Raw genomic sequence first — 177,569 nt, 5'->3', positions numbered from 1 at the left:
CACCGCGACCAAGATGTTCTGCGGCTGCCCGACCGAATTCGGCGCCGAGCCCAACACCCAGGTGTGCCCCGTGTGCCTGGACAGGCGGCCTTCGTGATTCACGGGGGTGTGAGCAATGCCCCTGCCGCCGGGCGTTTGGGCGCGGGCGGGGGCGGGTACAGCGGTCGGGTACCCCGCCGAATCGGCTATTGCGGTAGAGGCACGGGTGGTGGTAGATGCTGCCACCGGCCGCTGCGTGCAGTAGCGTCGGTGGAGGTTCGTGAACGACTCGATAGGAGACGACGACATGGCTTACCCGACCGGGGGCTCGGGATACAACGCGCCCCAGCCGACGCCTTCCTCCGGATCCGGATTCGGCGCGGGCGTTCCCGCGGCCGGTTCGGGTGCAGCGCCTGTCGCAGGCGGCACGCCCGGCGCGGGCAAGGGCCTGCCCTTCTTCCTGACCGTCGGCGTCGCCGCGCTCGGCGTCCTCAACTTCCTGCTGGGCTTCGCGCCCTATGTCGGCACCAAGGCCGTCGAGATCGGCAACACCCGGGTCGGCGGTGACACCACGTTCAGCCTGTTCGAGAGCGCGGGCTCCGCGGCGCTGGTGACGATCCTGCTGATCGCGGGCCTGGTGGCCGGGCTGTCCCTGCTGCCCAAGCAGACCGGCAACACCGGCCTGGTGGCGGCGGCCTCGCTGGGCGCGTTCCTGGGAATCCTGTTCGGCTCCTTCAACCTCGGCGACAGCATGACGCTGAAGTGGGGCGGCTGGGTGATCCTGTTCCTGTCGTTCGTGCAGGCCGTGGTGGCGGTGCTGGCGCTGCTGTTCGAGGCCGGCATCGTGAAGGCGCCGGAGCCGAAACCGGCCGCGCCGCAGGGTGGTTTCGGTCAGCAGCAGCCGTTCAGCCAGACCGGTCCGCAGTCCTACCAGCAGCCGTCGTTCGGCCAGCAGGGCGGTTACGGCCAGCAGCCGCAGCAGTCGTTCGGTCAGCCCGCCCAGCCCGCCTACGGTCAGCAGCCGTCGTATGGCCAGCAGGCCGGGTACGGTCAGCAGCCCGCGGGCTACGGCACCGGTTCGCAGCCGACCTACGGTCAGCAGCAGCCCGGGTACGGTCAGCAGCCGCAGCAGTCCTTCGGTCAGCAGCCGTCTTACGGCGCGCAGCAGCAGCCCGCGGGCAGCGCGGACGCGACCCAGCACTTCGGCGGTCAGCAGCAGCGCCCGGCGCAGCCGTTCGGTGGTGAGCAGGCGGCCGATCCGGCCGCGGACGCCACCCGCGCCTTCCGTCCGGGCCAGGACGACAAGTAGTTCCCGCGTCAAAGGTGCGGCCTCCGGTATCCGACCGGGGGCCGTTCTCTTTGCCCGCGCGCCGCTTCCCGGCGCGCCTGACCCTACGGTTTCCGAGATGCTGCCACGCTGGTTGTCCATGAGTGCCCCGAGAACTGCCCTGGCTCGCCTGAGCGACCCCGACCTGCGGGCGCCGCGGCGGCCGCAGGCGCAGCGGAGCGGGGGCGACGGCGGGGGATTCGGTTCGCTCACCCCGGAATTCGCGCGGGTCCTGATGCTGGTGGCGGCGCGGGCGTCGGCCATCACCCTGCTGATCATCTTCATTCTGGTGTACGCCACGTTGTTCGCGGCGGGCGGCGGCATGGGCGGCTCGTCCGGGGCGATCGCCGCGAGCTGGCTTGCGGTGCATCAGGTTCCGCTGGTCATCGGCAAGACCGGGATCGGCCTGTGGCCGCTGCTGCCGACCTTCCTGATGCTGTGGCTGGTGGCCCGCGACAGTGCCCAGGCCGCCGATTCCGACTGTGAGATCCGTGATCTGGGCTGGGTGCTGGGCGCGGCCGTGGGCGGCCCGCTGCTGATCACCGCGGTCTGCCTGGCGGTGGCCGAGGACGCGGCGGCCCTGGTGCCGCTGCAGCCGCCGGACACCCTGGCCGCGTTCGCCTGGGTCGCCTGGCTGAACCTGCTGGCCGCCATGGCCGGTATCGGTGCGCGCCGTTGGCGCGAGTTCGCGGAGCTGCTGCCGATGCCGCTGCCGGACTGGGTGGTTCCCGGCGCCCGGGCGGGTGCGCTGGCCGCGGGCCGGCTGCTGGCCGCCGCGGCCGTGCTGACCGTGGTGTCGTTCCTGGCGCACTGGTCCCGGATCGGCGACACCTATCGCGCGGCCGCCGGAACCGTCTCCGGCGCACTGGGTTTGACGGTGCTGTCGCTGGCCTACCTGCCGAATATCGCGGTCGACGGGGTGAGCCTGCTGGTCGGCGGGCAGGTCCGGATCGGCCCGGGATCGTTGAGCCTGTTCGCGATCGACGGCGCGCCGGTGCCCGCGGTGCCGGTGGCAGCCGCGGTGCCGTCGGGTCCGGTGGCGTTGTGGTGGCTGGTGCTCTTGCTGGCGCCCGCGGCGATCGGCGTGCTGTCGGGGCTGGAATGCGGTCGCACCTCCCGGGATCGGGCGACCGCGCCGTGGGCGACGTTGACCGCCGCCGGGGTCGCGGCCGTGGCCATGGCGCTGCTCGGCGCGCTGGCCGGTGGCGAGCTCGGGACCTTCGGCCGGATCGGCCCGACCGCGCTGAGCGCGGTGCTGGTGTTCGTGTGGTTCGCGGTCGCCGGATACGTGGGCCTGCTCGGCGCGCGCTGGTTCGGCGGCCCGGCCGCGGCGCCCGCCGTGGCGAACGACGAGTACGCGGACGGCGAGTACGACGACTACGCGGACGACGGCTACGAGTACGCGGACGAGTACGAGGACGACTACGCCGACGACGACTACGCCGAAGGCGAGTATGCCGACGACGACTACGACGACGAGTACGACGACTACGACGACGAACCCGGCGAGGGCGACCCCGCCCCCGCCGCCGCGTCCGACGCCGGCCACCAGGCCGAGAGCGGCTGGTACGACGACGAGGATCTCGACGGCGCCCTGGAGGCCGAACTGGTCGACGACCAGGACGACGACGGGTCCGGCGCCGGTGTGAAATCCGCCGACAACCCCGACATCGTCGACGCGGAAGTGGTAGAGGGAGACCTGCCGGACAAGTAGCCGGTGCACGGTCGTTAGGCTGTTGGCGGCGGATAGTTCCCCCGCTGTCCCTTCTCCGCCCCGATCGACAGGGAGTAGTGCGCTGACGTCCACGCCCGCCCCGATGTTGCCGCCGACCGCACCCGCGTCCGTCGTGGTGCTCGCCTCCGGCACCGGGTCCCTGCTGCGTTCCCTGCTGGAAGCGACCCGGCAGCCGGGCTACCCGGCGCAGGTGGTCGCCGTGGGCGTGGATCGCGACTGTGCCGCCCTGGAGCACGCCGAGGCGTTCGACGTCTCCTCGTTCAAGGTCGCGCTGGGCGAGTTCGCCGATCGTGCCGAATGGGATCGGGCGCTGACCGAGATCGTGGCCGCCTTCGCGCCCGATCTGGTGGTGTCGGCGGGCTTCATGAAGATCCTGGGCCCGGCTTTCATGGACCGTTTCGGCGGTCGCATCATCAATACCCATCCCGCGCTGCTGCCCGCGTTCCCTGGTGCGCACGGGGTGCGGGACGCGCTCGCCTACGGCGTGCGGGTGACCGGTTCGACCGTGCACCTGGTCGATTCGGGCGTCGACACCGGGCCGATCCTGGCGCAGGAGGCGGTCACCGTGCTGCCCGATGACGACGAGGCGACCCTGCACGAGCGCATCAAGGTCGTGGAGCGTCGGCTGCTGGCGGAGACCGTCGCCGCCGTCGCTACCCGAGGCATTGTCTCCGATGGACGAAAGGCAGTTATCCCAGATGAGCGAGTTCTCCGGTGAGTGAACGCAAGCCGATCAAGCGGGCCCTGGTAAGCGTCTACGACAAGACCGGGCTGATCGAACTGGCCACCGGTCTGCACCAGGCGGGCGTGGAGCTGGTCTCCACCGGTTCGACCGCCGGCAAGATCGCCGACGCCGGCATTCCGGTCACCAAAGTCGAAGACCTGACCGGTTTCCCGGAGACCCTGGACGGCCGGGTCAAGACGCTGCACCCCCGCGTGCACGCCGGCATCCTGGCCGACACCCGTAAGGCGGAGCACGTCGACCAGCTGGTCGAGCTCGGTGTCGAGGCTTTCCAGCTCGTCGTGGTGAACCTGTACCCGTTCACCCAGACCGTGGCCTCGGGCGCGAGCGTCGACGAGTGTGTGGAGCAGATCGACATCGGCGGTCCGTCCATGGTGCGCGCCGCCGCCAAGAACCACCCGTCGGTCGCGGTGGTCGTCAACACCGGTGACTACGCCGAGGTGATCGCGGCCGTGGCGCAGGGTGGTTTCACCCTCGCCGAGCGGACCGCCCTGGCCGCCAAGGCTTTCCAGCACACCGCCACCTACGACGTGGCGGTCGCCAGCTGGATGACCAGTGTCGCGGTTCCGGCCGTGGCGCCGGAATCCGCTGCCGCGCAGCAGTTCCCGGCGTGGATCGGCGGCACCTGGGAGCGCGAGGACGTGCTGCGCTACGGCGAGAACCCGCATCAGGCGGCCGCGCTGTACACCAGCCAGGGCGGCCCGCGCGGGCTGGCGCAGGCGCAGCAGTTGCACGGCAAGGAGATGTCGTACAACAACTACACCGACGCGGACGCCGCCTGGCGCGCCGCCTACGACTTCGACGCCCCGGCCGTGGCGGTCATCAAGCACGCCAACCCGTGCGGCATCGCGGTCGGCGCGGATATCGCCGAGGCGCACCGCAAGGCGCACGCCACCGACCCGGTCTCCGCGTACGGCGGCGTGATCGCGGCCAACCGTGAGGTCTCGGTCGAGATGGCCGAGCAGGTCGCCGAGATCTTCACCGAGGTCGTGGTGGCCCCGTCCTACGCCGACGGCGCGGTGGAGGTGCTGGCCCGCAAGAAGAACGTGCGCGTGCTGGTGGCCGATCCGGCCCAGCGCAAGGGCGCGGAGCTGCGTCCGGTCAGCGGCGGCGTGCTGCTGCAGGACCGCGACATCCTCGACGCCGAGGGTGACAGCGCCGCGAACTGGACCCTCGCGGCGGGCGAGGCGGCCGACGGGGCCACCCTGCGTGACCTCGAATTCGCTTGGCGCGCTTGCCGTGCCGTGAAGTCCAATGCCATCCTGCTGGCCGACGACGGCGCGGCCGTGGGCGTCGGCATGGGTCAGGTCAACCGGGTCGACTCCTGCAAGCTGGCGGTGGAGCGGGCCGGGGAGCGGGCCAAGGGTTCGGTGGCCGCGTCCGACGCGTTCTTCCCGTTCTCGGACGGCCCGCAGATCCTGGTGGCGGCGGGCGTGCGCGCCATCGTGCACCCGGGCGGTTCCATCCGCGACAAGGACACCATCGACCTGTGCCGTGAGGCCGGAGTCACCTTGTACCTCACCGGGTCTCGCCACTTCGCGCACTGAGCGTGAGTCGGCGGTGACGCGGTAGCGGTACCACGAGATCGGGACAGGGCCCGGATCGCACATGCGGTCCGGGCCCTGTCGCGTATGCGGGATTTACGTGGCGCTCAATACTTTCCGGTCGCCGAGCGGCGATTTCAGCTGTACCTCGAGGGTGCCGAAGACCGCGATCATGGTGCACATCTTGCCGACCGCGTCGGCGCGGGTGCCCGAGCGCAGGTCCACGGTGACGGTGGACGACGTCTCCTTGACGCTGGCGTCCACGCCGTAGCATTCGGGGGAGCCGGTCTGGAAGTTGACAGCGATCTTGTCGGGGGCGACGCGGGTCCAGCTGTCGAACGGAATGCCGTGCGGGCTCACGATGGTCGGGTCGGCGGTGAACTCACGTCCGGTTTGTCCGTTCGTGGCTTCGGTGGGCGTGGCGGCGGTGGTGGTCGCGCCGGTGCTGCTGGAGGTGGTGCCGCCGCTGTCGCCGGAGTTCCCGCAGGCGGTGAGGCCGATCCCGATGAGAGTGGCTGCGGCGGCAGCGATCAGGCGGCGTGCCCGTGTCCCGTACATGGCTGACACCCTAATGTCCCGCGATCGCGCGACCGGTCCGGAGCGCCGTCTAAGCCCATCTGGCGAATTTCTGGCGAAGACACGCCGAAATCTTCGCAGAACCGGCGCGTAACGATGCGGTGACGGGGGCGGAGTCGGTACTGTCGTCCCCAGATGTGCGAATGCAGTTCCGCGACATCGTCTTATCTCATGTTCCCCCCTCCCGAAAGGACGCACCGTGGGCGACTCGTTGAAGGTTGGCGAAGAACTCGGTCGTGGTCAGTCGCTGCAAGGCGGCGCGTACACCCTGACTCTGCAAGATGATGGCAACCTGGTGCTGTCCGACCCGAGCGGCAAGGTCGAATGGGCTTCCGGCACCAACGGTCAGGGCGTCGTGAAGGCGACCCTGCAGGATGACGGCAACTTCGTCCTCTACAAGGAGGACGGCGCCGCCTGGTCCACCGAGACCAATGGCAAGAGCGCGGACCGCTTGGTCGTGCAGGCCGACCGCAATGTCGTGCTGTACGGCTCCGACGGCGGCTCGCTGTGGTCGTCGGGCACCAACACCGACAACCCGCTCCCGGCTCCGGAGCCGGTCCAGACCCAGGCCGCCGCGGTCGAGGAGGTCCCCCCGCCGCCGCCCGCCGCCCAGACCTACACCGTCGAGCCGGGTGACACCCTGTGGGCCATCGCCGAGCGCTTCTACGGCGACGGCAACCGCTACCAGGAGATCGCCAACGCCTCCGGTGTGGACAACCCGGACCTGATTCAGCCCGGCCAGGTGCTGACCATCCCGTAATCCGCGGCTCCGCCACGCATACGTGAAATGAGGCCCCCGAGTGCAAAAGCACTCGGGGGCCTCATGATTAGGGGACGACGTGGCGCGATCTTCGCGGATTACCCGGCCCAGCCGGTCCGAGAGGTGTTCCGACCCTGGGGTTCTCGCCTCGCGAGCTAGCGGCTCGTGAAAGGCAGCAAAGCCATTTCGCGCGCGTTCTTCACGGCCACCGCCACCTGGCGCTGCTGCTGCGGGGTCAGTCCCGTGACGCGGCGGCTGCGGATCTTGCCGCGGTCGGAGATGAACGTGCGGAGCAGGTTCACGTCCTTGTAGTCGACGGTCTCGACGCCGGCCGCGATGAGGGGGTTCTTCTTCGGACGGCGGGCTTGCTCGGCCCGCATCTTCTTCGACGGTGCTCGCTTCACTGCCATGTCAGCGGTTCCTCACTCACGCGATTCACGAATGGTGGATGCTTACCAGCTCGATTTGTGCACACCGGGCAGCTCTCCTCGATGGGCCATCGCGCGAACGCGCACGCGCGAGAGACCGAACTTGCGGAGATGGCCACGCGGGCGTCCGTCCGCGGCGTCCCGATTGCGCAATCGTACCGGACTGGCATCGCGCGGCAGTTTCTGTAAGGCGGTCTGTGCGGCCGCCCGCTCGGCGTGGCCGGTGGTCGGTTTGCGGATGATCTCCTTCAGTTCCGCACGCCGCTCGGCCCAGCGTTCCACGATCAGTTTGCGCTGCTCGTTCTTGGCGATCTTGGACTTCTTCGCCATGTCACCGGTCCTCGCGGAAGTCGACGTGCTTGCGGACGACCGGGTCGTACTTCTTCAGGACCATCCGGTCGGGGTCGTTGCGCCGGTTCTTGCGGGTGACGTAGGTGTAGCCGGTCCCGGCCGTGGACTTCAGTTTGATGACGGGCCGGATATCGGTCGACTTCGATGCCATCTTCTCCCTCTCAGATCTTCTGGCCGCTCGCGCGCAGCCGGGCGACGACCGCCTCGATGCCGTCGCGGTCGATGGTCTTGATGCCCTTGGCGGAGACGGTCAGCGTGATGCGCCGGTCCTCGCTGGGCAGGTAGTAGGTCTTGCGCTGGATATTGGGGTCCCAGCGCCGGTTGGTCCGCTTGTGCGAGTGCGACACGGACTTGCCGAAGCCCGGCTTGCGGCCGGTGACCTGGCAGATGGCCGACATGAGCACTCCCTTCCAGAGTTCAATGGTTATGACAACCGTTTTCGACAACGAGCGTATTCCACGGTACCGTCACTCCTCGGTAATTGAAAATCATTGTCGAAAGGGGGACCGGTGGCGTCCCAACGCAAGCCTGTGCTCGTCCTCGCGGGACTCCCCGGACGCGCGGCCGACGGCGTCGAACGGGCGGCCCGCCTGCTGGGCGAGAAGCCGGGCACCGTCGTGGTGCGGCACGATCTGAGCGAGCTGCGCCAGGGTGTGGTGCGCCGGACCGTCCGCATCGACGGCCACGAGACCGTCACCGTGCTGGAACTCGCGCACGGCTGCGTCTCCTGCACCCTGCGCGCCGATCTGCTGCCCTACCTGTGCCTGCTGGCCGAACGGGATTCGGTGCGGCGCATCGTCCTCGCGCTGGACCCGGCCTTCGAGGCCGAAGCGGTGTGCCAGGCCATCGATGATGTGGTGGTCACCGGTGTGGTCGGTCGCGTCGACGGACCGGCCGGCGGTTCGGTGCGGATTGATTCCGTGCTCACCTGCGTCGACGCGCGCGACTGGCTCGCCGACGCGACCGGCGACGAGACGCTCGCCGAGCGCGGCCACGTCACCGTCGAGGACGAGCGCACGGTGGCCCAACTGGCCGTCGGCCAGGCCGAATTCGCCGATGCCCTCCTGGTTTTCGATTCCGGAGCCGACCTGGCGGACCGCGAGCGCACCAGCGCGGTGCTGGCCAGGCTGGCCCCGCGCGCACCGATCGGCTGGGTGGCCGAACCCGCCGCGCTGGATGTCGACGATCTGACCTGGCTGCTGCGGCGGGTGCCGGTCGACGCGCGCCGCGGCGCGCCGTTCGATCCGCACGCCTCGCTGCTGGCCGGTGCGCCTCCGCTGGAGCCGGATTGCGGTGTGGCACTGGTCGAATTCGCCACAGACCGGCCCTTTCATCCCGATCGACTGCATTCGGCCATCGACGTGCTGCTGGACGGGGTGGTGAGCGCGCGCGGCCGGGCCTGGCTGGCCACCCAGCCCGACGAGGTGGTGTGGCTGGAATCGGCCGGCGGCGGGCTGCGGGTCGGCGGCGCGGGAAAGTGGCTGGCGGCCATGACGTCCCGCGAGCTGGACCAGGTGGATCCGGAACGCCGCGCGCTGGCGTCGCTGCGCTGGCACGAGCACTTCGGCGACCGCCACACCTCGCTGGTGATCCTGGTCGCCGACGCCGATCCCGAGGAGATCCGGCACGCGCTGCACTGGGCGCTGGTGGACGAGGACGAACTGCGTCAGGTGCGGTTCGCCCCGGAGCGGGTCGCGCTGTGGGCCGACCCGTTCGGCGACCGGCACGAGGAGCCGTGCGACACCCGGCCCGACGATGCGCGCGTGCGCAATCAGACTTCGACAACAGGTGAGGAGAACCGATAATGGCCGTTCCGAAGCGCAGGATGTCCCGCGCGAACACCCACAGCCGCCGCTCGCAGTGGAAGGCAAGTCCGCCGGATCTGGTGCCGGTCACGGTCGGGGGAGTGGTGCGTATGGTGCCGCGGAGGCTGCTGCGAGCCGTCGAACGCGGGCTGATCGATCCCGGGAAGCTCTGAGCCCGAGGGAATCCGCGGGTCGTGGGGGTTCGGGGGCTTGGCCCCCCGAACCTCCCCACTGCTGCGGGTACGGGTTTCCCCGGGGCCCGTCAGCCCTCCTTGGCGGCCAGGTCCACCAGGGTGGCGGCGAGACGGAAGTACTTGTTCTTGCCGAGTTCGGCGATGGTCTTCACACCGAGCGCCTCGAGCAGCTGGGCGTCGTGCTTCTCGGTGAGTCCGGCGAGCGCCGACGGCGGCGCGGCCAGGATGTCGTCGAGAGACTTGGATTCGTAGGCCTTGTCGAGAGCTTTGTCGAGTACCACGTTGACGGCCACGAGAGCCTCCTTCGTCTGGAACTGGAACAAGAGAACGGACGAGCCCGACAATAGCGTTGAAGTTGCTGTCCCACCAGTGATCTGCTCGGGTGTTGCGGAGGCCCCGGTCACGGGTGGACTTTTCGCGAGGGTGCGAAAAAGTCTTCCTAAAGTTGTGAAGTCGTGGCCTGGTGACGGTATTCTCGTGCCTTGAGGGCGGGTTCTTCTGATTACAGGAGAACCCGCTCATCGCCACTTCAGAGGCCGTTTCGGGTTCTTCCACCGACGGAGAGAATCCGACAATTCACCCAATCTAACTGTCGGATACGGCTTTCGGCGCCGCACTCGCCGAGTCCGATCCATTCGCGGCCTTGTCACCGGAATGTCCGTTCGGTCCGGTTCCCCAGCCCGGCAACGGCACATCCGGCAGCAACTGCTCGAGCTTTGCCAGCTGATCGGCGAACGCGGTGGCCGGACCCTCGACGAGCGAGAACGGGAAGGGCCAGTGCCCCTTGCCCGCCACCCGCGCCAGTTCCTCCTTCAACTCGGCGGTCGTGGCTTCGAGTTCGCTGATCTCGGTGCGCAGTTCGTCGATCCGCGTGAGCGCGGCCGCCAGCCCGTCCACCACCGTCCGGTTGCGGCCCTGGGCATCGGTGCCCAGCTGCGGCCAGCCATTGAGGCCGGGTCCGCGCAGCTGGATCTGGATGTCGTGCAATGCCGCGTCCTGTTCGGGTGTCAAGTCGGGTTCCTCCGTTTCCACATCCCACTGGCCGAAATCGATTCGGTCGGTTTGATTCACATCGCATTCCACGCCGTCGACGATCACCTGCTCGCCGTTCTGGTAGATCGCGATCCGCGGATCCACCCGCCCGCCCGACCAGGCCACCGTCTGCCACGCCCAGGTCGCCGTCCCGGCGTCCAGCGCCCGGCTCACCGGCCAATACCCGCCGTAGATACCGACATTCGAGCGTCCGAGGACACTCGCCGCGCCGTCCAGATAGGCGTCGATCGGCACCTGCTGCTGCGGGGTGGCGTCGAAGTCCGCGGAGAAGTAGATCGGCCGATCCGCCCGCCCGCCGCAGCGCAGCATCTGCGCCAGCGCGGCGCGGGCGTCGGTGACACCCGCGCCGTAGCCGTCCAGCATGCGGGCGGCGGTGGTCTCCCAGTTGGCGACGATGGAAATCCCGTGTGCGCGCAGGTCATCCGCCTCGGCGGGGGTGAGCAGCTTGCCCGGCAGCGAGGGGCCGCCCTCGGACAGGTAGCGAACCACGAAGTCGTAGCCGTCGGCCGTGATGGCACTCGGCGCGGGCCGACCTGCGGCGTAGTCCAGCCCGAAACGCATGACTCCCACTGTAATTCGACGGCGGCGCCGCCGGGAGCCGAATCCGAACCATCGCGGCGATCGATCGAGAGTGGTTGACTGGGGGCGCTTTGTGAGGTGCGTCACTGATGAGTGAGAACGGAGATTCGTAAATGCCTGTACGCGACGAGGCGTGGCCGCCCGGAACACCGTGCTGGGTCGACTGTCAGGTCGACGATCCGGCCAAGGCCGGCGAGTTCTACGCCGGACTGTTCGGCTGGGACATGCAAGGCGGCGGGGAGGAGTCGGGCGGCTACCTGATGGCGCTGCGGGACGGCCGCGCGGTGGCCGGCATCGGGCCCAAACCCGAGGCCGGGGTGCCCTCGGTGTGGACCACGTACTTCGCGGTGGCCGACGCCGACGCCTGCGCGCGGCAGGTGACCGCGGCGGGCGGCCGCCTGCTGGTGCCCGCTTTCGACGTGATGGAGTTCGGCCGCATGTTCGTCGCCGCCGACGCCTCCGGCGCGCCGTTCGCGGTGTGGGAGGCCCGCGCCCACGACGGCGCCGCGGTGTACAACGAGCACGGCGCCTACGTCTGGAACGACTTGCACACCGGCGATTTCGAGGCCGCGAAGTCCTTCTACGCGGCGGTCTTCGGCTTCGCCTTCGCCGAATTCGACGACGAGACAACGCGATACGCCACCTTCACCCCGCCCGGCGGGACCGGCTCGGTCGGCGGCATCAACGACGACAGCGTGAACGGCGTCGCCCCCGCCCAGCCCTACTGGCTGACCTGGTTCCAGTCCGAGGACATCGATTCCGGCCTCACCCGCGCCGTGGAACTGGGCGCGACCGTGCTCATGTCCGCCACCGACGGACCGTTCGGCCGGATGGCCATCATGGCCGCGCCCCAGGGCGAGCTGTTCGGTCTGCTGGATCCCCGGGACGTGCCGCGCTAGTGCGGGTCAGAGCACCGATTCCGGCCGGCGCGCACCCTGCTGCTGCGACGCGGCGTGCTGCGAGGCCGCCTGCAGCGACGTGCTGTGCGCGACCGCCGGATCGGGGGTCGCCATCGGGGCGCGGGCCTCGCGCCGGTCCGGAGCGACCAGGATGGCGGTGATCGGAATCGCCAGCGACAGCGTGCCGATGATGAAGAACGGCACGAAGAAGGTGAACAGCACGTTCCCCTGCGGCGCGGGCGCGTTCGGGTCCACGTGCACCTGCAGACCGGTCAGTCCGGCGTAATGCATGCTGGTCACCAGGACCGCGTACACCACCGCGCCGGCCAGCACCATCGGCACCGAACCGACCCACAGGCTGAACCACAGGGTCAGCGCCGAGAGCACGAACGCGATCGCGTAGACGGCGACGGTGGACACCAGGCCGCGGTCCGCGGTGCCCTGGATCCGGATGGCGCCCAGCAGCAGTTGGTGCACGTCGCCGATCCCGAAGGCCATCACGGCCGCCGCGACCAGCAGCCGCCACCACACCAGCGTCTTGCCGGTGATCAGCAGCGCCAGGAACACGGCGACCGCCGACAGCACCGAGAACAACGTGATCGACAGGTTGTCGTAGCGCAGCTGGGTGCCGCGCACGTCGAAACCGAGCATGGAGACGAACACCGGCATCGCGACCCCGACGCCGCCGATCGACACCGCCGCCACGAAAAGCCATACGATCCGGAACTTCTGGGTCACCGACTTGGTGGACTGCCGAATGCACGCCAGCCCGCAGGCCGCCCCCGCGAACGACACGATCACCGCCAGCGCGAGCACCCAGTAGCCCATCGAGAAGTAGATCATCCAGACACCCCTGTCCTTCGTAAGCCCGAACCCGGATGGGCGAACGTCAGCCGCGCTGCGCGGTTTCGCGCTGCGCCGTCATCAGCCGTTCGATCGCGTATTCGGTGACCGCGGCCAGCGACCGCCGTACCTCGACCGGGTCGCGCGCGTCGATGTCCACGATCGGCACGCCCTCGCGGACGCTGAGCGCCTCACGCAGTTCGGCGACCGGGAAGCGCGGCGCGTCCGGGAAGCGGTTGACCGCGATCAGGAACGGCAGCGACTTGGCCTCGAAGAAGTCCACGGCCGCGAAGCTGTCCTCGATGCGGCGGGTGTCGACCAGCACGACCGCGCCGATGGCGCCCTTGATCAGGTCGTCCCACATGAACCAGAACCGCCGCTGCCCGGGCGTGCCGAACAGGTACAGCACCAGGTTGCCGGGCAGGATGATGCGCCCGAAATCCATGGCCACGGTGGTGGTTTCCTTGCCGGGCGTGGCGGCGAGGTCGTCGACCCCGTCCGAGTAGCCGGTCACCATGGCCTCGGTGCGCAGCGGCACGATCTCGGAGACCGCGCCGACGAAGGTGGTCTTGCCCGCGCCGAATCCGCCCGCCACGACGATCTTGGTCGACGCGGTGCGCGACTCCTCGCCCTGCCGCGGCGGGTACTGCAGCCCCGGGTTCGGGAACTGCCCGGTCGTGTACGCCGGCCCCCCGTGCGGGCCGGCGGGGTAGCCTCCGCCGTTATAGGGCGCGGAGTCCATGCAGGGTCCTCTCCATCAGGGAGCGGCGCTCGTCGAAGGTCGCCTGATCGCTCAAAGTCGAATGCACACGCAGGGTTCCGGCGACCACCAGATCGCCGATGACGACCCGGACCATGCCCAGCGGACGGCCCAGGTGCGCCGCGATCTCGGCGACCGAGAGCCGGGCCGTGCCCAGCCGCAGGATCTCGGTGCGCACGTCGCCGGCGGGCCAGTCGAAGTGGGCGGTGTAGGACAGGGTTTCGACGACCGCTTCCAGCGGTAGCTCGACCGCCGGCTCGGTACGGCCGGAGGTCAACGCGTAGGGGCGAACTCGGGTGGTCGGTGGCCGGTTACCGCCACCGCCATGAGGATTGGTCATTTGCGGCTCATCTAGGCAGTGTTCGACTCATCTAGGCAGTGCGGGCGGTGGCCGAGACGACGGAGCCGACCCGGTCGACCAGGAGGGCCATCTCGTAGCCGATGCGGCCGATGTCGTGCTGCTTGTTGGCCAGCACCGCCAGGTGCGAGCCATTGCCGACACTCATGACCAGCAGGTAGCCGCGCTGCATCTCCACGATGGACTGCATCACCTTGCCGCCCTCGAAAAGTTGTGCGGCGCCGGCGGACAGGCTGGCCAGACCGGCCGTCACCGCGGCCAGCTGCTCACCGCGGTCGGACGGCAGGTGCGGGCTGGTGGCCTGCAGCAGACCGTCCGCGGAGACCAGCACGGCGTGCGAGACCCCGGGCACCTCCTTGGTGAAGCGGGTGACCAGCCAGTTCAGATTCTCATCCGTAGTGGTGCTCTGGGTGTCGGTCATGCATGCCCTCCGTCGTTGTACTGGGAGTCGGCCCGCCCGGAGTGGACGCCGCTGAGATGCCTGCTGAGGCTGGTGCGGATCTCTTCCGGGTCGCGGCCGGTACCGTCGTCCTCCTGGGCGACCGCGCCCGGCACCAGCTGGGCGCCGGGCCGCCGAATCGGCAGGCCGCCTTCGGTACGACTGGTTGTGGTCGGGTTGGCCGCGTCCTCGGCCGCGGCCCAGCCGACGTCCGAAGTCGACGACCAGGCGGCGCCGGTCTGCTGCCCGTCGGCCGGTTCCACCAGCCACTCGGAGACCATGCGCTGGTAGATCGGGGTCGGAGCACCCTCGACCGGACGCAGGCCGGTCTGCGGCGCGGCCGGACGAGATCCGGCGGGTGCGGCCTCGTTGCCGCGAATAGCGTTGTCGCCGCCTCGAACAGCGGCTTCGCCGATGTCGCCGACGCTCACGCTGCCGGGGCCGGCGGTGGGCGGGAGCGTGGGGCGGTCATTGTCGCCGAAGGCGCTGAAACCGTTGCCGAAGTAGCTGCCGGTGTCCGGGCCGTTGGGGTTCTCGACGTAGCCGTTGCCGCCGTTGCGGGCGTTGGTGATCGGCGCGATCGGACCGGGCGCCGGTGCGAAGGACCCGGCCGCCGGGACGAAGGGCTCCCGGGCCGGCGGTGTGAAGGTCTCCTGCGCCGGGGCGAAGGGCTCGGGCGCTTGCGCGACCGGCTCGGGCGCCGGAACGAGGCGCTCGGGCACCTGGGCGACCCGCTGCGGCATCGGCGTGACCTGCTGGGGCGCGACCCGCTGGGGGAGCGGGGCGACCGTTTCCGCGGCCGGGGCGATCGGCTCCGGCGCGTAAACCGCCGGTTCCTCCGGATCCGGCTCGGGCCCGGCGGTCTGCTCGGAAACCGTGCTGTACTCGGCCGATTCCGTGGACTCGGCGGCCTCGCCCCAGAAGCTCATGGGGGCGGACCCCTGCGGCGCCGCGGGTTCGGGCCGGACGGCGCTCGCACCGTAGGCCCGGGCGTCGTCGGGGGAGAAGGCGTCGGTGAATCCGTCGGAGAAGCGATCGGCCGGCTGCTGCGGCGGTTCCGGGAACGCGGGGACGATCGGGTGCTCACCGGTATCGGTGCCCGGCTTGCGCTGCGGCAGGCCGGAACTGGTGGTCGGGAAGCGGCCGGTGGGCGGTTCGGGCAGATTCGGCACCGGGGTCAGCCGCGGCGGGTTGACCACGGGGTTCGGTCCGGTGATCGGGCCGACGGGCGGCGGAATCTGTCCCGGCGCCAGCGGAATCGGCCCGGAGGCGGCCGGAATCGGGCCCGAGGCGAGGGCCGCGGCCGGGATCGGCCCGGAGGCCAGGGCCGACGGGGGCATGGGCAGCGCCGTGGCCACCGGGTACTGACCGGTCGGGTCGCCGACGCGTTCCGGCGCGGGCGAGACCAGGCTGCCCGGCAGGTGCACGCTGGCGGTGATGCCCGGCTGCTGCACCATGGCGGAGGTGCGGCGCAGGCTCACCGTGATGTGGTGCCGCTTGGCCAGGCGGCCGACGACGAAAAGACCCATGCGGCGCGCGGTCTCGACATTGACCTCGCCACCGGAGGCCAGGCGGTCGTTGATGCCCTGCAGGTCGTCGGCGTTCATGCCGAGACCGCGGTCGGTGATCTCGATCAGGTAGCCGCCGTCCACCGCGCGCGCCACCGACACCGCGACCGGGGTGGTGGGCGGGGAGTAGCGCAGCGCGTTGTCGATCAGCTCGGCCAGCAGGTGCTCGATGTCGACGGCCGGCTCACCGGCCACGATGCCGTCGGGCACGGTGCCGATCTCGACGCGCTGGTAGTCCTCCACCTGGGAGACCGAGGACCACAGCATGTCCGACAGCGGCACCGGCGCGAGATGGCCACGGCGCAGCGCGGTTCCGGCCAGCACCAGCAGGTTGTCGCCGTTGCGGCGCATACGGGTGGCGAGGTGGTCGAGGCGGAACAGCGACTGCAGGCGCTCGGAGTCGTCCTCGTCGCGCTCGAGTTCCTCGATCAGCGACAGCTGCTGCTCCACGAGGGATTGGCTGCGGCGCGAGAGGGTTTCGAACATGTTGCCGATCTGCAGGCGCAGTCGCGCCTGTTCGGCGGCCAGGTGGAGGGCCTGGGAGTGGATGTCGTCGACGGCTCGGGCCAGCTGCCCGATCTCCTCGGTGGTGTGCACGTCGACCGGCGAGATCTCCGGGGTCGCGCCGCCGGCGCGCACCACCTCGAGCTCCTGCGGCAGGTCGATGTGGGCCACCTGCAAGGCGTCTCGCCGCAGGCGGCGGACCGGGACGACCAGCGAGCGGGCCACCACCAGCGCCAGCGCGAGACCGGCCAGCAGCATGCCGATCACGATGGAGGTGTCACGCAGCACGTTGTTGCGCGCCTCGGTGGTGAGCTCGCCGAGCTTGGAACCCATGGTGCTCGCGACGGTGGCGACCTCGGAGGCGTAGGCGTCCGCGCTGCCGCGTAGCGAGTCCTGCATGGCGGGCAGGGTGCCCGGGTCGGGCACGTTCTGCATCAGGATGCCGACGCGGGCGCCGGCATTGTCCTTCAGCGTGTTCGCGTTCGCCGCCGATTCCGGCGCCATGCCGCGGTACACCTCGATCATGGTGATCTCGGCGCCGATGGCGGTCAGCAGCTTGGTCCGCAGCGCGGGGTTGGCGCCCGCGCCCGGCACCGCGAGCATGACGCGCTCCTGGGTGAGCAGGCGCGAGGCGGTCAGGGCGGCGCCGAACTGCAGGAAGGACTGCTGCACCCGGAGGTCGCCGACGGTGGGCGCGCCCGCGAGCGAGTTCTGCGCCCGGGTCTGCACCTCGTCGGCCTGATCGCCGATGGTCTGGGGGGAGCTGGTGCGCAGGCTGTTGCGCATGGTCTTCGCGACCGCGATGGCGGTGCCCAGTTCCTTCACGACGTTGGGGTCGGCGTTGGAGGACTTGAGCGCGGTCTCCAGTTCGGCCTGGGCCTGGTCGAACTTGGCGGTGGCGGCGTCGAGGTCGGCGTCCACGTCCTGGTTGCCGCCGACGATGGCGGCGACCGCGAGTTCATTGGTGCTGGTGAGGAATTTGACCGTGGGGCGGAGCACGTCCATCTGCTCCGAGGCCGCGCTCAGTTTGGAGATGGTCTGCAATTCGCTGTTGATGCGCAGTACCGCGAAGGTCGCGGCGAGAAGCACCGGGAGCACCAGCACGATGCCGACCTTGCGGGTAACGGGCCAGTTGGACAGGCTGAATTGCCACGACCGGGGTGCTGCTTCCATCCCGCTTCCGTCGCCTCCGCTTTCACGATTGACCCCCGGGTACGTATGCGGTTGTACGGCTTTGGGGTCGAGCCCGCGCAGAACCAACTAAGGGTCTTCTTTTCCGGCCTGCAACATACCGCGTGAGCTGAGTAACGGCAATTCGGAGGGCGTAGTGTATAAGCCTCCGAATGCGGGCTTGCCACAACGGCTTTCGCGTCGAATTGGGTGACACTGCAACCACTCGGCATCGGCCGTTCGTAAAACACGCAGGTCATCTGCCTCACCCACCCGGCGTGTCGGAGGGGCCCTTCTCAGTGGACTCTCAGTCGTTGTGGGCAGACTGGTGGCCATGCGCATTCTGGTAGTCGACGACGACCGCGCGGTTCGTGAATCGCTGCGTCGCTCGCTGACCTTCAACGGGTACACCGTCGACCTCGCCGTCGACGGTCTGGACGCCTTGGAGAAGACCGCCAGTCAGCGACCCGACGCCCTGGTCCTGGACGTCATGATGCCCCGGCTGGACGGGCTCGAGGTGTGCCGCCGGCTGCGCAGCACCGGCGACGATCTGCCGATTCTGGTACTCACCGCACGGGATTCGGTGTCCGAGCGGGTCGCCGGTCTGGACGCCGGCGCCGACGACTACCTACCCAAGCCCTTCGCGCTGGAGGAACTGCTGGCCCGGCTGCGCGCCCTGCTGCGCCGCACCGCCGGCGATCCGGTCGACGCCTCCTCCGAGGCCATGTCGTTCGCCGACCTCTCGCTCGACCCCGTCACCCGTGAGGTCACCCGCGGCGAACGCCCGATCAGCCTCACCCGCACCGAGTTCTCGCTGCTGGAAATGCTGATGGCCAATCCGCGCCGGGTGCTCACCCGCAGCCGCATCCTGGAGGAGGTGTGGGGCTACGACTTCCCCACCTCCGGCAACGCGCTCGAGGTGTACATCGGCTACCTGCGCCGCAAGACCGAGGCCGACGGTGAGCCGCGGCTCATCCACACCGTGCGCGGCGTCGGCTACGTGCTGCGCGAGACTCCTCCGTAGGCAGGGCGCTCGTGGGTAGAACCGTTCCCCGGCGGACGGTGGTCGCCGGACTCGGATCGCGGACGGAGAACGCCGGACTACGGCCGCCGATGCCGCTGACCCGTTCGGTGTCGCTGCGCTGGCGGGTGACGCTGCTGGCCGCCTCGGTGGTCGCGGTGGCCGTCGCCTTCACCTCCATCGCCGCCTACGCCATGGTGGCCCGGTCGCTGTACGCCGACGTGGACTCGCAGCTGCGGGCCCGCGCCTCGGTGATGATCGACAACAACCTCGACAGCCTCGGCTTCCAGTCGCTGGTGTTCGCGGGGCTGTACTCCAGCGATGTCGGGGTGGCGCTGGTGTTCGCGGACCAGTCGCAGTACGTGCCGCCGCAGACCACGATTCCGCCGATCGGCAATCAGGAACGGCAGGTGGCCCGCGGCGAGATCGGGTTCTCGCTGCGCACCGTCGACGATCAGCGGGTGCTGGCCCGCCGCACCCACTCCGGGTCCACGCTGGTGGTATCGCAGCGGCTGCAACCCACCAAGGAAGTCCTCGACCGGCTGGCCTGGCTGTTGTTCGTGGTCGGCGGCTGCGGGGTCATCGTGGCCGCGGCGGCCGGAACCACCGTGGGCCGCACCGGGTTGCGGCCCATCGCCCGGCTCACCGCCGCCACCGAACGCATCGCCCGCACCGACGACCTGACCCCCATTCCGGTGACCGGTGACGACGAACTGGCCCGGCTCACCGAGAGTTTCAACACCATGCTGCGCGCCCTGGGCGAATCCCGGGAACGGCAGCGCCGCCTGGTGGCCGACGCCGGCCATGAGCTGAAGACGCCACTGACCTCTTTGCGCACCAATATGGAACTGCTCATCGCCTCCTCCCGGCCGGGTGCGCCCCGCATCCCCGACGAGGACATGGCCGAACTGCGCTCGGACGTGATGGCCCAGATCGAGGAGTTGTCCACACTGGTCGGCGATCTGGTCGACCTGGCCCGCGAGGACGCCCCGGAAACCGTGTACGAGCGCATCGACCTCGGCGAGATCGCCGAACGCGCGCTGGAGCGAGTCCGGCGGCGGCGCACCGGAATCGACTTCGAGGCCCAGCTGCGGCCCTGGTTCGTCTACGGCGACGAACCCGGCCTGGAGCGCGCCCTGCTCAATGTCCTCGACAATGCCGCCAAGTGGAGTCCGGAGGGCGCGCAGGTGTTCGTCACCATGCGCGAGAACGGGCGCGGACTGCTCGAGTTCGCCGTCGACGACGCCGGGCCCGGCATCCCGCCCGCCGAACGCGAGCTGGTGTTCGAGCGCTTCTACCGCACCACGGCCTCGCGCTCCATGCCCGGTTCCGGGCTCGGCCTGGCCATCGTCAAGCAGGTGGTGACCAAACACGGTGGCACCATCAACATCGATACTTCCGACCGAGGGGGCGCGTTGATCCGTATCGTTCTGCCTGGAGAAAGCGCACCGCCCCTGCTCGCCGAGGCGGACAACTGAACCCGGAAAGCTCGGCGAAAAGCAAGCACGGTCTCAGTCCACTCTCAGTCGTTCCCGCCAGGCTTGGCGACGAGACTCGAGGAGAAAACGAGAAATGACCGAGGATTCGAACCAGCGGGGCACCGAGCCCGAAGGCCAGGCCGCCGACAACGCCGCCGCGGCCGGCGCACCCTCCGGGCCCGCCGGCGCGCAGCCCGCCGGGTCCGACACCACCGCGTCCGGCCTGCCGAAGCGCGATCCCGCGGGCGCTCCCGCCGCCGACTCCTTCAACGGTTTCGCGGCCGCCACACCGGGCTCGGCTCCGGCTTCCGGCGCCGTCCCGCCCCCGGCGCAGCCCGGCCATCCCGGAGCGCCCGCGGCGGGTCCCGCGTCGAGCACTCCCGGCGCGCCCGGTTTCGGTGCGGCGCAATCGTTCTCCGGCGGAGCGTCCCCGGTTCAGGGCGGCGAGCCCCGGGCCGATCAGCCCGCCGCGGGCGCACAGCCGCCCGCCGGTTCGGCACCGGCCTTCGGTGGTCCGGGCGGAACGGCGTACGGCGTTGCGGGGCAACCGGGTTCGGGTGCGGTCGATCCGGCCACCCAGGTGCTGCCCGGCGCCGCGCCGGCGGGCTTCGGCGCGCCGCAGGGTGGCCCCGCCTATGGGTCGGCTTTCGGTGGCGCACAGCCTTATTCGCAGCAGTACGGCGGTGGGAATCCGCCGACCGGGGAGATTCCGGGCGGGGGTTACGGGCAGGCGTACGCGGCGTCGGGGGCCGGGTACGCGGGGCAGCAGCCCACGCCCGCCACGGGGCAGCCGCCTGCCGCCGGGGCGGGGCCCTCGCCTTATGCCACGGGTCAGCAGCCCGCGTACGTGACGGGGCAGCAGTCGGCGTATTCGACGGGACAGCTTCCGGCCTACGCGGCGGGTCCGTATCCGACGCAGGTGATTCCGGCCGTGCCCGGGGGTCCGGGTGGGCCCGGGGTGCCGGGTGAGCCGGGTCTCGCGTACGGCGGCGCGCCGGGGCCGAAGCGGTCCGGCCGCACCGGTCTGGTCGCGGGCGCGGTCGTGCTGGCGCTGCTCAGCGGCGGTATCGGTGGCGCGGTGGGCGCGCTGGCCACGCACGGCAGCGATCACGGCACGGTCAGCAATGCGCTCGATCAGCCCGCGGGCAATGGCAAGGCCGCGCCCGCGCCGGAGGGTTCGGTGCAGGCGGTGGCGCAGAAGGTGCTCGCGAGTGTGGTCATGATCCGGGTCGCGGGCGCGCGGGCCGAAGGCGAGGGCTCCGGGGTGGTGCTGTCCTCGGACGGGCTGATCCTCACCAACAATCACGTGGTCAGCGGCGCGGGCCAGAACGCCAAGATGGATGTGGCGTTCAATGACGGCTCGACCGCTCCGGCCACCGTGGTGGGCGCGGACCCGGTCTCCGACATCGCGGTCATCCGGGTGACCGGTAAGTCGGATCTGAAGCCGATCGAGCTGGGCCAGTCCGGCAATCTGCAGGTGGGTCAGGGCGTGGTGGCGATCGGTTCGCCGCTGGGCCTGGCCGGCACGGTGACCAGCGGTATCGTCTCCTCGCTGAACCGCCCGGTCTCGACCAGCGGCGAGCCGGGATCGCAGGGCACGGTCATCGACGCCATCCAGACCGACGCGGCCATCAACCCGGGCAATTCCGGCGGTGCGCTGGTCGATATGAACGGCAAGCTGGTCGGCATCAACACCGCCATCGCCACCATGGGCACCGCCGAGTCGGCGGGCGCGCAGAGCGGCTCGATCGGCCTGGGCTTCGCGATCCCGGTGGACACCGCGCGCCGCGTCGCCGACGAGCTGATCAAGAACGGCAAGGCCACCTACGCCCAGATCGGTGTGACCGTGCGGGCGCAGGACGATGTGAACGGCGCGCGCGTGATGGACGTGTCGCCCGACGGCCCGGCCGCCAAGGCGGGCATCCCGAAGAACGCGATCATCACCAAGATCGACGACCAGATCGTGGACTCGGGCAATTCACTGATCGCCGGGGTGCGCTCGCACCGGCCCGGCGACAAGGTCAAGGTGACCTACACCGACGACCAGGGCAAGAACCCCAAGACCGTCGAGGTCACCCTCGGCGAAGCAGCCGCGGAGGGCGGACGATGAGCAACCGTGTCAATGGCAGGGAACCGGTACCGGCGATCCGTGTCACCTCCGACGGGGGATGGGAGCTGTTGTCGGACAAGGGCGCTACGGTGAGCACCATGGAAATCGATGCCGCTGTGGCGGGCCGTGCTCTTGTCGTGGTCGTCGACGATCGAACCGCCCATGGCGGAGTGGACTCGCTGGGGCCGCTGGTCACCGAGCTACTCACCGAGGCCGGGTTCCTGGTGGACGCCTCGGTGTCGGTGTCGGCCGATGAGGTGGAGATCCGCAATGCCCTCAATACCGCGGTGATCGGCGGTGTCGACCTGGTCATCTCGGTCGGCGGCACCGGCATGTCCCCGCGTGACGTGACGCCGGAGGCCACCGAGGAGGTGCTGGACCGGGTGCTGCCCGGGATCAGCGAGGCGCTGCGGGCCTCGGGCCTGGCCTCGGGTTCGCTGGACGCGGGCCTGTCGCGCGGTCTGGCCGGGGTGTCGGGCAGCACGCTGGTGGTGAACCTGCCGGGTTCGCGCGTCGCGGTCCGGGACGGCATGGCGACCCTGGGCCCGCTGGCGAGCAAAGTCATCGATGAACTGTCCGGTCTGTCGGAATGACCGACGCCGACAAACCTGATTCACCCGAGTCGCCCCGTCCGGCCGAGCGCCGGGCGGGGTCTCGTCGTTTGACACCCGCCGAACGCGCCCGGCTCGCGCGCGTCTTCGGCGACGAGCTGCCGTCCACGACCAAGGACGAGCGCACACCCGAGCCGGATTCCGTTCAGTCCTCCGATGATTGGCTGCGCGCGCAGAAGCCGCCCCATCACGGTTGAGATCTCGTTTACATCACGGCTGCCGAGAATTAGCCCTCTCTCGGACGCTGTAATTTGACGCGCCCGTTATTTGATTGTTGCCATTTGGTAGCTGTTGTGGCTAAAGTCTCTTCCGGGTCAACAAAGCTACGGGTCTCAAGAATATGAGCAGCGCGCTTGATAGTTGCTCTTGCCGAGTTCTGCGCCGTAGTGGCCCTCTTCAGCCCCGGTGGTCGGGGTTGTCCGCAAGAAAACTGATGAGGGAACAATGAGCGAGAACCGGACTGCCGGTTTGCGTTGGACCGCGCGTGCCGCGGGTATCGGCGCAGCCGCCTCCGTGGCTTTCGGCCTGCTGTCGACCGGCGCCGCCAACGCCGACACCTTCGTACCGTTGCCGGACGGTCAGAAGGTCGGAGCGGGCGTGACCATCAACCGTCTCGGCGAGCACGCCGTCATCTCGCCGTCGCTGTCGGCGAACGGCGCGGGCCGCACCGCCTGGCTCTCGGGCAAGGTCGTCGCCGACGTCACCGAGACCCCCGCGGGCACGGTCGGCCCGAACAACGGCCCCACCAACGGCCCGGGCACCAACAACTCCTCCACCCATGGCGCGTCGCAGGTCAACACCGGTTACATCATCGGCTGCCAGGTGAACATCGCCGACAACGCCATCTCCGCCGGCATCTCCGGCGGCGTGAGCCTGACCGGCGCGAACGCCGGCGGTTCCATCGGTCTGAACCTCGGCCCCGGCCAGGTGACCTTCCTCCAGATCAACTCCAAGGACATCCTCGACGCGGGTCGCTACTCCATCGACTACAAGGATGTGCCGGTCGACGTGCAGGGCTGCGCGGGCTACGCCCAGGCGCGCGCCTACACCGTGGTCGAGATCATCGGTGACCACTACTCGAAGACCACCCTCTACGGGCAGCCGTTCAGCCTCGGCTGACGTGTGGTCAGACACCCGATTCATCTCTCGCGCAAGCGAATTCGACCCTAGAGGGAAAACCATCATGAACGTTCGCAAGACCATGGCGCGGGCCGCCGGGATCGGCGCCGTCGCCACCGCCGCCCTGGGCCTGTTCTCCACCGGTGCGGCCAATGCCGACACCTTCGTGCCGCTACCGGGCGGCTCCATCACCGAGACCATGGATGACGGCACGGTCGTGACCATCTCCATGACCGGCGAGTCGGCCAATATCAACCCGTCGCTGGGCGCGACCCCGTTGCACCGCAACGCCTGGGTCTCGGGCAGCGCGCGCGTCGAGCTGTCGGGCACCAACGGCAATGTCGGCGGCAAGATCGTCCCCGGTTACGTGGTCGGCTGCCAGGTCAATATCTCCGGCGGCGGCGCCAACGGCGGCCCGAGCGCGGGCGCCGGCTACGACGGCTCGAGCCCGTCGGTCGGGGCGAATGTCGGCGGCAACCTGACCCTGGGCCCCGGCCAGTCGCAGGCGTTTTACATCCTGGATCAGGAAGCGCCCGACGATTACGGCAGTGAGGCGCACTACAAGCGCAACAAGTTCGGGGGTAACTCCGGTTCGGTGACGTGGTCGGACGAGACCATCAACCTGAACGGCTGCGGCGGCTACGCGCAGGCGCGCTCGTTCATCGCGGTTCAGGTCGAGACCGACCATGTGATCACCGCCTACACGCTGTGGGGTCAGCCCTTCAGTCTCGGCTGATCAGTTTCCGCTCAGCGGAATGTCAAGGGGCCCGGTGCGATTAGCACCGGGCCCCTTTTGCTATCCATGACTTTCTCTGCATACCTGCGGGTTTGTGTTGACGAGTGGGGGATCCTGTTCGCTCACGTCTCAAGGGTCACTCTTGTGATGTAAAGTGCCCTGCGTCGCTACGCGTAAAGAATTTGAAACCAGTAACACGGTGGCAACAATGTGGCGACAAACTCAACCAGGGATTCGCAAGAGTCCCATTTCAACCTCGGTGGTCGAGGTTGACGCAAGAAACCTGATGAGGGGAAGCATGAGCGAGAAGCGCTCCCACGGACTGCGCACCGCAGCCCGTTTCGCGGGCATCGGCGCGGCTTCGGCCGTGGCCATCGGCCTTTTTTCCACCGGTGCCGCTAACGCTGACACCTTCGTGCCGTTGCCGGACGGCCAGAAGGTGAACCCGGCGGGCACCGTCACCATTACCCGGACGGGTGAGCACGCCATCGTGTCGCCGTCGCTCGCTGCCAACGGTGCCGGCCGTGTGGTGTGGGTGAGCGGCGCCGCCTCCGCGGTGGTCACCGAAACCCCCGAGGGCACAGTCGGTCCGAACAACGGCCCGGTCGGTATCCCCGGCAGCAACAACTCGTCCACCCACGGCACCTCGCAGATCAACACCGGCTACATCGTCGGCTGCCAGATCTCCATCGGTGAGGACGCGATCTCTGCCGGCATCTCCGGCAGCATCAACCTCGACAGCGCGAACATTGGTGGTTCGATCGGTGTCAACCTCGGCCCCGGCCAGGTGGCGTTCGTCCAGATCGACTACAAGGACATCACCAAGGCGGGCACCTACTCGGTCGAGTACCGGGACGCCGAGATCGAGATCCAGGGCTGCGCGGGCTACGCCCAGGCGCGTGCGTACACGGTCGTCGAGGTCATCGGCGATCACTACTCCAAGACCACTCTCTACGGCCAGCCGTTCAGCATCGGCTAAGTGGTCTCCGCCCGCCAAATCCTTTCTCGCGCAAGCGAACAAAATCTGAGGGACAACCAGATATGAACATCCGTAAGACAATGGCGCGGGTGGCCGGTGTCGGTGCCGTCGCCACCGCGGCCCTTGGCCTGTTCTCCACCGGTGCGGCCAATGCCGACACCTTCGTGCCGCTGCCCGGCGGCGAGCTCACCCAGACTCTGTCCGACGGCACCGTGGTCACGGTGAAGCTGGTCGGCGAGTCCGCCAACATCAGCCCGTCGATGGGCGCCACCCCCGTGCACCGCAACGCCTGGGTCTCGGCGTCGGCGCAGGTCAACATCTCCGGTGACACCACCGCCACCGGCGGCAAGATCTACCCGGGTTACGTGGTCGGCTGCCAGGTCACCATCGACGGCGGCAACGTCAGCGGTGGCGCGACCGGCGGTGCGAGCTGGGACAGCAGTGGCAACGCCACTCCGACCGGCGGCGTGAACTCCGGCGCCAACCTGACCCTGGGTCCGGGGCAGGCCAAGTCGTTCTACATCCTCGACCTCGAGATGCCGGACGACTTCGGTCGCGAAATCCACAAGAAGCGCAACGCTTTCAACGGCACCAGCGGCTCGGTCACCTGGTCCGACGAGACCATCGGCCTGAACGGCTGTGGCGGTTACGCCCAGGCGCGCGCCTTCGTGAGCGTCGAGGTCGAGACCGACAACGTGATCAGCTGGGTCACCCTGTGGGGTCAGCCCTTCAGCCTCGGCTGATCCACACCTCGGTGTAATCCGAACGGGCCCGGCGCTTTTCGCGCCGGGCCCGTTCTGCTTTGTGGCGCAGTGGATTTCGCGCCGCGGGTCAGAGCTCGTGCCGCCCGCCCGCGGTGCGATCCGCGAGCAGGTCCCGAATCTCGCGCAGCAGTTCGTTGTCGGTGAGCGCGTCGTCCTCCTTGGCGCCCCACCTCTTCTTGGCCTTGTTGGCCGGGACGACGACGATGAAGTAGAGCAGCGCCGCGATGATGACGAAATCGATGCCCGCGGTGATGATCGGCCCGATCGCGATGAAGGTGGCGGGCTTGTCGGCCACCAGCTGGACGCCCAGCCCGAGCTGATTGGTGCCGCCGAACACCGCGAGCAGCGGTGTCACGATGCCGTCGGTGAAGGCGGTGACGACCGCGACGAAGGCCGTGCCCATGACGACCGCCACGGCCAGGTCGACGATATTGCCGCGCATCAGGAAATCTTTGAAACCCTTGAGCATTGCCGAAACTCCTCTACCTGAGGGATCGAACGCAGAGTTATGGGGATGTGAGGCGATGCTAGTTCACCGATGCGCCGGTTCAGTGGAACACGACCGTGAGCGCCGTTCGCAGCGAGGCGGCGGCCACCGCGGTGGCGCGTCTGGAATCCAAGGCGACCAGCACCACCCGGTCGGTGCGCCCGCGGGCGCCGTCGGCCTGCGGCACCAGCACCACGGCCGCGTCGGCGGCCAATAGCCGTGCGGGACGGCCGGTCCCGGCGGTGTCCTCGCCCGCCACCACGTCGACCCGGTCGCCGGAGCGCAGGATCTCGGCAACAGCGTTGTCCGCCAGGCGAATCGGGACGATGCGTGCATCGGGGGAGCCACCCGCCACAGCGGCCAGTCGCGGGCCCAGCACCCGCACCTCGGTGATGATCTCCCCGGCCGTCAGCGCGGCGGCGAGGGTGGCCCCGCGTACCCGTGCGGCGTCGCGCACGGCTCCGGCCGGCAGAGTCGCGGTCTCCCGGTCGGCGGTGCGCAGATCGCCGTCGCCGAGCACCTGCCCGGGCGGCAGCTCCCGCGCGGCGACCAGGACGGGTGTGCGATCTGTGGATGGATCCGGGCGCACAGCCAGGAAGGCCGCCGCCATGAGCAGCGCGACCGCCCCGGCCCGCCGCAATAGCACCGAGTCCGCCCAGGTCAGGCGGCTACGGAAGGCGTGCAGGAACGCTCGATACGGTCGCGTCATGGGGGCAGCGTACGGTCGCCCCGACACCGGCACGCCCGGGTCGAACCCGGGCTGTGGACAACGAAGAGCCTGTGGAGAAAGCGGGGATCAGGCCGCGGAGGTGCTGGAACCGCTGGACGACGAGGTCGAGGTGCTCGACGTGGAAGCGCTCGACGCGGTGGAGCTGGAGCCGCCATTGTCCGACGAAGAGGACGACGGCTTGGCCGGTTCGGACGAGGTGGAGCCGTTGCGGCTGTCGGTGCGGTAGAAGCCGCTGCCCTTGAAGACGATGCCGACCGAGTTGAACAGCTTGCGCAGCTTGCCGTTGCAACGGTCACACGTGGTCAGTGCGTCATCGGAGAAGGACTGCACGATGTCGAACTTGTTGTCGCACTCGGTGCATGCATACGAGTAAGTAGGCATCGGGAAACCTCCACGCTCTTCGTCGAATTAGCACTCTACAGCTGGCAGTGCCAACGCTGCCAATCGGGTGTCAATTCCCGGCCCGATCTCCGAGGCGGCGCAGCCCGCCGAACGGGGTCAGCGCCCACCCCATTCGATGGTCGTGCGGCTCCTCCGGCAAACGGTCCACGAGTTCGTCGTCGCGCACCACGGCGATCAATCGCGCGTCGGCGCGCGCGGCGTTCAGACTTCGATCGTAATAACCGGCCCCGCGTCCCAATCGCACCCCGCGACGATCCACCGCGAGCGCCGGAACCAGAATCGTCGACGCCGTCGAGATTCCGTCCGTGACCGGGTCGCCGTCCGGTTCGCGCAGCCCGAACCGGCCGCGGCGCAGCCCGTCGGGCCCGGTGTATTCGGCCCAGGCGAGCGGCCCGGGTTCGCCGGTGACCGGCAGCAGCACCCGGGCGCCGGCGGCCCGCAGCGTGTCGAGCAGGGCCACCGAGCCGGGTTCGCCGCCCACGGGCACGTAGGCGCAGACCCAGCCGCTGTCCGCGAGCCCGCCGGCCGCGGCGGCCAGCGCCGCGGCCTCGCGCTCGCGGACCTCGGCGGGCAGGGCTGTGCGGCGCGCGAGGATCTCCGCGCGCCACGCCGTCTTGTCCCGCTCGTCCGTCACGCTTCCACCCTAGGGCGGCCGTCCCGGACGATCCGCGCCCGCCGGGCTCAGCGATCCGAGCGCGCCCGGGTCAGGGTGAACGTGTCGACGGCCTTCAGCTCGCTGGTCGGCCCGGTGAGGGCGTAGTAGGTGCCCTTGATGGTGGTGTTCCCGCCGGGCGTGCCGGGGTCGACGTCGAAAGCGCAGAAGCCGTAAGGATGTTCGGCGTCCTTGAACGCCGACCAGGGCGCGTCCTCGAGCACGTACACCGGAACCTTCTTGCCGGTCGCCGGATCCGCGTTCCCGACCGCGGTGATGACCCGGCATTTGTCGCCCGGGAAGAACAGGTGGTTGGACGGCACCGAGGTGCCGCCGCCGCCGATCACCAGGTGCACGGTGCCCTGACCGGTGTCGACGAGGTCCTTGCGGGTGTCGGCGGGCTTGGGCGTGAGGGTCTCGGACCCGGTCGTCCCGCGCACGGGATGCGAACGCTCGTAATGGTGTTCGTGCCCGCACAGCACCAGGTCGACCTGGTATTTGTCGAACAGCGGCAGCCATTCGGTGCGGATGCCCAGGTCCGCGCCGTTGGCCTTGTCGGCCGAGGAGATGGCGACCTGGTGCATGAACACCACCACCCAGTCGATGCCCTTGTCGGCGCGCGCCTTGGCCAGTTCGCTTTCCAGCCAGCGCTTCTGGGCTCCGCCCGAGTAGCCCTTCACGTAGCTGTTGCCGCCGTCCTGCAGGCAGACGTCGTCGTTGGCGACCGCGATCACCCGCATGCCGCCGACGGTGAACGAGTACCACAGGCCGCGGGAGTGTTCCTCGCTGCCGGCGTCGGGGACGGTGAAGTAGGTCTGGAACGCCTGGTAGCCGATGGGTCCGTTGCCGAGTTCGTTCTCGTGGTTGCCGGGGGCGGGCATCCAGGGCCGGTAGCGGGCCGAGCGAGAGTTGTTGGCCCACCAGTCGTTCCAGGTGCGGATGCGGTCGGTGGACAGGTTGGCGTAGCAGAGGTCGCCGTTGACGAGGTTGAACAGCGGGGCCAGCGATTCCACCGCGGAGGTGATGTCGCCGGCGTACTGGGAGCCGAGATTGTCGTTGACGGCCTTGCCGTCGACGATCTTGCCGACGGTGGGCGTGCCCTGGTCGCCGAAGCTGGTGAACCGGAACTTGGCGCGCCCGGCGGGCGCGGTGCGGATGGTGCCCAGTTCCGGCGGCGCGCCGTCGTGCCCGGCGGCGTAGACGTAGTCGGTGTCGGGGGACAGGCCGGTGAGCCGGGCGTGATGGGCCTGGATCTCGATGCCGGACTTGGCATCCCGGTAGGTGCGGGTCTGCGCGGAGACGGCGGTGCCGAATCCGGAGTCGGCGGCGCCGTAGCGCACGGTGGGCGCGGTGACCGATCCGAGGGTGTGCCAGGTGACCACGACCTCGCGGGCCGCGTCGGCCCCGAACTGGAGGTGCAGGCCGGAGACGCGGGGCGCGGCGGCGCGGTCGGGGGTGGTGACGAGTTCGGCGGAGCGGGGCCAGGCGGTGGTGGATCCGGAGCTCTTCAGTGCCACCGCGCCGCCCGCGCCGGCGGCCAGTCCGGCCAGGCCCGCGACGGCGGAGGCGCCGAACAAACGGCGGCGGCTGACCGCGCGGCTGGTGTCAGGGGTGCTGACAGTAGGTGTGTCGGGGTTGTCCGGCGTGGAATCGGGGTTGTGGGAATCCTCACGATCGGTCATGGGTGTCAGTCAACAACCAGTGGGTACGAGGGAGGTCACAGTGCGACGAACGCCAAATGAAAAGAACGGGTCGGTCGGTGAGAACGCCCGCGGTCCGGCGTTCGGTGCGCTCCCGCCGTCCTCGCCCCTTAGGCTCTCGGGGATATCGAGGCGGCCACGAGCCGTTCTCGGGCATATGACGGATGGATAGGGTGAAATTCATGACAGCTACTGGCGGCGGAACCGAGTCGTGCTTCCGCACCGCGGTGGTCCCCGCGGCCGGGCTCGGCACCAGGTTCCTGCCCGCGACCAAGACGGTTCCCAAGGAGTTGCTGCCGGTGGTCGACACCCCGGGCATCGAATTGGTCGCCGCCGAGGCCGCGGAGTCCGGCGCCAATCGGCTGGTGATCGTGACCTCGCCCGGAAAAGACGGTGTGGTCGCGCATTTCGTCGAGGACCTGGTGCTGGAGAGCACCCTCGCCGAGCGCGGCAAGTTCCATCTGCTGGAGAAGGTGCGCAAGGCCCCCGCCCTGCTCGACGTCACCTCGGTGGTGCAGGAGGAGCCGCTGGGCCTGGGTCACGCGGTGGCGCAGGCGGAATCGGTGCTCGACGCCGACGAGACCGCCATCGCGGTGCTGCTGCCCGATGACCTGGTGCTGCCCGGCGGCGTGCTGGAGCTGATGGCGAACGTGCGGAACACCTACGGCGGTTCGGTGCTGTGCGCCATCGACGTGCCCAAGGAAGAGGTCAGCGCCTACGGCGTCTTCGACGTCGAGGAACTGCCCGACGGCCCGTGCGACGTGCTCAAGGTCAACGGCATGGTGGAGAAGCCCGCCGTGCACGAGGCGCCCTCCACCTTCACCGCGGCCGGTCGATACCTGTTGGACCGCGCCATCTTCGACGCGCTGCGCCGCATCACCCCCGGCGCGGGCGGCGAACTGCAGCTGACCGACGCCATCGCGCTGCTGATCGCCGAAGACCACCCGGTTCATGTCGTAGTGCATCGTGGGTCGCGGCACGATCTGGGCAACCCTGGCGGCTATCTTCGAGCTGCGGTCGATTTCGCTCTGGAACGCGAGGAATACGGTCCCGCCCTGCGCGAGTGGCTCGAGCAGCGGCTCGGTCCGGACTGGAATCCGCAGCTGACCACATGCGAATGAGGCGACGGACGGGAGCGACTACGGAAGGGCGGCATGCGCTCGGTTGAGGATCAGCAGATCAAGGTGACCGCCGCGGCCGTGGCCCCACGGCCGGTCCGGGTCGCGATCAGCGAGGCACAGGGTTTGCTGTGCGCCGAGGATGTGGTCACCGAGCGCCCGCTTCCGGGCTTCGACCAGGCCGCCATCGACGGATACGCCGTGCGCAGTGTGGATGTGGCCGGCGCCGGCGCGAATATCCGTGACGAGGACGGCAATTCGGTGCACCTGAGCCTGCCGGTGGTGGGCGAGGTGGCGGCCGGTTCCCGTCAGCCGATCCGCCTGCAGCCCCGCCAGACCGTGCGGGTCGACACCGGCGCGCCGCTGCCCACCCTCGCCGACGCCGTGCTGCCGCTGGAGAACACCGACGGCGGCCGCGCCCGGGTCAAGGTCTACGAGGCGGTCCGCTCCGGCGACTACGTGCGCCGCATCGGCGACGACGTGCAACCCGGCGACCTGGCCGTGCGCGCCGGCACCATCATCGGCCCGGCCCAGGTGGGCCTGCTGGCCGCGGTCGGCAAGGACAAGGTGCTGGTGCATCCGCGGCCCCGGCTGTCGGTGCTGTCGGTGGGCGGCGAGCTGGTCGACATCGACCGCACGCCCGGACCCGGCCAGGTCTACGACGTGAACTCCTACGCCCTGGCCGCCGCCGCGCGCGACGCGGGCGCGGACGTGAACCGGGTCGGCATCGTGAGCGCCGATCCCAAGCGGCTGCGGGACGTGGTGGAGGGCCAGCTGGTCCGCTCCGAGGTGGTCGTGATCGCGGGCGCGGTCGGCGGCTGGGCATCGGAGCAGGTGCGCGAGGCCCTGGAGGGGCTCGGCGAGCTGGAGATCACCAGGGTCGGCATGCATCCCGGGTCGGTGCAGGGTTTCGGCCTGCTCGGCCGCGACGAGGTGCCGACCTTCCTGCTACCCGCGAATCCGGTTGGCGCGCTGGTGGTTTTCGAGGTCATGGTGCGACCGTTGATCCGGATCGCGCTGGGCCGCCGTCACCCCATGCGGCGCATGGTGCGGGCGCGCACCATCCTGCCGATCGCCTCGATCCCGGGCCGCCGCGGCTATCTGCGCGCGCAGCTCATGCGCGACGAGCAGACCGGCGACTACCTGGTGCAGCCGCTGGGCGGCCCGAACGGCGCGTCCTCGCATCTGCTGGCCACCATGGCCGAGGCCAACAGCCTCATCGTGATCGACCCCGAGACCACCGAGGTGCGTACCGGTGACGAGGTCCAGGTCGCGTTCCTGGCTCAGCGTGGGTGAGGCGTGGAGATGAACGTCTTCCGTTCGGCCCAGCATCCGGGCTGGCCGGCGCATCTGGGTCCGGTGCGGGTCGCGGCGGGCACGGTCACGCTGCGGCCGATCCGCCTGCGGGACGCGTCCGCGTGGGGCCGGATCCGGGTCCGGGACAAGGATTATCTGGAGAAGTGGGAACCCACCGGCCGTGGTCCGTGGGAGGCGCGTAACCACTCCAGCAATTGGCCCGCGCTGTGGTCGGCGTTGAAGGCCGAGGCCCGGCGCGGCGCCATGATTCCGCTCGTCATCGAGGTGGACGGCCAGTTCAGCGGTCAGCTCACGGTGGGCAATATCGTGCGCGGCGCGCTGCGGTCGGCGTGGATCGGCTACTGGGTGTCGAGCGAGCTGGCCGGGCAGGGCGTGGCCACCGCGGCGCTGGCCCTGGGCCTGGACCACTGCTTCGGCGAGGTGGGCCTGCATCGGGTGGAGGCCACGGTGCGGCCGGAAAACCTTGCCAGTCAGGCGGTTCTGCGCAATGTCGGTTTCCGCGAGGAGGGCATGCTGCAGCGCTACCTCGACGTGGACGGCGCGTGGCGGGATCACCTGCTGGTCGGCATGACGGTCGAGGAGGTTTCGGGGACCGTGGTGGACAGGCTGATTCGCGCGGGGCGCGCCAGCAAAGCCTGATAACTCGCTGAGCGCGGCGTGTGAGAGTTTTCGCGACCGAATTCGTGTGACTAGTGTTGCGTGTGTGGTCGGCGCGCCTGAGGGGAATACCCTCGGCGTGGAATTAACGTACGCACGTCGGTGGTGCGTCTGTTTTCCGATCAGAAGGGACAGACAACAGGGCGGGACGGAGGTGTAAGGGCCAATGCCGAATTCGATCTTGTGGATCGGGTTGGTGGTGCTCTGGGTCTTCGTGCTCTTCCCGATGCTGGCCAATCGCCATCCCCGCATCCGGCAGCACACCGATGCCGCCCTCTCGACACGAGTGTTGCATCGCGGTGGTGCCAAGCGAAGCACCAGGAAAGGTCCGGCGACCGGACATGACACCGACCCGGACTACGTGCCGGTTCGCAGAAAGCTTCACCCGAGCGAGGATCCGGAGGATCGGATGACCAGATCGGACGACAGCCCCGCCGAACCGGAAGCCCTCACCGCCGCCGTCGCGGCCGAGACGGCAGCAACCGTAGCCGAGAAGGACGAGGTCGTCGCCGCGGTGAGCGCCGAACTGCCGGAGCCCGAGACGGATTCGACCGACCCGGAGGCCGCCGACGACGCGGACGAGGACGCCGCCGAATCCGAGCCCGCCGCAGCGGAATCCGAGACCGACCCCGAAACCGCCACGGATGAGACAGAATCCGAGACCGTGGATGCCGCGGCAGAGACCGACGACGCTGAGCCAGAAGCCGCCGTGGCCGACGCGGCACCGGCCGAGCCCCGCAAGCGGGCCTCCCGCGCCCCCGCCCTGCGTGACCCGGAACCGGAGCCGGAACCCGAATCCGACGACGAGGACGAGGATTTCGTGCCGTCCCGGCGCGGGCGCGGCGGATTCGACCCCGAGGCCGACGCCGCCGCCCGCGCGGCCCGCTACACCTTCCGCCAGCGCGCGGTCCTGGGCCTGGTGCTCGCCGTCCTGCTGTTCGCCGCCTCCGGCCTGGCGATCTCCTCGATCCTGTGGTGGCTCTCGGCGCTGTCCGGCACCGTGCTGGTCGCCTACCTCGCCTACCTACGCAAGCAGGTCCGACTCGAGGAGGACATCCGCCGCCGCCGCGCCGCCCGCGCGTCCCGCACGCAGACCGAGTCCGATGCCGACACCGAGGAGGAGCGCCGCACCCGCGAACGCCCCCGCCCCGACCGCGACGAGACCCGCACCCAGCTGCGCCGCGCTGTCCTGGTCGAATCCGACGACGAGGACCCGTTCTTCGAGCACCTCGACCTCTTCGACGCCGCCGAGGCCCGCGCCACCCGCCAGCGGGCCGCAGGCGCCCGCGAACGCCGCGCGGTAGGCGAATAGCCCACAAGGCACCGAGAAGGGCTCCCCGTCCAACGGGGAGCCCTTCTCGCGTATTCGGGTCGAATAGGCAGTGGGGGCGAGGCAGACGCGGGCCGATGACTGCCGGTTTGAATAGGCTTTTGCTATTACAGCGAAAGGGCCCGGCTTTCGGCCGGGCCCTTTCGACGGGTGCTGTCGCGAGCTATTCGACGTCAGGCATTCGCCCGGTTACCGGAATCTGCCGCTCGATGAGTTCGGCCAGCGTCCGGAGTTTGGCCGCGAATTCGCGGGCCGCCACCGGATGCTCCCCGGACCCCTTCACCACTTTCTGGGTGAGCGCGGTGAGCCGGGACTCGACGGCGCTGAACACGTCGGCGGTGGCGGGCTGCTCCTCGGAGAGGTCGCCGCGCAGCCAGGCGCGCAGCCGCTGCACCACCGCGCCCTCCTCGTAATCGTCGGGCAGCACCGCGACGGCTTCGCGGAGTTTGCCGGCTGTGACCTTCACGTCGGCGGCCAGCGTGGTGTACACGGTGACCGCCGCGTCCTCGCCGTAGGCCGCGGCCACCGGCAGCAGCTCGCGGATCTGACCCTCGTTGAGGGCGGGTGCGACCGGGTGCAGGCGCGCGGCGAGCGGCCAGGCCCGGATCAGCTTGTGCGCGTAGGACCGCTGCATGTCCCAGCGCTTCTCCACGTACTCGTCGAAGGTGGCGTGGTCGGCGCGGTAGAGCCGGCCGTCGCGCACGATCTGCAGCGCGCGCCCGGCGGTCCAGAAGGCCACCCGCAGCGCGTCGATGGAGGACTCGCACACTTCGAGCTGATCGGACTCGCTGCGGCTGAGCGGCCCGTCGCCGCCCGTGGCGGGCAGCGGAAGGTCCAGCACGCTGGGCGCGCTCTCGGCCGCCGCGGGGGTGACCTCGGGCGCCACCGGCTTCGGCGCCGGAGCCTGCGGTGCGGCCGGGATCTTCGGTGCGGCGGGGATCTTCGGAGCGGGCGTGACCGGTTGCGTGGTCACCGGTTCGGCCGCCACCGTCTCGGGCGCCAGGGTGGCGGTCGCGGTGGCGGCGGCCGCCGTGTCCGCCGGGGCCGCCGCGGGCGCGGGCGGGGCCATGAGGACGGTGGTGGCGGCCGGTGAGAGTTTCGGTGTGCGCGGCCATTTGGCGTCGCGCAGCGGGGACACCGGGGGAGTGTGCTCGGCCTCATCGGAGAGCGGGTTGCGGCCCAGGCCGCCCCCGATGGAGGTCTTTCTGCGCTGGGGCGGCATCAGGCCGACACCTCCGCCGGGACGCGGGACTCGATGTAGTCGCGCACCAGTTCGTCGCCGACGGCCCGGTATTCGCCGAGATCCTCGATCGGGTTCTCGGCGCCGTCGCCGACTTCGCCGTCGGCGGCCTCCCGATACCACTTCCAGGCGCTGACGTAGGAGTCGAAGACCTCGTAGCCCGCGTCCTCGAGATTCCCGCGTTGCGTGCGGTATTCGGTGGACACGTTGACGCCGTTCTTCATGGTGACCGGAACCTTGGTCATGAGCACACGCACGCGAATGGCCTTCTCGTGTTCGGCGGCCGCTTCCTCGGCGGCGCGGTAGGTACTGGGGACGCGTTTGACTTCCGAGGGGCTGACGCTGGTGACAAGGATGAGTTCGTCGCTGACGGGGACGGCGGCCTTGAAGATGTCGGCCGATTCACCGCCGGCGTCGACGATGATCACGTCGTAGTTCGCGGCATTGTCGGTGATGCAGTCGTTCACGTGCCGCGAGGGGAAGGCGAGCAATTCGAAGGGAATGTCGATCTCGGCCTTCTGTAGTCGCCGATACCAGGAGTACCCGGTCTGGCTCAGCGGGTCGGCGTCGATCACCAGTACTCGAAGTTCGTGCGCGGTAGCGAAATACGAGGCGATGAAGAAGGCGGAGGTCGTCTTGCCCACGCCTCCTTTGAGATTCCCGAGCGTGATCACCAGCGGCTCGGGAAGGTTGCCTAGCGCAGGGGATTTGGTCATCGATCAACCTCCTGTTGATGGGGAGGGCAGCTTCCTCGATCAGTCTCACACGCGCGCGGGACGCGCCCGTGAAGGCTCGCTCGGAGGTGTCGAATTGGTTGAAAACCGGCTGTGTCCAACTGTGTCCAATTGGACACAGCCGTCAATGGTTACCGTTTCGTAATGAATAACACGCATGTCATTCGTTGCCACCTCCGACGTTCCGGCGAAATATGCATTCTCGGATCTGCTGGCAGGACCGAAATTTCGCGTGATGGACGGATACCGAATAGCTTTCACGGCTTGATCGGAGGACGACAATCATGGAAACCAACGGTGATAGACAGAAGGTTCGATTACTTCCGCGGCTGAGCCTGCGGACCCTGGTGACAGGAGTCCTCGGTGCTGCAGCCATAGGAGCCGCCCTGTTCTTCGCGGCCGGCCAGGCGCAGGCGGCGCCGGTGACGATCCCCGGTATCGGGGCGATCGACATCCCGGACGAGATCGCCGCCTCGCTCAGCCAGGTGACTCCCGCGATCGGCGTGCTGCCCCCCGCGGCCGGAACCACTTCCCCCACGCCGGAATCGGCGATCGGCGAGCCGGACGCCTCCCGTATGACGGTGGCGCCGCAGCACATCGTCATCGCCCCGGCCGATACGATGCCCGACCCGGCACCGGTGCAGTCACTGTTCCCGGAGTCACTGCGCTCGGCCATCGTGACCCCGGCGATCGGCACCCCAGCCATCGCCACCCCGACGGTCGCCGCCCCGACCGCCGCGATCCAGGTCCCCGTGCCGGAATCGCGCACGGTGTCGGTCGCCGGTCTCGGCACCTTCGCGGTGCCCGCCGCCCTGCCCCCGCTGACCGGAATCCCCGGCGTGACCGATTCCGCGGTCACCCGCACCCCGGTGCCGGCGGCGATGCCGAAGACGGCGGGCGAGCGCGCGGTGGAGGCGGCCCGCACCAAACTCGGCGCGGACTACCGCACCGGCGGCAACGGCCCGGACTCCTTCGACTGCTCCGGTTTCGTGCAGTGGTCGTATCGGGAGGCCGGTGTGGAAGTGCCGCGCACGAGCTATTCACAGCTCGCCGCCGGAACCCCGGTCACGATCGACGAATTGGAGCCGGGCGATCTGGTCTCCTACTACGGCGGCGGCCACTCGGCGATGTATCTCGGCGACGGGAAGGTGATCCACGCCAGTGACTACGGTTCCGGTGTGAAGGTCTCTCCGCTGTCGAATATGCCGGTCACCGGAGCGCGGCGTTTCCAATGAGCCCGCGCGAGACCATCGGACCTGATTCCCGCGATCTCGTGAACGACCGGCAATACGAGGCCGGAACTGAGCGCACGGACATCGTGGCGGACGGAACCATCTATGCCACCGATGATTTCAGGGTCTACGAGGTGCCGGGCGGTTTCGGTCCGGAGGTCCGGACCGCGGCGTCCTGGCCCGGGTGGTTCACCGGTTCACTGAGCAGTCCGACGATCATGGCGATGATGCTGTCGCGGACGTCGTCGCGTTCGACCTCGGTGGGCAGCACGGAGCGCTCGTAGTCGGCGAGCAGGGCGAACATGACAGTGGTCATGGCTTGTAGTCGGTACCGGCGTTGCGCCGGAGTCAGTTCCGCCAGTGCGTGATACAGCCTGGCGACGAGCACTCTGGTTGTCTGCCAACGCTTTTCGTTGAGATTGGGCCCGGTGACCGCGGGATGGGCGCGGGCCTGCTCCAGGAATCGTGCGTAGTGCGTCGAGCCCTCGGCGTAGGGCACGTCGAACATGGGCCGCACCAGAATGGCCACCAGTGCGGCGACACTGTCCGGGGCGCCCGAGGACTCGTGTTCGGCGAGCAGTTCGGTCCGGCGGGATTCCAATGCGGGCTGATGGCGTTCGATAATGGCGGCGATGAGTCCGTCCCGGGAACCGAAGTGATAGTGGACCGCGGAGTTGTTGCGCTGTCCCGCCGCCACCGCGATATCGCGCAGGGCCACGTCCGGCCCGCGTTCGGCGATGGTGCGCTCACCGGCGAGCAACATGAGCTCGCGCGCGTCAGGACTGTTCACGGTGCTATCGTGCCCCTTCGTCTCGCACCGCGCGGTCCCGGGTGGACGCGCGGGCGGATCGTGGGCATTCGGACGGCGGTGATGATCGATGACGCCACGTGAGGCCCGGTCGCGCCGGGCGACGGTGGACCTGGCCCTGGTCGTCCCGATGAGTGGTTCGGCCGGCATCTTCGGGCCCTCGTGCGAGGCGTGCGCCGCGCTGGCCGTCGAGGACATCAATGCGATGGGCGGGATCCTGGGCCGCCCGGTCCGGCTGCATCCGGTGGACGCGGGCGCGCCGCTGCCGATGCTGGCCGCGCGGATCGACCGGATGGTGAGCCGCGGCATGATCGACGGCGTGGTCGGCTGGCACCTGTCGAACGCGCGCAAGGCCATCACCCCGTACACCGCGGGCCGGGTGCCCTACATCTACACCACCTTCTACGAGGGTGGCGAGGACTCCGACGGCGTCTACATGGTGGGGGAGACCCCGGATCAGCAGTTGTTCCCCGCGCTGCGCTGGTTCCGCGCCGAGCTGGGCGTGCGCCGCTGGTGCATCGTCGGCAACGACTACGTCTGGCCACGTGAAACAGCAAGGGTGACTTGGGAATTCGCTGACACCAGCGATATCGACGTGGTCGGTGAGGTCTTCGTGCCGTTGGGCAGCCGGGATTTCACCGCGGCGCTGGACCTGATCCGCAGTTCGCCCGCCGAGGGCGTGCTGCTGTTCATGGTCGGCGCGGATTGCGCGGCCTTCAATCAGGCCTTCGCGGCGGCCGGGCTGGACGAGAGCCGCCTGCGGCTGAGCATGATGATCGGCGAGGACGTGCTCTACGCGGGTGGCCCGGACAGCGCGCGCGGATTGTTCACCGCCAGCGGATATTTCGAGAGCCTGGTGTCGCGGGAAGCGATGGCCTTCGGCAGCCGCTACACCGCCCGCTACGGCCAGCTGGCCCCGGCGCTGAACAATATCGGCGAGTCCTGCTACGAGGGCCTGCTGTTGTTCGCCTCGCTGGCGGAGGCGGCGCACAGTCTGGACGTGCGGCTCATCGAGCGCGGCGCGGCGAAGGTGAGCTACGGCGGCCCGCGCGGTGAGGTGCGGGTGCGCGGGGCGCACACCACGCAGCCGGTGTTCCTGGCGGGCGCGGACATCATGGACTTCACGGTGCTGGCCGACCTGACCGGATTGTGAAGCGCGGGTTGTTCGACTGATGGCGAACGCTACGTTGCGTTCCCAACCGGGGTGACGACCGAATGCCGTCACGAATCGGATAATGCAAGTGTGCCAAGGGTTTTCGATTGTCGCGATGATCATTTGCGGCGCCCACCGTACGGTTTTCGTGTTGCAATAGGGTGGTGCCGCGCCGCCTCGGCGGCATCTGATGAAGGAGCCGCTCCGTGCCCGGAGGAAGACTCAGCCCCGATGATCGCCGCCTCATCGCGGCCGGTCTGGCCCGGGGCCTCGGCTACGCCGAGATCGCCCGCCGCCTGTCCCGGCCGACCTCCACCGTGAGCCGTGAGGTGACCCGCAACGGCGGTCCGGGCCGCTACCGCGCGGAGCTGGCGCAGGCCGCCACCGCGGTGCGTTCGCGCCGCCGCACGCCGCGCCCCAAACCCGTCGAGAAGCCTTCCGGCGTCGACGAATACGGCCGCGATCCGATGCTGCTGACCGAGGTCAGCGACCGCTTCGCGCTGCTGTTCGCGCAGTTCGGGATGCCGCGCATGGCCGCCGCGGTGCTGGCCCGGCTGTACGCCGCGGACTCGGGCAGTCTCACCGCCGCCGAGCTGGTGGCCCAGTTGCGGGTGAGTCCGGCGACGGTCTCCGCGGCGGTGGGCCGGCTCGAGGAGCGGGCGCTGATCCGCCGCGACCGGGACCCGGGCACCCGCCGCGACCGCTATGTGATCGACGAATCCGCCTGGTACCGAGCCACTCTCGCCGGGGCGCTGGTCAACGAGCGGCTGGCGGCCCAGGCGCGGCACGGCGCGGACGCGCTCGGTGTGGCCACGCCCGCCGGGCTGCGGCTGCTGGGCATGGGGGACTATCTCGAGCGGGTGGGCCTGGACATGGTCCGCTCCGCCGAACGCTGGCGGCCGCGACTCGATCAATGAGCGACGGCGATGCCCGGAAATCTGCGGTGAATGCGATCGACATACTTGCGCACCGCGGAAAGTTCGGCCGAGATCGTTTGCCGGGCTTCTGCGGTGGGCGCGGTTTGTAATCGCCGCGTCAGTTTGACTACATGCCTTTCCAATTCATCCAGGAAGATGCGGGCCTGAGCTAACTCGGGATCCTCGCCGACATCGGGATTACCGAATCCCCTGTACTGCATATCGCCGAAGTATTCCACGCTGCCGGACGCCGCGCCGCGCAATTGGATTGCTTCCGGTAGCCTCGCCAGGCGAGCTGCCCCACCGCCATCGGGGTGTTCGGATCCCCGCACCGCCGCCCGACAGGAATTCGAATGGCCATCAGTTACCTGGAGTCGATCGTCGTCGGCGCGCTGCAAGGGGTGAGCGAGCTCTTCCCGGTCTCCAGTCTGGGCCATAGCATCCTGCTCCCGGCCTGGGTGGGCGGGCAGTGGGGCGACGATCTGAGCATGTCCGCCAAGGATTCCCCGTACCTGGCCTTGCTGGTGGCCATGCACGTCGCCACCGCGCTGGCCCTGGTGATCTTCTTCCGGCGGGAGTGGGTGCGCATCCTGCGCGGCCTGTGGGAAGTGGCGCTGACCCGCGAGATCCGCACTCCCGAAGCACGATTGGGCGTACTACTGGTGGTGGCGACGATTCCCGTCGGCCTCGCCGGACTGCTGTTGGAGAAGATCGTCCGCAACTATCTCGGCACGCCCGTGCCCACCTCGATCTTCCTGGCGATCAACGGTTTCGTGCTGTTGTCCGCGGAGATCATGCGCAAGCGTGAGCCCGAAGCCGATTTCGTGCTCGCCAGTCCGACGGGCCGCCGGGACGTGTCCATGCAGGACACCATCGTGCTGCCGACGACCGCCCCGGACCGCGCCTCGGATGTGCGGCTGTCCCGCCTGACCATGCGCGACGCCACCCTGATCGGATCGGCGCAGATCGCCGCGCTCTTCCCGGGCATCAGCCGTTCCGGCAGCACCATCGTGGCGGGCCTGTTCAAGGGCATGCGCCACGAGGACGCCGCCCGCTTCGCGTTCCTGCTGGCCACCCCGGTCATCCTGGCGGCCGGCGTGCTGAAGACGCCGGAGCTGTTCAAGCCCGAGAACCATGCCATCCTCGGTCCCGCCGTCGCGGGCAGCGTGGTCGCGGGCGTGCTGTCCTATATCTCGGTCAAGTTCCTGACCGCGTACTTCGAGACCAAGACCCTGACCCCCTTCGCCGTCTACTGCCTGATCGCGGGCCTGGGCAGCCTGGTCTGGTTCACTATTCGCTGACCCGTCTCTGCGGGCGACCGAACCAGAACGCGCCCCGGCATCCGAGGGATGCCGGGGCGCGTTGCTGCGAGATCAGTTCGTGGGCGTGGTGGTGGGCGCCGCTGTGGTGGTGGTGACGACGGGGGTCGTCGTCGGGACGGTGGTGGTCACCGGGGGAGTGGTCGTGACCGGCGCGGTGGTGGTATCCGGGGCGACCGTCGTGGTGGCAGGCGGCGTCGTGGTGGTGACGGCCGGGGCCGGGGTGGTGGTGGTCGTCGTGGTTCCGGTCGCCGGAGTGGTGGTGGCGGCCTCGCCGGACTTCGGGGCGGCGGCCAGCACGGCCGGGGCCTTCGACGTGGTGGTCGGGGTCGGCGTGGTGGTCAGCGTCTTCGGGTCGAGCTGGTGGGCCTGGGCCTGCTTCGCCAGTTCGGTGAGCCAGGCGGCGGCGTACTCGGCGGAGCTGACGGGCTTGCCGTTGTCCGGGTTGGAGTCGTGCCAGTAGTCGAAGTGGTGGCCGGTGCCGTTCGGGCCCAGGGTCAGGTTGTACGGGTCGTTCATGATCACCGGGATGGTGTTCTGGTTGGTGGTGATCAGCCCGATGACCTCGTTGAAGACCTTCTGCGGCAGGTAGGCCAGCGGCGACATGTTCTCGGCGGCGATATTGTCCGCGGCCACCGGGGTCGCGTTCTGCTGGTTCGCCTGGTAGCCGGGCTGCGACACCTTCAGCAGCACGTCGAGGAAGGTCTCCTTGCTGGTCCACCAGCCCGGATTGTGCGCGATGTCGGCGAAGGCGTCGCCCGCGATCTTGCCCAGCACGACGGCGACGTCGATGCCGGTGGTCGGGTTGAGGCCCTCGTTCTGCATCTGGTCGGCATTGATCTGGCGGCCGACATTGATGGCGAGCTGCAGCAGCGAGATGTTCTTCGGCGCCGCGCAGGTGAGGTCGCCGTCGGAGCAGAAGGACGCGATGCGGCCGTTCAGCGCGCCGAAGTCACCGGCCTGGTCGGGCAGCGCGCCCTGCCCGCCCGCGACCTGCTTACCGGTCTGGTAGCTCTGATCGAAGTTGTCCGGACGGCTCGGGTCCTTCGCGCCGGGGAACGGACCTTCTCCGGCGGTGCGGCCCGCGTCGGCGAGGATCACCACGCCCGCGACATTGCCGGGATCCACGATCCCGTACTTGCCGTCCGCGCCCGCGCTCTGGTGGCCGATCTGCATGGCCACCCGCCGCACCACGTCCGCGCCCTCGGAATAGCCGACGATCGCGTACTTGGTGTTCGGGCAGGCCGCGGAGATATCCCGCATGACCTGCTCGGTATTGGCGACACCGGTATTGACGGCGTCCTCGTAGCTGTTCAGGTTCGCGGGATAGGAGATGTAGACGGCCGAATACGAATTGGAGTCGACCGAGCCGCCCGGGGCGTTCACCACCGGGTCCACCCAGTGGCTCTGGTAATCGTCGGACAGGGCGGCGGGCAGTTCGTTGCCGTTCGCGTCGACCAGCATCTTGGTGGTGCCGGACTGCGGCGAGTCGTTGCGCCCGGCCACCGAGATGGTCACCATGTCATGGCATTCGGTAACCGACGAAGTCAGCGCCGGATCGGCCTGCTTCGAATCCGGCCCCGTCAGCGCGTAGGTGGCCGCTATCGCGGCCGCCACACCCAGCACCGCGGGAGCGGCGACCGCCGATGCGATCTTATGTCGTTTCGCGAACCCGCGAATATCCATGCCCGAATCCCCATTTCACCCCGACAAGTGAACTGTCAGGCCCAGCGACTGAGCGGGCCGTCTACACAGGGAGACGTCGTAACCGGAGATCCGAGTGTTACTTATGCGAATGAGTCGTTACCGCACCATGACCCGAACCCGCTGATCAGGCCCCGATCGGTTTGCCGAAGAATGAGGCGAAGGTCTCACCCAGCGTCTCGCCCAGGGACTGCAGCTCACCGGGGGTGCCGAGCATGGACGGCATGTCGGTGGTGGAGCAGCCCGGTTGCGCGCCAATACCGTTCAAGCGATCGAACAGCCACAGTAGTGCGGCCGGTCCGCCGGAGACCTCGCCGATGACGTGCTCGCTGGCCCAGTCCCGGGTGTAGGTGACCTGCGCTCCGGGCTGCGCGCAGTAGGTGTCGACCAGCTTGTCGGCCGCGGGTAGCGGCAGGATCTCGTCCCAGCGCGAGTGCCACACGAACAGCGGCATGTCCGGCAGGCTCTTGCCCAGGCGGGTGTCCTCGAGCATGGCCTGAACAGCGGGTTCGCCGAGCGGGTCGGGGGAGTTGATCATGCCGGTGATATTGAGGAACGGCAGCAGCGCGGTCTGATACTGCACGCAGAACGGCGCCTTCACCGTGCGCAGCAGCTGGCCGAGCGGGTTGAGCTTCTGGTCCAGCAGCGCGCTGAATTCCGGGTACTCCCGGGACAGCCCCAGGACCGCTCCCAGCACCAGGCCCGCGGTGGCCTGATTGTTGGCCATGAGCAGTGCCGCGCCCAGATCCGCGCCAGTGCCGCCGGAGGCCGCGCCCACGATATTCAGTTCCGGCGCATAGGTTTTGCGCAACTCGGCGGCGTGCATGGTGGGCATCGACCCACCCGAGTAGCCGTACAGCGCGGTCGGCGCGCCGGCGCCGACGCCGAGCGGCGCGAACGAGGTGGCGGCGCGAATGCCGTCGAGGGTGATGCGTCCGGCCAGCGGCCCGGCCGCGTACGCCGAATTCGGGCCCTCGTGATCGGGGATCACCACCGCGAACCCCTTCTGCAGCGCGGCCTGCGCGAAGAGGAACTCGGCGGGCGCGACGATCTGCCCGAGGAACGGCGCGGCCGAAAGGTGTTGCAGCGCATAGGAGGGACTGCAGTAGCCCTGCGTCGAGTCCTCGGCGATCTGCACCGAGAGCAGCTTGCGCGGCGCGGGCGCGGTGCCGCGCGGCTTGATCAGGGTGGCGACCGCCGGGATGGCCTCATCGCGACTGTTGTTGGAGCGGTAGGAGACCTGCCAGGCGTCCACGTTCAGCGGGATCAGCCCGAAGTTGCCGAGATTGACCTGCCGGGCCGCGATGATCTCGCCGGGCGCGGCGGCGGCGATCACGTCGGCGGGCGGGTTGTAGAAGCCGGGATCGAGTTCCGGCGGCAGTGGCAGCACCTGCGCCGGCGCGATCGAGGGCAGCGTCGGCGCGGCCGGATCGGCGTGCGCCGGACCCACCGTGAATGCCGCCGCCACCAGCGTCGTGATGGACACCGTCCCGAAGCGTACGAGCCGCCCGGTCAGTCGCCTGGTCTTCATCGACCCACTTCCTCACCCTGAATCCCCAAGTTGTGAGACTGCCTAGTCTCAATATTGCGGGCATCACTTTGCCACAGCTGTGACCGGGCTCGCAATATCCGCGAGCGCCGGAAATGGGGATTGGGCGGATTCGGCCTATCGGCACCGGTGGCGTGGTGCGACGGGCCGGGGGTGAGGTCCGCGGGGTGAATTCGGGAAGGCCCTTCCGGGTGGCGGGGATCACTGCTACGTTCACACTTACTGAACGCTCAACAAGTAAGTTTGCGAGGTCGCGATGCGCGTTGCCGTCAACCCCAGGCTCTATGACCCCCTGCCGGACGATCCGGTGCTGCTCGGCTGCGCATGCGAGGCGTGCGGCCGGGTGTACTTCCCGCCGATCGGACTCGGCTGCGAGATGTGCGGCGCGGGGGAGGGACGGCTGCGGCCGCGGACCCTGCGCGCGGAAGGCGTGGTGTTCGCGGTCGCGGAGGTGGTGGCCGATCCGCTCGGCGCGGCTCCCTTCACCGTCGCGGAGATCGTGCTCGACGAGGGGCCGCTGATCCGTGCGCTGACGCACCCCGAGTCGCCCGCGCCGCGGATCGGTGATCGGGTCGCCGCGCGCTGGCATGTCGTGCGACGCGATGACGCCGAGCTGGTCGAGCCCGCCTTCGCGACCGTCCCGGCCGGGAGCGAGGTACGGGCATGAGTGCGGACCTGCGGCCCGCGTGGGTCATCGGCGTCGGCCTGCATCCTTACCGGAAGCCCGGTCGCACGCCGTATCCGGAGCTCGGTGTCACCGCCGTCCGCGCGGCGCTAGCCGACGCGGGATTGAACTGGAACCAGGTGCAAACCGCCTTCACCGGCACCGCGACCACATCGATGGCGATGTCGCGCTTGATGTATCGGCACCTGGGCGCGACCGGCATCCCCATGGTGCAGGTCGAGAACGCCTCCGCGTCGGGGTCGAGCGCTTTCCGGCAGGCGTACCTCGATGTCGCCGCGGGCCTGCACGATGTGGCCATCGCGGTCGGGGTCGACAAGCCGCTGAACCTCACCATGCCCGCCCGTGCGGCCGGGCTGGAGGACCTGGTCGGGAGTCGGCTGCTGCCGGTCTCGCATTTCGCGCTGCTGGCCTCGCGCTACATGTACGAGACGGGCGCGACGCCGGAACAGATCGCGCGGGTGGCGGTGAAGAACAGTCGCAATGCCGCGCTGAACCCGAACGCGCAACGCCCCAAGGCCAGAACGCTCGAGGAGGTGCTGGCCCCGCCGACCCTCAGCGGCGTGCTCACCCGCCTGCAGTGCTGTCCGATCGGGGAGGGCGCGGCCGCCGCCATCGTCGTCTCCGACCGGGCGATCACCGACCTCGGCCTCGACCGGACGCGCGCGGTCCGGGTGCGCGCCTCGGCGCTGCGGTCGGAAACCTATTACGGCACCGAGAATTTCGATGCCGCCCTGACCGCCGAAACCACGGCCGAGGCGTTGCGGGCCGCGGACGTGAGCATCGACGACGTGGATCTGATCGAGCTGCACGACGCCTTCACGGTGGAGGAGCTCGTCTATCTGGAGGCGATGGAGGCGTGCAAGCCGGGCCGGGCCGCGGCCGCCCTGGCCCGCGGCGACTTCGACATCGGCGGCAAGGTCGCGGTCAACGCCTCCGGCGGACTGCTCTCCATGGGCCATCCGATCGGGCCGACCGGTATCGGCCAGATCGCGGAACTGACCGCCCAACTGCGCGGCGAGGCCGGGGCGCGGCAACATCCCGCCGCCCGAATCGGCTTGGCGCACATGGTCGGCGTCGGCGCGGTCTGCGCCGTGCACGTGCTCTCACGCGAGGAGGAATTGTGAACCAACCCGACCACGGATCCCCGGAGTTCTGGGCCATCCATCGACCCGACGCGCCCGCGGTGGTCAGCCGCGGCGTCACGCTGACCTACCGGGAATGGAACGACGCCGCCGACCGGGTCGCGGAGGGTCTGGCCCGGCACGGGCTGACCGGCGGCGACCGGATCGGCACCAGGTTCCGGCTCGCGCCGGAGTACTTCGTCCTCCAGCGCGCCCTGCAGAAGCTCGGCGTGGCCCAGGTGGCGGTGAACTGGCGGCTGACCCCCGACGAAGCGCTGTACATCCTGCGCGACAGCGGCGCGAAAGGGCTGGCGTGCAATGACATCGACGCCACCGGATGGGATCCGGACGCGGTCGGCCTGCTGATCACCGTCGGCCAGACCGAGGACGCCCCCGGGCGGCGCTACGAGGACCTGCTCGAAACCCAGGAGGCCCCGGCGCGTTTCGGCCCGGCCCGGCCCGCGCTGGTGCTGTACACCTCCGGCACCACCGGCCACCCGCGCGGTGTCCCACCGACCGATCCGGCCACCGTCACCGACTGGGAACGCCTGCAGCGGTATCTCCGCTCGGTGGCGTCCATACCGCCCTTACCCGACGCGGTTCGGTCCCTGCTGACGATGCCGATCCATCACGGTGCCGGACCGGCGGTCGCGACGCGGGCCTGCGGTGGCGGCGGAACCGTGGTGACACTGGACCCGTTCGACGCGGAGACCGCGCTGCGGCTCATCGACGAGCATCGCATCCAGTCCTGGATCGCCGTGCCCACCATGCTGCTGCGCATTCAGAAGCTCCCGGCCGCGGTGCTCGACCGCTACGACCTGTCCTCCCTGCGGCACATCGGAACCGGGGCCGCGCCGGTCCCGCAGTCGCTGAAGGAATGGGTGGTGGAGCGCTTCGGCGACGACGTGCTGTGGGAGAGCTACGGCGCCAGCGAACCCGGCATGATCAGCTACACCGCGCCCGAGCATCAGCTCGCCAAACCCGGCACCAGCGGCCTGCCGTTCGACGGGGTGGAGATCGCCATCGTCGACGGAGGCTGGAATCGGCTGCCCGCCGGGGCATCCGGGGAGATCGCGGTCAGCACGCCGATCGTGCTGCGCAATTATCTCGGCGGTCCTCCGCTCGGCGAGGACGTGATCAAGGACGGCTTCTACCGCACCGGCGACGTCGGCTACCTCGACGCCGACGGCTTCCTGTTCATCACCGACCGGATCAAGGACATGATCGTCGCGGGCGGGGTCAACATCTATCCGGCCGAGATCGAGAAGGCCCTGGTCACCCATCCGCGGGTGATCGATGCCGCCGTGATCGGTATTCCCGACGCGGATTTCGGCGAGAAGCCGCTGGCCTACATCGTCGCGACACCGGGATCCGCGCCGACCGAGGCCGAACTGCTGGCCCACCTGGAAGGACGGCTGGCCGGCTACAAGCGGCCCCGCCGCTTCGACTTCGTCACCGACCTGCCCCGCAACCCCGTGGGCAAAGTCATGAAACACGAACTGCGCCAGCCATATTGGGAAGGACGTGAGCGCAATGTCTGACCGGTCCGATCTCATCGTGACCGAGGTGATCGACGAGCGAATCCTGCTCGTCCGGATCAATCGGCCCGAACGCCGCAATGCCTTCGACGGCGCGACCGCCCGCGCCCTGGAGGCCGCCATCGACCGCTACGAGGCCGACGACGCACTGCGCTGCGCGATCCTCACCGGCTCCGACCTGGTGTTCTCCGCCGGACAGGACCTGATCGCCGCCGCGACCGGCGATATGGGCGTCACCGAGCGCCGCGGCGCCTTCGGCATCATGGCCCGGCCGCCGGTCAAACCCGTCATCGCCGCGGTGGAGGGCCACGCCCTCGCGGGCGGCCTCGAACTGTGCCTGGCCTGCGATCTGATCGTCTCCTCGCGCACCGCGAGCCTGGGTCTGCCGGAGGCCGCGCGGTCGCTGGTGGCCATGGGCGGCGGGTGCTTCCGGCTGCCCAAACGGATTCCGTATCACCTCGCGATGGAGTTGATCCTGACCGGAAAGCCGTGGCCCGCAACTCTGTTCGCCGAACTCGGTCTGATCAACCGGCTCACCGAACCGGGCGGGGCGGTCGAAGGCGCACTCGATCTGGCCCGCGACATCTGCGCCGCCGGGCCGCTGGCCGTGCGGGCGAGCAAACAGATCGTGGTCGACTCCCAGGACTGGACCGATGCCGAATCCTGGGCCAATCAAATGAAATACGTGGCGGCCGTGCAGCAGTCGGAGGATCTGCGCGAGGGCCTGCGCGCCTTCGCCGAGAAGCGGCCGCCGGTCTGGAAGGGACGCTGACATGGTGATGAAGCCCAGCTTCGAGAGCAACCTGCTGGCCGGGCAGGTCGCGATCGTGACGGGAGGTTCCCGCGGGATCGGCGGCGCCACGTCGGCCTTGCTCGCCGCCAACGGGGCCAAGGTCGTCATCGCCGATGTCGACAAGGAGAAGGCGGAGGAGGCGGTGGCCGCGATCGACGCCGCCCATGGTGCGGGCACGGCCGCCGCCTTCGTCGCCGACCTGGTGGCTCCGGGCGCGTGCGACGACCTCGTCGCCTACGCGACAACCGAGTACGGCGGCCTCGACATCGTGGTCAACAATGCCGGATACGCCTGGGACGCCCGCGTCCACGCCATGACCGACGACCAGTTCCAGGCCATGCTCGACATCCATCTGGTGGTGCCGTTCCGCCTGGCCCGGGCCTGCGCCCCGGTGTTCCGCGCGGCCGACCAGGCCGATGCCGCCGAGGGGATCACCCGGCATCGCAAGACCGTGATGGTCTCCTCCATGGCCGGGCTGCTCGGACTCGACGGCGCGGCCAACTACGCCTCGGCCAAGGCCGGTGTGCTCGGGCTGGCCCGCAGCCTCGCGCAGGAGTGGGGTTCGATGCACGTGAACGTCAATGCCGTGGCGTTCGGGATCATCCAAACCCGGTTCGGGCAGCCGCAATCCGATCGCGAGGTCATCCACACCGGGGGCCGCGAGATCCGGGTGGGCATGCCCGCCAAGCAGGCGCGGCGGATGGGTATCACGGTGGACCCGGACGTCCCGCCCACGGAGGCCGAGATCTACGCGGCGCGGCCCATGCCGTTCGTGTCGCTGGGCCGCACCGGCACCGTCGGGGAGGCGGCCGATGTCATCCTCTGGCTGTGCTCGCCGCTGTCGAACTATGTGACCGGGCAAGTGGTGCCCGTCAACGGTGGTTCACGACTGGGCTAGTTAGGGTGACGCCATGGCGGGTCGCACGGAGAGGTCCATGGCGGAGGCCACCGGGAAGCCGGTGGCCCGAACGGCGGAGGGGAGCGACGCGGCCCCGCCCCCACGCCGCACCCAGCGCGAACGCGCTGCTCAGGCCGGTCAGGCGCTGCTGGACGCGGCCGAGACGCTGTTCGCCGAACGTGGCGTCGACCAGACCTCGCTGGCTGATGTCGGACAACTCGCGGGCTACAGCCGCGGCTTGGCCAACCACCACTTCGGCACCAAGGCGGCGCTGGTCGATCAACTGGCGCAGCGCATCCAGGCGCAGTTCGTCGGCGGGTCCGCGGCCAAGCTCGACGAGCCCGGATTCGATGCCGTCGCGGTGCTCTCGCAGCTGACCGAGGACTACTTGCGGGCCATGATCGGCTACCCGCGGACCACCCGTGCGTTCTTCGTGATGTGGGGCGCCGCAATGCCTTCCGAGGCTGCGCTGCGGCCGGTCTTCGCCACCGACGACGAGAGATTCCGGTCCGGCGTCGAACAAATGCTGCGCGCCGGCCAGCGCGACGGCTCCGTGGCCGCCGCGGTCGATCCGGCGTCCACCGCGACCGTGCTGACCGGCATGCTGCGCGGCGTGGCGGCCCAGTATCAGATCGCCCCCGACGCCGTGGACCTGCCCGCGGCCATCCGCTCCTGCCAGCGATTCCTTCAGCGTGGACTAGCCGCCGGGTAAGACGACAACCCGAACCGATGTAGTCGTGCGCGGGTGCCCGTGGTCCACTTCACATGATCGAGGCTGTCACGCGGAGACCGGTTCCGGCGTCTTGTGGTCGTCCAATTCACCACCGCACGTGAGGATCACATGATGGAACCCCGTATCGACCTGAACGCCAACGCCCTCGGCGCCAAGCTGGGCAAGCGCCTCGCCGCCACCAGCGGGGCGATCATGCAGTCGGGTCTGCCGAAATCGCTGATCGAACTGGTGGAGCTGCGTGCGAGCCAGATCAACGGCTGCGGTTTCTGCGTCGACGCCCACACCAAGGAGCTGGCCGCCGCGGGCGAACCCGGCGTTCGGATCAACCTGGTGGCGGCGTGGCGCGAATCCACCGTCTTCACCGAGGCCGAGCAGGCCGCACTGGCGCTGGCCGAGGAGGGCAGCCGCCTCGCCGACGCGAGTCACGGCGTCTCCGATGACACGTGGGAGCTGGTGCGCAAGCACTTCGACGAGGACCAGACCGTCGCGCTCGTCTACGTGGTCGCCATGATCAATGCCGCCAACCGGCTCGCGGTCATCACCAAGACCAAGGGCGGCTCCTACCAGGCGGGTACCTTCGCGGCGATCGCCGCCGACTGACGGGCATGCCGTACTCGTCGGCCGAGGTCGCGGGCCGATCCGAGATCGAACGGCTCGGCGCGCGCCTATGCTCGCAGCATGACGCGTGACGCTCGGGATCCGGGTGTTTCGCTGGCAGCGCTGTTGGCCGCGTTCTCCTTCGCGATGGACCTCGGCCTGGGCCAGCCGATGGCTCATGTGCTGAGGTCCTGGCGGCTCGCCACACGACTGGGGGAGCGGGTCGGGCTGAGCGAGGGGGAGCGGTCCGACCTGTACTACACCGCGGTCCTGGCCTGGGCCGGGTGTGTGGCCGACGCACCCGAGGTGGCGGCCTGGTTCGGGGACGATATCGCCTTCCGGGCCGACAGCTACGGGACCGACCTGCGGGGGATGGGCGGGGCGCGCTTCTTCCTCTCGCACGCGGGGGCCTCCGGGCCGTTCGCGCAGCGGGTGCGGAAGACGGTGGCGATCGCGGCGAAGGGCGGGCGCGATATCGAGCGCGGGCTGATGTCGCACTGCCTGACGACGTCGACCATGGCCGACCGGCTCGGGCTGGACCCCGCGGTCGGGGACTCGTTGCGGCAGTTCTTCGCGCGGTGGGACGGCAAGGGGGTGCCGGTCGGGGTCGGCGGGGATCGAATCGGATTGGGGATGCGGCTGTTCCATCTCGCGGACGTGGCCGAGGTGCTGCATCGGACCGCCGGCATCGAGGCCGCCGTCGAGGTCGCCCGGGCCCGGCGGGGCACCCAATTCGACCCGGCCGTGGTGGACGAATTCTGCGCCTCCGCGCGGGATCTGCTGGCCGACAATGATTCCGAGCCGGACTACGGGGAGCTCATCGCCGCCGATCCCGCCCTGCGCCGCAATCTCACCGGGGCCGAACTGGATACGGCCCTGGAGGTGATCGCCGACTTCACCGATCTGCGCTCGCCCTATCGGGCCGGGCACTCCCGCGGCGTGGCCGATCTCGCGGCCCGCGCCGGGGCCGCCGCCGGGCTCGCCGAACCCGACGTCACGGTGCTGCGCCGCGCGGCCCTGCTCCACGACATCGGACTGCACGGCGTTCCCGCGACGATTCTCGACAAGCCCGGCCCCTTGAGCGTCACCGAGCTCGAGCGGCTGCGCATGAACTCGTACTACACCGAGCGGGTCCTCGCCCGCCCCGCCGGACTGGCCCGGATCGGCGCCATCGCCGCCATGGCCTACGAGCGACTCGACGGCTCGGGCGCGCATCGCGGCCTGACCGGCCCGTCGATCCCGGTCTCGGCGCGGCTGCTGGCCGCCGCCGACACCTACCGCGCGATGAGCGAACCGCGCGCCTACCGGGATGCCCTGCCGCCCAAGCGAATTCTCACCGAACTCCGCACCGAGGTGCGCCGCGGACGACTCGACGCGGGCGCGGTCGACGCCGTCCTCGAGGCGGCCGGTCAGCCCCGTCAGCGCCGCCGCACCGGTCCGGACGGCCTCACCCCGCGCGAACTCGAGGTCCTGGCCCTCATCGCCCGCGGCGCGTCCACCCGTCAGGTCGCCCGCACCCTGGGCATCGCTCCGAAAACGGCGGGCACCCACATCGAACGCATCTACACCAAAACCGGCTCGTCGACCCGCTCGACCGTCACCCTCTACGCCGTCCAGCACGGTCTGCTCGACACCCTGACCGCCGATTCGTAGGGAGAACGCCCGACGACACCCGGCTTCACCGCGCCTACCGTCAGGTCAGAACCCACACCGGAGGTGATCCCCATGCTCGACCTGGCCTCGCGACTCACCGGCCTGCCCGAACACACCGGCCAGGCGCCCTGGCCCGGCCACGAATACGTCAAGGGCTGGGGCGTTTTCGGCCTCCCCTTCGACAGCGGCCATGTGCTGGCGCTGCGCGTCTTCCCCGAAAACGACTTCGGCCCGTACAAATCCGTCTGGCATCGCGACCCCGAAGGCCGCTGGTCGATCTTCGTGGACGGCGACCGCCTGGATCACGCGTGCCCGCGCTACTACGGTCCCGCCTGCGAACGCACCGGACTCGCGTCGGTCTGCGCCGACTGGACGGGCCCGACCTCCCTGCACGTCACCGTCGACAACCCGGCCCTGGACTGGACGCTGACCGTGACGGAGACCCCGGCCCTGCGCGCCCTCAACGCCGTCGGCGGCCATATGCCCCTCGCCACCTGGCGCTCCCGCGCCCTCGTTCGCTCACGCGAAATGATGGCCACGGCACTGGGTCTGGGGCATCTGGAGATGGCGGGCACCATGCCCAGCGGCCACACCGGTCTCCTCATGCCCGAACGCATGTACCTGGTCACCGACTCCACCGCGGTCCTCGACGGTCACGACCTCGGTCGGCCCGCCCACCTGGAGGCCAACCCTCAGATCGGGGACGTCACCCTGCCCGCCCGCGGTGTGGTGGCGATCGGCCAGGCGATGTGGCAGATCCTGGACGACGTGGACTGACGCGTCAGCGCACGCTGGGCTCCACCCAGCGGCGCAGCGCGTCGATGGTGGTCTCCGGTGACGTGTTGAAGCAGAACCGAATTCCGGGCACCTCATCGGCCAGGGTGTTCACCAGCCGCTCGAACAGCAGCGTGTGCTCGCCCGCCATCCGGACCCCCGCGCCGATCATGGCCGCCCGGAACTTCTGCCCCGCAATGCGCTCGCGCAGCGCCGCTTCCGCCGCGTCGGGGTCGGCGGGCAGCTGACACGACACCAGATCGAACCCGGCCTCGCGCAATGCGGCCTCCCCGGCCGCGATCCGCGCGGTCAGCATCTCCTCGGTCAGCTGTGGATAGTTGCTGTAATCCACAGCGCTGGGATGCAATCCGACCGACAGTACGGTCGAGCCGTTCGGGTGCTGCTGGTTCACGAGGTCCTCCGAGCCGGTTGTCGTCATGGACGGTACAAGCGCGCGACGTCGCCGGATCTTCCCGAACCGACAACCGGCTCCGAGCACCCGAAGGCGCCCGGAGCCGGAGGTATTCACAGGGTGCTGCGTTGCTGGATGAGGCCGCCCGGTTCGAGTTCCACCACGGTGTCGATCCCGATCCCGCGCAGGAACGGGTAGTCGTGGCTGACCACCAGGATCGCGCCGCGATAGTCGGCCAGCGCTTCGGTCAGCTGCTCGACGCTGGTGATATCGAGATTGTTGGTCGGCTCGTCCAGAATCAGCAGCTGAGCCGGCGGATCGGCGAACAACAGGCGGGCCAGCGACACCCGGAAGCGTTCACCGCCCGACAGCGTCGAGACCGGACGTTCCACACTGCTGCCGCGTAACAGCAAGCGAGCCAGATGATTACGGATCACCGCCGGGGTCGCCGTGGGCGCCGCGGCGTGCACGTTGTCGAGCGCGCTGGCCTCCTCGTCGAGGTTGTCCAAACGCTGCGGCAGATACCCCACCCGCTCGGTGAACAGAGTGCCCCGGTCCGGATCGCGGCCCGTGAGCAGGCTCTCGATCAGCGTCGATTTACCGGAGCCATTGGGGCCGACCAGCGCTACGCGTTCCGGGCCCTGAATGACGACCCGCCGATCACCGTCGCTCAGTTCCGCGATCCGGCGGCTGCGCGGCACATCCGGATCCGGAAGGTCGAGGTGGATGTGCTCCTCACGGCGGACCCGGGACGAGGCGTCGTCCAGTAGCTGTTGCGCGGCTTGGAGTTTCGCGTCCAGTGTGGTGCGCATGGCTCCCGCCGAACCTTGGGCCCGGCTGGCCCGGTTGCCCGCGAGAATCCGTGGAATTCCTCCGTCCCGCTGGGTCGCGCGGGCGGTGCGCTCGCGGCGGGCGAGCTTGGTCTCGGCCTCGATCCGCTGCCGCTTCTCGACCTTCACGGCCTGTTCGGCGGTGCGGGCGGCCTGGACGGCCGCGGCCTGCTCCTGTTCGACGTACGCTTTCCAGGCGCTGTACGGCCCGCCGAAGACGTCCAGTTCCGCGCCGCGCAGCTCCGCGGTGGCGTCCATCCGTTCGAGCAGTTCGAGGTCATGACTGACCACGATCAGGGTTCCGGGCCAGGAATCCACGAATTCGGCCAGCTTGGAGCGGGTTTCGCGATCGAGGTTGTTGGTCGGTTCGTCGAGCAGGGTGATGGGGGTGCGCTGGACCCGCAGGCCGGTGATCGCGACCAGGACGGCCTCGCCGCCCGAGATCTCGCCGACCCTTCTGTTCAGATCGGCCGCGCTGAAACCGATTTCGTGGAGGGCCTCGTCGGCGCGGGCTTCGATGTCCCAGTCGTCGCCGATCGTCTCGAAATGCTCGTCGCTCGTCTCGCCGGACTCGATCGCGCGCAATGCCGCGAGTGTGCCCGCGATACCGAGCAATTGGGCGATCGTCGCGTCACGGCCGAGGGTGAGACTCTGGGGGAGATACCCGACCGCGCCGGTGGTTTCGACCCGCCCCGCCGTCGGGGTCAGGATTCCGGCGATCAGCCGCAACAGCGTTGATTTCCCCGCGCCGTTGCGGCCGACCAAACCGGTGCGCCCGGTGCCGAGGGTGCCATTGAGCCCGGACAGCGCGATGCTGCCGTCGGGCCATTCGAAGGACAGATTCCGCAGGGTGACGGCGGAAGACATGGATGTGGACATGGGTTGTCGACTCTTTCCTGCTCGCGAACGAGCGGCCGGACGTGATTGGGGAACGTCTCGGAGCCGGGCGAAGGCCAGGAACGCTCGGCCCGTGGGGCCGAGCGACAGGTGGGTGAGAAAGCGCCGCCTTCGACCGGGCGGCTAGATTCTGTCGACTTCCTCGATGAGCACGGGACCACCCTAGCAGCGACGTACACCTTCGGTCCGTCGTCAGCCGAGGTGGGCGAGCTTGACGCTGTTGAGGATGAATCGGACCGTGTGGATGCGGTCGCCCGCGATATCGAGGGAGACGGCCATGGCCGGTCTGCCATCGGATGTGATGATCGCTCCCGGACCCGCATTGACGAGGGCGGGACGCACTGTGAGGTCGGTCGGCCAGGCCCAGGTGACCGAGCACAGGTAGCCGGCGACCGGGAGCATGCCGCGGATCGGCTCGCGTGGTGTCTCCGCGGTGCCGTCGGCGTCGGCCCAGAACACCACATCCGGGGCCAGGAGCTGGGTGAGCACCGTGAGATCGCCGCCGAGCGCCGCGGCGAGGAACCGCTCCGTCACCTCCCGATGCTCCCCGAGCGAGGGCCGGTGCCGCGGCCGCCGCGCCTCGACGTATCGCCGTGCGCGATAACCCAATTGCCGTGTCGCCCGCTCCGTCCGGCCGATCATCCCCGCGATCTCCGCATGCTCGAACCCGAAGGCCTCGTGCAGCACGAACACCGCCCGCTCCACCGGATCCAGTGACTCCAACACCACCAGCAGCGCCATCGAAACCGACTCCGCCAGTTCCGAATCCACCTCCGGCCCGGTCAGCAGCGGGTCCGGCAGCCAAGGCCCGACATAGCTCTCCCGCCGCGCAGTGACCTTCCGCATCTGATCGATCGCCAGCCTGCTCACCATCCGGAACAGATAGGCCCGCGGCTCCTCGACCCCCGCCCTATCCGCCCGATCCCACCGCAGCCAGGCCTCCTGCACCACATCCTCCGCATCGGCCCGACTGCCGAGCATCCGATACGCCGCCCCGAACAGCTCCGCCCGCACATCCACGAACTCCACGTCCATGCCCTATCGACGTCCCAACCCCTCGATTCGTCACACGAAACCACGAATCCCCGTGTGACGCGGCCCCTCCGCCATCCGTCTCACCACCATGACCACCACCGAATCCAGCCGCGCCGCGGTCCTCGAACTCCTCCACCACTTCGCCACCGGAGACCTCCCCGCCGCCTTCGCCCTCCTCGCCGACGACTTCGTCTCCCACAACCCCCGGGTCCCCCACGACCCCGCCACCACGGCCCGCCAAGCCTTCATCGACTTCTTCGCCACCCCTGCCGGCCAAGCCCTCGCCACCGCCACCCAACAAGTCCACCGCGTGATCGCCGACGACACCCTGGTAGCTGTCCACACCCGCCTCACGTCCCCCCATCTCCCCGAAACCGCCGTCGTCGATATCCTCCGAGTCCACAACGGCCGCATCGCCGAACACTGGGACGTCGTCCAACCGGTCCCTTCCCCCATACCGCACCCCCACGGAATGTTCTGACCCGCTGCACGAAAAAGGCCCGGTCCTGTCGGACTGGGCCTTTCCTGCGGACCTAAGGGTTGTAGATCTCGACGTAGGCATTTGTCGCCAGCGCGAACACGCCGGGACCCATACCGGTACAACCTGCCGAGATGGTTTGACCGGACGGTGTGAAGGGATAGCTCAGCACCTTGTAGGCCCCGACGGCATACAGCGGGAACGGCCCGCTGGCGTAGAGGCCGACACAGTCGAGATGCAGCACATAGTTGGCGCCGCCATCCGGCCCGCAGACCGCGGACGCGTCGAACACCCCCTTCGTCACGGTGCAGTCCTGCGGCGCGGCCTGCGCGCTACCCGACCCGGCAACCGCCACGAACCCCAAACCCGAAACACTCATGGCCGCAACCGTCGCGGCGATACCCAATGACTTGCCCATGAATCCCCTCGGTTCTGTCGCATGAAGAGCCAGGAGCCGACTCCCGATCGGGCTACCCAACTCGAGGAACCAAACGTCCGCAAACAGCGGGCGGACGTTCCGAAGCGTATCGGGCAGATGCCCAGTTTCGTTTCGGAGGTCACCTTCCGGATCCACGCATCGCCGCATACGCAAAAGAGCCGCAGGTCGATGACCTGCGGCTCTTTGCTTTGTGGAGCTAAGGGGAATCGAACCCCTGACCTTCTCGATGCGAACGAGACGCGCTACCAACTGCGCTATAGCCCCGCGCCAGATCTTCCGATCCGCGCTCGGAGAACATTAGCAGGTGGGGTGGGGAGTCGGCGAATCGGCTGGTTAGGAGGGGTTTCTTGGGGTGGTGGTGTGGGTATGGGCGGGCGTTCCGGGGTGGGGGAGGGGTGCGAGGGGCTGCGCGGGGGGCGTTGGCCAGGGGTGGGCGGGTGCGGTTTGGGGGTGGAGGCGGCTCGGGTGGCGGCGGAGGGCTTGGTGAGGGTGTGCGGTGGAATTCGCGGCGGGGTGGAGGTGGTTCTGGCGCAGGTGATTCCGTGGTTGCCGGGGGTGGGCGGGTGGCGGTTGCTGGATTGTGGGATGAATTCCTGTCCGGCGAACGGAATTTCGAATACGGGGCGGTGTTGATTCATGCTGATATGAGCATTGATCATGTGCTCGGGTTGGGCGCGGGAGCGGAATTCGTTCGACGCGTACAGGAATACTGCGGGCGGGCGTTCGACATACTGCGCGCTATAGGCCGCGATCGGCCCGAATTTCGGGTCAACGGTCAGGCCGGTTCGCTGTAGGAGTCGAGGACTCGTAGGAACAGGTCGATCCGGTACTCGCGGACCGCGGGGTTGTCCGGCTCCAGCAGGCACTGGGCCAGGGTGCCGTCGTGGACGGCCACCAGCGCGCGGCCCAGTGCGGCCGGATCGGGCACTCGCCGGCCATTGCGTCGCATGAGCGCCACGACCACGGGGGTGAGTGCCGCGGCGATCGCCTCCTCGCGCGCCACCATCACCTGCCGCAGATCGGGATTGCGCAGCGCGTGCGCGGTGAACTCCGAGGTGATCCGAAACCACTTGTCGTCCACCGGAACCGCGGTGAGGACCTGTTCCACCGCGCGCCGCGGATCGTTCGCCACCGAGCCGGGCGCGTCCAGCACCGCCGCGGCCTCGGCCAGCATCAGCGCCGACCGCTGCTCCCACATGGCGAGGAACAGCTCCTCCAGTGAGGTGAAGTTCGAGTAGAACGCGCCTCGGGTGAACCCGGCCCGCTCGCACACCTGCTCGACCGAGCACCGGCCGAAACCCTCCTCGGCGAACGCCTCGAACGCCGCGTCCAGCAGCCGCTGCCGGGTCTCGGCCCGCCGCGGCCGGACGCCGTTCCCGCCACCCCGGACGGTCGCGCTGCCCTGCCCGGATTCGTCATCGGCCCTGCTCACGACCGTATCCTAGCCGGTCCGCCGTACTGGACCGGCGACCGTGACGCCGTCGGCGGCTCAGTGCAGACCCGCGGCGCGGGCGGCATCCCGCAACACCTGCTCCAGCATCGCGGGGGTGAGCCGGCCGGTGAAGGTGTTCTGCTGGGACGGGTGATAGGCGCCGAACAGGTGGATCGGGGACCGGCCGGGAGCCACGCCGTCCAGCTCGACATGCGCGCCGTGCCCGAACCGCGGCTTGGGTTTGGGCACCGCCCAGCCGGATTCGGACAGCGCGGGCAGCAGCGCCTGCCAGCCCCAGCCGCCGAGGACCACGATCGCGCGCAAGGTCGGCGCGAGCAGCGTCAATTCGGTGGTGAGCCAGCGGCGGCAGGTATCGCGTTCCAGCGGCGTGGGCTTGTTGTCGGGCGGCGCGCAGTGCACCGGCGCGGTCACGCGAGTTCCCAGCAAACGCAGGCCGTCGTCGGCGGAGACACTGGTCGGCTGATTGGTCAGGCCGACCGCGTGCATGGCCGCGATGAGCACATCGCCGCTGCGGTCACCGGTGAACATGCGGCCGGTGCGATTGCCGCCGTGCGCCGCGGGCGCCAGCCCCACCAGCAGCAGCCGGGCATCGGCCGGACCGAGCCCGGGAACCGGCTTGCCCCAGTAATTCTCGTCACTGAACGCGGCCCGTTTCTCGCGGGCGACCTGTTCGCGCCAGGCCACCAGTCGCGGGCAGGCGCGACAGGCGGTCAGTTCCGCATCGAGCTGGGCAATTGTGCGGCACACCAGGCGACTCAACCACATTCCGGCCCGTACCGTGCGGCTGGGCGTCGGCACGGCGGACCGGGCATACTGAGCGCCGTTAGCCGAGAGTTAGCGACCCAGGAAGGGAACCGGGCGTGCAATGAGTGATCTCGTCGAACTCGGCACCGCCGCCGACGCGGCGCAGAGCGCGGGAAACCTGATGGGAGTGTTCGCATTCGGAGTGTCGGGCGCGCTGCTCGCGGTGCGCCGCCGCTTCGATGTGATCGGCATCGCAGCGCTGGCGGTGGCCACCGCGACCGGCGGCGGCGTCATCCGGGATCTGGTGATCGGCCGCACCCCGCCGCTGGCCTTCGTCGACATCTCGTACGCCGGGACCGCGCTGCTCGCGGCGGTGCTCATCTTCTTCTGGCATCCGCCGGTCCGCCTGGTCCGCACCCCGCTGTACGTGGCCGACGCGATCGGCCTCGGCATCTTCTGTGTGACCGGGACGGTCACCGCATTCCAGCACGGCATGTCAGCCACCTCGGCGGCCGCGCTCGGCCTGGTGACCGCGGTCGGCGGCGGTGTGATCCGCGATGTGCTGGCCGGGGTCACACCGAGCGTGCTGAGTGACGGAGAACTCTATGCCGTCCCCGCTCTGCTCGGATCCGCGGTGACGGCGACCCTGCTGCACTACGGCCAATACACCTACTGGACAGGCGGTTTGGCAGGTGCGGGCGCCGTCACCCTGCGCCTGATCGCGCTGAAACGGCACTGGCACGCGCCCATGGCCCGCCCGCACCGCCGTCGCGAGGACGACCCCACCGCCCGGTGAGACGAGCGCCGCTGTCGTGTCTCCCGGCACGGTCCCCGGCGATTGATAGCATGGCGAAGGCTTGGCCGACCGGCTGTGAATCACACCTCGAGAGAGTTCCTTCCAATGCAGTTCGAGATCGTCGAGCGGGACGAGACCTGGGTCGCCGGTTTACCGGTGCGCAGTCCCAAACGCGCCCTCGGTGAACTGCGTGATCACGACCTCGAGGTGGCCTGGGCCGCGGTCCTGCACCAGGATCTGGGCGGCCCGCTGGCCTCCGCCTACACCGACTACGCGGCCGAGCTGGGCACCTACAACACCCAGATCGTCGGCTACCAGTGCTCCTCCCTCGACGAGGTGACCCGTGGCCATCTGGTGGCCCGCCTGCCGCGCGGCACCTACGCCCGTTTCTCCTCGATCGGCAATTTCCCGCAGGTGATGACCGACCTGTGGACGCAGATCGCCTACGCCGAGGAGCACAACCAGATCAAGCGCATTCACACCGGTGATTTCGAGACCTACCCGCACGCCTACAAGATCGATCTGTACCTGGCGGTCGAGCCGTCATGACCTATTCGATCGTGGTCCGCCCCGGCGGTGTGTACGGCGGCCTGGTGGTTCCCCGGGTGCGCCCCAGCTTCAAGGTCTCCAACAGCGAGCTCATCGAGTTCCTGCGCGACCGCCTGCGTGACCGCGACGCCACCCAGCGCCCCCTGGCCACGGTCTACGTCCCCGACCCCGCCGGCAACTACAACGTCCTGGTCTCCTACGAATACCCCGGCCCCGACGACGCCCCCACCGGCGACATCCTCATTCGCGTCCCCAAGGGCGTCTACGCCCGCTTCAGCCCCAACGGCGACTACCACGACCCGGCCGAGGACGTCTGGGCCCAGGTCGACGACGCCACCGCCTCCGCCGAGATCACCCGCGCCTACCGCGAGGAGATCGAGATCTGGCACGGCCCGGCCGAACTGGAGCTCTTCATCTCCATCCTGGTGTGATAGCCAAATATTAACTGATTGAGAACCAACCGGTCTTGTCGACAGTTTTCATGACTGATAGCAATGGTTTGACCTGGGTGGATTTCTTTACGCACATTCGGGTTTCGGAGGATTTGCCGGACGCCTGGACAATTTCTGCGCCCTGACGGATACTCCCCTAGGTGCCAACGCCGAGCGCGGTGGAAACACAACCGTGTCCGATGGCACTCGGGAGTAAGCAACGGAGTAGGAACAGTATGGCTGTCGAAGCACTCGCGGCCGTCCCGGCGGAAGGCTCCGATGCGGGCCAGATGCGCTTTCGGGACTCGCGGTCCGGCCACGTCTTCGTCGTGGGCACCCCTCAGGCTGACGGTGCTCTGTGGCAGGGATTCATGGACGGCGCACTGGCGGCCTACCGTCGTTACGACGTGGAAGTGGCCCTCGAGTACGACCGGGTGATCAATGGGAGGTCGACCGCGATGTTCATCGCCGGAGTCGACGAGAGTGGGCGCGTGGTCGGTGGTCTGCGGGTTCAAGGTCCGTACTCCCACGCCGACGAGTCCCACGCTGTGGCGACCGAATGGCGAGGTCAGCGTGGTGAACACGCGCTGCGGAGGATGATCGCCGATCGATCCGGGGGCGGTGTGGTGGAACTGAAGGCGGGCTGGGTGGCCCACGATGCCGAACATCGGAGAGCGGTCCGCGAGGCCGTCGCCCGTTGCATCGTGCACGCCACGAACCTGATGGGCGTGCGCTACGGGTTTCTGACCGCAGACCGCGATGTGGCGCCGCAGTGGGCGGTCAGCGGAGGTAAACCGGCCTGGTGGATCCCCTCGGCGCCGTACCCCGACGAGCGGTACCGGACGGTGTCGCTCTGGTGGGACATGAAGGGCTACCGCTCCCTCGCCGACGTGAATCAGCGTGAACTGATTGACGTCGAGCACGAGGAATTAGCCCGGTTCCCACCGATCTTCCCGGCCCAGCGAGGGCCGGTCGAGGGGTCGGCCTGACGAATGAGCATCGAGGAATCCGCGACCGGGGCGTACCGGCCGCTACTGTTGGATGAATCCGATCCGGCTGATGCCGTGCGGATTTCGGAACTCCGAGCCGATAATCGAATCGAATTCACCGATTTGCGCGATCTACTGCGTGGCGAATTCGCCCATTTGCCGTCACCGCCGGAATTGTCGGAAGGCCCGGAAGCTGATCGCTGGGTCTATTATCCGTGGCGTAGCGCTGTGATTGCGCTGCCGGGCGCGGAAATCATGCGAGCGGTTCGATTGGATCGCAATCGAAACAAGATCACTCGCGTCGAACAGGAAATTCTGGCGCAGCAGACAATTGGAATCGTCGGACAGAGCGTCGGGCACACCATCGCCTACACCCTGGCCATGGAGGGCATCTGCGGGCGTCTGAGGCTGGCCGACTTCGACGCCGTCGAGCTCACCAATCTGAATCGCCTGCCGGGCGGCCTGTTCGATCTCGGCGTCAACAAGGCCGTGGTCGCGGCCCGGCGTATCGCAGAACTCGACCCCTACCTCCCGGTCGAGGTATTCGCGGAGGGTGTCCACGACGACAATATGGACGCCTTTCTCGACGGTCTGTCGATCGTCGTCGAGGAGTGCGATTCCCTGGACGTCAAACTCGCCGTCCGTGAGGCCGCGCGGCGGCACCGGCTGCCGCTGCTGATGGAGACCAGCGACCGCGGCCTGCTCGATGTGGAGCGCTTCGACCTGGAACCGGATCGCCGCCCCTTCCACGGCGTGCTCGGCGACTTCGGCGCGGCGCAACTCCGCGGCCTGTCGCCGAAGGAGAAGGCGCCGTTCGTCATTCGCATCCTGGACGCCGCGGGGCTGTCCGACCGAACCGCCGCCAGCATGGTGGAGATCGGCGAAACCCTGGCCAGCTGGCCGCAATTGGCGGGTGACGTGCAGCTGGGCGGCGCTACGGTGGCGGCGGCCGTCCGGCGTATCGGGCTCGGTGTGAAACTGCCCTCGGGCCGTACCCGGGTCGACGTGGGAAGGCAGCTCGACGAAATCGCCGAACCTGTTCCGGCCGGACACCCGGTGTGGCCGCCGGATCCGGCGCCCGAGCCGGTTCCGGCCGAGGTGGCCGCGGTGGTGCTCCATTACGCCCAACTCGCCCCTTCGGGCGGCAATGCCCAGCCCTGGACGCTCGGCGCCGATGCCGGGATCGTGACGATCGCCTTGGATCCGGGCCGGAGTTCGGCCATCGACATCGGATTCCGCGGCAGTGCGCTGGCAGTCGGCGCGGCGTTGTACAACGCGCGTGTGGCCGCGGCACACCACGGTGTGCTCGGTGATAGCGAACTCCGCGCGGACGGCCCCGGTGTCCTGACCGCGACGCTGCGTCTGGGCGATTCAACCGATTCGGTCCTGGCCCGCGACTATGCCGCCTTGGCCATCCGGCACACCAATAGGAAGCCCGGGGTATCGGAGTCCGCCGATCCCGCGATCATGTCCGCGCTGGCCGAGGTGGCGGCCGCGGCCGGTGGCGGGCTGCGTTATGTCACAGCCCGGGCTGGTATCGAGTCCGCCGCTGACCTCCTCGGGAGTTCGGACCGCGCGCGATTCCTGACGCCGCGGATCCACGAGGAGATGCTGGCGGAATTGCGCGGACCAGCGGACGACCTGCTTACCGGTCTGGACCTGCGGAGCATGGAGTTGGGGCCCGACGAGAACATCGCGTTCGAGGTCGGCGGGCGGCCCGACGTCGTCGGGCTGCTGCGCGAGTGGTCGGCGGGGACAGGGCTCGGGGCATACACCTCGGACCGCGTGCTCGCGAGCGCGGCGATCGCGGTGGTGACCTTCCCGACTCCGGCCCCCGAGACGTCGGATCTGATCGCCTACGCCCGGGCCGGTGAGGTGCTGCAACGCGTGTGGATCGAGGCGGAACGGCGCGGACTGGCGGTGCAGCCGGTGTCCCCGGTGTTCCTGTTCGCTCGACAGTCCGCAGAACTGTACGCGGTTTCCCCGGGGTTCGCCGATACACTGACCTCACTCCAGGGCAGCTTCCTGGACCTGTTGGGAGTGCCTGAACAAGAAACGGTGGCATTGGTGCTTCGCTTGAGTCACGCGCCGAGAGCTTCGGTTCGTAGCAGGCGGCTGCCGATACCGGGCGCGCACGCCCACAGCTGAACGCGATCGGAGACAAGGTGCCTCGGCGGACACTCGACTCACTGGTGACCCAGGTCGCCTCGGAGTTGATGGGGGTCGATGCCACCACCATGGTGGCGGCCAGCGAGCGCGTGCTGTCCTGGCTGATCGAGCATTTCGATGTCGATACCAGCTTTCTGCGGCATACCGACCGGGAGCGGCGGGCCTCGATCCTGATCGCGGAATGGCCGCCGCGGCCGGTGGTGCCGGACCCCGATCCGCTGCAGGTCACCTACTTCGACAGCTCCGATTCGGTCTTCTCGGCCCTGGAGCACGCCATCGAGCCGATGGTGGTGCGGCCTGGCCCGCAATATGACGACTACCAGCAGACGATTCGCCAGTCGACCGGTGTCGCGGCGGTGTCGGTGGCGGCGGTGCCGCTGGTCTCGCGCGGCGAGCCGACCGGTGTGCTGGGCTTCGTGAAAGAGGGCGATCGCGAGTGGAGCACGCGCGAGCTCAATGTGCTCAAGGCGATCGCCGCCCTGTTCGCCCAGTTGCAGGCCCGCGTCGTGGCGGAGGAACGGCTCCGCTATATCGCCATGCACGACGATCTGACCGGTCTGGTGAACCGGCGCGCGCTGCTCGAGCACATGGAGGACCGGCTGCGGGCCGGTAATGCCGGCCCGGTGGCGACCTTCTTCCTGGATTTGGACCGGCTCAAGGCGCTCAACGACTTCCTCGGACACACCGCGGGCGACAATTTCATCCGCTCGCTCTCGACCCGGTTGCGCGAGAACCTCGACCCCGCCGACATGATCGCCCGCCTCGGTGGCGACGAGTTCGTGATCGTGCCCGCGAAGCCGATGGACGCGGAGTCGGCCGGGGTGGAGGCGGCTCGGATTCAGCAGCTGATCGGGCGGCGTGTGACGGTCGGAGAGGAGACTGTCAGTCGCGGGGCGAGTGTGGGTGTGGCGCTGGGGATTCCAGGGGAGACGACGGTTTCCGACGTGCTGCGGCGGGCCGATCATGCCCTGTTGTCGGCGAAGTCGAGCGGTGGAAATGGCGTGGCTGTCTTCACCGATGCCATGCGGGCGCAGTTCGAGTTGCAGGACGATGTCGAGCTGAATCTGCGCAGTGCGGTGTCGGACGGGTCTCTGGTGCTGCACTATCAGCCCGAGGTGGATCTGCGGACCGGGCGGGTTGTCGCGCTGGAGGCTTTGGTGCGGTGGCAGCATCCGACCAGGGGTTTGTTGCCGCCGGGGGCGTTCGTCGGGGTCGCGGAGGCCACGAATCTGGCGGGGGAGCTGGGGCGGTGGGTGATCCGCACGGCCAGTGAGCAGTTCGCGTTGTGGCGGCGGCGGGGTCTGGCGTCGAATGTGGTGATCCGGATCAATGTGTCTCCGGTGCAGCTGGTTTCGCTGGACTTCGTGGAGACCATGGAGGGGATTCTGCGGCGGTACGGGATCGACGGGTCGTCGGTGTGCCTGGAGATCACCGAACACGTTGTGGTGCAGGATCTCGCGCGCACACAGGTGACATTGCGCGGGCTCAAGCGGATGGGCGTGCAGATCGCGATCGACGACTTCGGAACGGGGTATTCGTCGCTGTCGCATCTGAAGGCGCTGCCGGTGGACGCGGTGAAGATCGACCGCGGGTTCGTGCAGCGGCTGGGCGCCAGCGCGGACGATCTGGCGATCGTGAAATCGATTGTGGGGCTTGCGGGTTCGTTCGGTCTCGGCGTGGTCGGCGAGGGGGTGGAGACCACGGTGGCGGCGCGCACGCTGGTGGCGCTGGGTTGTTACCGGGCGCAGGGCTTCCTGATCGCGCGGCCGATGCCGGCCGAGGAGGTCGAGGAGCATCTGGCGGCGGGCCGGATCGCGCTGGATCTGGATCTGCCCGGTACCAGCCGGTCGGTCCTGCCCGGACCGTCCTGACCTGCCCGGAAATAATCCGAACCCCCGGAAAATCGGGGCGAAACCGGTACTCGTCCGACTCGCGAACACTATTGTTCGTGATGTAGCGTGCGGTTCTGACAGGGCTGTCGAAGTAAGGGATGGATCGGCGTGCGTGATCGTGGCCTGAGCGGCAAGAAGACTTTGATTACCGGCGCGGCGAGCGGCATCGGCCGGGCCACGGCGCTGGCGGCGGCCCGCAAGGGCGCCCGATTGGTGCTCACCGACGTGAACGTCGAGGGGCTGGACGCCACCGTCGAATCCATCCGTTCCGGCGGCGGCACCGTGGAGGTCGCCACCGCCCTCGACATCAGCGACTACGAGGCCGTCACCGCCTTCGCGGAGAAGGTGCACGAGCAGCTCGGCTCGCTCGACGTGGTGATGAACATCGCGGGCGTCTCCACCTGGGGCACCGTCGAGAACCTCGAGCACAAGCACTGGAAGCGCATGGTGGATGTGAACCTCATGGGTCCCATCCACGTGATCGAGAACTTCGTGCCGCCCATGGTCGAGGCCGGGCGGGGCGGGGCGCTGGTCAACGTGTCCTCCGCGGCCGGTCTGCTCGCGCTGCCATGGCACGCCGCGTACAGCGCCAGCAAGTTCGGTCTGCGCGGCGTCTCGGAGGTGCTGCGCTTCGATCTGGCCCGCCACGACATCAATGTCCACCTGGTGGTGCCGGGCGCGGTCGACACCCCGCTGGTGCAGACCGTGGACATCGTCGGCGTCGACCGCGACGACCCGCGAATCCAGGCCTGGATCAAGCGCTTCCGCCGCCACGCCAAGTCCCCGGACGAGGTGGCCCAGACGATCCTGCGCGGCGTGGAGAAGGGCACCTACCTGATCCACACCCAGTTCGACATCCGCTTCGGCTACTGGTGGGCCCGCAAGTTCGCCTGGCCGTACGAGTTCGTCATGCACCGCGCCAACGACCTGTTCACCACGTTCCTGCCGCGGGAGCGGGTCGCCGATCGGCCGCGGGCGGGCGCGACGGACTGAACGACAGGGTCAGGCGGGGTCGGCGGTCGGCTCGCAGACTCCGGGTTTGGTGCAGTTCTCGGCCGCGTGCGTGTCGAGCACCCGTGCGCCCGGGCCCTCGTCGCCCAGGTGGTCGTGGGCGTTGAAGATCTTGCACACGCCCAGCGACAGGCATCCGCAGCCGATGCATCCGGTGAGGTTGTCGCGCAGCCGCACCAGCTGTTCGATCCGGTCGTCGAGGTCGGCGCGCCATGCGGTGGACAGGGTCTCCCAGTCGCGGCGGCTGGGATTGCGCCCGTCGGGGAGGTTGTCGAGGGCGTGGCGGATCTCGGCGAGCGGAATGCCGACCCGCTGGGAGATGCGGATGAAGGCGACCCGGCGCAGGGTCTCGCGGGAGTAGCGGCGCTGGTTGCCGCTGGTCCGGCGGGCGCTGATCAGCCCTTCTCGTTCGTAGAAGTGCAAGGCGGACACCGAAACTCCGGCTCGCTGGGCGAGCTGACCGGGGGTCAGCTCCTTCGCCTGCCACGACGCGGTCTGCATTCCTGAACATTACTCCAGGTTTCCGGCCGTGGCGACCCGGCGACCGGAGGATTCACCGGGGCGACTCGAGGTTTTCCCGGGTGCGAATTGCATGCCATCCGTGCCGCGGGCAACTACCGTCGTGTCATGGGAACAAAGGCCGCACCCACGGCGCGACCGTTTTCCGTGACCTCGGAGGTCGGCGCACTGCGCACGGTGCTGTTGCACCGCCCGGGCGACGAGCTGCGCAGGCTCACCCCGCGCAACAACGATCAGCTGTTGTTCGACGCCATTCCCTGGGTGGAGCGCGCCCAGCAGGAGCACGACATCTTCGCCGACGTGCTGCGCGGCCGAGGGGTCGAGGTGCTGCTGCTGGCCGATGTGCTCACCGAGACCATCCAGGGCAGCGGCGCCGCCCGGATCCAGGGCATTTCCGGGGCCGTGGACGCCCGCCGGCTCGGTCACGTGCTGGCCGACGAGCTGGCCGCCCACCTGCGCCGGGTGCCCGCCCCGGAGCTGGCGCAGATCCTCATGTCCGGCATGACATTCGACGAGCTGCCGTTCGCTCAGGACGCCACCTCGCTGGTGCGCCGCATGCATCACGGCCACGATTTCGTCATCGATCCGCTGCCGAACCTGCTGTTCACCCGGGACTCGTCGTTCTGGATCGGCCCGCGCGTGGCGATCACCTCGCTGGCGCTGCCCGCCCGGGCCCGCGAAACCTCGCTCACCGACCTGATTTACGCCTTCCACCCCCGTTTCCTGGGTGTGCGCCGGGCCTACGAATCGCATACCGCCCCCATCGAGGGCGGCGACGTGCTGCTGTTGTCCCCGGGCGTGGTGGCGGTCGGGGTGGGTGAACGGACCTCCGCCGCGGGCGCGGAAGCGTTGGCGCGCAGTCTCTTCGAGGATGATCTGGCCCACACCGTGCTCGTCGTGCCGATCGCCCAGACCCGTGCGACCATGCATCTCGACACGGTCTGCACCATGGTCGACGTCGACGCGGTGGTCATGTATCCGGCGATCCAGGACGAGTTGTGCGCCTTCACTATTCGCAGGGAGGAGGGTGGCGTGAGCATCTCCGGCCCCGACCCCTTCCTGCGGGTGGCGGCCGAGGCCATGGGCATCGGCAAGCTGCGGGTGGTCGACACCGGCCTGGACGGCGTCACCGCCGAACGGGAGCAGTGGGACGACGGCAACAACACCCTGGCCCTGGCCCCCGGCGTGGTGGTGGCCTACGAACGCAACGAGAACACCAATGCGCGGCTCGAAGACGCCGGAATCGAGGTGCTGCGCATCCCCGGCTCCGAGCTGGGTTCCGGCCGTGGCGGTCCGCGCTGCCTGTCCTGCCCGTTGTCGCGTGACGAGGTGTGATGAAGCCATGCTGGACATCCCGGTCGACCACCACTCGACAGTCCCGCCGTATGAGCAACTGCGCCAGGGCATCATCGCCCGGGTGCGCTCCGGTGAGCTCGCCGCCGGCACCAAGATTCCCACGGTCCGGGCGCTGGCGGCGACGCTGAAACTGGCCCCCAATACGGTGGCGCGCGCCTACCGCGAGCTGGAGCAGGACGGCATGCTCGAAACCCGCGGGCGGCTGGGCTCTTTCATCGCGTCCTCGGGTGACCCGACCCGCGACCTGGCGGGCCGCGCGGCCACCGAGTACGTGGCGGTGATCAGGCGATTGGGCCTGGACGACGAGGCCGCCGAGCGCTACCTGCACGCGGCCTTGGGCGAAACCGAAACCACGCCTTGATCCTCGGCCCCGCGACCTGACGCCGGTCCTACCTCCAGCTGGGCAGCCACAGGTGGTCGTGCCAGTTGCCGGGTGTGATCGGCATGCCGGTCAGGATCGGCCACAGCCAGATGAAGTTGGCGATGACCAGCGCCAGGTACAGGCACACCAGCAGCAGCCCCAGCCCCTGTCGTTCGCTGGGCGGGGTGAACATCTGCCAGCCCGGCGCGCCCGAGAGCCGCCGTCCGCTGGGCGGCGCGTGCCCGAGGATGTCGCCGAGCGCCAGCGCCACGCCCATGGCCAGGAACGGGGCCAGCGGCACCGCGTAGAAGAAGTACATCTGCCGGTCCAGGTCCAGGAACCAGGGCAGGATCCCCGCGCCGTAGCCGACCAGGACGGCGGCGTAGCGCCAGTCGCGCCGCACGATGCTGCGCCACAGCGCCCAGCCCAGCATGGGGAAGGCCAACCACCACAGGGCGGGCGTGCCGATCGCCATGACGGCCTTGACGCAGGCGGCCTGCCCGCAGCCGCTCACATTGGTGTCGGCGTAGTAGTAGAGCATCGGCCGCAGGCCCATGGGCCAGGTCCACGGCTTGGATTCCCACGGATGGTGATTGCCCGCCGAGTTGGTGAGCTCCTTGTGGAAGTTCAGAACCTCGCCGCCGTAGTACCAGAGCCCGCGCAACGCGCTCGGCACCCACGAGAAGTCCCCGCCGCGACCGACCTTGGAGCCGACCGCGTACCGGTCGTAGCTGGTCTCGGCGGCGAACCAGCCCCAGAAGGACATGAGGTAGACGAACACCGGCACGACCATCAGCGCGTAGATCGTGGGCCCGAGGTCGCGTCGGGCGACGCCCTCCCACGGCTTCTTCACCCGATACCCGCGCCGTGCGGACAGGTCGAACGCCAGTGACAGCGCCGCGAATCCGACGATCCAGTACGCGCCGGACCATTTGGTGCCGCAGGCCAGGCCGAGCATGAGGCCCGCGCCGAACCGCCACCAGCGCACGCCGAAGCGCGGCCCGTATTCGGTGTCGTCGATGCGTCCTTGGGCGGAGACCAGCGCGATGCGGGTGCGGATGTCGTCGCGGTCCACCACCAGGCAGCCGAAGGCCGCGGTGACGAACAGCGCCTGGAAGATGTCGAGCATGCCGATGCGGGAGGACACGAAGGTGAGTCCGTCGCAGATCAGCAGGATGCCGGCGAACGCGCCGATCAGGGTGGATCGCGTCATCCGCCGCACGATGCGGATCACCAGCAGCACCAGCAGGGTTCCGGAGACGGCGGCCATGAACCGCCAGCCCCACGGCCCGTATCCGAAGATCGCCTCGCCGAGCGCGATCATCTGCTTGCCGACCGGCGGGTGCACCACCAGCCCGTAGCCGGGGTTGTCCTCGACGCCGCCGTTGGTGAGCACCTGCCACCCTTGCGGCGCGTAGTGCTTCTCGTCGAAGACCGGTGTGTGCAGGTCGGTCGGATAGTTCAGCAGCAGGAACCGGGTGATGCCGGCGATCGCGGTGAGGAACAGCGTGACCACCCAGCCCCGCGCCCAGTCCGTGGGCCCGAAATCGGGTGAGGGCACCAGCGGAGCGGGACTCGACAGCGCCGCCGTCTCCGCCTGAACCGCTGACGGTCGCACGTCGGTTACCTGGGTCACGCCGTCGATCGTAAGCGGTCGCGCCGTCCGAGTCGCCCTCCGGTGAGCCGCCGCGGGTTCGGCCGTGCCCCCGGCACTCGGTCGCGCGCCCGCGCCGGTAGGTTCGGTTCGGCACGTTCCGGATCGAGTCGGCACCGACGCGACGGTCCGCGTGCAGACCGCGAACGGCACTCAGCCGTGCGCTGCGGGCGCGGAGAGGCGGAATGGAATGAGCGGCGAGCCCGGTGTGCTCGGTCGGCTGGTCCTGGCGGCGACACCGATGGGGGATATCGGCGACGCGTCACAGCGGTTGCGGGACGGGCTGTCGTCGGCGGACATCGTGGCCGCGGAGGACACGCGGCGGACGCGGTCGCTCGCCAAGGCCCTCGACGTCGAGATCTCCGGCCGGGTGGTGAGCTTCTACGACCATGTGGAGACCGCGCGCATCCCGATGCTGCTCGAGGAGATCCGGTCCGGGAAGACGGTGCTGCTGGTCACCGACGCGGGCATGCCGTCGGTGAGCGATCCCGGTTATCGGATGGTGTCGGCGTGCGTGGAGCACGGTCTGCCGATCACCTGTCTGCCGGGTCCGTCGGCGGTGACGACCGCGCTGGCCTTGTCCGGACTGCCCGTCGAACGCTTCTGTTTCGACGGATTCCCGCCCCGCAAGTCCGGGCAGCGCAAGGAGTGGCTGCGCACCTTGACCTCGGAAGCCCGGGCGGTGGTGTTCTTCGAGGCCCCGCATCGGCTGGCCGACTGCCTGGCCGACGCGGTCGAGGTGCTCGGCCCGACGCGGCGCGCCGCGGTCTGCCGGGAGCTGACCAAGACCTACGAGGAGGTCGTGCGCGGCACGCTGGCGGAGCTGGCGGCGTGGGCCGTGGAGGGCGCTCGTGGTGAGATCACCGTGGTTCTCGAAGGCGCACAGCCCGTTTCGGCCGAGCCCGCCGATCTGGTCGGCCAGGTCGAAGCCCTGATCGAGTCGGGGCTGCGGTTGAAGGACGCGTGCGCGGAGGTGTCCGCCGCCACGGGGGCGTCGCGCCGGGAGCTGTACGACGCCGTGCTCGCGGCCCGTTCCGCCGAATAACGGTCGCGGATCTCGCACTCGCCCGCGCCCGGATTGTCTGGCCAGTGTGCCCACTGAAGGGGGTCGGCCGATGTCGCGCCGGGTCCCGCGGCCGCTGTTACAGTGCCCGATCATGGTGCATGAGACGGCCGCTCCGGCAAATGAATTGGTGCTGGAACCGTTCGATTTGAGCGACGATTTCTATCAGCGGCCGCACGACGCGTACGACCTGTTGCGCGGGCGTGGCGCCGCGCATTTCGTCCGCTTCCCGGACGGTGGAACCGGTTGGCTGGTCACCGATTACGAGGCGGCGAAGGCTGTCTTCCTGGATCCGGCTGTCAGCAAGGCACTGAAATCGCCGGGCGCGCAGGCCGCGCTCGGCGGTGATGCCGGGGGCGCGGCCATGTTCGGCGACATGATGCTGTTCTACGACCCGCCGGAGCACACTCGACTGCGTGCGCTGGTGAATCGTGCGTTCAGCGGCCGCGCGGTGCGCGAATTGGCCCCGCGCATCACCGAATTGGCCGATGGCCTGCTGGCCGGGCTGGCCGAGGACGCGGCGGCCGAGCAGGATCTGCTGGACCGCTACGCGTTCCCGCTGCCCATGCTGGTGATCTGCGAGCTGCTGGGTGTGCCCATCGAGGACCGCGACAGCTTCCGCGCCTGGTCCACCACCCTGGTCTCCAATGACGAGACCCCCGAGGCGCGTGGCGCCGCCGTCGGCCAGTTCCTCGGCTACATCGACGGATTGATCCGCGCCAAGCAGGAAGCGCCCGCCGATGACCTGCTGTCCGAACTGATCTCGGCGAGCGAGGACGGCGACCGGCTGTCCCACCGCGAGCTGATCAGCATGGTGTTCCTGCTGTTGATCGCGGGTTTCGAGACCACCGTCAACCTGATCTCCAACGCGGTCGCGATCCTGTTGACCGACAATGGAATCCGAGCCGCGCTGGCCGCCGACCCGGGCCGGATGGGGGATTTCGTGGAAGAAGTGCTCCGCTTCGAATCCCCGGCCAGCGAGGGCACGTTCCGCTACACGACGGCCCCGGTGACCGTCGGCGATATCGAAATCCCTGTCGGCCACAGGGTTCTGGTGTCCATGGCCGCCGCCGACCGTGACCCGTCCCGCTTCGACGACCCGCACCGGATCGACCTGGACCGCGCCGACAAGAACCATCTCGCCTTCGGCTACGGCATCCACCGGTGCGTCGGCGCTCCGCTGGCGCGCATGGAGGGCGGGGTCGCGCTGACCCGCCTGCTCGCCGCCTATCCGGACTTGGTGCTCGCCGCCGACGCCGAATTGTCCTGGCGCAAGTCGCTGATCGTGCGCGGACTCACCGCGCTGCCGGTCCGCCTCCGTCCCTGACCCGGGGTCCACCAGTTGGCGGGACCCATCAGTTTCACCAGCGCCGGGACCAGCAGCATGCGGACCAGGGTGGCGTCGATGATCAGCGCGATCACCATGCCGAGGCCGAGGAACCGCATGGGCGTGAGCGGCGACAGCGTGAACGCGCCGGTGATGAGCACGAGCAGGGTCGCCGCGGCGGTGATCACGCGCGCGGTCCGCACGGTCCCGACGCGCACCGAGGTCTCGGTGTCCGCGCCGGCGTCGTGCGCTTCCACCATGCGCGACAGCAGGAAGACCTCGTAGTCGGTGGAGAGCCCGAACACGACCGCGATGATGAGGACCATCATCCCCGCCGAGAGCGGGCCGACGCTGACGTGCAGCGCACCTGCCAGATGTCCCTGATCGAAGATCCAGGTGAGTACGCCGAAGGTGGCGGCCAGGCTGAGGAAGGCCATGAGGACGGCCTTGAGCGGCAATACGATCGAGCGGAATGCCAGCGCCAGCATGAGCAGGGTGACCGCCACCATGACCGCGATCATGAGCGGGAGCCGGTCGAGCACCGCCGCGATGCTGTCGACCGTGGTGGCGCTCTCGCCGCCGACACGCAGTTCGAGTCCGTCCGGGTGCAGGGCCCGCAGGTCGCGCACGATGTCCTGGGCGCGCGGTGAGCGGTCCGGGGCGGCGAGCGCGGCGTGCACGATGACGGTGTCGTCGCGGGTGTCGAGGGCCAGCGCCTGCCGGACCCCGGGCACGCCGCCGATCTCCCGCAGCGCCCGGCTGACCGCGGCCTGCGTCGGTGTGCCGCCGCCGGTTTCGCGAACCAGGATGGTGGCCCCGCTGTTGGCGGCGGGGAAGTGCGCCGTCAATTCCTCGACGGCGACCCGGGTTTCATTGCCGGCGGGCAGGGCGGTGTGGTCGATGTCGCCGAGCCGGACACCGGTCAGCGGCGCGGCCAGCGCCAGCAGGATCGCGCCGACGGCGAGGGCGATCACGCCCGGCCGCTTCATGACCGCGGTGACGACGCCACCCCAGAACCGTTGCGCCCGAGCCTCGGAACGATCGAAGGTGTCCGAGCGCCAGCTCCATTTCCCGATCCGCGGACCGATCAGCGCCAGCATGGCGGGCAGCGCGGTCACCGACAGCGCGGCGGCCAGCCCCACCGCCGCGATGGCCCCGATCCCGAGCGAACGCAGCACCGCCAGCGGGAAGACGAACGTCCCCGCGAACGCGCACATGAGCAGCAGCGCCGAGAACAGCACCGTGCGTCCGGCCGTGCCCAGCGTGCGCGTCACCGCCGTCTCCACGGTGGCTCCGCGCGCGAGTTCCTCCCGGAACCGTCCGACGATGAAAAGCCCGTAGTCGATGGCCAATCCGAGCCCCAGCAGCGACACCACGTTCATGGCGAACACGCTGACCTCGGTGAGCCGCGCGATCAGCCCGACCGCGCCCAGCGCGCCGATCACCGCCAGGGTGCCGATCGCCACCGGCAGCGAAGCGGCCACCACCCCGCCGAACACCAGGACCAGCACCAAGGCGGTCACGGGGATCGAAATGGATTCGGCCAGTACCAGATCGTCCCGTGATTGCGTGCTGATCGTGTCGGCGAGGGCGCTGTACCCGGTCAGCTTCGTGTCGAGCCCGTCGACCCGCAGCGCGGCAGCGACTTTCGGATACTCCGCCACCCGATGGTTGTCGTCGCCCGCCGAGAACACCACGGCGACCGCCTGCCGCCCGTCCGCCGACCGCAGATACTGCGATCGCGCACTGCTCCAATAGCTTTCGACCGGACGCCGCAACAGAGCCGGGTCGATGGACGCGATCGCCGCCGTCACCCGCGGCCCGATATCCGCCAGCGACTGCCCGTCGGGTGCGGTGTACACGGCGATGACATCCGGATTCTGCGGCCCCAGCCGCTCGGTCACCCAGGCGTCCACCTCCGTGGATTCACTGTGCGGCACCACGAATCCCGCCGAGCTCACCCGCTGCTGCAGTCCGGTCGCGAACGCCCCGCAGGCCAGTGCGAACAACACCGCCACCACCAGCACGGTCTTCGGTCGCGCCACCACCACCCGCGCCCACGCGGCCACCAGACCGCCGGATGCACCCTCATCCTGGGGACCGTCGGCGGAATCGGGTGCGGCCTCGGTGGAATCGGCCGCGCCGGAACTGTCGATGGCGGTCATGGGCGCTCCGTTCGGTAGTGCACGAGCCGGGCGTGCTAGTGGGTCGAGGCCGAATTCTCCGGAGCCAGTTCGGTTTCCAGCGTCCGGACGATGCGGTCCAGCAGCGCGTCCAGGCGCTCGGGCACGCCGCGGCCGCTGCGCGCGGAGACGGTGAGCTCGGTGCGGCCGCCGCATTCGGTCATGCCGACGAGCAGCGGCATGGCGACGCTGTGCTGGGGCATCACCTTGATGGCGGTGGGCGCGAAACCGGGGACGGCGAGGGCGTCCAGGTCGTAGCGGCCCATGTGGGAGACGGTGGCGGAGGCCAGGTTCAGGCCGGTCCGCGAGCCCAGGGCGTTGAGGACGCGCAGCAGTCCGCGTCCGGCGGCCTGCGGCAGGTACTTCAGTCCGCCGTTGTCCATCTGGTTCAGTTCGCGGTTCTCCGCGAGCCCCGCGCGCTTGATCTCGTTGAGCTGCCGCCAGTCCATGCCCGGCCGCGCGTCCAGGAACAGCGGCAGCGCGAGATTCGCGGTGGACCGCAGCTCCGGGTCGTGGCGCCGGATGTCGACGGGGATCATGATGCGCGAGACCGGCCCGCCCTCATCGGCCAGCATGGCCGCCACCCGCATCAGCGTGCCCGGCCCGGTCGCGTGAATGGTCCTGGTGCGCAACAGGTGCCGGTGCTCGCCCCGCTCCTGGCGGCCGTGCCCGGTCGCCGACCGGAAGCGCGGCAGCATGAGGGTGGGCCGCCCCGGCGCGCCGATCCGCTTCACCAGTTCGGCGTCGGCGATCGGGTCGGCCGCGCCCACCGGCTCCTCACCGCGCAGCGCCCGCAGCACGTCGGTGGTCCACATGACCATGCCCATGCCGTCCATGACGCCGTGGAACACCCGGAAGACCAGGGCGGTGGTCGTGCCGGTGAGCAGCAGCACCTCCACGGTGGCGTCCGGGGTCGGCCCGATCGGGCTGGTCAGCACCGGATCCGCTTCCAGCGCCGGGTATCGCAGCTCGTGCTCGACGACGCGCACGCCGGGCGCGCGTCCGCTGTCCACCCAGTGGCGGCCCTCGCGCACCAGGCGCGCGCCCGGGTTCGCGGCGGCGGCGGTGGCGACCGCGCGCCGCAGCGTCTCCGGGTCGATGCTGCCCGTGCCCTCCACCACCAGCTGCATCAGGAACGGCGGAGCCAGATCCCGCATCGGGAAGTAGATGAGTTCGGTGGGGGAGATGGGACGACGGAACATGGGCCTACCTGCCTGGATCGTCTCGGGCGTTAGATCTGCGCGTTCAATGCCACCGCGCCGCCCTGGCTTTCGAGCCAGGTCAGGAAGCCGGCGAGGCCGGTCTCGCGATCCACGATCGGCCGGTAGCCGAGGTCGCGGGCGGCGGCGGAGGTGTCGTAGGTCGCGGTGCGGGTCATCAGCGCGACCACGTACCGGGACAGCGGCGGCGACCACCGGGTGGCGACGAACGGTAGGCGCCAGACGGTTTCGATGGCGGCCACGATCGCGGCGAGGACCTTCGGATTCGGCTGCCGGGTCGGCTTCGGGTAGCCGAGCCCGGTGGCCACCTCGCCGAGGAAGCCCCACACGTCGGTGCGTTCGGCGTCGGCGATGAAATACGCCTTGCCGCCGGCGTTCTCACTGCGCGCGGCCAGCACGCAGGCCTCGGCGATATTGTCCACGTGGCACAGCGAGGCGTACACCTGCCTGCCGTAGGACAGGTCCGGCAGCGAGCCTTCACCCGCCCGGCCCAGCAGCCGCACGATCGGCCCGGACCGGTCGCCCGCGCCCCAGATGGCGCGCGGCCGCAGCGCGCACGTGCTGAACCCGTCCGTATTCGAGGCCAGGACCAGGCGTTCGGCCGCGGCCTTGGTCTCGGAGTAGTGGTTCAGGTAGCGGCTCGGGTACGGCACCGATTCGTCGATGTCGACCTGATCGCCGCCGTCGCGGTCCATGAGCGCGCTCGGGCTGGACACGAACACGAACCGGGAAGCGCCATTGCGCTTCGCCGCCCGCAGCAGATTCTCGGTGGCCGTGACGTTCTCGGCGACGAACTGGTCGCGGGTGCCGCGATCGTCCACCCGGGCGGCGCTGTGGAAGACCACGTCCACGCCCTTGGTGGCACGATCCAGGGACCCCTGATCGGTCAGGTCGCCGGTGACGACCTCCACCCGATCCAGCACCTCCGACAGATCGCGCAGATTGCTGGTCGGCCGGGCCAGAATGGCCACCTCGTAGTCGCCGTCGCGGACCAGGCGGCGCACCAGCGCCCCGCCCAGGAATCCGGAAGCGCCTGTCACCAGTGCCTTCACGCCGCCTCCTGTGTCTTCCACCAGGTGATCCCGAAGATCTGCGTCATGGCCGCCGTCTTGACCGGCGAGTGCCCGCTGTCCGCGGTGGCGCGCAGGGCGGCCGGGATCTGGGCCGCGTGCACCACGACACTCAGGAACGCGTCGATCCAGAAGATCGAGCGCAGCAGCCGGTTCCGCGGGGCGCGATCACCCGCCGCGAGCAGCACGCCCACGGCGAGATACAGCCAGCCGAGCACCGGGATCGCGCGTAGTACCAGCACCTTCATCGTCGTTCGTCCTTTCCGAGCCGCTCCGCCGCCCAGACCGCGAGCTGCTCGCGGCCGATCTTGGCATTGTGTCGGATGTCGACCGGGAACTTGGGGTGGAACAGGAACGTGGAAACCCCCGCGGTGACCGTGAATTCGGCCGACCGAGCCCGCAGCCCGGCCAGGACGGCCGCGGGATCCGCGCCCGGTGCGGTCTCGACGCACAGCACCGGCCGCTGCGCGCCCCGCTCGCCCACGCCGACCAGCGCGGTCCGGGCCACGCCGGGCACGGCGTTGAAGACCTGCTCCACCTGCACCGAGAACATGGGTCCGGCGGCGGTCTGCAGCCGCTGACTCTTGCGTCCGCAGAACCAGATCCGGCCCTCGCCGTCGATGCGGGCCAGGTCGCCGGTGCGATGCCACACCGTCTCGCCGTCCTGGATCTTGCCCGCCGCGTTCGCCGACTCCGGCCAGTAGTAGCGGGTGCTCACGTTCGGCCCGGCCACCACCAGTTCGCCGATGCCGCGGGTGGCGGCCAGCTCGGTCTCGCGGGCCTGCGCGTGCGCCCAGGTCGGGATCGGGTCGTCGGTGATGGCGACCAGCCGCGCGCGCACTCCTTCGGCGGGACGGCCCACGCAGGTGCCCTCGCCGAGACGGGCGCGATCGGCCGGACCGGCCAGCAGCTCCCGGGATTCGATGGTGGACATGGGCAGCGCCTCGGTGGAGCCGTACCCGGCGTACACCTCCGCGTCCGCGGCCAGCACCCGGCGCAACCCGGCGATGCAGGTGTCCGGGACGGGCGCGCCGCCGGAGAAGATGCTGTGCAGCGTCGGCACCGGCGTGCGGTGCGTCTCCAGGTGCCGCAGCAGCGGGATCAGCACGGCGGGGGAGGCGAACATGGTCTTCACCCCGAACCGGTTGATCGCGTCCACCACGTGCGCGGGATCGGTGGAACCGACCTTGCTGGGCACCAAGGGCGGCAGGACACAGCGGGATCCGAGGAGCATGTCGAGAATGCCGACCAGCGGCAGCGTGATCAGCGAGGTGCCCGGCTCCACCCGGCCGCGGGCGGCGTGCACCTGCTCGACCATGGCGCTGAGATTGCCGTGCGTCATCTCCACGGCCTTGGCGGGACCGGTCGACCCGGTCGTGTAGGCGATGAGCAGCACCTCGTCGGCGGGTGCGGGGACCCGCTCGCGCAGGGTGAAGGCGTCGAAGGGGGCCCGGTGCTCACCGGACGGCCGCCGGGAGTCGGCGACCGAGGCGAGCAGCTCCTCCAGTCGCGCCGCCATTTTCGCGCCGACCGGACCGGCGGCGTCGGTGCGGAACCGGGTGCCGAAGCGGCTCGCCGTCGCCGGGGCGTCCCAGCTGCGCAGGGTCGGCCCGCCCCAGAACCAGCGCGGGCCCACGGTCAGCGTCACCCGCACCTCGCGGAAGTATTTGGCGAACAGCACCCGCGCCGCGTGCGCCTGCGGGATGCCGATGAACGCCTCCGCGTTCGCCGCGCGCAAGCAGTTGAGCATCTTGCGCACACCCATGCCCGGGTCGATCACGACCGGGATGGCGCCGATCTTCAACAGCCCCAGCATGATCGCGTACAGCTCCGGGCTGGGCAGCACCAGCACGATGGTGCGGGTGCCGCGGCCCACCCCGGCTGAGGCCAGGTGCAGGCCGATGGTGTCGGACCACTCGTCGAGCTCGCGGTAGGTGAGATGGCGGTAGTCCGGCAGGCCGGAGGCGGTCTTCCCCGCGGGGTAGATCACCGCCTCACGGTCCGGATCGGCGGCCACCACCGCGCGGAAGCGGTCGATGGCCTGCCAATAGGTCGCGGTGGTCACGCCGCGGCCCCGACCACGGCGGGCAGACGGTAGACGACGGCGGCCGCCGACGGGCCCGCGCCCGCCGCCACGAACAGCACATCGCGGTACCCGGTCAACGATTCCGCCTGGGCGGCAGCGTGATACGCCAGCGACAGCGACGCGGTGTGCGGGTCGCCCTGGGACAGGTCCGGGAGGAACACCGCGTCCGGGGCGATGCCCAGCTCCTCGGCCAGGCGGGCCGGGAAGTCGTCGCTCGGGGTGGCGGCGATCAGGGCGGTGGTGGTCTCCTCCGCGTCGCCGCCCGAGAGGGCGGCGCGGGCGGCGTCGGCGGCGACCGCGAGCAGCCGGTCCAGGTAGTCCGGCTCACGGTCCACCGTCATCAGGCCGCGGCCGCGGTCGCCCATGGTCTCGGTGTCCACGTACGACTCCAGGCCCGGGGTGCCCGCGGCGGCCCGGGTGTACACCCGGCCGAAGCCCTCGGGCTCGTCGCTCTGCTCCAGCAGCAGCGCGGCGCCGGCGGTGGCATAGGGGAATTCGTCGTCGGCGGCCGCGCGGGTCATCGACGGATGGGTGTCACCGGAGACGATGAGCACGTGCTCGGCGGTGCCGGTCGCCAGCACCGCCTGCGCCACCTGCACGGCATTGAGGGCGCTGGTTCCCGCGTTCATCAGGTCGAAGGAGAAGGACCGCGGGTCCTCCTTCACGTAGTCCAGGCCGATGCCCGCGGCCTTCTGGATCAGCGCCGAGACGGCGGGTTCGACGGTATTGCTGTCGCGGAAGATGCCCGCGTTGATCATCACCCCGACCTGCCCGGGCTCCACCCCGGCGCTCTCCATGGCCCGGCGCGCGGCCCGGCCGCTGAGCTCCACGATGCTGAAAGTGTCGGTGTCCCGGGCGATTCCGGTGGATTTGATGCGCACACCCATGGCGGTACCTCAGACCTTCAGCGACGAGATGGTGGTGGACAGGAATCCGCCGACGACGCCCGACGCCGCGGGGATCATCAGGATCTTCGATCCGGCGGCCAGGTTCTGCTGGCTCAGCTGATCGTGCAGCACGATGAAATGAGAAGTGCTGGAAGTGTTTCCGTACTTCTCGATGACATTCAGGTCCGGCGGCATGGGGTGGCCGAATTCGCGTTCGGCGATGGCGTTCATGAACGGGATGGCGGCCGCGCCGAACTGGTGGTGGATGATGTAGTCGAAGCCCTCGTCGGCGAAGGTGATGCCCTCGGCCTCCATGAAATTGCGCTGGGTGTCGGTCCACAGCAGGAACCGGGCCTCGTTGTGCATCTTCCGGTTGTCGGTGTACAGCGCGACGCCGTTGGACTTGTCGCTCGGCATTCCCAGACAGAGGTGGGAGAACTCCGACGCGGTGGTGAGTTCGATGTAGTGGATCACGTCGTTGTCGTCGACGGCCTCGTCCAGCACCACGCACGCGCCGGAATCGCCGACGGTGAGCGAGGCGAATTGCAGATCGTATTTGCTGGAGATTTCGTCGACCGCGGTTTCCGCGATCGGCGTGATGGCCTCACCGCTGACCACGATGCCGCGTTTCACGGCGCCGCTGCGAATCATGCGGTCGAGAATGTAGACGCCACTCATCATGCCGGCGCAGGCATTCGAGAGATCGAATGCGATGACATCCTCGCGGGCGCCGATGGCGCGGGCGATCGTCCCGGCGAAGGACGGCTCCATGTACATCTTGGTGCCGTGCTTGCTGCGGGTGATGGAGGTGGAGATGATGATGTCGAGATCGCCCGCGGCGTACGACGACCTGGACAGGCAGTCCTCGACGGCTTTCATGGCGAGCGCGAAGGAATCCTCGCGGCTCTCCGGGCGGGTGTCGCGGAAGCGGCGTTCCTTGACTCCCGTAATTCGTTCGAGATCGAATTCGGGAGCCTCCTTCAATCGCGCGACGAGTTCTGCTGTGGTGACCCGGTTCTCGGGCAGATAGGCGCCGATCGATTCGAATCGAGATTGCGGCACAGGGGACTCCTGAAACTGGGGATGCCGAAAAGCATTGGGGGGAAAGGTGATCGACTGTGATCGTCAAGCTCGGATGCGCTGAGGCTACCCGAGAGTAACCACCTTGGGGAACTGTCGCGTTCCGAGTAATCGTCTGGGACGAAAGGTGAACGGTTGCTTAGTGTTACCTCAAGTGACTGTAACCGGCTGTTTTCAGCCAGCCGAGCCGCGACCCTGTTGATATGGGTGTATGACCCTGTTTGGCAATGGAAGTAAATACCTGGCTATCTCCGGTGATGCGCCTTCCGCATGGCTCGAAGACCGCACAGCGTGGCCCTCGCTGTGAGTGAGTTCACGCGTCAAGCGCGTGCGGGCAGGCCCAGGACCGCGTTCACGAATTCCACGAACAGCGGCGCCAATTCGGGCACCCGATGCGCCCCCTCGGCGACGATGACCCGCCGCGTGCGCTCCCCGATCGCGTCCGGGATCAGCGCGAACAGTTCGTCCGCGATCACCGGCAGGCTCGGATCGGTCACCCGCGCCTCGGCGTAGAACGCCCGATACAGATCCGCGAACCGATCCACCGACAGATCCCGCAGCGCCACCGATTGCTGATCCACCTTGAACGCATCGACCAGCATCAGTCGCGCGAAATCCGGTTCGGACGCCACGGTTTCGCAGAACGTCACCACGATGGACTCGATCCGGTCGTGCGCCCCGGCGTCGGTCGGCAACTGCCCCAGTTCGTCCGCGATCCGGGTGGCGATGATGTCCGAAGCGGTCCGCACCGCCTCCACGAAGCACTCTTCCTTATTGCCGAAATGCTCGTAGAACGTACTCCGGGACACTCGGGCCCGCGCCACGATATCGCTCAATGTGACCGCGTAATACCCTTTCCCCTCAACGCATTCCACCATCGCTTCCAGCAACCGCCCCCGCTGCGAGGTGAGCACCGCCTCCCGGGCGGCCCGATGCCGTTCCTCGAAATGCGTACGCTGCAACCCCACGCCCCCCGCGATCCTCTCCCGCATTCACACCTCTCGCACTGAACAGCGGTCACTTCAGATCCTCATTATCGACGAATGGCCGACAATGCCCCGTTCCGGGATTGAAGTCGCATGCCATCAGTAGCTCGGACCGACACCTCTCAGCCGGTACCGCTGTCATTGTGACCTGCGCCGAACCGTAGGCTGGCGGCGCCGGAGAATGGATCCTCCCGAGTGCTTCGGCAGAGTTTGCGGGAGGATTGCTGAAAGATAGGCGGACAGGTGCTCGATAGTCTCGATCCGACCCCCGAACAGCCCGTGCTCGGGATGTACATGCGGTACCGCCGGGAGATACTGGGCATCACGCAAGACGAGGCCGCCCGCCGCATGTTCGTCAGCCTGTCGCTCTACCGCAAGCTCGAGAACGGGGAGCGCGCTCTGTCGGGCGACCGGCTCGAGGACTGGTGCAAGGCCATCGACGCCCCGGTATGGATGCTCGAGAAGATGGTCTCCCTCGCGATGCCGAAGATCTCCACCCTGGCCCGCGGCGCCTGGCCGCCAAGGCTGCGCCAGGAGGACCTCGACCACCTCAACGTCCAGCCTTTCCCGGCCTTCTTCCACCGTTTCCCCGAATACGAGGTGCTCGCAGCCAATCCGGCGGCGCTGGGCGCGCTGCCCTGGCTGGCACCCGCGCCCGCGGACGCCACCCGGCCGGTGAATGTCATCGAGCAGATGATGACCGTCCCCGAAGCCCCCGAAGTGCTGGTCAACTGGGACACCATCGTGCACCGCCTGCTCTTCAGCCTGCGCATCCTGGGCCCCGGCGTCGTGGCCCCCGAACGCATGGCCCAGATCATCGAGACCTGCAGCGCGAATCCGGAATTCGACCGCATGTGGAGCACCCCGGTTCCCGAGGAGCTCTACAACGACTCCGCCATCCTGGTCCGCAACCCCGAGACCGGCGATCTCATCTCCCTGACGATGCGCGTCTACAACGCCTACCATCCCCAGGGTTGCTCCTACCAGCTCTTCATGCTCACTCCCCGCCTCCCCGGCACACCCACCGTCGACCCGTTCGTCCTGAACGCGATGAGTCAATCGTGATCGGCGGCATCGACGGGGTGTCCGAGCAACCCTTGGTCGGGATGTACATGAGGCATCGGCGGGAGACGCTGGGCCTCACCCAGGAGGACGCCGCGAGGCGCATGTTCATCAGCGTCTCGCTGTACCGCAAGCTGGAGAACGGCGAGCGGGCGCTGTCGGCCGAGCGGCTCGAGGACTGGTGCACCGCCATGGACGCGCCGCTGTGGCTGCTGGAGAAGATGATCTCGCTGGCCATGCCCAAGGTAGTCCGGTTCGCTGTCGGCGCCTGGCCGCCCCAGCTGCGGCAGGAGGACCTCGAGCATCTCGAGGCGCTGCCGTTCCCGGCCTACTTCCACAGTTTCCCCGAACTCGATGTCCTCGGCGCCAATGCGGCGGCGCGCCAAGCGTTTCCCTGGCTGGTGCCCGCGAGCCCGGAAGCCGAGCGCCCGGTGAACCTGATCGAGAAGTTCATGACCGTGCCCGAAGTCCGGGAGCTGGTCGTCAATTGGGAAACCGTTGTGGGACGGCTGCTGTACACGCTGCGTGTCATGTCGCCGGGTGTCGTCCCGCCCGAACGGCTCGCCCGGATCCTGGAAACCTGCCGGGTCAACCCGGATTTCGAGCGGCTGTGGAGCGCGGGCATGAGCGAGGAACTCTTCAACGACTCCCTCGTTCTGGTCCGCCATCCCCTCACCGGTGAGCGCATGTCCTTCACGATCCGCTCCTACAACGCCTTTCACCCGCAGGATTGCGACTACCAGCTGTTCATGCTGACGCCGCGTGCGGCCGGCACCCCAACCATCGATCCGTTCGCGAACGACTGACGCATTCCAGAGGAGGTGTGCCGATGGTGTCCGGTGAGAGTCGGCCCGCGCCGGAGCAACCCATGCTCGGCATGTTCATGCGCTACCGGCGCGAGCACTTGGGATTGACCCAGGACGAGGTGGCGCGCCGCATGTTCGTGAGCCTGTCCCTCTATCGCAAGCTGGAGAACGGTGGACGCGCCATGTCTCCGGAGCGGTTGGCGGACTGGTCCCGGGCGATGAACGCGCCCGCGTGGCTGTTGCGCAAGATGGCGTCGCTGGCTCTGCCGATGGCGTCCGCGGTGGAGGCGGGGGTATGGCCGCCGGCGTTGCGGGACGAGGACATCGAGCATTTGGAGGCGCTGCCGTTTCCGGCGTTCTATCACCGGACGCCCGAGTACGAGATCCTGGCGGCGAATCAGGCCGCGCGGGAGGCGTTTCCGTGGCTGCTTCCGACGCACGCGGACGCGGAGCGGCCCGCGAATGTCATCGAGCAGATGATGACCGAGCCGATCGCGCGGGAGGTGCTGATCAACTGGGAGCTGATCGTGCATCGGCTGCTGTTCATCCTGCGGGTGAACGCGCCGGGGACCGTCGCGCCGGAGCGGCTGGCGCAGATTCTGGAAACCTGCCGGGTGAATCCGGAATTCGAGCGATTCTGGACCACCGACCTCAGTGAAGAGCAGTTCAACGATTCACTGGTTCTGGTCCGGGATCCGGAGACCGGCGGGCAGATGGCGTTGACCATGCGCTCCTACAACGCCTGGCATCCCGACAACTGCCCGTACCAGTTGTTCGTGCTCACGCCGCGGGCGAACCCGACGCCGAGTGTGGGTGCCCCAATTCGTGCGACCTCTCCGGGTTGACCCTGCCGCGCCGGGGCCGGATGCTTGTTCGGCGAGATCAAACTGCTGCTGCCCGGTCCGAGCCCGTGCTTCGGATCGGGCAGTTTCGCGTTTTCGCGCGGCATTCCCGTTCCGGTGCTGGTGGAGTTCGGAGGGGAATCTCCACCCGTGGTGGATTCGGGTGTGACGACTCGGTGACCGCCCGCCGAAGGGGGGCGGGCGGCACCGGATCTCGTATTACTTGGGGGTCACGTACTTCGGGAAGACGACTTCCGGCTCGGGGAGAGCCGTGCCCGGGACCAGCGGGGTGGAGACGTCGGCGAAGGTGCGGTCGGGGGCGGCCAGCAGGTCGAGGATCTTGCCCGCCGAGGCGGGGATCACCGGCTGGACCAGGATCGAGACGATGCGCAGGACTTCCATGGTCACGTAGAGGATGGTGCCTTCGCGGGCGGTGTCCTCGGGGGTGCCGGCCTTGGCCAGGGTCCAGGGAGCCTGGGCGGAGAAGTAGCGGTTGGTCTCGCCGAGGGTGAGCCACAGCTGTTCCAGGCCGAGATGGATCTGCTGCTGGTCGAACTCGGCGCGGACCTTCTCGAGCAGGCCGTTGGCGCGGTCCAGCAGGGCCTTGTCGTCCTCGGTGAACGCACCGGGGGTGGGGACCACACCGGCGAAGTCGCGGCCGACCATCTTCAGGCAGCGCTGGGCCAGGTTGCCGTACTCGTTGGCCAGGTCGGAGTTGATCCGGCCGATGATCGCCTCTTCGCTGTAGGAGCCGTCCTGGCCGTAGGAGATCTCCCGCAGCAGGAAGAAACGGACGGCGTCCAGGCCGAAGGTGTCGACCAGCTCCATCGGGTCGACCACATTGCCGACCGACTTGGACATCTTCTCGCCCTTGTAATTGACGAAGCCGTGCACGAAAACCCGCTTCGGCAGCGCTATTCCGGCGCTCATCAGGAACGCGGGCCAGTACACGGTGTGGAACCGCGAGATGTCCTTGCCGATGATGTGCAGATCCGCGGGCCAGTACTTCTGGAACGAGGCCGAGGAGGTGTCGGGGTAGCCGGCGCCGGTGAGGTAGTTGGTGAGCGCGTCCACCCACACGTACATGACGTGATCGGGATGCCCGGGCACCGGCACGCCCCAGTCGAAGGTGGTGCGCGAGATCGACAGATCCTTCAGGCCGGCCTTCACATACGAGACGATCTCGTTGCGCCGCGTCGCGGGCGCGATGAACTCCGGCTGCGTCTCGTACAGTTCGAGCAGCTCGTCCTGGTACTTGGACAGGCGGAAGAAGTAGTTCGACTCCTCGGTCCACTCCACCGGGGTCTTGGTGTCGGTGGAGATGCGGGTGCCGTCCTCGAGGACTGTGGTCTCCTCCGCGGTGTAGAACGCCTCGTCGCGCACCGAGTACCAGCCGGCGTAGGTGTCGAGGTAGATGTCGCCCGCCGCGACCATCTGCTCCCAGATCGCGACCGACGCGGCGAGGTGGTCCTCGTCGGTGGTGCGGATGAAGCGGTCGAAGGAGATGTCGAGCGCCTTGTCCATGTTCTCGAAGACGTCGGAGTTGCGCGAGGCGTACTCCTGCTCCGAGAGACCCGCGGCCTTGGCGGCCTGCTGCACCTTCTGGCCGTGCTCGTCGGTGCCGGTCATGTAGAACACATCGAAGCCGTCCAGCCGTTTGAAGCGGGCCAGGGCATCGGAGGAGATGTACTCGTAGGCGTGCCCGATGTGCGGTGCGCCGTTCGGGTACGCGATGGCCGTGGTGACGTAAAAGGCGGGGCGATCGGATGCGCTCATGGTGTGTCTACTCTATCTGCGTGTCCTACGTCGCTCGCGTGAATATCCCCGTCCATGAGTAGCCGCCGACCTGCGCCCGAGCCGCCGGCGCCGCTCTCGCCGCTGATCGACGCGCACACCCACATCGACGCCTGCGGGGCCACCGATCCGGAATCGGTTGCGGCGCTGGTGGACCGGGCCGGCCGAGCGGGCGTGCGGGAACTGGTGACGGTCGCCGACGATCTGGAGGCCGCCCGCTTCGCGGTGCGCGCCGCCAACTGGAACGACCGCGTGTACGCCGCCGTCGCCCTGCACCCGACCCGGGCCAACCATCTCGACGACGCCGCCAAGGCCGAGCTGGAGCAGCTGGCCGCCGACCCGCGCGTGGTCGCGGTCGGCGAGACCGGCCTGGACTACTACTGGCCGGGCAAGCTGGAGGGCTGCGCCGATATCGAGGAGCAGGTCGAGGGCTTCCGCTGGCACATCGACCTGGCCAAACGGCTGGGCAAGCCGCTCATGATCCACAACCGCGAGGCCGATCACGACCTGCTGGCCGTGCTGATCGACGAGGGCGCGCCGGACGAGGTGATCTTCCACTGCTTCTCCTCGGACGCGAACATGGCGATGGCGTGCGTGGAAGAGGGCTTCGTGCTGAGTTTCTCGGGCACGGTCAGTTTCAAGAACGCGCACGAATTGCGTGAGGCCGCGAAACTGGTTCCGGACGAACTGATTCTGGTGGAAACCGACGCGCCGTTCCTGACGCCGCACCCGTTCCGGGGTGCGCCGAACGAGTCGTACATGCTGCCGTACACCTTGCGCGCGCTCGCTGAGCTGCGTGAGCAGGACCCGGTGCAGCTGGCGAAGATCACCACGGCGAACGCGCGGCGGGTCTACGGAATCTGAGCTGCGCCAACTTGGCCCGGTGTGGGCTGTCTCACTATGATCTCGCGGGATCGTGATTCACCTGCGGCTCGAGATCGGGTCGTGATTTCGTGTCCGCGGGTCGGCCGCGAGTGGTTGTGATTCCCTGACCCCCTCGTTATCGTATTGTGACCATGCCGGGACTTCCGATGCACGCTTTGGCGAAGATCAACTCGTCGCGTTCCCCGATGCTGTACGGGGCGATCGCGGCGATGCTGGTCACGCTCATTTTCGGCGCGGGTGTCGCCATCATGAGCAAGAAGCAGGTGACATTCGTCGTCGACGGCAAGGACTTCGTGGTCTCCACCATGCGTGGCGATGTGCGCGGCGCGCTGGCGGACGCGGGCTACGGCATCTCCGGTCGTGACGACGTATCCCCGTCGGCCGGTTCGCATATCAGCGACGGTTCCACCATCACGCTGAACCGCGCCCGCGAGGTCTCCCTGATCGTGGACGGCACCCCCTCCAAGGCCTGGACCACCGCGCTCACCGTGGCCGAGGCCGTGGTGAAGCTGAATCTGCCCGGCGACGTCTACACCTCGCCCGCGCGCCCGACGCCGCTGCCGCTGGTGGGCGCGCAGCTGCTGATCACCAACCCGCGCACGGTCGAGTTGAGCGACAACGGCTTCGCGCCCGCCCTGGTCCGGCTGGCCGCGCCGACCGTCGGGGAACTGCTCCAGGTGCAGGGCCGCCCGCTGGTGAACCAGGATTTCGTGGTCCCGGCCGCCGGCACCCCGCTCACCGAGGGCATGAAGATCACCGTCACCCGCAAGATCGTGCAGAACCGCACCGAGCGGGTGCCGCTGGATCCGCCGGAGAACACCATCGAGGATCAGTCGCTCAATATGAGCCGCACGATCGTCGAGAATGCCGGCGTACCGGGCACGCAGGACGTGACTTTCGCGGTCTCCATCGTGAACGGCCAAGAGGCGGGCAAGGATCCGATCAAGTCCACCGTGATCGTCCCCGCGCAGCCCAAGACCGTGCGCCGCGGCGCCAAGCCCGGCACCGAGGTCCCGGAGGTCAAGGACGGCCGCACCTGGGATGCCCTGGCCAGCTGTGAGTCCGGCGGCAACTGGGCGATCAATACGGGCAACGGTTACTTCGGCGGCATCCAGTTCGACCAGAGCACCTGGGAACGGCAGGGCGGCACCCGCTACGCGCCCCGTGCCGATATGGCCACTCGCGAGGAGCAGATCGCCATCGCCGAGGTGACCCGCGCCCGCCAGGGCTGGGGTGCGTGGCCGGCGTGTACGTCGCGGCTGGGAATCAGCTAGTCCGGACCCCTCATCGGTCCGGACAGCAACATCGATCGGGTCGAACGGCTGTCCCGCGCATGCGGACAGTGGACTCTCACCGGGGATGTCGGTGCCGCGAATCAGGGTGTTACCGAAGGTGTCCTCCGCGTGGTCAGCGGAAAGTGGATTCGAGACAGGCCATCAGGTCCGCGGTGTCGGCCGGGCGCCGGGCGTAGCCGAGGTACCCGTCGGGCCGGATGACGAAGGCCGAGCGCCGCACCGCCCGGTAGGCGCGCGCGAATTCGCCTGCGGTGTCGCGGATCAGCGGGAGGGTGGTCGCGTCCGCCACGGCGTTCGGGGTGGCGATCAGGTACGCGTTCAGGTAGCAGCGGGCGGCGGCGATCGCGGCGGTGGCCAGCTCTTCCAGTGCGCGCAGGTCGGATTCGGTGGTGGTGTCGTCCGCGTACAGCAGCAGGGTGTGCCGGGTGCCGTCGAGCAACGGGAGCAGCCGGAGTTCGAAGGCGACGGCGGCGCGGGTGAGGCCGCGGGCGTCGGGCGCGCGGGCCCCGGCACGTGGGGCGGGCTCGTCGGCGGGGGAGGCCGCCACGATCGGGCTGCCCGCGTAGTCGATGAGCAGCTGGGCTTCGCGGCGCAGCACGTAGTCGGGGTCGGTGGAGTCCGCGCCGATGCCTTCGCGGGCGCTGCGGACCGTGCGGCCGACCACCTCCTCGCCGACCGGCCGCCGTTCGGCATCGTAGGAGCCGAGCAGCGCGGGGGCGGCCTCGCCGCGGACCGCCAGCGCCAGTTTCCAGGCCAGGTTGTGGGCGTCCTGGATGCCGGTGTTCATGCCCTGCGCGCCGGTGGGCGGGTGGATGTGGGCGGCGTCGCCGGCCACGAAAACCCTGCCGTGGCCGTAGGAGTCGACGATCCGGTGACTGATCCGGAAGACCGAGGACCAACGCAGATGCGAGACCAGCGCCGGTTCGGGGGCCAGCCGGTCGACGACCGCTTGCAGGTCGTCGATTTCGGGCGTCCACCCGGTGGTGAAGCCGTGCTCGACGCTGTCGCCGGTCTGCTCGCCCGAGTGGCCGTCGGGCAGCAGCATGGAGATGCGGTACCGGTGCAGGCCGGGCAGCGGGATGCAGACCAGCACGTCGTCGACGACGCCGTCGGTGCGGTGGCTGGCGCGAATGTTGTAGCCGCGCGGCATGTTCCAGCCGAGTTCCACATCACCGAGCATGTACTGCTCGGCGAACGCGGCCCCTTCGAACGACAATCCCAGCGCCTTGCGGACCGTGCTGTGCGCGCCGTCGCAGCCGACGAGATACCCCGCCCGCGTGGTCGTGGCGCCGGTCCAGTTCTCCAGCGTGACCGTGACCCCGTCGGCGTCCTGCTCGAAAGCCGTTACCCGCGTACCGCGTTCGATGACGCCGCCGAGTCCGGTCAGCCGGTCCCGCAGGATCCGCTCGGTCTCGTACTGCGGCAGCCCGACGAAGCCGTACGGCACGTCCGGCGGCAGCGTCAGCTCCATCCGCCCGTCCGGTTCGCCGTTGACGTAGGCGAGTTGCCCGCGCAACGGTATTGCGGCGTCGAGGATTTCCCGCACCACGCCCATCTGCTCGAACACCTCCAGCGCGCGCGGCTGGATGCCGACGGCCTTCGCGTACTGCGGTGGTTCGAGCAGCGGATCGACGATCCGGCACGGCACGCCGCGGCGGCGCAGTTCGATGGCCGCGGTCAGGCCGACGGGTCCGGCGCCGGCGATGATTACCGCGGCGTCGTCGTCCACGGCGTCGACTCTGTCGGCGAGGCGGGTGAGGTGGTGCTGGTAGCGCTGTCGCGTTGTGCCGGATCGGGTCCGGACAGGGCGTTGGGGCCGTAGAAGGTCGGCAGCATGGCCTTCACCAGTACCAGGGCCGATCCCTCGCCTCCGGGCACCGCCGCCAGGTTGGTGGCGACCACGATGGTGAGCCCGGTCTCCGGGTCCGACGCCATGTAGCTCATGAAGCCCGGGAGCTGGCCGTCGTGCCCGTATTGGTGTTCACCGAATCGCACCAGGCCCAGTCCGTATCCCGCGAGTGTCGGAATGTCCGGGTTGATCGGCTGGATGCTGTCCATCCGCATCTTCTGGAACTTGGCGTCGAGCAGCTTGCCCTCGACGAGGGCCTTGGTGAAGGTGGTCATGTCCGCCACCGTCGAGATCGCGGCCCCGGCGGCCCAGGCCCAGGAAGGACTCGAGGTGGTCGAATCGTTCGGTTGCAGGGTGCCCGCCAGCGCCGCCGCCAGCTGGTCCGGGGGCAGGGCGTAGGTGTCGATGGTGGAGACCATGGTGCCGAAGGTGTAGCCCTGCGGGTGCGGATCCGGGATCGAGGAGTCGGTCACCGCCGGGAACGAGGTGTTCTTCAGCCCGAGCGGCTCGAAGATGCGCTGGCGCAGGGCATCCGCCAGGGGCATCTTCGCGACCTTCTCGATGATCAGCCCGAGCAGGATGGTGTTGGTGTTGGAGTATTCGAACTTCTCGCCCGGCGGGAATCGGACCGGGTGCGCGAAGGCGATGGCCAGCAGCTCCTCGGGGGTCCACACCTTCTGCGGGTCCTTGTCGACCTCGATGCTCAGGTCGCGGTCGAAGGTGTAGTTGTAGAGGCCGCTGCGCATTTCGGCGAGCTGAGCGAGGGTGATCTTGTCGCCGTTGGGCACGCCCGGCCAATGCTTGTCGACCGGATCGTCGAGGGAGAGCTTGCCCTCCTGGGCGAGCTGCATGAGGACCGTGACGGTCATGGTCTTGGTATTGCTGCCGATCCGGAAATGGTCGTCGATCTTGATCGGGTCGTCCTCGCCGATGGTGCCGGTCCCGAAGGTGGCCTGCCAATTCCCTTCCTTGGGCGAGGTGATCATGACGGCCGCGCCGGGAATGACGTTGTCCTTCATCAATTTCGTGATGAGCGGGCGCAGCGTCGCGGCGTATGCCGGTTCCTTCGATCCATTCGAGCCCGGGGACCCGGTGGTGGATTCCTTCGATCCACCCGAGTCCTTCGAGGACTCGCATCCCACCGCCGCCGTCAATCCCACGGTGGCGACAAGCACTCCGAAACTCCGCCGGTTTCCCATGACTCTCCGTCCGGGTCCGATGTTCGTGGCTAGGAAGTGCCTGTCAGCCTAACTCCGTACCGACTGGTCCTGATTGAAATCGGGTCCGCTACATCAGCGCGCCGCCGTCGACCCGCAGCTCGGTGCCGGTCATGTAGCGGCCGTCGTCGGAGGCCGCCATGGCGACCACGCCCGCGATGTCCTCCGGCTTGCCCAGCGCGCCGCCCTCGATCCAGCCGGGCAGGCGCGCCATGAGTGACCAGTCCGCGTCGGCGGGCAGCGCCAGACCGGAGGTGATGCCGGTGCTGATGCCGCCGGGCACGATATTGACCGCGCGCAGGCCCTTCTTCACGTATTCGAGCGCGATGGAGTGGGTCAGCGCGTTCACGCCCGCCTTGGACGCGGAGTACGCCGCCATGTACGGGTTGGACCCGAACGCCGAGGTGGAGGAGAAGTTCACGATCACGCCGCGGCCGGATTCGATGAGTGCGGGCAGCGCGGTCCGGATCATCAGGAAGGTGCCGGTCAGGTTGACCGAGATGACCTGGTTCCAGTCCTCGAGCGGCATCTCGTGGGTGTGCGCGGCGCGCAGGATGCCCGCGGCGTTGACCAGAACGTCCAGGCCGCCGAGGAATTCGAGGGCCTCGGCGGTGACCGCGCGGACCGACTCCTGGTCCGCGATGTCGATGGTGAGGGTGCGCAGGCGTTCGCGCTGCGCGGCGGGGGCGGCGTCGACGGTGGCGGCCAGTCCGGCCTCGTTCACATCCGCGGCGACCAGCTGGGCTCCCTCGGCGAGCAGGCGCAGGGCCACGCCCTGACCGATGCCCGATCCCGCTCCGGTGACTATGACTCGACGACCTTCGTATCTGCTCGACATGGCGAGAAATTAGAACAAGTTTCAAAGCGCGTCAATGGGGTGTGCGTCGGATACTCCCCGGCTATTTGCCAGAGTGTTCACATATTTGAACGACAGTCCAGTAGATAAACTCCTTCGCCGTATGTGTTGGGCAATTGGGTCGGGACTTGATGGAGGATTCATGCGTTCGGTTGGTTGGCGTACTCGTGCGTGCACGGCGGCTCTCGCGGCGGCCGGCGCCCTGCTGGTGATCCCGGGCGCTCCGGCGCACGCCGATCCCGGCACCGCCTTCGCCACCACGCCCGCACCGGACGGCTTCCGCGGCCTGTCCAACGGCACCTTCATCGACTACTGGACCACCCGCTCCAACGGCGAACCGGTGAAAGCCAGTGGCGCGCTGTTCGTTCCGCCCGGCCCCGCGCCCGAGGGCGGCTGGCCGATCATGGCCTACGACCACGGCACCTCCGGCATGGGACCGGGCTGCGGCGGTCAGACCGACACCACCCGCGTGACCCGGCCCGCCGAGGACAAGTTCCTGCAGTACCTGGTGAACAAGGGCTTCGCCGTGGTCGCCCCCGACTACCTCGGCCTGGGCCGCTTCGACACCGGCCCGCACCCGTACCTCGAGATCGGCACCGAGGCCGGGTCGACCATCGACCTGCTGAAAGCCGCACGCGCGCTGAACCCCTCGCTGTCGCGCAGCTGGGCGGTCACCGGCTTCTCGCAGGGCGGCCAGGCGGCGCTGGGCACCGCGCACCTGCAGGCCGCCACCGCACCGGATCTCGACTTCCGCGGCACCATCACCGTCGACCCGGAATCGGATCTGGAGAAGATCACCCCGTTCGTCGGCCCGTGGATGCCGGCGATCCCGGGCCAGGCCGGAACCGCGGTCAATGGTTTCGTGGTCAGCATGCTGGCCGGTCTGCGCGCCACGCATCCGGAGGCGAACGTCGACAGCTTCCTCACCGAGCGCGGCCGTCAGGCGCTCGACGAGTCGCAGAGCCTGTGCTTCCTCGACATCATGAAGAAGGTCGAGGGCATGGGCATCGGCGACATGCTGTCGCGGCCGCTCGACGATCCCGCGTTCCAGAGCGCCATGAACCAGTACATGACCGTGCCGGTCAACGGCTACGACGCGCCGATCCTGTTGCTGGTCAACGCGACCGACACCACCGTGCCCTCCCCGCTGCACGCCGCGCTGGCCGCGCAGTTCGCCGCCAACGGCGTCGACTTCTCGACCGTGGTCGGCACCGGCACCCACACCCAGCTGAACCCGGCCATGTGGGATGCGATCGGCGCCTTCACCGATCGCATCCTGTCCACCCCCACCCTGCCCTGAGCCGGGAGGTCCGGACCGGCTACTTCGGGAACCAGTTGTAGTCGGGCGCGCAGGTGATGTCCGCGTCCGGGCGGACGCCGGTGGCGAGGTAGGTGTTCACGGCGTTGTTCACGCACGGGCTCAGATCGTCGCGGAACGACGCGTGAATTCTGGTGTCCGCCAGAGTGATCAGCCGTGACTTCGGGAGCTTCGCGTGCAGCGCGAGGCCCTCGGCGTAGGCGGTGCGGGTGTCGTGGACATTGGCCAGCATCAGCACCGGGGTGTCATTGCCGATCTCGGTGGGCTGTTCCACCGGGTCCGGCCAGAAGGCGCACGCGGTGATGTTGTTGGCGAACGCGCCGAACACCGGCTGCGACGCCCGTGCGGCCTCGACATTGTTGTAGTACCAGGCGGGATCGCGGGGCGCGGCCTTGTCGCCGCACATGATGGCGGCCATGGCGGCGGCGTCCAGCGGCACCACCGAGAAGATCTTGGCCTGCAGGGCGTCCATGTCGATCGGGCCGCCCGCGACGCCGCTGGCCACCATGGTGAGGATCTCGGCGAGGTTCGGGTTGAACTGCGGATTGGGCAGCAGCGCAACCAGAATCATCGGGATGGTGTGCTCGTCGACGAGGAAGCCGCTGCCGTAGATCTCGTGGCCCGCGGACCGGCGGATCAGGTCCTCGACCCAGCCGCGCACCGCCTCGGGGGTGGTGCCGAAGTGGTAGAGGTCGTCGTGGCGGGCCGCCCAGCCGGCCCAGTCGTCGAGCGCCCACTCGTTGATCGCGCCCATGTCCTGGTAGAGGCCGATGTAGTAGCGGTCCGGGTCGATGGGGGAGTCGAGGACCATGCGGTCGACGCGGTCGCCGAACAGCTGGGTGTAGACCGCGCCGAGATACGTGCCGTAGGAGGCGCCGAAGAAGTTGATCTTCTGCTCGCCCAGCACGCTCCGGATGACATCCATGTCGCGGGCGGTGTTGCGGGTGGTGATGTGGCGGATCTTGCCCGGGTCGGTGGCCACGCAGGCGCTCGCCATGCCCGCGGCCACCGTGGCGTCGCGGGCGAAGCCGAGGACGTCGAAGCCCGCCGAGAACAGGATGGTGGGAATCGGAATCGTGCAGTTGACCTTGTCGGAACGGCCGACGCCACGCGGGTCCATGCCGATGATGTCGTACTGGGCGCGCACGTCGTCGGACAGGTTCGTCAGGTAATTGGCGGGCATGCGCAGGCCCTGGCCGCCCGGACCGCCCGGATTGGTCAGCAGGATGCCGCGGCGGCGCTCCGGATCGGTGGCCTGGACCCGGGAGATGCCCAGGGTCAGGGTGCGGCCGCCGGGATCGGCGTAGTCGAGCGGAACGACCACGCCCGCGCACTGCGCGCCCGCCTTGTCCAGGATCTTGTCATTGCAGGCCTGCCAGTTCAGCGTCTGATGCGTGAAGCGATCCGGCGCGACGGGCGCTTCCGCGTGCACCGGGCCCGCGGGCAGGGTGGCGGCCGCCGTCACCAGCGTCGCGCCCAGCACGAACCGTCGAATCCGCCGAGCGGGCATGCGCTGTCCTCCAAGGTGGTGGTTGCCGGGTGGCGACGCTACCCGGCGGTGGGTCGAAAAGCCCTGAGAGATGGGGTTTTTGGTGCGACGCGCGCGGCCGCCACGCCGTGCGCCGTATCTGGCGATCATTCGGCGAACCCGATCGGTGGAGTGCGGTGGTCCAGCTCGCCGCCTGGCGATCGACGGTGTGCTGGGCGTTCCGGTCGTCCATGCTATCCCCGCCGGACCCGCTGAAAGCGGCTCCGCCGCGTCCTGACCGGGGTGTCGGCGCGAGTGATCCACGCAGCTTGATAGGTTTTCCAGAATGTCGGAACCCGAAACCGCCGGTCGTGGAAAAGCCGCCCTGCTGGGCCCCGCCGAAGTGCGTGAGCTGGCCGAGCGATTCGGGGTTCGCCCGACCAAGCAGCTCGGGCAGAACTTCGTGCACGACGCCAATACCATGCGCCGCATCGTCGCCACCGCGGGTGTGGGACGCGAGGACACCGTGCTCGAGGTCGGGCCCGGGCTGGGCTCGCTGACCCTGGCTCTGCTGGACGTGGTGGATCGGGTCGTCGCCGTCGAGATCGACCCGACGCTGGCCACCCACCTGCCGCAGACGGTCGCCGCCCGCGCCCCGGAGCTCGCGGACCGGTTGACCGTGGTGCCCATGGACGCCATGAAGGTCGCGCACGCCGACCTGCCGGCCGAGCCGACCGCGCTGGTGGCCAATCTTCCCTACAACGTCGCGGTTCCGGTGCTGCTGCACCTGCTGGCCGAATTCCCCAGTATCCGAACCACTCTGATCATGGTGCAGCTCGAGGTCGCGGATCGGTTGTCGGCCACGCCGGGCGGGCGTATCTACGGTGTGCCCAGCGTGAAAGCGGGCTTCTACGGCAGCGTGCGGCGCGCCGGAACCGTTGGCCGCCAGATCTTCTGGCCGGTGCCGCAGGTGGAATCCGGGCTGGTGCGCATCGACCGGTTCGATGTCGCGCCCTGGCCGCAGGACGAGGCCTTCCGGCAGAAGGTGTTCACGGTCGTCGACGCGGCCTTCGCGCAGCGCCGCAAGACCCTGCGCGCGGCTCTCGCGGGCTGGGCGGGCTCGGCCGCCGAGGCCGAGAACCGTCTCACCGCGGCCGGTATCGCGCCCACCGCGCGCGGTGAGACGCTCGATACCGCCGCTTTCGTTCGTTTGGCTCAACAAGGCTGACTCCCCGCAGCCGGCCGAGTCCGGAGACTCTCAGATTCCGCTGGGGAAGGTGAGGGTCTGCAGGCCCGACCACACGTCGGCCCACGGGTGCTTGGGTTCGCGGCACACGTAGACGGTCATCAGGCGCTCCAGGCCGGGCAGGCCGTTCGGGTCGTTGATCTTGGTGACCTCGGTGGTGGAGTCGAACTGGGCCAGGAAGTCCTTGTCACCCACGCCGTCCACCGACAGGTAGACGATGGTGCGGTAGGAGTCCGACGGCGGGCCGAAGTAGCCGAAGCCGCGGTTCGGGCTGAACACCGGCGGCATGTTGTAGTCGCGGCCGAATTCCTCCAGTGCGCTGGCCTGCACGTAGGCGGCGGCGACCACGGCCGTGTCGGTGCGCTCGGCCTCCGGCAGTCCGGCCACCGCGTCGGCGACCGCCTTGGTGAAGGTCTCGTATCCGGCCGGGCCGGTGAGCGATTCACGCTGCCAGTACTGGGCCTGGTCGGTGATCGGCTTGTCGATGCCGGTGAAGTCGCGCGCCCACTCCCAGCTGTAGGGAACCGGGATCGAGGCCATCCACGCCGTGAACATGACCGCCGACAGCACCGCCACGGCATTGACCCACTTGCTGATCTGCTTTCGCGCCTCGACCGTGCTCAACGCGAACGCGCCCGCGCCGACCAGGGCGGGCCAGAAGCCCGCCACGTAGTAGGAGCGACCGTTCTCGACCAGGACGATGATCAGCAGGCCCAGGCCCGCGATCAGCGCGAAACGGTAGGGGCGCAACGCCTCCAGCCGGGTGAGGCCCCACAGGCCGAAGATGCTCAGCAGGCCGCCGAGCAGACCGCACTGGACGGCGATCTCGATCGCGCAGATCAGCGGACCGGTATTGGCGGCGTACTGCTCCTGGGCGATGATCTCGGTCATCTGCGATTCCACCCAGCCGTGCTGCACCTGCCACACGATGCCGGGGACCATCGACAGCGTCAGGATCGCGGTGCCGACGTACAGCGCCGGGCGGCGCAGCAATTCGCGCGGGCCCGCGATCAGCACGCCCAGGCCGAGCAGCGCCCACACGCCGGGCATCATCCATTTCGCTTGGAACGCCAGCGCGGCGGCCACGCCGGCGACGATCAGCAGGTAGTCCTGCCGGGTGCGCACCCAGCGGAAGAGCAGCCAGATGATGGCCGCCTGCAAGGGGATGTCGAAGGTCAGCGTGATCAGCTGCATCTGGTTGAAGGCCAGCGGTGACACCGCGTACGCCGTCGCGGCCAGCACCTGATACCGCGCGCTCGCACCCAGCTCCCGGGCGGTGGCGGCCGCGACGACCGCGGCGGCGGCCATCAGCAGCAGCGCCGGAATGCGCAGCGCCAGCACCGAACCCGGGGCGATCAGATCCATCACGTGCGCCACGAACGGCGCCAGCGGACCCTGATCCGGGTAGGCCCAGGCGAGCCGTCGCCCGGCCGCCAAGAAGTACAGCTCGTCGCCGAAGTAGTTGATCCGAGCCGCGGGGAGGCCGAGCACGGCGGCGAACCCCAGCGAGACCGCCAGGACGCCCTTCCACGCGAACGGATGCACCCGCCGATCGGCGACCGGCTCGACGGCGACCGGCTCCGGCGCCACTTCGGTGGTTGACACTATGCCCTCCCAGGGAACACAAAAACGCCCGGCGAAACCGAAAGTCGGCAAGGCCGGGCGTCGATCACGCAGCAGAATATCCGCAAACCCCCCTTGCAGTCGCCCCGAACTTTCAGGGGCTTGCCGCCCCCTCCGCAGCAACTCGCCTCCCGGCGCCCGGGTTCGCCCCCTCCTCGCGGTGTCTCGACCAGCCCTGCCGGACAGTCCTCAGCACCCCTCCAGCTACCCCTGTGAACGGCCGCTGAACACCGTAAACGCCGGTGCCGAACCGGGGCTCTCGCGGATTCCCGCCACCGGTGCGCGGCCACTGATCGTGCGAAAGTGACCGCGCTCAGCCCGTGCCGATTTGTCTCAAATGAGACAAGTCGCACATGCGCCATTCGGGCGTGCCTGCGGGCGGCGCGATCTCGTCGCACGGAACCGCGAGTGTGTCTCAAAAATGTCTCACGATGTTGTCTCGGTGCCGTCGCCGGCGGGCATGGCGAGATACCGGTAGACGGTCGCGCGGGACACGCCCAGCTCGGCGGCGATCTCGTCGACGGTGTGGTCGCCCGAATCCCGCATGCGCTGGGCGGAGGCCACCATCGCCGAGGTCATCGCGCCGGGACGGCCCCGGGCCGGACGGCGGCGCGGCGTCTCGGGCGCTCGGGCGGGGGTGGCGGTGCGCCGGGGTGGCGGCGTGTTCAGGAGTTGTTGCGCGCCCGCGAGAATCGCGGCGCGCAGCTCCGGTTCGGGATGGTCGGCGAAGATGACCACCGGGTCGCTGAGCGCGGCGTACACCTGTGTGGCCCGCACCCGCTCGGCGAAGTCGGCATCCGGTCCGGCGATCACCTCCTGGGCGGCCAGCGCGATGTCGCGCAGCCGCGCGTAGGTCGCGTTGTCGGCGGACAGCGCCTCGTCGTGCAGCTGCATCCGCAGCACCTGCGCGTGCCGCAACCAGGTGTCGATGAGTCCTTCCACTACGGCCCACTGCCGCTCGGTCGAGTCCGGGAGGCTCTGGACTGCTTCGAGCAGGGCTTCGGTCTCGGCCAGCAAGGGCTCGACCAGGGCGGCGACGATGTCGCTCTTGCTCGGGAAGTGGTAGAGCACGGCGGTTTTCGTCAGGCCGACCTGCTCGGCGATCTCCCGCACCGATACCGCGTGATACCCGCGTTCGACGAACAGCGCGAGCGCGGTGCGCAGGATTCGGGCCCGTGAGTCGTCGGTCATGTCCCAGCACCCTACCCATTGACTGACCAGCGGTCAGTGGCTTACCGTCGAGACTGACCGTTGGTCAGTATTTTTGAGATATGGATGGTAGTCATGTCGAACGAGCGAATTCTGATTTCCGGCGCCGGGATCGCGGGCCAGGCCCTGGCGTATTGGCTCGCCCGCCACGGGTTCCGGCCGACCGTGGTCGAGCGGGCGCCGCGGCTGCGGACCGGCGGCCAGGGCGTGGACATTCGAGACCAGGCGATCGAGGTCGTCGAGAAGATGGGCATCCTGCCGCGGGTGCGCGAGGCGGCGGCCGACGTGGTCGGCATGCGGTTCGTCCGCGCCGACGGCCGCGAGATCTCCCGCATCGACATCGAGGGCATCAAGAACGAGAACGGCAGCGCCGAGGTGGAGATCATGCGCGGCGACCTGGTGCGGATTCTGCACGACGTCACCGCCGGCACAGTCGAATACCGCTTCGACGACGCCATCACGGCGCTGGATCAGGACGACGACGGTGTGACCGTCACCTTCGCGAACGGACCCGCCCGCCGCTTCGACCTGGTGGTCGGCGCCGACGGCCTGCACTCCACGGTGCGCAAACTGGCCTTCGGGCCGGAATCGGACCACGTGCGCTTCATGGACCACTACTTCGCCTTCGGCAATGCCGACGCGGAGCTGGGCCCCGACCGCTGGGTCACCATGTTCAACACCCCCGGCCGCATGGCCGGCGTCTACCGATCGGGCAACCACCCGCAGGCCAAGGCCTACTTCATGTTCCGCAGCCCCCGGCGCGACATCGACCTGCGCGACCAGCAGGCCGCCCGCGCCCTGCTGTCCGCCGAGTTCGGCGACGAGAACGACTGGCACGTACCGGGATTGCTCGCCGGGGTGCTCGCCGACCCGGACGCCTACATCGACGCGCTCGGCCAGGTCCGCATGGACTCGTGGTCCAGCGGGCGGGTCGTCCTCGTCGGCGACGCGGCCTACTGCGCCTCCCCGGTGTCGGGCGCGGGCGCGGAGATCGCCCTGATCGGGGCCTACCGGCTCGCCGGAGAGCTGGCGGCGGCCGGCGGCGACCACCGGATCGCCTTCGACCGGTACGAGCGGTCGCACCGCCCGCTGATCACCCGCAAACAACAGGTCGGACCCAACCTCCGGCTGATGGTGCCGAAGACCCGGCTGGGGATGGCCGTGCGCAACACCGTCACTCGCCTGCCGCTGCTCGAGTCGATGTCCGGCATGGAGCGCATCATGTCCCCGAAGGCCACCGACCGGCTCCCCGACTACGAGCCGGCAGCCGATACCGCCAAGTGAAGGCCCGGCTCACCGGTCCTTGTGGCACACCGCTTCCAGCATGACGCCGTCGTACCCGCGCCAGAACGTGGCGTAGTACGGCGGCGGATACTGCGGGAAGGACTGGGGCGGATGAATGATCTCGTCGCCGCGCCCCGAGGCCCAGTCGTGCACCCGGTCCACATCGGCGCGGGTGGGGACCATGAACGCGAGATGCTGAAGACCCGCGCGCCCGGGGGAGTAGCCCGGCTCCGGGGCCGGGTAGAAGAACAGATAGGTGCCGACCTTGCCGTCCGCGGGCCAGTACGCGAACTGCGTATCGTCGGCCAGCAGCCTGTCGTAGCCGATCAGCGGCATCAACTGGTCGTAATACTGTCGTGCCGCATCGAGATCGGTGACATTGACGCCGAGGTGTCCCAGGGGCATGGTCGGAATCTACGCGATGTTCGGCGAAGGGGGAGCGATGTCGTCGGTGTCGATGGCCGAATGGGCACGGGTGTGGGGCGAGTCGTGGAGGACCCGGTACCGGGTGGCCGCGTGGCTGGCGATCCCCGGTGCGCTGCTGTGGATGATGGGAGCCTTCGGGTCCTGGATGCAGTCGCGGGAAGGCAAGTGGCAGGACGCCGAGTATCTGACCCTCGGTGGTGCCGAGGTCACCGCCGACAGCCTGCTGGCCTTCCTCATGCTCGCTTTCCTCCTGGTCGCCGCCTTGCTGATGTCCGGCGCGGTGCTCCTCCTGCGCGGCAACACCTCCGGTCGCTACCTTCTCCTGGCCGGAGCATGGCTCGTTCTGCTGGGGCAGTCCTTCGCGGCCGTTCTGGCATGGATCCCGATCGATGCCTTCTATCACTCCACCCCGCCCAGCGTCGTCTTCTCCACCCCGCTGATCGTGTTCCCGATCGCCACGATCCTGTGCCTGCACCCTGGGCCAATTCCGTTGCGGTAGTGGGTGATATCGCGAACTGTCGGTGGGGCCTGCCATGCTGACGGGCATGAGTTCGAGATTGTCGGTCGATGTGTCGAGCGAGCGGGTGTTCACCGCGGTCACCGGTTCGGGGATGCTCGCGCTGTGGGATCCGGCCGCGTTCACCCATGTCGTGGATTACGACAGCTGGGAAGTGGAGTTGCTGGATGACGAACCGGTCATCGAGCACATTCGCGTGGGTCGGATGGTGCCGCTGAACATTCTGTCCGACGGGCGATTCGGGGTGCTGGTGCGGCAGGGTGCGGCGGGGGAGCTCACCGAGCGTGAGCGGGAGTACGCGCTGAACTCCTCCGAGCCCTATCTGTTCGTATCCACGGGCGTCGCCAAGGTCAGTGGAATCGAGGAGGTCGGCTCGTTCGATGAGGAAGAGTCCACGGTGGCCGACATGAAGCCGACCGAAATCGACCTTCCGGCAGGCTCGTACGCCGTGACCGTCCACCTGATCGACTGGGAAGCGGAACCCGGCGCGACGGACGACAAGGGCGACGCCACCGCCACCGCCCTCCCGGACTTCGTCGTCCTGATCGCGCCCGCCGACGGGGGATCGTTCCGCACCGATATCGAAACCTTCGACGACCTCGACTGATCGGCGGCCGCCGCCGACCTGTGGTTTGATGGCCGAGTGATGTTGATGACGCAGTCATGGTGGCAGCCGAGGTTTCGGCGGCTCTGACTTGCGTGTGTGTCGGCTGCCGGTGCGGTGGTCGACGCGTCTCGCGTCACTCGGCTGACGCGTCGGCGGCCTCGAAATGAGAGGTCCGGATTCATGTCCTTGGAAGAAGTGCGCGGCGAGATCGACGCGATCGATGCGCGGATCATCGAATTGCTCGGCGCCCGGCAGCAATTGGTGATGCGCGCCGCCACGTTCAAACGCAACGACCACGAGGTCCGCGCCCCCGACCGCCGTGTGCGGATGATGGTCCGCCTCCGCGAGCTGGCGGTGCGCCACGGCGTCGAGCCGACATTGGTCGAGCGGGTCTACAACACCCTGATCGACGGATTCATCGAACTCGAGCAGCAGCGCCACCGCGCGCTCGTCGCGGGTGAGGTGGCCGGTTCAGCCGCGCCGGGCCCGGTAGAGGCGGCGTCCGGCGCGTAATAGGGACGGTGCGAGGAGACCGGCGGCGATCCCGGCCAGTGGCAGGGCGACGCCGGTCCACCGGGCGGGGAGCGGGCGGTAATGCGCTGAGCCGTCCCGGATTTCGATGAATCCCAACGGCCGCATCTCCATCCCGCCGCCCGAACCCCCGCCGTCGACGACCTCGTCGCCGGCGGAACCGCGACCGGGTACGACGCTGAACGCGAACCCCGCCCGAGCCACCGGCACGATCGTGACCCCGTCACTGGTAATCGGATCCCCGAAAACCACTGACGCGCGGGCCTTCTCCCCGAGCCGATCGACCAGCTCCTCCATCAACCGCGTGGCAGACCCGCCCACATCCTCGAAATCCATCCCGCCATTGTTCCGCCAACCGGACACGACCGCCGAGTCCGCCTCCCCGACCGGCCGATTCCTCCACCACCCGCCGCCGAGCCCTGCCTGGTCAACCGAATCGGCTCGCTTTCGAGGTGAGAGCCGCGCGGCCGCGCGGGGTGATCCGCCAGCGCCCGCGCGGGTGACCGGGAACGATCAGGCCACGGGATTCCAGGTGAGCCAAGGCGTTGCGCGCACGCCAGGTGGTAAGCGTCGCGGCGACCTGAACTTGGGCGGCGGAGAGCGTGCGGTCGGGGCTGAGTGCGATGAGAACGGCCACCTCGGCGGGGGTCATGGGTGAATCTCCTGTGTGGATGGCTGGGGATGGTTTGAGCGCGAGCGGCTTCGGTTCCGGCGGTGGCGACCGGTTGGTAGGTCGGGGCGGCTGGGGACTTCGAGGAATCCGCCGGTAATGGTCGGGAGGCGGAGGTGGTCGGCGGTGGCGCTGCGGTTCTCGAGGTGGAAGCCCCACCACGACCACACGATCACGCCACCGCAGAGGGCGGCGATGGTCATCAGGGCCCATGCGTCCCAGGGCATTACGGTCCCTCCTTGTCATCGGTGATGCGGTGAGCGTCACCGGGCACGGCGGGTCGCACCGCACACCCCGGGGGAACCCGTGGAAATTCTGCGAACCCGCAGTTCCCAGCCCGGGAGGGTCGTACCCTGGTTCCCGGAATGGGAAGACCTCAGGGCCGTAGTGGACCAAGGGGGTAGCCGTTGTCCGAAGATCACAGTGCCGGTTCGACATTGCCGCGCCGCCAGCTCGGCCGCGCGCTTCGCGAGGCCCGGGAGGGATTGGGTCTCACCCTCGAGCAGGCCGCGAAACATATGGAGTGGGGCAAGTCCACGCTCGGGCGGGTCGAGAAGGGGCAGGCCGAACGGGTCCGTACCCGCGAGGTGGCTGATCTGTGCCAGCTCTACGGTCTGTCCGACGAGCGCACCGAAGTCATGAAGAAACTTGCGGCCCAGGCGAGTACGCGATCGTGGTGGTACCCGTTCACCGATCTGATCGCGGCCGGGTTCAATGTCTATCTCGGGTTGGAAGCCGGGGCGGCCGGACTTTCCTTCTACCAGCCACTGGTGGTACCCGGGCTACTTCAGACCGCCGAGTACGCCCGCGCGATGGACCGTGCCTATTTTCCACACGAGAGTCCCGCGGAAATCGACCGCCGGATCGAACTCCGTATCCGCCGACAGGCCATTCTCCAGCGGAAACGCAACCCCGCCAAAGCCGATGTCGTGGTTCACGAAGCCGTGCTCCGCACCGTGGTGGGTTCCCCGCAGATCATGACCGCCCAACTGCGGCACCTCGCCGACCTGGGGACGGCCGAGAACATCTCGATCCGGGTGCTGCCGTTCCGCACCGGCCTTCCGCTCGGAGTCGGGATGGCTCCGTTCGTGATCCTCGATTTCGCGGTGGATTCGCGTGGCGGCGTGGAACCTACCGTCGTCTTCGCCGAGAATTACACCGGCGGAATGTATTTCGAAGAGCGAGGCGACGTCGACAGGTACCGTGCGGCACACCGGACGTTGACGGATGCCGCGCTCGGGGCTGATATCAGCCGGTCGCTGCTGCGGGAAATGGCGAGGAGATTCGAAAGTGAACGATGAACTGTCCCAGGCGGAATGGTTCAAGTCCAGTCGATCCGGCGGCGGTCAGGAATGCGTCGAGGTCGCATTCCTGCGCCGGGGCGGGGTCGGGGTCCGTGATTCCAAGGACCCCGGTGGGCCCGTGTTGGTGTTCACCGGCGAGCAGTGGGATCGGTTTCTCGCCGGTGGGGTGTGGGAGCGGTAGCTACGCCGAGATGGACAGGCCCTGGAGGATGGTGGTGGGGGCGCTGCCGTCGCTGTCGTTGCGGGTGGTGATGGTGAGCTGGACCAGGTACTGGCCCTTGTCGGAGTCGACGATGATGTAGCGGTTGTAGGCCCACAGGGTGAGGTTCTGGACCTCGTAGGTGCCGGTGATCGCGGCCGACGGGAGGCCGTCGTAGTCCGCGATGTCGGTGTCGATGTCCTTCCACGCGGGAAGCTGGCGGGCATCGGCGAAGGCGTGGGTGAGGAGTTCGGCGGCGTCGACGGCGGGGGAGAAGGTCGCTACCAGCAGGACCGCGTTGTCGGCCCAGCCGTCCACCGGCGGCTGGGTCCAGACACCGAAGGAGCCGGGGAACATCTGCGGCGGGACCTGCTGCCAGCCTTCGGGAACGCCGACGGTGACCTTCGGCGCGCCGGGGGCCGCGGGGTCGACCGGGGCGGCCTGGATCTGGGCGGAGGCCAGGTATTCGGCGATGGTGGTCAACGAAGCTCCTCGAGAGGGGGCGGCGGTGGACACCCGACATTCAACACGATGACAGCGAAGCGCAGGACCACGACCGCGACGGGCCGCTCGAATCGTCTGATTCGAGCGGCCCGTCGCGGTCGGCCATCCGGGCTCAGCCCTGGAAGCGGCGCAGCCGCAGGCTGTTGCTGACCACGAACACGCTGGACAGCGCCATGGCGGCGCCCGCGAGCATCGGGTTCAGCAGGCCGGCGGCGGCCAGCGGGATGGCCGCCACGTTGTAGCCGAACGCCCAGAACAGGTTGCCCTTGATGGTGCGCAGGGTGGCGCGGGACAACTTGATCGAGGTGGGCACCGCCCGCAGATCGTCGCGGACCAGGGTGAGGTCGGCGGCCTGGATGGCGACATCGGTGCCGGTGCCCATGGCCAGACCCAGATCGGCCTGGGCCAGGGCGGCCGCGTCATTGACGCCGTCGCCGACCATGGCGACCACCTTGCCCTCGTCCTGCAGCTTCTTCACCACGTCCAGCTTGTCGCTGGGCAGCACCTCGGCGATGACCTCCGAGATGCCGACCTGATCGGCCACGGTGCGGGCGGTGGCGGCATTGTCGCCGGTCAGCAGCACGGGGGTGAGACCGAGCGCCTTCATCTCCGAGATCGCCTGCGCACTGGTCGGTTTCACGGCGTCGGCGATGACCAGCACGCCGCGCGCCTGTCCGTCCCAGGCCACCACGATGGCGGTCTGCCCGGCCTGCTCGGCGCGAGTCTTGGCGTCCGCCAGGACTTCCGGCACCGTGATCGACCAGTCCGCCATCAGCTCGTTGCGCCCGATGACCACGGCCCGCTCGCCGACCAGACCCTGCACGCCCTTACCGCCGTGGCTGACGAACTGGTCCACCTGCTCGGTGTCGAGTCCACGCTCGGCGGCACCGGCGACCACGGCCTTGGCGACCGGGTGCTCGGAGCCGTGCTCGACGGCCGCGGCCACCGACAGCAGCTCGTCGGCGTCGACGCCGGACGCCGAAATCGCTTCCGCCAGCGTCATCTTGCCGGTGGTGACGGTGCCGGTCTTGTCCAGCACCACGGTGTCGATCCGCCGGGTCGACTCCAGCACCTGCGGGCCCTTGATCAGGATGCCCAGCTGCGCGCCGCGCCCGGTGCCCACCAGCAGCGCGGTGGGCGTGGCCAAACCGAGGGCGCACGGGCAGGCGATGATCAGCACCGCCACGGCCGCGCCGAACGCGGTCGCCACCGCCGCGCCGGTGCCGAGCCAGAAGCCCAGCGCCGCCACCGCGATCGCGATGACGATCGGCACGAACACGCCGGCCACCCGATCGGCCAGCCGCTGCACGGGCGCCTTGCCGTTCTGCGCGTCCTCGACCAGCGAAGCCATCTGCGCCAGTTGGGTATCCGCGCCGACCCGGGTGGCGCGCACGGTCAGCAGACCGCCCGCGTTCACGGTCGCGCCCACCACCTGATCGCCGGGACCCGCCTCGACCGGCACCGACTCACCGGTCAGCATGCTCATGTCGAGCGCCGAATTGCCGCTCACCACAACGCCGTCGGTCGCGACCTTCTCGCCGGGACGGACCAGGAACTCCTCGCCGACCCGCAGATCGCCGATGGGAATCCGGGTCTCGACGCCGCCGCGCAGCACCGACACGTCCTTCGCGCCCAGCTCCAGCAGCGCCCGCAGCGCGGACCCGGCCTTCTCCTTGGACCGCACCTCGAAATAGCGGCCCGCGAGAATGGCCGTGACCAGGGTGGCCGCCACCTCGAAGTACAGCGCCGAGGACGAATCACCGCGCTCGATGGCGAAACTGAACGGGTGCTTCATGCCGGGCATTCCGGCATTGCCCCAGAACAGGGCGTACACCGACCAGCTGAACGCCGCCAGCGTGCCCAGCGAGATCAGCGTGTCCATGGTGGCCGCGCCGTGCTTGGCGTTCACCCACGCGGCCCGGTGGAACTGGGACGCGCTCCACACCACGATGGGCGCGGTCAGGGTGAGCGAGAGCCACTGCCAGTTGGTGAACTGGAAGACCGGGAACATGCCCATGGCGACCACGGGGACCGCCAGCGCGAGCGTCACCAGCAGCTTGTGCCGCAACAGATCCGCGGCCGACGGGGCCGAATCGGTCTCGGCCGCCTCGGTTTTCACCGGTTCGGTGTGGTGCACGGCCGCGGTGTAGCCGGTGTCGACGACCTTGGCGATCAGGTCGTCGGCGGTCACCGAGTCGGGGAAGCTGACCTTGGCCTTCTCGGTCGCGTAGTTGACCGACGCCGTGACGCCGTCGATCCGGTTGAGCTTCTTCTCGATCCGGGAAGCGCAGGAGGCGCAGGTCATTCCACCGATATCGAGTTCGATCGAACGCTCGGGAGCCGGGGCGCTCATGAGTGACCTCCTCCGTGTGATGCGGGCGCACCCGAAGCGGGTGCGGCGGTGGATGCTTCGCCGGTGAATTCCGCGGTGTGGACCGCGCCGCCGTGCTGGAAGTCCAGGTACAGGCGGTACTTTCCGTCGCTGGGCGCCGCCGGTTGGGAGGTAACGGCTGCGTGGAAGGCGACGTCGGGGCCGGGGGCGGTCTTGCCGACCTCGCCCTCGGGGTGGACGTGCAGGTAGGCCAGGTCCGTGGCCCGCAGGGCTACCAGGTGCGCGTAGGCGCCGAGGTAGGGCTGCAGGTCGGTCACCGGCTTGCCGTCCCGGGTGACACCGAAGGTCAGTTCGCTGCCCGCGGTGGTCAGATCACCGGTGAGGGTGACCCGGTACCCGTCCACGTCGGCGGTCCTGGAGACCGGCGGCAGCGGCTTGTCGGTCACATTGCCCGCCACCGCGACGGTGCGGCTCAGGACCAGTTCGCCGGGCCCGCCGGCGGGGGAGAAGTCGGCGAACACCCGGTAGCTGCCGGGCGCGGCCCACTTCCAGTCCAGCGACCAGGTGCCGTCGGCGGCCCGGGTGGGATGCACGTGCCGGAACTGGCTCGCGTCCGAGCGGACCACGATCAGGTGCAGGTCCTTGTCGTGGAGATTGTCGTATCGCGTGACGGTGCCCTGCGGTCCGGTGATCCGGAAGCGCAGTGCGCCTTGCTGATCGGGGGTGGCCGGGGCGCTGATCTCACCGAGGGTGTAGCCGGAGAGGCTGTCCTGCAGGCCGGTCGGCGCGGCGGTCTCGTGCTGGGAGTGATCGGCGGCCTCGGCCGGGGCCGCGCCGGACCGGTCGCCCACCAGGGCGCCGATGCCGAGCGCGGCTCCGAACAAGACGACCAGTCCGCCACCGAAGGCGGCGAACTTCAGTCGATCGTTCACCTGGCCACCTCGTAACCCGCTTCGTCGACGGCGTCGATCACATCGGCGTCGGCGAGCTCGGCAGCCGACTCGATCTTGACCAGACCGCTGGCGAGATCCACATCCACGCTGGTGACGCCGTCGATCTTGCCGATCTCCTTCTGCACCGAACCGACGCAGTGGCCGCAGGTCATCCCGGTGACGGTGTAGGTGCTGGTGGCCATGGTGGTCTCCTTCGCTCGCTTCTCATACGGTGAGGGGGTATCCCCGACACAGAGAAACATACCCCCCATGGGTACCTGACGCAAGCGGTTGGTCCGAGAAATTCACGCGGGCCAGGCCAGCATGGCCAAAGCGGCGACTCGCTCGAGTTCGTCGCGGTCCGCGCCGTCGCGCGCGGCCTGGGACATGCCCTGCAAGATCGCTCCGGTGTAGCGGGCCAGGGCTCGGGCGTCGGTGTCGGCGGGCAGTCGTCCGGCGGCCATGTCTTCGCGGATCCGTCGTTCGAAGCCGTCGATGTTGTCGTTGCGCAACTGTTGAAGTAGTTGCAGCACTTCATGATTGGTGGTGTTGGTGCCCGCGTGGATAACCAGGCAGCCGGGTGGCTGCCCGGGGCGGGTGTACTCGTCCGCGGCCTCCCGCAGGGTGCGCTCCGCCGCGGCGCGGGCGGTCGGTTCCTCGGTGAACGCGCGGGCCGCGAAGCCGCCGTAGCTCGCACCGTAGGCGGCGAGCACCTCGTCGAACAGTTTTCGCTTGTCGCCGAACGCCGCGTACAGGCTGGGTGCGCCGATGTGCAGCGCCTTGGTGAGGTCGCTCACCGAGGTGGCCTCGTAACCGCGCTCCCAGAACAGCCGCACCGCCTTGTCGAGGGCGGCGTCGCGGTCGAACGAGCGGGGGCGACCCCGGGTTTGTGTGGCCATGCCAGCGATTTTATAACGACCGCTACACAATGTGTTACGGTCCCATTCTGTAACGGTCACTAGAGAATGTGGCCGACGAGCGAAGGACAAGGTCATGGGCGCACTTTCCGGCAAGACGGCACTGGTCACCGGCAGCGGACGCGGAATCGGGCGCGCCATCGCACAGCGCCTCGGCCGCGACGGCGCGCGGGTCGGCGTCCACTACAACGGCAACGCGGCCGCCGCCAAGGAGACCGTCGCGAGCATCGAGGCCGCGGGCGGCCAGGCCTTCGCGTTCGCCGCCACCCTCGGCGTGCCCGGCGACGCCGCCGCGTTGTGGACCGCCTTCGATGCCCACGCCGACGGCCTGGACATCCTGGTCAACAATGCGGGCACCGACGGCGTCCGGGAACCCATCGGGGGTACCTCGGAGGAGGCCTTCGACCGGGTCTTCGCCGTCAATACGAAATCCCCGTTCTTCGTCACCAAACTGGGCCTGGACCGGCTGCGCGACGGCGGGCGCATCGTCAACGTCTCCACCGGGCTCACCCGCGGCGCCGGCATGCCGGAACTGCTCGCGTACACCATGACCAAGGGCGCGATCGATTCCTTCACCTCGGTGCTGGCCAAGGAGGTCGGCGCGCGCGGCATCACCGTCAACGCGGTGGCGCCGGGCGTGGTGGACACCGACATGAACGCCGACTGGCTACGCAACGACGCGACCATGGCGGCGGTATCGGCGAAGTCGCCACTGAATCGCGTGGCCGAGCCCGCCGAGATCGCGGATATCGTCGCGTTCCTGGCCTCGGACGACAGCCGCTGGGTCACCGGCCAGTGGATCGACGCCACGGGCGGTGCGCTGCTCTGAGCACCATTAGGCTTGGCGGGTGCTGTCAGTTGTGCCGAGCCCCGTGATCGTGCGTGCCCCGTCGAAGGTGAATCTGCACCTCGGGGTGGGTGACCTGCGCGAAGACGGGTACCACGACCTCACCACCGTCTTCCAAGCCCTTTCGCTCAGTGACGATCTGGAGATCGCGCCGGCCGCCGCCATGCGGGTCAAGGTGACCGGCGAGGGCGCCGACGAGGTCCCCACCGACCGCACCAACCTGGTCTGGCAGGCGGCGGTCCGGCTCGCCGATCAGGCGGGCCGGGCGCCGCTGGTGGAAATCGGGATCACCAAGGGGATTCCGGTGGCCGGCGGGATGGCGGGCGGCAGCGCGGACTGCGCCGCGGCCCTGGTCGGGTTGAACGACCTGTGGGAGCTCGGCCTCAGCCGGGCCGAATTGTCCGATATCGCAGCCGAACTCGGCAGCGATGTCCCGTTCTCCCTGCACGGCGGCACCGCGCTCGGGCGCGGCCGCGGCGAGAAGCTGCTTCCGGTGCTGTCCCGCAACACCTTTCACTGGGTGCTGGCCCTGGCCAAGGACGGACTGTCCACCCCGGCCGTCTTCAAGGAACTCGACCGCCTGCGCGAGGCCGGTGACCCGCCGCGCCTCGGCAGCCCCGAGGACCTGCTCCAGGCCCTGGCCTCCGGCGACGCGACCCAGCTCGCGCCGCTGCTCGGCAACGACCTCCAGGCCGCAGCGCTCTCGCTCAAGCCCGACCTGCGCCGCACCCTGCGGGCCGGCGTCACCTCGGGAGCCCTGGCGGGCATCGTCTCGGGTTCCGGCCCGACCTGCGCCTTCCTGTGCGAGAGCGAGGAGGCCGCGGTCGCCGTCGCCGCCGAGCTCGCGGGCGCCGGCGTCGCCCGCAGCGTCCGCACCGCCCACGGCCCGGTTCCGGGCGCGCGCCGCATCACCGATCCGCTGGATGCCGCCAAGCGCTGACCGAAGGACGGTCATGGCTGCTCGGTAGGCTTGCTCAGGGCAAGCAATCGACCGTCGTAGAGGATCCCGTGGCCAACCTGATCAACCTGGAAACCGTCTCCAAGAGCTTCGGCGTCAAGCCGCTGCTCGACAAGGTGTCCCTCGGGGTTCAGGAGGGGGAGCGGATCGGTGTCGTCGGCATGAACGGCGGCGGCAAGACGACGCTGCTGGAAGTGCTGACAGGTCTCGAGAAGCCCGACTCCGGACGGGTGAGCCAGGTCGGTTACCTGCGGATGGCGGTCGTCACCCAGCGTGGAGTTCTGCCCGACGACGCGACTGTCGGTGACGTGGTCCTCGCGGGTCTGGCCGAGGATCAGCGCACCGACGGTGTCGCCGAACACGAATGGGCGGCCAACCCCCGCATCCGTTCCGTGGTCGAGGGCATCGGCATCGCCGACCTCGGTCTGGACACCCCGGTCGCCAATCTCTCCGGTGGCGAGCGCCGCCGCACCGCGCTGGCCGCCGCCCTGGTCCGCGACCTCGACCTGCTGGTCCTCGACGAGCCCACCAACCACCTCGACGTCGAGGGCGTGCAGTGGCTGGCCGAGCACCTGATCGAACGCCGCAGCGCGCTGGTGGTCGTCACCCACGACCGCTGGTTCCTCGACACCGTCGCCACCCGCACCTGGGAAGTGCAGGGCGGCAAGGTCGAGACCTACGACGGCGGCTACAACGACTGGATCTTCGCCCGCGCCGAACGCGTCCGCCAGGCCGACGCCAGCGAGGCCCGCCGTCAGAACCTGGCCCGCAAGGAACTGGCCTGGCTGCGTCGCGGCGCGCCCGCCCGCACCTCCAAGCCGCGCTACCGGATCGAGGCCGCCGAGGCCCTGATCGCCAATGTCCCCGCCCCGCGCGACACCGTGGAACTGGCCTCCTTCGCGCGAAAGCGCCTGGGCCGCGTGGTGATCGAGCTCGAGGACGCCACCCTCGCCCTCCCGGACGGCCGGGAACTGGTGAAGGACCTGACCTGGCGGCTCGCGCCCGGCGAGCGCGTCGGCCTGGTCGGCGTGAACGGCTCCGGCAAGACCAGTCTGCTGCGCGCGCTCGCGGGGGAGCGGGACCTGCAGTCCGGCAAGCGGATCCAGGGCCAGACCGTCAAGATCGGCTGGCTGCGCCAGGAACTCGACGATCTGCCGCTGGACATGCGCGTCCTGGAGGCCGTGCAGGACGTGGCGCAGCGAATGATGCTGGGCGACAAGGAGATCAGCGCCGGTCAGCTGGCCGAGCGGCTCGGTTTCACCCCGGCCAAACAGCGCACCCCGGTCCGCGACCTGTCCGGTGGCGAGCGCCGCCGCCTGCAGCTCACCCGCATCCTGATGGCCGAGCCGAACGTGCTGCTGCTCGACGAGCCCACCAACGACCTCGATATCGACACCCTGCAGCAGCTCGAGGACATGCTCGACGGCTGGGCCGGAACCATGGTGGTCATCTCCCACGACCGCTACCTGATCGAGCGCATCTGCGACACCACCTGGGCGCTGTTCGGCGACGGCAAGCTCACCAACCTCCCCGGCGGCATCGAGGAATACCTGCGCAAACGCGCCGCGCTGAGCGGCGGCCCGGCCACCCCGGCCCGCTCCGCCGCCCCGGCCGCCGCCGCGAATTCCGCTGCCCCGGCCACGGATTCGGCCGCCTACCGCGCCGCCCGCAAGGAACTCGCCAAACTGGAACGCGCGCTGGAGAAGCTCACCGATCGCGAGAAGAAGCTGCACGCGGCGCTCGCCGAAGCGGCCACCGAGCCGGACAAGCTGGTCAAGCTGGGCGCAGAGTTGAAGCAGGTGCAGGCCGAGAAGGAAACGACCGAAGAACGCTGGCTGGAACTGGCCGAAGACGCCTGAGCTACGACCGTCCTCATCGTCTCTCGCGGTGGTGGCGTATGCCAGGGCGACAACTGGTTTCGCAACGGTCGGGGTAACTCGCCGGGTACGTCCAAAATTGGTTCGTCACCTGACGCAGGTACGGATGCGAGGCGTATTACGGCTCCCCGGCCGCCCGCTGAAGTCCCGGGGAGGCGGGGGAGTCCAGGGACGGAACCGGCAGGCAGGTGCGGACGAAACCCGCACCGAACGAGGTCAATTCGACGGTGCGGTAGAGCACCTTGGTGCCGAAGCTCGCCCGCTTGAGCAGTCGCCGCACCTCCGGCATGGCCTCGAGCAGCTGGTACCGGTTGGGGTTGCCCAGCGCTTCGCGGGTCACGTCGAGCAGCCCGAGCCGATCCAGATTGGCCAGGTACTCGTCGATCCGGTTGGGGTAGCGCAGGGCCGCGTCCTCGCCCAGCAGGTTGAACACGCCGCGATAGGAGCTGCGTCCGGTCTTCACCTCGACCGCGGGCTGCGGCCCGTCCAGGTACAGGTGCCGCACGATGCGCGCCTCGTCGGGCGCGAGTTCGCCCAGGATGCGCGAGTAGGCGGTGTGGTGGTGGGTGTCGTCCTCGGCGTGGAAGTCCGCGGACCGGCGCAGCAGTTCCGCGCCGCGGGCGCGCAGCAGCGCGGTGTGCCCGGAATCGGGTGCGGCGTCGAGGTCGTCGGGCACGGGCACGCCGAGCGCCTGCCGGACCGAATGCCGCACCTGCGCGCCGGCGTCGGAGAGGATCTCGCGCGGCGGTTGCCCGGCCATGCTGCCGCGCAGCACCACCGAGGTCACGCCGAGCGCGGTGTGCAGACTCCAGAAACTGGCCTCCACCGCCGCCGACACGGCCACCCGAACCACTCCCGTGGCGGCGCGCACCGGTCCGGCCGAACCCCGCCGCTCACTCGAATCCACCGGCACCGGCAGCGGCGCGGACTCGCGAACAGCGATGACGGTGGAGGGATCGGCGGGATCGTCCTCGCCAGAGGAGGATTCGGTCATATCCATGTGGTGGCGACTCCTGTTCCGAAGATCAGGAGGTGAGCGTAACCGGCGAAGAGCCCCAGCGCGCCGCCATGGACGAACAAAAGCCATTCGTCCTGTTTGATGGCCGAACGCAGCATGTCCACGAACTCCGGCGGGGGCAGCGCCGACATTTGTTTGGCGATGTACTCCTGCACCTGCACACCCTGCTGCGCGTTGAACGCGGGGTCGGCGAAGGCGATGGGCGCGATGGTCATCGCCTCGTTGGTGAGGGTGTCCTGCAGGGTGTCGTACTCCCGGCTGCCCAGGGCGAACTTGACCACCGAGCGGGCCGGGCCGAGCGCGCGGTCGGCGGCCGGGCGCAGGGTGTCGGTGAGCATCTGCATGGTGCGGTCGGCGCGCGGGCCGTTGAGCAGCTCGTCGCCGATATTGGCGACGGTCATGATCTCGCTGGCCACCAGCGCCGCGTAACCCTCGGTGATCTCGTCCTGCCGCTTGATCAGCAGGCCCTGCCGCCACGGGCACCACCACTTGGGATAGGCGGGCTCGAAGATCAGATTGATGCCGATCCAGTTGACCACCCAGCCGATGATCACCCCGCCGACCGGCAGCACCACCAGCGACGACCAGTGCGTCCAGTGCAGGATTCCGACCAGCACCAGACCCATCGGAGCGCCGAAGTAGAAGCCGAAGTTCTGCATGAATCGCAGTTCCTTGGCGCCCAGCACCTGGAACACGGAATTCAGCATCTGCGGCCGCGCCTGGAAGTAGCGGATGGTCATGGACTTGACGTCCAGCAGCTGATCGATGTTCTTGCCGAGTTCATCGGTGAGTTCCCGGAGAATATCCGGCAACTGTTCCCGCACGCGGTTGTGGACCATCTCCCGCACACCTGTCGGCAGGTTGTACCAGAGCTGTGGATGTTCGCGTTTGAGGATGTCCTCGACAATGCTTCGAATCTGAAGATCGGCAATTTCAACAAAATGTTCAGCAAGCTTGTCCGGTTCCAGTTCGCGATAGAAATCCGCGACACTCCCGAGTTTCGCCAGCCCTTTGTCGACGGCGATGCTGGCCATCTTGTCGGCGCGCGACGGCACGATCCCCTGCCAGCCGATCCGCCCGTCGTACTGCAGCAGCGGCAGCACCTGAATCCGCTTGGGCAGCAAAGGAAACACCGCCGCCAAACCGGGCAGCCGGAATCCGTGGAACCGGATCGGCTTGAACAGCATGAGCACGCCGGTCCAGTTGGTGATATAGCCGATCACGCCCGTGAACAGCGGAATCGTGATCAATTCCAATAGGAGGGTCGGACGCACCCCGAAGACACTCTCTAGCACGCGACACCCTCCTGCCGACCCGCAACGCACCGCCGTCGGCGTTGACTACCCCATCGGCGGTTCGGACCTTACTGGCTATTCAGGAAGTGAGTCCAGCCGCAGAGTGTCTGGGTCGGAGATCTCGGTCACACTGCGCGGGCTCGATGTTCCTCTCTCTTGATGGGACCACGAGAATGGCGGAGACCACATCCATATCGTTCTCAGATCGTTCGTGTTGGGGGTCATGTGCGTCGTTACTCGGCGGACGTGGGCTGGGGTAACCTCGTCAGGCTCGCGGGTTCGACGTGCCCGCAGGTCCGTCGGGGGCAATAATCTGTGGACATTCGGTTCACCTGGCGTATTCGGAGATGGACGTGGCGGAAGACAGGATCCCGGGGCAGGACGTGACCCGTCCGGGACCTCGTGCCGTGGAACGCAGTTCCGATGTGGAGCAGCGGCAGATCAGCAATGAGGCCCGCCTGATCCGCGGGGTCTTCCGGGCCGCCGGGCTGGCGGCCGGTACCGCGGTGCGGGGGACCGAGTGGGCGGTCGGCACCAGCTTCGAGATCACCAAACAGCTGACCCAGGCCGCGCTGGACGGCGAGTCCTCGGCCGATATCGCCGAGCGCACGGGGGCGGCGCTGCGGTCGATCGCGCGCAGCGCGCTCGGTGTCACCGAAGGTTCGGTCCGCGAGATCGTCAGCTACGTACCGACTCCCATGGGCGCGCCGCAGCAGGCCATCGCCAACGGCGGCGGTCTGGTCCGCTCGGGCACCACCGAGGATCTGCGCCGCCGCGGCGACGCGCTGCTGGCTCGCTCGGCCGACGTCTACTTCACCGAGGCCGTGCACCCGGCCTACGACCGCATCCTCGATCAGCTCGCCCCCGACGAGGCCCGGATCCTGCGATTCATGGCGTTGCAGGGCCCGCAGCCGTCGGTGGATGTGCGGACCAACCGGCCGCTGGGCATCGGGTCGGAGCTGGTCGCGGGGGATCTGACCTCGGTTCCGGAGCAGTCCGGCGTTCGCTACCCGGACCGCGCGCGGCACTACCTGATCAATTTGAGCCGCCTCGGTCTCACTATGACCTCGGAAGATCCGGTCGTTTTGTCGCGATACATGGTGCTGGAAGTGCAGCCCGTCGTCGAGCAGGCGCTGAAAAAGGCCGGTCGAGTCCCCAAGATCGTTCGAAAGAGCCTGCGCCTGACCGAATTCGGCGAGGACTTCTGCAGCACCTGCTTCACCATCAACAACTGACTCGGTATCCGGCTGATAGCGATCCGGTACATATCCGTGCCGATTTCCTCAGCTTTCCCGTACCTGATGGGATTGTTGAAGGTATGGATTCCGATGCCGTCGCGGCGATCAGCCGGCTGAAGTTCCGTTACCTGCGCGCGCTCGACACGAAGGCGTGGGAGGAGTTCGCCGACACCATGATTCCGGAGGCCACCGCTACCTACAGCGAGTACCTCCAGTTCGAATCGCGCGACGCCTTCCTCGCCTTCATGCGCAATACGCTGGGCCCGCACGTCATCACCGAACACCGCTGCGACCACCCGGAAATCGATGTCGACGGCGACGAGGCGACCGGAACCTGGTACCTGGCCGACACCGTGCTCATCCCCGGCCACAACATGCTCCTCCGCGGCGCGGCCTTCTATACCGATAGATACGTGCGCTGCGAGGACGGGCAGTGGCGCATCGCGCACACCGGCTACGAACGCACCTACGAGGTCGTGCTCTCGCTCTCGGACCTGCCGAGTCTGCGCCTGACCTCCAGCCGCTGGGGCCTGATCGCGCGCGATCCCGCCGACACGCCCCGCGTCGAACCCAGCTCGGACGGCTCCGGCACGATGGGCTGAACACCCCCTCCGCCCGAAGCCGACGGAGTCCTATTCCGTTCCGGCGACCAGCAGTTCGAGGGTCAGCTTCGGCATCTCCTTGGCGATGTACTGCAACCGCCACTTGTCGCTGAAGAGGGCCAGGATCGCGCCGTCGGTCCGGATGAAGACCTCGACGCCGCGCTGCCGGCTGAGCTCCGCGGCCGATTCGGCATCGGTGCGCCGCGCCAGCTGGAACGGCAGATGGTCGAGCTGGGTCTCGACATTGAACTCGGATTGCATTCGCGCCGTGACGACTTCGAACTGCATGGGACCGACCGCGGCCAGCACCGGCGACTGCTCACCGCGGGCGTCGTTGCGCAGCACCTGCACCACGCCCTCGGAGTCGAGCTGATCCATGGCCTTGCGGAACTGCTTGTACTTGTCCGCGGTCTTGGCGCGCAGCGAGGCGAAATGCTCGGGCGCGAAGGACGGGATCGGCGGGAACTCGACCTTCTTGTCCACGAAGAGCGTGTGCCCCGGGGCGAGTGCGGTCGCGTTCACCAGGCCGACCACGTCGCCCGGGTAGGCGGTGTCGACGGTGGTGCGTTCGCGGCCGAACACGGTCAGCGCGTATTTGGTGGCGAAGGGCCGCCCGGTCTGGGCGTGGGTCACCACCATGCCGCGCTCGAATTCGCCGGACACGATGCGCATGAACGCCAGCCGGTCGCGGTGCGCGGTGTCCATGCCCGCCTGCACCTTGAAGATGACGGCGCTGAACGGCGCGGTGGTATCGCGCGGCTCGCCCTTGATGTCGGTGCGCCCGCGCGGCGGCGGCGCGAGCTCGACGAGGGTCTCGAGGATTTGGCGCACACCGAAATTCAGCATGGCGGAGGCGTAGATGACCGGCGAGGTGTGCCCGGCCAGGAACAGTTCCTGATCGTGGTCCTGCCCGGCGGCGGAGAGCAGTTCGCTCTCCTCGGCGGCGGTGGTCCAGGCCTCGCCCTCGCGCTCGGCGGCCTGCTCGGGGCTGTAGCTCTCCTCCGGGGCGATGGTCGCGCCACCGGCGGTGCGGGTGAAGTGGATGTACTCGGTGGCCGCGCCCTCCTCGCCGCGGCGCAGCAGGCCGCGGAAGTCGCCGGCGATGCCGACCGGGAGGAACAGCGGGGTGGGGGTCAGGCCGATGCGGTCGACGATCTCGTCGAGCAGCTCCAGCGGCGCCTGGCCCGGGCGGTCCCACTTGTTGATGACGGTGATGACCGGGATGCCGCGATCGCGCGCGACCTGGAAGAGCTTGAGCGTCTGCGGTTCCAGGCCCTTGGCGGCGTCGATGAGCATGACCGCGGCGTCGACCGCGGTGAGCACGCGATAGGTGTCCTCCGAGAAGTCGGAGTGGCCGGGGGTGTCCACCAGGTTGATGACGCACTCGCCGTACTCGAACTGCAGGGCCGTGGAGCTGACGGAGATACCGCGCGCCTTCTCCATCTCCATCCAGTCGGAGACGGTCGACTTGCGGCCCGCCTTGCCGTGGATGGCGCCCGCCTCGGAGATCACCTTGGCGTGCAGGGCCAGCGCCTCGGTCAGCGTGGACTTACCCGCGTCCGGGTGGGAGATCACCGCGAAGGTGCGCCGCCGCGCCGCCTCACCGGCCAGCCGACCGGCGGTAGCTGAGGTCGCGCTGGCAGTCGGGGAACTCACGGGGGGACTCCTTATGTGCGGACGAGGCAACCGAACCAGGGTACGCGACCGGCCCCCCGCCCCGACCGGCCGGTCCGGCCCGATGGGGCCCTCGAACCGGAGGTCAGTCCGGGTCCGGGGCGAGATGCCGGGCCACGGCCCGTCCGACCAGCGTCTCGATATCGATGCCAGGCGCGATCGCCTCGATACTGCGGTTGGCGACCACCACCGCGATGCCGTGCAGCTGGGTCCACAGGCCGAGGGCCTGTTCGCCGGCCCGGTCGTCCGCGCCGGGGCCCGCGCAGTCGGCGACCAGCTGCCGCCAGCGGTCGAACAGGGGCAGTGACCAGGTGACCCGCAGGTTCCCGCCCGCGCCCTCGAGCAGATCGTGGCGGAACATCAGGGTGAACATCTCCGGCCGCGCGGTGGCGAAGCGGATGTAGGCCAGGCAGTTCCGGCGCACCCGCTCCTCGGGCGTATCCCCGCCCACCGCATCGATTTCCGTGCGCAGGTCCGCGTAGCCGCGGGCGGCGACCGCCGCCAGCAGCGCGTTGTGGGTGGGGAAGTACCGCCGGGGCGCGCCGTGCGACACCCCCGCCTCGCGGGCGATGGCCCGCAGTCCGAGCTCGGCCGCGCCTACTTCTTCGAGCATGGCGACTCCGGCGGTGACGAGTCGTTCGCGCAGGGGCTCGGCCGGTTCGCGCGGGGGCTCGGCGGTGGTCATATGTCACATTCTCCAGCATTCGTAGACAGTGTCTACGTCCGTCCGGTACAAAAGTACGAGTAGACACTGTCTACACATTCGTCGAAACAACGAGAGTTGGGTGGACACCATGTGGTACTGGCTCCTCAAGCACATCCTGGTGGGGCCGGTGCTGCGCCTGCTCGGGCGCCCGAAGATCGAAGGGCTGCACCATGTTCCGAAGAACGGGCCGCTGATCATCGCGGCCAACCATCTGGCCGTGGTGGATTCGCTCTACCTGTGCCTGGTGCTGCGCCGCCGGGTCACTTTCATCGCCAAGCAGGAGTACTTCACCGAGGGCGGGTTTCGCGGTCGCCTCAATCGCTTCGTCATGAACGCCACCGGTCAGGTCCCGGTCGACCGCACCGGGGGCAGCGCGGGATCGGATTCGCTCGCCGCCGCGGTGGGGGTTCTGGAGTCGGGCGGCATCTGGGGCATTCACCCCGAGGGCACGCGTTCGCCCGACGGCCGGGTCTACCGGGGCCGCACCGGTGTGATCCGGGTGGCCATGCAGACCGGCGCTCCCGTCATCCCGGTGGTGCTGTCGGGCACCGATCGAGTCAATCCGCGCGAGGGCCGCTTCCTGCGCCCGGCCAAGGTCGGCATCTCCTTCGGCCACCCGCGCTATTTCCTGCCCGCCGACCAGCAGGCCGTGCGCCGGGCCACCGACGAGCTCATGGCCGACATCGTCAGCCGCTCGGGTCGCCCGTACGTCGATTGCTACGCGACGACTTTCAAGCAGCAGGCGGCCTGAGAACGAGAAAACGGCCGGTTGTCCGGAATCCGATCGGGATTCCGGACAACCGGCCGTTTCGCCGTTCGGGTCAGCTCACGCGCGCGTTGGCGCTGGAGCCGGTGATGCCGAGGGACTGGAGCAGGCCGGCGGCGCTGCCCGTGTCGAGGCCGCCGGTGCCGTTGGCCGCCGCGGAGACCGTGATGTCCACCGGGCCGACGGCCGCGGTCTGACCGCCGCCGTTGAGGGTGACCGTGATGTGGTGGGTACCCGCCGAGGACGGAGTCCAGTTGATGGCCGCCGTGGTGGCGGTGCCGCTGGCCGGGGTCGCCGTGCCGATGGACACGGTGTTCGACCCGGTGGTGTCGAAGATGTTCGCGCTGACGCTGGGCGAGCCGGTGACGACGGTGATGGTGTACGTCTGGCCCACCGTGTAGCCGCTGCCCGAAACGGTCAGGCCGTTGACGGTGGTGTCCGCGGTGGCGAACGGAGCGGCGATGGCGATGGTGGCGGAGATGGCTGCGAAGCCCGCGGCGCTCAGGCCGGCCTTGCGGATGTTGGTCATAGATCTCTGTTCCTCACTCGGGGACAAGCTATTCAGCGTGTCGATCAAACTGCCTAGCATCGGAAAGGGGTCCCCGCTACCAAAACCGGGAATATCGTCAGCCGACGGAGGCGCCGATGCCGTTCGAGGTGGCGGAGCCGGTGCCCAGCGACTTGATGATCGAATCGAAGCCGCCGCCGCCCGTCGAGGGAGTGGTGGTCTTCGGCGGGGTGGTGGTGGTCGGCGGCGGGGTGCCCGGGCCGCAGTCGTTGTTGGTGGCCGAGGCGATCGGCGCGGTGAGCGCGATGGCGGCGGAGACTGCGGCGATGCCCGCGGCGCTGAAGCCGACTCGGCGGATGTTCTTCATCAAGCGTTTTCCTAACTTGGCAGACAAGCTCCTCGGCGGGCCCCTCGAATAGCCCGGACCGGGGTAGGAATGGGATCGAGGGGTGGGCCGAGTGATGCGAAATACTAGTGTGTCAAATTGCCGGATACAAGAGTGGAAATCGCGGCCGCCGAGGGGGTGCGACAAGGGCCTTCCGGCAGCGTGTTAGAGTCTTCAGGTTGTCTCGGCGAGGGTGTGGCACCTAGCTGCCCACCGTGATCGACGCGGCTCGGCCTATTCGGCCGTCCACGTTGGTCTTCGCCGACGAGCAGACCAACCACTTTGCCAGGGCGGCCCACGTCGCCTGGCGACACGCTGACATTACAGCCGGACGAGCCGTAGGGAGTAGACAGTCATGTCCGACGCCAACCTTCTCGAAGCCACCGTACGTACCGAGTTCGGCAAGGGCGCTGCCCGCCGTACCCGCCGCGACGGCAATGTCCCCGCCGTCCTGTACGGCCACAACGAGGAGCCGCAGCACCTGGCCGTGAGCGCCCAGGCGTTCGCCGCCATCCTGCGTGAGCACGGCACCAACGCCGTCCTGAACCTGGACATCAACGGCAAGAAGCAGCTGGCGCTGACCAAGTCGGTCGTCGTCCACCCGATCCGTCGCTACATCGAGCACGCCGACCTGCTGATCGTGCGTCGTGGCGAGAAGGTCACCGCCGACGTGAACGTCGCCCTGGTCGGCGACGCCGCCTCCGGCACCCTGGTCACCCAGGACGCCACCACCCTCTCCATCGAGGCCGAGGCCCTGCACATCCCCGAGTCCATCGAGGTCTCGATCGAGGGCGCCGAGGCCGGCACCCAGATCCTCGCCGGCGGCATCGAGCTGCCGAAGGGCGTCACCCTCGCCGGTGACCCGGAGGCCCTGATCGTCAACATCATCGCCGCCCCGGCCGCCGCCGCGGAGGAGACCGAAGAGGCCGCCACCGAAGAGGCCGCCGCGGAGTAACTCCCTACTCCCGCAACGGTTCTCGATGACCGAGGCAACAGCCGGGCCCGCGCTCGTGGTCGGTCTGGGTAATCCCGGATCCGAGTACGAGCGCACCCGGCACAATGTCGGTTTCATGGTCGCCGATCTGCTCGCGGAGCGGGTCGGCGGTCGTTTCACCGTGCACAAGAAGTCCGGCGCGGATCTGCTCGAGGCCCGCCTGGACGGGCGCAAGGTGCTGCTGGCCAAGCCGCGTACCTACATGAACCTGTCCGGGCGGCCCGTCGCGGCGCTGGCCAAATTCTTCTCCGTGCCCGCCACCGAGGTGATCGTCGTGCACGACGAACTCGACCTCCCCTTCGGCCAGATCCGCCTCAAGCGCGGCGGCGGCGAAGGCGGGCACAACGGGCTCCGATCGATCTCGCAGGCCCTCACCACCAAGGACTATCTGCGCGTCCGCTTCGGCATCGGCCGTCCGCCGGGCCGGCAGGACCCCGCGGATTACGTGCTGAAGCCGTTCTCCGCGCCGGAGCGCAAAGAAGTTCCGGTGATCGTCGAGCAGACCGCCGACGCGGTCGAGCTGCTGCTGCGCGTGGGTCTGGAGACCGCGCAGAACCAGCTGCACTGAGCTCCTCCGCCGCTCCGCGACTTCAGCGGGCGGAACGGGTGCCGTAGCCCGTTCTGCACCCGTGCCGGCGGACGGGTGCAGAACGGATTCTGGGCGTACCCGACGAGTTGCCCTCGCCTCGCGAAATCAGTTCTCGCGTACCGACAACTCGGTAGCGGAACGCCTGAGCTTGCCCGAGGAGGTCTTGGGCAGCGCGCCGGGGCCCAGCACGGTCACGCTGCGCGGGCGCACCCCCACCTCCGAGAACACCGCGTGCACGATGTCGTGCTCGATGCGGTGCACCTCCACCGGATTCTGGTGATCGTTGGATTCCACCACCACCGCGAAACTCTCGCGCTTCTGGCCCGCGTCGAGCCGCACCGCCACCGCGTTGCCCGGCCGAACTCCTTTGACGCGCAAGGCCGCTCGCTCGATATCGGTCGGATAGATATTGCGGCCGCCCATGATGATGACGTCCTTGATCCGGCCGCAGACGACGATATAGCCCTCCTCGGTGAAGTAGCCGACGTCGCCGGTGTCGAGCCAGCCCTCGGCGTCCTGCGCGGGGCGGAAGCCTTCGACGGTGACATAGCCGGAAGTCACCGCGGGCCCGCGCAATTCGATGACGCCGACGCTGCGGGCGGGCAGCGGCTGGCGCTCGGCGTCGACCACCCGGCCCTCCAGATTGTCGACCAGGTAGCCCAGGGTGGGCAGGCGGCGCACGCCGCCGTGATGGTGTTCCGAATCGCGGACCGGCACCGCCTTGCCGAGGGCCTCGAGCAGATCGGCGTCGACGACGTCGAGGATCTGACCCAGCCCCGGATCCGGAATGGAGACGGCCAGGGTGGTCTCGGCCATGCCGTAGACCGGGGTGAGGGCCGCGGGGTTGAGGCCGAAGCGCTGTCCGGCTCCGGCGAGCGCCTCCATGGTGTCGGCGTCGACGGGTTCCGCGCCGTTCCACATGTAGCGCACGCTGCTCAGATCCAGCGAGCCCTCGTCGGCGTTTCGTAATCGCCGGGCCAGCAGCGAATACGCGAAATTCGGTGCGGCGGTGACGGTTCCGCGATATTTGGAGATCAGCTCGGCCCACAGGATAGGCCGGGCCAGGAAGTCCAGCGGGGTCACGCACACCACTTCGGCGCCGAACTGCATGGGCACGCTGAGGAATCCGACCATCCCCATGTCGTGGAACAGCGGCAGCCAGCTGATCATCACGTCGTCGTCGAGCTGGAATTTCACCCGGTCGAACATGGCGTAGGCGTTGACGAAGAAGTTGCCGTGCGTGATCCGCACGGCCTTCGGCGAGCCGGTCGACCCGGAGGTCAACTGCTGCAACGCGATATCGTCCTCGCCGGTGGGCACCGGGTCGACCGGGTCGCCCGAGCGCATGGAGTCCAGGGTCACCACGGTGATTCCGCGTTCGCGCAGTAGCGGTTCCGCGATCTCGAAGGGTGCGCCCAGGATGACCGCCCGCGCCTCGATCATGCCCAGCACCGTCTCGGTGTCGTGGGCCCACACCTCCAGATCGGTGCGTGGCGTGGGCTGATGCAGCATGGTGAGCGAGGCGCCACGCATCCACGCCGCCTGGCATGCGGGCGCGATGTCGACCGGCATCCCGGCCAGCACGCCCACGGCGTCGCCGGGGCCGATGCCGGCGGCCGCCAGCCCGCCCGCCATGCGGCGGGCTATGTCGTGGATCTCGGCCCATGTCTGACGCAGCGGCGCGTCGGGCTCTCCGGTCACCAGTCCGCGCTGGGAAACGCGGGCGGTGGCATACATTTCGTCGGTGAAGCGGCTCACGCAGAACACTCCTCGAATGCCGGACCAGCATTCAAATATCCCGCGTTCGAGGGGAGCTGTTAACCGTTTTCGGGTGATCCGGTCTGGTATGTGAGGGTTCTGAGGATCTATCCGAGCGCCCGGACGGCCCCGGCGAAGCGGTCCAGATCCTCGAAGCTCACGAAGCAGTGCGGGGAGGCCCGAACCACCGAGTTCAGTTCTCGCGCCGACATATCCAGCAGGGTGGAGCTGCGGTGGCTCACCGTCACGGTGATCGACTCCGCGGCCAGCCGGTCGCGCACCCGGATCGGTTCCAGCCCGTCGAGGGTGAATGACACGATCCCCGCGTGCTGGATGCCCCGGTCGCGCACGTCCACGCCGGGAATCTCGGCCAGCGCCTTGCGCAGATACTCGGCGCGCTCGGCGATGGCGGCGTAGACGGCGGCCGGGCCGAGGTCGAGCAGGTACCGCACGGCCGCGCCCAGGCCCAGCCGGGCGGCGACCGAGTGCTCCCAGAACTCGAAGCGCCCGGCGTCGGGGGAGAGCACGTAGTCGTCGGGGGCGGTCCATTCGGCGCTGTGCAGGTCGAGGCGGCCGGGTTCCAGGCCCAGCGCCAGTTCTGGACGCACGTACAGGAACCCGGTGCCACGCGGGCCGCGCAGCCATTTGCGGCCGGTGGCGGACAGCGCGTCCACATCCAGGGCGGCGACGTCGAGGGGCAGCTGACCGGCCGACTGGCAGGCGTCCAGCAGCACCAGCGCGCCGGACCGGTGCGCGATGCGGGTGGCCTCGGCGACCGGGTTCACCAGGCCGCCGTTGGTCGGAACGTGAACCAGCGATACCAGTTTCACGCGTTCGTCCATCATGGCGGTGAGCGCGTCCAGGTCGAGCTGGCCGCTGCCGTCGCTGGGGATGGCCTCGACGACCGCGCCGGTCTGCCGGGAGCGTTGCAGGGCGGCGATGGCATTGCTGCCGTAGTCCGCGCCGGAGATCAGGATGCGGTCGCCGGGGGCCAGTGGGACCGAGTAGAAGAAGTCGCTCCAGGAGCGGCTGGCGCTGTCGCTGAGGGCCAGGGCGGCGGGGTCGGCGTTGATCAGTTCGCCGATCGCCGTCTTGACGGCGTACAGGTCATCGATGCGCTCGTTGGCCGCGCGGTAGCCACCGATCTCCGCTTCGCGGCGCAGGTGGGCGATGGTGGCGTCGACGACGGCCCGTGGGGGAAGGGAGGAGCCCGCACTGTCGAGAAATACCTGGTTTTCACATCCGGGGGTATCGGCCCGCAATCCAGCCATATCCAGCATGGAATCGACCATATAGCTTGCCGCGTTCTTCATTTCGTCAGATTTCTTGTCACAGTCGCTCGCTACTCTGGTTTGGGTCGTCGTTCCGATCCCCAGCGGCGACCGCATCAGACGGAGGTTGGCAATGGCTGTCACAGCGTCACCCGCCGATGTGCTGCGCAGTGGCCTGGATGTCTCGGAACCCGGCGGCGAATTCACCTCACGCGCCGCCGCCGAGGCGTATGTCGGAAAAGTCTGTTTCAAACAGGGCCCACCGTTGCTCATCGGCGCCGAACTGGAGTGGCTCACCGCGCAAGGTGAACTTTCGGCGACGAATTCGCGTCCGGACCTCACGGTTCTCGCGGACGCCCTCGGGCCGTATGCGCCGCGGTCCATTTCCCCCGATTCCCCGGCCGATCCGCTGCCGGGCGGCAGCCGGGTCACCCTCGAACCCGGCGGTCAGATCGAACTGTCCAGCGCCCCGTTCGGCACCGCCGCCGAACTGTGCGAGCGCTTGCGGGCAGACACGACCAGCTTGCGGGAGCTGCTCGAATCCCGCGGTATCCGAACCATTTCCGGCGCCGCCGACGCGGTCCGGCTGCCCGTGCGCGTCCTGCAGCTGCCGCGCTACCGGGCCATGGAGGAGTCCTTCGCCGGGCTGGGCCCGTTCGGGGCGCTCATGATGTGCAATACCGCCGCCACCCAGGTCAGCGTGGACGCGGGCGCGGACCCCGCCGAGATCGCCGCCCGCTGGCGGGCGCTGTACGCCGTGGGCCCGGCCCTGCTGGCGGCCTTCGCCTGCTCACCGGGCCTGCACACCGCCCCGCCGGGGGCGTGGGCCTCGCAGCGCATGCGGGCCTGGCAGCGGCTCGATCAGCTCCGTACCCGCCCGCCCGTGCAGGACTGGGCCGATCCCATCACCGGGTACGCCCGGTGGGCCCTGGACGTGCCCCTGCTGTGCGTGCGGGCCGAGGATCCGCCGGCCGCCGACTGGTCGGCTCCACGCGGGGCCACCTTCGCCGACTGGCTGTGCGGGGCCCTGGACGAGGAGATCGGCCGCCGCCCGGACCAGGCGGATCTCGACTATCACCTCACCACCCTGTTCCCGCCGGTCCGCGCGTCCGGGCACCTCGAGGTCCGCTACCTGGACGCGCAGCCGGGCGACGACTGGTCGGTGCCGGTGCACGTCTTCGACGCGCTGCTGTCGGATCCCGGAACCATCACGGAGGCAACGGCTCTGGCCGCCGACACCGCCGACCGCTGGTCCGAGGCCGCCCGCCGCGGCCTGGCCGACCCGGACCTGCGCGCCACCGCGGTCGCCCTGCTCGACCTGGCCGTCGCCCACGCCACCACCCGCGAGGCCGAGGCCGAGCTGGTCGCCGCCGCCGACCGATGTCGCGGCGGACTGACCCCCACCGGCGTCCACTGCGGAGGCGGCGCATGACATCTCACGAATCGGGAGTCCTCTCATGACTGTTCAGCACCTGCCGGGCTCGGACCGGGCCGAGACCGAGGCGCTGCGGTCGCGGATCGCGGAGTCCCTGGAGCGGGCGCGGCGGCGGACCATCGGGCTGACCGAATGCCTCGACGAGGCCGAGTTGGTGGCGCAGCATTCGCGGCTGATGAGCCCGCTGGTGTGGGATCTCGCGCATATCGGCAACCAGGAAGAGCTGTGGCTGGTGCGCGATGTCGGCGGACGCGAACCAGTGCGGCAGGACATCGACCACCTCTACGACGCGTTCAAACACGCCCGCGCGGATCGGCCCGCCTTGCCGCTGCTGGATCCGACGCAGGCCCGCGACTATGTCGGCGCCGTGCGCGACAAGGTGTGGGATGTGCTGGACCGCAGCCCGTTACGCGGCCCGGATCTGGTGCGGGACGGGTTCGCCTTCGGCATGATCGCCCAGCACGAGCAACAGCACGACGAGACCATGCTGGCCACCCACCAGCTGCGGACCGGTTCGGCGGTGCTGTCCGCGCCGCCGACCCCCGCCGCGCGGGCGGCCGTCACCGGCGAAGTCGTGGTTCCCGCAGGCGAATTCACCATGGGCACCGACACCGACCCGTGGGCGCTGGACAACGAACGGCCCGCGCATCCCGTCCACGTCGACGGCTTCGCCATCGACGCCGCGCCGATCACCAATGAGCAGTACCTCGCCTTCGTCGACGACGGCGGATACGAGCGGCCGGAACTGTGGTCCGAACGCGGCTGGGCGCACCGGGTGGAGGCCGGGCTGACCGCGCCGCAGTTCTGGGAGCAGGACGGCGGCGGGCGCTGGTGGCGACGGGTTTTCGGGGTCATGCAGCCGCTGCGCGCGCAGCAGCCGGTGGTGCACGTGTGCTGGTTCGAGGCCGAGGCGTACGCCCGGTGGGCCGGCAAGCGCCTGCCCACCGAGGCGGAATGGGAGAAGGCCGCGCGCTTCGACGCGAGCACCGGGCGCTCCCGCCGATTCCCGTGGGGTGATGGCGATCCCACCGAGTCGCTCGCGAATCTCGGTCAGCACCATCTGGAACCGGCCGATATCGGGGCCTATCCGGACGGCGCCTCGCCGGCCGGGGTCCATCAGCTGATCGGCGACGTGTGGGAGTGGACGTCGTCGGGTTTCGAGGCGTACCCGGGCTTCCGGGCGTTCCCGTACCGCGAATACTCCGAGGTCTTCTTCGGCGGCGACTACAAGATGTTGCGCGGCGGCTCCTTCGGCGCGGACCAGGTCGCCTGCCGCGGCACCTTCCGCAACTGGGACCACCCCATCCGACGTCAGATCTTCTCCGGCTTCCGGCTGGCCCGAGATCTGCGATCGGACGAGCGCTGATGTGCCGTCACCTGGCCTATCTGGGCCCGCCGACCCCGGTCGGCGCGCTGCTCACCCAGGGCCCGCACTCGCTGCGCACCCAGTCCTGGGCGCCGCGTGAGATGCGCGGTGGCGGCATCATCAATGCCGACGGCTTCGGCGTCGCCTGGTGGCACCACCCTGACGCGGCCGCGCTCGACCACGGCCCCGGCGTCGTCTGGCACGGTGGCGCGACCGGCGATCCCGGGGAGAACCCGCCGCTGATCGATCCGGTGGCCAGCCGCTACCGCAATCCGGTGCCGATGTGGACCGATCCGGCCGTGGACGAGGTGCTGCCGCAGATCCGCTCGACGGCGGTGCTGGCCGCGATCCGTTCCGCGACCGTGGGCATGCCCGTGGAGCGGGCGGCCTGCGCGCCGTTCGTCCACGGCCGCTGGGCGTTCAGTCACAACGGCGCGATCCCCGACTGGCGCGCGGTACTGACCGCCGTGGCCGCCGAATTCGGTTCGGGCTCCCTGCTCGAGGCCGAGGCGCTGACGGATTCCGGTGTGCTCTGGGTGATCCTGCGCCACCTGCTGGAGGACGGCGCGGAGCCGGGTGCGGTCTTGCGGCGGGTGATGACCGCGGTGCTGGAGCGGTCACCGCGGGCGCGGTTGAACTTGTTGCTGGGCAACGGGTCCGGAGTGTGGGCGACGACGTGGCATCACTCGTTGTCGCTGCTGCCGGGCGATGGGTTCGTGGTGGTGTCGTCGGAACCGTTCGACGACGATCCGCGCTGGCGGCCGATCGAGGATCGGCGGCTGGTGCGGGCGCGGGTCGGCGACATGACGGTGGAACCACTGGATATCGAGATCGGAAGGGCTGGTTCATGACTGCGGCTACGGTGGAAATCCATCTGACGGACGAGGATTTGACGACCGCGTTGCGCGAGGACGTGCGGCGCGGGCTGACGGCGGAGCCGAAGTGGCTGCCGCCCAAATGGTTCTACGACGCGCGCGGCAGCGAGCTGTTCGAGAAGATCACCGAACTGCCGGAGTACTACCCGACCCGCACCGAGCGGGCACTGCTGGAACGGGTGGTCGGGGAGATCGCGCGGATCGCCGGGGCCGAGGTGCTGGTCGAGCTCGGCGCCGGTTCGGCGGCCAAGACGCGGCTGTTGCTGAACGCGCTCTCCGCGGCGGGGCCGTTGAAGAGCTATGTGCCCCAGGATGTCTCGGTCTCGGCGCTGCGCATGGCCGCGGACGAGGTGGCGGCGGAGTTCCCGGGTCTGGCGGTGCACGGCGTGGTCAGCGACTTCACCAACACCCTGGACAACCTGCCCGGCGGCGGGCGGCGCATGGTCGCCTTCCTGGGTGGCACCATCGGCAATCTGGTTCCGGCCGAGCGCGCCGAATTCCTGGCGGGCATCCGGGATGTGCTCGAACCCGGCGAGCAGCTGCTGCTCGGGGCCGGCCTGGTCATCGATCCGGCGGTGCTGGTTCCCGCCTACGATGATGCCGCCGGTGTCACCGCGGAGTTCAATCGCAATGTGCTGCACGTCCTCAACGCCCGCCTGGGCGCGGACTTCGTGCCGGACAAGTTCGCGCACGTCGCCCTCTGGGACGCCGAGAACGAGTGGATCGAGATGCGGCTCGAGGCCACCGAGGCCATGACCGTCCGCATTCCCGAACTCGACCTCACCGTCGATTTCGCGGAGGGCGAGCAGCTGCGCACCGAGATCTCCGCGAAGTTCCGCCGCGAGGTGCTCGACAGCGAGCTGGACGCCGCCGGTTTCCGCACCGAGCACATCTGGACCGACCCGGACCAGCGGTTCGCCCTGGTGCTCGCCGAACGCCGGTAGGCGCGGCTACTTCTGCGCCGTCACGGCCGCCAGCCATTCGATGAGCGGCCGCAACTGCTCCCACGCCGCCCGGACCTCCCGGGCGGCGCGCGGGGTGGTCAGCCACTTCGGGGCGCCGAAATCCCTTCCGGCGGTGAGGGATTTGTGCCGCAGCAACTCGATGCGCGGATGGTCGATGTCGTAGCCCTTGGGCTTGGTGGCCAGCTTGTCCCCGCCGATGGCGTAGCCGTCCGCGACCAGCCGGGCGATCAGCGCCTCCAGTTCCGCGCCGCGCACCTCGTCGTCGATGGCCGTGCGCAGCGCGGTGAGCTGGGCGGCCTCGGCGGCGTACATGCCGCCGGCCACCCGCAGCCCGCCCGCGCCGATCTGCACGTACCAGCCGGAGTACTGGGCGCTGTAGACCACCGCGCCCTGATGGTTCTTGTACGGCGACTTGTCCTTGGCGAAGCGCACGTCGCGGTAGGGGCGGAAGATCTTGGCGGTGCCGAAGTCGGGTTCCAGCTCGGCGACCAGGGCCTTCATCGGATCCCGGACCGACTCTTCCCACACGGTCTTGTGGGCGGTCCAGAAGGCCTTGGAATTGTCGGCTTCCAAGTCCTCGTAGAAGTCGAGTCCGGCGAGCGGGAATCCCGTGAACGCGGTCATGGATCGAGTGTCCGTGATGCCCCGGAGCCGCGCGCGACCGCCCTAGTCCTCGAGTTCCTCGACGATGTCCATGGCGGCGACCTCCGCGGGCCGGTTGTCCTCGATCCCGAGTTCCTCGCGCTGACGGCGGCGGGTCCACTCCTGGTCGAGCTCGTCGCCGATGCCGAGGCGGCCGTCGTCGTCGTTCTCGCGATTGCGAATGACCAGGTCGGAGGGCGGGTCGGCGATGTAGCGCTGGTACTCGCGGATCTCGTCTTCCTGGTCGTCGTCGCCGAGGTCGTAGTCGAGGTTGTCGACATCGCTGTCGTAGACCTGATCGGTGTCGAAGACCTCGTCCATCAGCCGGGCGTCGTCCTCGTCGGGCCGGTCGGCCATGCGGCACCACCTCTCCGCGCTGTCAGCGCACCAGTAGCAAACCGTACGTCCGACCCAACGCTACCGCCTGCCAGCCCAAACGAACACGCTTGCCGACCCCATTTCACGCAGAAGCGCCCCTCCTGAATCCAGGAGGGGCGCTTCGATGCGAGTGCTGTTACGCGTTGCCGTTGAAAAGGCCGGTGACAGAGCCGTTCTCGAAGACCTCGCGGATCGTCTGCGCCAGCAGCGGCGCGATCGACAGCACGGTCAGGGTCGGGAACTTCTTGGCCTCGTCGATCGGCAGCGTGTTGGTGACCACGACCTCCTTGGCCCCGCAGTTGGCGAGGCGCTCGGCGGCCGGATCGGACAGGATGCCGTGGGTGGCGGCGATGACGACGTCGCCCGCGCCGGCCTTCTTGAGCACCTTGACCGCGCCGGCGATGGTGCCACCGGTGTCGATCATGTCGTCGATCAGGATGCAGGTGCGGCCCTCGACCTCACCGACCACGCGGTTGGAGACGGTCTGGTTGGGGACCAGCGGGTCGCGGGTCTTGTGGATGAACGCCATCGGCGCGTCCGCCAGCGAGTTGGCCCACTTCTCGGCGACCTTCACGCGGCCGGCGTCGGGGGAGACGACCGTGATGTTGGACAGGTCGTAGTTGTTGCGGATGTGCTCGGCCAGCTGCACCTGCGCGTGCATGTGATCGACCGGGCCGTCGAAGAAGCCCTGGATCTGATCGGTGTGCAGGTCGATGGTGATGATCCGGTCCGCGCCCGCGGTCTTGAGCAGGTCGGCGACCAGGCGGGCCGAGATGGGCTCACGGCCGCGGTGCTTCTTGTCCTGGCGGGCGTAGGGGTAGAACGGCAGCACCGAGGTGATGCGCTTGGCCGAACCGCGCTTGAGCGCGTCGATCATGATCAGGTGCTCCATGACCCACTGGTTCAGCGGGGCCGGGAAGCTCTGCAGCACGAAGGCGTCGGAGCCGCGGACCGATTCCTCGAACCGGACGAAGGTCTCGCCGTTCGCGAAATCACGAGCGGTCTGGGGGGTGACGTGGACGTTGAGTTCCTTCGCCACCGCCTCGGCGAGCTCGGGATGAGCGCGTCCCGAGAACAGCATCAGATTCTTCTGGTTATCGGTAGAGAACGCGGTCACTGACGTTCGCCATCCTTTTGCTCGTTGGTTTTCTCGGTGGTTCCCGCATCCTCCGGGTTCGAAGCGAGAGCCGCTTCGGCCGCGCGGGCGGCATCGGTACCGGGGCGATTGCGCTGCACCCAACCCTCGAGATTGCGCTGTGCTCCACCCGATACCGCGAGCGCCCCCGGAGGAACGTTTCTGCGCAGTACAGTACCCGCCGCCGAGTACGCGCCGTCACCCACGGTGACCGGGGCGACGAACATGGTGTCGCTACCGGTCCGCACATGCGAGCCGACCGTGGTGTGGTGCTTCTTGACGCCGTCGTAATTGACGAAAACGCTGGATGCGCCGATATTGCTGTACTCGCCGATGGTGGCGTCGCCCACATAGGTCAGGTGCGGGACCTTGGAGTGCGCGCCGATGGTGGCGTTCTTGGTCTCGACGAAGCCGCCGATCTTGCCCTCCGCGCCGAGCGAGGTGCCGGGCCGCAGGTAGGCGAAGGGGCCGACGTTGGCGCCCGCGCCGATGCTGGACTTCTCGCCGTGGGTGCGGACCACCTTGGCGCGGTCGCCGACGGTGACATCGGTGAGCGTGCAGTCGGGGCCGATCTCGGCGTCCTCACCGATCACGGTGTCGCCCAACAGCTGTACGCCGGGCCGGATGACGGTGTCGCGGCCGATCACCACATTGCCGTCGATCCAGGTGGTGCCCGGATCGATGATGGTGACCCCGGCGCGCATGTGCCGTTCCAGGATGTAGCGGTTCAGCGTCTTGGCGGCCCCGGCCAGCTGCACCCGGTCGTTCACGCCGGTGACCTTGGCGGAATCCACCAGCCGCGCGCCGTGCACCGGGTGCCCGGCCTCGCGGGCGAGCTTGAGCACGTCGGTCAGGTACAGCTCGTGGCGGGCGTTGGCGGTGTCGATGCGCGAGATCATGATTCGCAGCACGGCCGCGTCGAAGACGTAGACGCCGGAGTTGACCTCGGTGATCGCGGCCTGTTCCGGGGTGGCGTCGGCGTGCTCGACGATCTCCAGGACCCGGCCCTCGTCATCGCGCACGATGCGGCCGTAGCCGTTCGGGTCCTCGGGCACGAAAGTCAGTACGGTGGCGGCGGATCCGTCGGAATAGCTGCGGTGCTCGTCGAGGAGAGCGTGCAGGGTGTGGCCGTCCAGCAGCGGGACGTCGGCGTAGGTGACGAGGACATCGCCCGCGAAATCCTCGGGCAGCGAGGTGAGCGCGCACTGTACGGCGTGGCCGGTGCCGCGCTGCTCGTTCTGTACCGCCAGGGTGATCGGGCGGCCCAGTTCCGCTCCCACCTTGCCGACCGCGTCGCCGACCTGTTCGCGATCATGGCCGATCACGGTGATGAGCGACGTCGGGTCGATCTCGTGCGCGGCATGCAACGCGTGCGCGAGCATGCTCCGGCCGGCCAGCGGGTGCAACACCTTGGGTGTCTTGGACCGCATTCGGGTTCCGGCTCCGGCGGCGAGAACGACGACGGCGGTCTCCTGTGGCATGGATCTCCCTCGGCTGCCAGTCATCGTGTGCTGAGTCAGGTTGTGCGGGGCCAACCATAGCGACCCTGCGCGCGAGCTCCGCCGCCAGGACTCGAACCTGGACAAACTGAACCAAAATCAGTTGTGCTGCCATTACACCACGGCGGATTGCAGCGTCATGCGGGTCTGATCCTCGCATGAAGTACGCCTCCACGTCGAACCGCTTACACAGTGTCGATCGTGTCTGTCGATAGGCTACCTACCGAACCGCGGTGGGCGCGGGGCGCGCGACCCCGCAAAGGTGCTCGCGGGCAGGGCGAAAGGGGCAGGTGGGCGATGACGGCTGGTGAGGGCCAACGGCCGGCGCGGGCGCGCATGACCGGCACCCAGCGTCGTCAGCAGCTCATCGAGATCGGGCGGGCGCTGTTCGCCGAGCGCGGCTACGACGCCACCTCGATCGAGGAGATCGCGGCGCGGGCGCAGGTGTCGAAACCGGTGGTGTACGAGCACTTCGGCGGCAAGGAGGGGCTGTACGCCGTCGTGGTCGACCGGGAGATGTCGACGCTGCTCGAGATGATCACCTCCTCGCTCACCCAGAATCGTTCGCGGGTGCGGCTCGAGCAGGTGGCGCTGGCGTTGCTCACCTATATGGAGGAGCGCACCGACGGCTTCCGGATCCTGATGCGGGATCAGCCGGTGTCGGCGGCCGAGGGCACCTATTCGAGTCTGCTCAACGAGGCCGTGAATCAGGTGGCCCATATTCTCGCCGGGGATTTCGAACGTCGCGGCCTGGATCCGACTCTGGCGACGCTGTACGGGCAGGCGCTGGTGGGAATGGTTGCGACGGCGGCGACCTGGTGGCTGGACGAGCGCCAGCCGTCGAAGGAAGTGGTGGCCGCGCACTTGGTGAATCTGTGCTGGAACGGGCTCACGCATTTGGAGGCGGAACCGGAGTTGAAGTCGGAATGGCCGAGCGGCAAGGGGTTATAGAACCCTGCGGTCTGAATTTTGGTCTGATATGTCTGTCGTAGCGGGGCAGAACTGGACAGTTAACCAGCGAATTGCGAAGGAGGACGGGTCGAATGCTCGAATCGGCTGGCAGCACGCAGCCGGGTGGTACGGTTCACCCATCCTTCGAGTGCTGTTCGAACTGTGATGTCGGTCAACTTCGGGATGGCGGTCTACTTCAGGATGGCTGGTTTGATGACGGGCGGATCTGATGGCTAGGCAAGCGCGTGCGGAGATCACTCGCGATTCCGTGCTCGCGGGCGCTGCCGATGTCTTTCTCCGACTGGGCTACGCGAACGCGTCCCTGTCCGAGATCATCGCGCAGTCGAATGTGACCAAGGGCGCCTTGTACTTTCACTTCGGATCCAAGGAAGAACTGGCGCGCGCGGTCGTCGATCAGGGCAACGAGCGACTGATCAGCGCATGCCAGGGTTTCTTCGATCCGCGGGTGCCCGCGCTGGAGGCGTGCATCGGGATCACCTACGTGGTCGCCGATCTCACCATGAACGACCCCATGGTCGGCGCGATGCTCAAACTCACCCACCAGATCGGCGACTACCGCGGCGCGACAGGCGACAATATCGCCAAGACCTGGGGCGAGACGCACCGTTTGCTCGCCGAACGCGCGATCGCCCAGGGCGACCTCGAGCCCGACCTCGACCCCGACACCATCGGCATGCTCCTACAGGAGATGACCACCGGCGTCCACATCGTCGCGGTCAGCACCGAGTCCATCGACCAGATGGCCACCCGCATGGAACGCGCCTGGTACTTCCTCCTGCCGAGCATCGTCCCCCAGGAGAAGGTCGCCTACTTCCGCGAGTTCGCCGCCCGCCGCCTCCGCCGCTACGTGCAGTGACTACGGCCCCTCCGCTGCGCTCCCCCGCTCCGTCAGTCCAGAATCGGGACGGCCGCGAACGGCGAGGTGTTCATTCCCGAAGGTTCGGAGTGAAGGGTCGCGGCATGGGGCTGATGCAGGCTGTCAGCGGCCTTCACTAGACTCGGTGGGTCGTTCTGAAACGCTGATCTGCGCCGAGGAGTCTCCGCATGACCACCGATCGTCCGCCTCTGTCGGGACTTGCTGCGGTAGCGGGTGCCGACGCCGCGTTGACGCAGGTCGCGAGCCTGATCGGGCGCGCGGAGGCCAGGCTGGTCGCGCCGTCGGCGGTGCGGCCGTTCGTGGCCTCGACCATTGCCGGGCAGCGGCCGCTGCTGGTGGTGACGGCCACCGGGCGCGAGGCCGATGATCTGACCGCCGAGCTGACCGAGATCCTGGGCGATTCGGTCGCGCTGTTCCCGTCCTGGGAGACGCTGCCGCACGAGCGGCTCTCGCCGGGGGCGGACACCGTGGGGCGGCGGATGCAGGTTTTGCGGCGGCTGGCGCATCCGGAGGATCCGGGGGTGACCGGGCCGCTGCGGGTGGTGGTGACCACGGTGCGCTCGCTCATGCAGCCGATGGCGGCGGGGCTGGGGGAGGTCGAGCCGATCGTGCTGCGACCCGGCGCCGAGTTCGACTTCGACGAATTGCTCACGCGGCTGGTGGAATTCGCCTACGAGCGGGTCGACATGGTCGGCAAGCGCGGCGAATTCGCGGTCCGCGGCGGCATTCTGGACCTTTTCCCGCCCACCGCGGATCATCCTGTGCGCGTGGAGTTCTGGGGTGACGAGGTCTCCGAGCTGCGCGCCTTCTCGGTGCAGGACCAGCGTTCCATCCACGAGGTGCCGATCGATCTGGTGGTCGCGCCGCCCTGCCGCGAACTGCTGCTGACCGACGCCCTGCGCGAGCGCGCCGCCCAGGTGGCCGCCGACAATCCGGCCGACGCCGCGCTGGTCGAGATGCTGGAGAAGATCGCCGAGGGCATCCCGGTGGAGGGCATGGAGGCGCTGCTGCCGGTGCTGCAGCCCGGCGAACTCCAGCTGCTGGTGGACGCGCTGCCCGCGGAAACCCATGTGCTGCTGTGTGATCCGGAGAAGGTCCGCACCCGCGCCGCCGACCTGGTCCGCACCGGGCAGGAATTCCTGGAGGCGTCGTGGACGGCGGCCTCCTTCGGCGGGGCCGCCCCGCTGGGCGCGCACGGCCTGGACCTGGCCGCCTCCGGCTATCGCGGCCTGGACGTGGTGCACGCCGACGCCGACCGCCGCGGCCTGCCGTGGTGGACGCTGAGCCCGCTGGCCGCCGACGCCCCGGACGAGATCGTGCTGCCGGTGCTGGCCGCCGCCTCCGCGCGCGGTTCGGAGGAACTGGTCGCCACCATCTTCGCCTCGCTGCGCGCGCACGTCGCCACCGGCGGCCGCGCGGTCATCGTGGTGGCGGGACACGGTACGGCGCAACGCATTCTGGAACGCCTCGCCGACGCCGAAGTGCCCGCCGCGGCGCTGGACGCCGGCGCCGAGCCGGTCCGCGGACTGGTCGGCGTGCTGTGCGGTTCGCTGCACGACGGCGTGGTGTTCGACGACGCCAAGCTGGTGGTGATCGCCGAATCCGACCTCACCGGCAACCGGGTCACCGCGCCCGGCGAGGGCAAGAAGCTGCCCGCCCGCCGCCGCAACCAGGTCGATCCGCTGGCCCTGACCGCGGGCGACATGGTGGTGCACGATCAGCACGGCATCGGCCGCTTCGTGGAGATGATCGAGCGCACCATCGGCGGCGCGCGCCGCGAGTACCTGGTCATCGAATACGCGCCCGGCAAGCGCGGCCAGCCCGGCGACCGGCTGTTCGTGCCGATGGACTCCCTCGACCAGCTGTCCCGCTATGTCGGCGGCGAGATGCCGTCGCTGTCCAAGCTGGGCGGTTCGGACTGGGCCAATACCAAACGCAAGGCGCGCAAGGCGGTTCGCGAGATCGCCACCGAGCTGGTGCAGCTCTACGCCGCCCGCCAGGCCGCGCCCGGTCACGCCTTCGCCCCGGACACCCCGTGGCAGCAGGAGATGGAGGACGCGTTCGCGTTCACCGAGACCATCGACCAGCTCTCGGCCATCGCCGAAGTGAAGTCCGATATGGAGAAGGCGGTCCCGATGGACCGCGTCATCTGCGGTGACGTCGGCTACGGCAAGACCGAGATCGCGGTGCGCGCGGCATTCAAGGCGGTGCAGGACGGCAAGCAGGTCGCGGTGCTGGTGCCGACCACGCTGCTGGCGCAACAGCATCTGCAGACCTTCACCGAGCGAATGGCCGGATTCCCGGTGGTGGTGAAGGGCCTGTCCCGGTTCACCGACGCCGCCGAATCGCGCGAGATCCTGGAGGGCATGACCACCAAGGATGTCGACATCGTGGTGGGCACGCACCGGCTGTTGCAGACGGGCGTGCGCTGGAAGGATCTCGGCCTGGTCATCGTCGACGAGGAGCAGCGTTTCGGCGTCGAGCACAAGGAGCACATCAAGGCGCTGCGCACGCACGTCGACGTGCTGACCATGTCGGCCACGCCGATTCCGCGCACCCTGGAGATGTCGCTAGCGGGCATCCGCGAGATGTCGACCATCCTCACCCCGCCCGAGGAACGGCATCCCGTCCTCACCTATGTCGGCGCCTACAACGACAAGCAGGTGGCCGCGGCCATCCGCCGTGAGCTGCTGCGCGACGGCCAGGTGTTCTACGTGCACAACCGGGTGTCGTCGATCGACAAGGCGGCCAAGAAGATTCGCGACCTGGTGCCGGAGGCCCGGGTGGTGGTCGCGCACGGGCAGATGAACGAGGACATGCTCGAGAAGACCGTGCAGGGCTTCTGGGAGCGGGAATTCGACGTGCTGGTGTGCACCACCATCATCGAGACCGGTCTGGACATCTCCAATGCCAACACCCTGCTGGTGGAACGCGCCGACGCCCTGGGCCTTTCGCAGCTGCACCAGCTGCGCGGCCGCGTCGGCCGGTCGCGGGAACGCGGGTACGCCTACTTCCTGTACCCGCCGGAGAAGCCGCTCACCGAGACCGCCTACGACCGGCTCGCCACCATCTCGCAGAACTCGGATCTGGGCGCCGGCATGGCGGTGGCCATGAAGGACCTGGAGATTCGCGGCGCGGGCAACGTGCTGGGCGCCGAACAGTCCGGCCACGTCGCGGGCGTCGGCTTCGACCTCTACGTGCGCCTGGTCGGGGAGGCGGTGGAGGCGTATCGCGCCGCCGCCGACGGCCGCCCGATCTCGGTCGACGAGGAGGTCAGGGAGGTGCGCATCGACCTGCCCGTGGACGCGCACATTCCGCCCGACTACATCACCTCCGATCGCCTGCGCCTGGAGGCGTATCGCAAACTCGCCGCCGCCCAGGACGATTCGGGGCTGTCGGCGGTGGTCGAGGAGCTGGTGGACCGGTACGGGCCGCTGCCGGTGGAGGTGGGCCGCCTGGTGTCGGTGGCCAAGCTGCGGTTGCTGGCCCGCGCCTACTCGATCGCCGAGATCGGCGTCACCGGGACCACGGTGAAGGTGTCGCCGCTGCAACTGCCGGACTCCAAACAGCTGCGCCTCAAGCGGCTCTACCCGAACGCCACCTATCGCGCCGCCACCGGCATCGTCCAGCTGCCGCTGCCGCGGGTGGAGGACAGTGTCGGCGCGGCCCGGGTCCGCGACGTCCAGGTGCTGCAGTTCGTGGCCGATCTGCTGCTGGCCTTGGACGGAAAGGCGCCCGGCGCCGTGGATGTCCGGGTTCCGGCCGAGGTGATGGCCGACCGATGACATCGGGGGAGGGCGTCGCCGCCGAGACCGCGGCCGATACCGCGCGCATGACCGAGGCGCTGGGTGAGGCCGTCGAGGTGATGGATCGGCTGTGGAACTTCGGCGGCTGGGAGGTGACGCAGACCCACGATTCGCTGCGCCCCTACCTGCTGGAGGAGACCTACGAGCTGCTCGACGCCATCCAGGACGAGGACGCCGAGACCATCAAGGAGGAGCTCGGCGATCTGCTGCTGCAGGTGCTGTTCCACTCCCGGATCGCCGAGGCCGCAGGCGAATTCACAGTCGCGGAGGTGGCGGCGGCGCTGGTCGCCAAGCTGGTGCACCGCAGCCCGCACCTGAGCGACACGCTCGACGCTTCCGGCGTGTCGGTGGCGGAGAAGATCGCGGCGCAGGAAAAGGCTTGGGAGGAGCGGAAATCCGCCGAGAAGGCGCGGCGCTCCTGCCTCGACGGGATCGCCATGGCGCAGCCCGCGCTGGCGCTCGCGGAGAAGGTGCGCTCGCGCGGCATCAAGGCGGGTTTACCGGAGGAACTGATTCCGGCCGCCCTGCGGGTGGTGGAGCTCGGCGGGCCCGACAGCGCCGAAGAACGCCTGCGCAAGGCCACTCTCGGCTTCGCCGCCACGGTGCGCGCCGCCGAGGACGCCGCGGAAATCGATCGAGGCACGCGCGACGCGCTGACCGCCGAGGATTGGCATCGGTACTGGCCGCACGGCTGACCCGCCGAGCGGACGGACCTGGAATCATGGTGATTCCTGGCAAATTCGGCATAGCGGTGGCGATGCCGGGTGATAACGGCGGTGTTGCGCGGGGCCGGTTTCGGCTAGCGTCACAGGGGTGCATGCTTCGGGGCGCGAATCGATCACCGAGTACTACCCGCGGAGAACGGGTGCGATCGTCGCGCTGGTCTTCTTCCTGGTGATGACCGCGCTACCGGGTTTCGTGGTGTTCAACGACGCGGAACATCCGGTGATGCGGGTCGTGGCCGGGGTGCTCATGGCGGTGTTCGGTTTCGGGGTCTACACCATGGCCGACGACCTGTTCCGCCCGCAGCCGACGCTGCTGCTCAACGATCACGGCTTCACGTATCGCGGTTTCCCGCAGGTGGCGTGGAGCGAGGTGGAGCGGATCCGGCTGGGCGTCGGCCGATTACGCAAGGGCGGGCGCACCGAACTCTTCGCCGAAGTGGTGCTGCGTGATCCGGAGGAGTTCCGGCACCGGGTCCGGGCACTCGGCGATGTGATCGCCCGCCGCCAGGTCGACCGCCCGCTGTACATCGTCGCCGAACGCCTACCCGTGCCGGTGCCCGCGGTCGTGGAGGTCATGCGCGATCTCTGTCCCGGCCTGGTGGTCAGAACCGTCGAGGACGCCCCCGGCGCCGCCCCCGAACCGCCCGCCGCGCCCCGCTCGGCCGATCGCGACATGGTGGAGAGTGCCCTGGTCAGCGCCCTCACCGACGAGCTACCCACCGGCTGGAGCCTCGCGGTGCTGTGGTTCTCCCTGGTCGGCGACGACGGCCACGCGGGACTCCAGTTGGAGCTGTCCGGCGCCCCCGTCCCCGAGGTCCCGGAGTCCGGCGTCCCCTCCGAGGAGCTACAGCCCTCCGAGGAAGTGCTCATGCTGCTCAACCGCCTCAAGGAAGTCTGCTACGACCAGATGACCGGCACCTGGCTCAGCGGCCAGGTCCTGCTCCGCGCCGACTCCACCAAGGCGCAATTCACCTTGTCCTTCAAGGAAATCCCCGACTGGCTCCCCATTCCCGAGCCCGACGAATGCCGCCGCGAACTCGCCACCTACCCGCGAGCCGGCGACGAGATCCCCACCTGGCTCCGCCAGCGCATCTCCTGACCAACCTCGGTCTCGTCGACGAGTTGACGATTCTCACACCGCGGGTTTCGCGGCGTTGTTGGAACGGAGAACCTGTCCGCAAGCACGCGTAGCCGCCGTGGTCAACCTCTACTTTCTGCATCCAGGTTCGGGCAGCGAAGCCCGGCACCTGCAGGAAGGACGACAGATGACTACGAGCAAACGGATACGGATGCGCGTCGCCGCGGCGATCATGGGCGTGGCCGCCCTCGCCGTCGGGGCCGGTACCGGTGCGATGGACGCCCGCGCCGATACCCCGCGCACGATCCAGAATCTCGTCGACGCCATCAACTCCGGCGTGAAGACCGCCGGCAAGGCCCTCGCCGACACCGGCGTGTCGAGCGCGCCGCACTCCACCATTCCCTCGGGGAACGGTCCCGAAATGACCGACGCCCTGGCCGCTTTCACCTTCTCCCTGGCCAACGCGAACATGGCCCCCGCCGGCGCCAACGACTGGAATTGCAAGCCCACGGCCGCGCACCCCGAGCCCGTGGTGCTGTTGCACGGCTCCTGGATGAACGCCTACGACGGGTTCGCGCGCCTGTCACCACAGGTGAAGAAGGCCGGATTCTGTGTCTACGCGCTGAATTTCGGTCAGGAGGGGCTGCTCCAGCAGGGCGGGCTGGGTGCGCTGGTGCCCGGCGTCAACGGTGTCGCGCCCATGGAGGAGTCGGCCAAGGAAGTGGCCGTGTTCGTCGACAAGGTGCTCGCGTCGACCGGGGCCACGAAGGTCGACATCATCGGGCATTCCCAGGGCGGCACCGTGGCCGACCAGTACCTGAAGTTCGGCGGCGGCGCGGCGAAGGTGGATCAGTTGATCACCTTCGGCGCGACCCACCACGGCACCAGCCTCGACGGCATCGCCACCCTGGGGCGGCGCATCACCGACATGGGTTTCAACGCACTGGGATTCAGTCAGCTGCTCGTCGGTGAAGGGCTCATCGAGCAGGTCGCCGGATCCAGCTTCTACGCGAAACTCGGCGCGGGCGGCGACACCGTCCCGGGCGTCCACTACACCAGCGTCGCCACCAAGAACGACGAGGTCTCGACGCCGTACGACGCTACCTTCCTGACCGCCGGGCCCGGCGCGACGGTCAGCAATGTGACCCTGCAGGACGGCTGCGGAATCGACTTCTCCGACCACCTGTCGATGATGTACTCCCCGCGGGCGGTCTCCATCGCACTGCGCGCCCTGGACCCGGCCGGTCATCCGAACCTGGTGTGCGCCTTCAACCCGTACGTGCTCTGACCGGCTCGGGCGCGGCCGCCGGCCCGGTCAGGCCGCGCCCGATTCGAAGGCCGTCATGGTGACCGCGTCCGGCTTCTCCCACGGCGCTGGCTCCGGGAAATACGACTCCAGGAATTCCGAGACCGCCCGCACCCGTTCGGCTTCCGGGACCTCCGGGAAACTGCCGTCGTTGAGGCAGAAGAAATCCACGTTCCGGCGTTTCTCCAGCCCGTCCAGCAGCGCCAGACCGGTGTAGCTGGTGGTGTCGACGTAGCGCATCTTCGCCGCTTCCTGGGGGACCGCGCGACCGGTGAGCAGGGCGTAGTAGTGGTAGAGGGAATTGGTGACCGAGATGTCGGTGGCGGCGCGGAAGCGGCTGGCGCGGGTGCGGGCGAAGTCCTCGGCGAAGACCTGCTCCATCTCCAGCAGGACGCTGCGGCGCAAGGGAACCGGGGTGTGCTCGAGGTGACGGGTGATGACGTGACCGAAGCGCTCCGACAGCAGGGCGCGGTTGACACGGGCCGCGTTCTCGAAACCGCTGCGCCGTTCGTTGTTCGTGCCCGGGCCGATGCGGGTGCCCGCCTCGATGTAGCGACTGATGCCCGCGGGGGTGAAGAACATGGACGGGCGGACCGGGCGCGCGAAGAACATGTCGTCGTTGGAATAGAGGAAATGCTCCGACAATCCGTCGATATGCTGCAATTGGCATTCCACCGCATGGGAATTGAAGATCGGCAGGCCGCTGATATCCGAGAAGTGGTCCACCGCGCGGACGATGGTGACCTGCGGATCGTCACCCAGCCAGTCGGGGACCCGGGAATCGGTGGCGATGAAGATGCGGCGGATCCACGGCGCGTTCTTGCGGACCGAGCGCAGCGCGTAGCGCAGTTCGTCGATCTGCCGGATGCGGGCGTCCGCCTCGTCGCCCTCACCGACCACCACCTGCGCCAGCATTCCCGCACGGCGGGCCCGGAATTCGGGGTCGGAGCCGTCCACCCAGGAGAAGACGATGTCGATGTCGAAGCCGACGTCGACGGGGTTGGGGGTGAACATCCCGGCCAGGGTGGGCCAGCTGGCGTCATAGAGCAGCACCGTCGTGGGCTCCACGTCGGCGAGGTCGAAGACCATGCGGGTCAGCGCGTTCGGGCGCGGGCATTCCACGGTGTCGCCGTGGTATTCCCACAGCTCGATCTCCACGTGATGGGCCGGGTCCAGGTCTCGACCTAGCCGGAAGACGTTGTGTGGCTTCTCATTACAGGAGAATCCGGCAACCATGGCAGCCCCCAGCACCCGCCTGAGCGCGGATCTGTGACCGGTGTCCACGGACAGCACCAGGCGATGGTCGGCGTCACGAACCAGCAGGTAGGGAACCTCGGCGGCGGTCAATTCGGAGCGCAGGTAGCGCAGATCGTCGATGACCGCCTCGGACACAGCCAGATTCGCCACCGTCGCGCGCCCCACCGTCTCCGTCATCTCCGGCTGCTGTCCCGCACCCATGTCCACCATCGCCATCTCCGCTCTCTTCGGGGCCGTTCACCTCACGTCTTGCGGCGGCCACGCCGGCACAGCCGCCTACCGGCCCGGGACACGCCCGGGCCGGTACACGCCGTGAAATCTGTTGCGCAGTCAGAAGAACGGGGCGGACGGGTGATGCGGGGCGTGTTTCCACAGGCGAACTTCACCGGGCGGTCATCGGCCGGCTACTCGCGTGACCTCGTCGAGTCGAGGGACTGTTACGAATGATGCAACCGTTATCGCTTCTCGTCAATCTGTTTCCCCGCAGGTCCAGAGGTGTTTTCACAGTCGTAACGGACGAAACACCCTTATCCGGCACGTCCTGGGGCCCGCTTCGGCGGCCAGCGAGCCAGTGCGGCAACGGCATACACTTGCGGGCAGCGCAGTCCAGCCCGCTGCGCGAACCCAGATGGTGAGGGGAAACAGATGGTAGCCGACGCCCGGGAACGTCAGGAGCCCTCGACGGACACGCAACCCGACCACCCCGAACTGGACGTTCTACCCGAGTGGCCGCTGGACACCATCGCGGTGCTGGTGACCACCGATCCCGCCCCGCACGCGATCCCCGTCTCCTGGCCGGTGCGCGCCGGCGACCGGCGGATCCTGCTCAGCCTCAAGTCGGATCGCGGCTCGCTGGCCCGGCTGCGGGAGCGGCCGGAGCTGGCGCTGCTCATCCTGGGCGGCGGCAATGTGGCGTTGTGCGCCCGCGGCACCGGCAAGGTGATCGCGGATCCGCTGCCCGGCGCGGACGATTACGTGGCGGTGGAATTGACCGTCGACGTGATCGACGACCACCGTCAGTCGGCTTTCGCGGTGATCTCGGGAATTCAGCGCACCGTCCTCGACGACACCGAACTACGCTATCTGGAGAATCGGGTCGCGACGCTCAAAGCAATGGCGGCCGACCGCAACTGAGATCGAAGGAGATCGTGTGTCTGTCAGCTTGGCCAAGGGCGGAAATGTCTCGCTGTCCAAACAGGCCCCGAATCTGACCAAGGTCGCGGTGGCGCTGGGCTGGGATGTGCGCACCACCACCGGTGCCGACTATGACCTCGACGCGAGTGCCATGGCCTGCGGATCCAATCAGCGGGTGCTGTCGGACGCGCACTTCATCTTCTACAACAACCTGCGCTCGCCCGAAGGCACCATCGAGCACACCGGTGACAACCTCACCGGCGCGGGCGACGGTGACGACGAGGTGATCAATGTCGACCTGGCCGCCATGCCGCCGACCATCACCAACATCTTCTTCCCCGTCTCCATCCACGAGGCCGACGTCCGCCGCCAGTCCTTCGGCCAGGTCCGCAACGCCTACATCCGCGTCATCGACGCGGTGACCAACGCCGAGCTGGCCCGCTTCGACCTCACCGAGGACGCCTCCACCGAAACCGCCATGGTCTTCGGCGAGCTCTACCGCCACGGCCCCGAGTGGAAGTTCCGCGCCATCGGCCAGGGCTACGCCTCCGGCCTGGCCGGGATCGCCCGCGACTACGGCGTGAACGTATGATCGTCGCCTTCTCGGTGACACCCATGGGCGTCGGCGCGGACGTGGGCCGCGCCGTCGCCGAGGCCGTTCGCATCGTTCGCGCGAGCGGCCTGCCCAACGAGACCAACTCGATGTTCACGATCATCGAGGGTGAATGGGACGAAGTGATGGCCGTGGTGAAACAGGCCACCGACGCCATCACCGCGGTTGCCCCACGCTGCAGCCTCGTACTCAAGGCCGATATCCGCCTGGGCGTCACCGGCGCGATGACCGGCAAGGTCGAAACCGTGGAACGCTACCTCGCGGCGGACTGAGCCATCACCGAATCGCCTCGTCGAGGCTGCCGGCGGTCAGCACGCGTGCCGACCACGCACGCAGTTGGCTCGAATCCGCGTCACGCACCGTGGCGACCACTGCCGCCGGCAACTTTCCGAACTTCAGAGACAGTTGCTCCAACAGGGCCTCGGCTCGCCCCCGGAGCTCGCCCCTCGCCTCACCCAGCGCTTGGCCCTCCGCGCGGAGGCGATCTGCGGTTGTCATGATGACCTCCCTAGCGTGGGGACCGAGTCGTTCGACGATCGGGTCCAGGTCGGATTCACCGGTTTCGCTGACAGTAAGAATGTACGTCACCACGCACTCGAGCCGGGCTCTACCGCCAGGAGCCGCGAACATCGTGACCAGGTCCCCCAGCAGCGGCAGGAGTTGTTCACCCAGGTTATTGCTGCGTGCGGCGATCTTCTGCAGCACAAGCATCACACGGGTCTCGGGTGTGAGGTCCCGTGCTCGAAGTGCGGCCACGTCAACGGTGGTGAGGTCGTCGAGAAGGAACTGCAGGTGGGGCAGATGGGGTCCGAGGGCGGCGCGAGTTTCGAGGTCGATGTCGATCAAATCGGCCAGCTCGGTGGGTCGTGTCCAGCGCTCACCCTTGGGACTGGCATGCACGACCAAGGGGACGACCGCGGGCAACGTGGTGGCTTTCGGGTGGTCGGCGAGATAGCGGTTCCAGATGTGGACGGTGTATTCGAGCATCCGGAAGGGCATCAGTGGATCGGGTCGGCTCTGGTGTTCGACGAGCAGGAAGAGGTAGGCGTCGTGACCGTCGAGGCGGGTGCGGAACAGTAGATCGCTGAAACGTGAGCGCAGCGCTGGTGAGACGTAGCTGCACGGCTGCAGGCGCAGTGCGTCCCAGTCCACGCGGGCCGACACGGAGGCCGGTAGTACGGCCCGCAGCTCACCGGCAGCGTTGGCGGGTTGCTCAAGGACTCGCCGGAAGTAGGCGTCGTGCGGATTGTTCGGCGGCTCAGCCATATTGGAGCAAGCTACCCGGTTGTCCTTGGCCGACAGCTGGTTTCACCCGCACTCGCGGTGCGACACGCGGCGTCCCGCGGACCGAGCTCGCCCCGTTTCATGGTTTGCGTTCCAACTACGCGTCGTCGTGGCCGATCATTCGGAAGGGCACGGTGGCGGCGGAATGTCGGGCCAATAGTCTTCTGTTGGAATCCGATTGGTGGCGGGCCGGACGCTTACGGCATGAAAAAGAAGTTCATCGCCTCCGCCGTTCTCGCCGCCGCTTCCGCCGCCACCATTCTGGGCACCGGTTCGGCTTCCGCGGACGAGACCCGTCAGATCCATTTCGCCTACGGCACCGACAACGGTTTTGTCAGCGGCCACCTGCAGGGGTTCGACAGCGATCACTACAAGCTCGACGCCCGGGGCGGGCAGACGATGATCGTCAGCGCGGCCCCGTACTGGTCGGACGTGGTGGTCACGGTCAAGGGCCCGACCGGCACCCTGACCTCCGGGCAGCAGTGGGCCAAGTTCACCCTGCCGGTGAACGGCTCCTACGAGCTGGTGGTGACCTCGCCGCAGCACCGCACCCTCGACTACGGCCTCGGCGTCAAGATCGACTGATCGCCTCGATTCCCCTAACCCATTGTCCTGAATTCGTGGAGCGCGCCCTCGGCGCGCTCCTTGTTTCATGTGGGACGCTGACCAGGAAACGTCACTTTCCGCCGATTACGGATCTGGAAGCGAGGCGCGATCATGGTCGAATACCCGCCGATGCCGCCGGCGTCGATGCCGCCGCCGCAGCCGATCTTCGAGCCCAGCGTCGACCTGGACGTCTTCCCGCCCGAGCAGCAGCGCCGCTGGACCGTCCTGATCCGCTTCATCCTCGCCATCCCGCACCTGTTCGTGCTGTTCATCCTGTTCCTCGGCCAGTTCGTGGTGGCGATCATCGGCTGGTTCGGCGCTCTGATCACCGGCGCTCTACCCCAGTGGTGCGCCGACTACCTCCGGTGGACGGTCGCCTACACGGCCCGCGTGGAGGGCTACCTCTACCTCCTGGTCGACGAGTACCCCCCGTTCACCTTCGACGTCGACGTGAATTACCCGGTGCGCGTGCTCTTCCCGGCCCCCACCCGCCTCAACCGCTGGGCCGTCCTCTTCCGCTTCATCCTCGGCTTCCCCATCCAGGTCCTCGCGACCTGGCTTTCCACCGGCTGGATGGTCATCTCCCCGATCGTCTGGCTGATCGTCCTCATCACCGGCCGCATGCCCGCCGCCCTCTTCCAGGCGACGTCGGCAGTCCTCCGCGTCCAGATCCGCACCGAGGCCTACTGGCTCATGCTCACCCCCACCTACCTCAAGCAGGTCTTCGGCGACGGCCCGATCCCCGAACCCGGCGCGGCCCTCCCGCCCGGCTTCACCCCGTCCTCCCCGACCCGCCCCCTCCTGGTCTCCCAGGCGGGCAAGGTCCTCCTCTGGATCATCCTGGTGCTCGGCCTCATCTGGAGTTTCTTCAACCCCAGCGCCGACTTCAGCACCGACGAAGACGGACCGTCCCAGCCGACCCACATCGAATGGCCCCGCCCGACCCCCTAGCCCGAATCAGCCCTCCGCAGGCCATTTCGCGCCTTCTAGCCGAGTTACTCGCCTGCTGACACGCGGGAGCAGTCAGAGGATTGATTCTCCGTCGGATTCGGGGGCTTCGGTGCGGCGGCGGAGGACGTGGGGGATGCGGGCCGCCGGGGGGATGATGATGCCCGCGTCGGCGAGTTTGGCTGCCGCCTGGTCGGGGTCGGCGGGGGTGCCGACGGTGGGGCCCTGGCCGATGGGGACCACCGAATGGACGATGGTGTCCGGGTAGATGTGGACGTAGTTGAAGGCTTGGGCGGCGTCTCGGCCGCGCTGGCCGCCGTCGCGGGCCGACATGTCCTGGCTGTAGCAGGTCGCGGAGGCCACGGAGACCGGGATTCCGGCGAAAGTGGCGGTGCTGGACAGGTGTAGGTGGCCGGCGAGGATGGCGCGGACGTCGGTGCCGTCGAGGACGTCGGCCAGGCGGCGCTGGTCGCGGAGCTCCACCAGGACGGCCAGGTCCTGGACGCAGGGGATGGGCGGGTGGTGCATGGCGAGGACGGTGCCGAAGGGGGCCGGTTCGGCGAGAACGTCTCGCAGCCAGGCCAATTGGGCATCGGTGATCTCGCCCCAGTGGTGGCCGGGGACGGTGGTGTCGAGGGCGATGACGCGCAGGCCGTCGAACAGGTGGACGGCGTCGAACGGTGCGGCGGAAGGGGTTTCGTCGAGCAGGTGCTCGCGGAGAGCGCCGCGCTCGTCGTGATTGCCCGCCACCCAGACGACGGGGGCGCCGATGCGTTCGGCCCACGGCTCCACCAGGTCCCGCAGTTTGCGGTACGCGCCGGGCTCGCCTTGGTCGGTGAGGTCGCCGGTGAAGACGATGGCGGTCGGGGCGATGCCGCTGGCCTCGGCCTGGCCCAGCAGCGTCGACAGTCGCGCCTCCGCGTCGACCGCGCCGTAGAGCTCGGTGTCGGCGGCGATCAGGTGGGTGTCGCTGAAGTGGAACAGGACATGGTCCGCCCTGGCGTATTCGGCGACTCGCGAGATGTGCACGGACATCCTCCCCGGCATGTTCGTCAGGCCGTTTCTTCCAGATTGCCCGCACACAATGACGGCATGCTTGCGGGAAGGTGAGGTTTGGGTGTCGGGCTAATGCCCGAGGCTACCGGCCAGCACTCGCGGATGTTCCTGCTCACGTGCGTGCAGCAGGGTGAAGTAGCGACGCAGCATCAGGGCAGCGGTGGTGGCCAGTCCGGCCGTCAGTCCCCACCAGACCCCGGCCGCGCCCAATCCTACGGGGAACGCGAGCAGCAGCGCCGTGGGCAATCCCACACCCCAATACCCCACCAGCGAGAGCCGGAACCCGGCCTTGGTGTCCTTGAGCCCGCGCAGCAACCCCACCCCGATGTTCTGGGCGGCGTCGAAGAACTGCAGCACGATCGCGATCAGCAGCAGTGTGTGCGCCAAAGCCACGGTGGCGGAATCACTGTCGGCCAGAAACGGCTTCAACACCCAGTCCGGCGCGAGCACATACGCCGGCCCGGTGAGCGCCGCGACCAGTCCCGCGTAGCGCAGCGCCAGCCACGCCACCGAGCGCGCGTGCGAGTACTCGTCGCGCGCCACCGCCCGGCTCACCAGGATCGACGCCCCGTGCGAGAGCCCGATCGCCACCTGGAACACGATGTACACGATCTGGTAGACGACATTGTGCGCCGCCAGCGCCGCCGCCCCGAGACTCCCCATGACCAGCGCCAGCACCGAGAACATGCCCGCCTCGGACCCGTAGGTGAGCGCGATCGGCGTCCCCAGCCGCAGTTCCTCCCGCACCGTCGCCGAGTGCACCGGCCACATCCGGACCGGCAGCGTCGCACGCAGTTTCGGATCCCGCCGCACCATCGCCCAGAACACCCCGAAGGTGATCAGGAAGACCAGCGAGGTCGCTACGCCGACGCCGGTCAACCCGAGCGCGGGCAGCCCGGCCCAGCCGTGCATGAACGCCAGCGCCAGCACCAGATTCAGCGCCACCGATCCGAGCGTCACCAGCAGCAGCGCCTGCGGCCGCTGCATCCCGACCGTGTACTGCCGCAACACCTGGAACCACAGGCACGGCACCAGTCCCGGCGCGAGCGCCACCATCATCGGCCGCGCCTGCGCCAGCACCGCGGCGTCCTGCCCCAGCCATCGCAATGCCCACCCGAGTCCGATCAGCAGTGCGCCGCCGAGCAATCCGGCCACGGTGGCGATCAGGAAACTCGACCGCACCACCTCCCGGACCAGTGCCTCGGCCCGCCGTCCCTGCTTCTCGGCGCGGCTCACCACGGTGGCCACCTGATTCCCGGTCCCGGTGATCAGCCCGACGCACATGGTCCGAATCTGGTTGAACAGCACCAGCGCCAGCCCGCCGGCGGCGACTTCCCGCACGCCGAGCGTCCCCATCAGCGCGATATTGGTGGTGGACACCGCGACCTGGGCGAGCTGGGTCAGGGCGATGGGCGTGGCCAGCGAGGTCAGCTGCCGCCCATCGGATTGCCGAAGCGCCCCGATCATTTCGTGGCAGCCCCGTCCGCGGGTGTGGTCGCCGCGTCCGCGACGGGTGTGGCGTCCGGCATCAGGATGGTGTGGGTGCCGGGCGGTTCGGGCGCGGTGCCACGGAGTTTCGCGAGCAGCTGCGCGACCATGGCGGCCTGGTCCTCGAGCCGCTGCCGGTACTTGTCGAGAGCGAGGCAGACCAGTCCGGTGTCGCCGGCGGCGAGCAGTTCCCCGATCTCGTGGGCGGGCATGTCGGCCAGTTCCAGCTGGTGGATCAGGGTGGCCTCGGGCACCTTCTGGTCGGCGTAGTCGCGTAGCGGCCGCCCGGTGAGGCCGCGTTCGACGGCGTAGTCGTCGGGCAGCGCGTAGTGCAGGTGCCGCAGCGCCGCCCGCTCGCGCGGGTCGGGGCGGGCGGCGGGCCGGTGGGTCTCGAGCAGTCGCGCGATCTCGGCCTCGCGTTCGGTGTCGAGCAGGTCGCGGTCGCTCATCCACTCGTCGTCGAAGACGGTATCGAGGTACTTCTCGCCGTCGTCGTTGATGATCACGACAACGGTGGAGTGGCAGGGGAATTCGTCGATCCGGGTGAGCGCCGCGTACACCGAGCTGCCCGACGACCCGCCGATCAGCAGTCCCAGTCGGGCGGCCAGCGCGCGGGTGGTGGCGAAGGCGTCCACGTCGGACACCTTCACTCGGTCCCGCTCGTCGATCAGGTGGAGGTCCTGATCCACGTGCACCCCGGGTTCGGCGCCGATCGGCGTCCCGGTGCCGGACTGCCAGTAGTCGTGCCCGGGCCCGCCGAAGGCGATGGACCCTTCCGGTTCGACGCCGATCAGCCGCGGATCACAGCCCTTCTCCCGCAGCCCCCGCGCCGTCCCGAACAGGGAACCGCCGGTCCCGACCGCCGCCACCAGCACGTCGACGTGCCCGAGGTCGGCCACCAATTCCCCGGCGAGCGCGACATATCCGACGCCATTGGCCGGATTGGCGTGCTGCGCGGGGAAGTACGCGCCGGCCTGCTCGGCCATCTCCGCCGCCCGCTCCTCCCGAGCGGAGGTGGACAGCCCGTCGTCACCCTCGTCGGAGACGAATTCGAGCGTCGCGCCCATGGCCCGCATGGCGTTCAGCTTGGCCTTGCACGCGTGATGGTCGACCACCGCGGTGAAGCGGTACCCGCGTTCGCGCGCGACCACCGCGAGCCCCAAACCCGTATTGCCGGAGGTCGATTCGATGATGTGCCCGCCCGGCCCCAACTGCCCGCGCCGCTCCGCGTCCAGCACCATGGCCCGGGCCATCCGGATCTTGGCGGTCCCGGTCGGGTTCATGGTCTCGAGCTTCAGGAACAGCCGTGTCCCGGTGGCCGGGCTGACGGCCAGCTCGAACAGCGGGGTCCGGCCGATCAGCTCGGACACTCGCCTGGCGATAACCGGCATCGAGTGTTTCTCCTCGGGAAGGTCGCTGGAGCGGGGCGCGGGGCGGTGACTGAAAACGGTTCAGAACGCGTCGAGAGCGGTATCGAGGCGCCAATTGAATTGTCGTCGATCCGGCGAGCTTCGCAAGACTACCTTCGGCGGAATGGGGAGCCCGTGAAATGAGGACTCGTTGCTGTCCATCTGATAACCGGCGGTATTCGGGTAAATGAGCAGATCATCGGTGGTGGCGGGCCGGGGGAGCGGGATCCGGCGCCAGCTCAGCATGTCGTCTTCGAGGCAGGACGACCCGCCGACGCAGGTCGGGGTGAGATTTCCCGGGCGTTGCGGCCACAGCACCGGGTCGGGCAGGTATTCACTGTTGAACCATTGTTCGGAAAGGCTGAGGCTGGTCCCGTTGGCGGTGAGAATGACGTACGGGACGCCGTGCGCGAACCGCGTTTTGACGCCCTGGATCCCGAATACGGTGCTGCCCGCGCGGTCCAGCAGCGCCCGCCCGGGTTCGATCGCCAGCCGAATGCCGGTTTCGCGCAGCGTGTCCGCGAGGTCGTCGGATCCGAGGATGGTGGCGAGCATGGCGGGCCCGGGCACCGGGCAGTGATACGGGTAGTAGGAGCCCGCGCCGGGGGCCCGGTCACCGTGGAACCAGCGCGGATTCACGCCCTTGCGGAAGTTCTCCCAGTCGTCCCCGGAGACGTAGTCCACGCCGAAGCCGCCGCCGATCGAGATGGTGCTGATCGGATGGTCGAGCACGCGGGCCTTGCGGCAGCGTTCGATCAGCGCGTGGGTGAGCGCCGCGCGGGGGGCCGCCTCGTAGCCGGAGAGGTGAAAACTGAAGCCGTGCAGGTGGACAACGTTGCGATCGATCTCGGTGAGGGCGAGGTCCAGTTCCTGTTCGGTGAGCCCGAACCGGCTGGTGGAGCCCGGCGGCAGCACCCGCAGCAGGACCCGGCTGGGTTCCGGGGACGTGCTCAGTCGCCTGAGCTCGTCCAGGTCGTCGACCGCGATCAGCGCCCGTGCCCGGGTCGCGAGTTCGAGCAGCCGATCCGATTTCGCCGGTCCGGTGACCATCAGGTCGGTGCCGGGGATGCCGCCCCGGATGGCGTCGTTCAGCTCGTCGACGCTGGCGACGTCGACGCCGCAGCCGGCTTCGGCGCAGGCGCGGACGACGCAGTCGGCCTTGTTGGCCTTCTTCCCGTAGTAGACCGAGCCCTGCACGCCGGCCCGGGCGAACACCCGCTGGAATCCTCGAATGTTCTCCACGACCTGGTCGGGATACATGACGTGGAACGGTCCGTCGATCTGCCGGGCGATTTGCCGCAACGCCTCCGGGTGGTCGAGCAGCCCCTGTTCCCAGGCGTGTCGGTGCGCGGGCATCGGGCTGGCGGTAATGGTGGAGATACCGGGAGGAGCGACCACGGTCTCGGTGGAGGCGGACATTTTTCCTTTCGGGCGCGTGGGGGCTGCCTCTCGGGCGCGGCGATAGCCAACATGCATGAGAGTGCGTCGTTCGAAACGTTAGACCCGAGGGGTTATCGATTGGACCAATGTCGCGAATAACCGTTTCGGGTGAATTTCTGAGGCGAATCCAGCCGGTCAATTCCGGCGATCAGTCCCAGAGCGAAACCTCGGTGCCCCGTCCCTCGGCGATGGCGCGATTGGCCAGCGCGTGGGCGACGGCGATATCGGTGAGCACCAGCCCGCTGTTGTACACGAAGATTCGTTCGTCATCGGAGATCCGGCCGACGGCGCGATGTCCCAGGATCTGGGGTAGCTCGGCGTCGACCCGGCGTAGTCGGCCGTCCGGGCCCGCCATATCGGTTCCGGTGAGCGCCATCTGCTCGGCGCTGGTGGCGATCACGCGGTCGGCGTGCACCAGCGTGGAGGGGGCCAGGCCGTAGCCGACCAGCACCACGGTCGAGCCGGGTGCGAGATCCTCGGAGTCGATGGCGACCTGGGTGCCCGGACCCGCGGTGGCGAGGACGACGTCCGCCTCCCGCGCCGCCGCGTTGGGGTCGTCGACGGTCTCCAGTTCCGCGTGCGGATGGTGGTGCAGCAGCTGCTGATACACGGCTTCCAGGCCTTCGGGGTGGGTGCCATAGAGCATGAGTCGGTTCAGTTGCGGATTCGCCGCCAGCAGATGGGGCAGCGCATTGCGCCCCTGGGTGCCGGTGCCGATCAGCAGCGCGCTGCGCGCGCCCGGCCGGACGCATTCGCGCACCAGCAGGGCCGAGACCGCGGGTGTGCGCAGCGCGCCGACGCGGGCGCAATCCATCAGCGCGATGGGCGTTCCCGTGGAGTCGTCGTAGAGCGAGATGGTGGTGAAGTACCGCTTGTTGGAGCGGTCGTGGTGCGGATCGAACTTGTAGCTCGTCTTCATCGCCACCACCCGGCGGCGGCCGTCGCGGCCCAGCATGGCGTACGCGACCGACCAGCCGTCCGGATGTGCCACGCTCAGCTTTCGCGGGTTGTCCGAATCACCGCCTGCCAGTGCGAGATACGCGTCCTCGACGGCGCGCACCACCTCGGCGGGGCTGATCGGGACATCGGCCAGATCGCTGCGGCTGAGCACCCGGAGCGGGGTGGGGCGGTAGTTCACGGGTGCTGTCCTCTGGTCGTGCTGAAGGGAGCGACCACGCGCTGACCGTAGCCGTCCTCGTCGGCTTCGGCGGCGGCGCGGCGGCGTTGGGGCAGACGGATATTCACCCGCTTGAGCCAGCGGTCGGTGCCGTCGTAACGCGGCGCGAAAGGCACCCTGCCGTGGACCACGGAATCATTGTCCACCAGCAATAGCTCGCCGGGAGCCAAAGCGACCGCGCGACTTACCCGGTGCAATTCGCTGGTCAAATGCTGGTAGGCGCAACGAAATTCGTCGTCGGCCCGGTCGAGTGGGGTGTACGCGGGGTCGAAACGCAGTGTCGGCCCGTCGGCGTCGGCCCCGACGGTGGGGATCGGCGGCGCGGTCCGGTCGCCGAAGTCGTCGCCGTAGGAGATGTCGGGCAGGATCGGCAGCCGGGCGGCGCGCAGGGTGTCCCATTGCGCCGCATCGAGTTCCACCTGCCGGATCGACGACACGGTGGTGGCGACCCGGTCGGGGTTGCGCAGGCAGCCCAGCATCAGCAGGTTGGCGCGCTCGGGGTGGAAGGCGTCCTCGGTGTGCGGGCTCAGCAGCGCGGTGCTGCTGGCCCCGGACTGCTCGTGCTCGTGACCGGGGGTGGGCAGGATGTTGTTCACCAGCCGCCCGGCCTGCTGCCCGTGCCAGCCGAACGGCTCACCGGCGCACCGGGCCAGCAGCAGCATGGCGATGTCGAGTTCGAACGACCCGGCTCGCCGCGAGCGTTCGCCGGCCCAGTGCGCGGCCTCCTCCCAGTTGAACGGGGTCGGGCCGAGCACGTCCTCGTCGATCGGTAGCCGGCCGATCACCGCAACGCCCGCGGCGGTGGCGGGTGGGCGCATGGCCTCGTGCACGACGTCGGGCAACCTGCCGTATTTGGCGTCGATGTGGCGCAACAGGACCGGATGCGAGAGGGTGGCTGCGATCTCCGGCGTGGCGCCCACTGTGACCGCGATCTCAGCGGCAAGGTAGCGGATGGCCCGGGTCGCGGATTCCGGCAGGTCGCGCCGTTCGAGCTGGTCAGGGTGGTCGGGGTGGAGCGGGTGACGTTCGGAGAGAACGCTTTTCACCAAGGGAAGGGCCTTCCTGGCTGGGGCGGTGACATGGTGATCTCGGCTCGACCGAAGACGGTATTGCCCCCGCATTAATTTGGCAAGGCTTACCTAACGGTGTGTCGTAGAAATAGCGAATGCGCATAGGATTCCCGCGCGGAGGGTAATCGAATCGGTCTCGTTCGGACGAACCGCGTTGACGTTTCTCGCCTGCGCGCCGATCCATCTGGATGATGAACGGTGTGCGTATCCGAATGGCCGGCCTCCGGGCCCCGCTGACCCGCGCCGGCCTGGTGGGCGCGGCCGTCGCTCTGCTCGTGCTGACCGGTTGCGGGACAACCCATCTCACGCCGGTGCCCGACGACATGCCGCCCCGAGCGGGGGCGCCGGTGCCCGCGATCGATCTGGATGCCCCGGGCCGCACCGCGATTCAGCTCCGCGATTGGGCCAAGGAACAGCGCGAATCGACCGGCATCCCGGTGCTCGCGCTCGAGGCGTACGGGTACGCGGCCGCCGTGCTGGCCCGCTCCAAGCCCGAGTGCGGGATCGGCTGGACCACCCTGGCAGGCATCGCCAGCGTCGAGAGTCAGCACGGCACCCACGCCGGTTCCCGCATCGCCGACGACGGCACGGTGTCGCCCCCGATCCGCGGCCTGGCCCTGGACGGTTCGCCGGGCCGCGCCCGCATCCTCGACGTCGGCGCCACCGACGCGAACCCGGTCTACGCCCGCGCCATGGGCCCGTTCCAGTTCATCCCCGAGACCTGGCAGCGCTGGGGCGTGGACGCCAACGGCGACGGCAGGATCGACCCCGACAACATCGACGACGCCGCCCTCACCGCCGCCCGCTACCTCTGCGCCATGGGCGGCGACCTCACCGCGGCTCCCGGCTGGCAGCAGGCCCTGCTCACCTACAACCAGTCCACTACTTACATGAATACCGTCCGGTATCGCGCCGCCGCTTACAGCGTGGGCCGCACCGTCTGACCGGTCTCGGAGTGAGGCCGAGGGGCGAATTGCGCACTGCTAGGCTTTTCTGCAGCACGGGGTCCCCGTGCGACCTGCCGAGTCAGCAGCCGAAGGAGTGTCGTTTCGTGGCCATCATCGAACAGGTCGGAGCTCGCGAGATCCTGGATTCTCGTGGCAACCCCACTGTCGAGGTCGAGATCGCTCTCGACGACGGCACCCTCACCCGCGCGGCCGTGCCCTCCGGCGCGTCCACCGGTGAGCACGAGGCCGTCGAGCTGCGTGACGGTGGCGACCGCTACCAGGGCAAGGGTGTGCAGAAGGCCGTCGAGGGCGTCCTCGACGAGATCGCCCCGGCCGTGATCGGTCTCGACGCCGTCGAGCAGCGCACCGTCGACCAGACCCTGCTGGATCTGGATGGCACCCCGGACAAGTCGCGCCTGGGCGCGAACGCTCTGCTGGGCGTGTCGCTGGCCGTGGCCCGCGCCGCCGCCGAGTCCTCGGGCCTGGAGCTGTTCCGCTACGTCGGCGGTCCGAACGCCCACGTGCTGCCCGTCCCGATGATGAACATCCTCAACGGTGGCGCGCACGCCGACTCCGGCGTCGACGTCCAGGAGTTCATGATCGCCCCCATCGGCGCGCCGACCTTCAAGGAGTCGCTGCGCTGGGGTGCGGAGGTCTACCACACGCTGAAGTCGGTGCTGAAGGCTCAGGGCCTGTCCACCGGCCTGGGCGACGAGGGCGGTTTCGCGCCGTCGGTCGCCAACACCCGCGCCGCCCTGGACCTGATCGTCTCCGCGATCGAGAAGGCCGGTTTCAAGCTGGGCAGCGAGATCGCGCTGGCGCTCGACGTGGCCGCCACCGAGTTCTACACCACCGGTGAGGGTTACAAGTTCGAGGGCAAGCTGCACACCGCGGCCGAGATGTCGGACTTCTATGCCGGCCTGCTGGGCAACTACCCGATCGTCTCGATCGAGGACCCGCTGTCCGAGGACGACTGGGACGGCTGGGTCTCGCTGACCGACCAGATCGGCGACAAGGTGCAGCTGGTCGGCGACGACCTGTTCGTCACCAACCCGGACCGCCTGGAAGAGGGCATCGCCAAGGGCGCGGCCAACGCGCTGCTGGTGAAGGTCAACCAGATCGGCACCCTGACCGAGACCCTGGACGCGGTCGACCTGGCCCACCGCAACGGCTACAAGACGATGATGAGCCACCGGTCCGGCGAGACCGAGGACACCACCATCGCCGACCTGGCCGTGGCCGTCGGCTCCGGCCAGATCAAGACCGGCGCCCCGGCTCGTTCCGAGCGTGTCGCCAAGTACAACCAGCTGCTGCGTATCGAGGACGCCCTGGGCGACTCGGCGCGCTACGCCGGTGACGCGGCCTTCCCGCGTTTCGCGTTCGAAGGCTGACATAGTCGAGGGCTGAGCAGGCAATCGATCAGCTGACTTTCGAGGTGTGAGATGACGGAGCGACGGGCGCGCGGTACCAGTCCTGCGGGACGAAGTGACCGGCGCCCGTCGCGCTCGACCCGGTCCAAGACCGCCTCGAGCGGGAAACGGACCGAAACCGCCACCGCGGCATCCAAGTCGGGCGCGGCCGCCAAGGTCGCGAGCAAGACCCGGACCGCGGCCAAGGCCAAGCGCCGCACCACGCCCGCCGCGAATTCCGAACGGCACGAACGCAAGATCCTGGGCCTGTCCACGGGTCGCGCGGTCCTGCTGGCCGCGGTGCTGGCGGGCCTGGCGCTCACCCTGGCGGTCCCGCTGCGCACCTATTTCACCCAGCGCACCGATGCCGCCGAACTGGCCACCCAGCACCATCAGCTGGAAGAGGAAGTCTCGGTGCTGCGTGATCGCCGTGCGCAGCAACAGGATCCGAACTACATCAAGGCCGAGGCCCGGGACCGCCTGCGCCTGGTGATGCCGGGGGACACCCCCTACATCGTGCAGATCCCCGAAATCGAGCAGCCGGCCATCCCGACCCAGCCCGCCAAACCGCGGGAGCCCGACCCCTGGTACACGCAGGTGTGGCGCAGCATCTCGTCGCCGCAACCGGTCGCCGCCCCCGCACCCACCACCACCCCGGCGCCGCCCCCGCCGCCCATACCCTCCGAGGAAGGACAACCCAGGTGACCGCAGCCGAGAACGAACCCAGCGAGCGCGATCTCGCGATCGTCGCCGAGCAACTGGGCCGGGCTCCGCGCGGCGTGCTCGCCATCGCGTACCACACCCCCGACGGCCTGCCCGCGGTCGTGAAGACCGCGCCCAAGCTGCCCGACGGCACGCCCTTCCCGACCCTGTACTACCTGACCGACCCGCGGCTGACCGCGGAAGCGAGCCGGCTCGAGACCACGGGCCTGATGCGCGACATGTCCGAACGCCTCACCCGCGATCCGGAACTGGCCGCCGCCTACCGCGCCGCGTACGACAGCTACCTGGCCGAACGCAATGCCATCGAGGACCTGGGCACCGACTTCGCCGGGGGCGGCATGCCCGACCGGGTGAAGTGCCTGCACGTCCTGATCGCGCACTCCTTGGCCAAGGGGCCGGGGCTCAATACGCTCGGTGACGAGGCCGTCGCCCTGGCGGCCGACCACGGCCTGCGCGGCACCGCCATCCCCGCCGACTGGCCGAAATACGACCAGTACCGCACCGATTCGGCCACCGGCGACGCCTGACCCGGCGCGTTCGCCGGAGTCGTTCGGCACCACTCGAATTCAGAGGTCACTGATGAGCAATGCGGAATTCGCCCAGAGCTCGGCGGCTGCCGGCGACACGGCGGCCGAAGGACACGAGCGGATCGCGGCGATCGACTGCGGCACCAATTCGATTCGTCTGCTGATCGCCGACGCCACCCGCGACGAGGCGGGCGCGCCGCACCTCACCGACGTGCACCGCGAGATGCGGATCGTGCGCTTGGGGCAGGGCGTCGACGCCACCGGCGCGCTGAATCCCGAAGCGATCGAACGGACTCGGGTCGCGCTGCGCGACTACGTGGACCTGATGCTGAAGCACGGGGTGACCCGCGTGCGGATGGTCGCGACCTCCGCCACCCGCGACGCCTCGAACCGCGAGGACTTCTTCGGCATGACCGGCGAGGAGCTGGGCCGGGTGGTGACCGGGGCGCAGGCCGAGGTCATCACCGGTGACGAGGAGGCGCGGCTGTCGTTCGCGGGTGCGGTCGGCGAACTGTCGAGCGCCGCAGGGCCTTTCGTGGTGGTCGATCTCGGCGGCGGGTCCACCGAGGTGGTGCTCGGCGACGCCGCCGGTGTGCAGTCGGCGTATTCGGCCGATATCGGTTGCGTGCGGATCACCGAGCGCCACCTGCACGGCAATCCGCCCACCCGCGAGGAGGTCGCGTCCGCGCGCTTCTTCGCCTCCGAGCGGCTGGCGCAGGCCTTCGGCGTGGTGCCGGTGGAGCGGGCGCGCACCTGGGTGGGCGTCGCCGGAACCATGACCACGATCGCGGCGGTCGCGCTGGATCTGCCCGAATACGATTCGGAGCGAGTGCATCTCACCCGCATGCCGCTGTCGGACTTGCGCAAGGTGTGCGATCGGCTGATCGGCATGAACCACGACGAGCGGGCCGCGCTCGGGCCCATGCACCCGGGCCGGGTGGATGTGATCGGCGGTGGCGCGGTGGTTGCCGAGGTGCTGGCGGATGAGCTGGCGCGGCGGGCCGGGATCTCCGAATTGATTGTCAGCGAGCACGACATCCTGGACGGCATCGCGCTTTCGATTGCCGGATAAGGCCATTCTTCGAGTGCATTCGAGGCCATTTGCCCGATGCCGAGGTCGGGCTGACTTTCCCCTGGGAAAATGTGACGGAGGTTAACTCACGAGGTTGCTGTCAGATTGCCCGATATGGGAGGGTCTCGGTATGTCAGGAGTAGCACACGACGCGAAACCGGCCACTGAACGGACCCTGTTCGGCCATCCCATCGGTATCGCGAATTTGTTCGGCGTCGAGTTGTGGGAACGGTTCTCGTTCTACGGGATGCTCACCATTCTCGGCTACTACCTGTATTACTCGACCACCGACGGCGGCCTGGGCATGGCCGAGTCGACCGGTCTCGGCATCGTCGGCGCGTACGGCGGTCTGGTCTACCTGTCGACGGTGCTCGGCGCGTGGGTGGCCGACCGGCTGCTCGGTTCCGAGCGGACCGTCTTCTACGGCGGCGTCATCGTCATGGCCGGTCACATCGCACTGGCCATCCTGCCCGGACTGGCCGGTGTCGGCGTCGGTCTGGTGCTGGTCGCGCTGGGTTCGGGTGGCCTGAAGGCGAACGCCTCCTCGCTGCTGGGCACCCTCTACGACAAGGACGACCCGCGCGCGGACGGCGGCTTCACCCTCTTCTATCTGGGCATCAACCTGGGCGCCTTCGCGGGCCCGCTGATCACCGGCCTACTGCAGGACCACATCGGCTTCCACTACGGCTTCGGCGCCGCGGCGATCGGTATGGCGATCGGCCTCACCCAGTACGTCATCTTCCGCAAGAATCTCGGCGAGCACGGCCGCGACATCCCGAACCCTTTGCCGCGCACCGAGATCCCGAAGGTGATCGCCGTCCTCGCCGCCTTCGCGGTGATCGTCGCGATCGCCGCCGCCACCGGGCTGGTGACCCTGTCCAACCTGCCCAACGTCACCACCGGCGTCATCACCGCCGCCTCGATCGTCTATTTCGGCATCATGCTGACCAGCGCCAAGGTCACCCCCGTGGAGCGCACCCGGGTCCGCGCCTACATGCCCCTCTTCATCGCCAACGCCGTCTTCTGGTCGCTGTTCCAGCAGATCTTCACGGTCCTGTCGGCCTACTCCGACAAGCGCATGACCTGGTCCATCTTCGGCTGGACGGCCCCCTCCAACTGGATCGGCTCGATGGAACCGGTCTGGATCATCGCCCTGTCGCCGCTGTTCGCCATCATGTGGACCCGCCTCGGCACGCGCGCCCCCAGCACCCCGCGCAAGTTCTCGCTCGGCGTGATCGGCATGGGCGCCGCCTTCCTCCTCTTCACCCTGTTCTCCGGCACCGAGGGCAAATCGGTGTCCTTCGTCATCGTCTTCTTCATCCTCGGCGCCTTCGCCGTCTCCGAGCTGATGCTGTCCCCGATCGGCCTCTCGGTCACAACCAAGCTGGCCCCCAACGCCTTCCGCGCCCAGATGATGGCCCTCTACTTCTTCTCGGTCGGCATCGGCACCTCGATGTCCGGCGTCCTCGCCAAGTACTATGACCCCTCCCACGAACTCGCCTACTTCGGCATCACCGGCCTGGTGGCCATCGCCGTCGGCATCGTCGTCTGGTCGCTCTCCCCGTGGATCAGCCGCCACATGGAGGGCGTGCACTGACTGTCACATGCCGGGCATGGCCAGGAATTCGTAGACCTCGATAGTGCCGCCCGATTCGGTGTGCGGATGGCCTTCCAGGACCTTCTGGAGATCCCCGGCAGAATCGGCCTGCAGGATCGAGAAGCCGCCGACACCGCCATCGGCGTTGACCGAGCCCGGTCCGAGGGGTGAACCGAGATCGACGAGCGCGGCGCCGGCGCGTCCGGCCCAGTCCATCCAGGCCTTCATCCCGGCGGCTTGCTCCTCGGGAGTGCCTTGTGCCATTCGTTCGCGAGCGGACTGATCGGATTTGTAGAGCACGAGGAACTTGGTCATCGCTGACTCCTGTCTCTCCGACTGTTTGCCAATCGTATGCCGAGATCCCGCGACACGGTGCGGGTATACGAAAGCGCCCACGGCGTTCGGCCGTGGGCGCTTTCGTATCCGGAAATCAGTCCTTGACCAGCTGCGGGGCGTCGTCGAGCTCGTCCAGGGTGTCCGGGATCTGCTCGCCGTGCGCCGGGGCGTCGGAGCGGTTGGGGAGCAGGACCGCCATGACGATGACGATCAGCGCCAGGGCCGCGGAGACCAGGAAGGCCAGGCGCATGCCGTCGAGGTGGGCCTCGAGCGGGTTCTCGCCGCCGTCGACCAGGTGGGTGGCGCGGGAGGTCATGACCGTGATGACCAGGGCGGTGCCGAAAGCGGCGGCCACCTGCTGGAGGGTGCCGAGCATCGAGCTGCCGTGGGAGTACAGGTGCATGGGGAGCGCACCCAGGCCCAGGGTGAACACCGGGGTGAAGGCGGCGGCCAGCGACACCATCAGCAGGATGTGCAGGGCGACCAGGGCGGCGTAGGGCGTGGTGAGCGAGATCTGGGTGAAGCCGACCAGCGCGGCGGTGATGCCGATCGAGCCGGGGATCACCAGGACCCGTCCGCCGAAGCGGTCGAAGACCTTGCCCACGGTGGGACCGAGCAGACCCATGGCCAGACCGCCGGGCATGACCAGCAGACCGGTCTGCAGCGGGGTGAGTTCCCGCAGGGTCTGCAGGTAGAGCGGCAGCAGGATCATCGAGCCCATCATGGCCAGGAAGGCCACGGCCATCAGGACCAGCGCCTTGGCGTAGGTGCCCGACAGCAGCACGCGCAGGTCCAGCAGCGGGGTGCCGTTGCGCTGCAGCGAGATCTGACGGACCACGAAGATGGCGACCAGGGCCAGACCACCGACAACGAACAGGGCGGGGGTGGCGATGCTGCCGGAACCGAACTTGCTCAGGCCGTACACCAGACCGCCGAAACCGAAGCCCGCGAACACCACACTGAACCAGTCGATCGAACCGGCCTGCGGCTCACCGACATTCTCCAGGTTGCGCAGACCGAACACGGTCACCGCGCCGGCGATCGGCAGCACCAGCACGAACAGCCAGCGCCAGGATCCGTAGTTGAGCACCGCGCCGGAGATGACCGGTCCCATGGCCGGGGCCACCGAGATGGCGAGGGTGACATTGCCCATCACACGGCCGCGGTCCTGCTCGGGAACCACGGTCATCAGCGTGGTCATGAGCAGCGGCATCATGACGGCGGTGCCGCCGGCCTGGATGACGCGCGCGATCAGCAGCACGGCGAACGACGGCGCGACCGCGGCGAGCGCGGTGCCGACCAGGAAGACGCCCATGGCGATGGCGTACGCGCGGCGGGTGGACACCCGCTGCAGGAACCAGCCGGTCACCGGAATGACCGCGGCCATGGTGAGCATGAAGACGGTGGACACCCACTGCGCGGACCGCTCGGTCACGTGGAGATCGTTCATGAGACGCGGAATCGCGTTGATCATGATGGTCTCGTTGAGGATGACCGTGAATGTCGCGAGCACCAGCAACCGGATGACCGTTGGTGTCCGCTGCTTGGTCGAGCTCGCGGATAGGTCGGCGGGCATCGGTAAACCTCCGGGGTGTTCGTGTTCGAGGGGTGGGTGGTCCGCGGAATCGGTGATCGCCGTCCGGGTGCCACATCGATGCAGACGGGTACTGATCGCTCAACTCATCGGTCGGCGACAAGTATTCCGGCGGGGTCCGACAGGATTCATCCGATTATCGGGCGTCTCACCGCTGATCGGGATGCTGAATATGTGCTCTCACCAGTGCTTATGACCGCCGAAAAGATCGAAAAGTGAGGCAGGTCACGATTTTCCGCATCCACCGGCCCGGCGGCGCTTGTTCTGTTACCCGCCATGATGGACGGTGTGAGAACGACCGTGGCCGAACAGCTTCCGCCGCTGCGTGGACGCGAGCACGAGCAACAGGCGCTCGGCGCGCTGATCGACGGCGCGCGCGAGGGCCGCAGCGCGGTCCTGGTGTTGCGCGGCGAGGCCGGGATCGGCAAGACCGTGCTGCTGGAGGACGCCGCGGCGCGTGCCGAGGGATTGCGGGTGCTGCGCGGCACCGGCCTGGAGGCGGAGGCGGAACTGCCCTTCGCCGGTCTGCAATTGCTCCTGTCCCCGGCATTGGACCGGCTGCCCGGCCTGCCGGATCCGCAGCGTGAGGCCTTGTCGGCTGCTCTCGGACTCGGCCCCGGCGGTCGCGAACCCATGCTCACCGGACTGGCGGTGCTGTCGCTGCTCACCGAGTACGCGGACGGATCGGGTCTGCTGGTCGTCGTCGACGACGCGCAGTGGCTGGATCGGGCGTCACGGGACGCACTGCTGTTCGCGGCCCGGCGGCTGCGGGCCGAGGGCGTGGTGATGGTGTTCGGCGTGCGGGACGGGGAGGGTACGTTCGAGGCGGTCGGCCTGACCGAGCGGCGACTGACCGGTCTGTCGCCCGAGGCCGCCGCCGCCCTGATCGACGAGCACGACCTCACCCCGGCGGTCCGCTACCGGCTGCTGGCCGAAGCGCACGGCAACCCCCTCGCACTGCGGGAACTGCCGCTGGCCATGGCCGCCGAGGCCACCCCCGATCTCGCCGCGGGCGCGCTGCCGCTGACCGATCGGCTGCGACTGGCCTTCCACGGCCGGATCAGCCGCCTGCCGGAAGCGACCCGAACACTGCTGACCGTGCTCGCCACGGATGAATCCGGTGACACCGCCGTAATCCTGCGCGCATCGGCGAGCCTGGGCGCGGGGATCGACGATCTCGCACCCGCGGAGGCGGCGGATCTGCTGCGCCCCGGCTCCGGGACCTCGATCACCTTCCGCCACCCCTTGATTCGCGCGGCCGTCTACCAGCGCGCCCCGCTGGGACAGCGTTTGGCCGCGCACCGGGCCCTGGCCGAAGCCCTCGATGCGCCGGAACAGTCGGATCGGCGGGCCTGGCATCTGGCGTCGGCGGCGCTGGGTCCGGATGCCCAGGTGGCGGATGCGTTGGAGCGCACCGCCGTTCGGGCTCGTGAACGCGGCGGTCACACGGCGGCGGCCGCCGCCTACGACCGCGCGGCGCGACTGAGCGATGGGCCCGAGGACCGTACGCGCCGACAGGCCCTGGCCGCCCAGGCGGCCCTGGAATCGGGCGATGTCGAGCGAGCCGGAGACCTGGCCCGCCGCACCGCCCGGGAGGTGAGCTCGGAATCGTTGCGCGCCGGTCTTTCCCAGGTTCAGGCCCTGGCCAAGTTCTGGCAGGGCGAGTTCCCCGAGGCACATCGGCTGCTGATCGACGCCGCCGCGAGTATCGCCGCCGACGATCCGGAGCAGGCCGCGGGAATGCTGGTGCAAGCCATCCATACCGGCTGGTACCTGGGTGAGCCTGAACTGACCGAGGTCCTGAAGCGCCTCGGCGACCTCCGCCTGACCGACGAACCCGCCGTGACACCCGTCGTGCGGTTCCTGGGCCGACTGTTCGATACCGGCCCCGGCACGCCGCTGTCACTGACCGAGACCCTCGCCGAGATCCGTTCCCGTGGTGAGGTCTCCGACCAGGTTCTGCTGATCCTGTGTGGCGTGGCCTTGGCCCGCGGCCAGGACGGCCCCGCCTTCGATCTGGCGGTATCCCTGGCGGCCCGGCACCGTGCCGCCGGCGCCGCGGGCCGCTTGCCGACCGTGCTGTTCTTCGCCGCCGAAGCCGATATCTTCACCGGCCGTCTGACCGACGCGCGCACCGCCACCGTCGAAGCCCGCGACCTCGCCCGCGACACCGGCCAGCGGCAGTGGGTGCGCCAACTCAGCAGTGTGCTGGCGCATCTCGACGCCCTGCGCGGTGACGAGGCCGAATGCCGTGCGCACGCCGACGTAGGGCTGGAAGGGGACACCCCCGGATCGATCGCCCCCGGTGCGCCCTGGGCGCACTGGTCGCTGGGCTTGCTCGACCTCGGTGCCGGCCGCGCCGAATCGGCCCTCTCCCGGTTCGAGCGTTTGACGAAAGTCCCCTTCAGCCATCACATCTGCGCCACCCGCTCGATTCCGGATCTGGTCGAGGCCGCCGTCCGGCTCGGAGCCCCGGACCGCGCCGCCGCCCCGTTCGCGAAGCTGGCGGGCTGGGCGGAGTCGGTGGGCCGGCCCTGGGCCGAGGCCCTGGTACTGCGCTGCCGCGCCCTGCTCGACGACGATCACGCCGAGGACCTCTACACCCGAGCCCTCGCGATCCATGATCGGGAGGCCCGTCCCATCGAATTCGCCCGCACCGCACTGCTGTACGGCGAATGGCTGCGCCGCGCCCGCCGCAAATCCGAGGCCCGCACCCATCTGACCGAGGCCCTCGAAGTCTTCGACCGCCTGGACCTGCGCCCGTGGGCCGAGCGGGCCCGCCACGAGCTGTCGGCGGCGGGCGCTCCCGCCGCCGATTCCTCCGGTGCGCGGACGACCGCTACCGGCCTGACCCCGCAGGAGTTGCAGATCGTCCGCCTGGCCGCCGAGGGTCTGTCCAATCGCGATATCGCGGCCCAGCTGTTCCTGAGCCACCGCACCGTCGGTTACCACCTGTACAAGGCGTACCCGAAGCTCGGGGTGACTTCCCGCGGCGAGTTGAAAGAAATTGCCGCGCGGCTGCATTGACCGCGGTGCCGTCACGCCTTGACGAACTCGAGGAGGTCGGCGTTCACCTGGTCGGCGTGGCTGCGGTACAGCCCGTGGCCGGCGGTCGGATACTCCTTCAGCACCGCGTCGGGATAGAGCCGCACGGCCTGGTGGCTGCTGACCTCGATCGGGATGGACTGGTCGTGCAGGCCGTGCAGCAGCAGGGTGGGCACCGTCAGTGCGGCGACATCGGCGCGATGGTCGGTGTGGGCCACCGCCTTCTGGACCTCGAGCGCCGCGATCGGGGAGCAGCTCATGCTGCGCCGCACCTCGGCCTCGATGGCGGCGGGGGACACCCGGGTGCCGAGGTGGGTGGCGAAGTAGCCCTGGGCGCGGTCGGCCAGCCACTGGGCACGGTCGGCGCGCAGGTCCGCGGTGGAGGCGTCGATCATCGCGGCGGGAACCCCGATCGGGTTGTCCTCGGTTTGGAGCAGGTACGGAATCGCGGGGCCCAGCAAGGCGATTCGCGATACCCGGTCCGCGCCGTGGCGGGCGAGGTAGCGGACCGCTTCCGCCGCGCCGGTGGAGTGCGCGATCAGGATCGCGTCCCGCAGGTCCAGGTGTTCGAGCAGGGCGGCGAGATCGTCGGCGCGGGTGTCGGTGTCGTAGCCGGAGGACGGGCGGTCCGAACGCCCGTGGCCGCGGCGGTCGAGCAGGACACAGCGGTAGCCCTGCTCGAGGAAGAAGGGGACCTGGCACTCCCACATGTCGGTGGGCAGGGCCCAGCCGGAGATGAAGACCAGCGGTGCGCCGGTGCCGTAGTCCTCGTAGGCGAGAGTGGTGCCGTCGGTGGGAGTGGTGAAGAACATGGGAATCCCCTTGTCGTGCCGAAGTTTCGGTGGAGGGCCGGGCGGGATCGCGGGCCGCCCGGCCGGTCGTGGATCAGAGTCCGGCCGGGACCTGGTCGAGGAAGCCGTAGACGCGCTCGATGCGTCCGTCGGCGGCGAGGGCGGCCACGTCGAAGCCGATCACCAGCGGTTCCGCGCCGGGAGCGCCCAGGTGCCAGGTGAATCGGGCGATGTGGTGGTTGGCGTCCACGGCCCCGCCGAGGGTGAACTCGAGCCCGGCGAACTGCGCCTGCACGGCGGCGATGGTGGCGTCGAGTCCGGCGTGCCCGCGCACCGACACCAGCGGGTCGGTGTATTCGGCGTCCTCGGTGAACAGTTCGGCGACCAGCGCGGCCCGCTGCCCGGCGTCGGTGGTGTTCCAGGCGGTCAGGTAGCGCTGCACGAGTTCGGTGATGTCACTCATTGTCGTTCTCCTCGGTTCGTGTGAACTTGATGAGGACAACGTTATGAAGATCGCGGCGACCGGGAATCTGTCGTCATTAGGTACTGACGACCGGTCTCGCTCAGCCGAGGTGTTCGATCCGCTTCTTGGTGGTGTTGACCGGCGAATTCAGGGTCAGATCCAGCACGGTGACCGTCACGTCGGTGAGCGCCCCCGACTGGAACTTGGCCGATTCCCCGAACAGCTGCACCGGATTGACCGTGACCGTGGCCTGTTGCGGCTGCCCGGCGCACACGACCGGTGCGAGGGTGCTGCCATTGACCCCGGATCCCAGGTAGGGCGTCGCCCGCACGGTCACCGACAGGGCGGCGGCGGGTCCGGTACACAAATACGAAATCGTGATCACGGCATTGCCATTGGTCTCGCGCGCGCTGTCGACGGCCAGCGCGGGAATGGCCTGCGCGTTACCGGCGGCCAGGGTGGCGGCGGCGGCGAACGCGCCGAGGGCGGTGACGAGGCTGCGTGCGTGCACGGTTGTTTCCTTGCTGTTCCGGAACCGATTCACTGTTTCCTGCACCAGATTTCAGGAAGTCAGCGGCGCATCGCGGGTCAGGGTAGTGCATAACAAACCAACCATGTTGGACAATTGATAAGTTCGTGACCGACATTCGTTCGCGCGCAGCCGGACACGAATCGGCCGCCCGCACTTCGAGTGCGAGCGGCCGAATTCGGGGTGAATCAGTAGGTGTAGAAACCGCGGCCGGTCTTGCGGCCCAGGTAGCCCGCGTCCACCATGCGGCGCAGCAGCACCGGCGGCGCGTACTGCGGCTCACCGAACTCGGCGAACAGCGACTCGGCGACCGCGAGGGTGACGTCCAGGCCGACGGTGTCGCACAGGCGCAGCGGGCCCATCGGGTGGGCGCAGCCGCTGACCATGCCCTCGTCGATGTCCTCGGCGCTCGCGAAGCCGGTCTCGAACATGCGGATCGCGCTGCACAGGTACGGGATCAGCAGGGCGTTGACGATGAAGCCCGCCTGGTCCTTGGACTCGATGGTGCGCTTGCCCAGCACGTCGCGGGCGTAGCCGGTGACCTTGTCGACCACGGCGCGGTCGGTCTTGAGGGTGACCACGATCTCGACCAGCGGCAGCACCGGCACCGGGTTGAAGAAGTGGACGCCGACCACGCGCTCCGGGTGGGCGGTGGCGTTGGCCAGCCGGATCACCGGGATGGAGGAGGTGTTGGTGGCCAGGATCGTCTCGGGGGAGACGATGCCGTCGAGCTTGGTGAAGAAGTCGGCCTTGAGCGACTCGATCTCCGGCGCGGCCTCGATCACCAGCTCACGATCGGCGAAGTCGTCGATCGAGGTGGTCAGGGCGATGCGGGCGCGGGCCTCGTCGGCCGCGGCCTGCTCGAGCCGCCCGGACTTCACCGCGCGCGCCAGCGACTTCTCGATCCGCTCCACCGCGGCGTCCGCCGCCTGGGTGTCGCGCTCCAGGATCAGGACCGACCCGCCCGCGCGGGCCGCCACCTCGGCGATACCGGCACCCATGGTGCCGCCGCCGATCACGCCAATGCGTTCCACGAAATCTCCTTGTACTCGAGTTACTCGGCCACCATCTTCCTGGACCGCCCGCACCCACTCTCAGCTGGGCGGACAATGTGAGGTACACCGCACACCCCGCCCCGGTCGTCAGAGGGGAGCGGTGATGGTCGTGAAGTACTGGACCGCCGCCAGGACCGCCACCGGCGCGGTCACCAGCAATTGGCCGGCGATGGTGCCCAGCGTCCCGATCGCGACCACACCGCCCAGGCACCCGACCACCGCGCCGGGCAGGAACGGGCCGAAGAGCCCGACGATGGTGGCCGCGGCGACCGTGGCCCCGACCGCCGCGCCCAGCACGCACCCGACCGCCGCCCCGCCGACACCCCCGACCAGGGTGCCCAGGACCGCGCCCATGCCGATGGTGCTGTTCATCCGATTCCAGGCGGCCTGCTCGCGTTGATAGGGCGTCTGGAATCCGGCGGAGTCCTCGAACGGCAGCGCGACCGGAGCGTAGACGGCGTGCGCGGGATCCAGATCGGGGACCAGCGTCGCGGTCCGGTCGGTGATGGAGGCCGCGATCGGGAAGACGAAATCGTCCACGCGGAAGGACATTTCGGCTCCGGCGAGCACGGTGCCGCTGGGCGCCGCGATGGTGAGGACCCCGTCCCGCAGAGCGAGGACCCCATCCGGCACGGTGATGACCGCGGCATCGCCGATCTGGGCGGCGGTGACCGCCACGGAGTCATCGGATGCGGCGGAAGCGGTGGGCTGGGTCGCGCACACGGCCGCGGCCAGCAGGGGAGCGAGGGCGATCATGGTCATTCGCATGGGCTTGTCCTCATGCCATCGCCGCGAGCGCCGACACCACGGCCCGGGCGACGGCGACCTGGCCCAGCGGGGTGAGGTGCACGCCGTCCGGCTCGTAGAGCCGATGACCGGAGCCGGGGCGGGTGACGGTGAGCGTGTCGATCACCGGCTCCGGCCGCTCGCGCAGCGATCGCGCGGTGTCCTCGTGATCGGCCGCGCGCCAGCTGATTCCGGCCTGCTGGAACGGCGGGAAGGCCGCGATCAGCGACTCGTCCGCATCGGTGGGGGTGAGCCAGACCCAGCGCGCGCCGCTGAGCCGCACCCCTTCGTCGTGCAGGATGCCCAGATTGCGCGCGGTCTCCTCGGCGCTGACTACGCGAGGCCCGTCGGGGCCGAGGCGCTGCGCGTCGTTCGCGCCGAGCTGGCACAGGACCCAGTCGGGGCGTTGGAACCCCAGCGCCCCGATGCCTTTCACGGTGTTCGTGGTGGTGGCACCGGTGACCGCCAGATTGAGCAAGGTGATCGCGTCTCCCGGACGGCGTAGTTCGAGCAGGTGGCGCAGGATCTCGAACCAGGACAGTCGATCCGCGGTGCTGCTCTCGCCGAGCGCGACCACACGCGCGCCGGGGGCGAACGGGAGCCGGTCGACCTGTTCGGCGACCGCGTCCTCGGTCAGCAGATCCGCCGCCGCGGCGCGCGCCTGCGTCGTGAAATCCTCGCGCAGCGACCGATATCCGTCGGATTCGAGGCCGAACAGCGCGGCCACGTGGGCGTCGTCGATGCCGTTCAGGTAGGGGAGCGACAGTTCGGGCCGCTGGAACCGCACCAGTTTGGTGATCATCGGAGTGGTCATGGGGTTCCTCCTGGAAGTGTGAATTACGAACGGGGAAGCAGGAATCCGGCGGCGATCAACCAGGCCATGCCGGTGAAGCGCGCGATCGGCAGCAGGAAGGCCGCCGCGGTGACGGTGAGAGCCGCAGTGGTGAACAGGGCGATCACCGCGATCACCAGGCCCGCCGTGATCAGCCAGGGGGCGAGCAGCCGTCGCGGCGCGGCGCTCAGCGCGATGCCCGCGACGAGCAAGCCGGTGGCCATCACATTGGCCGGGCCGCCGCACAGGAACGCGAGCGTGTGCAACCCGCGGACCAGGGCCGGATCGCTCATCACCTCGGGCACGGTGAGCGCCCAGCTGACGAGTCCGGAGCAGATCAGGAAGACGACCGCGAGCGTGCCGCCGATCGCGGCGAGCGCGGGCCCGAAGCCGTCGGCGATCCGCCGCAGCCGGGCCACGGCCGCCGCCGTGTAGAGGGTCAACGGGATGGCGCCGGCGTATTGCAACACCGCGCCGGTGCGCACGGCCGAGGAGTGGTCGCGGAAGTAGGCGAGCGCATCCCCGGCGTCCCCGAAGGGCGACGGAAACGGGCTGCCACCTGCTTGAACGGTACCGATGACGAGTCCGGCGACGAACAGTCCGGCGACGGCGACGCCGAGGCTGCCCAGGGGTGGCTCGAGTGTCGCGGGCTTGGGGATGGCGGGGGATTCGGCAGACATGACGGAGGATTCCGTTCTCTTGCATGAATCGTTCTCTGCTGTGAACGATTGCCTGCCGTGTACGATAACGCCGTGGCCGAAGCGAAGCAAGAGGAATCCGGGCGAGCACAGCCGACCCGCCCCATGCGCGCGGTCGCCTTCCAGCTCGCGCAGCTGGGCGCCCAGGCCACGCAACGGTTCTCGGAGCGAATCGCCGAAATCGGGCTCACCCCACCGGAAGTCGGCATCCTGCGGATGATCGCCGCCGAGCCGGGCCGCAGTCAGCGTTCACTGGCCGCCGAACTCGGCGTCGTCCCCAGCCGCGTGGTCGCCCTCATCGACCCCCTCGACACCAAGGGCCTGATCGAACGCCGCCGCAGCCCCGCCGACCGCCGCAACCACGAACTGCATCTCACGCCCGCGGCCGGCGAACTCCTCGCCCAGCTCGGCGCGATCGCCTTCGCGCACGAACGGGAACAGACCGCGGCGCTCTCGGACGACGAATACCGGCAGCTCGCCGACCTACTGGATCGTCTGGTCGCGGGCCGCGGCCTGACCCCGGGCGTGCATCCCGGATACGCCTCCTAGGCGCCGGGCTCGAACAGCGGGAAGCAACCCGACTCGAGCGCCGCGAATTACCTCGGCCTGCCCGATGGCTCGGCGCCGAACCTGACAACGTATCCGACCTGCGGCGTACGCGAACACCGGCAAGTTTCTGCCAGGTCCGTGCCGGTGAAATCAGGGGCACTGTCGAGGCGCGGGCGTGCGGAACCGGTCCTAGACTGCGGCTTCGGGGGGACGACTGCCGGATTTCGATCGGATGGGATGCCTTCGCGATGCCTGACAGCTACAGAATCCCCGCGCTACTCGAGCGGAAAGGGCAGGTCGACGAGGTTCGGCGGCTCATCGCGGACCCTCGGGTCCGGGTCTTGACGGTGACCGGGATCGCGGGAGTGGGCAAGAGTCGACTGGCCGCCGAAGCCGTGCGGGATGGTGTGTCGCGGGTGGTCACGGTGGATCTGGCCGAGCTGGCGGATACGCGACAGGTGTGGTCCGCGATCGAGGCCGAATCTGGGGTCGTGCCTTCGATTCTGTTCTTGGACAACTGTGATCGCCTCATTTGCACACTCGCGGAAGAGCTTCCGGCGTTGTTGAGCCGCTGTCCAGACCTGACCGTTGTCACCACCAGTCGCCGGGCCTTCGGGCTCTACCAGGAATGCCTGTTCCAGGTGCACCCGTTGCCCACTACCGCTCCGGACCCCGAGACGCCGAGCCCGGCCGCGCGGCTGCTGCTCGACAGCATCGAAACCCGTTTCCGGGGAGCCACATCCGCGGACCTCGCGATCATCGAGGAGATCGCGGCCGCCTTGGGCGGCGTGCCCCTCGGCCTGGAACTGGCCGCGGCCGCCATCGCGCGGTTCGGGGCCGAGCGGACGTTGCGGCGCATCGAATCCGGGCAGCCGCTGCCGCCGTCGCCGTTCGTCGACACGCCCGCTCGTCATCGCACCGTCCGTGAGTGCCTGGAGTGGGGGGCCGGCGATCTCGACCCGCTGTCCACCGACCTGCTGCTGCAGATCGCCACCTCCGACGTGCTCACCGATCTGGAGGAGGTGCTGTTGCTGTTGTGCGGTCAGCAGCGTGACGCCATCGTGGATCGGCTCGCCGACCTGGTCAACCGCAGTCTGCTCGACCACGCGGTCGCCGGCAACGGGCACTACACCTACGCCATGTCCGGGTTCACGCGCACCTGGTTGCGGCAGCTGCTCTTCGCGGATCCCGAACGCGCACTCCGTATTCGGGCCATGCGCGCCGCCGGAATGAGTCAGCTCGCCGGCCGCATCGCGCGCATGCTCGACGATCCGGCTCGTCGCCCCGCGGCGGTGCGGCTGGCCGAGCGCTGGCACGGCGATCTGGTCGCGACCATCGACTACTTCACGATCCAGGGCGAGGCGGCCCGCGCGGTGCGCATGCTGCGCGAACTCGAGGATGTCTGGATCGAGCGGCGCGCGTTCGCCTGGGCGGAGGCGACGCTCGTCAGGATGTCGAAGACCGCGGAGCCGGTCGCGGCCGCGCTGGGCCGGGAACTGCTGGGCCACTGGGCATTACGCTCCGGACGATTCGCGGATGCCGTCGGCCTGCTGACCTCCGCCGTCGAACCGACCGGTTCGGCAGTCTGGCGACTAGCCCTGGCCTGCTACGAAGTGGGGGACACGCAGCGGGCCCGAACCCTGATCGACAGCGCCCCACCCGCCGCCGCCCGCACGCCCCGGGAACGCGAGGCGGGTGAACTGGTC

Annotated in this window: 175 protein-coding genes, 2 tRNA genes and 2 pseudogenes (1 of these 179 only partly in view); 94 read left to right on the top strand and 85 right to left on the bottom strand. The window is 68.9% G+C overall.

All coding sequences use genetic code 11. The features are described 5' to 3' along the window. The 5 genes and pseudogenes from ABZ382_RS23510 to purH all read left to right on the top strand — a co-directional run. Positions 1-79, top strand: a pseudogene (locus tag ABZ382_RS23510) (hypothetical protein); the annotation flags it as partial. A gap of 207 nt (positions 80-286) precedes the next feature. Next, positions 287-1,288 carry a DUF5336 domain-containing protein gene (locus tag ABZ382_RS23505; RefSeq protein ID WP_357092330.1) on the top strand — a complete coding sequence of 334 codons (1,002 nt, stop codon included), beginning with the start codon at positions 287-289 and terminating at the stop codon, positions 1,286-1,288. A gap of 118 nt (positions 1,289-1,406) precedes the next feature. Next, a complete protein-coding gene (locus ABZ382_RS23500; RefSeq protein ID WP_357092327.1) occupies positions 1,407-3,020 on the top strand; it encodes a DUF6350 family protein in 1,614 nt (537 codons plus the stop codon). A gap of 103 nt (positions 3,021-3,123) precedes the next feature. Next, positions 3,124-3,759, top strand: a complete 636-nt coding sequence (gene purN, locus ABZ382_RS23495) for a phosphoribosylglycinamide formyltransferase (protein WP_357092326.1) — start codon at positions 3,124-3,126, stop codon at positions 3,757-3,759. After that, a complete protein-coding gene (purH, locus tag ABZ382_RS23490; protein WP_357092323.1) occupies positions 3,756-5,330 on the top strand; it encodes a bifunctional phosphoribosylaminoimidazolecarboxamide formyltransferase/IMP cyclohydrolase in 1,575 nt (524 codons plus the stop codon). The genes purN and purH overlap by 4 nt, the downstream gene beginning before the upstream one ends. Positions 5,331-5,423: 93 nt before the next feature. Here the strand turns inward: purH and ABZ382_RS23485 are convergent, their stop codons facing one another. Next, on the bottom strand, positions 5,424-5,885 hold the full coding sequence (locus ABZ382_RS23485) for a hypothetical protein (RefSeq protein ID WP_357092320.1): 462 nt from the start codon (positions 5,883-5,885) through the stop codon (positions 5,424-5,426). A gap of 217 nt (positions 5,886-6,102) precedes the next feature. On the opposite strand from ABZ382_RS23485, the gene ABZ382_RS23480 reads away from it, so the two are divergent. Beyond that, complete coding sequence (locus ABZ382_RS23480) at positions 6,103-6,663, top strand: LysM peptidoglycan-binding domain-containing protein (protein ID WP_357092318.1); 561 nt, start codon at positions 6,103-6,105, stop codon at positions 6,661-6,663. Between the two features lie 155 nt (positions 6,664-6,818). On the opposite strand, the gene rpsR is transcribed toward ABZ382_RS23480, so the two are convergent. From rpsR to rpmB, 4 genes are read right to left on the bottom strand one after another with little or no spacing between them, the layout of a single operon-like run. Further along, the gene (gene rpsR / locus ABZ382_RS23475) at positions 6,819-7,073 is read right to left on the bottom strand and encodes a 30S ribosomal protein S18 (protein WP_357092315.1); all 255 of its coding nucleotides are present in this window, start codon (positions 7,071-7,073) and stop codon (positions 6,819-6,821) included. A 42-nt stretch (positions 7,074-7,115) separates the two neighbouring features. Further along, the gene (gene rpsN / locus ABZ382_RS23470; protein ID WP_357092312.1) at positions 7,116-7,421 is read right to left on the bottom strand and encodes a 30S ribosomal protein S14; all 306 of its coding nucleotides are present in this window, start codon (positions 7,419-7,421) and stop codon (positions 7,116-7,118) included. A 1-nt stretch (position 7,422) separates the two neighbouring features. Further along, positions 7,423-7,593, bottom strand: coding sequence for a 50S ribosomal protein L33 (gene rpmG / locus ABZ382_RS23465; protein ID WP_067710392.1), 171 nt, complete (start codon positions 7,591-7,593; stop codon positions 7,423-7,425). A gap of 10 nt (positions 7,594-7,603) precedes the next feature. Further along, on the bottom strand, positions 7,604-7,840 hold the full coding sequence (gene rpmB / locus ABZ382_RS23460; RefSeq protein ID WP_357092309.1) for a 50S ribosomal protein L28: 237 nt from the start codon (positions 7,838-7,840) through the stop codon (positions 7,604-7,606). A 111-nt stretch (positions 7,841-7,951) separates the two neighbouring features. Here rpmB and ABZ382_RS23455 point away from each other — a divergent pair, with 111 nt between their 5' ends. Together ABZ382_RS23455 and rpmF are read left to right on the top strand one after the other, a co-directional pair. Beyond that, positions 7,952-9,247: a GTP-binding protein gene (locus ABZ382_RS23455; protein WP_357092306.1), complete on the top strand. Its 1,296-nt coding sequence runs from the start codon at positions 7,952-7,954 to the stop codon at positions 9,245-9,247. Beyond that, positions 9,247-9,420, top strand: coding sequence for a 50S ribosomal protein L32 (rpmF, locus tag ABZ382_RS23450; RefSeq protein WP_357092303.1), 174 nt, complete (start codon positions 9,247-9,249; stop codon positions 9,418-9,420). Before ABZ382_RS23455 ends, rpmF begins: the two co-directional genes overlap by 1 nt. 89 nt (positions 9,421-9,509) lie before the next feature. Here rpmF and ABZ382_RS23445 read toward each other — a convergent pair whose 3' ends face one another. After that, positions 9,510-9,734, bottom strand: coding sequence for a hypothetical protein (locus ABZ382_RS23445; protein ID WP_357092301.1), 225 nt, complete (start codon positions 9,732-9,734; stop codon positions 9,510-9,512). Positions 9,735-10,026: 292 nt separating this feature from the next. Next, positions 10,027-11,055, bottom strand: a complete 1,029-nt coding sequence (locus tag ABZ382_RS23440; RefSeq protein WP_357092298.1) for a DUF1906 domain-containing protein — start codon at positions 11,053-11,055, stop codon at positions 10,027-10,029. Between the two features lie 131 nt (positions 11,056-11,186). On the opposite strand from ABZ382_RS23440, the gene ABZ382_RS23435 reads away from it, so the two are divergent. Further along, positions 11,187-11,972, top strand: a complete 786-nt coding sequence (locus tag ABZ382_RS23435) for a VOC family protein (protein WP_357092295.1) — start codon at positions 11,187-11,189, stop codon at positions 11,970-11,972. Between the two features lie 6 nt (positions 11,973-11,978). On the opposite strand, the gene ABZ382_RS23430 is transcribed toward ABZ382_RS23435, so the two are convergent. From ABZ382_RS23430 to ABZ382_RS23410, 5 genes are read right to left on the bottom strand one after another with little or no spacing between them, the layout of a single operon-like run. Continuing rightward, a complete protein-coding gene (locus ABZ382_RS23430; RefSeq protein WP_357092293.1) occupies positions 11,979-12,815 on the bottom strand; it encodes a hypothetical protein in 837 nt (278 codons plus the stop codon). Between the two features lie 46 nt (positions 12,816-12,861). Beyond that, positions 12,862-13,557, bottom strand: coding sequence for an ATP/GTP-binding protein (locus ABZ382_RS23425; protein WP_357092290.1), 696 nt, complete (start codon positions 13,555-13,557; stop codon positions 12,862-12,864). Then, complete coding sequence (locus tag ABZ382_RS23420) at positions 13,538-13,915, bottom strand: DUF742 domain-containing protein (RefSeq protein WP_357092287.1); 378 nt, start codon at positions 13,913-13,915, stop codon at positions 13,538-13,540. The genes ABZ382_RS23425 and ABZ382_RS23420 overlap by 20 nt, the downstream gene beginning before the upstream one ends. 31 nt (positions 13,916-13,946) lie before the next feature. Then, a complete protein-coding gene (locus ABZ382_RS23415; RefSeq protein WP_213559341.1) occupies positions 13,947-14,354 on the bottom strand; it encodes a roadblock/LC7 domain-containing protein in 408 nt (135 codons plus the stop codon). Beyond that, positions 14,351-17,617: an ATP-binding protein gene (locus tag ABZ382_RS23410; RefSeq protein WP_357092284.1), complete on the bottom strand. Its 3,267-nt coding sequence runs from the start codon at positions 17,615-17,617 to the stop codon at positions 14,351-14,353. The genes ABZ382_RS23415 and ABZ382_RS23410 overlap by 4 nt, the downstream gene beginning before the upstream one ends. 331 nt (positions 17,618-17,948) lie before the next feature. Here ABZ382_RS23410 and ABZ382_RS23405 point away from each other — a divergent pair, with 331 nt between their 5' ends. The 9 genes from ABZ382_RS23405 to ABZ382_RS23365 all read left to right on the top strand — a co-directional run bounded on the left by ABZ382_RS23405 (position 17,949) and on the right by ABZ382_RS23365 (position 26,411). After that, positions 17,949-18,638 carry a response regulator transcription factor gene (locus tag ABZ382_RS23405; protein WP_357092281.1) on the top strand — a complete coding sequence of 230 codons (690 nt, stop codon included), beginning with the start codon at positions 17,949-17,951 and terminating at the stop codon, positions 18,636-18,638. Positions 18,639-18,727: 89 nt separating this feature from the next. After that, complete coding sequence (locus ABZ382_RS23400; RefSeq protein WP_357092416.1) at positions 18,728-20,113, top strand: HAMP domain-containing sensor histidine kinase; 1,386 nt, start codon at positions 18,728-18,730, stop codon at positions 20,111-20,113. Positions 20,114-21,032: 919 nt separating this feature from the next. Further along, positions 21,033-22,223 (top strand): trypsin-like peptidase domain-containing protein, encoded by a 1,191-nt coding sequence (locus tag ABZ382_RS23395; RefSeq protein ID WP_357092413.1) that lies wholly within the window; start codon positions 21,033-21,035, stop codon positions 22,221-22,223. 98 nt (positions 22,224-22,321) lie between these two features. Continuing rightward, positions 22,322-22,816, top strand: a complete 495-nt coding sequence (locus ABZ382_RS23390; RefSeq protein WP_357092410.1) for a MogA/MoaB family molybdenum cofactor biosynthesis protein — start codon at positions 22,322-22,324, stop codon at positions 22,814-22,816. Further along, the gene (locus ABZ382_RS23385; RefSeq protein WP_357092278.1) at positions 22,813-23,031 is read left to right on the top strand and encodes a hypothetical protein; all 219 of its coding nucleotides are present in this window, start codon (positions 22,813-22,815) and stop codon (positions 23,029-23,031) included. The genes ABZ382_RS23390 and ABZ382_RS23385 overlap by 4 nt, the downstream gene beginning before the upstream one ends. 247 nt (positions 23,032-23,278) lie before the next feature. Further along, positions 23,279-23,953, top strand: coding sequence for an MspA family porin (locus tag ABZ382_RS23380; RefSeq protein ID WP_357092274.1), 675 nt, complete (start codon positions 23,279-23,281; stop codon positions 23,951-23,953). A gap of 64 nt (positions 23,954-24,017) precedes the next feature. Beyond that, on the top strand, positions 24,018-24,689 hold the full coding sequence (locus ABZ382_RS23375; RefSeq protein WP_357092271.1) for an MspA family porin: 672 nt from the start codon (positions 24,018-24,020) through the stop codon (positions 24,687-24,689). Positions 24,690-24,987: 298 nt separating this feature from the next. Then, the gene (locus ABZ382_RS23370; protein ID WP_357092408.1) at positions 24,988-25,668 is read left to right on the top strand and encodes an MspA family porin; all 681 of its coding nucleotides are present in this window, start codon (positions 24,988-24,990) and stop codon (positions 25,666-25,668) included. Positions 25,669-25,730: 62 nt separating this feature from the next. Beyond that, the gene (locus ABZ382_RS23365; protein WP_357092268.1) at positions 25,731-26,411 is read left to right on the top strand and encodes an MspA family porin; all 681 of its coding nucleotides are present in this window, start codon (positions 25,731-25,733) and stop codon (positions 26,409-26,411) included. Between the two features lie 88 nt (positions 26,412-26,499). On the opposite strand, the gene mscL is transcribed toward ABZ382_RS23365, so the two are convergent. The 5 genes from mscL to ABZ382_RS23340 all read right to left on the bottom strand — a co-directional run bounded on the left by mscL (position 26,500) and on the right by ABZ382_RS23340 (position 30,385). After that, positions 26,500-26,901 carry a large conductance mechanosensitive channel protein MscL gene (mscL, locus tag ABZ382_RS23360; RefSeq protein ID WP_357092265.1) on the bottom strand — a complete coding sequence of 134 codons (402 nt, stop codon included), beginning with the start codon at positions 26,899-26,901 and terminating at the stop codon, positions 26,500-26,502. A 79-nt stretch (positions 26,902-26,980) separates the two neighbouring features. Continuing rightward, on the bottom strand, positions 26,981-27,628 hold the full coding sequence (locus tag ABZ382_RS23355; protein ID WP_357092263.1) for an SAF domain-containing protein: 648 nt from the start codon (positions 27,626-27,628) through the stop codon (positions 26,981-26,983). Positions 27,629-27,715: 87 nt separating this feature from the next. After that, complete coding sequence (locus ABZ382_RS23350; protein ID WP_357092261.1) at positions 27,716-28,030, bottom strand: FmdB family zinc ribbon protein; 315 nt, start codon at positions 28,028-28,030, stop codon at positions 27,716-27,718. A 70-nt stretch (positions 28,031-28,100) separates the two neighbouring features. Continuing rightward, on the bottom strand, positions 28,101-28,685 hold the full coding sequence (locus ABZ382_RS23345) for a 5-formyltetrahydrofolate cyclo-ligase (RefSeq protein ID WP_357092258.1): 585 nt from the start codon (positions 28,683-28,685) through the stop codon (positions 28,101-28,103). Between the two features lie 47 nt (positions 28,686-28,732). Beyond that, positions 28,733-30,385, bottom strand: a complete 1,653-nt coding sequence (locus tag ABZ382_RS23340; protein WP_357092256.1) for a metallophosphoesterase family protein — start codon at positions 30,383-30,385, stop codon at positions 28,733-28,735. 200 nt (positions 30,386-30,585) lie between these two features. On the opposite strand from ABZ382_RS23340, the gene ABZ382_RS23335 reads away from it, so the two are divergent. From ABZ382_RS23335 to glpR, 4 genes are all read left to right on the top strand, one after another. After that, positions 30,586-31,524, top strand: coding sequence for a UTP--glucose-1-phosphate uridylyltransferase (locus tag ABZ382_RS23335; protein ID WP_357092253.1), 939 nt, complete (start codon positions 30,586-30,588; stop codon positions 31,522-31,524). Positions 31,525-31,557: 33 nt separating this feature from the next. After that, positions 31,558-32,817 carry a gephyrin-like molybdotransferase Glp gene (glp, locus tag ABZ382_RS23330; protein ID WP_357092250.1) on the top strand — a complete coding sequence of 420 codons (1,260 nt, stop codon included), beginning with the start codon at positions 31,558-31,560 and terminating at the stop codon, positions 32,815-32,817. Positions 32,818-32,826: 9 nt separating this feature from the next. Continuing rightward, positions 32,827-33,477: a GNAT family protein gene (locus tag ABZ382_RS23325; RefSeq protein ID WP_357092247.1), complete on the top strand. Its 651-nt coding sequence runs from the start codon at positions 32,827-32,829 to the stop codon at positions 33,475-33,477. 184 nt (positions 33,478-33,661) lie between these two features. Then, positions 33,662-34,807: a gephyrin-like molybdotransferase receptor GlpR gene (glpR, locus tag ABZ382_RS23320; protein WP_357092244.1), complete on the top strand. Its 1,146-nt coding sequence runs from the start codon at positions 33,662-33,664 to the stop codon at positions 34,805-34,807. Between the two features lie 181 nt (positions 34,808-34,988). On the opposite strand, the gene ABZ382_RS23315 is transcribed toward glpR, so the two are convergent. Together ABZ382_RS23315 and ABZ382_RS23310 are read right to left on the bottom strand one after the other, a co-directional pair. Then, positions 34,989-36,047, bottom strand: a complete 1,059-nt coding sequence (locus ABZ382_RS23315) for a hypothetical protein (protein ID WP_357092243.1) — start codon at positions 36,045-36,047, stop codon at positions 34,989-34,991. After that, positions 36,047-36,781, bottom strand: a complete 735-nt coding sequence (locus ABZ382_RS23310) for a ParA family protein (RefSeq protein WP_357092240.1) — start codon at positions 36,779-36,781, stop codon at positions 36,047-36,049. The genes ABZ382_RS23315 and ABZ382_RS23310 overlap by 1 nt, the downstream gene beginning before the upstream one ends. Before the next feature lie 302 nt (positions 36,782-37,083). Here ABZ382_RS23310 and ABZ382_RS23305 point away from each other — a divergent pair, with 302 nt between their 5' ends. Continuing rightward, on the top strand, positions 37,084-38,034 hold the full coding sequence (locus ABZ382_RS23305; protein WP_357092237.1) for a C40 family peptidase: 951 nt from the start codon (positions 37,084-37,086) through the stop codon (positions 38,032-38,034). Positions 38,035-38,158: 124 nt separating this feature from the next. Here the strand turns inward: ABZ382_RS23305 and ABZ382_RS23300 are convergent, their stop codons facing one another. Further along, entirely contained in the window at positions 38,159-38,821 is a 663-nt protein-coding gene (locus tag ABZ382_RS23300) for a TetR/AcrR family transcriptional regulator (RefSeq protein ID WP_357092234.1), read from the bottom strand. 88 nt (positions 38,822-38,909) lie between these two features. On the opposite strand from ABZ382_RS23300, the gene ABZ382_RS23295 reads away from it, so the two are divergent. The 3 genes and pseudogenes from ABZ382_RS23295 (at position 38,910) to ABZ382_RS23285 (ending at position 40,909) form a co-directional block, all read left to right on the top strand. Continuing rightward, positions 38,910-39,992, top strand: a complete 1,083-nt coding sequence (locus tag ABZ382_RS23295) for a substrate-binding domain-containing protein (RefSeq protein WP_357092231.1) — start codon at positions 38,910-38,912, stop codon at positions 39,990-39,992. 206 nt (positions 39,993-40,198) lie between these two features. Beyond that, a pseudogene (locus ABZ382_RS23290) lies at positions 40,199-40,378 on the top strand (helix-turn-helix domain-containing protein); the annotation flags it as partial. Positions 40,379-40,459: 81 nt separating this feature from the next. Further along, positions 40,460-40,909: a MarR family transcriptional regulator gene (locus ABZ382_RS23285; protein WP_357092405.1), complete on the top strand. Its 450-nt coding sequence runs from the start codon at positions 40,460-40,462 to the stop codon at positions 40,907-40,909. Here ABZ382_RS23285 and ABZ382_RS23280 read toward each other — a convergent pair. Beyond that, positions 40,903-41,172, bottom strand: coding sequence for a hypothetical protein (locus ABZ382_RS23280; RefSeq protein ID WP_357092228.1), 270 nt, complete (start codon positions 41,170-41,172; stop codon positions 40,903-40,905). The genes ABZ382_RS23285 and ABZ382_RS23280 overlap by 7 nt on opposite strands. A gap of 84 nt (positions 41,173-41,256) precedes the next feature. On the opposite strand from ABZ382_RS23280, the gene ABZ382_RS23275 reads away from it, so the two are divergent. After that, on the top strand, positions 41,257-42,210 hold the full coding sequence (locus ABZ382_RS23275; RefSeq protein ID WP_357092403.1) for an undecaprenyl-diphosphate phosphatase: 954 nt from the start codon (positions 41,257-41,259) through the stop codon (positions 42,208-42,210). Positions 42,211-42,282: 72 nt separating this feature from the next. Here the strand turns inward: ABZ382_RS23275 and ABZ382_RS23270 are convergent, their stop codons facing one another. Next, on the bottom strand, positions 42,283-43,914 hold the full coding sequence (locus ABZ382_RS23270; protein WP_357092225.1) for a cutinase family protein: 1,632 nt from the start codon (positions 43,912-43,914) through the stop codon (positions 42,283-42,285). A gap of 145 nt (positions 43,915-44,059) precedes the next feature. Then, complete coding sequence (locus ABZ382_RS23265; RefSeq protein ID WP_357092223.1) at positions 44,060-45,463, bottom strand: lipase family protein; 1,404 nt, start codon at positions 45,461-45,463, stop codon at positions 44,060-44,062. A 274-nt stretch (positions 45,464-45,737) separates the two neighbouring features. Here ABZ382_RS23265 and ABZ382_RS23260 point away from each other — a divergent pair, with 274 nt between their 5' ends. The 9 genes from ABZ382_RS23260 to ABZ382_RS23220 all read left to right on the top strand — a co-directional run bounded on the left by ABZ382_RS23260 (position 45,738) and on the right by ABZ382_RS23220 (position 54,276). Then, positions 45,738-46,148, top strand: a complete 411-nt coding sequence (locus ABZ382_RS23260; RefSeq protein ID WP_357092220.1) for a zinc ribbon domain-containing protein — start codon at positions 45,738-45,740, stop codon at positions 46,146-46,148. Then, positions 46,145-47,290, top strand: a complete 1,146-nt coding sequence (locus tag ABZ382_RS23255; RefSeq protein WP_357092217.1) for a thiolase family protein — start codon at positions 46,145-46,147, stop codon at positions 47,288-47,290. The genes ABZ382_RS23260 and ABZ382_RS23255 overlap by 4 nt, the downstream gene beginning before the upstream one ends. Next, on the top strand, positions 47,287-48,828 hold the full coding sequence (locus ABZ382_RS23250) for an AMP-binding protein (protein ID WP_357092214.1): 1,542 nt from the start codon (positions 47,287-47,289) through the stop codon (positions 48,826-48,828). Before ABZ382_RS23255 ends, ABZ382_RS23250 begins: the two co-directional genes overlap by 4 nt. Continuing rightward, a complete protein-coding gene (locus ABZ382_RS23245) occupies positions 48,821-49,597 on the top strand; it encodes a crotonase/enoyl-CoA hydratase family protein (protein ID WP_357092211.1) in 777 nt (258 codons plus the stop codon). The genes ABZ382_RS23250 and ABZ382_RS23245 overlap by 8 nt, the downstream gene beginning before the upstream one ends. Before the next feature lies 1 nt (position 49,598). Further along, positions 49,599-50,516, top strand: a complete 918-nt coding sequence (locus tag ABZ382_RS23240) for an SDR family NAD(P)-dependent oxidoreductase (protein WP_357092208.1) — start codon at positions 49,599-49,601, stop codon at positions 50,514-50,516. Between the two features lie 13 nt (positions 50,517-50,529). After that, on the top strand, positions 50,530-51,228 hold the full coding sequence (locus ABZ382_RS23235) for a TetR family transcriptional regulator (RefSeq protein WP_357092205.1): 699 nt from the start codon (positions 50,530-50,532) through the stop codon (positions 51,226-51,228). Positions 51,229-51,360: 132 nt separating this feature from the next. Then, positions 51,361-51,849 (top strand): carboxymuconolactone decarboxylase family protein, encoded by a 489-nt coding sequence (locus ABZ382_RS23230; RefSeq protein WP_357092202.1) that lies wholly within the window; start codon positions 51,361-51,363, stop codon positions 51,847-51,849. A 78-nt stretch (positions 51,850-51,927) separates the two neighbouring features. Next, on the top strand, positions 51,928-53,499 hold the full coding sequence (locus tag ABZ382_RS23225) for an HD domain-containing phosphohydrolase (protein WP_357092199.1): 1,572 nt from the start codon (positions 51,928-51,930) through the stop codon (positions 53,497-53,499). Positions 53,500-53,571: 72 nt separating this feature from the next. Beyond that, positions 53,572-54,276: a hypothetical protein gene (locus ABZ382_RS23220; RefSeq protein WP_357092197.1), complete on the top strand. Its 705-nt coding sequence runs from the start codon at positions 53,572-53,574 to the stop codon at positions 54,274-54,276. Between the two features lie 4 nt (positions 54,277-54,280). Here the strand turns inward: ABZ382_RS23220 and ABZ382_RS23215 are convergent, their stop codons facing one another. From ABZ382_RS23215 to sigJ, 3 genes are all read right to left on the bottom strand, one after another. Next, positions 54,281-54,712 (bottom strand): hypothetical protein, encoded by a 432-nt coding sequence (locus ABZ382_RS23215; RefSeq protein ID WP_357092194.1) that lies wholly within the window; start codon positions 54,710-54,712, stop codon positions 54,281-54,283. Between the two features lie 86 nt (positions 54,713-54,798). Continuing rightward, on the bottom strand, positions 54,799-56,394 hold the full coding sequence (locus ABZ382_RS23210) for an ABC-F family ATP-binding cassette domain-containing protein (protein WP_357092191.1): 1,596 nt from the start codon (positions 56,392-56,394) through the stop codon (positions 54,799-54,801). A gap of 210 nt (positions 56,395-56,604) precedes the next feature. After that, complete coding sequence (gene sigJ, locus ABZ382_RS23205; RefSeq protein ID WP_357092188.1) at positions 56,605-57,447, bottom strand: RNA polymerase sigma factor SigJ; 843 nt, start codon at positions 57,445-57,447, stop codon at positions 56,605-56,607. An 88-nt stretch (positions 57,448-57,535) separates the two neighbouring features. Here sigJ and ABZ382_RS23200 point away from each other — a divergent pair, with 88 nt between their 5' ends. Next, complete coding sequence (locus ABZ382_RS23200) at positions 57,536-57,928, top strand: nuclear transport factor 2 family protein (protein WP_357092185.1); 393 nt, start codon at positions 57,536-57,538, stop codon at positions 57,926-57,928. 52 nt (positions 57,929-57,980) lie between these two features. On the opposite strand, the gene ABZ382_RS23195 is transcribed toward ABZ382_RS23200, so the two are convergent. Further along, a complete protein-coding gene (locus ABZ382_RS23195; RefSeq protein ID WP_357092182.1) occupies positions 57,981-58,343 on the bottom strand; it encodes a hypothetical protein in 363 nt (120 codons plus the stop codon). 212 nt (positions 58,344-58,555) lie between these two features. Further along, a tRNA-Ala gene (locus ABZ382_RS23190) sits at positions 58,556-58,628 on the bottom strand. Positions 58,629-58,927: 299 nt separating this feature from the next. Here ABZ382_RS23190 and ABZ382_RS23185 point away from each other — a divergent pair. After that, positions 58,928-59,158, top strand: coding sequence for a hypothetical protein (locus tag ABZ382_RS23185; protein ID WP_357092180.1), 231 nt, complete (start codon positions 58,928-58,930; stop codon positions 59,156-59,158). On the opposite strand, the gene ABZ382_RS23180 is transcribed toward ABZ382_RS23185, so the two are convergent. Next, positions 59,140-59,700, bottom strand: coding sequence for a TetR/AcrR family transcriptional regulator (locus tag ABZ382_RS23180; protein WP_357092400.1), 561 nt, complete (start codon positions 59,698-59,700; stop codon positions 59,140-59,142). The two genes, ABZ382_RS23185 and ABZ382_RS23180, sit on opposite strands and share 19 nt — an antisense overlap. 153 nt (positions 59,701-59,853) lie before the next feature. Then, positions 59,854-60,582, bottom strand: coding sequence for a uracil-DNA glycosylase (locus ABZ382_RS23175; RefSeq protein WP_357092177.1), 729 nt, complete (start codon positions 60,580-60,582; stop codon positions 59,854-59,856). A gap of 100 nt (positions 60,583-60,682) precedes the next feature. Between ABZ382_RS23175 and ABZ382_RS23170 the strand changes: the two genes are divergently transcribed. From ABZ382_RS23170 to ABZ382_RS23140, 7 genes are all read left to right on the top strand, one after another. After that, positions 60,683-61,357, top strand: coding sequence for a trimeric intracellular cation channel family protein (locus ABZ382_RS23170; RefSeq protein WP_357092174.1), 675 nt, complete (start codon positions 60,683-60,685; stop codon positions 61,355-61,357). 105 nt (positions 61,358-61,462) lie between these two features. After that, positions 61,463-61,906, top strand: a complete 444-nt coding sequence (locus ABZ382_RS23165) for a GyrI-like domain-containing protein (RefSeq protein WP_213559389.1) — start codon at positions 61,463-61,465, stop codon at positions 61,904-61,906. Further along, entirely contained in the window at positions 61,903-62,337 is a 435-nt protein-coding gene (locus ABZ382_RS23160; protein ID WP_357092170.1) for an effector binding domain-containing protein, read from the top strand. Before ABZ382_RS23165 ends, ABZ382_RS23160 begins: the two co-directional genes overlap by 4 nt. Positions 62,338-62,573: 236 nt before the next feature. Next, entirely contained in the window at positions 62,574-63,326 is a 753-nt protein-coding gene (locus ABZ382_RS23155; protein WP_357092167.1) for a hypothetical protein, read from the top strand. A 9-nt stretch (positions 63,327-63,335) separates the two neighbouring features. Further along, positions 63,336-65,474 (top strand): Rv1355c family protein, encoded by a 2,139-nt coding sequence (locus ABZ382_RS23150; protein WP_357092397.1) that lies wholly within the window; start codon positions 63,336-63,338, stop codon positions 65,472-65,474. Between the two features lie 17 nt (positions 65,475-65,491). Next, positions 65,492-67,366 (top strand): EAL domain-containing protein, encoded by a 1,875-nt coding sequence (locus ABZ382_RS23145; RefSeq protein WP_357092165.1) that lies wholly within the window; start codon positions 65,492-65,494, stop codon positions 67,364-67,366. Positions 67,367-67,495: 129 nt separating this feature from the next. Continuing rightward, positions 67,496-68,380, top strand: coding sequence for an SDR family oxidoreductase (locus ABZ382_RS23140; protein WP_357092162.1), 885 nt, complete (start codon positions 67,496-67,498; stop codon positions 68,378-68,380). Between the two features lie 9 nt (positions 68,381-68,389). On the opposite strand, the gene soxR is transcribed toward ABZ382_RS23140, so the two are convergent. Beyond that, the gene (soxR, locus tag ABZ382_RS23135) at positions 68,390-68,899 is read right to left on the bottom strand and encodes a redox-sensitive transcriptional activator SoxR (RefSeq protein ID WP_357092159.1); all 510 of its coding nucleotides are present in this window, start codon (positions 68,897-68,899) and stop codon (positions 68,390-68,392) included. 126 nt (positions 68,900-69,025) lie between these two features. On the opposite strand from soxR, the gene arcA reads away from it, so the two are divergent. After that, the gene (gene arcA, locus ABZ382_RS23130) at positions 69,026-70,252 is read left to right on the top strand and encodes an arginine deiminase (protein WP_357092156.1); all 1,227 of its coding nucleotides are present in this window, start codon (positions 69,026-69,028) and stop codon (positions 70,250-70,252) included. 7 nt (positions 70,253-70,259) lie between these two features. Beyond that, entirely contained in the window at positions 70,260-70,634 is a 375-nt protein-coding gene (locus ABZ382_RS23125) for a GntR family transcriptional regulator (RefSeq protein ID WP_357092153.1), read from the top strand. A gap of 28 nt (positions 70,635-70,662) precedes the next feature. On the opposite strand, the gene ABZ382_RS23120 is transcribed toward ABZ382_RS23125, so the two are convergent. Next, the gene (locus tag ABZ382_RS23120; protein ID WP_357092150.1) at positions 70,663-72,270 is read right to left on the bottom strand and encodes a phospholipid carrier-dependent glycosyltransferase; all 1,608 of its coding nucleotides are present in this window, start codon (positions 72,268-72,270) and stop codon (positions 70,663-70,665) included. Between the two features lie 226 nt (positions 72,271-72,496). Here ABZ382_RS23120 and rsmI point away from each other — a divergent pair, with 226 nt between their 5' ends. Together rsmI and ABZ382_RS23110 are read left to right on the top strand one after the other, a co-directional pair. Further along, positions 72,497-73,333: a 16S rRNA (cytidine(1402)-2'-O)-methyltransferase gene (gene rsmI, locus ABZ382_RS23115; RefSeq protein ID WP_357092394.1), complete on the top strand. Its 837-nt coding sequence runs from the start codon at positions 72,497-72,499 to the stop codon at positions 73,331-73,333. A 112-nt stretch (positions 73,334-73,445) separates the two neighbouring features. After that, positions 73,446-74,678 (top strand): cytochrome P450, encoded by a 1,233-nt coding sequence (locus ABZ382_RS23110; protein WP_357092147.1) that lies wholly within the window; start codon positions 73,446-73,448, stop codon positions 74,676-74,678. Here ABZ382_RS23110 and ABZ382_RS23105 read toward each other — a convergent pair. The 8 genes from ABZ382_RS23105 to ABZ382_RS23070 all read right to left on the bottom strand — a co-directional run bounded on the left by ABZ382_RS23105 (position 74,579) and on the right by ABZ382_RS23070 (position 84,172). Continuing rightward, positions 74,579-76,747: an MMPL family transporter gene (locus tag ABZ382_RS23105; protein WP_357092391.1), complete on the bottom strand. Its 2,169-nt coding sequence runs from the start codon at positions 76,745-76,747 to the stop codon at positions 74,579-74,581. The two genes, ABZ382_RS23110 and ABZ382_RS23105, sit on opposite strands and share 100 nt — an antisense overlap. Before the next feature lie 131 nt (positions 76,748-76,878). Continuing rightward, complete coding sequence (locus ABZ382_RS23100) at positions 76,879-78,063, bottom strand: peptide synthetase (protein WP_357092144.1); 1,185 nt, start codon at positions 78,061-78,063, stop codon at positions 76,879-76,881. Between the two features lie 29 nt (positions 78,064-78,092). Continuing rightward, positions 78,093-79,133, bottom strand: a complete 1,041-nt coding sequence (locus ABZ382_RS23095; protein ID WP_357092142.1) for an NAD-dependent epimerase/dehydratase family protein — start codon at positions 79,131-79,133, stop codon at positions 78,093-78,095. Then, positions 79,130-79,399, bottom strand: a complete 270-nt coding sequence (locus tag ABZ382_RS23090; RefSeq protein WP_357092139.1) for a hypothetical protein — start codon at positions 79,397-79,399, stop codon at positions 79,130-79,132. The genes ABZ382_RS23095 and ABZ382_RS23090 overlap by 4 nt, the downstream gene beginning before the upstream one ends. Next, positions 79,396-81,216, bottom strand: coding sequence for a fatty acid CoA ligase family protein (locus ABZ382_RS23085; RefSeq protein WP_357092136.1), 1,821 nt, complete (start codon positions 81,214-81,216; stop codon positions 79,396-79,398). The genes ABZ382_RS23090 and ABZ382_RS23085 overlap by 4 nt, the downstream gene beginning before the upstream one ends. After that, a complete protein-coding gene (locus ABZ382_RS23080) occupies positions 81,213-82,124 on the bottom strand; it encodes a hypothetical protein (RefSeq protein ID WP_357092133.1) in 912 nt (303 codons plus the stop codon). The genes ABZ382_RS23085 and ABZ382_RS23080 overlap by 4 nt, the downstream gene beginning before the upstream one ends. A 9-nt stretch (positions 82,125-82,133) precedes the next feature. Continuing rightward, positions 82,134-83,186 (bottom strand): 3-oxoacyl-[acyl-carrier-protein] synthase III C-terminal domain-containing protein, encoded by a 1,053-nt coding sequence (locus ABZ382_RS23075; protein ID WP_357092130.1) that lies wholly within the window; start codon positions 83,184-83,186, stop codon positions 82,134-82,136. A gap of 338 nt (positions 83,187-83,524) precedes the next feature. Further along, positions 83,525-84,172, bottom strand: coding sequence for a TetR/AcrR family transcriptional regulator (locus ABZ382_RS23070; RefSeq protein WP_357092127.1), 648 nt, complete (start codon positions 84,170-84,172; stop codon positions 83,525-83,527). Between the two features lie 261 nt (positions 84,173-84,433). On the opposite strand from ABZ382_RS23070, the gene ABZ382_RS23065 reads away from it, so the two are divergent. Genes ABZ382_RS23065 through ABZ382_RS23055 form a run of 3 tightly spaced genes read left to right on the top strand, consistent with a single transcriptional unit; the run spans position 84,434 to position 86,903 of the window. After that, positions 84,434-85,255: a helix-turn-helix domain-containing protein gene (locus ABZ382_RS23065; RefSeq protein WP_357092125.1), complete on the top strand. Its 822-nt coding sequence runs from the start codon at positions 84,434-84,436 to the stop codon at positions 85,253-85,255. After that, complete coding sequence (locus tag ABZ382_RS23060; RefSeq protein WP_357092122.1) at positions 85,252-86,058, top strand: helix-turn-helix domain-containing protein; 807 nt, start codon at positions 85,252-85,254, stop codon at positions 86,056-86,058. Before ABZ382_RS23065 ends, ABZ382_RS23060 begins: the two co-directional genes overlap by 4 nt. Positions 86,059-86,081: 23 nt before the next feature. Beyond that, entirely contained in the window at positions 86,082-86,903 is an 822-nt protein-coding gene (locus ABZ382_RS23055; protein WP_357092120.1) for a helix-turn-helix domain-containing protein, read from the top strand. 216 nt (positions 86,904-87,119) lie between these two features. On the opposite strand, the gene metG is transcribed toward ABZ382_RS23055, so the two are convergent. After that, positions 87,120-88,676: a methionine--tRNA ligase gene (metG, locus tag ABZ382_RS23050; RefSeq protein ID WP_357092117.1), complete on the bottom strand. Its 1,557-nt coding sequence runs from the start codon at positions 88,674-88,676 to the stop codon at positions 87,120-87,122. A 54-nt stretch (positions 88,677-88,730) separates the two neighbouring features. Here metG and ABZ382_RS23045 point away from each other — a divergent pair, with 54 nt between their 5' ends. Next, entirely contained in the window at positions 88,731-89,558 is an 828-nt protein-coding gene (locus ABZ382_RS23045; RefSeq protein WP_357092116.1) for a TatD family hydrolase, read from the top strand. Positions 89,559-89,725: 167 nt separating this feature from the next. Next, the gene (locus tag ABZ382_RS23040; protein ID WP_357092389.1) at positions 89,726-90,853 is read left to right on the top strand and encodes a transglycosylase family protein; all 1,128 of its coding nucleotides are present in this window, start codon (positions 89,726-89,728) and stop codon (positions 90,851-90,853) included. Positions 90,854-90,986: 133 nt separating this feature from the next. Here the strand turns inward: ABZ382_RS23040 and ABZ382_RS23035 are convergent, their stop codons facing one another. The 3 genes from ABZ382_RS23035 to ABZ382_RS23025 form a co-directional block, all read right to left on the bottom strand. Then, positions 90,987-92,603 carry an FAD-dependent monooxygenase gene (locus ABZ382_RS23035; RefSeq protein ID WP_357092113.1) on the bottom strand — a complete coding sequence of 539 codons (1,617 nt, stop codon included), beginning with the start codon at positions 92,601-92,603 and terminating at the stop codon, positions 90,987-90,989. After that, entirely contained in the window at positions 92,582-93,922 is a 1,341-nt protein-coding gene (locus tag ABZ382_RS23030; protein WP_357092110.1) for a serine hydrolase domain-containing protein, read from the bottom strand. The genes ABZ382_RS23035 and ABZ382_RS23030 overlap by 22 nt, the downstream gene beginning before the upstream one ends. Positions 93,923-94,010: 88 nt before the next feature. Continuing rightward, positions 94,011-94,778: an SDR family NAD(P)-dependent oxidoreductase gene (locus tag ABZ382_RS23025; RefSeq protein WP_357092107.1), complete on the bottom strand. Its 768-nt coding sequence runs from the start codon at positions 94,776-94,778 to the stop codon at positions 94,011-94,013. A gap of 160 nt (positions 94,779-94,938) precedes the next feature. Between ABZ382_RS23025 and ABZ382_RS23020 the strand changes: the two genes are divergently transcribed. Then, the gene (locus ABZ382_RS23020) at positions 94,939-96,096 is read left to right on the top strand and encodes an alpha/beta fold hydrolase (protein WP_357092104.1); all 1,158 of its coding nucleotides are present in this window, start codon (positions 94,939-94,941) and stop codon (positions 96,094-96,096) included. 19 nt (positions 96,097-96,115) lie between these two features. Here the strand turns inward: ABZ382_RS23020 and ABZ382_RS23015 are convergent, their stop codons facing one another. Continuing rightward, positions 96,116-97,624, bottom strand: coding sequence for an alpha/beta fold hydrolase (locus ABZ382_RS23015; RefSeq protein WP_357092102.1), 1,509 nt, complete (start codon positions 97,622-97,624; stop codon positions 96,116-96,118). Positions 97,625-97,928: 304 nt separating this feature from the next. Here ABZ382_RS23015 and rsmA point away from each other — a divergent pair, with 304 nt between their 5' ends. Then, entirely contained in the window at positions 97,929-98,810 is an 882-nt protein-coding gene (gene rsmA, locus ABZ382_RS23010) for a 16S rRNA (adenine(1518)-N(6)/adenine(1519)-N(6))-dimethyltransferase RsmA (protein WP_357092099.1), read from the top strand. 30 nt (positions 98,811-98,840) lie between these two features. Here the strand turns inward: rsmA and ABZ382_RS23005 are convergent, their stop codons facing one another. Both ABZ382_RS23005 and ABZ382_RS23000 read right to left on the bottom strand, forming a co-directional pair. Beyond that, complete coding sequence (locus ABZ382_RS23005) at positions 98,841-100,433, bottom strand: glycosyltransferase family 39 protein (protein WP_357092096.1); 1,593 nt, start codon at positions 100,431-100,433, stop codon at positions 98,841-98,843. 444 nt (positions 100,434-100,877) lie between these two features. Beyond that, positions 100,878-101,642: a TetR family transcriptional regulator gene (locus tag ABZ382_RS23000; protein ID WP_357092094.1), complete on the bottom strand. Its 765-nt coding sequence runs from the start codon at positions 101,640-101,642 to the stop codon at positions 100,878-100,880. 93 nt (positions 101,643-101,735) lie between these two features. Here ABZ382_RS23000 and ABZ382_RS22995 point away from each other — a divergent pair, with 93 nt between their 5' ends. Continuing rightward, positions 101,736-102,944: an FAD-dependent monooxygenase gene (locus tag ABZ382_RS22995; RefSeq protein ID WP_357092091.1), complete on the top strand. Its 1,209-nt coding sequence runs from the start codon at positions 101,736-101,738 to the stop codon at positions 102,942-102,944. A gap of 9 nt (positions 102,945-102,953) precedes the next feature. Here ABZ382_RS22995 and ABZ382_RS22990 read toward each other — a convergent pair whose 3' ends face one another. Further along, entirely contained in the window at positions 102,954-103,349 is a 396-nt protein-coding gene (locus ABZ382_RS22990; RefSeq protein WP_357092088.1) for a VOC family protein, read from the bottom strand. On the opposite strand from ABZ382_RS22990, the gene ABZ382_RS22985 reads away from it, so the two are divergent. From ABZ382_RS22985 to ABZ382_RS22975, 3 genes are all read left to right on the top strand, one after another. After that, positions 103,348-103,869 (top strand): hypothetical protein, encoded by a 522-nt coding sequence (locus tag ABZ382_RS22985; RefSeq protein WP_357092086.1) that lies wholly within the window; start codon positions 103,348-103,350, stop codon positions 103,867-103,869. The two genes, ABZ382_RS22990 and ABZ382_RS22985, sit on opposite strands and share 2 nt — an antisense overlap. A gap of 46 nt (positions 103,870-103,915) precedes the next feature. Beyond that, positions 103,916-104,494, top strand: a complete 579-nt coding sequence (locus ABZ382_RS22980; RefSeq protein WP_357092083.1) for a hypothetical protein — start codon at positions 103,916-103,918, stop codon at positions 104,492-104,494. 195 nt (positions 104,495-104,689) lie between these two features. Beyond that, positions 104,690-105,007 carry a chorismate mutase gene (locus tag ABZ382_RS22975; RefSeq protein ID WP_357092386.1) on the top strand — a complete coding sequence of 106 codons (318 nt, stop codon included), beginning with the start codon at positions 104,690-104,692 and terminating at the stop codon, positions 105,005-105,007. On the opposite strand, the gene ABZ382_RS22970 is transcribed toward ABZ382_RS22975, so the two are convergent. Further along, positions 104,966-105,361, bottom strand: coding sequence for a spore germination protein GerW family protein (locus tag ABZ382_RS22970; protein WP_357092080.1), 396 nt, complete (start codon positions 105,359-105,361; stop codon positions 104,966-104,968). The genes ABZ382_RS22975 and ABZ382_RS22970 overlap by 42 nt on opposite strands. A gap of 91 nt (positions 105,362-105,452) precedes the next feature. Beyond that, positions 105,453-105,677, bottom strand: a complete 225-nt coding sequence (locus ABZ382_RS22965) for a hypothetical protein (RefSeq protein WP_357092078.1) — start codon at positions 105,675-105,677, stop codon at positions 105,453-105,455. 425 nt (positions 105,678-106,102) lie between these two features. Between ABZ382_RS22965 and ABZ382_RS22960 the strand changes: the two genes are divergently transcribed. Both ABZ382_RS22960 and ABZ382_RS22955 read left to right on the top strand, forming a co-directional pair. After that, a complete protein-coding gene (locus ABZ382_RS22960; RefSeq protein WP_357092076.1) occupies positions 106,103-106,996 on the top strand; it encodes a helix-turn-helix transcriptional regulator in 894 nt (297 codons plus the stop codon). After that, on the top strand, positions 106,986-107,180 hold the full coding sequence (locus ABZ382_RS22955) for a DUF397 domain-containing protein (protein WP_357092073.1): 195 nt from the start codon (positions 106,986-106,988) through the stop codon (positions 107,178-107,180). The genes ABZ382_RS22960 and ABZ382_RS22955 overlap by 11 nt, the downstream gene beginning before the upstream one ends. Here the strand turns inward: ABZ382_RS22955 and ABZ382_RS22950 are convergent, their stop codons facing one another. The 5 genes from ABZ382_RS22950 to ABZ382_RS22930 form a co-directional block, all read right to left on the bottom strand. Further along, positions 107,181-107,681, bottom strand: a complete 501-nt coding sequence (locus ABZ382_RS22950; protein ID WP_357092070.1) for an LpqN/LpqT family lipoprotein — start codon at positions 107,679-107,681, stop codon at positions 107,181-107,183. 133 nt (positions 107,682-107,814) lie between these two features. Further along, on the bottom strand, positions 107,815-110,055 hold the full coding sequence (locus tag ABZ382_RS22945; RefSeq protein ID WP_357092068.1) for a heavy metal translocating P-type ATPase: 2,241 nt from the start codon (positions 110,053-110,055) through the stop codon (positions 107,815-107,817). Continuing rightward, positions 110,052-110,966: a hypothetical protein gene (locus ABZ382_RS22940; RefSeq protein ID WP_357092066.1), complete on the bottom strand. Its 915-nt coding sequence runs from the start codon at positions 110,964-110,966 to the stop codon at positions 110,052-110,054. The genes ABZ382_RS22945 and ABZ382_RS22940 overlap by 4 nt, the downstream gene beginning before the upstream one ends. Continuing rightward, complete coding sequence (locus tag ABZ382_RS22935; RefSeq protein WP_357092063.1) at positions 110,963-111,169, bottom strand: cation transporter; 207 nt, start codon at positions 111,167-111,169, stop codon at positions 110,963-110,965. Before ABZ382_RS22935 ends, ABZ382_RS22940 begins: the two co-directional genes overlap by 4 nt. Positions 111,170-111,271: 102 nt before the next feature. After that, positions 111,272-111,865: a TetR/AcrR family transcriptional regulator gene (locus ABZ382_RS22930; protein WP_357092061.1), complete on the bottom strand. Its 594-nt coding sequence runs from the start codon at positions 111,863-111,865 to the stop codon at positions 111,272-111,274. Positions 111,866-111,959: 94 nt separating this feature from the next. On the opposite strand from ABZ382_RS22930, the gene ABZ382_RS22925 reads away from it, so the two are divergent. From ABZ382_RS22925 to ABZ382_RS22915, 3 genes are all read left to right on the top strand, one after another. Then, positions 111,960-112,712: an SDR family oxidoreductase gene (locus ABZ382_RS22925; RefSeq protein WP_357092058.1), complete on the top strand. Its 753-nt coding sequence runs from the start codon at positions 111,960-111,962 to the stop codon at positions 112,710-112,712. A gap of 19 nt (positions 112,713-112,731) precedes the next feature. Beyond that, positions 112,732-113,670 (top strand): 4-(cytidine 5'-diphospho)-2-C-methyl-D-erythritol kinase, encoded by a 939-nt coding sequence (locus ABZ382_RS22920; protein WP_357092055.1) that lies wholly within the window; start codon positions 112,732-112,734, stop codon positions 113,668-113,670. A 68-nt stretch (positions 113,671-113,738) separates the two neighbouring features. After that, positions 113,739-115,547 carry an ABC-F family ATP-binding cassette domain-containing protein gene (locus tag ABZ382_RS22915; RefSeq protein WP_357092052.1) on the top strand — a complete coding sequence of 603 codons (1,809 nt, stop codon included), beginning with the start codon at positions 113,739-113,741 and terminating at the stop codon, positions 115,545-115,547. Between the two features lie 136 nt (positions 115,548-115,683). Here the strand turns inward: ABZ382_RS22915 and ABZ382_RS22910 are convergent, their stop codons facing one another. Both ABZ382_RS22910 and ABZ382_RS22905 read right to left on the bottom strand, forming a co-directional pair. Beyond that, positions 115,684-116,565 carry an Abi-alpha family protein gene (locus ABZ382_RS22910; RefSeq protein WP_357092049.1) on the bottom strand — a complete coding sequence of 294 codons (882 nt, stop codon included), beginning with the start codon at positions 116,563-116,565 and terminating at the stop codon, positions 115,684-115,686. Then, on the bottom strand, positions 116,556-117,878 hold the full coding sequence (locus ABZ382_RS22905; protein ID WP_357092046.1) for a hypothetical protein: 1,323 nt from the start codon (positions 117,876-117,878) through the stop codon (positions 116,556-116,558). The genes ABZ382_RS22910 and ABZ382_RS22905 overlap by 10 nt, the downstream gene beginning before the upstream one ends. A 347-nt stretch (positions 117,879-118,225) precedes the next feature. Between ABZ382_RS22905 and ABZ382_RS22900 the strand changes: the two genes are divergently transcribed. Further along, positions 118,226-119,113: an Abi-alpha family protein gene (locus ABZ382_RS22900; protein WP_357092043.1), complete on the top strand. Its 888-nt coding sequence runs from the start codon at positions 118,226-118,228 to the stop codon at positions 119,111-119,113. Positions 119,114-119,196: 83 nt separating this feature from the next. Beyond that, the gene (locus ABZ382_RS22895) at positions 119,197-119,718 is read left to right on the top strand and encodes a nuclear transport factor 2 family protein (RefSeq protein WP_357092040.1); all 522 of its coding nucleotides are present in this window, start codon (positions 119,197-119,199) and stop codon (positions 119,716-119,718) included. 30 nt (positions 119,719-119,748) lie between these two features. Here the strand turns inward: ABZ382_RS22895 and ABZ382_RS22890 are convergent, their stop codons facing one another. Both ABZ382_RS22890 and ABZ382_RS22885 read right to left on the bottom strand, forming a co-directional pair. After that, positions 119,749-121,374, bottom strand: a complete 1,626-nt coding sequence (locus tag ABZ382_RS22890; protein WP_357092038.1) for a peptide chain release factor 3 — start codon at positions 121,372-121,374, stop codon at positions 119,749-119,751. A 103-nt stretch (positions 121,375-121,477) separates the two neighbouring features. After that, positions 121,478-122,077 carry a TetR/AcrR family transcriptional regulator gene (locus ABZ382_RS22885; RefSeq protein WP_357092035.1) on the bottom strand — a complete coding sequence of 200 codons (600 nt, stop codon included), beginning with the start codon at positions 122,075-122,077 and terminating at the stop codon, positions 121,478-121,480. Positions 122,078-122,186: 109 nt separating this feature from the next. On the opposite strand from ABZ382_RS22885, the gene ABZ382_RS22880 reads away from it, so the two are divergent. Then, entirely contained in the window at positions 122,187-122,849 is a 663-nt protein-coding gene (locus ABZ382_RS22880) for a lysophospholipid acyltransferase family protein (protein WP_357092383.1), read from the top strand. A gap of 70 nt (positions 122,850-122,919) precedes the next feature. Here the strand turns inward: ABZ382_RS22880 and ABZ382_RS22875 are convergent, their stop codons facing one another. Continuing rightward, entirely contained in the window at positions 122,920-123,393 is a 474-nt protein-coding gene (locus ABZ382_RS22875; protein WP_357092032.1) for a hypothetical protein, read from the bottom strand. Positions 123,394-123,490: 97 nt separating this feature from the next. After that, on the bottom strand, positions 123,491-123,739 hold the full coding sequence (locus ABZ382_RS22870) for a hypothetical protein (RefSeq protein ID WP_357092029.1): 249 nt from the start codon (positions 123,737-123,739) through the stop codon (positions 123,491-123,493). 373 nt (positions 123,740-124,112) lie between these two features. Here ABZ382_RS22870 and ABZ382_RS22865 point away from each other — a divergent pair, with 373 nt between their 5' ends. Both ABZ382_RS22865 and pth read left to right on the top strand, forming a co-directional pair. After that, a complete protein-coding gene (locus tag ABZ382_RS22865; protein ID WP_357092026.1) occupies positions 124,113-124,712 on the top strand; it encodes a 50S ribosomal protein L25/general stress protein Ctc in 600 nt (199 codons plus the stop codon). A 25-nt stretch (positions 124,713-124,737) separates the two neighbouring features. Next, positions 124,738-125,319, top strand: a complete 582-nt coding sequence (pth, locus tag ABZ382_RS22860) for an aminoacyl-tRNA hydrolase (RefSeq protein WP_357092023.1) — start codon at positions 124,738-124,740, stop codon at positions 125,317-125,319. A gap of 126 nt (positions 125,320-125,445) precedes the next feature. On the opposite strand, the gene ABZ382_RS22855 is transcribed toward pth, so the two are convergent. Together ABZ382_RS22855 and ABZ382_RS22850 are read right to left on the bottom strand one after the other, a co-directional pair. Beyond that, positions 125,446-127,098: a fatty acyl-AMP ligase gene (locus tag ABZ382_RS22855; protein WP_357092020.1), complete on the bottom strand. Its 1,653-nt coding sequence runs from the start codon at positions 127,096-127,098 to the stop codon at positions 125,446-125,448. Between the two features lie 107 nt (positions 127,099-127,205). After that, a complete protein-coding gene (locus tag ABZ382_RS22850) occupies positions 127,206-128,378 on the bottom strand; it encodes an aminotransferase class V-fold PLP-dependent enzyme (protein ID WP_357092017.1) in 1,173 nt (390 codons plus the stop codon). A 124-nt stretch (positions 128,379-128,502) separates the two neighbouring features. Between ABZ382_RS22850 and egtA the strand changes: the two genes are divergently transcribed. The 4 genes from egtA to egtD are packed head-to-tail and all read left to right on the top strand — an operon-like array spanning position 128,503 to position 132,989. Continuing rightward, entirely contained in the window at positions 128,503-129,801 is a 1,299-nt protein-coding gene (gene egtA / locus ABZ382_RS22845) for an ergothioneine biosynthesis glutamate--cysteine ligase EgtA (RefSeq protein WP_357092014.1), read from the top strand. A gap of 25 nt (positions 129,802-129,826) precedes the next feature. Continuing rightward, positions 129,827-131,170: an ergothioneine biosynthesis protein EgtB gene (egtB, locus tag ABZ382_RS22840; RefSeq protein ID WP_357092011.1), complete on the top strand. Its 1,344-nt coding sequence runs from the start codon at positions 129,827-129,829 to the stop codon at positions 131,168-131,170. Further along, positions 131,170-132,021: a class II glutamine amidotransferase gene (locus tag ABZ382_RS22835; RefSeq protein ID WP_357092008.1), complete on the top strand. Its 852-nt coding sequence runs from the start codon at positions 131,170-131,172 to the stop codon at positions 132,019-132,021. Before egtB ends, ABZ382_RS22835 begins: the two co-directional genes overlap by 1 nt. After that, a complete protein-coding gene (gene egtD, locus ABZ382_RS22830) occupies positions 132,018-132,989 on the top strand; it encodes an L-histidine N(alpha)-methyltransferase (protein WP_357092005.1) in 972 nt (323 codons plus the stop codon). Before ABZ382_RS22835 ends, egtD begins: the two co-directional genes overlap by 4 nt. A gap of 6 nt (positions 132,990-132,995) precedes the next feature. On the opposite strand, the gene ABZ382_RS22825 is transcribed toward egtD, so the two are convergent. The 5 genes from ABZ382_RS22825 to ABZ382_RS22805 all read right to left on the bottom strand — a co-directional run bounded on the left by ABZ382_RS22825 (position 132,996) and on the right by ABZ382_RS22805 (position 136,793). Beyond that, positions 132,996-133,634, bottom strand: a complete 639-nt coding sequence (locus tag ABZ382_RS22825) for a DUF2461 domain-containing protein (protein ID WP_357092003.1) — start codon at positions 133,632-133,634, stop codon at positions 132,996-132,998. 42 nt (positions 133,635-133,676) lie between these two features. Then, positions 133,677-134,009, bottom strand: coding sequence for a hypothetical protein (locus tag ABZ382_RS22820; RefSeq protein ID WP_357092000.1), 333 nt, complete (start codon positions 134,007-134,009; stop codon positions 133,677-133,679). Positions 134,010-134,166: 157 nt separating this feature from the next. After that, positions 134,167-135,147 carry a ribose-phosphate diphosphokinase gene (locus tag ABZ382_RS22815; protein WP_357091997.1) on the bottom strand — a complete coding sequence of 327 codons (981 nt, stop codon included), beginning with the start codon at positions 135,145-135,147 and terminating at the stop codon, positions 134,167-134,169. Next, entirely contained in the window at positions 135,144-136,646 is a 1,503-nt protein-coding gene (gene glmU / locus ABZ382_RS22810; RefSeq protein ID WP_357091994.1) for a bifunctional UDP-N-acetylglucosamine diphosphorylase/glucosamine-1-phosphate N-acetyltransferase GlmU, read from the bottom strand. The genes ABZ382_RS22815 and glmU overlap by 4 nt, the downstream gene beginning before the upstream one ends. 76 nt (positions 136,647-136,722) lie before the next feature. Continuing rightward, a tRNA-Gln gene (locus tag ABZ382_RS22805) sits at positions 136,723-136,793 on the bottom strand. Positions 136,794-137,000: 207 nt separating this feature from the next. Here ABZ382_RS22805 and ABZ382_RS22800 point away from each other — a divergent pair. The 6 genes from ABZ382_RS22800 to ABZ382_RS22775 all read left to right on the top strand — a co-directional run bounded on the left by ABZ382_RS22800 (position 137,001) and on the right by ABZ382_RS22775 (position 145,410). Further along, a complete protein-coding gene (locus ABZ382_RS22800; RefSeq protein ID WP_357092380.1) occupies positions 137,001-137,615 on the top strand; it encodes a TetR/AcrR family transcriptional regulator in 615 nt (204 codons plus the stop codon). 229 nt (positions 137,616-137,844) lie between these two features. Beyond that, positions 137,845-138,492, top strand: coding sequence for a TetR/AcrR family transcriptional regulator (locus tag ABZ382_RS22795; RefSeq protein WP_357091991.1), 648 nt, complete (start codon positions 137,845-137,847; stop codon positions 138,490-138,492). Between the two features lie 188 nt (positions 138,493-138,680). Continuing rightward, on the top strand, positions 138,681-142,298 hold the full coding sequence (mfd, locus tag ABZ382_RS22790; protein WP_357091988.1) for a transcription-repair coupling factor: 3,618 nt from the start codon (positions 138,681-138,683) through the stop codon (positions 142,296-142,298). 47 nt (positions 142,299-142,345) lie between these two features. Beyond that, positions 142,346-143,014: a MazG family protein gene (locus ABZ382_RS22785; protein ID WP_357092378.1), complete on the top strand. Its 669-nt coding sequence runs from the start codon at positions 142,346-142,348 to the stop codon at positions 143,012-143,014. A 118-nt stretch (positions 143,015-143,132) separates the two neighbouring features. Further along, the gene (locus ABZ382_RS22780; protein ID WP_357091986.1) at positions 143,133-144,143 is read left to right on the top strand and encodes a hypothetical protein; all 1,011 of its coding nucleotides are present in this window, start codon (positions 143,133-143,135) and stop codon (positions 144,141-144,143) included. 166 nt (positions 144,144-144,309) lie between these two features. Next, complete coding sequence (locus tag ABZ382_RS22775; protein ID WP_357091983.1) at positions 144,310-145,410, top strand: alpha/beta fold hydrolase; 1,101 nt, start codon at positions 144,310-144,312, stop codon at positions 145,408-145,410. A gap of 27 nt (positions 145,411-145,437) precedes the next feature. Here the strand turns inward: ABZ382_RS22775 and ABZ382_RS22770 are convergent, their stop codons facing one another. Continuing rightward, complete coding sequence (locus tag ABZ382_RS22770) at positions 145,438-146,862, bottom strand: stealth family protein (protein WP_357092375.1); 1,425 nt, start codon at positions 146,860-146,862, stop codon at positions 145,438-145,440. 468 nt (positions 146,863-147,330) lie between these two features. Between ABZ382_RS22770 and ABZ382_RS22765 the strand changes: the two genes are divergently transcribed. From ABZ382_RS22765 to ABZ382_RS22755, 3 genes are read left to right on the top strand one after another with little or no spacing between them, the layout of a single operon-like run. Further along, positions 147,331-147,819, top strand: coding sequence for a hypothetical protein (locus tag ABZ382_RS22765; protein WP_357091980.1), 489 nt, complete (start codon positions 147,331-147,333; stop codon positions 147,817-147,819). Positions 147,820-147,835: 16 nt separating this feature from the next. Continuing rightward, on the top strand, positions 147,836-148,411 hold the full coding sequence (locus ABZ382_RS22760; RefSeq protein WP_357091978.1) for a TerD family protein: 576 nt from the start codon (positions 147,836-147,838) through the stop codon (positions 148,409-148,411). Further along, positions 148,408-148,704, top strand: a complete 297-nt coding sequence (locus ABZ382_RS22755) for an MTH1187 family thiamine-binding protein (RefSeq protein ID WP_357091975.1) — start codon at positions 148,408-148,410, stop codon at positions 148,702-148,704. The genes ABZ382_RS22760 and ABZ382_RS22755 overlap by 4 nt, the downstream gene beginning before the upstream one ends. A gap of 4 nt (positions 148,705-148,708) precedes the next feature. Here ABZ382_RS22755 and ABZ382_RS22750 read toward each other — a convergent pair whose 3' ends face one another. Continuing rightward, positions 148,709-149,698, bottom strand: coding sequence for an Rpn family recombination-promoting nuclease/putative transposase (locus ABZ382_RS22750; RefSeq protein WP_357091972.1), 990 nt, complete (start codon positions 149,696-149,698; stop codon positions 148,709-148,711). Between the two features lie 222 nt (positions 149,699-149,920). On the opposite strand from ABZ382_RS22750, the gene ABZ382_RS22745 reads away from it, so the two are divergent. Further along, positions 149,921-150,301: a hypothetical protein gene (locus ABZ382_RS22745; protein ID WP_357091969.1), complete on the top strand. Its 381-nt coding sequence runs from the start codon at positions 149,921-149,923 to the stop codon at positions 150,299-150,301. Between the two features lie 132 nt (positions 150,302-150,433). Then, positions 150,434-151,273, top strand: a complete 840-nt coding sequence (locus tag ABZ382_RS22740; protein ID WP_357091966.1) for a DUF4389 domain-containing protein — start codon at positions 150,434-150,436, stop codon at positions 151,271-151,273. Positions 151,274-151,345: 72 nt separating this feature from the next. Here ABZ382_RS22740 and ABZ382_RS22735 read toward each other — a convergent pair whose 3' ends face one another. The 6 genes from ABZ382_RS22735 to ABZ382_RS22710 form a co-directional block, all read right to left on the bottom strand. Continuing rightward, positions 151,346-152,299 (bottom strand): phosphodiesterase, encoded by a 954-nt coding sequence (locus ABZ382_RS22735; protein WP_357091964.1) that lies wholly within the window; start codon positions 152,297-152,299, stop codon positions 151,346-151,348. A 96-nt stretch (positions 152,300-152,395) separates the two neighbouring features. Further along, positions 152,396-153,793 carry an MATE family efflux transporter gene (locus ABZ382_RS22730; RefSeq protein WP_357091961.1) on the bottom strand — a complete coding sequence of 466 codons (1,398 nt, stop codon included), beginning with the start codon at positions 153,791-153,793 and terminating at the stop codon, positions 152,396-152,398. Then, on the bottom strand, positions 153,790-155,184 hold the full coding sequence (locus ABZ382_RS22725; protein WP_357091958.1) for a cysteine synthase family protein: 1,395 nt from the start codon (positions 155,182-155,184) through the stop codon (positions 153,790-153,792). Before ABZ382_RS22725 ends, ABZ382_RS22730 begins: the two co-directional genes overlap by 4 nt. Positions 155,185-155,265: 81 nt before the next feature. Further along, positions 155,266-156,642 (bottom strand): Y4yA family PLP-dependent enzyme, encoded by a 1,377-nt coding sequence (locus tag ABZ382_RS22720; RefSeq protein WP_357091955.1) that lies wholly within the window; start codon positions 156,640-156,642, stop codon positions 155,266-155,268. Between the two features lie 169 nt (positions 156,643-156,811). Continuing rightward, positions 156,812-157,774 carry an ornithine cyclodeaminase family protein gene (locus ABZ382_RS22715; RefSeq protein ID WP_357092372.1) on the bottom strand — a complete coding sequence of 321 codons (963 nt, stop codon included), beginning with the start codon at positions 157,772-157,774 and terminating at the stop codon, positions 156,812-156,814. Positions 157,775-157,797: 23 nt separating this feature from the next. Further along, complete coding sequence (locus ABZ382_RS22710; RefSeq protein WP_357092369.1) at positions 157,798-158,886, bottom strand: TauD/TfdA family dioxygenase; 1,089 nt, start codon at positions 158,884-158,886, stop codon at positions 157,798-157,800. Positions 158,887-159,122: 236 nt separating this feature from the next. On the opposite strand from ABZ382_RS22710, the gene ABZ382_RS22705 reads away from it, so the two are divergent. The 6 genes from ABZ382_RS22705 to ABZ382_RS22680 all read left to right on the top strand — a co-directional run bounded on the left by ABZ382_RS22705 (position 159,123) and on the right by ABZ382_RS22680 (position 165,185). After that, the gene (locus ABZ382_RS22705; RefSeq protein WP_357091952.1) at positions 159,123-159,854 is read left to right on the top strand and encodes a lytic murein transglycosylase; all 732 of its coding nucleotides are present in this window, start codon (positions 159,123-159,125) and stop codon (positions 159,852-159,854) included. 107 nt (positions 159,855-159,961) lie between these two features. Further along, positions 159,962-161,248, top strand: a complete 1,287-nt coding sequence (gene eno, locus ABZ382_RS22700) for a phosphopyruvate hydratase (RefSeq protein ID WP_357091949.1) — start codon at positions 159,962-159,964, stop codon at positions 161,246-161,248. 51 nt (positions 161,249-161,299) lie between these two features. After that, the gene (locus ABZ382_RS22695) at positions 161,300-161,971 is read left to right on the top strand and encodes a septum formation initiator family protein (protein WP_357091945.1); all 672 of its coding nucleotides are present in this window, start codon (positions 161,300-161,302) and stop codon (positions 161,969-161,971) included. Next, entirely contained in the window at positions 161,968-162,516 is a 549-nt protein-coding gene (locus ABZ382_RS22690; RefSeq protein ID WP_357091942.1) for a DUF501 domain-containing protein, read from the top strand. Before ABZ382_RS22695 ends, ABZ382_RS22690 begins: the two co-directional genes overlap by 4 nt. Positions 162,517-162,568: 52 nt before the next feature. After that, positions 162,569-163,588: a Ppx/GppA phosphatase family protein gene (locus ABZ382_RS22685; protein ID WP_357091939.1), complete on the top strand. Its 1,020-nt coding sequence runs from the start codon at positions 162,569-162,571 to the stop codon at positions 163,586-163,588. Between the two features lie 130 nt (positions 163,589-163,718). Continuing rightward, positions 163,719-165,185, top strand: a complete 1,467-nt coding sequence (locus tag ABZ382_RS22680) for an oligopeptide:H+ symporter (RefSeq protein WP_357091936.1) — start codon at positions 163,719-163,721, stop codon at positions 165,183-165,185. Positions 165,186-165,188: 3 nt separating this feature from the next. Here ABZ382_RS22680 and ABZ382_RS22675 read toward each other — a convergent pair whose 3' ends face one another. Further along, positions 165,189-165,500 (bottom strand): hypothetical protein, encoded by a 312-nt coding sequence (locus ABZ382_RS22675; protein WP_357091933.1) that lies wholly within the window; start codon positions 165,498-165,500, stop codon positions 165,189-165,191. 115 nt (positions 165,501-165,615) lie between these two features. Continuing rightward, entirely contained in the window at positions 165,616-167,097 is a 1,482-nt protein-coding gene (locus tag ABZ382_RS22670) for an MDR family MFS transporter (protein WP_357091930.1), read from the bottom strand. A 306-nt stretch (positions 167,098-167,403) separates the two neighbouring features. Between ABZ382_RS22670 and ABZ382_RS22665 the strand changes: the two genes are divergently transcribed. Beyond that, on the top strand, positions 167,404-170,142 hold the full coding sequence (locus ABZ382_RS22665; RefSeq protein ID WP_357091927.1) for an AAA family ATPase: 2,739 nt from the start codon (positions 167,404-167,406) through the stop codon (positions 170,140-170,142). A gap of 11 nt (positions 170,143-170,153) precedes the next feature. On the opposite strand, the gene ABZ382_RS22660 is transcribed toward ABZ382_RS22665, so the two are convergent. The 7 genes from ABZ382_RS22660 to ABZ382_RS22630 form a co-directional block, all read right to left on the bottom strand. Further along, positions 170,154-170,972 (bottom strand): alpha/beta hydrolase, encoded by an 819-nt coding sequence (locus ABZ382_RS22660; protein WP_357091924.1) that lies wholly within the window; start codon positions 170,970-170,972, stop codon positions 170,154-170,156. Positions 170,973-171,045: 73 nt separating this feature from the next. Continuing rightward, on the bottom strand, positions 171,046-171,414 hold the full coding sequence (locus tag ABZ382_RS22655) for a nuclear transport factor 2 family protein (RefSeq protein ID WP_357091922.1): 369 nt from the start codon (positions 171,412-171,414) through the stop codon (positions 171,046-171,048). A 100-nt stretch (positions 171,415-171,514) separates the two neighbouring features. Further along, the gene (locus ABZ382_RS22650) at positions 171,515-171,925 is read right to left on the bottom strand and encodes a hypothetical protein (RefSeq protein ID WP_357091919.1); all 411 of its coding nucleotides are present in this window, start codon (positions 171,923-171,925) and stop codon (positions 171,515-171,517) included. Positions 171,926-172,131: 206 nt separating this feature from the next. Next, positions 172,132-172,977 (bottom strand): 3-hydroxybutyryl-CoA dehydrogenase, encoded by an 846-nt coding sequence (locus ABZ382_RS22645; RefSeq protein WP_357091916.1) that lies wholly within the window; start codon positions 172,975-172,977, stop codon positions 172,132-172,134. A 108-nt stretch (positions 172,978-173,085) separates the two neighbouring features. Further along, positions 173,086-173,766, bottom strand: a complete 681-nt coding sequence (locus ABZ382_RS22640; protein ID WP_357091913.1) for a hypothetical protein — start codon at positions 173,764-173,766, stop codon at positions 173,086-173,088. A 10-nt stretch (positions 173,767-173,776) separates the two neighbouring features. After that, entirely contained in the window at positions 173,777-174,598 is an 822-nt protein-coding gene (locus tag ABZ382_RS22635) for an SGNH/GDSL hydrolase family protein (RefSeq protein WP_357091911.1), read from the bottom strand. 23 nt (positions 174,599-174,621) lie between these two features. Next, a complete protein-coding gene (locus tag ABZ382_RS22630; RefSeq protein ID WP_357091908.1) occupies positions 174,622-175,296 on the bottom strand; it encodes a hypothetical protein in 675 nt (224 codons plus the stop codon). A gap of 72 nt (positions 175,297-175,368) precedes the next feature. Between ABZ382_RS22630 and ABZ382_RS22625 the strand changes: the two genes are divergently transcribed. Both ABZ382_RS22625 and ABZ382_RS22620 read left to right on the top strand, forming a co-directional pair. Next, a complete protein-coding gene (locus ABZ382_RS22625) occupies positions 175,369-175,863 on the top strand; it encodes a MarR family winged helix-turn-helix transcriptional regulator (protein WP_357091905.1) in 495 nt (164 codons plus the stop codon). 248 nt (positions 175,864-176,111) lie between these two features. Beyond that, positions 176,112-177,569: the 5' portion of a LuxR C-terminal-related transcriptional regulator gene (locus ABZ382_RS22620; protein WP_357091902.1), read on the top strand. 684 nt of this gene lie beyond the right edge of the window; the window shows 1,458 of its 2,142 coding nt (coding positions 1-1,458); its start codon is at positions 176,112-176,114; its stop codon lies beyond the right edge, outside the window.

The sequence above is a fragment of the Nocardia sp. NPDC005825 genome (assembly GCF_040630175.1).
Classification (GTDB): Bacteria; Actinomycetota; Actinomycetes; order Mycobacteriales; family Mycobacteriaceae; genus Nocardia.
Note: the sequence above shows the minus strand (reverse complement) of the source record. Positions and strands in the feature narration are given on the sequence as shown.

Bases quoted from the DNA above. Each gene is read 5' to 3' on its own strand.
- ABZ382_RS23505 (WP_357092330.1), top strand. From the start codon at position 287: ATGGCTTACCCGACCGGGGGCTCGGGATACAACGCGCCCCAGCCGACG.
- ABZ382_RS23500 (WP_357092327.1), top strand. From the start codon at position 1,407: ATGAGTGCCCCGAGAACTGCCCTGGCTCGCCTGAGCGACCCCGACCTG.
- purN (WP_357092326.1), top strand. From the start codon at position 3,124: ATGTTGCCGCCGACCGCACCCGCGTCCGTCGTGGTGCTCGCCTCCGGC.
- ABZ382_RS23485 (WP_357092320.1), bottom strand. From the start codon at position 5,885: ATGTACGGGACACGGGCACGCCGCCTGATCGCTGCCGCCGCAGCCACT.
- rpsR (WP_357092315.1), bottom strand. From the start codon at position 7,073: ATGGCAGTGAAGCGAGCACCGTCGAAGAAGATGCGGGCCGAGCAAGCC.
- rpsN (WP_357092312.1), bottom strand. From the start codon at position 7,421: ATGGCGAAGAAGTCCAAGATCGCCAAGAACGAGCAGCGCAAACTGATC.
- rpmG (WP_067710392.1), bottom strand. From the start codon at position 7,593: ATGGCATCGAAGTCGACCGATATCCGGCCCGTCATCAAACTGAAGTCC.
- rpmB (WP_357092309.1), bottom strand. From the start codon at position 7,840: ATGTCGGCCATCTGCCAGGTCACCGGCCGCAAGCCGGGCTTCGGCAAG.
- rpmF (WP_357092303.1), top strand. From the start codon at position 9,247: ATGGCCGTTCCGAAGCGCAGGATGTCCCGCGCGAACACCCACAGCCGC.
- ABZ382_RS23440 (WP_357092298.1), bottom strand. From the start codon at position 11,055: ATGCGTTTCGGGCTGGACTACGCCGCAGGTCGGCCCGCGCCGAGTGCC.
- ABZ382_RS23435 (WP_357092295.1), top strand. From the start codon at position 11,187: ATGCCTGTACGCGACGAGGCGTGGCCGCCCGGAACACCGTGCTGGGTC.
- ABZ382_RS23430 (WP_357092293.1), bottom strand. From the start codon at position 12,815: ATGATCTACTTCTCGATGGGCTACTGGGTGCTCGCGCTGGCGGTGATC.
- ABZ382_RS23425 (WP_357092290.1), bottom strand. From the start codon at position 13,557: ATGGACTCCGCGCCCTATAACGGCGGAGGCTACCCCGCCGGCCCGCAC.
- ABZ382_RS23420 (WP_357092287.1), bottom strand. From the start codon at position 13,915: ATGACCAATCCTCATGGCGGTGGCGGTAACCGGCCACCGACCACCCGA.
- ABZ382_RS23415 (WP_213559341.1), bottom strand. From the start codon at position 14,354: ATGACCGACACCCAGAGCACCACTACGGATGAGAATCTGAACTGGCTG.
- ABZ382_RS23410 (WP_357092284.1), bottom strand. From the start codon at position 17,617: ATGGAAGCAGCACCCCGGTCGTGGCAATTCAGCCTGTCCAACTGGCCC.
- ABZ382_RS23405 (WP_357092281.1), top strand. From the start codon at position 17,949: ATGCGCATTCTGGTAGTCGACGACGACCGCGCGGTTCGTGAATCGCTG.
- ABZ382_RS23400 (WP_357092416.1), top strand. From the start codon at position 18,728: ATGCCGCTGACCCGTTCGGTGTCGCTGCGCTGGCGGGTGACGCTGCTG.
- ABZ382_RS23390 (WP_357092410.1), top strand. From the start codon at position 22,322: ATGGAAATCGATGCCGCTGTGGCGGGCCGTGCTCTTGTCGTGGTCGTC.
- ABZ382_RS23385 (WP_357092278.1), top strand. From the start codon at position 22,813: ATGACCGACGCCGACAAACCTGATTCACCCGAGTCGCCCCGTCCGGCC.
- ABZ382_RS23380 (WP_357092274.1), top strand. From the start codon at position 23,279: ATGAGCGAGAACCGGACTGCCGGTTTGCGTTGGACCGCGCGTGCCGCG.
- ABZ382_RS23375 (WP_357092271.1), top strand. From the start codon at position 24,018: ATGAACGTTCGCAAGACCATGGCGCGGGCCGCCGGGATCGGCGCCGTC.
- ABZ382_RS23370 (WP_357092408.1), top strand. From the start codon at position 24,988: ATGAGCGAGAAGCGCTCCCACGGACTGCGCACCGCAGCCCGTTTCGCG.
- ABZ382_RS23365 (WP_357092268.1), top strand. From the start codon at position 25,731: ATGAACATCCGTAAGACAATGGCGCGGGTGGCCGGTGTCGGTGCCGTC.
- mscL (WP_357092265.1), bottom strand. From the start codon at position 26,901: ATGCTCAAGGGTTTCAAAGATTTCCTGATGCGCGGCAATATCGTCGAC.
- ABZ382_RS23355 (WP_357092263.1), bottom strand. From the start codon at position 27,628: ATGACGCGACCGTATCGAGCGTTCCTGCACGCCTTCCGTAGCCGCCTG.
- ABZ382_RS23350 (WP_357092261.1), bottom strand. From the start codon at position 28,030: ATGCCTACTTACTCGTATGCATGCACCGAGTGCGACAACAAGTTCGAC.
- ABZ382_RS23340 (WP_357092256.1), bottom strand. From the start codon at position 30,385: ATGACCGATCGTGAGGATTCCCACAACCCCGATTCCACGCCGGACAAC.
- ABZ382_RS23335 (WP_357092253.1), top strand. From the start codon at position 30,586: ATGACAGCTACTGGCGGCGGAACCGAGTCGTGCTTCCGCACCGCGGTG.
- glp (WP_357092250.1), top strand. From the start codon at position 31,558: ATGCGCTCGGTTGAGGATCAGCAGATCAAGGTGACCGCCGCGGCCGTG.
- ABZ382_RS23325 (WP_357092247.1), top strand. From the start codon at position 32,827: ATGAACGTCTTCCGTTCGGCCCAGCATCCGGGCTGGCCGGCGCATCTG.
- glpR (WP_357092244.1), top strand. From the start codon at position 33,662: ATGCCGAATTCGATCTTGTGGATCGGGTTGGTGGTGCTCTGGGTCTTC.
- ABZ382_RS23315 (WP_357092243.1), bottom strand. From the start codon at position 36,047: ATGCCGCCCCAGCGCAGAAAGACCTCCATCGGGGGCGGCCTGGGCCGC.
- ABZ382_RS23310 (WP_357092240.1), bottom strand. From the start codon at position 36,781: ATGACCAAATCCCCTGCGCTAGGCAACCTTCCCGAGCCGCTGGTGATC.
- ABZ382_RS23305 (WP_357092237.1), top strand. From the start codon at position 37,084: ATGGAAACCAACGGTGATAGACAGAAGGTTCGATTACTTCCGCGGCTG.
- ABZ382_RS23295 (WP_357092231.1), top strand. From the start codon at position 38,910: ATGACGCCACGTGAGGCCCGGTCGCGCCGGGCGACGGTGGACCTGGCC.
- ABZ382_RS23285 (WP_357092405.1), top strand. From the start codon at position 40,460: ATGCTGCTGACCGAGGTCAGCGACCGCTTCGCGCTGCTGTTCGCGCAG.
- ABZ382_RS23270 (WP_357092225.1), bottom strand. From the start codon at position 43,914: ATGGATATTCGCGGGTTCGCGAAACGACATAAGATCGCATCGGCGGTC.
- ABZ382_RS23265 (WP_357092223.1), bottom strand. From the start codon at position 45,463: ATGAAGACCAGGCGACTGACCGGGCGGCTCGTACGCTTCGGGACGGTG.
- ABZ382_RS23260 (WP_357092220.1), top strand. From the start codon at position 45,738: ATGCGCGTTGCCGTCAACCCCAGGCTCTATGACCCCCTGCCGGACGAT.
- ABZ382_RS23255 (WP_357092217.1), top strand. From the start codon at position 46,145: ATGAGTGCGGACCTGCGGCCCGCGTGGGTCATCGGCGTCGGCCTGCAT.
- ABZ382_RS23245 (WP_357092211.1), top strand. From the start codon at position 48,821: ATGTCTGACCGGTCCGATCTCATCGTGACCGAGGTGATCGACGAGCGA.
- ABZ382_RS23240 (WP_357092208.1), top strand. From the start codon at position 49,599: ATGGTGATGAAGCCCAGCTTCGAGAGCAACCTGCTGGCCGGGCAGGTC.
- ABZ382_RS23235 (WP_357092205.1), top strand. From the start codon at position 50,530: ATGGCGGGTCGCACGGAGAGGTCCATGGCGGAGGCCACCGGGAAGCCG.
- ABZ382_RS23230 (WP_357092202.1), top strand. From the start codon at position 51,361: ATGGAACCCCGTATCGACCTGAACGCCAACGCCCTCGGCGCCAAGCTG.
- ABZ382_RS23225 (WP_357092199.1), top strand. From the start codon at position 51,928: ATGACGCGTGACGCTCGGGATCCGGGTGTTTCGCTGGCAGCGCTGTTG.
- ABZ382_RS23220 (WP_357092197.1), top strand. From the start codon at position 53,572: ATGCTCGACCTGGCCTCGCGACTCACCGGCCTGCCCGAACACACCGGC.
- ABZ382_RS23215 (WP_357092194.1), bottom strand. From the start codon at position 54,712: ATGACGACAACCGGCTCGGAGGACCTCGTGAACCAGCAGCACCCGAAC.
- ABZ382_RS23210 (WP_357092191.1), bottom strand. From the start codon at position 56,394: ATGTCCACATCCATGTCTTCCGCCGTCACCCTGCGGAATCTGTCCTTC.
- sigJ (WP_357092188.1), bottom strand. From the start codon at position 57,447: ATGGACGTGGAGTTCGTGGATGTGCGGGCGGAGCTGTTCGGGGCGGCG.
- ABZ382_RS23200 (WP_357092185.1), top strand. From the start codon at position 57,536: ATGACCACCACCGAATCCAGCCGCGCCGCGGTCCTCGAACTCCTCCAC.
- ABZ382_RS23195 (WP_357092182.1), bottom strand. From the start codon at position 58,343: ATGGGCAAGTCATTGGGTATCGCCGCGACGGTTGCGGCCATGAGTGTT.
- ABZ382_RS23175 (WP_357092177.1), bottom strand. From the start codon at position 60,582: ATGTGGTTGAGTCGCCTGGTGTGCCGCACAATTGCCCAGCTCGATGCG.
- ABZ382_RS23170 (WP_357092174.1), top strand. From the start codon at position 60,683: ATGAGTGATCTCGTCGAACTCGGCACCGCCGCCGACGCGGCGCAGAGC.
- ABZ382_RS23165 (WP_213559389.1), top strand. From the start codon at position 61,463: ATGCAGTTCGAGATCGTCGAGCGGGACGAGACCTGGGTCGCCGGTTTA.
- ABZ382_RS23160 (WP_357092170.1), top strand. From the start codon at position 61,903: ATGACCTATTCGATCGTGGTCCGCCCCGGCGGTGTGTACGGCGGCCTG.
- ABZ382_RS23155 (WP_357092167.1), top strand. From the start codon at position 62,574: ATGGCTGTCGAAGCACTCGCGGCCGTCCCGGCGGAAGGCTCCGATGCG.
- soxR (WP_357092159.1), bottom strand. From the start codon at position 68,899: ATGCAGACCGCGTCGTGGCAGGCGAAGGAGCTGACCCCCGGTCAGCTC.
- arcA (WP_357092156.1), top strand. From the start codon at position 69,026: ATGGGAACAAAGGCCGCACCCACGGCGCGACCGTTTTCCGTGACCTCG.
- ABZ382_RS23125 (WP_357092153.1), top strand. From the start codon at position 70,260: ATGCTGGACATCCCGGTCGACCACCACTCGACAGTCCCGCCGTATGAG.
- ABZ382_RS23110 (WP_357092147.1), top strand. From the start codon at position 73,446: ATGGTGCATGAGACGGCCGCTCCGGCAAATGAATTGGTGCTGGAACCG.
- ABZ382_RS23100 (WP_357092144.1), bottom strand. From the start codon at position 78,063: ATGTTCCGTCGTCCCATCTCCCCCACCGAACTCATCTACTTCCCGATG.
- ABZ382_RS23090 (WP_357092139.1), bottom strand. From the start codon at position 79,399: ATGAAGGTGCTGGTACTACGCGCGATCCCGGTGCTCGGCTGGCTGTAT.
- ABZ382_RS23080 (WP_357092133.1), bottom strand. From the start codon at position 82,124: ATGGGTGTGCGCATCAAATCCACCGGAATCGCCCGGGACACCGACACT.
- ABZ382_RS23055 (WP_357092120.1), top strand. From the start codon at position 86,082: ATGGTGTCCGGTGAGAGTCGGCCCGCGCCGGAGCAACCCATGCTCGGC.
- metG (WP_357092117.1), bottom strand. From the start codon at position 88,676: ATGAGCGCATCCGATCGCCCCGCCTTTTACGTCACCACGGCCATCGCG.
- ABZ382_RS23045 (WP_357092116.1), top strand. From the start codon at position 88,731: ATGAGTAGCCGCCGACCTGCGCCCGAGCCGCCGGCGCCGCTCTCGCCG.
- ABZ382_RS23040 (WP_357092389.1), top strand. From the start codon at position 89,726: ATGCACGCTTTGGCGAAGATCAACTCGTCGCGTTCCCCGATGCTGTAC.
- ABZ382_RS23030 (WP_357092110.1), bottom strand. From the start codon at position 93,922: ATGGGAAACCGGCGGAGTTTCGGAGTGCTTGTCGCCACCGTGGGATTG.
- ABZ382_RS23025 (WP_357092107.1), bottom strand. From the start codon at position 94,778: ATGTCGAGCAGATACGAAGGTCGTCGAGTCATAGTCACCGGAGCGGGA.
- ABZ382_RS23020 (WP_357092104.1), top strand. From the start codon at position 94,939: ATGCGTTCGGTTGGTTGGCGTACTCGTGCGTGCACGGCGGCTCTCGCG.
- ABZ382_RS23015 (WP_357092102.1), bottom strand. From the start codon at position 97,624: ATGCCCGCTCGGCGGATTCGACGGTTCGTGCTGGGCGCGACGCTGGTG.
- rsmA (WP_357092099.1), top strand. From the start codon at position 97,929: ATGTCGGAACCCGAAACCGCCGGTCGTGGAAAAGCCGCCCTGCTGGGC.
- ABZ382_RS23000 (WP_357092094.1), bottom strand. From the start codon at position 101,642: ATGACCGACGACTCACGGGCCCGAATCCTGCGCACCGCGCTCGCGCTG.
- ABZ382_RS22995 (WP_357092091.1), top strand. From the start codon at position 101,736: ATGTCGAACGAGCGAATTCTGATTTCCGGCGCCGGGATCGCGGGCCAG.
- ABZ382_RS22985 (WP_357092086.1), top strand. From the start codon at position 103,348: ATGGTCGGAATCTACGCGATGTTCGGCGAAGGGGGAGCGATGTCGTCG.
- ABZ382_RS22990 (WP_357092088.1), bottom strand. From the start codon at position 103,349: ATGCCCCTGGGACACCTCGGCGTCAATGTCACCGATCTCGATGCGGCA.
- ABZ382_RS22980 (WP_357092083.1), top strand. From the start codon at position 103,916: ATGAGTTCGAGATTGTCGGTCGATGTGTCGAGCGAGCGGGTGTTCACC.
- ABZ382_RS22970 (WP_357092080.1), bottom strand. From the start codon at position 105,361: ATGGATTTCGAGGATGTGGGCGGGTCTGCCACGCGGTTGATGGAGGAG.
- ABZ382_RS22965 (WP_357092078.1), bottom strand. From the start codon at position 105,677: ATGACCCCCGCCGAGGTGGCCGTTCTCATCGCACTCAGCCCCGACCGC.
- ABZ382_RS22945 (WP_357092068.1), bottom strand. From the start codon at position 110,055: ATGAGCGCCCCGGCTCCCGAGCGTTCGATCGAACTCGATATCGGTGGA.
- ABZ382_RS22935 (WP_357092063.1), bottom strand. From the start codon at position 111,169: ATGGCCACCAGCACCTACACCGTCACCGGGATGACCTGCGGCCACTGC.
- ABZ382_RS22930 (WP_357092061.1), bottom strand. From the start codon at position 111,865: ATGGCCACACAAACCCGGGGTCGCCCCCGCTCGTTCGACCGCGACGCC.
- ABZ382_RS22925 (WP_357092058.1), top strand. From the start codon at position 111,960: ATGGGCGCACTTTCCGGCAAGACGGCACTGGTCACCGGCAGCGGACGC.
- ABZ382_RS22910 (WP_357092049.1), bottom strand. From the start codon at position 116,565: ATGGATATGACCGAATCCTCCTCTGGCGAGGACGATCCCGCCGATCCC.
- ABZ382_RS22900 (WP_357092043.1), top strand. From the start codon at position 118,226: ATGGACGTGGCGGAAGACAGGATCCCGGGGCAGGACGTGACCCGTCCG.
- ABZ382_RS22895 (WP_357092040.1), top strand. From the start codon at position 119,197: ATGGATTCCGATGCCGTCGCGGCGATCAGCCGGCTGAAGTTCCGTTAC.
- ABZ382_RS22885 (WP_357092035.1), bottom strand. From the start codon at position 122,077: ATGACCACCGCCGAGCCCCCGCGCGAACCGGCCGAGCCCCTGCGCGAA.
- ABZ382_RS22880 (WP_357092383.1), top strand. From the start codon at position 122,187: ATGTGGTACTGGCTCCTCAAGCACATCCTGGTGGGGCCGGTGCTGCGC.
- ABZ382_RS22875 (WP_357092032.1), bottom strand. From the start codon at position 123,393: ATGACCAACATCCGCAAGGCCGGCCTGAGCGCCGCGGGCTTCGCAGCC.
- ABZ382_RS22870 (WP_357092029.1), bottom strand. From the start codon at position 123,739: ATGAAGAACATCCGCCGAGTCGGCTTCAGCGCCGCGGGCATCGCCGCA.
- ABZ382_RS22865 (WP_357092026.1), top strand. From the start codon at position 124,113: ATGTCCGACGCCAACCTTCTCGAAGCCACCGTACGTACCGAGTTCGGC.
- pth (WP_357092023.1), top strand. From the start codon at position 124,738: ATGACCGAGGCAACAGCCGGGCCCGCGCTCGTGGTCGGTCTGGGTAAT.
- ABZ382_RS22850 (WP_357092017.1), bottom strand. From the start codon at position 128,378: ATGCTGGATATGGCTGGATTGCGGGCCGATACCCCCGGATGTGAAAAC.
- egtA (WP_357092014.1), top strand. From the start codon at position 128,503: ATGGCTGTCACAGCGTCACCCGCCGATGTGCTGCGCAGTGGCCTGGAT.
- egtB (WP_357092011.1), top strand. From the start codon at position 129,827: ATGACTGTTCAGCACCTGCCGGGCTCGGACCGGGCCGAGACCGAGGCG.
- ABZ382_RS22835 (WP_357092008.1), top strand. From the start codon at position 131,170: ATGTGCCGTCACCTGGCCTATCTGGGCCCGCCGACCCCGGTCGGCGCG.
- egtD (WP_357092005.1), top strand. From the start codon at position 132,018: ATGACTGCGGCTACGGTGGAAATCCATCTGACGGACGAGGATTTGACG.
- ABZ382_RS22825 (WP_357092003.1), bottom strand. From the start codon at position 133,634: ATGACCGCGTTCACGGGATTCCCGCTCGCCGGACTCGACTTCTACGAG.
- ABZ382_RS22820 (WP_357092000.1), bottom strand. From the start codon at position 134,009: ATGGCCGACCGGCCCGACGAGGACGACGCCCGGCTGATGGACGAGGTC.
- glmU (WP_357091994.1), bottom strand. From the start codon at position 136,646: ATGCCACAGGAGACCGCCGTCGTCGTTCTCGCCGCCGGAGCCGGAACC.
- ABZ382_RS22800 (WP_357092380.1), top strand. From the start codon at position 137,001: ATGACCGGCACCCAGCGTCGTCAGCAGCTCATCGAGATCGGGCGGGCG.
- ABZ382_RS22795 (WP_357091991.1), top strand. From the start codon at position 137,845: ATGGCTAGGCAAGCGCGTGCGGAGATCACTCGCGATTCCGTGCTCGCG.
- mfd (WP_357091988.1), top strand. From the start codon at position 138,681: ATGACCACCGATCGTCCGCCTCTGTCGGGACTTGCTGCGGTAGCGGGT.
- ABZ382_RS22785 (WP_357092378.1), top strand. From the start codon at position 142,346: ATGACCGAGGCGCTGGGTGAGGCCGTCGAGGTGATGGATCGGCTGTGG.
- ABZ382_RS22775 (WP_357091983.1), top strand. From the start codon at position 144,310: ATGACTACGAGCAAACGGATACGGATGCGCGTCGCCGCGGCGATCATG.
- ABZ382_RS22770 (WP_357092375.1), bottom strand. From the start codon at position 146,862: ATGACGGAGACGGTGGGGCGCGCGACGGTGGCGAATCTGGCTGTGTCC.
- ABZ382_RS22765 (WP_357091980.1), top strand. From the start codon at position 147,331: ATGGTAGCCGACGCCCGGGAACGTCAGGAGCCCTCGACGGACACGCAA.
- ABZ382_RS22755 (WP_357091975.1), top strand. From the start codon at position 148,408: ATGATCGTCGCCTTCTCGGTGACACCCATGGGCGTCGGCGCGGACGTG.
- ABZ382_RS22750 (WP_357091972.1), bottom strand. From the start codon at position 149,698: ATGGCTGAGCCGCCGAACAATCCGCACGACGCCTACTTCCGGCGAGTC.
- ABZ382_RS22745 (WP_357091969.1), top strand. From the start codon at position 149,921: ATGAAAAAGAAGTTCATCGCCTCCGCCGTTCTCGCCGCCGCTTCCGCC.
- ABZ382_RS22740 (WP_357091966.1), top strand. From the start codon at position 150,434: ATGGTCGAATACCCGCCGATGCCGCCGGCGTCGATGCCGCCGCCGCAG.
- ABZ382_RS22730 (WP_357091961.1), bottom strand. From the start codon at position 153,793: ATGATCGGGGCGCTTCGGCAATCCGATGGGCGGCAGCTGACCTCGCTG.
- ABZ382_RS22720 (WP_357091955.1), bottom strand. From the start codon at position 156,642: ATGTCCGCCTCCACCGAGACCGTGGTCGCTCCTCCCGGTATCTCCACC.
- ABZ382_RS22705 (WP_357091952.1), top strand. From the start codon at position 159,123: ATGGCCGGCCTCCGGGCCCCGCTGACCCGCGCCGGCCTGGTGGGCGCG.
- ABZ382_RS22695 (WP_357091945.1), top strand. From the start codon at position 161,300: ATGACGGAGCGACGGGCGCGCGGTACCAGTCCTGCGGGACGAAGTGAC.
- ABZ382_RS22685 (WP_357091939.1), top strand. From the start codon at position 162,569: ATGAGCAATGCGGAATTCGCCCAGAGCTCGGCGGCTGCCGGCGACACG.
- ABZ382_RS22680 (WP_357091936.1), top strand. From the start codon at position 163,719: ATGTCAGGAGTAGCACACGACGCGAAACCGGCCACTGAACGGACCCTG.
- ABZ382_RS22675 (WP_357091933.1), bottom strand. From the start codon at position 165,500: ATGACCAAGTTCCTCGTGCTCTACAAATCCGATCAGTCCGCTCGCGAA.
- ABZ382_RS22670 (WP_357091930.1), bottom strand. From the start codon at position 167,097: ATGCCCGCCGACCTATCCGCGAGCTCGACCAAGCAGCGGACACCAACG.
- ABZ382_RS22660 (WP_357091924.1), bottom strand. From the start codon at position 170,972: ATGTTCTTCACCACTCCCACCGACGGCACCACTCTCGCCTACGAGGAC.
- ABZ382_RS22655 (WP_357091922.1), bottom strand. From the start codon at position 171,414: ATGAGTGACATCACCGAACTCGTGCAGCGCTACCTGACCGCCTGGAAC.
- ABZ382_RS22640 (WP_357091913.1), bottom strand. From the start codon at position 173,766: ATGCGAATGACCATGATCGCCCTCGCTCCCCTGCTGGCCGCGGCCGTG.
- ABZ382_RS22635 (WP_357091911.1), bottom strand. From the start codon at position 174,598: ATGACCACTCCGATGATCACCAAACTGGTGCGGTTCCAGCGGCCCGAA.
- ABZ382_RS22630 (WP_357091908.1), bottom strand. From the start codon at position 175,296: ATGTCTGCCGAATCCCCCGCCATCCCCAAGCCCGCGACACTCGAGCCA.